The sequence below is a fragment of the Pseudoclavibacter endophyticus genome (assembly GCF_008831085.1).
GTDB classification, from domain to species: domain Bacteria; phylum Actinomycetota; class Actinomycetes; order Actinomycetales; family Microbacteriaceae; genus Pseudoclavibacter; species Pseudoclavibacter endophyticus.
Genome location: NZ_WBJY01000002.1, coordinates 343,765 through 552,204, shown reverse-complemented (window position 1 = coordinate 552,204; position 208,440 = coordinate 343,765). Strand labels below are relative to the sequence as shown.

Annotated in this window: 193 protein-coding genes, 2 tRNA genes and 1 pseudogene (1 of these 196 only partly in view); 68 read left to right on the top strand and 128 right to left on the bottom strand. The window is 68.3% G+C overall.

The features are described 5' to 3' along the window. Positions 1-123: 123 nt before the first annotated feature. From F8O04_RS12180 to F8O04_RS12150, 7 genes are all read right to left on the bottom strand, one after another. Positions 124-942 carry a hypothetical protein gene (locus tag F8O04_RS12180; RefSeq protein WP_158029630.1) on the bottom strand — a complete coding sequence of 273 codons (819 nt, stop codon included), beginning with the start codon at positions 940-942 and terminating at the stop codon, positions 124-126. Between the two features lie 25 nt (positions 943-967). Further along, positions 968-2,902 (bottom strand): hypothetical protein, encoded by a 1,935-nt coding sequence (locus tag F8O04_RS12175; RefSeq protein WP_158029629.1) that lies wholly within the window; start codon positions 2,900-2,902, stop codon positions 968-970. A 1-nt stretch (position 2,903) separates the two neighbouring features. After that, on the bottom strand, positions 2,904-3,347 hold the full coding sequence (locus F8O04_RS12170; protein ID WP_158029628.1) for a hypothetical protein: 444 nt from the start codon (positions 3,345-3,347) through the stop codon (positions 2,904-2,906). A 16-nt stretch (positions 3,348-3,363) separates the two neighbouring features. Further along, complete coding sequence (locus F8O04_RS12165; protein WP_158029627.1) at positions 3,364-3,954, bottom strand: hypothetical protein; 591 nt, start codon at positions 3,952-3,954, stop codon at positions 3,364-3,366. Beyond that, the gene (locus tag F8O04_RS12160) at positions 3,951-4,955 is read right to left on the bottom strand and encodes a hypothetical protein (protein ID WP_158029626.1); all 1,005 of its coding nucleotides are present in this window, start codon (positions 4,953-4,955) and stop codon (positions 3,951-3,953) included. The genes F8O04_RS12165 and F8O04_RS12160 overlap by 4 nt, the downstream gene beginning before the upstream one ends. A gap of 68 nt (positions 4,956-5,023) precedes the next feature. Next, positions 5,024-5,824, bottom strand: a complete 801-nt coding sequence (locus F8O04_RS12155) for a hypothetical protein (protein ID WP_158029625.1) — start codon at positions 5,822-5,824, stop codon at positions 5,024-5,026. Positions 5,825-5,835: 11 nt separating this feature from the next. Next, positions 5,836-8,673 carry a phage tail tape measure protein gene (locus F8O04_RS12150; protein WP_158029624.1) on the bottom strand — a complete coding sequence of 946 codons (2,838 nt, stop codon included), beginning with the start codon at positions 8,671-8,673 and terminating at the stop codon, positions 5,836-5,838. A gap of 23 nt (positions 8,674-8,696) precedes the next feature. On the opposite strand from F8O04_RS12150, the gene F8O04_RS12145 reads away from it, so the two are divergent. Continuing rightward, the gene (locus F8O04_RS12145) at positions 8,697-9,128 is read left to right on the top strand and encodes a hypothetical protein (RefSeq protein WP_158029623.1); all 432 of its coding nucleotides are present in this window, start codon (positions 8,697-8,699) and stop codon (positions 9,126-9,128) included. Here the strand turns inward: F8O04_RS12145 and F8O04_RS12140 are convergent. The 27 genes and pseudogenes from F8O04_RS12140 to F8O04_RS12020 form a co-directional block, all read right to left on the bottom strand. After that, positions 9,111-9,479 carry a hypothetical protein gene (locus F8O04_RS12140; protein ID WP_158029622.1) on the bottom strand — a complete coding sequence of 123 codons (369 nt, stop codon included), beginning with the start codon at positions 9,477-9,479 and terminating at the stop codon, positions 9,111-9,113. The two genes, F8O04_RS12145 and F8O04_RS12140, sit on opposite strands and share 18 nt — an antisense overlap. A gap of 65 nt (positions 9,480-9,544) precedes the next feature. Then, positions 9,545-10,099, bottom strand: a complete 555-nt coding sequence (locus tag F8O04_RS12135) for a hypothetical protein (RefSeq protein WP_158029621.1) — start codon at positions 10,097-10,099, stop codon at positions 9,545-9,547. An 87-nt stretch (positions 10,100-10,186) separates the two neighbouring features. Next, positions 10,187-10,699, bottom strand: a complete 513-nt coding sequence (locus F8O04_RS12130) for a phage tail tube protein (RefSeq protein ID WP_158029620.1) — start codon at positions 10,697-10,699, stop codon at positions 10,187-10,189. 2 nt (positions 10,700-10,701) lie between these two features. After that, entirely contained in the window at positions 10,702-10,869 is a 168-nt protein-coding gene (locus F8O04_RS14880; protein WP_188726431.1) for a hypothetical protein, read from the bottom strand. 55 nt (positions 10,870-10,924) lie between these two features. After that, positions 10,925-11,317: a hypothetical protein gene (locus F8O04_RS12125; RefSeq protein ID WP_158029619.1), complete on the bottom strand. Its 393-nt coding sequence runs from the start codon at positions 11,315-11,317 to the stop codon at positions 10,925-10,927. Then, entirely contained in the window at positions 11,314-11,706 is a 393-nt protein-coding gene (locus F8O04_RS12120; protein ID WP_158029618.1) for a hypothetical protein, read from the bottom strand. Before F8O04_RS12120 ends, F8O04_RS12125 begins: the two co-directional genes overlap by 4 nt. Continuing rightward, positions 11,703-12,083, bottom strand: a complete 381-nt coding sequence (locus tag F8O04_RS12115; RefSeq protein WP_158029617.1) for a DUF6093 family protein — start codon at positions 12,081-12,083, stop codon at positions 11,703-11,705. The genes F8O04_RS12120 and F8O04_RS12115 overlap by 4 nt, the downstream gene beginning before the upstream one ends. 7 nt (positions 12,084-12,090) lie before the next feature. Continuing rightward, positions 12,091-12,534, bottom strand: coding sequence for a hypothetical protein (locus F8O04_RS12110; protein WP_158029616.1), 444 nt, complete (start codon positions 12,532-12,534; stop codon positions 12,091-12,093). A gap of 61 nt (positions 12,535-12,595) precedes the next feature. Then, entirely contained in the window at positions 12,596-13,855 is a 1,260-nt protein-coding gene (locus F8O04_RS12105; RefSeq protein WP_158029615.1) for a phage capsid protein, read from the bottom strand. A gap of 51 nt (positions 13,856-13,906) precedes the next feature. Further along, positions 13,907-14,389, bottom strand: a complete 483-nt coding sequence (locus F8O04_RS12100; protein WP_158029614.1) for a hypothetical protein — start codon at positions 14,387-14,389, stop codon at positions 13,907-13,909. Between the two features lie 52 nt (positions 14,390-14,441). Next, complete coding sequence (locus tag F8O04_RS12095) at positions 14,442-15,224, bottom strand: VG15 protein (protein ID WP_158029613.1); 783 nt, start codon at positions 15,222-15,224, stop codon at positions 14,442-14,444. Continuing rightward, positions 15,199-16,536 carry a phage portal protein gene (locus F8O04_RS12090; RefSeq protein ID WP_188726430.1) on the bottom strand — a complete coding sequence of 446 codons (1,338 nt, stop codon included), beginning with the start codon at positions 16,534-16,536 and terminating at the stop codon, positions 15,199-15,201. The genes F8O04_RS12095 and F8O04_RS12090 overlap by 26 nt, the downstream gene beginning before the upstream one ends. Continuing rightward, positions 16,536-18,221 carry a terminase gene (locus F8O04_RS12085; RefSeq protein WP_158029611.1) on the bottom strand — a complete coding sequence of 562 codons (1,686 nt, stop codon included), beginning with the start codon at positions 18,219-18,221 and terminating at the stop codon, positions 16,536-16,538. The genes F8O04_RS12090 and F8O04_RS12085 overlap by 1 nt, the downstream gene beginning before the upstream one ends. Positions 18,222-18,294: 73 nt before the next feature. Next, positions 18,295-18,654, bottom strand: coding sequence for a hypothetical protein (locus F8O04_RS12080; RefSeq protein ID WP_158029610.1), 360 nt, complete (start codon positions 18,652-18,654; stop codon positions 18,295-18,297). 686 nt (positions 18,655-19,340) lie between these two features. Continuing rightward, positions 19,341-19,571, bottom strand: coding sequence for a hypothetical protein (locus F8O04_RS12075; protein WP_158029609.1), 231 nt, complete (start codon positions 19,569-19,571; stop codon positions 19,341-19,343). A 250-nt stretch (positions 19,572-19,821) separates the two neighbouring features. After that, complete coding sequence (locus F8O04_RS12070) at positions 19,822-20,514, bottom strand: DUF4145 domain-containing protein (RefSeq protein WP_158029608.1); 693 nt, start codon at positions 20,512-20,514, stop codon at positions 19,822-19,824. Positions 20,515-20,695: 181 nt separating this feature from the next. After that, positions 20,696-21,358, bottom strand: a complete 663-nt coding sequence (locus F8O04_RS12065) for a hypothetical protein (RefSeq protein ID WP_158029607.1) — start codon at positions 21,356-21,358, stop codon at positions 20,696-20,698. A 214-nt stretch (positions 21,359-21,572) separates the two neighbouring features. Continuing rightward, the gene (locus F8O04_RS12060) at positions 21,573-21,995 is read right to left on the bottom strand and encodes a hypothetical protein (RefSeq protein ID WP_188726482.1); all 423 of its coding nucleotides are present in this window, start codon (positions 21,993-21,995) and stop codon (positions 21,573-21,575) included. Next, the gene (locus F8O04_RS15120; RefSeq protein ID WP_225735045.1) at positions 21,946-22,308 is read right to left on the bottom strand and encodes a hypothetical protein; all 363 of its coding nucleotides are present in this window, start codon (positions 22,306-22,308) and stop codon (positions 21,946-21,948) included. Before F8O04_RS15120 ends, F8O04_RS12060 begins: the two co-directional genes overlap by 50 nt. Before the next feature lie 261 nt (positions 22,309-22,569). Next, positions 22,570-22,776, bottom strand: a pseudogene (locus F8O04_RS15305) (helix-turn-helix domain-containing protein); the annotation flags it as partial. 198 nt (positions 22,777-22,974) lie between these two features. After that, on the bottom strand, positions 22,975-23,586 hold the full coding sequence (locus F8O04_RS12050) for a hypothetical protein (protein WP_158029604.1): 612 nt from the start codon (positions 23,584-23,586) through the stop codon (positions 22,975-22,977). After that, a complete protein-coding gene (locus F8O04_RS12045; RefSeq protein ID WP_158029603.1) occupies positions 23,586-24,785 on the bottom strand; it encodes a hypothetical protein in 1,200 nt (399 codons plus the stop codon). The genes F8O04_RS12050 and F8O04_RS12045 overlap by 1 nt, the downstream gene beginning before the upstream one ends. A 51-nt stretch (positions 24,786-24,836) precedes the next feature. Then, positions 24,837-25,139: a hypothetical protein gene (locus tag F8O04_RS12040; RefSeq protein WP_158029602.1), complete on the bottom strand. Its 303-nt coding sequence runs from the start codon at positions 25,137-25,139 to the stop codon at positions 24,837-24,839. A gap of 59 nt (positions 25,140-25,198) precedes the next feature. Beyond that, positions 25,199-25,525: a hypothetical protein gene (locus F8O04_RS12035; RefSeq protein ID WP_158029601.1), complete on the bottom strand. Its 327-nt coding sequence runs from the start codon at positions 25,523-25,525 to the stop codon at positions 25,199-25,201. Between the two features lie 5 nt (positions 25,526-25,530). Next, positions 25,531-26,343, bottom strand: a complete 813-nt coding sequence (locus F8O04_RS12030; protein WP_225735036.1) for an antA/AntB antirepressor family protein — start codon at positions 26,341-26,343, stop codon at positions 25,531-25,533. A 177-nt stretch (positions 26,344-26,520) separates the two neighbouring features. Continuing rightward, positions 26,521-26,724, bottom strand: a complete 204-nt coding sequence (locus F8O04_RS12025; protein ID WP_158029600.1) for a hypothetical protein — start codon at positions 26,722-26,724, stop codon at positions 26,521-26,523. 128 nt (positions 26,725-26,852) lie between these two features. Next, positions 26,853-27,098: a helix-turn-helix transcriptional regulator gene (locus F8O04_RS12020; protein ID WP_158029599.1), complete on the bottom strand. Its 246-nt coding sequence runs from the start codon at positions 27,096-27,098 to the stop codon at positions 26,853-26,855. Positions 27,099-27,186: 88 nt separating this feature from the next. On the opposite strand from F8O04_RS12020, the gene F8O04_RS12015 reads away from it, so the two are divergent. Together F8O04_RS12015 and F8O04_RS12010 are read left to right on the top strand one after the other, a co-directional pair. Next, positions 27,187-27,927 (top strand): helix-turn-helix domain-containing protein, encoded by a 741-nt coding sequence (locus tag F8O04_RS12015; RefSeq protein ID WP_188726429.1) that lies wholly within the window; start codon positions 27,187-27,189, stop codon positions 27,925-27,927. Beyond that, entirely contained in the window at positions 27,914-29,053 is a 1,140-nt protein-coding gene (locus F8O04_RS12010) for a site-specific integrase (protein WP_158029597.1), read from the top strand. The genes F8O04_RS12015 and F8O04_RS12010 overlap by 14 nt, the downstream gene beginning before the upstream one ends. 208 nt (positions 29,054-29,261) lie before the next feature. Here F8O04_RS12010 and F8O04_RS12005 read toward each other — a convergent pair whose 3' ends face one another. From F8O04_RS12005 to F8O04_RS11995, 3 genes are all read right to left on the bottom strand, one after another. Next, positions 29,262-30,491: an NAD(P)/FAD-dependent oxidoreductase gene (locus F8O04_RS12005; RefSeq protein ID WP_158029596.1), complete on the bottom strand. Its 1,230-nt coding sequence runs from the start codon at positions 30,489-30,491 to the stop codon at positions 29,262-29,264. 12 nt (positions 30,492-30,503) lie between these two features. Further along, complete coding sequence (locus F8O04_RS12000; protein WP_158029595.1) at positions 30,504-30,821, bottom strand: 2Fe-2S iron-sulfur cluster-binding protein; 318 nt, start codon at positions 30,819-30,821, stop codon at positions 30,504-30,506. A 216-nt stretch (positions 30,822-31,037) separates the two neighbouring features. After that, positions 31,038-32,552 (bottom strand): GMC family oxidoreductase, encoded by a 1,515-nt coding sequence (locus F8O04_RS11995; protein ID WP_158029594.1) that lies wholly within the window; start codon positions 32,550-32,552, stop codon positions 31,038-31,040. Between the two features lie 223 nt (positions 32,553-32,775). On the opposite strand from F8O04_RS11995, the gene F8O04_RS11990 reads away from it, so the two are divergent. Continuing rightward, entirely contained in the window at positions 32,776-34,806 is a 2,031-nt protein-coding gene (locus tag F8O04_RS11990; RefSeq protein ID WP_225735035.1) for a primary-amine oxidase, read from the top strand. Between the two features lie 155 nt (positions 34,807-34,961). Beyond that, entirely contained in the window at positions 34,962-35,942 is a 981-nt protein-coding gene (locus F8O04_RS11985) for an AraC-like ligand-binding domain-containing protein (RefSeq protein ID WP_158029593.1), read from the top strand. A 140-nt stretch (positions 35,943-36,082) separates the two neighbouring features. On the opposite strand, the gene F8O04_RS11980 is transcribed toward F8O04_RS11985, so the two are convergent. From F8O04_RS11980 to F8O04_RS11960, 5 genes are all read right to left on the bottom strand, one after another. Next, the gene (locus tag F8O04_RS11980; RefSeq protein WP_225735034.1) at positions 36,083-37,093 is read right to left on the bottom strand and encodes an ABC transporter permease; all 1,011 of its coding nucleotides are present in this window, start codon (positions 37,091-37,093) and stop codon (positions 36,083-36,085) included. Next, positions 37,093-38,619: a sugar ABC transporter ATP-binding protein gene (locus tag F8O04_RS11975; protein WP_158029591.1), complete on the bottom strand. Its 1,527-nt coding sequence runs from the start codon at positions 38,617-38,619 to the stop codon at positions 37,093-37,095. The genes F8O04_RS11980 and F8O04_RS11975 overlap by 1 nt, the downstream gene beginning before the upstream one ends. A 134-nt stretch (positions 38,620-38,753) precedes the next feature. Then, positions 38,754-39,755 carry a sugar ABC transporter substrate-binding protein gene (locus F8O04_RS11970; RefSeq protein ID WP_158029590.1) on the bottom strand — a complete coding sequence of 334 codons (1,002 nt, stop codon included), beginning with the start codon at positions 39,753-39,755 and terminating at the stop codon, positions 38,754-38,756. A 44-nt stretch (positions 39,756-39,799) separates the two neighbouring features. Then, positions 39,800-41,452: an amidohydrolase gene (locus F8O04_RS11965; RefSeq protein ID WP_158029589.1), complete on the bottom strand. Its 1,653-nt coding sequence runs from the start codon at positions 41,450-41,452 to the stop codon at positions 39,800-39,802. A 178-nt stretch (positions 41,453-41,630) separates the two neighbouring features. Beyond that, positions 41,631-42,419, bottom strand: coding sequence for an SDR family NAD(P)-dependent oxidoreductase (locus F8O04_RS11960; protein WP_158029588.1), 789 nt, complete (start codon positions 42,417-42,419; stop codon positions 41,631-41,633). 273 nt (positions 42,420-42,692) lie between these two features. Between F8O04_RS11960 and F8O04_RS11955 the strand changes: the two genes are divergently transcribed. Together F8O04_RS11955 and F8O04_RS11950 are read left to right on the top strand one after the other, a co-directional pair. Beyond that, positions 42,693-45,017, top strand: coding sequence for an aminotransferase class III-fold pyridoxal phosphate-dependent enzyme (locus tag F8O04_RS11955; RefSeq protein ID WP_225735033.1), 2,325 nt, complete (start codon positions 42,693-42,695; stop codon positions 45,015-45,017). Between the two features lie 22 nt (positions 45,018-45,039). Then, positions 45,040-45,726 (top strand): TetR/AcrR family transcriptional regulator, encoded by a 687-nt coding sequence (locus F8O04_RS11950; protein ID WP_158029587.1) that lies wholly within the window; start codon positions 45,040-45,042, stop codon positions 45,724-45,726. Here F8O04_RS11950 and F8O04_RS11945 read toward each other — a convergent pair. Both F8O04_RS11945 and F8O04_RS11940 read right to left on the bottom strand, forming a co-directional pair. Then, complete coding sequence (locus F8O04_RS11945; protein WP_158029586.1) at positions 45,693-46,262, bottom strand: hypothetical protein; 570 nt, start codon at positions 46,260-46,262, stop codon at positions 45,693-45,695. The genes F8O04_RS11950 and F8O04_RS11945 overlap by 34 nt on opposite strands. Continuing rightward, complete coding sequence (locus F8O04_RS11940; protein ID WP_158029585.1) at positions 46,259-47,302, bottom strand: AraC-like ligand-binding domain-containing protein; 1,044 nt, start codon at positions 47,300-47,302, stop codon at positions 46,259-46,261. The genes F8O04_RS11945 and F8O04_RS11940 overlap by 4 nt, the downstream gene beginning before the upstream one ends. Positions 47,303-47,488: 186 nt before the next feature. Between F8O04_RS11940 and F8O04_RS11935 the strand changes: the two genes are divergently transcribed. Beyond that, a complete protein-coding gene (locus F8O04_RS11935) occupies positions 47,489-48,073 on the top strand; it encodes a TetR/AcrR family transcriptional regulator (RefSeq protein WP_188726428.1) in 585 nt (194 codons plus the stop codon). 15 nt (positions 48,074-48,088) lie between these two features. On the opposite strand, the gene F8O04_RS11930 is transcribed toward F8O04_RS11935, so the two are convergent. The 5 genes from F8O04_RS11930 to F8O04_RS11910 form a co-directional block, all read right to left on the bottom strand. After that, complete coding sequence (locus F8O04_RS11930; RefSeq protein ID WP_158029583.1) at positions 48,089-49,558, bottom strand: benzaldehyde dehydrogenase; 1,470 nt, start codon at positions 49,556-49,558, stop codon at positions 48,089-48,091. A 113-nt stretch (positions 49,559-49,671) separates the two neighbouring features. Beyond that, positions 49,672-51,219: an acyl-CoA synthetase gene (locus F8O04_RS11925; protein WP_158029582.1), complete on the bottom strand. Its 1,548-nt coding sequence runs from the start codon at positions 51,217-51,219 to the stop codon at positions 49,672-49,674. A 53-nt stretch (positions 51,220-51,272) separates the two neighbouring features. Beyond that, on the bottom strand, positions 51,273-51,728 hold the full coding sequence (locus F8O04_RS11920) for a MaoC family dehydratase (protein WP_158029581.1): 456 nt from the start codon (positions 51,726-51,728) through the stop codon (positions 51,273-51,275). Between the two features lie 124 nt (positions 51,729-51,852). Beyond that, positions 51,853-52,731: an amidohydrolase family protein gene (locus F8O04_RS11915; protein WP_158029580.1), complete on the bottom strand. Its 879-nt coding sequence runs from the start codon at positions 52,729-52,731 to the stop codon at positions 51,853-51,855. A 6-nt stretch (positions 52,732-52,737) separates the two neighbouring features. After that, positions 52,738-53,715, bottom strand: coding sequence for an SDR family NAD(P)-dependent oxidoreductase (locus tag F8O04_RS11910; protein WP_158029579.1), 978 nt, complete (start codon positions 53,713-53,715; stop codon positions 52,738-52,740). A gap of 150 nt (positions 53,716-53,865) precedes the next feature. Between F8O04_RS11910 and F8O04_RS11905 the strand changes: the two genes are divergently transcribed. The 5 genes from F8O04_RS11905 (at position 53,866) to hpaD (ending at position 59,495) form a co-directional block, all read left to right on the top strand. Beyond that, the gene (locus tag F8O04_RS11905; protein ID WP_158029578.1) at positions 53,866-54,300 is read left to right on the top strand and encodes a MarR family winged helix-turn-helix transcriptional regulator; all 435 of its coding nucleotides are present in this window, start codon (positions 53,866-53,868) and stop codon (positions 54,298-54,300) included. A 165-nt stretch (positions 54,301-54,465) separates the two neighbouring features. Beyond that, complete coding sequence (locus F8O04_RS11900; RefSeq protein ID WP_158029577.1) at positions 54,466-55,956, top strand: fumarylacetoacetate hydrolase family protein; 1,491 nt, start codon at positions 54,466-54,468, stop codon at positions 55,954-55,956. Next, positions 55,938-56,729: a GntR family transcriptional regulator gene (locus tag F8O04_RS11895; RefSeq protein WP_158029576.1), complete on the top strand. Its 792-nt coding sequence runs from the start codon at positions 55,938-55,940 to the stop codon at positions 56,727-56,729. The genes F8O04_RS11900 and F8O04_RS11895 overlap by 19 nt, the downstream gene beginning before the upstream one ends. Further along, positions 56,726-58,222 carry a 5-carboxymethyl-2-hydroxymuconate semialdehyde dehydrogenase gene (gene hpaE / locus F8O04_RS11890; RefSeq protein ID WP_158029575.1) on the top strand — a complete coding sequence of 499 codons (1,497 nt, stop codon included), beginning with the start codon at positions 56,726-56,728 and terminating at the stop codon, positions 58,220-58,222. Before F8O04_RS11895 ends, hpaE begins: the two co-directional genes overlap by 4 nt. A gap of 130 nt (positions 58,223-58,352) precedes the next feature. Further along, on the top strand, positions 58,353-59,495 hold the full coding sequence (hpaD, locus tag F8O04_RS11885) for a 3,4-dihydroxyphenylacetate 2,3-dioxygenase (RefSeq protein WP_158029574.1): 1,143 nt from the start codon (positions 58,353-58,355) through the stop codon (positions 59,493-59,495). Positions 59,496-59,644: 149 nt separating this feature from the next. Here hpaD and F8O04_RS11880 read toward each other — a convergent pair whose 3' ends face one another. After that, positions 59,645-60,469, bottom strand: a complete 825-nt coding sequence (locus tag F8O04_RS11880) for a serine hydrolase domain-containing protein (RefSeq protein WP_158029573.1) — start codon at positions 60,467-60,469, stop codon at positions 59,645-59,647. 171 nt (positions 60,470-60,640) lie between these two features. Then, positions 60,641-61,501 carry a hypothetical protein gene (locus tag F8O04_RS11875; RefSeq protein ID WP_158029572.1) on the bottom strand — a complete coding sequence of 287 codons (861 nt, stop codon included), beginning with the start codon at positions 61,499-61,501 and terminating at the stop codon, positions 60,641-60,643. A 351-nt stretch (positions 61,502-61,852) separates the two neighbouring features. On the opposite strand from F8O04_RS11875, the gene F8O04_RS11870 reads away from it, so the two are divergent. After that, entirely contained in the window at positions 61,853-62,497 is a 645-nt protein-coding gene (locus tag F8O04_RS11870) for a hypothetical protein (RefSeq protein ID WP_158029571.1), read from the top strand. A 125-nt stretch (positions 62,498-62,622) separates the two neighbouring features. Here F8O04_RS11870 and F8O04_RS11865 read toward each other — a convergent pair whose 3' ends face one another. Continuing rightward, complete coding sequence (locus tag F8O04_RS11865) at positions 62,623-63,288, bottom strand: PadR family transcriptional regulator (RefSeq protein ID WP_158029570.1); 666 nt, start codon at positions 63,286-63,288, stop codon at positions 62,623-62,625. A gap of 373 nt (positions 63,289-63,661) precedes the next feature. Here F8O04_RS11865 and F8O04_RS11860 point away from each other — a divergent pair, with 373 nt between their 5' ends. From F8O04_RS11860 to F8O04_RS11850, 3 genes are all read left to right on the top strand, one after another. Then, a complete protein-coding gene (locus F8O04_RS11860; protein ID WP_225735032.1) occupies positions 63,662-65,074 on the top strand; it encodes an MFS transporter in 1,413 nt (470 codons plus the stop codon). A gap of 115 nt (positions 65,075-65,189) precedes the next feature. Continuing rightward, positions 65,190-65,975, top strand: a complete 786-nt coding sequence (hpaH, locus tag F8O04_RS11855; RefSeq protein WP_158029569.1) for a 2-oxo-hept-4-ene-1,7-dioate hydratase — start codon at positions 65,190-65,192, stop codon at positions 65,973-65,975. Next, entirely contained in the window at positions 65,960-66,802 is an 843-nt protein-coding gene (locus F8O04_RS11850; protein ID WP_225735031.1) for an HpcH/HpaI aldolase family protein, read from the top strand. Before hpaH ends, F8O04_RS11850 begins: the two co-directional genes overlap by 16 nt. On the opposite strand, the gene F8O04_RS11845 is transcribed toward F8O04_RS11850, so the two are convergent. Continuing rightward, positions 66,799-67,635, bottom strand: a complete 837-nt coding sequence (locus tag F8O04_RS11845) for an IclR family transcriptional regulator (RefSeq protein WP_158029568.1) — start codon at positions 67,633-67,635, stop codon at positions 66,799-66,801. The genes F8O04_RS11850 and F8O04_RS11845 overlap by 4 nt on opposite strands. Positions 67,636-68,083: 448 nt before the next feature. Here F8O04_RS11845 and F8O04_RS11840 point away from each other — a divergent pair, with 448 nt between their 5' ends. The 3 genes from F8O04_RS11840 to F8O04_RS11830 are packed head-to-tail and all read left to right on the top strand — an operon-like array spanning position 68,084 to position 71,542. Further along, positions 68,084-69,490 carry a quaternary amine ABC transporter ATP-binding protein gene (locus F8O04_RS11840; RefSeq protein ID WP_373285870.1) on the top strand — a complete coding sequence of 469 codons (1,407 nt, stop codon included), beginning with the start codon at positions 68,084-68,086 and terminating at the stop codon, positions 69,488-69,490. Between the two features lie 20 nt (positions 69,491-69,510). After that, positions 69,511-70,578 carry an ABC transporter permease gene (locus F8O04_RS11835; RefSeq protein ID WP_158029666.1) on the top strand — a complete coding sequence of 356 codons (1,068 nt, stop codon included), beginning with the start codon at positions 69,511-69,513 and terminating at the stop codon, positions 70,576-70,578. 46 nt (positions 70,579-70,624) lie between these two features. Further along, positions 70,625-71,542, top strand: coding sequence for a glycine betaine ABC transporter substrate-binding protein (locus F8O04_RS11830; protein ID WP_158029566.1), 918 nt, complete (start codon positions 70,625-70,627; stop codon positions 71,540-71,542). Between the two features lie 93 nt (positions 71,543-71,635). On the opposite strand, the gene F8O04_RS11825 is transcribed toward F8O04_RS11830, so the two are convergent. Next, positions 71,636-72,463, bottom strand: coding sequence for a CPBP family intramembrane glutamic endopeptidase (locus tag F8O04_RS11825; protein ID WP_158029665.1), 828 nt, complete (start codon positions 72,461-72,463; stop codon positions 71,636-71,638). Positions 72,464-72,643: 180 nt separating this feature from the next. On the opposite strand from F8O04_RS11825, the gene F8O04_RS11820 reads away from it, so the two are divergent. Together F8O04_RS11820 and F8O04_RS11815 are read left to right on the top strand one after the other, a co-directional pair. Further along, positions 72,644-73,228: a PaaI family thioesterase gene (locus tag F8O04_RS11820; protein WP_188726427.1), complete on the top strand. Its 585-nt coding sequence runs from the start codon at positions 72,644-72,646 to the stop codon at positions 73,226-73,228. Between the two features lie 54 nt (positions 73,229-73,282). Beyond that, entirely contained in the window at positions 73,283-74,914 is a 1,632-nt protein-coding gene (locus F8O04_RS11815) for an LssY C-terminal domain-containing protein (protein ID WP_225735030.1), read from the top strand. 23 nt (positions 74,915-74,937) lie between these two features. Here the strand turns inward: F8O04_RS11815 and F8O04_RS11810 are convergent, their stop codons facing one another. From F8O04_RS11810 to F8O04_RS11800, 3 genes are all read right to left on the bottom strand, one after another. Beyond that, the gene (locus tag F8O04_RS11810) at positions 74,938-76,173 is read right to left on the bottom strand and encodes a cytochrome P450 (RefSeq protein ID WP_225735029.1); all 1,236 of its coding nucleotides are present in this window, start codon (positions 76,171-76,173) and stop codon (positions 74,938-74,940) included. 148 nt (positions 76,174-76,321) lie between these two features. After that, on the bottom strand, positions 76,322-77,263 hold the full coding sequence (locus F8O04_RS11805) for a LysR substrate-binding domain-containing protein (protein WP_188726426.1): 942 nt from the start codon (positions 77,261-77,263) through the stop codon (positions 76,322-76,324). Positions 77,264-77,432: 169 nt separating this feature from the next. Continuing rightward, positions 77,433-78,854 carry an MFS transporter gene (locus F8O04_RS11800; protein WP_158029563.1) on the bottom strand — a complete coding sequence of 474 codons (1,422 nt, stop codon included), beginning with the start codon at positions 78,852-78,854 and terminating at the stop codon, positions 77,433-77,435. 347 nt (positions 78,855-79,201) lie between these two features. On the opposite strand from F8O04_RS11800, the gene F8O04_RS11795 reads away from it, so the two are divergent. After that, the gene (locus F8O04_RS11795) at positions 79,202-80,431 is read left to right on the top strand and encodes a multidrug effflux MFS transporter (protein WP_158029562.1); all 1,230 of its coding nucleotides are present in this window, start codon (positions 79,202-79,204) and stop codon (positions 80,429-80,431) included. A gap of 1 nt (position 80,432) precedes the next feature. Here F8O04_RS11795 and F8O04_RS11790 read toward each other — a convergent pair whose 3' ends face one another. Further along, positions 80,433-81,563, bottom strand: a complete 1,131-nt coding sequence (locus F8O04_RS11790) for an NAD(P)/FAD-dependent oxidoreductase (protein ID WP_158029561.1) — start codon at positions 81,561-81,563, stop codon at positions 80,433-80,435. A 110-nt stretch (positions 81,564-81,673) separates the two neighbouring features. Between F8O04_RS11790 and F8O04_RS11785 the strand changes: the two genes are divergently transcribed. Next, complete coding sequence (locus tag F8O04_RS11785; RefSeq protein ID WP_158029560.1) at positions 81,674-82,261, top strand: helix-turn-helix domain-containing protein; 588 nt, start codon at positions 81,674-81,676, stop codon at positions 82,259-82,261. 20 nt (positions 82,262-82,281) lie between these two features. On the opposite strand, the gene F8O04_RS11780 is transcribed toward F8O04_RS11785, so the two are convergent. Continuing rightward, the gene (locus F8O04_RS11780) at positions 82,282-83,790 is read right to left on the bottom strand and encodes an APC family permease (protein WP_158029559.1); all 1,509 of its coding nucleotides are present in this window, start codon (positions 83,788-83,790) and stop codon (positions 82,282-82,284) included. Between the two features lie 219 nt (positions 83,791-84,009). Between F8O04_RS11780 and F8O04_RS11775 the strand changes: the two genes are divergently transcribed. From F8O04_RS11775 to F8O04_RS11770, 3 genes are all read left to right on the top strand, one after another. Further along, positions 84,010-84,633 (top strand): DedA family protein, encoded by a 624-nt coding sequence (locus F8O04_RS11775; RefSeq protein ID WP_158029558.1) that lies wholly within the window; start codon positions 84,010-84,012, stop codon positions 84,631-84,633. Between the two features lie 634 nt (positions 84,634-85,267). Further along, the gene (locus F8O04_RS14875; protein ID WP_188726425.1) at positions 85,268-85,492 is read left to right on the top strand and encodes a hypothetical protein; all 225 of its coding nucleotides are present in this window, start codon (positions 85,268-85,270) and stop codon (positions 85,490-85,492) included. Between the two features lie 272 nt (positions 85,493-85,764). Next, the gene (locus tag F8O04_RS11770) at positions 85,765-86,343 is read left to right on the top strand and encodes a recombinase family protein (protein WP_158029557.1); all 579 of its coding nucleotides are present in this window, start codon (positions 85,765-85,767) and stop codon (positions 86,341-86,343) included. A gap of 52 nt (positions 86,344-86,395) precedes the next feature. On the opposite strand, the gene F8O04_RS11765 is transcribed toward F8O04_RS11770, so the two are convergent. Next, positions 86,396-86,653, bottom strand: a complete 258-nt coding sequence (locus F8O04_RS11765) for a hypothetical protein (RefSeq protein WP_158029556.1) — start codon at positions 86,651-86,653, stop codon at positions 86,396-86,398. Between the two features lie 62 nt (positions 86,654-86,715). Here F8O04_RS11765 and F8O04_RS14870 point away from each other — a divergent pair, with 62 nt between their 5' ends. After that, positions 86,716-86,862 (top strand): hypothetical protein, encoded by a 147-nt coding sequence (locus F8O04_RS14870; protein ID WP_188726424.1) that lies wholly within the window; start codon positions 86,716-86,718, stop codon positions 86,860-86,862. Between the two features lie 247 nt (positions 86,863-87,109). Here the strand turns inward: F8O04_RS14870 and F8O04_RS11760 are convergent. The 12 genes from F8O04_RS11760 to F8O04_RS11710 all read right to left on the bottom strand — a co-directional run bounded on the left by F8O04_RS11760 (position 87,110) and on the right by F8O04_RS11710 (position 100,386). Further along, positions 87,110-87,182, bottom strand: a tRNA-Ala gene (locus F8O04_RS11760). A gap of 184 nt (positions 87,183-87,366) precedes the next feature. After that, the gene (locus F8O04_RS11755; RefSeq protein WP_158029555.1) at positions 87,367-89,547 is read right to left on the bottom strand and encodes an ATP-binding protein; all 2,181 of its coding nucleotides are present in this window, start codon (positions 89,545-89,547) and stop codon (positions 87,367-87,369) included. A 305-nt stretch (positions 89,548-89,852) separates the two neighbouring features. Beyond that, positions 89,853-90,326: a very short patch repair endonuclease gene (locus F8O04_RS11750; RefSeq protein ID WP_263971341.1), complete on the bottom strand. Its 474-nt coding sequence runs from the start codon at positions 90,324-90,326 to the stop codon at positions 89,853-89,855. Between the two features lie 22 nt (positions 90,327-90,348). Next, positions 90,349-91,044 (bottom strand): heterodisulfide reductase-related iron-sulfur binding cluster, encoded by a 696-nt coding sequence (locus F8O04_RS11745; protein ID WP_225735028.1) that lies wholly within the window; start codon positions 91,042-91,044, stop codon positions 90,349-90,351. A gap of 47 nt (positions 91,045-91,091) precedes the next feature. Beyond that, positions 91,092-91,943, bottom strand: coding sequence for a DUF3883 domain-containing protein (locus F8O04_RS11740; RefSeq protein WP_158029553.1), 852 nt, complete (start codon positions 91,941-91,943; stop codon positions 91,092-91,094). Next, positions 91,927-93,756, bottom strand: coding sequence for a DEAD/DEAH box helicase (locus F8O04_RS11735; protein ID WP_158029552.1), 1,830 nt, complete (start codon positions 93,754-93,756; stop codon positions 91,927-91,929). The genes F8O04_RS11740 and F8O04_RS11735 overlap by 17 nt, the downstream gene beginning before the upstream one ends. Then, a complete protein-coding gene (locus tag F8O04_RS11730; RefSeq protein WP_158029551.1) occupies positions 93,753-95,165 on the bottom strand; it encodes a ParB N-terminal domain-containing protein in 1,413 nt (470 codons plus the stop codon). The genes F8O04_RS11735 and F8O04_RS11730 overlap by 4 nt, the downstream gene beginning before the upstream one ends. Positions 95,166-95,309: 144 nt before the next feature. Next, positions 95,310-96,626, bottom strand: coding sequence for a DNA cytosine methyltransferase (locus F8O04_RS11725; protein ID WP_158029550.1), 1,317 nt, complete (start codon positions 96,624-96,626; stop codon positions 95,310-95,312). Positions 96,627-96,699: 73 nt separating this feature from the next. Further along, positions 96,700-97,881, bottom strand: a complete 1,182-nt coding sequence (locus F8O04_RS11720; RefSeq protein ID WP_158029549.1) for a NaeI family type II restriction endonuclease — start codon at positions 97,879-97,881, stop codon at positions 96,700-96,702. 833 nt (positions 97,882-98,714) lie between these two features. Continuing rightward, a complete protein-coding gene (locus F8O04_RS15180; protein ID WP_263971340.1) occupies positions 98,715-98,849 on the bottom strand; it encodes a hypothetical protein in 135 nt (44 codons plus the stop codon). Between the two features lie 382 nt (positions 98,850-99,231). Then, positions 99,232-99,951, bottom strand: a complete 720-nt coding sequence (locus F8O04_RS11715; RefSeq protein WP_225735027.1) for a hypothetical protein — start codon at positions 99,949-99,951, stop codon at positions 99,232-99,234. 348 nt (positions 99,952-100,299) lie between these two features. Next, positions 100,300-100,386 (bottom strand) — tRNA-Ser (locus tag F8O04_RS11710). Between the two features lie 81 nt (positions 100,387-100,467). Between F8O04_RS11710 and radA the strand changes: the two genes are divergently transcribed. Continuing rightward, entirely contained in the window at positions 100,468-101,814 is a 1,347-nt protein-coding gene (radA, locus tag F8O04_RS11705; RefSeq protein WP_158029548.1) for a DNA repair protein RadA, read from the top strand. 229 nt (positions 101,815-102,043) lie between these two features. Here the strand turns inward: radA and F8O04_RS11700 are convergent, their stop codons facing one another. From F8O04_RS11700 to F8O04_RS11685, 4 genes are all read right to left on the bottom strand, one after another. Further along, positions 102,044-104,245, bottom strand: coding sequence for a bifunctional metallophosphatase/5'-nucleotidase (locus tag F8O04_RS11700; RefSeq protein WP_158029547.1), 2,202 nt, complete (start codon positions 104,243-104,245; stop codon positions 102,044-102,046). 147 nt (positions 104,246-104,392) lie between these two features. Then, on the bottom strand, positions 104,393-105,031 hold the full coding sequence (locus tag F8O04_RS11695; RefSeq protein ID WP_158029546.1) for a hypothetical protein: 639 nt from the start codon (positions 105,029-105,031) through the stop codon (positions 104,393-104,395). Positions 105,032-105,149: 118 nt separating this feature from the next. Further along, positions 105,150-108,269, bottom strand: coding sequence for an ExeM/NucH family extracellular endonuclease (locus F8O04_RS11690; protein WP_158029545.1), 3,120 nt, complete (start codon positions 108,267-108,269; stop codon positions 105,150-105,152). 169 nt (positions 108,270-108,438) lie between these two features. Then, the gene (locus F8O04_RS11685; RefSeq protein ID WP_158029544.1) at positions 108,439-108,948 is read right to left on the bottom strand and encodes an amino-acid N-acetyltransferase; all 510 of its coding nucleotides are present in this window, start codon (positions 108,946-108,948) and stop codon (positions 108,439-108,441) included. Positions 108,949-108,984: 36 nt separating this feature from the next. Between F8O04_RS11685 and F8O04_RS11680 the strand changes: the two genes are divergently transcribed. After that, positions 108,985-109,914: a Ppx/GppA phosphatase family protein gene (locus tag F8O04_RS11680; RefSeq protein WP_158029543.1), complete on the top strand. Its 930-nt coding sequence runs from the start codon at positions 108,985-108,987 to the stop codon at positions 109,912-109,914. A gap of 32 nt (positions 109,915-109,946) precedes the next feature. Here F8O04_RS11680 and F8O04_RS11675 read toward each other — a convergent pair whose 3' ends face one another. Next, positions 109,947-111,251, bottom strand: a complete 1,305-nt coding sequence (locus F8O04_RS11675) for an MFS transporter (protein ID WP_158029542.1) — start codon at positions 111,249-111,251, stop codon at positions 109,947-109,949. 74 nt (positions 111,252-111,325) lie between these two features. Here F8O04_RS11675 and F8O04_RS11670 point away from each other — a divergent pair, with 74 nt between their 5' ends. Beyond that, positions 111,326-111,889 carry a TetR/AcrR family transcriptional regulator gene (locus F8O04_RS11670; RefSeq protein WP_158029541.1) on the top strand — a complete coding sequence of 188 codons (564 nt, stop codon included), beginning with the start codon at positions 111,326-111,328 and terminating at the stop codon, positions 111,887-111,889. A 272-nt stretch (positions 111,890-112,161) separates the two neighbouring features. Then, positions 112,162-112,776 carry a hypothetical protein gene (locus F8O04_RS11665; protein WP_158029540.1) on the top strand — a complete coding sequence of 205 codons (615 nt, stop codon included), beginning with the start codon at positions 112,162-112,164 and terminating at the stop codon, positions 112,774-112,776. Here the strand turns inward: F8O04_RS11665 and F8O04_RS11660 are convergent. The 7 genes from F8O04_RS11660 to F8O04_RS11625 all read right to left on the bottom strand — a co-directional run bounded on the left by F8O04_RS11660 (position 112,696) and on the right by F8O04_RS11625 (position 124,465). Beyond that, the gene (locus tag F8O04_RS11660) at positions 112,696-114,288 is read right to left on the bottom strand and encodes a dynamin family protein (RefSeq protein WP_158029539.1); all 1,593 of its coding nucleotides are present in this window, start codon (positions 114,286-114,288) and stop codon (positions 112,696-112,698) included. The two genes, F8O04_RS11665 and F8O04_RS11660, sit on opposite strands and share 81 nt — an antisense overlap. Beyond that, positions 114,285-116,141 (bottom strand): dynamin family protein, encoded by a 1,857-nt coding sequence (locus tag F8O04_RS11655; RefSeq protein ID WP_225735026.1) that lies wholly within the window; start codon positions 116,139-116,141, stop codon positions 114,285-114,287. The genes F8O04_RS11660 and F8O04_RS11655 overlap by 4 nt, the downstream gene beginning before the upstream one ends. Positions 116,142-116,349: 208 nt before the next feature. Further along, a complete protein-coding gene (locus F8O04_RS11650) occupies positions 116,350-117,489 on the bottom strand; it encodes an IniB N-terminal domain-containing protein (RefSeq protein ID WP_188726423.1) in 1,140 nt (379 codons plus the stop codon). A gap of 187 nt (positions 117,490-117,676) precedes the next feature. Further along, positions 117,677-119,683: a helix-turn-helix transcriptional regulator gene (locus F8O04_RS11640; protein ID WP_225735025.1), complete on the bottom strand. Its 2,007-nt coding sequence runs from the start codon at positions 119,681-119,683 to the stop codon at positions 117,677-117,679. Beyond that, positions 119,680-121,536, bottom strand: a complete 1,857-nt coding sequence (locus F8O04_RS11635) for an Hsp70 family protein (protein ID WP_158029537.1) — start codon at positions 121,534-121,536, stop codon at positions 119,680-119,682. The genes F8O04_RS11640 and F8O04_RS11635 overlap by 4 nt, the downstream gene beginning before the upstream one ends. A gap of 199 nt (positions 121,537-121,735) precedes the next feature. Continuing rightward, complete coding sequence (locus F8O04_RS11630; RefSeq protein WP_158029536.1) at positions 121,736-123,328, bottom strand: MFS transporter; 1,593 nt, start codon at positions 123,326-123,328, stop codon at positions 121,736-121,738. A 147-nt stretch (positions 123,329-123,475) separates the two neighbouring features. Beyond that, positions 123,476-124,465 (bottom strand): DMT family transporter, encoded by a 990-nt coding sequence (locus tag F8O04_RS11625; RefSeq protein WP_188726422.1) that lies wholly within the window; start codon positions 124,463-124,465, stop codon positions 123,476-123,478. 212 nt (positions 124,466-124,677) lie between these two features. Here F8O04_RS11625 and F8O04_RS11620 point away from each other — a divergent pair, with 212 nt between their 5' ends. The 3 genes from F8O04_RS11620 (at position 124,678) to F8O04_RS11610 (ending at position 126,271) form a co-directional block, all read left to right on the top strand. Further along, a complete protein-coding gene (locus tag F8O04_RS11620) occupies positions 124,678-125,415 on the top strand; it encodes a GAF and ANTAR domain-containing protein (protein ID WP_158029534.1) in 738 nt (245 codons plus the stop codon). 107 nt (positions 125,416-125,522) lie between these two features. After that, a complete protein-coding gene (locus tag F8O04_RS11615) occupies positions 125,523-125,984 on the top strand; it encodes a DUF4383 domain-containing protein (protein WP_158029533.1) in 462 nt (153 codons plus the stop codon). After that, positions 125,981-126,271: a hypothetical protein gene (locus tag F8O04_RS11610; RefSeq protein WP_158029532.1), complete on the top strand. Its 291-nt coding sequence runs from the start codon at positions 125,981-125,983 to the stop codon at positions 126,269-126,271. Before F8O04_RS11615 ends, F8O04_RS11610 begins: the two co-directional genes overlap by 4 nt. A gap of 147 nt (positions 126,272-126,418) precedes the next feature. On the opposite strand, the gene F8O04_RS11605 is transcribed toward F8O04_RS11610, so the two are convergent. From F8O04_RS11605 to lysS, 5 genes are all read right to left on the bottom strand, one after another. Next, entirely contained in the window at positions 126,419-128,965 is a 2,547-nt protein-coding gene (locus F8O04_RS11605; RefSeq protein WP_158029531.1) for an ATP-dependent Clp protease ATP-binding subunit, read from the bottom strand. Positions 128,966-129,136: 171 nt separating this feature from the next. Further along, entirely contained in the window at positions 129,137-130,624 is a 1,488-nt protein-coding gene (locus F8O04_RS11600; RefSeq protein WP_158029530.1) for an FAD-dependent oxidoreductase, read from the bottom strand. 74 nt (positions 130,625-130,698) lie between these two features. Continuing rightward, on the bottom strand, positions 130,699-131,802 hold the full coding sequence (locus tag F8O04_RS11595; protein ID WP_158029529.1) for a hypothetical protein: 1,104 nt from the start codon (positions 131,800-131,802) through the stop codon (positions 130,699-130,701). A gap of 106 nt (positions 131,803-131,908) precedes the next feature. Beyond that, positions 131,909-132,106 carry a hypothetical protein gene (locus tag F8O04_RS11590; protein WP_158029528.1) on the bottom strand — a complete coding sequence of 66 codons (198 nt, stop codon included), beginning with the start codon at positions 132,104-132,106 and terminating at the stop codon, positions 131,909-131,911. Positions 132,107-132,164: 58 nt separating this feature from the next. Next, positions 132,165-133,709 carry a lysine--tRNA ligase gene (gene lysS, locus F8O04_RS11585; protein WP_158029527.1) on the bottom strand — a complete coding sequence of 515 codons (1,545 nt, stop codon included), beginning with the start codon at positions 133,707-133,709 and terminating at the stop codon, positions 132,165-132,167. Here lysS and F8O04_RS14865 point away from each other — a divergent pair. Continuing rightward, positions 133,708-133,938, top strand: coding sequence for a hypothetical protein (locus tag F8O04_RS14865; RefSeq protein ID WP_188726481.1), 231 nt, complete (start codon positions 133,708-133,710; stop codon positions 133,936-133,938). The two genes, lysS and F8O04_RS14865, sit on opposite strands and share 2 nt — an antisense overlap. Here F8O04_RS14865 and F8O04_RS15300 read toward each other — a convergent pair. Beyond that, positions 133,884-134,444, bottom strand: coding sequence for a nuclear transport factor 2 family protein (locus F8O04_RS15300; protein ID WP_158029526.1), 561 nt, complete (start codon positions 134,442-134,444; stop codon positions 133,884-133,886). The genes F8O04_RS14865 and F8O04_RS15300 overlap by 55 nt on opposite strands. Before the next feature lie 362 nt (positions 134,445-134,806). Between F8O04_RS15300 and F8O04_RS11575 the strand changes: the two genes are divergently transcribed. Next, positions 134,807-136,312 (top strand): ABC transporter substrate-binding protein, encoded by a 1,506-nt coding sequence (locus F8O04_RS11575; RefSeq protein ID WP_188726421.1) that lies wholly within the window; start codon positions 134,807-134,809, stop codon positions 136,310-136,312. Positions 136,313-136,401: 89 nt separating this feature from the next. On the opposite strand, the gene F8O04_RS11570 is transcribed toward F8O04_RS11575, so the two are convergent. The 6 genes from F8O04_RS11570 to F8O04_RS11545 all read right to left on the bottom strand — a co-directional run bounded on the left by F8O04_RS11570 (position 136,402) and on the right by F8O04_RS11545 (position 142,596). Further along, positions 136,402-136,974 carry a carboxymuconolactone decarboxylase family protein gene (locus F8O04_RS11570; protein ID WP_158029524.1) on the bottom strand — a complete coding sequence of 191 codons (573 nt, stop codon included), beginning with the start codon at positions 136,972-136,974 and terminating at the stop codon, positions 136,402-136,404. Beyond that, the gene (locus F8O04_RS11565; RefSeq protein WP_158029523.1) at positions 136,971-137,789 is read right to left on the bottom strand and encodes an ABC transporter ATP-binding protein; all 819 of its coding nucleotides are present in this window, start codon (positions 137,787-137,789) and stop codon (positions 136,971-136,973) included. The genes F8O04_RS11570 and F8O04_RS11565 overlap by 4 nt, the downstream gene beginning before the upstream one ends. Then, positions 137,779-138,732, bottom strand: coding sequence for an ABC transporter ATP-binding protein (locus F8O04_RS11560; RefSeq protein ID WP_158029522.1), 954 nt, complete (start codon positions 138,730-138,732; stop codon positions 137,779-137,781). Before F8O04_RS11560 ends, F8O04_RS11565 begins: the two co-directional genes overlap by 11 nt. Next, a complete protein-coding gene (locus tag F8O04_RS11555) occupies positions 138,729-139,583 on the bottom strand; it encodes an ABC transporter permease (RefSeq protein ID WP_188726420.1) in 855 nt (284 codons plus the stop codon). The genes F8O04_RS11560 and F8O04_RS11555 overlap by 4 nt, the downstream gene beginning before the upstream one ends. A 107-nt stretch (positions 139,584-139,690) precedes the next feature. After that, a complete protein-coding gene (locus F8O04_RS11550; RefSeq protein ID WP_188726419.1) occupies positions 139,691-140,701 on the bottom strand; it encodes an ABC transporter permease in 1,011 nt (336 codons plus the stop codon). Then, positions 140,698-142,596 (bottom strand): nuclear transport factor 2 family protein, encoded by a 1,899-nt coding sequence (locus F8O04_RS11545; RefSeq protein ID WP_188726418.1) that lies wholly within the window; start codon positions 142,594-142,596, stop codon positions 140,698-140,700. The genes F8O04_RS11550 and F8O04_RS11545 overlap by 4 nt, the downstream gene beginning before the upstream one ends. Positions 142,597-143,006: 410 nt before the next feature. On the opposite strand from F8O04_RS11545, the gene F8O04_RS11540 reads away from it, so the two are divergent. After that, complete coding sequence (locus F8O04_RS11540) at positions 143,007-143,627, top strand: nuclear transport factor 2 family protein (protein WP_158029518.1); 621 nt, start codon at positions 143,007-143,009, stop codon at positions 143,625-143,627. A 37-nt stretch (positions 143,628-143,664) separates the two neighbouring features. Here the strand turns inward: F8O04_RS11540 and F8O04_RS11535 are convergent, their stop codons facing one another. The 10 genes from F8O04_RS11535 to F8O04_RS11490 form a co-directional block, all read right to left on the bottom strand. Then, positions 143,665-144,843 (bottom strand): serine hydrolase domain-containing protein, encoded by a 1,179-nt coding sequence (locus tag F8O04_RS11535; protein ID WP_158029517.1) that lies wholly within the window; start codon positions 144,841-144,843, stop codon positions 143,665-143,667. A 27-nt stretch (positions 144,844-144,870) separates the two neighbouring features. Next, the gene (locus tag F8O04_RS11530; protein WP_158029516.1) at positions 144,871-145,650 is read right to left on the bottom strand and encodes an SDR family NAD(P)-dependent oxidoreductase; all 780 of its coding nucleotides are present in this window, start codon (positions 145,648-145,650) and stop codon (positions 144,871-144,873) included. Between the two features lie 14 nt (positions 145,651-145,664). After that, complete coding sequence (locus F8O04_RS11525; protein WP_158029515.1) at positions 145,665-146,486, bottom strand: HpcH/HpaI aldolase family protein; 822 nt, start codon at positions 146,484-146,486, stop codon at positions 145,665-145,667. 5 nt (positions 146,487-146,491) lie between these two features. After that, positions 146,492-147,403 carry a cupin domain-containing protein gene (locus tag F8O04_RS11520; protein WP_225735024.1) on the bottom strand — a complete coding sequence of 304 codons (912 nt, stop codon included), beginning with the start codon at positions 147,401-147,403 and terminating at the stop codon, positions 146,492-146,494. Between the two features lie 13 nt (positions 147,404-147,416). Further along, on the bottom strand, positions 147,417-148,349 hold the full coding sequence (locus F8O04_RS11515; protein WP_158029514.1) for a BKACE family enzyme: 933 nt from the start codon (positions 148,347-148,349) through the stop codon (positions 147,417-147,419). Positions 148,350-148,379: 30 nt separating this feature from the next. Next, entirely contained in the window at positions 148,380-149,282 is a 903-nt protein-coding gene (locus tag F8O04_RS11510) for a DUF6282 family protein (RefSeq protein ID WP_158029513.1), read from the bottom strand. An 82-nt stretch (positions 149,283-149,364) separates the two neighbouring features. Next, entirely contained in the window at positions 149,365-149,922 is a 558-nt protein-coding gene (locus F8O04_RS11505; RefSeq protein ID WP_158029512.1) for a carboxymuconolactone decarboxylase family protein, read from the bottom strand. 5 nt (positions 149,923-149,927) lie between these two features. After that, positions 149,928-151,517 (bottom strand): ABC transporter substrate-binding protein, encoded by a 1,590-nt coding sequence (locus F8O04_RS11500; protein ID WP_188726416.1) that lies wholly within the window; start codon positions 151,515-151,517, stop codon positions 149,928-149,930. A gap of 35 nt (positions 151,518-151,552) precedes the next feature. Next, positions 151,553-152,902 carry an NtaA/DmoA family FMN-dependent monooxygenase gene (locus tag F8O04_RS11495; RefSeq protein ID WP_158029510.1) on the bottom strand — a complete coding sequence of 450 codons (1,350 nt, stop codon included), beginning with the start codon at positions 152,900-152,902 and terminating at the stop codon, positions 151,553-151,555. A 352-nt stretch (positions 152,903-153,254) separates the two neighbouring features. Further along, the gene (locus F8O04_RS11490) at positions 153,255-154,034 is read right to left on the bottom strand and encodes an IclR family transcriptional regulator (protein WP_188726415.1); all 780 of its coding nucleotides are present in this window, start codon (positions 154,032-154,034) and stop codon (positions 153,255-153,257) included. Positions 154,035-154,430: 396 nt separating this feature from the next. On the opposite strand from F8O04_RS11490, the gene F8O04_RS11485 reads away from it, so the two are divergent. Beyond that, positions 154,431-154,910, top strand: a complete 480-nt coding sequence (locus tag F8O04_RS11485) for a MauE/DoxX family redox-associated membrane protein (RefSeq protein ID WP_158029508.1) — start codon at positions 154,431-154,433, stop codon at positions 154,908-154,910. 30 nt (positions 154,911-154,940) lie between these two features. On the opposite strand, the gene panC is transcribed toward F8O04_RS11485, so the two are convergent. Further along, positions 154,941-155,813, bottom strand: a complete 873-nt coding sequence (gene panC, locus F8O04_RS11480; protein WP_158029507.1) for a pantoate--beta-alanine ligase — start codon at positions 155,811-155,813, stop codon at positions 154,941-154,943. A 160-nt stretch (positions 155,814-155,973) separates the two neighbouring features. Here panC and F8O04_RS11475 point away from each other — a divergent pair, with 160 nt between their 5' ends. The 8 genes from F8O04_RS11475 to F8O04_RS11445 are packed head-to-tail and all read left to right on the top strand — an operon-like array spanning position 155,974 to position 162,911. Continuing rightward, on the top strand, positions 155,974-157,074 hold the full coding sequence (locus tag F8O04_RS11475) for a response regulator (protein WP_158029506.1): 1,101 nt from the start codon (positions 155,974-155,976) through the stop codon (positions 157,072-157,074). Beyond that, a complete protein-coding gene (locus F8O04_RS11470; protein WP_158029505.1) occupies positions 157,071-158,048 on the top strand; it encodes an ATP-grasp domain-containing protein in 978 nt (325 codons plus the stop codon). The genes F8O04_RS11475 and F8O04_RS11470 overlap by 4 nt, the downstream gene beginning before the upstream one ends. Continuing rightward, entirely contained in the window at positions 158,045-158,791 is a 747-nt protein-coding gene (locus F8O04_RS11465; protein ID WP_158029504.1) for a PHP domain-containing protein, read from the top strand. Before F8O04_RS11470 ends, F8O04_RS11465 begins: the two co-directional genes overlap by 4 nt. Then, the gene (locus F8O04_RS11460; protein WP_225735023.1) at positions 158,788-160,287 is read left to right on the top strand and encodes a glycosyltransferase; all 1,500 of its coding nucleotides are present in this window, start codon (positions 158,788-158,790) and stop codon (positions 160,285-160,287) included. Before F8O04_RS11465 ends, F8O04_RS11460 begins: the two co-directional genes overlap by 4 nt. After that, on the top strand, positions 160,284-160,439 hold the full coding sequence (locus F8O04_RS14860) for a hypothetical protein (RefSeq protein ID WP_188726414.1): 156 nt from the start codon (positions 160,284-160,286) through the stop codon (positions 160,437-160,439). The genes F8O04_RS11460 and F8O04_RS14860 overlap by 4 nt, the downstream gene beginning before the upstream one ends. Next, positions 160,436-160,792 carry a response regulator gene (locus F8O04_RS11455; RefSeq protein WP_188726413.1) on the top strand — a complete coding sequence of 119 codons (357 nt, stop codon included), beginning with the start codon at positions 160,436-160,438 and terminating at the stop codon, positions 160,790-160,792. The genes F8O04_RS14860 and F8O04_RS11455 overlap by 4 nt, the downstream gene beginning before the upstream one ends. Continuing rightward, the gene (locus tag F8O04_RS11450) at positions 160,789-161,160 is read left to right on the top strand and encodes a response regulator transcription factor (RefSeq protein ID WP_188726412.1); all 372 of its coding nucleotides are present in this window, start codon (positions 160,789-160,791) and stop codon (positions 161,158-161,160) included. The genes F8O04_RS11455 and F8O04_RS11450 overlap by 4 nt, the downstream gene beginning before the upstream one ends. Further along, positions 161,157-162,911: a sensor histidine kinase gene (locus F8O04_RS11445; RefSeq protein WP_158029501.1), complete on the top strand. Its 1,755-nt coding sequence runs from the start codon at positions 161,157-161,159 to the stop codon at positions 162,909-162,911. Before F8O04_RS11450 ends, F8O04_RS11445 begins: the two co-directional genes overlap by 4 nt. A 25-nt stretch (positions 162,912-162,936) precedes the next feature. Here F8O04_RS11445 and F8O04_RS11440 read toward each other — a convergent pair whose 3' ends face one another. The 7 genes from F8O04_RS11440 to F8O04_RS11410 all read right to left on the bottom strand — a co-directional run bounded on the left by F8O04_RS11440 (position 162,937) and on the right by F8O04_RS11410 (position 170,172). Next, a complete protein-coding gene (locus F8O04_RS11440; protein ID WP_158029500.1) occupies positions 162,937-163,536 on the bottom strand; it encodes a YdcF family protein in 600 nt (199 codons plus the stop codon). 5 nt (positions 163,537-163,541) lie between these two features. Further along, positions 163,542-164,543, bottom strand: a complete 1,002-nt coding sequence (locus tag F8O04_RS11435; RefSeq protein ID WP_158029499.1) for a Gfo/Idh/MocA family protein — start codon at positions 164,541-164,543, stop codon at positions 163,542-163,544. Beyond that, positions 164,543-165,640 (bottom strand): DegT/DnrJ/EryC1/StrS family aminotransferase, encoded by a 1,098-nt coding sequence (locus F8O04_RS11430; protein WP_158029498.1) that lies wholly within the window; start codon positions 165,638-165,640, stop codon positions 164,543-164,545. Before F8O04_RS11430 ends, F8O04_RS11435 begins: the two co-directional genes overlap by 1 nt. Then, positions 165,637-166,239 (bottom strand): acyltransferase, encoded by a 603-nt coding sequence (locus F8O04_RS11425; RefSeq protein ID WP_158029497.1) that lies wholly within the window; start codon positions 166,237-166,239, stop codon positions 165,637-165,639. Before F8O04_RS11425 ends, F8O04_RS11430 begins: the two co-directional genes overlap by 4 nt. Then, positions 166,232-167,566 (bottom strand): nucleotide sugar dehydrogenase, encoded by a 1,335-nt coding sequence (locus F8O04_RS11420; RefSeq protein ID WP_158029496.1) that lies wholly within the window; start codon positions 167,564-167,566, stop codon positions 166,232-166,234. Before F8O04_RS11420 ends, F8O04_RS11425 begins: the two co-directional genes overlap by 8 nt. A gap of 85 nt (positions 167,567-167,651) precedes the next feature. Further along, positions 167,652-168,722, bottom strand: coding sequence for an O-antigen ligase family protein (locus F8O04_RS11415; RefSeq protein ID WP_188726411.1), 1,071 nt, complete (start codon positions 168,720-168,722; stop codon positions 167,652-167,654). Positions 168,723-168,972: 250 nt separating this feature from the next. Further along, a complete protein-coding gene (locus F8O04_RS11410; RefSeq protein ID WP_158029494.1) occupies positions 168,973-170,172 on the bottom strand; it encodes a lipopolysaccharide biosynthesis protein in 1,200 nt (399 codons plus the stop codon). A 122-nt stretch (positions 170,173-170,294) separates the two neighbouring features. Here F8O04_RS11410 and F8O04_RS11405 point away from each other — a divergent pair, with 122 nt between their 5' ends. After that, complete coding sequence (locus tag F8O04_RS11405; RefSeq protein ID WP_158029493.1) at positions 170,295-170,492, top strand: hypothetical protein; 198 nt, start codon at positions 170,295-170,297, stop codon at positions 170,490-170,492. 232 nt (positions 170,493-170,724) lie between these two features. On the opposite strand, the gene F8O04_RS11400 is transcribed toward F8O04_RS11405, so the two are convergent. The 5 genes from F8O04_RS11400 to F8O04_RS11380 all read right to left on the bottom strand — a co-directional run bounded on the left by F8O04_RS11400 (position 170,725) and on the right by F8O04_RS11380 (position 177,137). Beyond that, a complete protein-coding gene (locus F8O04_RS11400) occupies positions 170,725-171,900 on the bottom strand; it encodes a glycosyltransferase family 4 protein (RefSeq protein WP_225735043.1) in 1,176 nt (391 codons plus the stop codon). Between the two features lie 183 nt (positions 171,901-172,083). Then, the gene (locus F8O04_RS11395) at positions 172,084-173,124 is read right to left on the bottom strand and encodes an ATP-grasp domain-containing protein (protein WP_188726410.1); all 1,041 of its coding nucleotides are present in this window, start codon (positions 173,122-173,124) and stop codon (positions 172,084-172,086) included. Continuing rightward, a complete protein-coding gene (locus tag F8O04_RS15240) occupies positions 173,117-174,220 on the bottom strand; it encodes a GNAT family N-acetyltransferase (RefSeq protein ID WP_188726409.1) in 1,104 nt (367 codons plus the stop codon). Before F8O04_RS15240 ends, F8O04_RS11395 begins: the two co-directional genes overlap by 8 nt. Then, positions 174,217-175,332 (bottom strand): DegT/DnrJ/EryC1/StrS family aminotransferase, encoded by a 1,116-nt coding sequence (locus F8O04_RS11385; protein ID WP_158029656.1) that lies wholly within the window; start codon positions 175,330-175,332, stop codon positions 174,217-174,219. The genes F8O04_RS15240 and F8O04_RS11385 overlap by 4 nt, the downstream gene beginning before the upstream one ends. 17 nt (positions 175,333-175,349) lie before the next feature. Next, the gene (locus tag F8O04_RS11380; protein ID WP_158029490.1) at positions 175,350-177,137 is read right to left on the bottom strand and encodes a polysaccharide biosynthesis protein; all 1,788 of its coding nucleotides are present in this window, start codon (positions 177,135-177,137) and stop codon (positions 175,350-175,352) included. A 285-nt stretch (positions 177,138-177,422) separates the two neighbouring features. Between F8O04_RS11380 and F8O04_RS11375 the strand changes: the two genes are divergently transcribed. From F8O04_RS11375 to F8O04_RS11330, 10 genes are all read left to right on the top strand, one after another. After that, positions 177,423-178,229, top strand: a complete 807-nt coding sequence (locus F8O04_RS11375) for an arsenate reductase/protein-tyrosine-phosphatase family protein (RefSeq protein ID WP_308420203.1) — start codon at positions 177,423-177,425, stop codon at positions 178,227-178,229. Positions 178,230-178,295: 66 nt separating this feature from the next. Next, positions 178,296-179,762 (top strand): polysaccharide biosynthesis tyrosine autokinase, encoded by a 1,467-nt coding sequence (locus tag F8O04_RS11370; protein WP_158029488.1) that lies wholly within the window; start codon positions 178,296-178,298, stop codon positions 179,760-179,762. 12 nt (positions 179,763-179,774) lie between these two features. Beyond that, on the top strand, positions 179,775-180,821 hold the full coding sequence (locus tag F8O04_RS11365; protein WP_158029487.1) for an LCP family protein: 1,047 nt from the start codon (positions 179,775-179,777) through the stop codon (positions 180,819-180,821). 192 nt (positions 180,822-181,013) lie between these two features. Further along, positions 181,014-181,718, top strand: coding sequence for an HAD family hydrolase (locus F8O04_RS11360; protein WP_158029486.1), 705 nt, complete (start codon positions 181,014-181,016; stop codon positions 181,716-181,718). Positions 181,719-181,725: 7 nt separating this feature from the next. Next, complete coding sequence (locus F8O04_RS11355; protein ID WP_158029485.1) at positions 181,726-182,634, top strand: phosphate/phosphite/phosphonate ABC transporter substrate-binding protein; 909 nt, start codon at positions 181,726-181,728, stop codon at positions 182,632-182,634. Between the two features lie 62 nt (positions 182,635-182,696). Next, positions 182,697-183,596, top strand: coding sequence for a phosphonate ABC transporter ATP-binding protein (gene phnC / locus F8O04_RS11350; RefSeq protein WP_188726407.1), 900 nt, complete (start codon positions 182,697-182,699; stop codon positions 183,594-183,596). A gap of 5 nt (positions 183,597-183,601) precedes the next feature. Beyond that, on the top strand, positions 183,602-184,381 hold the full coding sequence (gene phnE / locus F8O04_RS11345) for a phosphonate ABC transporter, permease protein PhnE (protein ID WP_158029655.1): 780 nt from the start codon (positions 183,602-183,604) through the stop codon (positions 184,379-184,381). Beyond that, on the top strand, positions 184,378-185,232 hold the full coding sequence (gene phnE / locus F8O04_RS11340) for a phosphonate ABC transporter, permease protein PhnE (RefSeq protein ID WP_158029484.1): 855 nt from the start codon (positions 184,378-184,380) through the stop codon (positions 185,230-185,232). Before phnE (F8O04_RS11345) ends, phnE (F8O04_RS11340) begins: the two co-directional genes overlap by 4 nt. Then, entirely contained in the window at positions 185,229-186,602 is a 1,374-nt protein-coding gene (locus F8O04_RS11335; RefSeq protein WP_158029483.1) for a bifunctional metallophosphatase/5'-nucleotidase, read from the top strand. Before phnE (F8O04_RS11340) ends, F8O04_RS11335 begins: the two co-directional genes overlap by 4 nt. Beyond that, the gene (locus F8O04_RS11330; RefSeq protein ID WP_158029482.1) at positions 186,595-187,458 is read left to right on the top strand and encodes a MurR/RpiR family transcriptional regulator; all 864 of its coding nucleotides are present in this window, start codon (positions 186,595-186,597) and stop codon (positions 187,456-187,458) included. The genes F8O04_RS11335 and F8O04_RS11330 overlap by 8 nt, the downstream gene beginning before the upstream one ends. A 122-nt stretch (positions 187,459-187,580) precedes the next feature. On the opposite strand, the gene F8O04_RS11325 is transcribed toward F8O04_RS11330, so the two are convergent. Then, positions 187,581-190,154, bottom strand: a complete 2,574-nt coding sequence (locus F8O04_RS11325) for an ATP-dependent Clp protease ATP-binding subunit (RefSeq protein ID WP_158029481.1) — start codon at positions 190,152-190,154, stop codon at positions 187,581-187,583. A 190-nt stretch (positions 190,155-190,344) separates the two neighbouring features. Between F8O04_RS11325 and F8O04_RS11320 the strand changes: the two genes are divergently transcribed. Then, positions 190,345-190,920, top strand: a complete 576-nt coding sequence (locus F8O04_RS11320) for a Dps family protein (RefSeq protein ID WP_158029480.1) — start codon at positions 190,345-190,347, stop codon at positions 190,918-190,920. 78 nt (positions 190,921-190,998) lie between these two features. On the opposite strand, the gene F8O04_RS11315 is transcribed toward F8O04_RS11320, so the two are convergent. Then, positions 190,999-191,559 (bottom strand): NADPH-dependent FMN reductase, encoded by a 561-nt coding sequence (locus tag F8O04_RS11315; protein ID WP_158029479.1) that lies wholly within the window; start codon positions 191,557-191,559, stop codon positions 190,999-191,001. Positions 191,560-191,722: 163 nt separating this feature from the next. On the opposite strand from F8O04_RS11315, the gene F8O04_RS11310 reads away from it, so the two are divergent. From F8O04_RS11310 to F8O04_RS11270, 9 genes are all read left to right on the top strand, one after another. After that, on the top strand, positions 191,723-192,853 hold the full coding sequence (locus F8O04_RS11310) for a YihY/virulence factor BrkB family protein (RefSeq protein ID WP_308420202.1): 1,131 nt from the start codon (positions 191,723-191,725) through the stop codon (positions 192,851-192,853). 537 nt (positions 192,854-193,390) lie between these two features. Beyond that, entirely contained in the window at positions 193,391-193,972 is a 582-nt protein-coding gene (locus F8O04_RS11305) for a hypothetical protein (protein ID WP_158029478.1), read from the top strand. A gap of 128 nt (positions 193,973-194,100) precedes the next feature. Beyond that, entirely contained in the window at positions 194,101-194,457 is a 357-nt protein-coding gene (locus F8O04_RS11300) for a phage holin family protein (protein WP_158029653.1), read from the top strand. Continuing rightward, positions 194,454-195,167, top strand: a complete 714-nt coding sequence (locus F8O04_RS11295) for a DUF3618 domain-containing protein (RefSeq protein WP_158029477.1) — start codon at positions 194,454-194,456, stop codon at positions 195,165-195,167. The genes F8O04_RS11300 and F8O04_RS11295 overlap by 4 nt, the downstream gene beginning before the upstream one ends. A gap of 200 nt (positions 195,168-195,367) precedes the next feature. Further along, positions 195,368-196,807 (top strand): cytochrome P450, encoded by a 1,440-nt coding sequence (locus F8O04_RS11290; RefSeq protein ID WP_158029476.1) that lies wholly within the window; start codon positions 195,368-195,370, stop codon positions 196,805-196,807. A 16-nt stretch (positions 196,808-196,823) separates the two neighbouring features. Next, the gene (locus F8O04_RS11285; RefSeq protein ID WP_158029475.1) at positions 196,824-198,569 is read left to right on the top strand and encodes an NAD-dependent epimerase/dehydratase family protein; all 1,746 of its coding nucleotides are present in this window, start codon (positions 196,824-196,826) and stop codon (positions 198,567-198,569) included. Between the two features lie 14 nt (positions 198,570-198,583). Continuing rightward, positions 198,584-199,843: a zinc-dependent alcohol dehydrogenase gene (locus tag F8O04_RS11280; protein ID WP_158029474.1), complete on the top strand. Its 1,260-nt coding sequence runs from the start codon at positions 198,584-198,586 to the stop codon at positions 199,841-199,843. 127 nt (positions 199,844-199,970) lie between these two features. Further along, positions 199,971-200,873 carry an SDR family oxidoreductase gene (locus F8O04_RS11275; protein ID WP_158029473.1) on the top strand — a complete coding sequence of 301 codons (903 nt, stop codon included), beginning with the start codon at positions 199,971-199,973 and terminating at the stop codon, positions 200,871-200,873. A gap of 67 nt (positions 200,874-200,940) precedes the next feature. Beyond that, positions 200,941-202,737 carry a thiamine pyrophosphate-requiring protein gene (locus F8O04_RS11270; protein ID WP_158029472.1) on the top strand — a complete coding sequence of 599 codons (1,797 nt, stop codon included), beginning with the start codon at positions 200,941-200,943 and terminating at the stop codon, positions 202,735-202,737. A 190-nt stretch (positions 202,738-202,927) separates the two neighbouring features. On the opposite strand, the gene F8O04_RS11265 is transcribed toward F8O04_RS11270, so the two are convergent. The 7 genes from F8O04_RS11265 to folP form a co-directional block, all read right to left on the bottom strand. Beyond that, positions 202,928-203,641, bottom strand: coding sequence for a DUF2520 domain-containing protein (locus F8O04_RS11265; protein ID WP_158029471.1), 714 nt, complete (start codon positions 203,639-203,641; stop codon positions 202,928-202,930). Beyond that, positions 203,638-205,797 (bottom strand): PH domain-containing protein, encoded by a 2,160-nt coding sequence (locus F8O04_RS11260; protein WP_158029470.1) that lies wholly within the window; start codon positions 205,795-205,797, stop codon positions 203,638-203,640. The genes F8O04_RS11265 and F8O04_RS11260 overlap by 4 nt, the downstream gene beginning before the upstream one ends. Before the next feature lie 8 nt (positions 205,798-205,805). After that, positions 205,806-206,291, bottom strand: coding sequence for a PH domain-containing protein (locus tag F8O04_RS11255; RefSeq protein ID WP_158029469.1), 486 nt, complete (start codon positions 206,289-206,291; stop codon positions 205,806-205,808). Positions 206,292-206,361: 70 nt separating this feature from the next. Continuing rightward, entirely contained in the window at positions 206,362-206,961 is a 600-nt protein-coding gene (locus F8O04_RS14850; RefSeq protein WP_188726406.1) for a DUF3180 domain-containing protein, read from the bottom strand. A gap of 13 nt (positions 206,962-206,974) precedes the next feature. Continuing rightward, positions 206,975-207,808, bottom strand: coding sequence for a 2-amino-4-hydroxy-6-hydroxymethyldihydropteridine diphosphokinase (gene folK / locus F8O04_RS11245; protein WP_158029467.1), 834 nt, complete (start codon positions 207,806-207,808; stop codon positions 206,975-206,977). Beyond that, the gene (gene folB, locus F8O04_RS11240) at positions 207,805-208,227 is read right to left on the bottom strand and encodes a dihydroneopterin aldolase (protein ID WP_225735021.1); all 423 of its coding nucleotides are present in this window, start codon (positions 208,225-208,227) and stop codon (positions 207,805-207,807) included. Before folB ends, folK begins: the two co-directional genes overlap by 4 nt. Then, a protein-coding gene (gene folP / locus F8O04_RS11235) for a dihydropteroate synthase (protein ID WP_158029466.1) crosses the window boundary here: on the bottom strand, positions 208,224-208,440 show its 3' end. The gene runs 689 nt beyond the window's last position; the window shows 217 of its 906 coding nt (coding positions 690-906); its start codon lies off the right edge, out of view — the gene reads right to left on this strand; its stop codon occupies positions 208,224-208,226. The genes folB and folP overlap by 4 nt, the downstream gene beginning before the upstream one ends.

Below are 208,440 nucleotides of genomic sequence, written 5' to 3'. Positions count from 1 at the left end.
GTGGCGGGGGGCGGCGCGCGAGCCGGGGGCGCGCCCACACAGAACACCGCAGAGAGAGAGAGAGAGAGAGAGAGAGAGAGAGAGAGAGAGAGAGAGAGAGAGAGAGAGAGAGAGCCGGGTGCGTCACGATGCCGCCTTCCAGGTCAGAGAACCGGTCAAGACCGTGCCCGCGGGTGGCGGGCCGAGCACGATGAGCTGCGTCGAGGTGACGTGCGCCGGCCACCACGCGCCCGCGCCGTCGGCAAGCCACCCGTGCCCCTGCGTGTGCGCGGGCTGGAATGCGGCCGGGAGGGTGGCGACGTGCTCGACCGTGCCCGCTTTCGTCAGGCCCGTGACCGCGGCGATGACGCGCGTGCCGACCTTCTCGAGCGACACCGTGCCCGCCGACGCCCCGATCGTGCGTGTCGCCGTCCCGGTAAGGCTCGCCGTCCACGCGACGACCGCCGCGTCCACCGCCTCGGTGGCCTTGGTAGGGATCGTCTTGATGAGCGCGGCGGTCTCATTGCGGAGCTTCACCCACTCCGGCAGCGACGTGCCGCCCGGCGCATCCACCACGGCATCCGTGATGTCGACCGTCTCCCCGGCCGGCGCATGCAGGTAACCGGACCACTTCGGTACGCCGTTCTCTTTCGCGTTGACCGTGACTCGGTATGGGATGCCGCCCAGTTCCTCCGAGGACACCACCTGCACGCCCGGAAGCCCCGTGTGCGCGTTGGTGAGGGTGCCGTCCATGCCCGAGGTGAGCGTGTAGGACCTAAGCAACAGCAGCGTGTTCGACTCCGTGTCCGGCGCCCACACAGACCTCACCGGGTCGAGCGTCACCGTCACGCCATGCAGCACCTCCGCGTCCGGGAGCGTGCCCACGTCATCCCCGTCAGGGGCCACGGCGAGCACGTTCCCGACGACCGTCGAGTACTTCAGGTTGGCCGGCAGTTCAGCCATGGAGCCCTCCTCAGGGATGAAGTCGTCAACCAATCGGGGCGGCCGTGATGAGCAAGTCCCTCGCCGACCCCGGGTCACCCATCACCCAGGTCGTGATGCCGGCCTGGTCTGACACCTCGACCCGCAGAATCACCGGCACGAGCGGCGGAAGCCCGTCGACGATGAACGTCGGCGTGTGTGTGGACCCGTTCGTGTCCGCCGCCGCTGACAGGTGGACGGCAGGGCCCGCATTCCAGTTCACGGTGTCCGCTGTCCACGCCACCCGCATACGGCCCATGCCAGAGGCTGAGCCGCGCTTGATGAAGCAGCGCGTCGTGACCAGGAGACGCCCACTGTCGCCAGCGGACGTTTGGAGCGTCGCGTTCGGCAAGCCCACATAGTTCGCGGTGCCGGAAATCTCCGCCCCAGTCCCGGGGACACGACGCCACACCGGCTTCGAGAGCGCCTCCGAGCGACGCTGACCGAACCGACGCGCCCCGGGCACATCCCGCCCGCCATCAGCCCAGATGCGTCGCATCCGGAACCGGGCACGGCCGGACTCCGGGTACGGCTCCCAGCAGGCGAACGACTCACCCGGGCCGGCACGCAGGTTCGCGTTCTTCAGGATCAGGTCGCGGCCGTCGACCGAGATGATGACCTCGTCACCCGACCGCCACCACTCGACCCGGTGAACACTCGACGCATCGGTGGACATGGCCGGGATCGACCAGGTCGCCATCGTCGTCATCGCGGCGCCGGTCGTGGGCCGGTACTGCGCGAGCACCGTGCCGGACGAGTAGAAGATGAGATGCAGGCCAGTCGTCTGCCCGTTACCGCCGGCCACGATCCCAGGCTGGTTCCACGGGATCAGCGCGGCCATGCCCGGGTCGGTGAGCGTGCCGTTTCGCGTGTCCCACACGAACTCGACCCCCTGCCGTTGCACGGGCGCGCCGAGGTCCGCCTCGACGTATCCCCACTGCGCCCCACCGCCAAGCGGCGGCGTAGCGAGGTCGAGCATCCCGTCCGCGACGGTGAACGCTCCCGCGCCGGACAGGTTGCCGCCGACGGGGAGATACCCGAGCGACTGGCCCGACTGCACCGCGTTCGGGGGCGTCGTGTTGCCCGCGAAGTCATGCCAGAGCATCGGCGCGTCACCAGCGTCGACGCGAATCGGCGCCAGAGCCCCGGCCAGCGTCGCCGGCACCACATGCCGGGCCGCGTCCGCGCCCGCTAGCACCTGCGCCGGGGTTGCGCGCTGGGAGACACCCGCGACCGTCTCTGACGCCACCGGCGGGGCGGGCACGAGCGCATCGATCGCCTGCTTCACCGTGAGCGGCGTCATGCCCTTCGTGTTGACCGTGCCCGCCCTCGCCTCGCCCTCCGTCGCGATGGGCAGGCCACCACGAGCGGATGCCGTGGCGGCCGGGATTCGGGCCGGGTCGAGCACGCCCGAGTCGAGGTCAGCGGCGGTGTGCTTGTGCTGCAGCGCCGCCTTCTGCGCCAGCAACGTCGAGATCTGCTGCCCCAGCGTCGTGTTCGCCGTCTGCACCGTGGCGCCGATCTTTGACGACGACCAGGTCGTCTCCGTGCCCGTCTGGTCGTCGTTGATCGCGACCGACGCCGAGCCCGTGTCGCCCTTGTCGCCCTTGTCGCCCTTCAGACCTTGCGGGCCGCGCACGTTCCCGGCGGTGAGCTCGCCCGTCTTCGTGTCGCCATCCATGACGTCGATGACGAGCAGGTCACCCTCGACGCGCGCGTTCGCGAGGCCGAGACCCTTGAACCCCCGGTCGCCCTTCACGCCCTGGATGCCCTGGATGCCCTGAATTCCGCGGTCGCCCTGACGGCCACGGACATCGCCGACGACGGCGCCCGCCTGCTGCAGCGTGTTCCCGTCCATCAGGTCGACCACGAGTGCGTCATTGACGATGCGCGGATTCGCGAAACCGAGCCCTTTCAGGTCGGCGATCGTTACCCAAGCCATGTCACACCCATCTCTTCAGTCGGCCATTCGTGGTATCGAGCCAGAGTCGGTTCCGATTCGCGTGCGGCGTCGGCCACACCCACACGTCCCATGCCGCCGGAGACGCGTCGATCGCGTCGCCGATGTCTCCGCCCCACGCGGCTGGGATGAATCGCCACGGCATCACATCGACGCCGACCATGCGGCGTTTGCCGTCCGCGGTCGTTACCTCGTCGAACCACGCGACCTCGACCGTCAGCCACACGGCCGGCCGCGCCGACGTGAAGTCCGCGAGCTCGACTTCGAATGAGCCGTCGGTTGCGGGCTCGACCTCGACGACCGCAGTCGTGAGCAGCCCGGACGAGATCGATGCCGGCCCCGACGGGCGGAACCGCACCAGCGGGCGCCGGTTCGAGGGGAGCGCCGCCCCCGTGAGTTGCTGCACCGTGCCATGCCAGAGAGCCATGCGTCTGCCTTTCGGATCACGGCACGGTGGTGCCTGGGTAGCCGCCACCGCGCGCCCACACGATCAGCCGGTTGAGTTCCGCACGAAGCTCGTTCACCCGGTTGGTCAGGTTGTTGACGCCGCTCTGCGCGGTGCTCGCCGCCGACGCGGCACTGTTCGCGGTTGACTGCGCCGTGGCAGCGTTCGATATCGCCGTGCCGGCGCGGTTCCACGCGTTCGTCGCGTTTTGGTTCGCGGACGCGGCCGCGGACGCCGCCCCGTTCGCGGTCGACTGCGCCGCCGCCGCCGCGTTGATGCCCTGCGTCGCGCGCGTCTGCGCGTACGCGGCGCCGTCATACGCCGACCACGCCACCTCCGCGGTGTTCTCGATCCGTGTCGACAGGGAGTCCGCGACGGACTCCACCGATCTCTTGCCCCCCTGATACGGCATCACGATGCCCGACGAGTCGACCACATAGGCCCCCGCGTGCATCGTCCCGCCGTCACGCATTGTGATGTCGCCCGTGACGGTCATGTGGTTCTGCGGCGTGCCGTGCTCGAGCGCCTGCAGGCGAGCCGCGATCTCGAGGATCGCGGCTCGGAAATCGTCAAGATTGTCGAGCCTCATCGCGCCTCCTGCAGTTCCAGATGGACGTTCTTCGTGCCGTCACCTGAGACGCCGATGACCACGCACTGGTACCAGCGCTGCTCGAGCAGCTTCTCGCCGATGGGGTACACCCGGATCACGCTCCCCAGTCGCACGGTCGGAGTGATCTGCCCGATGCGCACCGTGAGCGAGAACTGCGTCGTCGGCTTGTCGTGCGCGTCCCGATAGGCGCGGGCGTGCTGGTTCAGCTGCGCCTGATTCGACACGAGCTTCATCGGGATAGTCGTGTGCCGGTACGGGCCCCGATAGGACGGTGAGACGTGCGCGAGACGGCCGGTGAGCATGTCCTGTCCCGACCCCTCGCCGGCCACCACGACACCCGTGATCTGCTTCACCGCGTCGATCTGCCACGACCACGACACGACCTCACGGCCCGCCGGCACTATGTACTCGGCCACCACCGAAGCGATCGGCTGTGGTCCGAATGTGGGGCGCAGGCCGATCGAGCCGTCGGCCTCGAGAATCGGCTGCAGCTCGACCGAGGGCGCGCCCTCGCTGTCCTGCAGCTCGCGGATGATCGATCCGATGGTCTGCAGCTCGTGCTGCGGGATCGATCTCGACACCGACCCAGATGTTTCGGTGCCGCCACCGCTCAGCGGCAGGTTCCGGCGCGGGTCCGCGTACCCAGAGACCGCGTGCCGGATAACCCGAAGTAGCGCACCCGTGGGTGAGCGGTTCGTGATCGTGAACGGCGCCTGCCCGTAGTCCTGCACGAAGTGCGTGAACCGGTCATCGGCCAGCGTCAGGATGTCCTCGCAGTCGAGTTGCACGAGATCCGCGCCGGCTTTCGATGTCTTCACGACCGGCGCGTAGCACACCGGCTGTCCATCCCAATGCGGCACCAGCGACACGTAGAACGGCTCGAGCAGGTCACGAGCATCTTCCGCCGTCCACCGCTCCGTCGAGATCGTCGCCGACGAGCGCGGCTTGCCGTTGTACTGACGGCCCCATGACGGTGCCATCACCTCCACCGGCACGCGACGCTTCCCGGAATGTGTCTCCACCAGCCACCACGACCACATACGGCCTCCTAGAGGTAGGTGTCGACGATCTGCATGGACTCGACGACGCCGGTCCCCGTGACTGGTTCGACCCGCACCGTGAACTCACCGTTCGGCGGCACGGACCAGGGCTCACCCGAATGCAACGCACCGATGAGGAGAGCGCCCGACGTGGTGCGGACCTCCATCAGGTCCGGGCGGATCACATGCCGCACCCCCGCGCCGGCCGAATTGACCCGCAAGAAGCCGCGCGTCTCCGACCCATCAAGGAGCCGCAGACCGTAACCAGACGTCATCGCAGTCGCAGCGCGCACCGTGACCGTCGGGGCCGCATCCCACGAGCCACGATGCGACACCGCCAGCGACTGTCCCGTGCCCGTGTAGCGGCGCGCCGTACCGAAGATGAATGGGTCGGGGGCGTACATCGCGAGCCGGTAGTTCGCCCGATTCAGGTAGTACAGCGGCGAGAACTCGGGCTGCTCGAGGCGCTCGACATCACACCACTCGGTGCGCCCGGAATGCTGAACCTCGATGCGCTCCGTTCCTGTACGGAAGAGCTCTCGGAACTGATCTCGCATCGCGAGCAGCTCCGGCTGTGAGGAAGCAATCGCCGGCCCGGCGAGCGGTATCACCCGGCCCTCCGGCTGCACGTTCCCCACCAGCGTGCCGGGCCGAGCGAGAAGGCCCGTACGGTCCGACCGGAACGAAACTCCGTCGTGCCATCCAGTGAGCCCCTGGTCGCGGATGAAGAATCCCGTGCGCGTCCTGTGCGTTCCTTGCCCGGAAAACTCGAGACCGCCGATTCTCACGAGCACGTCACTATCTGGCACCACGGCCTCCTCTACGACGAGCGAAAGACATCCGCGACCTTGTGCGCAGCGCGCGTCGCGATCGCGTCTACGGACGGCATGCCGCGGGCGTCGATGGGCACCGTCACAGTCACGTCACCGCGCCCGTACTGGTTCGTGATGACCGGGTACTGCGGGCCGACGGCGCCGCCCTGCGCGAACGCGGGAACACCGGCGCGCATCGCGGCGCGCCACGCGTACACGGCACCCTGGCCGCCCATCAGGTCGACCTCTTGCGCCGTCAGCACGTGCTCGCCGGGTGCGAGGACAGCGGGCACCGAGTCGACGCCCTTCGGGCCCGCACCCCAGATGGCGCCACCAGCCGCGCGACGAGGCACTTCACCATCCGGTGTGCTCGGCGTCACCCACTCCGTGTATGCATATACACGGATCCAACGGCCGTTGTTGTTCTCGATCCAACTGTCAACCGCATCCTGGGCAGGCTGGGTGTTCGCGATGATCTCTGTTGCGATCTCTTCCGGGATGCCGTTGAGGTCGTCGGCGTATTGGACGGCATCGTCGTGGGATTCACCCATCGCGATCGCAGTGTCGTAGACCTGCTGCCAACCGTTCTGCAATGCAGCGGTCATGTCTTCGACGCTGCCCGTGGTCTCGTAGACCTGGGCCGCGTAGTCACGCGACGACTGCCCGAGATCCAAGAGCGCCGCCATGTTGGCGCGTCCGGCCTCGGTCGTCAGGTCGAGCGACTGCCCGTTCGCCTCAATCGCGGCCGTCGCGGCGTCTACCGCCGCGTAGTAGTCCATCTCGGCATTGATCGAGTCGTACAGCACCGAGTTGTAGTCACGAAGCGCATCTGCGAGCGACTCAATCGCCCCCGACGTGTCATCCGCCGCCGCGGACTGTTCCGACAGTGCGTCCGCGAAGTTCTCTCCGGCAGTGTTCGCTTCCTCGAGTGCCATCTGCGCAAGCGCGAGAGACTCCTCGTAGGTGTCCGCCTCGCCCTCAACGATCCCCAGGCCATCGGCCTGCTCTGCGAGCTGCGCCCGGTACACAGGCATGGAATCGAGCAGGTTGACGAGCGCCTCATCCCCACCATGAAGACTCTCCGCCATGAGCTGGAACGCTTGCGCGGCGGCAGGACTGTCGTACTCGGCCAGCTCGGCAAGGTTCTTCCCGAGCTGGTTGAGCATCGATATCTGCTCGTTGAGGTCCGCGTTCCACGTGTCCCACGAGCCGCGGTTCTGCACGTCGTAGTAGGCAGCTGCTGCGGCAGCCGCATCGTCAAGCCCACCGACCAGCCGCGCGATTGACTCGGCATCCTGATCCGCGCCGGCGAACAGGCCGAAGAAGTTGTCGCCCTGAGTGTCGGCCCACTTCTGATGCGACGCCGCAAGCACATCGCTCGCGCCAGCCGCAGCCGTAAATGCCTCCTGCGCACGCGCCGCAGCGTTCGAAGCCGCGACGAGACGATCAACGACGACGCCGATGAGCGGCGCTGCTGCAAATGCAGCCTGACCGGCCAGAACAAATGCGCCGCCGGCTCGAGCCGAAAGGCGACCAAGCGCCCCCCGGGCGGAGTCGGCAGTGAAACCGAGCGTCGCAAGCGCGGTGCGAAACGCCGCGATCTGCGGAATGGCAATCAGCATGGTCCCGCCGACCAGCAGCACCCCCGCCGTGATCGCGCCCAGCCCGAGTACGGTCCCCTGTATCGCAGGGTCCATTGATGAAAACGCATTGACCGCTTCGGTGGCGTTCTGGACGAGACCCCGCAACGGCCCATCCGCTGATGCGCCCATCTTGATCAGAAGCGTGTCCCACGAGCCCCCGAGGATCTGCAGGTCACCATTCAGGTTGTCGAGGCGCGCCGCCGCGGTCTCCGCTGCAGCACCCGAGTCGTCAACGGTCTCGGTCCACTGCTCGATACCCGCGCGGCCCTCGTTGTAGAGGATGTTGGCGCCACGGATCGCGTCCTGTCCGAAGATCGTCGCCAGAGCCGCGTTGCGCTGCTCTGCCGTGAGGGTGCCGAGTGCCTCCTCCAGCGAGCCTGCGAGGTTGGCCATGCCGACGAACTCGCCAGACGCGTCATATGCCGAGATGCCGAGCTCTTCCATGAGAGTGGCGGCTTCGCCGGTGGGGTTCGCGAGGCGCAGCAGCATCGACCGGAACGACGTACCCGCATCGGAGCCGATGAGTCCAGCCGACGCGAAGGCCGCGAGCGTTCCGACGGTCTCTTCGAGCGAGGCGCCCATCTGCGCCGCGACGAGACCCGACTGGTTCAGCGCGCCCGAGAGGTCTGAGACGCCACCCTGGGCGTTGTTCGCGGCCGACGAAAGCAGGTCGGCAATGTGAGCCACGTCGCTGCCGGCAAGACCGAACTGCGTCATGGTCGACGCCGCGGTCTCCGCAGCCGATGCGACGGATATGCTGCCCGCCGCGGCAAGGTCGAGCGCGCCCGTGAGGCCGCCCGCCAGGATGTCGGCCGTCGAGACGCCCGCCTTCGCCAGGTTCTCGATACCGTCGGCCGCTTCGACCGCCGAATAGGCCGTGTCCATGCCTGCCTGGATCGCGGCCTCGGACAGGAGCTCCATGTTGCCGGCGGTCTCACCCGTCGCCGCCTGCACCTGCGACATCGCCTGGTCATAGTCGGCGTACGCCTTCACCGCGGCGCCCACTCCGACGGCGATGAGACCGCCGAGGACGAGCGCCCCCCGGCCGACCTGCTGCATCGCCTGCGTCTGCGACGCCATCGCGCGCGACGTGTCCTGTGCTGCCCGCTCGGCCTCGCGCGTCTTGCGCGACGCCTCGTCCATGCCGCGCAGATAGTTCTGCACGTCCGCGATCAGCGAGACCTTGACGCTCTTGTCAGCCACCGAGACCTCCTAGGATGCAGGGCATGCGACGAATCGCCCCCCTAGCTGTCGCGCTGCTCGCGCTGGCGGGATGTGCCACGACGGACACGGATCACTCGGCCGGCTCTTTCAGCGACCCGGAGAAGGACCTCGAGGTGTGCGACGCCTACATCGGCGGCGAGATGCTTGTCACTTCAGCGGCGATCTGGAAATCTCTTGCCGCCGACCCATCAGGCAACGGAATCGATCAATCCGAGTTGCGCGTTCTCATCGGCGACATGCAGCGCAACGAAGAGAAGGCGTCCGACGAACTCGTGTCGCTCCTCGAGTTGTACAACGCGCCGATGTACACGCTGGGCTCGATATTCTTCGAAGGCGCAGCCAACGAGACCATCGACACATCGAATGTGGAATCCGACGGCTTGGCGATCATGGAGTTCTGCGGCGACCTCGGCTACTCATTCGACGGCAGTTAGGTCCCGTTTCACGACGGGGATGAACACGCCGTCGAGCTGATCCGGTGACTCTTTGTACGCTTCCCGCCACTGCCGGTGCGCTCGCTCGCGGGCACGGTTCGCGAAGTTGATTTGCGGTTCGAGCGCAATGAACTCGTGCGTCGCCTCCGGGTTGTCTGGGTCTGCCAGTGGCGTCGATTCTTCCCATCGCTTGAAGCCGTTCTCAGTGGTTTCCGCCTCGATCGCCCGATAGGCCACGATCATCGCTCGATCCATGTCGTCGAACTCGGGCTCACGATCGATGCGCCAGCCGGCCTCGTCGCGCTCGAGGCGCCACGACGGTTCCCGTCCCCAGAATCGCGACGGCGACACGCCGAGCGCGATCGCCGCTCCGACGTCGGCGTGCAGGCCTGGGAGGGGCGCGCCTGCTGACGCCTCTAGGCTTTTTTTGCTCTCCCGTACATGGCGCGCGATCCGTCGCCCTCATTGAGTGACACGACGGCCGTCCCGAGCCGAATCAGGTCGCCACGGTTGATGTTCTCCCAGAACTCGCGCCATTCGGCCGCGGACGGTTCGTCGACGGTGTCCCCGTCGACCACGCGCCCCGTGGCCTCGACGGCGTCGATCGCCGCACCGAGCACTGAGAAGCCGTTCGCGTTGTCCTCGGGCAGCCGCTCACCCTTCGCAGGGAGCGGGTTCTTCGCGAGGATCTGCTGCCACTGCGCGGACGGCATCTCGAACACGCGGATCGTGAGCACCGAGTCGTGCAGTTCTTCCTCGAACTCGCGCACCGCCTTCATGGCCTCTTCGACAGCGGCCTCGGGGTTCTCGCCCATCCGCATCTCTTCGGCTTCTTCGGGGACGGAACGGCGCGCGTCCGTCACCGCTTTCATCAGCGCCTCGCGTTCAGCGAGACGCGCACGGTCGAGCAGCACCGTTACGTCCTTGAATGCACGGCTGACTGTTTTGAGCTTGTTTCCAAGAATGGACATTGAGAAGTCTCCCCACCACTGTTCCCCACCACTGAAGGAGACTCCGGGCGGGGCGTGGTGGGGTGACCCCGCCCGGAGAGTGAATGACTACGCGACGAGGGCCTTGCCCTCGATCGGCTGATCGAAGTGATGCCAGGTGATCGTCTTCGTCTGCATCGCGTTGCCGACAGGGATGTTGCGGACCTTCATGCCCACGCGGACCGGGATCGCGTCGTACTCCTGTCCCGCAGCGAGGGGCTCGTCGTGGGGCACGTACGGGCGGTGCACGTGGTAGAACTCCTCGTCCTCGATGAACGCGTTGTCGGCGACCGATTCCTCGCCGGATGCGACGATCGTGGTCTGCAGCGTGTCCGTGCGGCGTCCGCGTTCCGTCAGTGACTGGCCGAGCGTGAGCCGGTCGTCGTTGACGGTTTCCTCCGAGGGCGAGCGGTTGTAGCCGTCGCTCGTGAAGGAGTACGTGACATCGATCGCGGTCTCGGCCTCGAGCTCGGTCACCGTGATGGCTGAGGGGTCCTCGATCGCTGTAGCCGGGACAGCGAGAATGAGATAGCGGTCCGACCCGCGGATGCCGCGCTCCGGGCGGCCAGTGTTGATGCCCATGACTAGGCCTCCTTCTTGCCGCTGGTGGCGGTGCTCGAGGCCGGTGTCGGCCGCTTCGACCCGACCGGCACGTAGCGGTCGGGGAACTTCTTGACGAGATCCGGGTGCACATGGAACGGCCCGTTTGGCCCCTCCACCTTTACCCGTTCAACGGTGTCGTGATGGCTCACGGTTCCTCCTGAAATGAGAAAAGCCCCCGGGGTGGGGGCTCGTGTTGTGGTGGGGTTAGGCGGGTCGCGATCGGAATGAGTACTCCTGGATCGCGTCCCAGTACGGGGCTCCGGTGTCGTCGCGCTCGGGGCCAAGCGCGGCGTCGCGTTGGATCGGGTCGCACTCGCGCCCCTCGACGAGCGGGATGACGCCGACCCCTGCGGGGCGTACTGCGCCGTCGACTTGGTCGGCGACCCACTGTGCTTCGCGCGGACGAGGCGCGATGGCATGCGCCACTACCGTCACGTCTCGCGGTCCACGGGATCCCGTGAGTCGCTCCTGCACGTCGAACGTCGCGCCGCCGAGCAACAGTACGTACTCGGTCGCCTCGCCCGGCGCCTCGAAAAGGTACACGTCGACGTCAGTGATGAGGTCCGCGAACGCCTGCATCTCGGCGAACGAGCTCACAGGGCATCCTCGATCGCGTCGGCGATAGCGATACCGAGGCCGCGCACGAAGTCTTCCTCGTTCTCATGCAGCGCATGCGCGAGGGGGCCACGGGCCGGGAAATACTTCGACCCGTACTCGATGAAGTTGCCGAGCGCGCCCTGTGCGACGTCGCGACGGAACCCGATGTCGGCGCCGATCGAGTCTCGCTCGGCGCGCATGTCGTAGTCGATGGCGGGCGGAATGCCGCGAAGCTGCTTCATGCCCTTCGTGTTGTCGCGCGCATCGTCCTTGACCTTGCGCGCCGTGACCTCGACCGCCTTCCGCACGTTCGGTGCGGCCCTGCCGGGCACCCGGTCGAGGTTGGCGGCGAGGTGCCCCACCTCAGAGAAGTCGAACTCGATGCTCATCCCGGGGTCACCTCCTCAACAGGCAGCCGGCGCAGCGTGGAATGCGTGAGCGCGCGATGCGCCTTCACACGAAACGTCCGCCCCTGCATGTCCGGGTCGTACTCCGACAGCGTGATGAGCGCGACATCGTTGCCGCGCACGGCAGTGGATGACTCGACGGGGAGCTTCAGCAGGAAGCTGCCCTCGTCTTGCGCCTGACCCGCGACGAACACCTCGCGCACGTCCTGGCCGCGCTCCCGCAGGGAGCATGGGCCTTCGTAGACGGTGACGGTGACGTGCTCGTAGCGGCCCGTGGTCTCGTTGAACTCTTCGGTGTCGGTCGTGCGCGTGATGACGCAGTGGTCGGTGAGCATGCTCTCCGCCTCGATGCGCCCCATCAGAAGGTCAATACCCGCGGCCGTCATAGAGATGCACCGGCCCTCCGTTTGATGTGGGCGCCCAGATGCTCCGTGTCTCCCACGACGGCCCGTACTGGATCGTCGAGATGCCGCCCGAGCTCCCCGGCCGGCACGCCCGCAGTGTCGCAATCTGTGACGCTGAGAAAAGCTCTCCGCGCTCCCACCGACGAGTGACTTCCTCCGTCGTGACCGACGTCTTCCCGTCCGGGTTGACGTACGCCGACGCTGCCACCATCAGCACGATGGCCGACACCTGTTCTGGCACGGTTTCGAGCGTCCAGTCCGGTCGCCGGGCTTCGCCGCGTGCGAGATCAGAGATGACCGACACGACGGTGGCCGCCCTCTCGGACTCGGGTGAGCCCGGCGCCGGCGCGGACAGGCCAAGCCATGCGGAGATCTGTTCGTGGTCCGCGAGTGGCGCACCGGCCATGAGAACCCTCCCGGGGTGTGAGCAGGGGCACCCGAGCGTGGCCGGGTGCCCCTGCTGGTTACTACGCGGCGGTGACCGTCACGTTCGGGTCGGTGCCGCCCTCGAAGGAGACCGTGCCGACCTCGACGGTGACGCCCTCGCTGAAGGTGAGCGTCTTCGGGCTCGTGCCCGAGACCTGCGCGCCCGAGACGCCCTCGACGCCGTTGAGCGCCGAAGCGATCACAGCGTTCGTGGCGTTGTGGGGCAGCTCTTCCGTCTCGGTGCCGTCGACCTCGAGCGTGTACGTGCCGCCCGTGGGCGAGCCCGTCACGGCGAGCGTGTACGTCGACGCTGCGCCGGCATCGGCGGCCGCGGCGGCCTCGGCTGCCCCGTACTGCACCTTGATGGCGCGACGGAACTCGAGCTGCGGCTCGTCGTTGTTGCCGAGCACGAGCGAGCCGTCCTCGTTGACCTCCGGGTCGGTGACGAGCGAGGCGCCGACGAAGGCGTGCACGACCGAACGGTCCGTGAGGTGGTCACCGTCGTAGTCCCAGATCTGGGTGACCGCGAGACCGTTGCCCGCGGCGACCGCTCCGCTCTTCACGTTCGAGATGGGCGGCGTGGGGGCGACGACCGCGATCGCGAGCGCCGACGAGTGCACGAAGTACGACTCGTCCTCGCCGAGCGCGTCCACCTCGATGATCGTGAAGCCGGCGAGGCGTCCAACGACGCCATCGCGCAGCGCCTCCGGGATTCCGGCCTTGTCGACCTCGAGCAGCTGGTCCGTCGACGAGATCGACTCGGCCACCGACGAGCCGACCAGCCAGTAGCGGCCGCTCGTGGGCACGTGCGCGTCCTGGAACAGCTTCCGGGCACGCAGCGCGACCTTGCGGGCGTCCGCGACCCGGCCGGTACCCTCCGGGTCGTAGGCGACCTCCATCGTGAAGTCTGCGCCACGCAGGGGCTTCACGATGGCGCGCTCGAAGTAGTCGACCATCGCGTCGACCTGCGGCTTCTGCACGTCCCGCACGTAATCGACCTCGTCGAGCGTGCGCTCTTCGGCGCCGATCGCGACAGCCGAGTACGGGTGCTGGTCGAGCACGACGGGGATCTTCGTCTGCACGAGACGGTCGACCACGATCGCGTCCTGGTTGCGCCACCCCTTGTCACGGGCGACGAGCACCGGGGGTCGCTTCACCATGACCGTGTCACCGGCCGCGCCGGTGAAATCGGCCTTCGTGAACTTCCACGTGAACAGGCCGGGGAGCTTCACTTCGCGGCGCAGCAGATCGAGGGCGGTGCCCGCGAACTTCTGTGCCTTCTGCCAAACGTTTGCCGCCATGGCGGTCCTCTCTTTCGTGAGAATTCAGGCCGCCAGGCGGCGAACCTGTGGTTACTGCCCGAGCGCTTCGGAGACGATGTCTTTCGCGGAGCGGTCGGGGTCCTGGTTGGGGCGTGCCCCGCCCCGAAGTCGGGGCTTCGGTTGCTGCGTCTCGGGCTTGCCGATGCCGAGCTCGTCGAGGAGCGTTGATGCGTCCTCGACCATCGCGTCGAAGTCGTCGCCGTTGAGGCGCGATGCGAGCGATGCGGGTACGCCGAGCTTCATCGCGACCTTGAGCTGCAGGTTCTCTCGCTGCATCTCCTTCGCGCTCTTCTCGGCGTCGGTAGCGCGCTGCGCGGCCTGCTTGCGGTCGGCGCGCGCCTTGTCGATTGCGCGTCGGGCTCGCTTCGCGTCGAACGGGCCATCGAAGCCCGCGTCGTCGTCCTGCTCACCCTCGTCGCCAGCCTCGTCGTCGTCGGCATCCTCGGTGGGCTGCTCGTCGATGTCTGGCTGCTCTTCCTGCTGACCGTCACTCGACTGGTCTTCGTTCTCCATTGGGTTCCCTTCCTTGAGGGGTTGCCGGCGCCCACCCTCTGGGCGCCGAGGTCTATACGTCGAACGGCCTGCCCGTCTTGGCCAGGTAGTTCAACCGGTGCATCTCCCGCGTCACGTTCTTGGCCGTGTGGGGGCGGTCCTGCTCGGTGAGATTGCCGAGCGCCACCTGATACATCTCGCGGGACTCGGCCAGGAACGTTTCGTAGTCCTCGCCGAGCGCGCCGTCGTCGGGTACGAGCGCGTAGCTGCATTTGCAGTGGTCGTGAAACTGCGGTGCGGCCGGGATCGGCACGCCCTCCGAGATGCGCCTGCTCGTGTTCCGCATTGCGTGGAATCGGCAGATTGGGCATGCGCCGGGCTGTGCCACTCGACGGAGCAATTGCGACTCGCCAGACGCGCGAGCTGTCCGCTCGAACGTGCGGCGCGCCCCCGACAGTGCGTGACGTGTCGCCGCGCCTGACGACGCCGAGAACACCGCTCGCGCGACATCCTCGAATCGCTCGCCCTGCGACAGCAGGTGCTTCGCACGCATTGGCCCGAGCACCTCGAGCGACGTCGCCACCGCCGGCACCTGCAAGCGGTCCGGCACGATCGTGATGAGCCCTGACCCGGCGCCCTCGTTGCGGAACCGGGCGTAGTACTCGGCAGCAACGTCAACGGACTCCCGGTGGCCGCGCTGAACGATCGGCACCGCAGCCTGCAGCCAAGCCGGCGCCGACGCGTCGATCGCCGACAGATTCAGTGCCGGGAACACGCCGGCAAGGCGCGCCGTTGTCCGTGCCGCGACACGCGCTTGCTCGCGCCTGAAGCTATCCGTCAGCGAAAGGATCGTCATCGCCAAGCCCTTCCAGCATCTGCCGGTACGGGTCGTTGGCGAGCACTTCCTTCCACCGACGCACCTGATCCGGCGAAATATCGGGGATGAGGTCCCACAGCTCCTGCTTCGGCACGCCGAGCTGCGACGCGATCTTGCCGAGCGCATCGGCCATCTGCGACATGGACCGGATCGTCGAGTCGCGCCAGTCACACACGCCCGCGTAGTCGTCCCACGCGTTGGCGATCCCCTGCTCGAGGCCGGCGAGACGGAACCACTGGCCCCACGAGGCCGCGAACGACTCCTCGTAATCCTTGATCTTCCGCTGCGTCGACCACTCCTCGGCAGCCTGCGCCTCGGCGCCGTCCGACGTGTTCGACTGCGAGCCGACGATCGCCTTCTGCGCGATCTGAGCCACCGACGCTAGGTCCTGCTTCGACGCCGTCCCGGCCTTGATGTACCCCTCGAGATCCGTGCCATCGAGCGTGAACGCTTTCGACTGCTCGCCCTCGAGGATGAGCAGTCGGTCCCGCTCGAGCACCAGCTTCTGCTGCTGCGCCTCTTCCTGAGTTCCCGGCTTTTGCATGCCCGTGAGCACGCGGATCTTCCACGACGCGAAGGTCTGCGTCATGAGGAGGTCGAACTTCGCCTGATCGATGGATCCCTGGATGGGGATGAGGCGCTCAACCTCACCCTCCGCCGACCCCTCGTCGTCCATCTCGCCCGTGAACCGCACGATAGGAGGCAGCCCGACGTCGTGGGCCTGCTCCTCGATGTACTTGAGGTCTTCCCCGTCGTGGCCGCCCTCAATGCGGTACACCGCGTCGCCATCGATCACGAGGAAGTGCGACTTCTTGTTTGACGCGGTCTCGCGGATGATGCCGAACTCGGGCCAGTGATCGGCTTCCGGGTCCTGATAGACCGCGAGAGCGTTTTTCGCCGAGTAGATTTTCGACACCGGCACCGGGTCGCCCGGCAGTAGCGTGGAATACGCGACGCCGCCCCGGAACACGGCCCGGTAGAGACGCTTCTGCCGCATGCCCATCGCGTTCCGACGCCATACATCCATCAGGTCGTCTTTCGTCGACTCGATGCCGGGGATGTAGTCCCGCATCTCGATCGACTGCGCCAGGATGCGGATCACGAGCCCGATGAGGGGCGTGATTGCCTTCTCGCGGAGCCCTTCATACTCGGTGGACGCTTCGCGAGGCTTGTACGCCTTCACGTGGTCGCCCTTCGCCCACGCGTCGAACACGATCTGCGCATCGCGCTCCCGGTTCAGCTGCGGGATGAGCACGTCGTGCGCGAGCTCGATGACCGAAGCCTGCTTCATCACCACACGCCGCCCCTTCCTTGACCCCGCTTCGTAGCGAGGTTCATGACTTGGCGGCGCACCATGCGCGCACCGACTGCTGCGACCGCGAGGTCGATCTTCCGGGGCGACTCGCGCCCGTCCTTCATGAGCGAGACGCCGTGCTGTGTGGGGAATCGGCGCGCGTTCTTCACGTGCCGGGACAGCTCGGCGTGCGCCGGATGCGGCACGTTGCCCTGGTCCGCTTCCTCGACGAACAGCTCGGCGGCCTCGACGAATCGGGCGCCCTCCACGTGCCGGTTCGACATATCGAACTCGATGGAGTGCCCGTCACGGCCCGGCCGAGCCCAGATGAGGAGCTTCGAGTGGAAGTCCTGGTGCCACTTGTCGACCGTCGCCTTCCAGTACAAGTCGGCGGTGCCGTCCTCGCGGGTGTGCGACGGGTCCGCGAAGAACCCGACGACCCGGTAGTCCTTGAACGCCTGCCGCACGCGCTGCGACACGACCCCGCGGGGCGCGGTCCACTCGCCTCGGCGAGCCTTCGGCGGCGCGACCCACAGTCCCAGCGGGAACAGTGCCCCGTCGGCGACGCGACAGGCCACGAGGACCGTCGCGTCGTCGGACTTCGACCCGTCGAAGAACAGGACGACCTCGTCGCGAGGCTCGAGGCGCAGCGACGCGTCGCCGTTCGAGTCCCACGTGAACGGGTCCATCCATGCGTCTTCGGCCGCGACGATCTGGTTGAACCACTTCCGGCGAGACTCCGACACCGGGTTCTTCGGGTCCATCACCGACGCGCGGATGCGGGCCGGCTTTAGCCACACCGCATCACCACGCACCGACTCGACAACGCGCTCGATCGTGTCTGCCGCCGCATCGCCGGTAAGCCGCACCTTCGGGTGCGCCTCAAGCGAGTCGTACATGATCCCGTCGAAGCTGACCTCGTCCGGCCGCGCGAGTGACGCGTCCATGGCGAGCCGGGTGCGTTCGAGGATCGAGTCGCGGCCAGGCTGAAACGCGTTTGCGATGCCGAGGAAGCGGGCCCCGTTCGGGTTCTTCATCAGGTTGCCCTCGACCGCGTCGAACATGGCGTGCCCGCCGTTCTGGGCACGCCAGTACTGCATCTCGTTGCCGAGCACGGCCGTCGTCCGGGCGCCCTCGATGGGCTCCGGATTCGATGTCAGCGCCTCGAGGAACCGCGTGTCACCGAGCGCGTAGATCTGCTCCTTGTTGACCTGCAGCCCGTACTCGCGCTTCGCTTCCTCCGTGAACAGGCGAGGGAACACACGCATGGTGTTCTTCGTCTGACGCTGCGTGACCGCGAGGACCTGCACCCACGCGTCCGGCTCTTCGACCGCGTACGGCGCGCCCCGGCGGAAACCACCGAAGCGAGAAACGCCGACGAGCTCGTTCGCGAGCACGACCGCCGCGAGCGGGTCCTTGCCCCACCCCTTGAGTCGCTGAAGCCACGCCTGCCGTCCGTAGACGAACTCGCCGCGCTCGTCGACCGCGTACCACCACAGCCACCAACGTGCCTGCTCGGCCGTGAACCGCCACGGCTCGCCGGCCTTGAGCTGCAGCCGTTGCCCGGCCCAGACGAGACCGTCCCATCCGATGGAGTGCTCGGGGAGGATGAACCGGCCGGCGTGGTCGGTCTGCCACGTCGGGCCGATCGCCGTCGCCGGGAACTCCGTGGCCGGCGACACCCACGGCTCCGAAAGAAGCTCCTGGTAGTAGCGGCGGATCTCCCGGCTATCGTCATGCGCAGCAGCACGGCGCCTACGCGCCACGATTCCACCGGGCCTGGGCAGCCTTGCGCGCTGCCTCAGTCCTCGGCGATTCCTCCGCCTGCTCGCCCTCGGGCAGCCTCAGCGCCTTCATGAAAGCGATGTACGCGGCGCGGTGCTGGCGAACCTCCGCGAGCAGCGGATTCGCGACCTCCTGGCCCATCGACCCGCGCACGATCAGCTTGGAATCCTTGAGCACATCCTCGATTCGGGCGACGAGGGTCAATTCGCGGCACGCGGCCTCGAGCGTCGGATACTCGTGCTCGTCGAGGTCGTAGACCTGCAGCGTCTCGCGCCACACCTTCTGCGCCGCCGCCGACAGCCCGGGCGGGGCCTTGCGTTTCTGCGCCATGACGCGCCCCCCTTCCTGCCGTGACGACCTGTCGTCACGATCGGGTACCACGCCCCCGGATCGACCAGGGGCCCAGTCGAAAAACAGAGCGAAAATGCATGCGTTCGGATGTCTGCTAAGCCCGACGGCTTTTCAGACGGCGCGAGGGGGGCTCCCCCTCGCTCGTCGATCACTCGCTCGACCTCGGCTCGGGCTCGCCCTGGTCCGGCCGTCGGCGGGTCGTGTCGCGTCGGTGTGTCGTGTTGAGCGGGTCGTGTCTCGTCATCGCAACCACGGAAGCGCGTCGGCTGGTGCGCCGGGGTGCCGCTCAGGGGTGCGCCTCTTGGCATCTACCCACTTGGCGTGCTGCGCAGCCTTCGCTTGCTTCTGCGTCTCGGCGTCATGGTGGGTACGGCACAGCCACTCGAGATCCCCCAGGTTGTGACTACCCCTTCCCCCTGCGTGGTGGAGGTCCGTCCCCTGCCGGCGACACCGGGTGCCTGCGGTGATGCGCTCGCACTGCCCGCCCGCGCGCTTCTTGGCTTGGGCTCGGAGCTTGTGCCACTCACGAGGGAGGGAGGCGCGGCGGTTGCTGGTCTCCCATCCCATGGGGTCACGGCTCCCCGTGCTTCTGCTCGCAGTGGCGCGCGAGGGACGGCACGACGAATGTGGTGCCGCATAGGCTGCACCGCCACGCGTCGTACGGGTCAGACATCGATCACCGTGAGTGACGCGCCGCCCTGCAGGTTGAGGAAAGTCGTGTCGGGAACCTCGTCGATGGCGATCTCGACGTCGTCTGCGATGAGCTCGACCTGCACGATCTTCGATTCGCCCGCTGACCGAACCGACATGACCGTGCCGAGCTGGGCGCCGATCGGGGCGCCGTTGATCTCGAGGCTCGCGCCGATGCGGATGCGGGTAGTGCCGGTGTCGGTCATGTCGGGGCTCCTAGTCTTCGGTGAGCGTGGGCCTCGCGTCCCCGATCAGTCGCAGCGCGAGAGTCAGGGGTCTGCCGTCTGGGAACGCGAGGCCGGTCCAGGCATGACGAACGCCCCGCGGCTCTTGGCCTGCGGGGCGTTCGCTTGAGATTTGGGCGCACGTATCCGGCGCGATCAACGAGGTAGAGGAACCGGCTTCATGTTCACCGCCTCGAGCATGGCTTCCGATAAGTGCCGCGTGTCGATTGGTTCAAGCGTCGGCAGGGTTGACCGACGCTGGACGGCGCCGAGCGTACATGTCCGCGCGCCGTGCGTCAGCGACGAATACGTCATCTAGAACGAACCTCAGGACAGTCAAGGCATCCTCGGCGTCTTCCTGCGAGGGCACCTCGTCGATGTCACCGTGCGCCATGTCGTTACCCAGCACGCGCAGCAGGTGCGCCATCTCTTTGGTGCCGGAACGGATCATTCCCTGATCCGCCATCGCGTCGATCTTGTCGAACAGCGACCCACTGCGGACGCCCTTCGACTTAGCCGTTGCCTCGATCGTGCTGCGCACAAGCAGTAGCACAGCACGATAGGCGCCGATACTCGACGCGTGATGCGCCTCGGTCAGATATCCCGCAACACCGCCCGGAAGGAATTCGGTCACGGCAGGCTGAAGGAGGGGTGGGGCAAACGACAGATTCGTCATACTGCCTCCGATCGACTTTGCGGCCCTGCCGTCGATGTCCGAACCCGCGCTGTAATGCCCGCGCTGGATTCTCGCGTCCCCTAGCACGCAGTTCATGCGCCCGCAGTTGTCACACGTCGTCGCGAGCTCAACACGAAGCAATTGCTGCCCCATATCATTATCGGGTTGATCTGGAGCTTCGACCACGCGCCCAAAGTGGGCAGTGAAGTGAACGCGGTTGGCGCAGTACGCGCAGGTGCCATCGAGCATGACACCAGTATCGCGCGCCAAGCGCGAGCCCGGCCATCAATCTCGCTCGCAACCGCAGATGATTGGGCTACACCTGGAAACACGAAAGGCCCCGTCAGGTCGACGGGGCCTTTCGCTAGCTTCGGCGTTCCGATTCTGGGCGCACGAATGCCAAGTGCCTACAGCCTATCACTTTGCCAGGTCACGATGCGTTACTCGAGATGCGGAGTGTCGCGGCGATCGCGTTCACGCCCTTGGCGATCGGACCGCACCAGTGGCACACGAGCTCGGCCGACTCGATGGGTCGCGACTGCAGGTACCTGAGCACCACCGCCGGCGCAACCGAGTCTTCGGTCACGACCTTCTCGCCTGCGCAGATTGGGCACGGATCGGTGACCTCTCGCTCCGTCGGTGGCTGCAGCATCATGTTGATGTCTTCGATCCACGACTCGAGGGTCGCAGTCCATTCCGCCACCTCCCCCGCTGTCGGGTGCGAGGCACGGAACGCTTCGGCCCACTGCCGGCAGGTGTCCGACAGTGGGCCAAAGCGGATGCGCGTGGAGAGGCGGATCAAGTCGCGGGTCAGGTCCCCGGATATTCGCTCCGACAAGTCCATCGGGCCTGCTGCGACGAGGATTCTCGAACCGAACGCAGATCCCGTGCCTTGTTGCATGCCGATCGCGATCTCACTCTGCAGCTCGTCCAGGAGGCCTGCGCGGATTCCTTTGACGGTCTCGCGCCGGTTCGTGACCGGGTCGAGCACCTCGGTCTCCTCCCGGTGTGGGCCGGTCAGGATTGCGAGCAGCGGCGACAGGACGTCACCCGTGCCCGAGTTACCGACGTCGCCCGAGCCCAGGATGTCCACCCCCGACCATCTGCGTCACGATTCGGAACGACGGGTCGTAGCCGGTGCCGTAGCTTCTCTCAGTTCGTTCCGGCGGGGCGCACCGCTCCCCCCATTTCGTGGTGTGGATCGACATGCTCCCGTTCCGTTGCACCGCGTGCCGTTCACCGCACTGGGGACACACCCTGATTGTGATGCCCATGGATTTCTCCTCCATCATCCGCATCGATCAGATTCACTTCGTGCTGCTGTTGAGCTCGGCGGCGCGAGCAGCCCGCGCCTTCTCGATCTCCTCCCTCATGAGCCGGGCGAGGGTGGACTCTCCCCCGTGCTGCGCCCGAGCTGCCTTCTCTTCCTCCCAGGCCCGTTCGGCCTCGGCGTTCTCGATCGCGCGGCGTCGTTCCCGCTCCACGCGAGTCGTGGGCTCGTCCAGCCGGCGGAGCGCGTCAAGGATGTCGCCGGGCACGATGGGGCGGCGATCTTCGTTCGTGCGCTCTCGAAGGAGCATCTGGCCGGCTCTGCGGGCGTCGTCGAACGAGATGCCCGCGAGCACTTCGGCCCAGATCAGTGAGGCGCCCTCGAAGTCGTGAGCGCTCATCGATCGAACGTCACCCCAGTTCAGCAATTGCAGGAGCTTCCCCGCGTCGCTGGGTCTCACGATCAACCTCCTCTCGTTCCATGCGCGCGATCACATCGAGGTGCGTCATGCGCTTCTCGTTACCCCCTCGTGCCTGTGGCAGCTCGTCGTCCCAGCGACCCTGGTTGAGCCAGGTCACGAGGTGCGGCACGAACTGGGCATCGGTGGTCTCCCGGTAGGCGTCACCGAATCGGGCGATCGCGGCGCCGATCATCTCGATGTCTTCCGTCTTCGCGAGCCGCTTGAACTTCTCGAGCGCCGGCTTCCGCTTGTCCTTCCGCGGCCACCGCGGCCACACCTCGTCGAACACCTGCTCCGGCGTCGGGCCAGGCACGTCGAGCGCACCGCGCGAGAGATCCTTCAGTGGGTCTACTTCACTGGGTAGTACTTCTGTGTGTAGTACTTCGGGTCCCCCTGAGGCACTACCTCCCCCCTGTGAGGCACTACCCCCGTCCCTCTGAGGCACTACCCCGTCCCTGTCAGGCACTACCCCGTCCCCCTGAGGCACTACCCCCCGAGTCGAGTGGACCCGGTAGAGATTCGACTGCGGAGAACCATCCACACCGACCCTCCGAACCACCTCAAGCAACCCGCGATCCGTGAGGGTCTTGATCGCCCGAATCACCGAATTCCGCGACGCCCGCGCCTCCCGCTGCAACAACGACAAACTCGGCCACGCCTCACCCCGACTATTCGCTCGATTCAAGAGCGCCATGTACACGAGCAGCTCATAGGTGGTGAGCTCGCTGTCCCGGATAACCCAGTTGGGAACGATCGAGAACCCGCTCTCAACAGTTGCCATGACGGGATTCCTTCCTGTCGAGGCTGTACTTGATGGCCTGATCGACCCCGAAGGGCGGAGGACCCAAACGCTCAGACGTACGGATTGGAACGGCGAGGGTGGCGAGCGTCACGTTCCACGCGTCTGAGCGGTCCCGCCGTGCCCACCGATTGCAACGGGCACAGCGGGACGGCAACGTCTGGCGCTTGATGCTGCGGTTCACGCGACCTGCCACTTGTTGAGTCGTTCAGCAACCTCTGCGGCAGCCTCAAGCGCTCGGGCGAACTCGCGCGCGTCGCCGCCGGAATAGTCCGAGTACTCGAACCCGTTGAGCCGCCACTCTCCGAGGTGCTCCTCGAAGCTGATGTACAGGCCGAACTGCACCATTGCGGCCGTACGAGACACTTCGCAGAGGTGGTCGCCCTCGGGGAACCACTCGCCCGTGTGGACGCAGCCCGGACGGTTGCACCTGACAGCCGATCGAGACCTCATCAGACGAATGTGGAGAGCTTCGTCGCCATCGAGGCTGGTTCGGTCCCAGTCAGCAAGCCCCCGCGGCGCGGTGAAGTTCCCGGCTTGAACGCGCCCGATCGCGCGCGCGACGTTCATGTCGCCACCCCAACCTCGGGTTCGGCCGACAATCGTCTTCCGCGCCGGCACTATCCACAAAGCCACGGTCGGGAAGATCCAGAGACGGCGTTCCTCATCGAGATAAGGACCTTCTTGTCCACGATCGAGATCCAGACCACGCATTTCTGGTCGGTAATTGGAGATGTCTTTCGCAATATCACTCACCGCGGGAAACGTCTCCGATATCACTCTCGTCGTCATCACGCAACCTCCCCTGGCGTGAAGTGCGCATCGAGTGCGTCGGCGAGTGCATCGGGCCCGTGCTCGTTCAGGAATTCGCTCAGCGCGGCGACTAGCCGGTTGGCGATAGCGGTGAGGAGCGGATCACCGACATAGTCAGGGTCCTCGGCGTAGTTCGTGACAACGACACGACTCCCGTCGACCGCGACGATCGGCGCGCCCGAGAAGTCGCCAACGTCGAAGGTCCGCACTTTTGTGTCGTCAGCCATGTCGATCCAGGCGAACCTCAATGGCACGGCCGCCGGTACCGAGTCTCGGATGCTCCGGGCGAGCCCTTTGGACGGGTCGGCCCCATTGAGTCGTGCCGCAAGTTCCATCGCCTGACCGATCGCGGCATGGCCCGCGCGGGCCTGGTCGACGGACAGGGAGTTCCACGCAGCGACGCTCACGTCCCATGTGCCTGTCGACTCGTTGTAGTCGACGTCCACGCTGGAATCGATCATGTGGGGCGTGGGTTCTGCCTGGCAGACGTGCTCCTGCAGCATGAACGATTCCTGGGGCGCCCACTCGCCCAGGCGCACGCAGGCTGCACGTTCGCACACGAACGCGGGTCCCCATTCGCTCACTGTCGTCGACCAGGCCTCGTCCTCGAAGCACCAGCCATCGAAGTTTGCTGTCCCCGCGATGAGTTCGGCGACGTGTTTCATCGCGTCCTTGCGGTTGGCCTCGAGCGACACGCCCCAGTCGTTCGCGAGAACGTAGGCCGTCACGACGATGCGGCGTTCCACGGGCGACACCGCGATGCGGTAGCGGCGGAGCTCGAACGTCTTGGTGCTCGCGAAGAACTCCGGCTTCACCTGCTCGGGTGTCGCGAAGTCGATCCGGAACGTCGCCAGGCCTACCGCGTTCGGCGGGTAGTTCGAATGCTCCGTGACCGGGTTCTCCACATCGATACCCTGCTCGTGCGACGCCCGTATCGCGGCGTCGAGGACGGTCAAGCCGCTGACTGCGTTAGCGACGATGGTCGGATCCAGGCCACACTCACGTACGAGGACGTCCTCGGCGACACCATGTACGAAGTGGGCCACTCGGACCGCTTGCGCAAGTTCGAGAAGTTCGGTGTCGCCAACATTGTCGGCGCCGGTCCCGGCGGTGGCGCGCACCCGTTCAAGTGCCTCCAACACCTCGGTGCTGTTAATGTGGTTGTTGATAGCATTCACTTGTTCAGTCCTTCCAAAGATGTGCTGAATAATGTGCCCCGCGCCGAGCTGCTACTCGACGCGGGGCATCGCCGTTACTGGGCACGGCGACATGCCCGTCTTGATGGGGCCGTAGGCGAATCTGGCCCCGGTTTCTATCGAGTCGATCGCGTCGAGAACGAGCTGCTCGCGGGCACGAAGCGCGGTGAAATGCGCCCCGACCCCGCCGACCCACGTCGGGAAGATGTAGCCCGGCTTCCGGTACTTCGCAAAGATAAACTTCGTTTCGGCGATCGCGAGATCCCACAGGGCAACGCGCTGCGACCGCGACAGTTCTCCAAGCGATCCTATTTCGAGATGGACATCGACATACACACCGGACCCTTCGAGCGTGATCGACGAGCCCGCCCGCGAACGGGCTCTCCGCCGACGCCTCATGAGGTTTCAACCGGATAGAGGCGCGGTCGGCGGTGCGCCTCCCACTCCGCTTTCCACGCGGCGAAGTCACCGTGTATCCGCGGGTAGAAGTCCGACACGAACTCGCTAGGAATCTCCACGGTCACCTTCACCGGAGAGCCATCCTCGAAGTGAGTCAGGTCATCGTCATGCAGAGCAACGGCCTCGTCGATCTCCCAGAACGCCGCGTCGAGCAGATCGTGCGCGTCCTCGAGATCATCACCGGAAACCAGCATGTTGTGAGCGACGTCGAGCTTCTCCTTCAGCAGAAGCCGCGCCTGCTTCGGACCATCCAGTGCAGACATCGTGCTCATCGGCTGATCGCCTGCGGCAGCGCGAGCGTCCCGTTCTGCTCGATGTACCGGACGACGCGCTCGAACGCGTACGTCTTTCCGACCGGCGTGAGCTTGCCTGTGGCGAAGTTGTGCCCCGAGCCGGCCGTGCCCTTCTCCGTCACAGCGAGGCCTCGCCTAATCGCGTCCACGGTGGCGGTGCCCGCGTCCGATCGCTCGCCCCTCACGAACAAGCCAAGCTTCTTCGACAAGAACAAGAACACCTCGCGCTGCAGCACCCGGTAACCGGCGGACTGCGCCCAGGCGATCACCTCGCGGGCGAAGTCCTGACGGGTGGTCTTGTTGTGCCCGGCCTGGTACGTGAGCGCCTGCTGCACGAGCGGATGTTGCTGTTCGAGCTGCTCGTGCGCAGCGACCAGTTCCTCCGCCGTCGCCGTGAGCTGCTTCGCCATCGCGAGCACTCCCTGCGGCGTCGAGAGGTCCGGCTGCTGCGCCCTGTGACGCTTCTCCACCTCGATGAAGTACTCGCGGGCCTGCTTCCCCAACGGCGTCCGCTGGATCATGCACAACTCCTTCGCCATGTCCAGCGTCACGACGTGATCCGTGCTCGGGCGACCCCCGAGGGGGTTTTCGTCACTTTTGACGATTACCTCGTAGTCGCGGCCCTCGGTGAAGCCGTAGTCGAGCATGCGCTGCATCCAGCGGGCGTACTCGGTGCCGATGTCGAGGAACGAGTGGAGCGCGCGGCCAGAGACGGCTTGCTCACCCCGCCCGTCGCTGACAATCGGCACGAGCGGGGCGGTGGTCATCATCGCGTTCGTCTGGGACACTAGAAATCTCCGTCCTCTTCGTATGGGTTGGGTTCGGATCGCGACCCTCGCCCTTGCTGTTGGCGCAGCAGGGATCAGCGGGGGTCGATTCGTTTTCGAGATGGCTTTCGAGCAGGTAGGCGACTAGCGCTGCACCGAGCAACAGCATCGCCAGCAGGGCGAAACTCGATGCCGGGGTCACGCCGCAGCGCCCCGACGGCTCTCACGAGCGACGTTGGCCAGAGCGGTCGTTGCGGTCGGATCCGCGTGACCGAACAGGTGCTGCAGGTCTGCACGTCCGGCGACATGGCGGTGCTCTTCGAGGCTCAGCACGATGCGGGTTGCGACGAACAGGCGAACAGGAGTGCCCGGGATGGCGGTGCGGGCGTACTTCCTCGACATGCGGTGCACCCATGACTTCGAGCGCGTGATTCCTGCGGATTCGAGGAACGCTCGAATCTCCTCTCGGAGGCTAGGTGCCCCGACCTCAAGGTCAGGGGTGGCTGTGGTCTCGGCGATCGCCGTCATGGCTACCCCGCGTCGCCGGTGATCGTCCGTTCGCTTGCCTCGATCCACGCAACCACATCCGATTCTCTGTAGAGGATCGTCCGAGGCGTCGGCGAGAGCCACTTCGGCGCAAGGCCCTTGTATCGGCGCTGGGCCAAGTTCCCCTTAGTTAGCCCGGGAAAACGGTCGCAAACCTGTTCAGGTGTGAGGTACACGGGCAACGCGCCGTGGTCCACACCGTCGAGCGACGCGAGACTTGTGCTTGTCATGGCGATCCTCCTGTGGGTCCGGGTCCCACAGAACCGGCTGTTCTGTGGTGGTGACCACCATACACAAAATGCACCGTATTGTGGGAGTGTGAGTGAAACTCCGACCCTCAGACTCGGCGCGAACATCGCGCGCTACCGGAAGCTGGCTGGAATCAGCGCTCAGGCGTTGGCTGATGCGGCGAAGAACGGGCTCAGCAGATCGCAGATCGCTGACTTGGAGAACGGTCGCAAGAAGGACCTGTCCGTTCTGCAGCTGCTGGCTGTGGCACGAGTGTTAGGCGTCCCGCCGGTTGCGCTCCTGGCTGACTTGTTTGATCCGGGCGCAGACGCGGGCCCACACCCCATGACGCGTACGGTCTCCAACTACAACTTCTCGACCGCATCGTTGGAGAGTCGCGTCGAGGAGGAGTTCGATCAAAATCGGCTACGCCTATGGGTCTCAGGCTCGTTGGAGCCTTCGCCCCAACCGATCAAGGACCCAGCGCCCAAAGCCGCATACGGCGCTCTACGCGACATCGACCTCTACATGAGGATCTACATGGAGTGGAAGATGGCGGGTGATCACCTCCACCGTCATCGACGAGACGGGCGGCAAGTCGACGCAGCCGTTTTCGAGAAGGAGATGGGTCAGAGCCCCGAAGACTACGAGTCACATCTGGTGGAACGGCTGCGTCAGGCGACCCAAGGCCTGAAGTTCGCCATCTCTCGGCTTTCGGAAGACGGCGTCCACCTGCCAACTGCGCTGTCGCGGATACGAGAGAGGCTCCAGGCGCTCGGGGTGGCGGACGAAATTCCAATTAACGAAGTTGAGATCAATGGCGACGATTGAGGCCTACGAGACGAAGAGCGGCACTCGGTACAGGGTCAGGTACAGGACCCCGGACCATCGACAGACGGATAAGCGGGGCTTTAAGACGAAGCGTGATGCCGGCGCGTTCGCGGCGTCGGTCGAGGTAGCAAAACTCAAGGGCGAGTATGTCGCGCCATCAGCCGGGCGGGTGACGGTCTCGGAGCTGGCTCCACGGTGGCTCGCAAGCAAAGGGACACTGAAGCCGTCCAGCCGAGCGTCGACCGAGACGGCATGGCGCGTGCATGTACAACCGCGCTGGGGGTCGACGCACGTCTCCAAGGTGACGCACACGGCCGTGCAGCTCTGGGTTTCCGAGCTGGCGAAGACGAAGTCGCCGTCGCTCGTGCGCCGAGTGCACGTCGTGCTCGCGAGCATCCTCGACATCGCCGTGCACGATCGCCTCGTGCCGGCGAACCGCGCACGGGGCGTGACGCTCCCCCGGCGCCGCCAATCGCATCGGCCATACCTGAGCATCCGCGAGGTCGAGACGGTCGCCGAGCACTCGGGTGAGCACGCCGACCTCGTGCGCGTGCTCGCCTACGTCGGGCTGCGCTGGTCGGAGGCGATCGCGCTACGCGGTCGACACGTCGACGTGCAACGGCAGCGGATCGCCGTCGTCGAGAACGCCGTACAGACCGGACAACGCATCGACGTAGGCACACCCAAGGGACACGAGCAACGTTCGGTACCGATCCCCCGGTTCCTCATCGACGAGCTCGAAGCGCGGATCGACGGCCCAGAGGATCTCCTGTTCGGCGAGGGCAAGACGGGCTACCCCATGAGGCCCGACAGCAAGCGGGGGTGGTTCGTCGCCGCTGTGAAACGTGCACAAGCGACGCACCGGACGATGCCGACAGTCACGCTGCACGATCTGCGGCACTCCGCGGCATCGATCGCAGTGTCGGCCGGCGCGAACGTGAAGGCCGTGCAACGGATGCTCGGGCACTCGTCGGCCGCGATGACGCTTGATGTGTACGCCGACTTGTTCGACGCCGACCTCGACACGGTGGCGGCGAACATCGACGCTGCGCGCGCCGTGGAGTGTGGGCAAAATGTGGGCACGGGCACGCCAGGCACGAAGGCCGATGCCCCGACTTCCCCGTAAATCCCGGCGAGAGGGGGCGAAGAAGAGCACCGCCCCGGGGGAACACGGCATCCCCGGGGCGGCGCAGCAGATGTGTCGACGCTGACGAAGTCGGTCGCGTCACGCGGTCAGGGGCGGGTGAATCCCGCGTCCCGCGCGTGTCGCAAGAGCTCAAGTATCACACCGAAATGCCCGTTTGGAAAAGCTGAGAGCGAACACCGGGCGGCGGCTACTGCGTCAGAGCGCGCGCGTATGCCTTGAGGTCGAACTCCGGGTCGCGGGCCTGCTCCATCGTGATGGTTGCCCCGTGCTCGAGGAGCTTGCGGCTGGCGACGTGGTCGGCGGGCCGGTTGACCGATTCGACGGCGACGAGGCGTTCGTCGCGGAACAGGAACTGGCTGAACTTGCCGGTCTCCCGGTCGCCGCGTTCGATGACGATGTCGGCGGGATCGGCGAGGCCCGCGATCTGGAGTTTGGCGGGGCCCTGGTTCGACCAGAACCACGGCGCGACGTCGTACTCGGTCGGGTCGCCCGCGACGGTCTTCGCAACCGTCTTCGCCATGTCCGTCGCGTTCTGCACCGACTCGAGCCGCAGGGGGGCTCCGGCGCGCTTCGAGGGAAACACCGCGACGTCGCCGATCGCGTAGACATGCGGGACCGTGCTGCGCAGATACTCGTCGACGAGGATGCCCCGGTCGTATCCGAGTCCGGCGCCCTCGGCGAGTGCCTCATCCGTGACCACACCGAGGCCCACGACGGCGAAGTCGCACGGGTAGTGCGCACCCGACGTGCCGACGACGCCGGCCACGCGGCCGTTCGCGCCGACGAAGCGGTCGAGGCCCTCGTTGAAGCGCAGCGTGACCCCGAGCCCCTCGTGCACCCGGACGAAGTGCTCCGACATCGACGGCGTCAGTACCCGCTGCATCGGTCGCTGCGCGAAGTCGATCACCGTGACCTCGAGGCCCCGCTTGGCGGCGACGGCGGCGAACTCGAGCCCGATGAACCCGGCGCCCACCACGACGACGCGGCCATGACCGGCGTCGAGCTGGGCGCGAAGCGTTGCGGCGTCATCAACCGTGCGCAGGTACTCGACGCCTGCGAGGCCGACGCCCTCGCACGAGGCGCGGCGCGCATCCGCACCCACCGCGACGATCACGTCGTCGTACGCGAGCTGCTCGCCGTCCGCGAGCCGCACAAGACGGGTGTCCGCATCGATGCCGGTGACGTCGGCGCCCGTGCGAAGCTCGATGCCGTGCTGCGCGTAGAACGCCTCGCCGCGCATGGGCAGCGGCGCGGGTTCGCCCGCGGCCTTCATGTAGTCCTTCGACAGCGGCGGCCGCTGATACGGCAGATGCGGCGTCTTCTCGAGCAGCGTGATCGCACCCTCGTAGCCTTCGGTCCGCAGCGACTCCGCCGCCTGCACGCCCGCGTGCCCGGCACCGATGATGACGACACCCATCGCCCGGCCGGCCTAGACCTGGTGTTCTGCGACGTCGACCTCGATTGCGTCGAAGTCGCGACCCGCGATCAGCTGGCAGCCGAGCCGCGAGTTCTCCTGCCGCTCGTCGACCGTGCAGTCGAGCATCTCGTCCTCGTCCTCCGAGACCTCCGGCAGGTCGGCGTCATTGCGCACCTTGACGTGACACGTCGCGCACATCGCCTGCCCGCCGCACTCGCCGACGATGCCGGAAACGCTGTTCGCCAGGGCCGCGCGCATCACCGACGTGCCCTCGGCGACCTCGACGGTGTCGATCGCACCGTCCGGGTGGAAATACGTGATCTTCGGCATCGCTGCTCCTTCTGCTGAACACGTGCGGTTCAGCGCCAACTCAATGGTGTCCCGCGGCACACTAACGTCGACACCGCTGTCACGCCCACGAGTGTGCCGTGAACCATTCCCCGGCGAAAGCGGATTCTTGCGAGCAAAATGCCCGAGTTTGACGGGGAAGGCGTGCCGTCTGCGCGTCCGAGCTCGAGACGCCCCGTTCGGACGGGTTGCGTGTCCCTATGCGGTCAGCACATCGGAGGCGCGCTCGCCGATCATGATCGACGGGGCGTTGGTGTTGCCGCTCGGCACGCTCGGCATGATCGAGGCGTCGGCGATGCGAAGGCCCTCGATGCCGGCGTTGAGCTCGAATGTCGACGGGTTGACGACCGAGTGCTCGTCGGTGCCCATGCGGCAGGTACCGACCTGGTGGTGGTAGGTCGTGACCTCCTGCCGCATGTGACGGTCGAGTGCCGCATCGTCGAGGTCGACCGGGTTCGGCAGCACGAGCCGCGCTCCCCACTCATCGACGAGCGCCGGCTGCGATCCCACCTCGAGCATCTGCCGCATCGAGGCGCGAAGGCTCTTGACGTCCTCCGACCGCTCGAGGGTGTGCGGGTCCATGAGCACGAGGTCGGAAGGGTCGTTCGAGGCGAGGCGGTACGTCCCGCGCGACTCGGGCCGCACGAGGCCCGCGTGCAGCGTGAAGCAGGTGCCCGTGACGCCCTCCGGCGGCGGCACCATGGGGACCGAGAAGATGATCGGCTGCGTGTCGGGCACGTCGAGCCCCGCCCGGAACGTCGTGAAGGAGTGCAGCTGCGCGACGGGCTCGTTCTCCGTGCGCGCGGGGATCTGCCTGGCGGTCGTCTCGTAGACGAACGGGACGAGCACGTGATCGTGGAGGTTCTCGCCGACGCCCGGCACGTCGGCGACGACGTCGACGCCGACCTCCGCGAGGTGCGCGGCTGGGCCGACGCCGGACAGCATCAAGATGCGCGGGGTGTCGAGCGCGCCGGCGCTCAGCACGACCTGGTCGGCCCGCAGCTCTTCGAGCCGACCGTCGACCTCGATGACGACCCCGACGGCCCTGCCGTTCTCGATGATCACGCGGTGCGTCCACGCGGCCGTGCGCACCGTGAGGCGTTCATGGTCGATCACCGGATGCAGGTACGCGCGATACGACGAGAGGCGTCGGCCACCTCGGGTCGTCAGCTGCATCCACGCGACGCCCTCGATCGACTCGCCGTTGTAGTCCGGGTTCGCCGGCACGCCGGCCTGCACGTAGGCCTCGTGGATCGACTCGAAGATCGGGTTGCGCTCGTAGTCGAGCGTGACGTCGAGCGGGCCGCCGGCGCCCCGCAGCTCGCTCTCGCCGCCGGAGAAGTTCTCGATGCGCTTGAAGACGGGCAGCACGTCGTCCCATGCCCAGCCGGTCGCGCCCTCGCGCGCCCACCGGTCGTAGTCGCCGTGCGCGCCGCGCACGTAGATCGAGGCGTTGAGCGAGTGCGAACCGCCGAGCACCTTGCCGCGGGGCCAGTGGATCCGCCGGCCGCCGAGGTGCTCCTGCGGCGTCGTGTAGTAGCCCCAGTCATCCGGCGTCAACCAGAGCTCACCGGCTCGACCGATGTCGCTGATCGTGGACTTGTCGTCGCTCCCGCCGGCTTCGACGAGCGTGACGCTCGCGCCCGCGTCGAGCAGCCGCCGCGTGATGACCGATCCGGCCGACCCGGCCCCGACCACGATGAAGTCCGACATGCACTCTCTCCTTTGATGAAGTGATCCAGTCCCTCGAGTCTGCCCGTCGGCCGCTGCGAGGCTCCACCGATTCCTTGCCGTTCCCGGCACGGGTTTCGGACGGGCGTGCACATCATCTGCACGACGTTCTGGTCGCGCGGTGAAACTTGACCAGCGCGAGAAACACCCGCGCGACATCGCCGCGTGCGCCCGCCAGGCGCACACCCCGAGAAAGGACGGCACAGTGGCCGATACGACGCACACGCACGGCAAGCGCGTCACGCGCATCACCGAGGCAACGCATCCGCTCGACATGCTCACCGCCGATGAGATCGCGCGCGGCCGCGCGGTCCTCGAGCGCGAGGGCAAGCTCTCCGAGCGCTCGCTGTTCCCCACCGTGATGCTGGTCGAGCCCGACAAGGATGCCGTGCGCGCGTTCACGCCGGGCGATGCGCTCGAACGCCGAGTGCTCTTCGTCGTGCTCGAGGCCGACACGGGGGTCTCGACCGAGTACGTCGTCGCACTGCAGGACGACGCCATCGTCGACGAGCGCGTCGTGCCGAGCGACACCTTCCCCTACGGTCAGCCGCCGTACACGCTCGAAGAGTTCATGGTCGTCGAAGACATCGTCAAGGCGAGCCCCGAGTGGCAGACCGCGATGCGGCGCCGCGGGCTCGAGGACCGCATGGACCTCGCCTACTGCACGCCGCTCGCGCCCGGCTACTTCGGGTACGAGGACGAGATCGGTCGCCGAATGGTCCGCTCGCTCACGTTCCTTCGCGACTTCGACCACGACAACGCCTGGGCACACCCGGTGGAGGGACTCCTCGCGACCGTCAACCTCACGACGGGCGAGGTCGTTTCGCTGCAGGACGAGGGCGACGTGCCGACGGCCGCCCCGTCGGCGAACTACGACGCCGAGTCGATCGGCGAGGTGCGGAAGAGCCTGAAGCCCATCGAGATCACTCAGCCCGAGGGCCCGAGCTTCTCGGTCGACGGCGGCGAGGTCGAGTGGCAGAACTGGAAGTTCCGCGTCGGCTTCAACAGCCGCGAGGGCCTCGTGCTCAATCAGCTGACCTTCACGGACGGCGACGACGAGCGCCCCGTGCTGTACCGCGGCTCGGTGCCCGAGATGGTCGTGCCCTACGGCGACACCTCGCGCAACCGCTACTGGATCAGCTACTTCGACGCCGGCGAGTACCACCTCGGCAAGAACGCCAACTCGCTCGCCCTCGGTTGCGACTGCCTCGGCGTGATCCACTACTTCGACGGCGTCGTCGCCGACGACCACGGCCGCCCGGCGGTGATCCCCCAGGTCGTCTGCATGCACGAGGAGGACGCCGGCGTGCTGTGGAAGCACACGGAGATGGGGTACAAGCCCGACGTGCGCCGCCAGCGACGCCTCGTGATCTCGTACTTCGCGACGGTCGGCAACTATGACTACGGCTTCTACTGGTACCTCTACCTCGACGGCTCGATCGAGGTCGAGGCGAAAGCGACCGGCCTCGTGTTCACGGGCTCCGGCGAGCCGGGGGCCGAGGATCCGCACCGCCTCGAGATCTCACCGGGGCTGTTCGCGCCCGTGCACCAGCACCTCTTCTGCGCGCGCCTCGACGTCGAGATCGACGGGCCGGACAACTTCGTCGACGAGGTCGACGTCGTCGGCATCCCCAAGGGCGATCGCAACCCGTACGGCAACGCGTTCACGTGGGAGCGGCGCCGCATCGAGACCGAGGGCGGGCGCCTCGCGGACGGCCTCAAGGGCCGCACCTGGCACATCGGGTCGGCGACGCGCACCAACTACGTCGGCAAGCCCACCGAGTATCAGCTCATCCCCGAGGGGCTGCCGGTGCTCATGGCCGACCCCGACTCGACCGTGCACGCCCGCGCGAACTTCGCTGCCAAGCACACGTGGGTGTCGAAGTACGAGCCGGGCGAGCTGTGGCCGGCGGGCGACTACCCGAACCAGCACGCGGGCGGCGCGGGCCTGCCCGCCTACACCGAGGCCGGTGAGTCGGTCGACGGCGGCGACATCGTGCTCTGGCATGTGTTCGGCCCGACCCACCTGCCGCGCACCGAGGACTGGCCGATCATGCCGGTCGACGTCTACCGCTTCAAGCTCAAGCCCAACGGCTTCTTCGACCGCAATCCCGCGCTCGACATCCCCGACTGGTCTGCCGCGCCTGCCGGCGACTCGTGCTGCCACGCCCAGGGCGACGACGAGGGCGACGACGAGGGCGGCCGCCTCCCGGTGTTCGGCGTTCGTACGAGCTAGCCCGGCGCAACAATGGGGCGGATCGGATGCTCGTGGGCCCCACGGGCATCCGATCCGCCCCTTCGCCGGTGGGGCTCCCGGGCGGCTCGGCCGCGCGGTGAGTAGAGTGGGGAGACCGCCGATCGCGCGGCCCTCCCCCGCGACGCGCGCCCGATATGACGACGACACCTCACGCGGCCGCCCCCGCCACCGAACCGATCCAGCTGGATGCGCTCCCACTGGACCTGGCGGAGTATCGCGCGGCCGTCTCGGCGTCGTTCGTGCCATTGCGCGTGACGACCGAAATGGGGCCGGAGTTCCGCGGCAGCGTCACGCAGGCCTCGGTCGGCGAGGTGACGTTCACCGACGTGCGCGCGGGCGCGCACCTCGTCGAGCGCACGCCCGAGCTGATCGCAGCGGCGAGCCGGCACTTCTTCAAGATCAGCCTCCAGCTCGAGGGTGACTCGTGGCTCGAGCAGGGCGGGCGCCGCGATGAACTCCACCCCGGCGACCTCGCGATCTATGACACGGCAACGCCCTACCGGCTCGGGTTCGAGTCGCCGACCCGCGTCATGGTCGTGCAGCTGCCGCACGAGAAGTTCGATATTCCTCGCGACCTGGTGCGGCAGATGACGGCCGTGCGGCTCGACGGCAATGAGGGGCTCGGTCGGGTCGTGTCGCCGTTTCTCGCGACACTCGGCGCCAACATCGAGCAGCTACAGGGCCCCGCGGGCATACGACTGGCGCAGAACGCGATCGACCTGCTGCAGACGCTCTTCGCGCACCAGCTCGACGTGGCGCGTTTGGCCGCAGACCCGCATCGGGCACGCATTCAGCGCATCCGCGACTACATCGACGAACACCTCGACGACCCGACGTTGTCGCCGTCGACGATCGCGGCCGCGAACTTCATCTCGACGCGTCACCTGCACGCGCTCTTCCAGGAGCAGGGCTCGACCGTTTCGACCTATGTCCGCTCGCGACGGCTCGAGCGCTGCTATCTGAGCCTGACGAGCCCCGGCGACCGCGACGCCTCGATCGCCGCCGTCGGTCAGCGCTGGGGCTTCGCCGACGCCGCGCACTTCAGCCGCGTCTTCAAGGCCGCATACGGCGAGAGCCCGAAGGTGGTGCGGGCGCGGGCGTTCTCGGGGCGGTAGCGCGGGGCGGACCTCCGACCACCTTCCGACGCCGCGACTGCACCTCGGGACTGGTGTCCGGGGGCGGTCAGCGACGTGCGAGAGCGTATTTGAGGGCGACGAGCAGCGTCAAGGGTCCGTCATCACGACCACTGCGCCGGTCATGCCGGCGCCATGGCGGCCAGGCGCCTCGCGTTCGCCGCCGCGAGCCGCACACGCAGCACGTGCGTCACCCGGCTCAGGCCGATCGCGGCGATGAGCGCGACACCGCTCGCGACGGCTTGCCAGAACGTGGTCACGCCGAGCAAGACAAGTCCGTTGTTGAGCACGCCGTAGAAGAGCACGCCGACGAGCACACCGAACATCGACCCCTCGCCGCCCGTCAGCGCCACGCCGCCGAGCAGCACCGCCGTCAGCACCACGAGTTCGAAGCCACCGCCGATCTGCCCGGCCGGGGCGCTGTTGAGGCGCGCGACGACGATCGTGCCGGCGAAGGCCGCAGCCGCTCCGGAGACGATGAAGAGCACGAACGGGATGCGCTTCACGGCGACGCCCGAGAGGTACGCGGCCTCGCGGTTCACGCCGATCGCGTAGACGTGGCGACCGGTCGGGGTGAGCGTCAGGAAGACGCCCGCGACGATGATGATGAGCGCGGCGATCCACACCGACAGCGGCACGCCCGCGATGGTGCCGATGCCGAGGAACCCGAAGCCATCGCCGAAGTTGTTCTTGGGCGTCGGGCTGATGAGCTGGGTCGCCCCTCGCACGGCCGTGAGCGTGCCGAGCGTGGTGATCAGCGAGTTGAGCCCGAAGATCGTCACGACCACGGCGTTGACCGCCCCGACGACGGCTCCCGCGACAACGGCGAGGAGCACGGCGATCGCGGGGTCGCCCTGGCCATTGGCGACGATGAGCGAGGCCACGACGCCGCCGAGGGCGAGCGACGAGCCGACGGAGAGGTCGATGTAACCAGAGATGAGGAGCATCGCGACGGGCACCGCGATGATCGCGATCACGGCGCTGTCCTGCAGGATGCCGCGGACGTTCTGCCACTCGAAGAACGAGCCGGTCACGAGTTGCACGCCGATCACCATCACGATGAGCACGACCAGCAGCGGGGTACGGATCAGGCCCTCGGCCAGTGTCGACAGGAGGCGGTTGTCGGCGTTCATCATCGTCCTTCGGGCAGGTTGAGGATTCGGGTGTCTTTTGCGGTGTCGTGCGCCGCCGAGAGCAGCGCATCCGCCGACGTGTCGGCGATCACGAGCTCGTCGACCACACGGCCGCGCGCGAAGATGAGGCAGCGGTGGCCGAGGTCGATGGCCTCGTCCGGGTCGTTCGTCGCGACGACGACGGCCGCGCCGCGTTCGGCGGCGAGCTGCTTGATCGCGTCGTAGATGTCCTTACGGGCGCCGACGTCGACGCCCTGCGTCGGGTCATCGAGCAGCAGGACCCGTGTCTGCGAGGCGTCGTTCACCCACCGGCCGAGCAGGATCTTCTGCTGATTGCCGCCGCTGAAGCGGCCGGCAGGCAGCTCGGCCGACATGGGCGTGAGGCCGAGCCACGCACCCACCCTGTCGAAGACGGCGCGCTCGGCCTTCAGGGACCGGAACCCTGCGCCGCCGAGCCTGCGCATCGCCACCACGACCGTGTTGTCCTGCGCGGGAAGCGCCCCGAAGAGTCCCTCCCGCGCGCGGTCGCCGGGGACCAGGGCGATGCCGGCGCGAATCGCCGACGAGGGCGACGAGGCCGCCTTCGGCACCCCGTCGACCCGCACCACGCCCGCCGTGCGCGGCATCCTTCCGAAGAGGGTGTTGAAGAAGCGCGTGCGGCCCGATCCGATCAGGCCGTAGCAGACGACGATCTCGCCGGGCTGCACCCGCAGGTCGATCGGGCCGAGTCCTGGGCCCTCGAGGCCCTCGACCTCGAACGCGGGCGCGGCGTCGCTCCTCGGCGGCGCGGGCGGGTCGCTCACGGCACCGTGCCCGTCGCTGATCGCGGCGACCAGCGATTCGCGGGTGATGTCGCTGCCCCTTGCCGTCCACACCGAGCGCCCGTTGCGCATGACGGTCGCGGCGTCGGCGAGCGTGAGCACCTCGCCGAGCAGGTGGGTGACGTACAGGATCGCGATGCCCCGGCCCGCGAGGTCGCGAACGAGCTCGCCCAGGTTCGCGGCCTCGTCGCGCGAGAGCGCCGCCGTCGGTTCATCGAGGATCAGGAGCCGCGCATCCCGCTGCAGTGCCTTCGCGATCTCGACCAGCTGCCGCTGACCTACGGGCAGGGCACCGACCTTCATGTCGGGGTCAATGCCGTGCGCGCCCACCGTGGCGAGGGCCTCGCGGGCACGCTCCCGATGCAGCCCACGGCGGATGAACCCCGCGCGCGTGTGCTCCTGACCGATGAAGAGGTTCTCGGCGACCGTGAGGTTGTCGACCACGCTCAGGTGCTGGTAGATGACGGCGACGCCCGCCGCGATCGACTCGCGGGGCGACAGGCGGTCGTAGCTCTGCCCATCGAGCTCGATCGAGCCCGACGTCGGCGAGACGCCGCCGCCGAGGCACTTGATGAGGGTCGACTTGCCGGCTCCGTTGTGGCCGAGCAGCGCGTGCACCTCGCCGTCGGGGATATCGAGGGTGACGTCGTCGAGCGCGAGGGTCATGCCGTAGCGCTTGGTGAGGTTGGAGACGGATGCTGACATGAGGCTCCGTGGGTCGGTTGCAGCGGGGAGGGATGCGTGGCCCGGCGGCTCACTCGGGGACGGGATACCCGCTCCCCGAGGGAGCCGCCGAAGGAGACGTCGCGAGTGGCGGGCCCGCGACGGGCCGAGCGGCCCTAGCCGCCCTGCTCGGCGATGTAGTCGGGCAGGTTCGGGTCGTCGGCCGTGACGAGCGTGACCGGCAGGTCGACGCTCGGGTCCGACTCACCGGCCGCGAGCGCCAGCGGCACGTCGACGACGTTCGCGACGAGCTCCTCGAGCGAGAAGTACGTCGCGGCACGGAAGAAGTTGCCGGCCTCCATCTGCTGCAGCAGGAACAGGTTGGGGTCCAGGCCGCCGACGTACGTCTGCGGGTCGTCCTCGGCCCGGCCCGCCGCGACGAGCGCCTGGTAGGCCCCCTGCGCGGCGTCGCCGACCGCCGCGAGCACGACGCTCGCATTCGGGTACTGCGCCAGCAGCGATGTCGTCGTCGACAGCCCCTCATCGGGCGTGACGGTCTGCTGCTGCGCGACGATGTTGAGGTCGGGGCCCGCCTCGGCGAGGCCGTCGAGCATGCCCTGCGTGCGCTCCTGGCCGATTTGGCGCTCGGTCTCGGTGAGCAGGATCACCTCGGCGTCGGGCCCGACGTTTTCGATTGCCCATTCCGCGGCGTCCACGCCAAGGTCGTAGCCCGACTGGTAGAAGCTGAACTGCAGCGTCGCGTCCTGGTTCTCCATGTCGCCGCCGTACGTCACCCAGTACTTGCCCGCATCGCGGTACTGCTGGGCGATGCCCTCGAGGCTCGCGGGGTCGACGGGGAACGAGACCACGGCATCCACGTCGCTCGTCAGGTACGAGTTGAGCTGGCTCACCTGCGTCTGCAGGTCGCCCTCGTCGTTGGTGAACACGACCTCGACGCCCTTCTCGGCGGCGCGCTGCTCGATGATGTTGACGATCGCGCCGTACACGGGAAGCGAGGTGAAGGGGTAGTCGAACAGGATCTTGTCGACGGTGCCATCGCCTTCGGCCGTGGTCGAGCCGCCGCCGGCGGCGTCATCGGCGGCCGTGGTGCTGCAGCCGGCTAGCGCCAGGCCGACGACGACCGCCGAGGCGATCGTCGTGAGACGTTTGCTTCGCATGGGGGTTCCTTCGAATCGTGGGGTGGGGTGGGGTGGGTGCGCGTTCAGTCGCGCGAGTAGACCCGCGTGCCGGCGAAGTAGGTCTCGACCGCGTGCGTGTCGATGACGCGCTCGATGTCGACGGCGAACGGATCCTGATTGAGGACGACGAAGTCCGCCGACTTGCCCGGGGTGATCGAACCCGTGAGCTCGCCGATGCCCATGGCGACGGCGCCATTGATGGTGAAGAACTCGACCGCCTCCGCGAGCGTGACGGCCTGCTCCGGCCAGAGCGTGCCGGGCGCGCGGCCGAGCGGGTCGGCGCGCGTGACAAGGCCCTGGATGCCCTCCCAGGGGTTCGGCGAGACGCTGACGGGCCAGTCGGATCCGCCCGCGATGAGCACGCCGAGGTCGGCGAGCTCGCGGTTCGGCTGCATCTGCATCGCCTCGGGGGCGGGTCTGACGGCGGCGATCGCGTCGGGGATGACGCCGGGGAACCAGAGGAAGGGCGAGATGTCGGCGACGACGTCGAGCGCAGCGAGTCGCGGCCGGTCGTCGGGGTGCAGGAACTGGCCGTGGGCGATTTGGTAGATCACGTCGGTGTGCCCCGCCTCGCGCACCTTCTGGATGGCGTCGAGCGCGACGCGCGCCGCGGCGTCTCCCGTGCAGTGAATCTTGGCGCCGAGCCCCTGGGCGGCGGTGCGCAGCAGCCAGTCGGTGAGCTGCTCAGGCGGCATGGTGGTCGTGCCGCAATGGCACGCCCCGTGCTGCTCGTCTTCGAGGTAGGGCTCGATGAACGCGCCAGTGTAGGTGGGGGGCACGCCGTCGAGCGCGACCTTCACGAAGTCGGGCCGGTGGTGGTGCGTGCGGAAGTTCTCGCGCTGCGCGATGAGCTCGTCGCCGACGGGCGTGTTCGCGAACAGGAACACCGACGAGAGCATCGACGACACGACCCACGCGTGCAGTTCGCCGCGATCGTCGAGGTCGCGAAGCGCGCCCATGATCTCGACCGTGGCTGCGGCATCCTGAAACGCCGTGATGCCGTGGGAGTGGAGGATCTCGATGGCGCGGGCGCTCGATTGCCGGTAGCGCTCGGGGGTGCGGTTGATGCTCGCGTCGACGGCTGCCGTGACCGCGAGTGTGGCCGATTCGTAGAGCAGGCCGGTCGGCGCGCCCGTCTCCGGGTCGCGGACGATGCGCCCGCCCTCGGGCTCCGGCGTCGCGGCCGTGATGCCGGCAAGCTCGAGCGCGGCGGTGTTGGCGAAGCGGTTGTGGTGGCTGTCGTCGGTGAGCACGACGGGTCGTCCGCCGGCCGCCTCGTCGATGCGCCGGCGCGCCTCGAGCGTCGAGAAGTCGTCGATGAGCGTGCTGCCGAAGGCTTCGCCGATGACCCATTCGCCGGGCCCGAGTCCCTCGGCGCGCTCGCGCACGGCCTCGACGACCTCGTCGAAGCTCGCGGTCGGCGGGAACCGCAGTTCGAAGAGGTCGCCCTCGCCCGCCATGAGGTGGTGGTTGTGCACGTCGATGAGCCCCGGCACGATCGCCGCGCCCCCGAGGTCTCGCACCTCGGTGGCGTCGCCGGCGAGGGCGCGGATCTCCTCGTCGCTGCCGACGGCCGTGATGAGCCCGTCCGTGATCGCGAACGCCGTCGCGTGCGGCACGTCGCCATCGACGGTGTGCACAACGGCGTTGACGATGATCTGGTCTGCGGTTGGCATGGGTACCTCCGGATACTTGGCGGTTTGATGCCCGGGGCGGCGGGCGGGGCGGGGCCTGTGGGTCGCCGGGCACGCCTCGTGGCGTGCGCCAGCGTATTTTGAGCGTTAGGTCGGAAACGTTTCGGCGCGTGTCCGTCAGGTTTCGAACGGCTGAGTGCGGGGGGGCCGGGCCGCCCGGTCAGGCGGGGAAGGAGGAGCGGCCGGTGTAGCCGAAGTCGCTGAGCAAGTTCACGCCGTTGATGGCGCGCGCCCGGCGCGACGCCACCGACAACACCGCCCATGCCACGTCATCGACCGTCTGTACGGGGTAGGGAACGTCGTCGAACGAGTCGACGCCGAGCCCGGCGCGAGCGAGGGGCGTGTCCGTGATGGAGGGGCAGACGCTGTTCACGCGGATGCCGAAGTCGTCGAACAGTTCGACCGCGAGCGCTCGGGTGAGCTGCGCGAGCGCGCCCTTGGACGCGTTGTACGCGAGCATGCCGGGGGCCGCGACGAACCCGGAGTCCGATCCGATGAACGTGACGCTCGCGCCGGGCGACCGCCGCAGGTGCGGCAGCGCTCGCTGCACTGCGAGGAATGCTCCGACGACGTTGATGTCGAGCACCCCCCGAAAGCTCTCGGCCGTCACCTCGGCGGCGGGTGCGCCCATCTCCCCGTCGACGCCGGCAGCCGCGACGAGGGCGTCGATGCCGCCGAGCTGCTCGGCGAGGGAGTCGACGGCCGAGCCGATCTCGTGCTCGTCGCGCACGTCCGCGGCCGCCGTGACGACCGCGGCCCCGGCGTCGAGCGTGGCCGCCGCCCGTTCGAGGCGCGCCCGGTCGCGGCCGATGAGGCCGACGGTCGATCCGACCTCGACGAACGCGCGAGCGACGCCGAGGCCGATTCCCGACGACCCGCCGGTCACGACGACGCGCTCCGGCCACGGCCCGGACGAGCTCGGGGAGGGGGGCTGTACAACAGTGGACATGGCTTCTCCAGCGGATGCTTGGGGACACCGGCGCGGCATCGCTGTCGACCGGTGAAGCGAACGTAACGCCGGTATCGGAAACCCTCCACGTCTTTCTTGTATCCAGAACGCGGTTCTGGTTTTCGTTTCGGCGGTATGCTTTTTTGTCCACCCTTCCTGAAGCCAGCGTCATGCTGATTAGCCTGGCGAGACACGGCGCCAGCGCTGCCAGCCGGCGTCCTCTGGCACGCGGAGCGCAGCGGCGCCCGCCCTCCAAGCACGCGAAGGAGCACCATGAACGACCAGCCCAGCCCCGGCGCCGTCCGCGATCTCGACGCCGCCACGGAGCTCGCCCGCCGCGCACTGCCGCTCTTCGGCATCGCACCGGATGCCCGGCTGACGTTCATCAAGCAGCGCGAGAACGTGGTCTTCCGCGTCGACGACGGCGATCGCCCCTACGCACTTCGCGTGCATCGCCACGGCCACCGCTCCCTCGCCCAGATGAGCTGCGAGGTCCGGCACGCCGTGGCCCTGCGCGCCGCCGGCGTGCCGGTGTCGCAGTTCGTCGAGCCCGTCGCGGGCGGTGACGGGACCGTCGCCGACGCCGACGGCACACGGCACCTCATCGATGTGCAGCACTGGGTCGCCGGCGCCGAGCCGTTCGGCGACACACTCGCCGCGTGGCACGGCGAGCCCGGCCCCTCCCCGGAGCGATTCCACGCGCTCGGTGAGATCGTGGGCGGCATGCACGCCGCGTCGCGGCAGATAGGCCGCATCCCCGGGTTCGAGCGCGACGCGTGGCACGAAGACGGCCTCGCCGGCGCGACCCCCGTCTGGGGCGACGCGACGCGGCTGGCGACCCGGGCCGACGATCGCCAGGTGCTGGCTGAGGCGATCTCGGGGATTCGCCGCGAACTCGCCGCGCTGGGCCGCGACGACGACGTGTACGGCGTCATTCACGCCGACACGACACCGGAGAACGTGCTCGTCGACGGCGACGAGATCACGCTCATCGACTTCGACGACTTCGGCGAAGGGTACTGGCTGTTCGACCTCGCCACCATGCTGTTCTGGTACGTCCGCCACCCCGAGTACCCCGCCTTCCGGAAGGCGTTGCTCGAGGGCTACACCGCGCAGGTCGAGACGCCGACGCGCGCGCTCGACGCGCTCGACACGCTCATCCTCGCGAGGGCGACGACCTACCTTGGCTGGGCAGCCGACCGCCCGGGCGACGAGACCAGCGAGTTCCTCGAGGCCGAGGTGCTTCCCGTGGTCGTCGAGCTCGCCCGCAGCTATCTTGATCGGAGCGGTGCGGACGCCGCGGCGCCGGATGCGGACGCTGCGCTGCTCGAGCGGCGCGGCGCGACCATCGGCCCCTACTCGCCGCTCTTCTACAACCGCCCACTGCACTTCGTCTCGGGCGACGGCGTCTGGCTCACCGACGTGCACGGCGAACGCTACCTCGACGCCTACAACAACGTACCGAGCGTCGGCCACGCCAACCCGCGGGTCGCCGACGCCATCTCGGCCCAACTGCACAAGCTCAACGTGCACACGCGGTACCTGAGCGAGCCCATCGTCGACTACGCCGAGGCCCTGCTCGGCACGTTCGGCGAGACCCTCGACCGCGTCTACTTCACCAACAGCGGCTCGGAGTCGAACGAGCTCGCTCTGCGCATCGCCCGCCACCGGACCGGTGCCACGGGCATCCTCGTCACCGATTTCAGCTACCACGGCAACACGATCTCGCTCGCGCAGCTCACGACAGGGCTCGAGGTGTCGGAGCCGTTCGGCGAGCACGTCCGCACGCTCCACGTGCCCGACCTCGACACGCCCACGGCGGGCGACGACGAGACGCTGCTCGCTGAGGCGCTTGCCGGGGCCGACACCGCGATCGCCGAGCTGCAGGCCGCCGGCCACGGCGTCTGCGCGCTGCTGATCGACTCGTCGTTCTCCACGGAGGGGCTCCCCCGCCTCCCCGAGGGATACCTCGAGGGGCTCGTCGCTCGCGTGCGCGCCGCCGGCGGCCTCATCATCGCCGATGAGGTGCAGGCGGGGCTCGGCCGGCTCGGCGACGACTGGTGGGGCCACGACGCAGTCGGCATCACCCCGGACTTCGCGACCCTCGGCAAGCCGCTCGGCAACGGCTTCCCCATCGGCGGCGTCGTCACGACCGCCGAGCTGCTCGAGTCGTTCAGCCCGTCGAACATGTACTTCAACACGTTCGCGGGCACGCCCGCCGCTGCGGCGGCCGGGCACAGCACGCTGCTCGAGGTGGAGGAGCGCGGTCTCGTCGGGAAGGCGGGCGACCTCGGCCGCTACGTGGGCGACCGCCTCGGCGACCTCGCATCGCGCCACGACCGCGTGCTCGCGTCGAAGGGCCGCGGCCTGTTCTTCGGGCTGTCGCTGGTCGACGCCGAGGGGCGACCAGACGGCGCCCTCGCCAAGGAGGTCGTCGAGTCGCTCGTGCGCGAACGCATCCTCATCAGCAAGATCGGGCCGTTCGATAGCGTGCTCAAGATCAGGCCGCCGCTCGTCATCGAACGCCCGGAGCTCGACACGGTCATCGACGCGCTCGATCGCGCACTCACGACGTCGGCAGCAGCCGGCGGCCGCTGAGAACTCTCGACTCGGCATCCCCATGGACCCGAACGAGCATTCCGCTGCCGATCCGCCAGACGGCGCGTCGGCAGACGGGGCCGAGGGTGGCGAGACGCCCCAGTACTCCCCGGACAGCGAGCTGACGCTTCGCGAGCGACAGCGTCGACGCGCTCGCGCCGACCTCGTGCGCGCGACGACCGAGGTCATCGAGCACCACGGTCTCGATGGCGCCACAATCGAGCGCATCACGCGACGCGCGGGCACATCGCGTGCGACGCTCTACGCCCACTTCCCTGGCGGGCGCACCGAGCTGATCGAGGCGACCTACCGGGCGATCGGGCGCGAGATCATCGCCAACGCCGAGCGCGACGCGGCCATGCACGACGACTGGATCGATCGGGTGTGCGCCTACCAGCGCTCGATGCTGCGCCTCGCGAAGCGACGCTCGCTCAGCGTCTTCTACAACATCGACGGGCCGCACCTGTTCTCGCTCGGGCGTCGCCGCGGCAGCGGCTCGCAGCGCTCGCTCGAAGCCTTCGTCGAGATCCTCACGCGGGCGGAGAACGAGGGCCGGATCGTGACCGGCCTCGATATCCCGGGCCTCGCCGCCCTCCTGGTCGGCGCAATCCGCGAGACGGGCATCGACGCCACCCGATCGCCGGGCAGCACCGACGGTCACACGAGGGCCTTCCGTCAGCTGCTCGAGGCCATCTCCACGCCGGTCTGATGACCGGACCGGCGCCGCAGCAGTGCGGCAGCGGCCAGACCGACCCCGTAGTCGAGCGCCGCGAGCGCGAACATGACCAGGAGGCCGGCGGTGTCGGCGCCGCCGGCGTCCGCCGCCGTGCCGTCAACGAGGCCCGCGCCTGCCGGGGCGGCACCGTGGAGATGGCTTCCGTGGCCATCGGCGATGCAGAGCAGCAGGTGGGCGCTCGCGACGATGGCGCTCGTCACCACGAGCATGCGGAGCACCGAATCGGATGGCCGGCCGAGCACCGAGATCACGCAGGGCACGCAGATCGCCGCGAGCGCGAGCATGCTCAGCCCCATGGCGCCACCGAGACCGGCGTCGAAGGCCGCCCACAGGTGCAGGCCCAGCACGGCCGCAGCGGCGAGACCGATGCCGCGCGCGGCGCGCCGGCGGCTCGGTGACAGCGGGGCACCGGACGCGGCCGGGAGAGACGGCGCGACACCGTGCGGCGGCCCGGACGATCTCAACGGCGCGTGGCCGCCCTGGGCGGTTGCACGCTCCCTGAGCGTCATGACGCGCGCCGCCGAATCGCCGACGGCGGCACGCCGAAGCGGGCGCGGAACACTCGACTGAAGTGCGATGCGCACGAGAACCCGTTCGCCTCGGCGATCTCGACCATGCTTCCGCCGAGCGCGGCGGGCAGGAGCAGTTGCTCATAACTGCGCTCAAGACGGCGGTTGCGGATGCAGCTCGAAACGGTCATGCCGTGGGCGCTGAACAGCGCGTGCAGGTGCCGCACCGAGATGAAGTGCGCGGCGGCGATTCTGCCGGGTGAGAGCTCGTGGTCGGCGAGGTTGCGATCGATGTAGTCGACGATACGTTGCAGCAACGCGGAGTGCGCTCCCTCGTGCTCGTCGGCGCACGTCTCTTCGATCAGCGTCGACACGAGACCGGCGGCCGTTCGGGCGAACCGCTGCGCAACGACCTCGCGCAGCCCGGCGGCCTGCCCGGCGAGATTCGCGAGGTAGGGCCCGACCACCGCGCCGGGCCCCGTCTCCCCGCGCCACCGGCGGATGAACGCGCGACGGAGCACGTTCGGCGGCACCGCGAGCGCCGCGCGCGGCACGATGATGACCGCCAGGCGCACGCCCTCGTCGCACGCGATCGAGTACGGGCGGTCGCTGTCGTAGAGCGTCATGTCGCCGTCTTCGAGCGCGACGCTCCGGCCGTCCTGGACGAGCAGCACGCGGCCGCGCTCGACCGCCACGAACTCGACGCAGTCGGTCGGGTCGCAGTCGATGAGGGTGGTCGTTCGATGCACGGCGTGTGCACCACCGTCGACCCTGAGGAGGTGCATGTCGCCGAGCGGCCACGAGCCGACAGCGCCCCGGAACAGGTCCGGCCTCGGCGCCTCGACATCGATCGTGACGCCCGCGTCGGCGAGCGCCCGGCAGAAGTCGCGAAACTCGGCCGACGGCACACCGCGCGGACCGGGCGGCCTCGCCGCGACCGGCGTGCGCGTCTCCGCGAGCCGCGCCGCAGGTGCCGCGAATCGTCGCTGTCGCGACGCGCGCACCTCGTCGGGTACGGCAACCGTTGCACGTTGCAGCATGGCGCTCCTCCTCGAGTCGTCGGCGCCGCCACGCGTGTCGGGGGTGATGGCGGCTGAGCCTCGTCGCTCCGTATTGCCGACCAACTATATTGAGCAACTGATCGAACAACAAGGGCGATCTGGATGCCGCGCCGAACCGATGCCCGGATGTCACGACATCGAGACACGCCTGCAACAATCGGGGCCATGCCGAAGATCGTCGACCACGAACAGCGCCGCGCCGACATCATCAGCGGCCTGCTTCGCGTCGTCGCCCGTGATGGCATCGACGCGGCGACCACCCGCGCACTCGCGAAGGAGCTCGGCGTCGCGACCGGCTCGCTCTGGCACTACTTCTCGAACTTCGACACGCTCGTCGCAGAGGCGACGGCGCGGGTCATCGACCTCGTCTCGACGCGGATCGCGGAACGGACGACGAACGTGCGCGGGATGGCCAAGTTCGACGCGATCATGACCGAGCTGCTGCCGCTCGACGACGTGACGCGCAACGAGGCCGTCATCATCGTCAACCTCTGGGGACGCCTCAGCACGCGCACCGTGTACTTCGAGTGGGTCGGCACCATCGAGACCTGGTGGGAAGACCTGCGTGCGGCCATGTGCGAGGCCGTCGAAGACGGCGAGCTCGTGCCGGAGACCCCCGTTGAGGAACTCGTGCAGGTGTTCGCCGCCATCACGCACGGCCAGCAGGTGGCCCACGCCGCGATCCCCGAGACGCCGCCAGAGGCGCACGAGGCCATCGTGCGCACGGTGCTCGCCCCCTGGCGGGCCTGAGGCGCCGCGCGGGTCCTAGAACGGGTAGGGCGCGATCTCGGGCCGCACCGTCACCCACTGGGTCTCGGTGAACGATTCGATGTTGGCGGCCGCACCGCCGATGCGGGTGCCGTTGCCCGAGTTCTTGGTGCCGCCGAACGGCGCGTTGGCCTCGTCGGACACGGTCTGCTCGTTGATGTGCACCTTGCCCGAGTCGATGCGGTCGGCGAGCTTCATGGCCTCGCCCACATCGCCCAGGATCGACACCGAGAGGCCGTACTCGCTCGCGTTGACGATCTCGACGGCCTCGTCAAGGGTCGAGAACGATCGCACGGGCGCGACCGGTCCGAAGATCTCGTCGCGCCATGCGGGCGTGTCATCGGCGAGCCCCGTGAGCACGGTCGGCTTCATGAACAGTCCCTCGGCCGTCCCGCCGGCTTCGACGCGGGCGCCGGCCTGCGTCGAGCGCTCCACGAGGTCGAGGATGCGGTCGCGCTGCTTCTCGTCGATGATGGGCCCGAGGGCGACCTGGTCGGCCGCCGGGTTGCCGACGGGCAGGTTGCGCGCCTTCTCGGCGAGCTTGGCGACGTAGTCGTCGTGGATCGACTCGTGCACGAGATGACGCCCCGTCGTCATGCAGATCTGCCCCTGGTGCATGAACGACCCGAACGCGGCGGCCGACGCGGCGGCATCGAGGTCTGCACCCGCGAGGACGATCATGGCGTTGTTGCCGCCGAGTTCGAGGTGCACCGGCTTGAGGTGACGGGCGGCGATCTCGCCGATCGCGCGGCCGGCAGCGGTCGATCCCGTGAACGCGACCGTGCGCACCTCCGGCGCCTCGACGATGGCGGTGCCGACGTCGGCGCCGCCGGGCAGCAGGGCGAACAGGCCGCGCGGCAGGCCGGCCTCCTCGAGCACGCGGGCGATCGTCACGCCGCCGGCGACGGTCGTGCGCGGGTCGGGCTTCAGAAGCACGGCGTTGCCGAGCGCGAGCGCGGGCGCGACAGCGCGGATCGAGAGGATGAGGGGGAAGTTGAACGGTGCGATGACGCCGACGACGCCGAGCGGGCGACGTCGGGCGAACGACCAGCGGTCTTCGTTGGTCGCGAGGATCTCGCCCTGCGGATGCGTCGGCAGCGCGGACGCCTCGAAGCACTCATTCGCCGCGATGTGCGTCTCGAGCCCGGCCTTCGGCGGGATCGCGCCGGTCTCGCGGATGATCCACGAGCCGACCTCGTCGGCGTGCTGCTCCCACAGCAGGCCGGCGCGGCGCAGCACGGCGGCGCGCTCCTCCGGCTTCCGGGCTGCCCACTCGCGCTGGGCCGTGGCCGCGACGGTGGCGGCCTCGCGCACATCATCGGAGGTTGCGAGGCCGATGCTGCCGAGCGATTCGCCGGTCGCAGGCTCGACCGTGTCGGCCGCGCCACCGCGACCCGCTCGCCAGCCGTCCAGGTAGATCTTGCCCGCCCACGCCTCAGAGCCGAGCAGGTCAGTGGTGTCGGTCATGGATCAGGTCCTTTCCGCCACGGCAGCGTGGCGATCCGAGGGAAGCTGCGCTCCAAGCTTGGCAGAAGCGGATGCGAGGGGGCCGCGCGATTCCGCGCCGCGAGGAGGGGGCGTCACGAGGGGCGGGAATCCCCGCCGGGCTGCTCGATGAGGTCCCGCACCAGGTCGACCTTGCGAATCTTGCCCGCCGCGTTGCGCGGCATCTCGTCGATGTACACCGTCTCGCGCGGCACCTTGTACTTCGCGACACGGTTGATGAGGTGAGCTTGCACCCTGCCATCCGGCAACGGCTCGCCGGACTTCGTGACGAGCACCGCGAGCGGCACCTCGCCCCACTTGTCGTCGGGCTTGCCGATGAGCGCCACGGCATCGACGTCGGGAATCTCCATGATGATCTGCTCGACCTCGGCCGGGTAGATGTTCTCGCCCCCGGAGATGATCATGTCTTTCGCGCGCCCCGAGACGTAGAGGTAGCCGTCCTCGTCGAGGAAGCCGAGGTCGCCCGAGCGGTGCCACTCGCCGAACCTCGACTCGGCGGTGGCCTCGGGGCGGCGCCAGTACTCCTTGATAACGTTCGGGCCCTTGATCACGATCTCACCGACCGTGCCGGCGGGCACGGGTTTGCCCGCGTCGTCGACGACTCGGACATCGGTGAAGAACATCGCCAGGCCCGATGATCCGTGATGCGTGCGGGCGCTTCGGGGATTGAGCGACGTGGCACCGGGCGAGGTCTCGGTCATGCCGTAGCCCGAGGTGAAGCTGAGCCCGCGGTCCTCGAACGCATCGAGCACGCGAAGGGGCACGCTCGAACCGCCGCACGTGAGCATCCGCAGCGACGACAGATCGGCGGTGCCCCAGTCGGGGTGCTCCGCCAGCATCTGGAACGTCGTCGGCACGCCGCTCAGCGCGGTCACGCCGAGCTCCTCGATGTCGCGGAGCACGGCACCCGGCTCGAACTTGTCGCGCAGGATGACGCGGGCGCCCTTGAGCATCGCGGGCACCGCTCCCATGCCGAGCGACGCCACGTGGAACAGCGGCGCGATGAGCAGCGTCACCGAGTCGCTCGTGATGTCGTAGTCGACGAGCGCGTTGAACGAGTTCCAAGTGAAGTTGCCGTGGGTCAGCACGGCCCCCTTCGGGCGCCCCGTGGTCCCGGAGGTGTAGAGAATCATCGCCGGGTCGTCGAGCGACACGAACTCGTCACGGTGCTCCTCCGACGCCGCCGCGATCGCCTCGTCATACGACTCGACCCCCTCGTAGGCGTCGCCGCCGACGAGCAGGCGCACCCGGATGCGCGACTGCCACGCGCCCGCGCGTGCGAGGTCGCGCATCCGCACGTCGGTCACGAACGTGTCGACGACCGCATCTTCGATCGCGTACTCGATCTCGGGCGGTGCGAGCCGCGTGTTCAGGGGCACGAACACGGCGCCGAGCACGCCGCAGGCGAAGAACGTCTCGAGGAACGCAGGATGGTTGTTGCCCAGGTAGGCAACGCGCGATCCCTTGACGACGCCGCGATCGGCGAGCGCATTGGCGAGCCGGTCGATACGAACCGAAAGCTGGTCGTACGTGATCTCGCGCCCCTCGAACACGACCGCCACGTCGCCACGCGACTTGACTCGACGACGGTGCACCCAGGCACCGAGACCCTGATTCCGCATGCTGTCCGCTCCTTCGGGGACGGTTTCGATCGATGGTTGTGGGGGCCGGTGCCCTACTTGTAAAAGCGCCCGAGGAACTCGGCGACGACTCCGGGGCGCTCTTCGCCCTCGATCTCGATCGTTGCGCTCACGGTGACCTGGTAGCCGCCCTTGACCTCCTCGACCTTGCCGATCGTACCGAGCATGCGCACCTTCGACCCGACCTTCACGGGGCTGGTGAAGCGCACCTTGTTGAGGCCGTAGTTGATCTTCTGCGACGCCCCCTCGACGTCGAACAGGTCGGTGTAGAGCGGGATGATGAGCGAAAGCGTCAGAAAGCCGTGCGCGATCGGCGCGCCGAACGGCCCCGCGGCGGCCTTCTCGACGTCGGTGTGAATCCACTGGTGGTCGTCGGTCGCGTCGGCGAACGTGTTGATGCGCTCCTGCGTGATCTCGATCCATTCGCTGGCGCCGAGGTCCCGGCCCTCAAGGCCCGCCAGTTCGTCGAAGGTGACAACGGTCTTTGCCATGGTGTTCGTCCTTTCGGTTGTGCCGGATGCGGAGGTCGCGCCCGGCGTCGTGCCCGGCGGGGCGCCGGGTCGCGGTGTGAGGTTGTGTCCGTGGCCGCTCGGTGTCGTGCAGCCGCGGGACCGATTAGGTCAGCCCGAGCAGGCGGATCGCGTTGTCGCGCAGGATCTTCGGACGCACGTGGTCTTTCAGCGTGAGCGCTTCGAAGTCGGCGAGCCAGCGCTCGGGCTGGATGAGCGGGAAATCGGTGCCGAAGAGCACCTTGTCCTGCAGGATCGAGTTCGCCTGGCGCACGAGGTCGGCGCCGAAGTACTTGGGGCGCCACCCCGAGAGGTCGATCCAGGCGTTGGGCTTGTGCGTGGCGACGGCGAGCTGCTCGGCCTGCCACGGCACCGACGGGTGCGCCATGATCAGCTGGAGGCCGGGGAAACGTGCCGCGACCTCGTCGAGGAGGATCGGGTTCGAGAGGCCGAGCTTGAAGCCGTAGCCGCCCGGCATGCCAGCGCCGATCCCCGTCTGCCCCGTGTGGAAGAGGGCGGGCACGCCCGCCTCCTCGATCGCCGCCCAGAGGGGGAAGAACTGCTCATCGCTCGGGTCGAACGCCTGCACGGTCGGGTGGAACTTGAAACCGCGCACGCCGTAATCGGCGACGAGCGTCTTCGCGCGCTCGATCGCGCGCTCGCCCTGCAGGGGGTCGACCGACCCGAAGGGGATGAGCACATCGGCGTTGCGCGCCGCGCCCTCGGCGATCTCAAAGGATGAGTTCGGCGCGTGCCCGAGGTTCGTCTCGGCGTCGACCGTGAACACGACGGCGGCCATGCGTCGCTCGCGGTAGAGGTCGGCGATCGCGTCGAGGCCGGGGCGCTCGGTGTCGGCCTTGAAGTACGCACTCGCTGCCTCGGTGACCGCGTGGGGCACCGCGGCGTGACCGCGATCGTCGACCTCGACGTGCACGTGGATGTCGATCGCCTCGATCGCGTCGAGGTCGATCGCGCACTCGTACATGCGGACCTACTGCTTCGGTGTCGGCTGCAGCGCTTCCGGAAGCTCGGCGAACTTCTCGCCGACCGTCTGCAGCGCGTCGCCGAATGCGGCTTCGAAGCCGTCACGCAGGTCTTCGTACGCCCAGCCGCCGTCGTGATAGGCCGTCTCGACCGCCTGCGGGTGGCTCCACAGCTGCAGGCGGTCGCCGCCGACGCCGATCGCCTGCCCCGTGATGTTCGCGGCCGCCTCGCTCGCGAGGAACGCGATGAGGCCGGCGACGTCGTCGGCCGTGCCGAAGCCGAGCTCCTTGCGGAAGAAGTCGGGCATGGGCTCGCCGGCGTCGACCGCGGCGATCGCCTTCTCGAAGTAGGGGATCGTGCGCGTCATGGCCGTCGCGGCGACGGGGATCACCGCGTTCGCCGTGACGCCCGCACGCTTCATCTCGATTGCCCACGTGCGCGTCATGCCGACGATGGCGGCCTTGGCCGCCGCGTAGTTGGTCTGGCCGAAGTTGCCGCGCTGCCCCGTCGGCGAGCCGATCGTGATGATGCGGCCCGCGACGCCGTTCTCCTTGAAGTACGCGAACGCCTCGCGCACGACCGTGAACGTGCCCCGGACGTGCACGTTGATGACGAGGTCGAAGTCCTCGTCGCTCATCTTCAGCAGCGACTTGTCGCGCAGGACGCCCGCATTGGTGACGACGATGTCGAGGCCGCCGAACGTGTCGACCGCCGTGCTCACCAGTTGCTTGGCGGTCTCGGTCGAGCCAACCGGAGCGACGACGGCCGTTGCGCGTCCGCCCTCGCCCTCGATGGCGGCAACGGCCTGCTGGGCGACCTCGCCGTTGACGTCGTTGACGACAACGGCCGCACCGCGGCGCGCGAGCTCGGCGGCGTACGCGAGCCCGAGGCCCTGTCCGCTGCCGGTGACGATGGCGACCTTGCCGTCGAGCGGCCGTTCGGACTGTGCCGGTGCGGTGCCCGTGGGCTGGGGTACGTCGGTCATGTGGCTCCCTTACCTGTGGCGATCGTCGTTCGCGAGGCGTTGCACCTCGTCCTGCTTCGATGAGACCATATACCGTTGAGGGTGTCAATGATTGAGCATATTGTCGTAGCTGGCGTGCGGGTGAACGCCTGCGGACCAAGGGAGTGACGAATGGGCGTTTCGCCACTGCACGACGACCTCGGGTTCCAGCTCGTGCGAGCGACCGCGACGACGAGCAAGCGGATGCGCGCCGTACTCGCCCCATTCGGGCTTCGCACGCGCACGTATTCGGTGCTGGCCCTCGCCGTCGACCCCGGAACGCTCGGGCAGCGGGAGCTCGCCGCGACCCTCATGCTCGACCCGAGCCAGCTTGTCCCCCTCATCGACGAGCTCGAGGGGCTCGGGCTCGTCGAGCGCGTCGTCGATCCTGCCGATCGCCGCGCAAGGCTCATCACCGCCACCGGACCCGGCCGGGAACGCTTCGCCGCGGCCCGGCGGGAGGTTGCCGACGCCGACCCCGCCCGCACCGCTGGCCTCTCCCCCGCCGCCAGGGCGAGACTCGTCGATGCGCTGCGCGTCTTTGGCGACGCCGACACCGAGGCCTGACGCCGGATTTGCCGGGGTCACGCGCGAGCGGTCACCCGGGGCCAAGCGGCGCGTGCGACGATGCCCGCGTGCCCGTCCCGAAGCACCGCCGCGCCCGCAACATCCGCTGACACACCCCTTGCGCGGGCCGCGGGATCATATACGATATGAAATACCCAATCAGCGATGACGCGAGAGGACACCATGGCCGAGACCGTGCCCGCAGATTTCACCGGCGCCGACAAGCCGGGCAAGATCATCGCCCTGCACCTCAACTACCCGTCGCGTATCGCGCAGCGGGGCCGAAGCCCGAAGCATCCGGGCTACTTCCTCAAACCGGCCACCTCGATCGGCGTCTCCGGCGGCGAGATCGAGCGCCCCGCCGGCACCGAGCTGCTCGCCTTCGAGGGCGAAGTGGCCATCATCATCGGCGAGACGTGCCGCCGAGTCAGTCCCGACGAGGGCTGGTCGAAGATCTCGGGTGTCACGGCCGCGAACGACTGGGGTGTGTACGACCTCCGCTACGCCGACAAGGGCTCGAACCTCAAGAACAAGTCGGGCGACGGCTTCACACCCCTTGGCCCCGCCATCATCCCGGCAAGCGCGATCGACCCGGCCGAGCTGCGCGTCCGCACCTGGGTCAACGGCGAGATCGTGCAGGACGACGACACGTCCGGGCTCGTGTTCCCGTTCGGCCAGCTCGTCGCCGACCTCTCGCAGCTCATGACGCTCGAAGCCGGTGACATCATCCTTACGGGCACCCCGGCCGGCTCGTCGGTCGCCGTGCCCGGTGACGTCGTCGAGGTCGAGGTCGACGCACCGAACGCCCCGGGAGCGCCCACGACCGGCCGCCTCGTCACGACCGTCGTCGAGGGAACGGTCCCCCTGCAGCCCTACGGCGCCATGCCGAAGGTCGACGACCTGCAGCGGGCCGAGGCCTGGGGGTCGGAGGAGGCGGCCGGCCTCGCCCCCGAGTCCGGCGTCATCACCGACGAGCTGCGCGCCAAGATCGAGAAGACCGCCGTCGCGACGCTCTCGGCGCAACTGCGCAAGCGGGGTATCCACAACTGCTTCATCGAGGGCGTCACGACCAACAAGCCGGGCAAGCGACTGCTCGGATACGCGCACACGCTGCGCTACATTCCGCTGCGCGAAGACCTCTTCAAAGCCCACGGCGGCGGCTACAACGCGCAGAAGCGCGCAATGGACACCGTGAAGCCCGGCGACGTGGTCGTCATGGAGGCCCGCGGCGAGACGGGAACCGGCACGGTCGGCGACGTGCTCGCCCTGCGCGCACAGGTGCTGGGCGCCGCCGGAATCATCACCGACGGCGGCGTCCGCGACGCGGACGCCGTCGCCGAGCTCGACATCCCCGTCTACTCGGCCGGCAGCCACCCCTCCGTGCTCGGCCGCCGCCACGTGCCGTGGGAGGTCGGCGGCACCGTCGCGTGCGGCGGCACCTCGGTGCAGCCAGGCGACGTGCTCATCGGCGACAACGACGGCATCATCGTCGTTCCGCCGAGCCTGCTCGAAGAGGTCGCGAACGAGGCCTACGAGCAGGAGCAGCAGGACGCCTGGATCTTCGAACAGGTGCGACGCGGCGAGAAGGTCGACGGCCTCTTCCCGCCGAACGCGGAGTGGAAGGCGAAGTACGAGGCATGGAAAGCGTCGCAGTAGGCACCGCGCCCGCCGACGGCGCCCCCGCCGAAGGGGTCTCGAAGGCGCAGCTCGCGTACGCGTTCGTGCGCGAGCGCATCGAGAATGGCACGTACTCGCCCGGCTTCCGGCTCGTCCTCGGCCAGCTCGCGCGCGAGCTGGGCGTCAGCCCCGTTCCGGTGCGCGAGGCGATCCGGATGCTCGAGGCCGAAGGGCTCGTGACCTACGAACGTAATGTCGGTGCGCAGGTCGCCCTGCCCGACCCGGGCCTGTACGCCCACACCATGGACACCCTCGGTGTCGTCGAGGGGTACGCAACCGCGAGCGCCGTGCACACGCTCACGCCGCAGCGCCTCGCCGAGTCCCGCGCCATCAGCGCGCAGCTGCGCAGCACGCTCGACGCATTCGACCCCGTCACGTTCACGCGCCTCAACCAGGCCTTCCACGAGTCGCTCTACCGCGACTGCCCGAATCCGCACATGCTCGATCTCGTCGAGCGGGGCTGGCGGCGACTGCAGGCCATGCGGTCGTCGACCTTCGACTTCGTGCCGGGCAGGGCGGCCGAGTCGGTCGCCGAGCACGAGGCCCTGCTCGACCTCATCGAGCGCGGCGCCGACCTCCCCGAGATCGAGACCGCGGCACGCAACCACCGTCACAACACGATGCGCGCCTACCTCGCGCTGCACCGCGCATCCGCACCGCAGCCGACCGAGACCACCGCCGCGGCCGACGTCGGAACGCCGACCGCGGGAACACCACCATCAACCGAACCACGCGAAGGGAATCACGCATGAGCAACACGCCTCCTCCCGGTGTCCCCACGGACATCAAGCACTACATCAACGGCGAGTTCGTCGATTCGGTCTCGGGTGAGACCTTCGAGGTGCTCAACCCGTCGACCAACGAGGTGTACGCGAAGGCCGCGTCGGGCGACAAGGCCGACATCGACCTCGCCGTCGCCGCCGCGACCGAGGCCTTCGAGCACGGCCCCTGGCCGCGCATGGTCCCCCGGGCCCGCGCGCGCATCCTCAACAAGATCGCCGACGCCGTCGAAGCGCAGGACCAGCACCTCGCCCAGATCGAGGCATGGGACACGGGCCTGCCGATCACGCAGGCCAAGGGTCAGGCGCAGCGCGCCGCCGAGAACTTCCGGTTCTTCGCCGACCTGATCGTCGCCCAGCACGACAACGCCTTCAAGGTGCCCGGGCGCCAGGCGAACTACGTCAACCGCAAGCCGATCGGCGTTGCCGGCCTCATCACGCCGTGGAACACCCCGTTCATGCTCGAATCGTGGAAGCTCGCGCCGTCGATCGCGTCGGGCTGCACGGTCGTGCTCAAGCCGGCCGAATTCACGCCGGCGTCGGCGCAGCTGTGGGCCACGATCTTCGAGGAGGCCGGGCTGCCCAAGGGCGTCTTCAACCTCGTCAACGGCCTCGGCGAGACGGCGGGCGACTCGCTCGTGAAGCACCCCGACGTGCCGCTCATCTCGTTCACGGGCGAGAGCCGCACGGGCCAGATCATCTTCGGCAACTGCGCCGAGCACCTCAAGGGCATGTCGATGGAGCTCGGCGGCAAGTCGCCGGCCGTCGTCTTCGCCGACGCCGACATGGATGCCGCGATCGACTCGACACTCTTCGGCGTGTTCTCGCTGAACGGCGAGCGCTGCACCGCCGGCTCGCGTCTCCTCGTGGAGCGGTCGATCTACGACGAGTTCATCGAGAAGTACGCCGAGCGCGCCCGCAACATCAAGGTCGGCGACGTCTTCGACCCCAAGACCGAGGTCGGCGCGCTCGTGCACCCGGAGCACTACGAGAAGGTCACGAGCTACCTCGAGATCGGCAAGGAGGAGGGCCGGCTCCTCGCCGGAGGCGGCCGCCCCGAGGGAGCCCCCGAGGCCGGAAACTGGGTCGCCCCCACGGTGTTCGCCGACGTCAAGCCCGATGCGCGCATCTTCCAGGAGGAGATCTTCGGCCCCGTCGTGGCGATCACGCCCTTCGACTCGGCCGAGGAGGCGCTCGAGCTCGCCAACAACACGCGCTACGGCCTCGCCGCCTACGTGTGGACCTCGAACCTCCAGCGCGGCCTCAACTTCGCGCAGGACGTCGAGGCCGGCATGGTGTGGCTCAACTCGCACAACGTGCGCGACCTCCGCTCGCCCTTCGGCGGCGTCAAGGCCTCCGGCCTCGGCCACGAGGGCGGCTACCGCTCGATCGACTTCTACACCGACCAGCAGGCCGTGCACATCACCCTCGGCGACGTGCACACCGCCCGCTTCGGCACCAACTAGCCGAACTACGCCGCGGCAACCCGCCGCGGAAGCGGCTCGCGGGGCCGGGGGGCACGTACCCCCGGCCCCGCTCCGCGGGCGACGCCGCCCACTCACTCACCCCATCAGCACCATCAGCAAGGACGCTTTAATGTCTGAACTCAATGAACGCACGCTCACCTCGTCGGGCTTCTACGTGACCCCCGAGGCGCCGATCAAGGCCGCCAACCCGGTCCCAACGCCCGAGGCTCCGGCCCCCGACATCCTGCGCTGCGCCTACATGGACCTCGTCGTCACCGACCTCGCCGCCTCGCGCGAGTTCTACGTCGACATTCTCGGCCTCATCGTGACCGAGGAGAACGAGAACGAGATCTACCTCCGCACGATGGAGGAGTTCATCCACCACAACCTCGTACTCCGCAAGGGCCCCGTCGCGGGCGTCGCCGCGTTCTCGTACCGGGTGCGCAGCCCCGAGGAGCTCGACAAGGCCGTTGCCTTCTACGAGGAGCTCGGGTGCCGTGTCGAACGCCGGGCCGAGGGCTTCACGAAGGGCATCGGCGACTCGGTGCGCGTCGAAGACCCGCTGGGCTTCCCCTACGAGTTCTTCTACGAGGTCGAGCACGTCGAGCGTCTCGCATGGCGGTACGACCTGTACACGCCCGGCGCGCTCGTGCGCCTCGACCACTTCAACCAGGTCACGCCCGACGTGCCGCGCGCCGTGCGCCACTACCAGGACCTGGGCTTCCGCGTGACCGAGGACATCCAGGACGACGAGGGCACCGTCTACGCCGCGTGGATGCGCCGCAAGGCGACCGTGCACGACACGGCCGCGACCGGTGGCGACGGCCCCCGCATGCACCACATCGCGTTCTCAACGCACGAGAAGCACAACATCCTCGCGATCTGCGACAAGCTCGGCGCCATCCGCCGCTCCGACGCGATCGAGCGCGGCCCCGGCCGCCATGGCGTGTCGAATGCGTTCTACCTGTACCTGATCGATCCCGACGGCCACCGCGTCGAGATCTACACGCAGGACTACTACACCGGCGACCCCGACAACCCGGTCGTCACGTGGGACGTGCACGACAACCAGCGCCGCGACTTCTGGGGCAACCCGGTCGTGCCCTCGTGGTACACCGAGGCGTCGCTCGTGCTCGACCTCGACGGCAACCCGCAGCCCGTGCTCGCGCGCACCGAGACCTCGGAGCTCGAGACCACGATCGGCGCCGACGGCTTCTCGTACACCCGCAAGGGCGACGGGCAGCAGGGCTTCAAGGTCGGCAACCAGCTGTAGGGGCACACCGACGCGAGCGCTTCACAACGCACGCAGAACGGGGCCGGATGCTGTGCATCCGGCCCCGTTTGGGGTTGCTGGGGCGTTCGCGCGCGGGCGTTGGCGCTCAGGCGTTCGCGCTCAGGCGTTCGCGCTCGGAAACGCCCCGGTCAGCGCGCCGCGGCGAGCACGCCGTCGCTGTAGGCGGGCCAGGCCTCGGCCGCCCATGGCCCGAAGTTCCGGTCGGTGAGGGCGACGAGCGCGGTGCCCGCCTCGGGGTCGACCCACAGGAACGTGCCGGACTGGCCGAAATGACCGTAGGTGGCCGGTGAGTTGTTCGCGCCCGTCCAGTGCGGAGACTTGTTCGCGCGGATCTCGAAGCCGAGGCCCCACTGGTTGTCCTCCTGCGAGCCGAAACCCGGCAGCACCCCGCGCAGGCCCGGAAACTGCACCGTCGTCGCGGCTTCGACCGTCGCCGGCGCCAGTAGCGTCGGGGACTGCAGCTCCGCGGCGAAGCGGGCGAGGTCTGCCGCGGTTGACACCGCGTCGGCGGCCGGTGATCCCTCGAGCGCCGAGTCGCGCATCCCGAGCGGTTCGAGGACCGCGGCGCGCAGATAGTCGCCGAACGGCATGCCGGCCTCGGACTCGATCAGTTCGCCCAGTTCGTCGAAGTCGGTGTTCGAGTAGATGCGGCGGGCTCCCGGCTGCGCGACCGTCGTGCGCGAATTGAAGTCGTAGCCGGCGGTGTGCGCGAGCAGGTGCCGCACCGTCGACCCCTCAGGGCCCGCCGGAGCATCGAGCTCGAGCGCGCCCTCTTCGACCGCGCTGAGGATCGCATAGGCGGCGAGCGGCTTCGTCACCGAGGCGAGCGGGTAGCGCCGGTCCTGGTCGCCGTACGTGGCGAGCGTGCGCCCGTCGGCGGCGACGACCGCCGTGGCGGCGTGTTCGGCGGGCCAGGTCGCGGCAACGGCAAGCGCATCAGCGAGATCAGTCACGTGACCACGCTACCGGGCCGGACAACAACGACCCGACGCCCGGGAGCAAACGGCACACCCGGTAGCCCGCGCCACAGCTCCCCAACGCGGACCCCTCTGCCGCAGCTACCGAGCCGGACAACAACTACCGGACGCCCGGTAGCAAACGTCCAGGTTGGTAGCCATTGGCGATCAATGTTCGCTGTACCCGCGCAACGAGCAAACCGGCGTGCGCATGACTCGCCAACCCCACTGAATCGGGTCGTACCCGAGATCCCGCAGCCCTTCGATGCGCTCTTTCTCGTCGCGGATCGCTCGCGCGGGATCGCCGGCACCGGGGAGGGTGCCCCCGTACTTCACGTCGCCGTCGAACTCGCCGACCACGTTCCAGTCCGACCACCCGAAATCGCACCTGGCGAAGAGTTCACCCGCTCTGTTGAAGACTCGGAACTGTAGCGTCGCCGGTGGCAGACCCGACTGGATGAACAGTGCGCGGCTCATCGATTCGCCGACGCTCTCGGAGAGCCCGCTCGCGAAGTGAGCGACGCGTCGCACGCGCAGCGACGCGCCCTCGTGTTCGGCCAGTGCACGAATGTCGAGTCCCATGCGAACGGCGACGTCCGCGGCCGCGAGCGCCTCATCGAACGGAAGCATCCTCGCAAGGTCGGCGACGGTTCGCCCAAGCGAGGTCAGCGGCAACCCCGCGCGTTCCACGCGCTCCTCCGGCCGCAGTAGCGCGCGTCGCGCGTGCACGTACGTCGAGCGCTTGCCGTTCGAGCTCGGACGCGTCGTCATCACCGGCCCGAGGCGAGCCCGCAGCACCGGAAGGCCATGCACGATGGCGGCGGATGTGTGGCTGACGGTCGCGTCGGATGCGAGTCGCGGAACCGTGGCCTCGATGAGCCGGCGATGTCGCTCCTCGGCCGTGCTGTCGGCGACCTCCGCGTACACGCCTGGGCGGACCCGCTCCAGGCTCCCCCTCGTAGCATTCCTGCGAATCTGTCGCCGCTCGAAGTCGTCGTATCGGCCGGCGCGGAAATCGATGAGCTGCACGGGCAGAGTTTGCGTTCCGGAGTGTCGACGCCGCGGATCTCGCGCGCGGGCTGTGGACAGCGGACACGTCACAGGCGAGCGACGAGCGGCGAGGTACGGCGCACCGGCATGTCCCACAGTTTCGGGGCACCGGGCGGGTGCAGGCGCACTGCTCCATCCCTACGGAGCCACGTGGCATCCTCCCCAACGTCGCATGCGTCCATCCAGCTACCGAACCGGACACGAGCTACCCGGCATTCGGTAGCAATTGTCAGGCCCGGTAGCCCCGGACGGGAGCGTGCGACGACGAGCGCGTTCCACGGCGCACGGAGCCTGCGCGCGAGCCAGCACCCGCAGGCCTACCATGGCGAGGTGCTGCCCGCCTCGCGCCACGGTGACGCCCAGGAGCCGGACGATGCCGATCTCATCGCCCGGTTCCCGTTCGTCGGGCCAGGGGAGCGCGCGATGTTGGCGATCACGGTCGTGGTGTGCGCCGCGTTCGCGATTCCGTGCCTCCTGGAACTCCTCGCAGCGATGTCCATCGTCCCCTGGGCGCGCGGAGAAACCGACCTCTGGATACTGGTGGTCGGCACGGCATTCTTCGGGCTGCCCGCCCTCCTCTCGGCGATCGTGGCCATCAGGCCTCCGAAGCGCGACATCGTCGTCGACACCGCGGGCATCCGTATCGAGGGCGCCCGGAACACGTACGCCGTCGACTGGAGCGAGGTGCGCGCGATCGCGGTCAGCGTCACGTGGCCGAATCCCTTCGGGGCTGCGACGCCGCCGAGGCGACGCATGCGCCGAGGTATCCACATCCTTTTCGGCCCCGTCGATCCGGCAGCGGATCTGCCGCCGAGTCTGCTTCCCTGGCGGCACACCGCCGGGTTCACCCACGCACTGAAGCTGGTGACCTCTCCCCTCACGGGCGACAACCCGCCGATCGTGCGCGGGCTCGCGGACGCGATGCGCGTCGCGGTGCCCGACAAGTTCGCGGGCGTGTTGTACGGGCATCGATAGGGCGTGGCGCGGGGCCTGCGCGTCCGACACCGACTGAACCCGAGCATCCGCCCAGGCCCGTGCCGTGCTCAGCGAGCCACGGCCGCCACCGCCGCAGGCGCCTCCCGCGGCGCCGGGGACGACGCTCAGCGAGCCGCGGCCGGTACGCGTGGCTGCGCCGGCACCGGCTCAACGTCCGGCGTCGCTGCGGGTCGGTATGCCGCGGGCGACTCGGGGTCGTCCTCGAGCAGCGCAATCCCGCGGCGAGCCCAGGCGATCTCCGCCTCCGCGCGGGCGATCGTGCCCTCGTGAGCGAACACCTTCCAGCGAGTTACGCGCTCTCGGTCGGCGGGCGCGTAATGCCCGAGGCGCTGCCGCACCGAGTCATTCTCACCGTCGCGGATCGAGTGGATGCGCGCTCGCGCCCCCGCGATCTCTCGCTCGTGGTGGGCGATATGCGCGAGCAGCTGCGCGCGGGCGTCTGCGGCGGCGGCCCATTCAAAGTAGGCCGATCGCAGGCGGGCCGGGTCGCGCTCAGGCGCGTAGCGCAGGGGGCGCGCCTGCCAGTCCCCGAGGAACTCGAGGCCCGCGCGCGTGATCGAGTACTCGCGCTTCGTCGCGCCCTTGGCCCCCCACGGCACGTCGGCGCCCTCGATGAGGCCCTCGTCCTCCATGCGGTGGAGTTCCGGATAGATCTGGGAATCAGCGGCGTGCCACAGGTGACCAACGGTGGTGCCGAACCGCTTTGCGGCGTCGTAACCGGTCAGGGGCTCGCTCGCGAGCACGAACAGGAGCGCGGCGCGCAGACTCATAGGGGCGCCTCCATCGGCGGGCACATCGGGAGCGCGGCGACGACGAGGGGGCCAGCGCTGGCCCGTCGACGGCGACGCGCGTGCATCCATCATGCCACTCACTCGAGAGTGGATGAGTGCGTCCGCGCAACCGGCCTGCCGCGCCCGGCCGGCGCCGCGATCGTGCGGCTAGGGGGCTTGGCCCGGACTGTTTGCATTCCACTATCCCCATAGTTAGTGTGCTTTCGTCTCGGCATCGCGGCCGCTTCGCACGGCTGCGGGGCGGAACACGATGGCGCACCGGGGCGCGGGCACGCGATGATTGCAAGCCCACACGATTCAGCACGCCGAGACCGGCCAGGCCGGGCACGATCCCCACGAAAGGCGCCGCACCGTGAGCACCACGCCGCGCGAGCACGCAACGCTGCGCGAACACATCGACGCGAGGCCCATGGGCCTCTACCAGATCGTGATCATCGCGATCATGACCTACCTCAACGCCCTCGACGGCTACGACGTGCTCGCCATGTCGTTCACCGCGAACCCCGTGAAGACCGACTTCGGTCTCAGCGACACCGAGCTCGGGTTCCTCCTCAGTGCCGGGCTCATCGGCATGGCGGTCGGCGCGATCACGCTCGGGCCATTCGCCGACCGCATGGGCCGCAAGCGAACGCTCGTGCTCTCGCTCATCGTGAACGCGGTCGGCCTGGTGATCTCCGCCGTCTCCGGCAGCTTCGCCCTGCTGCTCGTCGCCCGCATCATCACGGGTCTCGGCGTCGGCGGCATCCTCGCCTGCACGACGGTCATCGTGAGCGAGTTCTCGAACACGAAGCGGCGCGGCCTCACCATCAGCCTCTACGCGAGCGGCTACCCGGTCGGTGCGACGATCGGCGGAACCCTCGCCGCCTGGCTCATCGAGCACATCAGCTGGCACGCCGTGTTCGTCGCGGGCGCCGCCTTGACCGTCGTCGCGATCCTGCTCGTGGTCTTCGTGGTGCCCGAGTCGCCCGAACAGCTGAACACGCGCACCGACGACCGCAGTCGCGCCTCGCTGCGCCGAATCGCCGAGCGCATCGGCTACACCGGCGAGGACTTGGGTGCGCCCAAGACGACGACCGTCGAGCAGATCGGATACCGCGCCCTGGTGAGCAAGCGCTACCGGGGCACGACGATCGCGCTCTGGATCAGTTTCTTCGCCATCATGTTCGGCTTCTACTTCGCGAGCACCTGGACGCCGCAGATGCTCACCGACATGGGCATGTCGCAGCAGCAGGGCATCCTCGGCGGAATCATGCTCACGATCGGAGGCACGATCGGCACGCTCGCGTTCGGGTTCCTCACGACGTTCTGGCGCCCGCGTCATCTCCTCATTGTGTTCTCGGTGCTCGGCGCGGTCATGCTCACGGTGTTCATCCTGACGACGGGCATAGCGACGGTCGCGTTCATCTGCGGCGTGGGGGTCGGGATGCTCATCAACGGCGCCATTGGCGGCCTCTACACGATCGCCCCCGCCGCGTACGGCCCGAAGGCCCGTTCGACCGGCGTGGGGGTGGCGCTCGGGGTCGGCCGCGCCGGCGCCATCCTGGCGCCGATCCTGGCCGGCGCGTTCCTCGACGCGGGCGCGACGCCGACCCAGATCTACATCGGCGTCTCGGCGGTCGTCGCGGTCGCGGCCCTCGTCGTGTGGCGCGTGCGCGAGTACGACCCGGCCGACGACGCCCCCGCCGATTCCGCGCGCGACGGCGATGGCGGGGATGCGGCGACCGGGGCGGCGACCGAATCGCCGCCCGCCGGGTCACGCCCGTAGCGCCTCGCGACATCCGGGCGCGGCCCGCTCGCCGGCATCGGCGGGCGGGCCGCGCCGCGCTGTGAGGCCCCGCACTACGCTTGAGCCGACCCAGAACCGAAGGGAACGCAGCAGCATGCTCGAGCAGTCCACCATCGAGGCGATCGCGAGGGAACTCGCCGATGCCGACCGCGAGAAATCGGTCATCCCCCGGATCACGGCCCGGTATCCCGACGCGACGATCGAAGACTCGTATGCCATCCAGGGCGTGTGGCGCGATCAGAACATCGCAGCCGGCCGCACCCTCGTCGGTCGCAAGATCGGCCTGACCTCGAAGGCGATGCAGGCGGCCACGGGCATCACCGAGCCCGACTACGGGGTCATGTTCGACGATACGGTCTATGAGAGCGGCTCGGTGATCCCGTTCGACGACTTCTCGAACGTCCGTATCGAGGTGGAGCTCGCCTTCGTCCTCAAGACGCCGCTCGAGGGGCCGAACTGCTCGCTGTTCGACGTGCTGCGCGCGACCGAGTACGTCACGCCCGCGCTCGAGGTGCTGAACTCGCACATCGAGCTCGAGGGGCGCACGATCGTCGACACGATCTCGGACAACGCCGCCTACGGCGGCATGGTGCTCGGCGGCAACCCCATGCGCCCTGATGACATCGATCTGCGCTGGGTGGGCGCGATGCTCTACCGCAACGAGACCATCGAAGAGACGGGCCTCGCGGGCGGCGTGCTCGGCCATCCCGGCATGGGCGTGGCGTGGCTCGCCAACACGTTCCACCAGCACGGCGCTCGGCTCGAGGCGGGCGAGATCATTCTCGCGGGCTCCTTCACCCGCCCCATGTGGGTGTCGAAGGGCGACGCCGTCGTGTGCGACTACGGCCGGATGGGGACGATCACGTGCCGTTTTCAGTAGAGCTGCCGCCCACCTTCGGCGACCGCCTCACCGGCAGCGACCGCGCGCTCGCGGGCATGTGGGTGAGCTCCGGCTCGCCCATCATGGCTGAGATCTGCGCGGGCAGCGGCCTCGACTGGCTCCTCATCGACGGCGAGCACTCGCCGCTCGGCCTCGAGTCGATCCAGCTGCAGTTGCAGGCCGCCGCGGCCTACCCGGTCACGCCCGTCGTCCGGGTACCGGTCAATGACACCGTGCTCATCAAGCAGTACCTCGACCTCGGCGCGCAGAACCTCCTGGTGCCGATGGTCAATTCGGCCGACGAGGCCGCGGCGGCGGTCGCGGCTTCCCTGTACCCGCCGCGCGGCGTGCGAGGCGTCGGCTCGGCCCTCGCGCGCGGGGCGCGATGGAACCGGGTCGAGAACTATCTGCAGCGCGCCCACGAGCTCGTGTCGATCACGGTGCAGATCGAGACGGCCGAGTCCGTTGCGAACGCCGAGGCGATCGCGGCGACCGATGGGGTCGCGGCGATGTTCATCGGGCCGAGCGACCTTTCCGCGTCGATGGGGCTGCTCGGTCAGCAGGAGCATCCGGATGTCGTGGCCTCGGTCGAGCGGACCATCGCCGTCGCGAAGGCGGCAGGTCTTCCGGTCGGCGTCAACGCCTTCAATCCGGTGGTGGCCGAGCGGTACCTCGACCTCGGTGTCGACTTCATCCTGGTCGGTGCGGACGTGGCATCGGTCGCACGCGCTGGCGAGGGATTCGCCAAGCGCTTCATCGACGACCGTGGCGGCGACCAGATCGCCGGAGCAGCCGAAGCGACCGGCGGGGAACGCGCGAGCTACTAGCCGCGTGTCGCCGGGCGCGACACGGCCCCGCCCGCCTGCCCCTGGTCAATGCGGTCGGCGATGCGCCCCGCGACGTGTCGGAGTCGTTCGGCGGCCGCCAGCTCCGCGGCGTGCGTCGTGTCGACGGGCATGATGACGCCGATCGAGGCGACGGCGAGCCCCCGCTCCCCCAGCACGGGCGCGGCGACGCCCATCGTGTTCGTGTCCTGCTGCCCGCGCTGCGCGGCATAGCCGCGCCGCCGAACCCCGTCGAGTTCCCGCTTCGCCGATTCCTCTGCCACCGCGAAGGCATCGCGCTCGCCGACTGACGGCTCGGGCAGCTCCGCGAGCTCAAGGGCGATCGCCAGCCGCAGCTGGGCGTACGGCGCGTGCGCGAGCATGGCGAGGCCGAGCGACGAGCGCAGGGCCGACATCCGCGCCGCCGTGATCGAGCGATTGCGCAGGTCGGTGTCGGCGACGATGCGATCGACGACGAGCACCGTCCCCTCGCGCAGCACGGCGAAGTTGGTGTGGAACCCCGTGGCGGTGTGCACACTGATGAGCTCTGACCGCGCCGCCTCGCGCAGCCCCTCGAGCGGCGAACCGCGGTTCGCGAGCTCCCAGAGTCGGGATCCGAGGCGGATGCGGCCGTCGACGTCGCGGCCGAGCAGCCCGTGCGAGACGAGATCACCGACGATGCGATAGGCGGTCGGCAGCGGCAGCTCCGCCGCGCCCGCGATCGCGCTCACTTTGAGCGCCGTCAACTCCGAATCGAAGACTTCGAGCACGCGGATGACGCGCGCCAGGTAGCCGTCGTCACGCGCGCCGCCCGCTTCCGTTCCAGCCGCCGCCATACTCCGCAGCGTATCGGCACGCCTCGCCTCCGAGCGCCTTCGGACCCCTCGAACCGCGCGAATCGGGCCCGCTGGCCGCTCAGCGCGTAACGCTTCGGCAACGATGCCCGCACCCCCACCCGATCCGCGTCAACGCGCGGATGCTGGGAGGGTGGACCAAGCCATTCGGAGGCGTTCACGCCCCCTTTCAGTGGACGCTCAGGCTGCAAGTGAAAAGGGGGCTTGTTAGCCTCACAAGGCGTGGTTGCCCGCGGGAACAGGAACACCTGGTCCCGAAGCGCGCTGATTCGAGATGACACGGCGTCGCCGCCGGGACACGGCGTCGCCGCCGGAACACCGCATCTCCGAACCGGCGCGACACGGCAATCCCACGCCACCGGCCCGCGACATCATCGCGGCGCCGAACCACGGTGGACGCCACACCAGCCCACCGGACCCAGGAGGACGAGTGACCCAGCCAGCTGTGACGCAACCAGAATCGGCATCGGGGCAACCACACCCCGACCCTGCACGCCCGGAGGGCACCGCCCCCGCCGTCACGGTAAAAGGCCTGTACAAGGTCTTCGGTCGCCGTGGCCGGGAGGGCGTTCAGCGACTCGAGGCCGGCGCGTCGCGAGACGAGCTGCCGGGCGGCACCACCGCCGCCGTCATCGACGCGAGCTTCGACGTCGCTCGCGGCGAGATCTTCGTCGTCATGGGCCTGTCGGGCTCCGGCAAGTCGACGCTCATCCGGATGCTCAACGGCCTGCTCGACGCGACCGCCGGCTCCGTCGTCATCGGCGACGTCGACCTTGCGAAGGCGTCGCCGGCCACCATCCGCCGCGTGCGCCAGAAGCAGGTGTCGATGGTGTTCCAGCACTTCGCGCTGTTTCCTCACCGCACCGTCGTCGAGAACGTCGCGTTCGGTCTCGAGGTGCAGGGCGTTCCCCACCAGAAGCGGCTCCAGCGCGCTCGGCAGATCATCCAGCGCGTCGGCCTAACGGGGTGGGAGGACAACCTCCCCTCGGAGCTGTCCGGCGGCATGAAGCAGCGCGTCGGCATTGCCCGCGCGCTGGCCTCCGACACCGAGATCCTGCTCATGGACGAGGCGTTCAGCGCCCTCGACCCGCTGATCCGCCGAGAGATGCAGGAGGAACTCGTCGAGCTGCAGGCCGAGCTCGGCAAGACGATCATCTTCATCACGCACGACCTCAACGAGGCGATGTTCCTCGGCGACCGCATCGCCGTCATGCGTGATGGCCGCGTCGTGCAGATCGGCACCCCCGAGCAGATCTTGACCGATCCCGCGAACGACTACGTCGCGCAGTTCGTGCAGGACGTCGACCGCGCCCGCGTACTCACGGCCGCGAGCGTCATGGAGCCGCCGATCGGCGTCGTTCCCGAATCGGCCGGTCCCCGCGCCGCGCTTCGCGTCATGCGCAACAATCAGGCCGGCAGCGCGTTCGTCGTGCACCAGGGGCGCCTCCGCGGCGTCGTCACCGACCGGGCCGCGATCCGCGCCGTGAAAGACGGCGAGACCGAGCTCGCGCCGATCGTGCGGAACAACGCGCCCACGGCGTCCCCGGACACGTCGCTGAGCGATCTCATCGAGCTCACGCTCGACACGGCGCTGCCCATCGCCGTCGTCGACGACCAGCAGCGCCTGCTCGGCGTCGTGCCACGCGTCACGATCCTCGCGTCGCTCGCGAATGTCCCCGCGACGACCACGCCGATCCCCGTGCAGGATCCGGTGACGACGGCCACGCCCGACGAGGTCCGCGACGCGCTCGAATCCGGGCCCGCCGACGAGCCGACGAGCGCCTCCGGCAGCGACGACCGCTTCAGTACGCCCGACTCGACGGAGGCCGACAAGTGAACGACTCGATCGACGCCTTCATGCAGGACCTCCACGACCTGTTGCCGTTCGGCGACTGGGTCGCCGGGTTCGTGGCATTCCTCACCAGCACCCTCGGCCCCGTCTTCACGGTGCTCCGGAATATGTTCAACGGCTTCTACGACGCGATCCACTTCGCGCTGGCGACGCCGCCGTTCTTCGTCATCATCATCGTGCTCGCCCTCCTCGCTTGGTTGGCGAAGGGGTGGGCCAAGGGGTGGCTGCTCGCCCTCGGCACGACCATCGGTCTGTTCATGATCGTCGTCGTCGGCCAGTGGGACAACGCCATGGCGACCCTCGCGCTCGTGCTCGTCGCGAGCACCGTCGCGGTCATCATCAGCATCCCCCTCGGAATCCTCGCGGCCAAGTCGGGCACCGCCAGCAACATCATCCGGCCGATCCTCGACTTCCTGCAGACCATGCCGGCCTTCGTCTACCTCATCCCCGCGCTCATCCTGTTCCGCGTGGGCGTCGTGCCCGGCATCGTCGCAACGATCATCTTCGCGATGGCGCCCGGCGTCCGCATGACCGAGCTCGGCATCCGCGGCGTCGACAAGGAGGTCGTCGAGGCCGGGAAGGCGTTCGGCGCGACGCCGGGGCGCATTCTGCGCCAGGTGCAGCTGCCCCTCGCCATGCCGTCGATCATGGCCGGCGTCAACCAGGTCATCATGCTTTCGCTGTCGATGGTCGTCATCGCGGGCATGGTCGGCGCGGGGGGTCTCGGCGGTGACGTCGTCCAGTCGCTGAATCGCATCGACATCGCCCTCGGCTTCGAAGCGGGCATCTCGGTCGTGATCCTCGCGATCATCCTCGACCGCACCACGAGCGCGTTCGCCAAGCGCAATGCGCCCGGCACGACGAAGCGCAAGCGCCGTGCCGCCGGGAGCACGACCGACCCCGAGATCGACGAGGCCGCGACGGCCGACGTCGCGGCGCAGCCGACGGGCGTCGCCGCGAGCGCCAGCGCGCCCGTGCCGTCACGCGCGGGCGTCCCGACGGGCGCCTCGGCGCCCGGATCGGCAGCAGCATCCACCAACTCGGCACCCGACTCGGACCGCGCCACCAGCTGACGCGCCGAGCCGCCCCCAGAGACCTCAAAAAGAGAAGGGAATCACTATGAAGAATCGATTCAAGACGGGCCTCGCGGTCGCGGCCGTTGCGGCGCTCGCGCTCACGGGCTGCGCCGCCGACGGCGGCGGCGACGGCGGTGGCGATGCGGGAGAGGGCGACGCGCTCGAGAACGGCGATCAGCGCGATCTCACGATCGCCGTCTTCAACGGCTGGGACGAGGGCATCGCGGCGACCGAGCTGTGGAACGCGATCCTCAGCGACCTCGGCTACAACGTCACGCTCGAGTACGCCGACCCGGCCCCCGTTTACTCGGGCCTCTCGACCGGCGACTACGACATCACGCTCGACACGTGGCTGCCCATCACGCACGCCTCGTACATGGAGGAGTACGGCGACCAGCTCCACGATTTCGGTGCCTGGAACGACGAGGCCGCGCTGACGTTCGCCGTCAACGAGGATGCCCCCATCACGTCGATCGACGAGCTCGCGGCCAACGCCGACGCGTTCAACAACACGATCGTCGGCATCGAGCCGGGCGCCGGTCTCACCGAGATCACGCAGAACGAGGTCATCCCCGGGTACGGCCTCGAGGGCATGACCTACACGACCTCGTCGACGGCGGCCATGCTCACCGAGCTCTCCACCGCGACGGAGAACAACGAGAACATCGTCGTGACCCTGTGGCGCCCCCACTGGGCCTATGACGCCTTCCCGATCCGCGACCTCGAAGACCCGCAGGGCCTGCTCGGCGACGCGGAGGGCATCCACTCGATCGGCCGTGCCGACATCGTGGAGACGCACCCGACCCTGAGCGGCTGGCTCGAGAACTTCGAGATGAGCTCCGACCTGCTCTACTCGCTCGAGAACGCCATGTTCAACGAGAACGAGACGGACGACTACGGCCCCATCGTGGAGCAGTGGATCAGCGAGAACCAGGAGTACGTGGACGGCCTCACGGCCTAAGCCACACACTCGCCCGGGCGGGGGCGGGGCCGGATGCCGAGCATCCGGCCCCGCCCCCGCCCTGTTTCTGCCCCCGGACCCGCGCCGTCGCCCCTAGTACCAGAAGATGGTGAGCCAGTCGCGGTGATGCGCGTGCACGATCGTGAGGAAGACGACGAGGTCGAAGAGCAGGTGCACCGTGATGACGTACACGAGTGAGCGGGTCTTCGAGAAGATCCAAGCCTGCACGAGGGCGAACGGGATCGTCAGGAGCGGGCCCCAGGCGCGGTAGCCGAGCTCCCAGAGGAACGACACGAACACGATCGCCTGCAGCACGTTCGCCGTCCAGAACGAGAAGTGGCGGCGGTACAGCGTGAACACGACGCACATGAAGAACAATTCGTCCCAGATGCCGACCGCGTTCACGCCGACGAACAGGCGCGCGATCTCGTGCCACTCGGTCACGGCCGGCCAGTTCTGATACGCGCCCGAGGTGATGAAGTAGGTGGGCAGGATCAGCCAGCCCAACACGAGCACAGCACCGAGCCAGCCCCACTCGAGACGGCTCCAGCGCGTGTTCTTGCGCGTGGGGAAGCGCACGGCATGGTCCTTGAGCACCCAGCGGCTGAGCGCGTACGGAACGAACACGGCGGCCGCGAGCACGGTGCCCATCACGACCATGTTGCCCCACGACAGGTCGGCCTTCATGGAGTGCAGACTGATGATGCCCATGCCGACGGCGATGATCGACACGTCACGGGCGAAGGCCCGGTCGAGGAGCCAGGCGATGGCGACGCCCGTCAGCAGGGGCGCATACCCCCAAGCGTTCTCGAGGGCGAACAGCAGCACCGCGGATCCGGAGACGAGCAGCGCTGGAAGCAGGTTCCAGCTCACAATCGGGAGTGCGGGCTGGGTCGGCGGCGGCGGGGGCGTCGTCGGCATTGAGGTCACAGACCCCATTGTGGCTGACGCGGCGGCCGATCGGCGCGGCGAGGCGTCACGGTCGGGGGTTACCGCGCCTGGAGCGCAGTCCATTCATCCCAATCGGACGGGCGGCGACGGCTGCCGATACGATCAAGGAAGCGACGCGACGCGATGACGGCGAGAACCCCCGGAGGCACCGTGACCGAGACACCCGCACCTCCCGCGCTCGGGCTCACGACGGAGACCGCCGAGGCCTTGCGGCGCGACGCCCGGCGCGACGAGGCCCACCGGCGGCGCCGCCTGGAGCAGATCCTGCTCGAAGACCACCGCACCGTCACGCTCGGCATGCGGGTGACGGCCCTCGACGACGAGCGCATCGTGCTCGAACAGACCATCGGCCCGACCGACGTCAACGGCCTCAACCTGTGCCATGGCGGCGTCATCTTCACCCTCGCCGACTCGGCGACCGGGGTCGGCGCCAACACCCTCGACGACGAGTCAGCGTGGGTGACCGTCACGAGCGAGATCCACTTCCGTCAGCCGGCTCGCATCGGCGACCGGCTCACCGCGACGTGCCGGCTCGCCGAGGCGCTCAGTGCCCGCCGGCGACGATTCGAGACGGTCGTGCACAACATCGGCCCAGAGGGCCCAGTCGCCGCCGCGGGCGAGAACGGCGCCGAGGAGGTCGCCGTCACCGGTATCGGTGCCGGGGGCGCGCCCCCGGTCGTCGCCGTGGTCGACTCGCTCATGGTGCGCTTGCGCCCGCCCGCCGAGACGAACTGAGCGCCCCGCCAGGCGCCCCGACCTCCGTACAGCCGCGCAGGAACCGCACCGACGATGTCCACCCCGCCCTCCCAGCATCCGCCACTCGTCCCCGACGACCAGGGCACGCCCGACGACCGGGACTCCCCCGACGACCGAGACTCTCGTGAGAACTGGGGCAGACCCGACGACCGGGACCGCCGAGAGGACTCCGGCGAGTCGCCCGCCCGCCAATTCATCCGCCGCACCGCCGACGCGATGCTCCCCCACCGAGACGGCCACGACCACCGCGCGCGGCGCACGTCGTTCGCGGTGCAGCGGCCCTACGTGCACGAGGGCACGATTGCCGACCACCTGTTCTTCATCGCGGGCGGCATCGTCAGCGTCATGCTCGGCGTCACGATCCTCGTGCAGGGCTGGCAGTTCGGGTGGGGGTGGTACGGCGCGGTGTTGCTCGTCGGCTGGCTCATCACGGCCTATCTCACGCTGCCGCGGCTGCACCGCATCCTCACCGCCATCTACGTGCCGAACTACTTCATCGGCCGAGCCCGTACGAGCGACGGGCTGCTGGGAGACCCGGTCAACGTCGCCGTGGTCGGCAACGAGTCGCAACTGCACCGGGCCATGCTCGACGCGGGATGGACAAAGGCCGATGACATCACGGCGCAGTCGACCTGGCGCATCGTCGCGACGACCCTCACGCGGCGCAGCTACGACGAGGCGCCGGTCTCTCCCCTGTTCCTGTTCGGCCGGAGGCAGGACTTCGCCTACCAGCAGGAGGTCGATGGCAATCCGGGTAAGCGGCACCACGTGCGCTTCTGGCGCTGTCCCGATGGATGGCTGCTGCCCGGCGGACGACGCGTCGACTGGCTCGCGGCCGGCACCTACGACCGAGCCGTCGGCTTCTCCCTCTTCACGCTGCAGATCACGCACAAGATCGACGAGAACACCGACATCGAGCGCGACCACATCGTGCGGACGGTGACGGATGCTCGCGACGACGTGCGCGTGACCGTCATTGAAGACTTCTCAACGGGGTACCACTCGCGCAACGGAGGCGGCGACTCGATCATCACCGACGGCGACCTTCCGGTCCTCGACGTGCGGTCGCTGCCCCTCGACCCTGAGCTCGAGTCGGCAGACCGCGACGAGTCCGGGGCGCCGATCCTCGACTCGACCGGCCACGACGAGCGGCCGGGCGAGGTCGCGCGCGAGATCTGGAAGCGCCGCCCGCTTGCGCTCGTGGTCGGCTGCGCCCTCGCCGTGCTCTCGGCGCTCATCGGCGTCGCGCGGTTCCTGTGGCAACTGCGCAACTTCGATGTCATCGCCGAGCTGCGGCTCGAGCGGATCGCCGCGAGCGACCTCGGCCTCGAAACCGACGACGACGTCGTGCGCGCGGTGTGGATCGTGGTGATCGCGGTCAGCGCCGTCATCGTGCTCGTGCAGCTCGTGCTCGCCCTGTTGGCGGCACGGGGCGTCGCCGGGGCCCGGGTCATGCTGATGGCGGTGCTCCTCGCCGCCTCGATCGGCACGCTCGCTCTGTCGAGCGCGCAGGTGCTCGGGCAGGTCGGCCTGCTCATCGATCTCAGCACGATGCTGCTCCTGGTGGCGGCGCTGCTCGCGCTGTCGAGCACGGCCTCGCGCGAGTTCGTGGCAGCCCGCCGGTACCGGCGCCGCGCCGCGCGAATCCTCCGGCGCGGCCGGTAGCGCGGCGCCTCGACCGCGGTCGGCTACCAGGTCACCGGCAGCGCGGTGATGCCGCGGAACACGAAACCGTTCCAGGCCATCTCGCGTCGGGCATCCACCCGGATGCCCGGGAAACGGCGATAGAGCGCCGGCACGGCGATCTCGCCGATCATGGTCTTCGCGGCCCAGCGACCCGCGCACTGGTGCACGCCCTTGCCGAACCCGAGGTGGCCGCGCGCGTTGCGGTGGATGTCGAACGCGTCGGGGTTCTCGAACGCGGCGGTGTCGCGGTTGGCCGACGCGAGCAGCAGGCCCATGTTCTGGCCGGCGGGCACGCGAACGCCCTGCAGGACGGCGTCGACCTTCGCCTCGCGCGGGAGCATGCCGATCGGCGACTGCCAGCGCACGCACTCCTCGAAGGCGTTGCCGTAGAGCTCGGGGTGCGCGATGGCGTCGTCGCGCTGGTCGGGGTGCAGGTCGAAGGCCCACACGAGGTTCGTGATCATGTGCTGCGGCTCGTTCATGCCGCCCGAGATCGTGAGCTTGACGTTCGCGCGCACGACGCGCTCGTCGAGCCCTGCCTCGAGCAGGTGCGAGGTGATCGACCGATCCGGCTTCGCCCGCAGGTGGGGAATGAGCTCGTCGAGCACCGCATCGACGTCGGCCCGTGACTGGTCACAGCGGCGCCAGATGTCGGCGTCATCGAGCACGTTCCCACTGCCCGCGATGAAGTCGGCCGACCAGCGGGCCATGTCGCGCACGTCGACACCGCGGAACCCGACGAGGTCGATGAGGTTCTGGCTCGCGATCGGCGCCGAGTAGTCGCGATTGAGGTCGGCCTCGTCGGGACCGACCTCGTCGAGGTGGTCGAGCCACCGCTCGACGGTCTGCTCGGTCATGGGCGCCCAGTGCTGGGCGATCGGCTTGGGCCGGAGCGTCGGATTGATCGAACTCCGCTCCGTCGCGTGCTCGGGGTCCGGCTTGCGGAGCATGGGCTGATCACCGAGGGCGCGCGACATGAGCGCTCCCGTGACGTCGACCGAGAACGTCTCCTGGTCCTGCTCGGCCTCGACCACGGCCGCGTGCGTGGTCGCGAGGTACCTGCCGATCGCGGGCGCGTGCACGACGGGCCCGGCCGCCCGCAGGCGCTCGTAGGTGGGGTACGGGTCGCGGTGCAGCTCGGCCGGGTCGACCTCGACGATCGGGGCGTCGACCGGGTCGAGAGCGACGGTCACGGCCTCGTGCGCGACGGCAGGAGTGGATGCTTCGGTGCGGGACACGGTGACCTCACGACAGTGTGTGGGTGAATTGGCGTGCGTCGAGTCTCACACGCCGATTCCCCGGTGTCACCCGGCTATCGTCGGCCATATTCCCCACGTCACCCGAGGAAAGCGGCGCCGCGAGTACTCCTCGAGTCCTGCGCCGCGGTCAATCGTCGAATCGGATGAGCGGCGCCACGACATCCCTCGAGAAATCGATGAGTGCCTTCACGCGCTCGGGCTGCGGGCCGGGCCGCCAGGCGACGAGGATGCCGATCGTTCGCGGCATCTCGCGGATGCGCAGATTGACGACATTGCTCCCGTCCCACGTGACGGGTGTGAACCGGCGGGCCATGAGCAGCGAGTAGCCGAGCCCGCGCCCGACGAGCCCGCGGCAGAGGTCGTAGTTGGCGGTGCGGTACTTGATGCGCGGCGTGACTCCGAGGGCCGACATGAGTTCGAGCGTGTGCTGCCGCGACGGCGCGATGTCGAGCAGCACCATCGGTTCGTCGGCGACCTCGGCGAGGTCGACGACGTCGCGGTCTGCGAGCCTGTGGTCGGCCGAGACGATGAGGTCGGCGCGAGTGCGGTGCAGCACGACCCGAGAGAACTCGGGTGAGAAGTCGATGTCATACGCGAAGGCGAGGTCGAGGTCGCCGTCGTTGAGACGCTCGGCGAGTTCGTCCTGGTCGGCGAGCGAGAACCTGATCTCGACGTCCGGGTGCAGGTCGGTGAATTCGCGGATCAACAGGGGCAGCACGCTCGGCGCGAGCGTGCTGAGGGCGCCGACGCGCACCGGACCGCGCAGACTCGCATCGTGACCGCCGGTGACCGTGAGCGAGAGCTCGGATGCGCGCCCCAGCAGCTCTTTCGCGAGCGGTAATGCTGCTTGGCCGGCGCTCGTGAGCGTGACGCCGCGCGAGCGTCGCCGGAGGAGCAGCTGGGCGCCGACCGACCGCTCGAGGGCCGTGACGGCATCGGCGACGGCGGATTCGGAGGCGTGGAGACCGGCCGCGGCGCCGGCGATCGATCCGGCCTCGGCAACGGCCGCGAAGCACTCGAGCTGCCGGAAGGTGAAGTCGCCGCGCGGCGGAAGATGCAACTCGGTCACGGGGCAAGCGTACGGGGCGTGCGACGGCGTCTCCCGGCCACGCGCGCCGACGCGGTGCACCGGAGCGCCGTCGCAGCCCCGCAGCCGGCGGCCGCATCGCCACCGCCCCGCGTTTGCGGGACGGCGGCGATGCGGCCGTGGAATTCGTGCGGCGCCGAGCGCCGTGCAGCTACTTCCCGATTCCGGCCATGTCGGGCTTGCGCTTGGCGCCCTCGTCGGCCACGAATCCCTCCCAGTCGCCGTCGGTCTCGAACGAGTGGTCGAGCGGAACGTTGTCGCGGGCACGGAGCAGGAACGTCGCGGCAAGGCTCAGCAGCGTCACGGCCGTCAGGTAGATCGAGATCGCGACCCACGAGCCGTACGCCTGCAGCAGCGCCTGCGCGATGAACGGGGCGAATGCGCCACCGATGATCGCGCCGATCGCGTACGAGATCGAGACGCCCGAGTAGCGCACCGAGGCCGGGAATGTCTCGGCGTACCACGACGAGACCGGCCCGTAGCAGAGGCCGAGCGGAATCGCGAAGAGGGAGACGGCGAGCAGGAACATGAGCGGGTTGTCCTGCCCCTGGTTGACGAGCGGGAAGAGAATCCACACGGCGACCAGCTGTCCGAGCCAGCCGATGATGAACGTCTTCCGGCGCCCGATCGCATCCGAGATGTAGCCGGAAGCGAGCGTGGAGAAGAACCAGACCGCCGACGCGATCGTGACGAAGCCGAGCACGAGCGTGCGGTCCATGGTGAGCAGGCTGCCCTCGATCGAGCCGGTCGCGTAGCCCTGGAGGAACCCGCCGGTCGTCATGTAGCCCGCGGCGTTGTTGCCCGCGAAGATGAACGCGCAGAGCACGACGAGCCAGCCGTACTTCTTGAACACGACCACGATGGGTGCCGACTGCTGCTCGGCGTCCTGCGCGATCTCCTTGAAGACGGGCGACTCCTCGACCGAGCGGCGCACCCAGTAGCCCACGGCGATGAGCACGATCGAGAAGATGAACGGAATGCGCCAGCCCCACTCGTCGAAGAACGTGTCGGAGATGAGCGGCGAAATACCCGAGACGAGCGCGATCATGCCCGAGGCGAGGATCATGCCGAGCGGCACGCCGAGCTGCGGGTACATGCCGTACACGCCGCGACGACCGTACGGTGCGTGCTCGACGGCCATGAGCACGGCGCCGCCCCACTCGCCACCGGCGGAGATGCCCTGCAGAATGCGCAGGAGGATCAGCAGGATGGGCGCCGCGATGCCGATGGCGGCGTAGGTCGGCAGGAAGCCGATCAGCGTCGTGGCGCCGCCCATGAGGAGCAGGGTGAGCACGAGCATCGGCTTGCGGCCGATCTTGTCGCCGAAGTGGCCCGCGAGGAATGCACCGAGCGGCCGGAAGAGGAACGAGAGCCCGATCGAGAACAGCGACCAGAGCGTCGCGTACTGAGCGCCGGCCGGCTCGAAGAAGAGGTGGTTGAAGACGAGCGCCGCCATGTTGGCGTAGATGAAGAAGTCGTACCACTCGACGGTGGTGCCGACGATCGTCGCACCGATCACGCGCCGCCGTTCGGCGGCCGTCGGCTGCAGCTGCGCAGCGGAGGACTGGGCCATTGACATGACTCCTTTGTCAGGGATTTTCAAGCCGGATGGTGCAAGGGACCTCGCACCCACGGGCACTGAGCGTAACCCGGCATCGCGCGCGCCGAGACGGCAATCTCCGGGGGTACTTCCCCGGTTGGGGCGAGGAAGCCGCCGTGGGCGTCGAGCCGAACTGCCGCATCCCCAGTACTGACGCGGAAGTCGGTGACCAACCGTTCGGTCAGCAAACCCGCGCACGCCGCGCTCGGTTGCGCGGGAGCAGCAGATCGCCGCGTTCTGTTCGCATGACATGAGAAGGCGGGGGCGCACAGCGCCCGCGCACGCGTAGCGTTTCGACCCCCGACCGAAAGAGCACCGCGATGACGCACCTGCCAACCGAACCGGGCCCCGGGACCGGGCAGCGCACGCGCCTCGGGCCCGTCCTGCTCATCATCCTCGGGGTGCTGGCGGGCATGGGGCCGCTTTCCACGGACCTGGTACTGCCGTCGTTCACCGCGATCGCTGCAGATCTCGAAGCCGATCCCGCCCTGGTACAACTCACGCACACCGGTTTCCTCGTCGGCATCGCGATCGGCCCGCTCCTGGTCGGTCCGATCGCCGACCGCATCGGCCGACGCCCCGTCCTGCTCTGCCTGCTCGCGCTGTACACCGTTGCCGCCATCGCCATGGCAATCGCTGGCAGCGTCGTCCTCCTGCTGGCGCTTCGCGTCGCGCAGGGCCTCGGCGCGGCCGCCGGCGTGGTGCTTTCGCGGGCCATCGCGGCCGACCTCACGACGGGGGTGCGCGCGGTGCGCGCCGTGAGCATGATCTCCATCGCCGTCGGCATCTCGGCGCTCGTCGCGCCGACGATCGGCGGGGCGCTGCAGACGCAGTTCGGTTGGCGTGCCGTGTTCGTGGCGCTCGCCGTGCTCGGCGCGCTCCTGTTCCTGGTGGTGCTCGCCGTCGTGCCGGAGACACATCCCGCCGCCGAGCGCTCGCGCGGAGTCGGCCCGCTCTCGGCGCTGCACGGCATGAGCTCGTTGCTGCGGCGCGGGGACGTGCGCGGGTACGTCGTGGCCATCGGCGCCGGCTATGCGGCGATGGCCGCATTCCTGGTTGCCTCGCCATTCGTCGGGCAGCGGCTGCTCCACCTGAATCCCTTGACCTACGGCATCTTGCTCACGAGCGCGGCGACGGGCGTTGCCCTGGCGTCGGTGGTCAACACCCTGCTCGCGGGCCGGTTCACCGCAGGCACCTTGCTCATCGCGGGCCAGGTGCTCACGGTGGTGGCGGCGAGCACGCTGCTCGTGTTCGCAGCATCCGGCGCCCTCGGTGTCGCCGTGTTCTTCGCGTGCGCATTCCTGCTCTTCGCCGGAACAGGCCTCACGATGGCGAACACCACCGCGCTCACCCTCGCCGTCGCCGGCCGTTCCCGCGGCAGTGCGTCGGCCCTCTGCAGTGCGGGGCAATACGCATTCGGCGCCCTCGCGCCAGTTATCGTCGGCGCCGCGGGCACGAGCTCCGCGCTGCCGATGGCGCTCGCCGTCGCGAGCTTCGCGGCGCTCGGTGTCGTGGCGGTGGCGCTCGCCCGCCTCGGCGCCCGAGCCTGACCTACGCGATCGCGGACGCGCGAGCCGTCGCTCGCTTCGCCTCCTCCATGACCAGGTCCGCGTTGACATGCGCGCCCGCGAGGGCGCCGCTCGCCGCAGCGGCGCCGACCTGCGCGGCGAGATCCGTCACGTTGCCGGCGACCCACACGCCCTCGACGGACGTGCGACCGGTCTCATCGGCTTCGACGTACTCCCCCATCGGGTGGTGTGCGACCGTCAGCCCGAGCTCGCCGAACGGCCCGAGCCGCGCGATCAGCCGGCTCGCGACGACCACGGCGTCTGCGTCGATCACCGCGCCGCCTGCGATGCGCACGCCGACCACGCGGTCGTCGGCGACCTCGATCGCCTCGACGGCGTCGTCGACGACCGTGATGCCGGTCGCGGCGAGGGTCGCCGCGTCGTCAGCGCCGACCTCATGGTCGAAGGTCAAGAGCGTGACGCGGTCGCTGAGCTGCCGGAACAGCATGGCCTGATGCGTGAGGACCGGCCCGTTCGCGAAGACGACGATCGCTCGGTCACGCACCTCCCAGCCGTGACAGTAGGGGCAGTGCAGCACGTCCCGCCCCCAGCGTTCCCGCACGCCGGGGACGTCGGGCAACTCGTCGACGAGGCCCGTCGCGATCACGAGGCGACGCGCTCGCAGCCGGGAACCGTCCGCGAGCGTGACGGCGAAGCGAGCGGGGCCGGCCGCCAGGCCGGTGGCGCCCACTGTCACATCAGCGGGGCCTGTGCCCGGCGCCGCGGTGCCGGATGCCGTGTCCGCCACGTCCGCGTCCGGGTCGCTCGACACATCGAGCGCCTCGACGGCCGTGACCTCACCGTCGCGCACCTCACCCCCGTAGCTCACGACCTCTCGGCGCCCACGCGCCAGCAGTTCGCCCGGTGGGATGCCCTCGAGGCCCAGCAACCCGTGCACGCCGTCCGCCGCCCCGTTGCGCTGCTGCCCAGCATCGATCACCGTGACGCTGCGGCGCGACCGGGCCAGCATTAGCGCGGCGTTGAGCCCCGCCGCGCCGCCGCCCACGACGACGACGTCGCGCACCACCGGGTCGGCGAGCGCCTCGCCGAACGCGGCACGTGCGGGGCTCGCGCCCGCAGCAGCATCCTGCCCATCCCTCTGAGTTCCACTCATCCCTGGCCTCCTCGTTCGCCGCGCCCCGATCCGCATGATCGTGTCAGAACGATTCTGTGCGCCGGACACTAAGGCTGGCAACGAGCATTTCCAACTGGCAACATTGAGGGATGGACGTCTCCGACTCGCTCGACCGCACTCTCGATGCCGTCGGCCCGAGGCTGCTGCGCCTCCGGCAGCGGCGCGACATCACGCTCAAGCAGCTCGCCGACGACACCGGCATCTCGGCGAGCACGCTTTCTCGACTCGAGCAGGGCCTGCGCCGGCCGACCCTCGAGCAGCTCCTGCCGCTTGCCCGGGTCTACGGCGTCACGCTCGACGAGCTCGTCGACGCCCCGCCGACGGGCGATCCACGCGTCAACATGCGGCCGTTTCAGGGCTGGGGCGGCTCGACCTTCGTTCCCCTCACGCGGCGACCCGGCGGCATTCAGGCCTACAAGATCGTGCTGCCCGCCGGCCGCGACGACGCGGTTCCGGAGCCGCGAACGCACGAGGGCTTCGACTGGGCCTACGTGCTCAACGGCACGCTGCGCCTCGTGCTCGGCGAGCACGACCTGCTGCTCACGCCCGGCGAGGCGGCGGAGTTCGACTGCCGCACGCCCCACTGGTTCGGGGCGACGAGCGCGGGGCCCGTCGAGTATTTGAGCCTCATCGGCAAGCAGGGGGAACGGGCGCACCTGCGCGCGGCGGCGCGCTGAGCGCGCGCCGCCGCGGCCGGCTATCGCTTTGTAGCGGGCGCCTCGTCGGCCTCGAGCGGCTCCTCCTCGAACTTCTCGAGATCGTGTTCGAGGCCCTCGTAGACCGCGGGCTTGCGCGACCTGAGCGCGAGCCCGTACGCGATTCCGGCGACGATCGCGACGACGATCACCCAGGGCATCACCTGCACGTACACCGCGTCGGAGCCCGCGACGAGCGTGAAGTTGAACAGCGCGCCGATGCTGAACGCGGTGAGCGTCACGAAGCCGATGCCGGGTGCGATGAACGTGCTCCACCAGCGCGGGTCGCCCTTCTTGCGGAAGTACACGACCACCGCGAGCGCCGCGATCGCCTGCACGATGAGTACCGCGAGCGTGCCGAAGCCGATGCCGACCGGCACGAGCGTGACGACCGCCGGGAGCGGATTGCCCTCGGGGTCGGTCTCGCCCGCCACGGCGAAGATGGCCGCGACGAGGAGCCCGAACAGCAGGTTCACGAGCAGCGCGCGCTCGGGCACGCCACGCTTGTTGGTCTTCGCGAGCCACACGGGCAGCACCCGGGCGCGACCGAGCGCGAACAGATAGCGGCCGGCCGAGTTGTGGAAGGCGAGCTGCGCGGCAAACATGCTCACGACGAGCAGCACGAGGGCGATGACACCGACGAACGGACCGAGGTACTGGTCGATCAGCACGAGCAGCATGTCGCCGCCCTCGAGGTGATCGAGCGCGACCTGCTGCGCGTCACCCACTCCCACCGCGCTCACCATCGCCCAGGCGAAGAAGGCGTGCATGATCGCGACGACGATGATCGCCGTGTAGGTCGCCCGCGGAATCGTCTTGCGGGGCTCCTTGGCCTCTTCGCCGAAGAGCGCCGTGGCCTCGAACCCGATGAACGCGGTCGCCACGAGCAGGAACGCGATCCAGATCGAGCCACCGACGAGGATCTCGGGGCTGAACGCCTGCGTGAACGCGTCGAAGCTGTAGCCGGTCTGCACGAGCACCGAGATGGCGAAGGCGAGGAGGATGAGGACCTCGAGCACGAGGGCGACGCCGAGCACGATGGCGCTCACCTGGATGCCGCTGCGCGCAAGCAGGAAGACGATGACGAAGAGCACGAGCCCGATCAGGAACCAGTTGATCTCGAACCCGAACAGGGCCGGGAACGCGACCTGGCCCGTGAAGAAGCCGGTCGTGCCGACCGTGCCCGCGACGAAGAAGTTGTAGCCGAGGGTCGCGACGAGGCCGGTCACGAGACCCGCGGTGCGCCCGAGGCCCTTCACGGCGATCGCGTAGAAGCCGCCGGCGTTGACGAGCTCCTTCGACATCTGCGCGTAGCCGATCGCGAACAGCAGCAGGGCGGCGCCCACGATGAGCACCGAGACCGAGATCCCACCCCCGTTGCCAAAGCCGATCGCCAGCGGCATGACCACAACCGCGGCGGTGAGGGGGGCGACCGCCGCGAGTACGAGGAAAACAATTGACGGCACGCCGAGCTGATTCCGCTTGAGCTTGCCGGGTTGAGGCTGAGACACGAGAACTCCTTCGTTGCGTCGCCACACGAACTTTCATCATGCTCCTGTAGCGGCCGCGCGCGCATAACAACCCGTGCGCGATTTTTGCCGACGGGCGCGCGGAGCGGCGGCCACGGCATCCGGAGCTCGGGCGGCGTCCCGCGCGAGGCCCGACCGTTCCCAGCACGCGCCGCCGTTCACAGGACGGTCGCTCCACCGAACCATACGATGCAGGCCGACATGGCAGATGTATGGATCCAAGCCCTCGCGGCGAGCCCCTGGGCGCTCGGCGCGCTCTTCGGCCTCGTCTTCGCCGACTCGTTCCTCGTCGTCATCCCGGGTGAGCTCGCGGTCACGGCATTCGGCTCGGTCTCGTCCGAGATCGGCCCTCCCCTGTACGCCGTCATCGCCGTGGCCGCAGCCGCGGCCGCGCTCGGCGACACCTCGTGCTACTGGATCGGGCGTCTCCTCCACCCGGAGCGCTGGCGCATCGCCGCCCGCAGCAAGCGCTTCCGCCACGCGCACGCATGGGCGCGCCGCCGCCTCCGCAAGCACGTCGCGACGGCGATCTTCACGGCGCGCTTCATCCCGTTCGCTCGGCTCGCCGTCAACCTCACGGCGGGCGCGACGAAGGTGCCCCCGGCCAGGTACCTCGCGGTCGCGGCCGCATCGGCAACGCTGTGGGCGACCTACCAGGCCGTCATCGGGGCGGCCATCGCCGCGATCGTGCCGGGCGGAACGCTGACCGCCGTGCTGATCTCGATCGTCGTCGCCCTCGCGCTCGGCTGGCTCGTCGACGCCGTGATGGCGCGGTTCACGCGGCAGGCGACGCCCGCGCGGCGGGGCACGACGCCGCTGCCCTGAGCGGCGGAAGGGCGCCGCTCGCGCCCGGAAGAATGCTGCGAGCACAATCGCGTCGTCTCGCTCCGAGGCTCCGAGTGAGCATTCTGAGTGCATCAGGTGCGCGACACGCCGTGCGCGACGCCGGGCCATGGCACGAGCCGCACTCGGTTCGCCATCCACCCTGGCGCTCGCATCAGGTGACGTATCGGCCCGCAGAGGGCCGCCGCAGTTCCTCGGTGAACGCGTCGAGCACGTCGAGCACCTCCATCGCCAGCCACACGCGGCCCCGACTGCGTCCGCTCATCTCCTGCAGCATTCCTCGATCGACGAGTCGACGGGTGGAGAAGTCCCCTGCCGAAGCGTGGATCTCCGGATGCGACGAAAGCCCCGACCTCAGCAGGAAGTCAGGGCCTTCGGATGGCTGTGACGGTGGGATTTGAACCCAGGATCACCCACAGATGACGCAAGGTCACACGTCGTACTTTCGCGGGAATACGCGCATCCGCCCCCATCTGCGCACAACGGAGCACGCCGCCTCACACCTCAATCCTTGTCGGATTCTTGTCGGAGGAGCCGGGCCTCCCGGAGCGCCCCGAGGGCCGTCGCGACGCCGTCGAGGTCATCGGGGAAGAGGTCCGTGTAGCGGTCGAGGGTCATGGCCGCGTCGCGCGACGACCTGATCGGTACGCAGCACATTAATCACCGCCACGCCGAGGAGTTGAGGCGGATCCAAGACTCTCTCGCAGCGCGGATGGCCGGCGCGGCGCTCGAGCACGCCGCCGACGCCTGGGACGGAGACGAGGCGGTCGCCGAGTGGCTTCGGGAACGCGCCGATCACGTCGTACAGGTCGACTACTACGACGGAGAGGCGTGGCCGTGATGGGCTCGATCTGTCACTCCGACGGAACCTGCATGGCCAGCGGCGCGACGACATCGCACTGCGCCTCATCACGGAACGTGACTTCGATGGCCTCGAGCGCATCGTGTCCGCCGTGAACCGCTGCAATGTTCAGAAAACGGTCGTTTGCGTGGACGCCTGAGAGACTCCTCCAAGTCGTCCCATTCAGCCATTCTCCGGTTCAATATGTCGTTCAACAACAGGCAGGGTAGGAAGCGCTACTTGAACACATTTTTTGAACGAGGTGAGGAGCCATGGCACTGATCGGGCTGGTGCGAGTGAGCACCGCGAAGCAGGAGACCCAGCGCCAGCACGACGCGCTCGACCCGATCTGCATCCGCGTCTTCGAGGAGAAGGTGAGCGGCAAGCTCAAGGTCGACGATCGCCCCGGGCTGCAGGCGGCGCTCGACTACATGCGGGACGGCGACATGCTCGCGGTGCAGGAGGTCGACCGCCTGGGGCGTAACCTGCTGGAGGGCCTCATCGTCCTCACTGAGCTGTTCGAGCGCGGGTGCACCGTCAAGGTGCTTGAGGGCATCGCCGCCGGCGAGCACTCCGAGCGCAGCCTCATCCTCGACCTCGACCTCGCCCTCGCCCTAGCCGAGGACCGCCGTCGCGACATCGTCCGCAAGACGCGGAACGGGCTTGAGGCGGCACGGAGGCGCGGTCGGGTCGGCGGACGGCCGCGGGTGGTCAACGACGACAAGCGCGCCGTGATCCTTGCGCGGCGCGAGAGGGACGAATCAATCAGAGAAATCGCTCGCGCGGTCGGCGTCTCGGTCGGCACGGTGCACGCGGTACTGGCAGCGTCCCGAGCGGCGGGGGCGGCATGACCAGAGCCCCGTGGACATCGGGGCCACGGGGCTCTGGTGTGCGGTGATCGATCTAACTGAGGACGGCGGTGATTCTTGCTGCGAGCGTACTGGGACCGTCCCCCTTCTCGATGTCAATCCGAGAGGTGCGCCCGCCGATCCGTTCAACCTCGACGTAGACCCGGCCGTCACGCCAGCCGGCGTCCTGAACGATCAGAACACGACACGGGGAATCAGCGGGCAGAGAGAGCTGCTCGATCGCCAGACGCGCAAGGTTCTTCGGATGACGGAGCCCCTCCGGGAGCTCGTCCCAATCCGGCAGCTCGGTCATCGTCCATCTCCTCGAGTTGGCACGCTCTAGCCTACGGCGCGTCGTCCTGGCAGGCTGGTGGCGTGGATAACGAACACGTCATCGAGGATGATGCCCCACGCGGTGCGGATGATGCGCTCGAGGCCGCCGTCAAGCGGGCGGTCGCGAACGCGTCGGCGCTTTCGATCGAGCAGCGAGAGCTCATCGGTCGCATCCTCACCCGCCCCTGAAGTCGCGCGCCGGAGCGCACTCGGGGCGCACGGGGCAGAATCGGTGATCCGGGACCTGCAGGATTCCGCGGGTCGTGGGGGCGCACGGGGCGCACCGAACCCAACACGGATTACTACCGCTATTCGCCTTCCTACTACCACCTGGGCGCGTGCTGCGTCCGCTCAGAACGGCCGCTCCAAACCGACACGTGACACGGAAAGAGGCGGCTTTCCCGAGCGGGAAAACGGCCTCTGACCTGGGGTGATATGGAGCCGAGGGGACTCGAACCCCTTGCCTCCGCCTTGCAAAAGCGGCGCTCTAGCAGGTGAGCTACGGCCCCGTTTTTGCTGTGGATCATGGGAGAATCGGACTCCCGACATCCTGCTTGCAAAGCAGGGCACCAGAGTGCCTTTAGCCTGGTCAGAGCAGGTTTGTGAATCGTCGAAGTCGCATCTGGGGCACGTAACGGCTCAGCAGGCCCGCTCGGGTTCGCCCGGCGAGGACCGCCATTGGCTTCTCTCGGTTTACGAGTACAGGCTCTTAACCCGTGAGTAGAGCTGTCGCAGCGCCACGTCGGACATGTCGATGATCGGCTCGTACATGAACGAGTTGACGTGGATGTTCTCCGGCGTCATGAGGACCACGCCGTCGAGCGTCTCGATCGCCTCCGCCGTGCCGAGCCCTCGGCTCCTGAACGCGCGGAGCAGCGCGTACGCCTGATTGGCCGTGATGCCATCGGTGAACGGAGGGTCGGCGAGTTCGGTCACCATGTACTGCTCCGCGAGGATCCGGGTCGCGATGGACAGCACGATCTTGTGCTCGAAGTTGACTCCCTCAGGCGCGGCCAGCGCGAGGTCGGCCTGCGCGAGCACCAGGTCGATCACCGACTCGCCGGGCGACCCCCAGGACGCGTCCCCCTGGCCGTGGAAGGTTCCGTTGAAAATCCGGTCGAGGTCAGCGTTCGTGATCGACGAGGAGTCCTGCTTCCAGTGCAGGAGCGAGGTCAGCCTGAGGTAGTCGGGGTCGTCATCGCCCTTGGTGTACTCGAGGATGTTGCGGGCGAAAGGGATCGACGCGACGCGCTGCATGCCGTCGCTGAAGAAGTTCTTCTTGAAGCCGTGGATGAACGGGTTCTTGACGTGGGCCGCCTGGTCGAGGACGACCCTCGACTCGCCCTTCTGCGCCATGAAGCACCTCTTGTACGAGACGACCCCGCGGCTGAGCAGCGTTCGGAAGAAGTCGAAGTTGTGCGTCAGGAGGATGAGCTTGAAGTCGGCGTGCTCCGCCATCTCCTTGAGGTACTGGATGATCGCGTACTTGTTCTTGTAGTCGAACGAGTCGGCGAGGTCGTCGATGATGAAGAGCGTCTCCCTGCCCGCGGCCTTGCGCGCCTCCATCTCGAACAGGACGTTGAGGATGTAGAGGGCTTTCTTCTCGCCAGTGCTCAGCACCGCCAGCAGGTCGTCGCGCTCGACGCTCGTCGAGTCGCCGCCCTCCTCGAACTCGAAGATGAGCTTGAGCATGGTCTCCTGGCCGAGCATGACCCGGTACTTGTTCTCGGCGCTGAGCCGGAACGGCACGAAGAAGCGCTCGTTGAAGATCTTGATGACCTTCTCCCACTGGGTGCTCTCGGCGGCCGCCTGCTGCTCGATCTCCTTGCGGCGTGCCTCGGTCTCCTTGAAGCACGTCACCACCCGGTCGAACAGCTCCTGGTGGGTCTTGAAGTACGACTTCCAGACGTCCTGCTGGAACGTTGAGACGTTTGCGAGCTCCGAGAGGAGGTCCACCCGGCCCGCGACGAAGTCGAAGAATTTGCGAGTGTCGACGTTCTTCTGTAGGGCCTTCTCGACGGCGTCCAGCTTCTTGCGGAGCGCGTCGTCAGCGGTGATGCGCTTCTTCTCCTCCGCGATCAACGCCGTCAGGTCAGCCGCGCTGTTCACGGCCCGCGGACTCTCCTCGCCGTGCAGCAGCAGGGAGTGGTTCGCCGCGAAGAACCCGTTGTCGCCGAGGCTCTTCGTCACCTTGGCCGCGTTGTAGAAGCTGAACGACGCCCGGTTGAAGAACGCGGACTCGTCGAGGAGCTCGTTCAGCCGGGTGACGTACTGCTCCAGCTCCGACTGCAGCGCCGGCGACCTTAGGATCGCGTCGACGTTGTCGTTGAAGAGGATGTCATACGGCAGGTCGGCGAACCGGGCGTCCTCCATCTGCTCGACCTCGTAGCTCACCCGGACGAGGGCGTCGAAGAACTTGTCGGCATCATGCATGAACACCTGCGACACCGCGCTGACGACATCCTGCTTCGTGCCGGCCTGCGCCGTGAGAGCAACGACCAGTTCGTCTCGGGCGTTGAGGAGGTCGACTTGAAGCCCTTCGTACTCCTTGCGGAGCGCGGCATTCACGAGGAGGGTCGAGGTCTCCTCGGTCGGCCCCACCTCTTCGTCGTAGGAGAGAACCACGACGACGTCCGACGAGTCGATCTCGCCGCCGGTCTCGTCGGTCACGCTGCGGGACGTCTCCCGCTCCGGGAACATGTGGTCCTTCGTCTCCGTTCCGTCCGACAGATCTCGGAAGGTCCGGGCGAAGGACGTCTTCATCGTGCCGTTGGGCGCGTAGACAGCAGCCGCGCTGCAGTCTCCGAAGTCGAACGTAGCCTGCAGCTCGCGGATGCCGTGGCAGTTCTTCAGCGCGACGTTCAGGGTCTCCATGCCACCAACCTAGAGGTGGCCGGCGACAAGTCGCGCATCACTAGAGCGGCAGGTCAGCTGGCCTGCGCGACGACCTCTCGGAGAGCGGGTCCGCGTCATCCGACTCGCACGCGGGCTCACCAGGAGCAGACGGCCGAACAGCTGGGCGTCACAGTGTGCTACTACGCGAGCGTGGACCGCGGCGAGAGGAATATGTTGCTGGATCGGTCGAAGCCTTGGCCGAGCAGCTGGGCGCGGCAGTGAGATTGAAGCTCGAAGCGAAGTGACCCGGGCAGCCCGAGCTGCGTTTGCAGAGCGCCCGTTGACTATGACGAGCGCCGCTGCCGGACGATCGAGGCGATGCGCTCGGCGGCCGACTGCGCTGGCTCGTGCTCCCAGATGCGCACCGGGGTCCACCCAGCGTCCACGAGCCGGGAGTCAGTGTCGGCATCCCGGGCCCGGTTGCTGGCGATCTTGCCCGACCAGTACGCGGGGTTCGCCTGCGTCTCCCGCCGGCAGTGCTCGGGGCAGCCGTGCCAGAAGCAGCCGTCGATGAACACGGCGACCTTCGCAGGTCCAAAGACGATGTCGGCCCGCCGCCGCAACTTCGGCAACGGGGCGCGGTCGACGCGGTATCGGAGCCCCATCGCGTGCAGGAGCCTCCGGACGGCGAGCTCCGGCGCGGTGTCGCGCGTGCGCTGCAGCTGCATCCGGCTGCGGACGCCCGGCGTTGAGGCATAGGACGCGGACTCGGAGTCCGAGCGTCTGGTGCGCTCATTCGATCTCGGCCGGCCGTCCACCCTTCAATCATCCTCCGGCCAGCTACTGCTGGTCCCGCAGCCGCTCGGCGATCTCCGGCCGCAGATCGACGGGGGTCCTGAGGTACGCCTCCCAGGCGCGGTCGAGCTCCGTCATGCCTCGCCGGCCGCGCTCCATCCAGCGGAGAAGCCGACGGCGGTCGCCCGGGCTGAGGGCGTTGGCGGCCGCGACGGCGTCGCCTATGTCGATCGGTGCTTTGTCCTGCCCGGACCTGCACCTGTTGCACTCGGTGACGAGCATCTCGGTCTCAGTGCCCTCTAGCGTGCGGACCTTCCGGCGCGAGACCGACAGGACTGCGGTCATCACAGGGTCGTCCCGGTACGGCTCCGCGCCCGCGATCCCGCAGAGGGTGCACATGTAGCCGTCGCGCGCGAGGACTGCTCGCCGCTCCTTGCTCGGGATGGCCTTCCGCGGCGCAGCCTTCCGGCGCTCCTGCGGGTCCCACACGGCGACTCCGGCCTTCACGAATCGCTGGTCCTCGGCGAGCAGAGACGCCTCTTCGGTGCTGGAGTGCACGACCCACCCGTAGTCACGGAGGTCACGGATGCGCCTGTCCACTTGCGACACGCCGGGGAAGGCATCCCGCAGCTGGTTCTTCGTGAAGGTGCCTCCCTCGCCGACGACCTGCAGGAGCCAGAGCGCCCCGCGGACCATCGTCCCCGCCGATGACTCGGGGTCGTCCCACGCCGGTTGTTCCACTGCTTCTTTCCCTTCCCGTGCACCCATTGCTGCGTTGCCCCCGCCGCTCACGCGACTGCGCCCGCGCGCCACGGCGGAAGCGCGCCCGCTGCGTCCACCCCGAGCTGCGGCACGCGGTCCTCGATGACCGCCGCGGGCACCTCGACCTTGCACGACGCCCAGCTGACCGACGGCGTCGAGTCACACGGCACGTTCGCGGCGATCCACTCTTTGGGAACCGAGCCGACGCCGACGACCTCGAGACCGGGAGTCAGGCGCACCGCGACCAGGACCCAATGGCTGTCGCGCAGCATTACTTCGCACTCGTGGCGCGACAGGTACGCGGTGAACCGGCCGGCCCGCGTCGTGCTCTTCACCTCGAGGTGGGCGGCGACGGGACCCTGGCTGAAAGCGATGTCGTAGCCGAACCCGTCGGACCACGTCGACACGTGGTCGACACGGCCGTCGGTTCCGTCTCGGAGCATCTGGACGAACGCCGCTTCTCCTGCCGCACCGACCTGCTCGCGCACAGCTGTGTCGACCTTGCCCCAGCTGCTGACGAGCTCCTCGTACACCTCGCCCGCACCGACGCCCAGGGCCTCCCCGGCAGAGACGATGTCCGACGGGAGATCGTCGGGCGACCGGACGAGCTCGTCCGCGTCCTGGAACCACGTCGGCGCTGCGTTCTCGAAGATCGCGCCGAGGATGCGGCTGGCCGGGGGAGCACCGGACCCCGGGAAGCCCAGGAGCCCCATGTCGCTGAGCCACGCGAGCGCAGTGGAGTACTGGGTCGGCGAGAGGTCGCTGTACTGCCTGTGCGTGTTGAGCAGGGCCTGGGCGCGCGGAATGCCCCCGCTCGCTGGGAGTATCTCCAGCCAGCGCCTGGCCGCGAGAAGCACGGGCTCAGGTGGAAGACGCACGCAAATGGCCCATCAGCGCTTGGAGGTCCCCCCGGTCGAGGCCGCCGCCGATGGGCGGCTCCTCGTCGAGGTCGGCGAGCTGCTGGACAGCAGGGTCGTCGAGGATGCCGCCCATGAACGCCAGCTTGTCGGCGAGCCGCGCCGCCACGACCTCGTCGATGGTGCGCTCCGATGCGAGCACCGTGACACGGGTCTCGGTGCCGGGCGGTAGCCCGAGCCGGTGGATCCTGTCCAGGCTCTGGAGGAACCGTCCTGCGGCGAAGTCGCGGTCCAGGTAGACGGCGTCATGGCACTCGTGGTGCAGGCTGATCCCTTCCCCGAGCGTGGCGGGGTTGGACAGCAGGACCATGCAGTCGTCGTCGCGCTTGAACCGCCGGATCTGCTCGTCCCGGTCCGGCGTGCCCCCGTGCACGACCGCGGGGCTGAACCGCCCGAGGACCCGCTCGAGGGTGTTGATGCTGCGGATGAAGGTCGACCAGACGAGCGTCTTGCGCCCGCGCGCCGCGTTCTCGCTGACGATCGCGAGCACTTCCTGGTACTTGGGCGACATCTCGTACGCGGGCAGGTCCTGCATCAGCTGGTAGAGCGACGAGCGCTCGGGGACCGGCAGCGGCGGCACGCGGTACGCCAACGGCTCGTAGCGGCTCGCTCCGACTGCGAGCAGCGCGGGGCTGGTCGCTGCCATGAGCATGTAGACCAGGATCTGCCCGAGTGCATGGAAGTCGCCCTCGTGCCCCGCCGCACGGGCGGAGAACTGGCCGACGAGTGCTTCGTATATCTCGGCGTGCAGCGGCGGCAGCGGGATGGTCCGGATCGCCGTCTCCACCGGGGGCAGGTCGAGCTCGCCCTTGGTCGTGCGCGTGAAGAGCGGCCGGAGCACGCGGCTCGCATCGGCCAGGCTCCCGCCGTTGACGGCCCGTATGACGCTCTGGCGGCCCGTCCCCGGCCAGACGAACCCGAAGAGGTTCTCCAGGTCCTTCGCGCCGTTGGGTGCCGGGGTGCCGGTCAGGATCAGCCGCCGCCTGCTCCGCGGCCCCAGTGCGAGGCAGGCCGCGCCGTACGCGCCGTCCGCGCCGAGCTTCATGCGGTGGGCCTCGTCGAGGATGATCATCGACGGGCGCTCCGTGAGCCAGCGGCTGAGCGCATTGACCATGTTAGGGAGGCGCTCGTAGTTGACGATCAGCGCTTCCGTGGTGCTGGCCGGGGCACCGTCGGCGATCTCCATCAGCAGCGGTGTCCGCAGGCACTCCGTATTCTCCTCCAACCACGCGGAGTAGCTGGACTTCGGTCCTACGATCAGCAGCCGATCGAGGCCCTCGGCCCGGCGCAGCGCCTGGAAGACGGCCAGCCCGACTCTCGTCTTGCCCGCGCCGGGGACGGAGAAGTTCGCGCCGTGCCGGAGCGACAGCAGCTTCGCGATGTCACGGCGCTGGAATGCCGTCAAGTCGCCCGCCCACCCCGGCCCGAGGGCGTCGGGGACCGACTCGGCGTCCACCGCGCCCGGCGCACCCGGGCTGGCCAGCTGGCCCGACACTGTCTGGGCATCCTGGAGCGAGTCCACGACCAGCGCCTGGAGCTGCGCGTCCCAGGCCACGTCGCCGTCCGCCTGGTGCGGCCAGCCGCCGAGGGCCCTGAGGTTCGTCAGGAGGTCGTCGAGTTCGATCTCGATGCTGCTGGGCGACCGCTGCGTGCTCGTCTGGAAGCCGACGGCCAGCCTGCGGAGATGGTCCTCCAGGCCAACTCGAGCGATGAGGCGTACGCGCGTGACCTCTGCCGCAAGGCTGATCGTGAGGCTCGGGCCGTCGGCAGTCATGACCGCGGGCGGACCGCATCAAGGAGCCACGCGACGCCCTCCCCGGGGGCGGAGAAGGTGCGGCCCGCCTGCCGGGCGAGGCTCTCGAGGCTGTCGCGGAGCACAATGAGTGCGTCGTCGAACGCGTCGTCGTCGAGCGCGCGCTTCGCCTTCGCCTCCGCGAACTCGTTGGCGCACTGCGTGACGTAGTCCGCTGCGTCGGTCAGCCGCTCGGGCACGGCGATCTGCCGCTTGACGAGCTCGGCGTTCTGCCCGGCGAGCTTCACGGCGACGTCGAAGGTCTCGCGCGCCTGCTTCATCACGTCAGCCGCCTGCGCGACGTCCTCGGGCGACGCGCTCTTGCCGTCGCGGGCCACGGCCTTGGCGCGGAGGAGCCGGTTCGTGAGAGCCTCGGCCGCGGCGGAATCGGTGCTCTGGCTCGGCACGGTCGCCCCTGGGATGCCGGGGACCGGGATGCCGCCCGCCGCTCCCGCGGGCTCCGGCTTGAGGTCGCCGGGCAGTCGGCTCTCGAGGTACCTGGTGTGGAAGTCGGCCTCGGCGAGCCGTAGCGAGGTCTTCGGGTAGTCGAGGAGCACCATCGCCAGGCGCGACTGCTTCAGCCGGTTGGCGGAGTCGGGGTCGGTCTTGGCCAGCTTCGTGTAGTCCCGGTGGAGCTCCCTCAGCTTCTCCTGGTGCTCCTCGAAGTCGATCAGGCGCAGCGTCGCCCCGTCGTCCGTCTTGCTGCGGTCGATAGCGTCGAGTATGAGCGCGTAGACCCAGCGGTCGCGCTGCAGCGTCGCGAGCTTGATGTTGAAGTCCTTGGCGACGTCGGCTTCGGAGCGGCCGCGCCCGAGCTCTTCGTCGATCGCGATCAGGCGGTTGATGTACGAGTAGTCGCGGCGGCGGTCCTTCCGCAGCTGGAGTGACAGCTCCACGGTGTTGATGTCCTGTCGGGACGTGTCGTCCGGCAGCACGCCGACCCTGATGTTCTGCTCGCCGAGGTCGATCAGGGCTGCGGCGCGCGTATTCCCGTCGACCAGGATCCCGTGCGGGCTCACGATGCCGGGCTCCCGCTGGCCGACGTCGTCCAGCTCGTCCATCAGCGCTGTGTACTCCGGGTCCGTCTGGTCCGGGTTCGCAGGCCGCTGCCTGAGGAGGTCGTGCAGATATGCCTGGGCCTCTTGGCCCCACGGCTCCTTCTCGATCGCGGCGTTGCGCTTGGCGTCGAGGGTCCGCTGCGCGCGGATCCTGTGGGTGTCCGGGTTGAAGTAGAGCATCTCGACCGGCATCGAGACCACGTAGAGATGGCGGGGCTCCCCGCGCCAGTCGATCGTGATCTTCGCGCCGTCCTCGTTCATCGCCTGGCGCAGGCGCTGGTCGATGACGGCCTTGATTTCTTCCCCCTTGGGAGGGATGCCGAAGTCTGGCATTGATGGATCTCCTCGGACTGGTGGATGGGTCCCGCGTGCCCGGGCACCCGGCACTGTCAGGTTATCGACCACCTCCGACGTCGGTCGGGAGACACAGCAGACGAAGGTCCGCCGGCGGTTCGAGGACTCCGGGTGCCCTCTCGCTCAGCTGATCTTCGAGCGGAGCCTTTCGGTGGCGAAGGCCAGGTGCCGGGAGTGGTCTCCCTGGCCGCGGAATGCCCGCCACTCTCCCAGGCGGTAGGCCGGGTAGCTGCCGCGGCGGCGCACCTCGATGTCGAAGTCCCGGCGGAGGAACTCGATCCGTCGCTCGATCTCGTGGTCGCCGAGGGCACCACCGACCGCCTTCCGCAGCGCGGGGAGCGAGACGAACCCTTCGCGGTCCCGGAGCACTCGGTACACCTCGTCGCGGTACTGGCTGCGCGCGCCGTGGTCATCGCCCGACGACCGAGTCTCCTTACGGAGAGCGGACGCGATCGCCAGCCCGACGGCACGAGCGACAGGCGGCGGGAACGCGTTGCCGATCTGCCGGTACGTCGCCGTCTTCCGGCCGCGGCCGTCGCCGAAGTCCCACTCGTAGCCTGGGCCGGCCCATCCCTGGATGCGCGCGACCATCTCGTTCGTCAGCTTCGGCACGAGGTCGAGCGGGGCGTGGGGCCCCGGCGCTGCGTCGGCGATCCCGAGGCCGTCCACGCCGATCGCCCGCCACTCGCGCTTCGCCCGGGTCGGGCCGAGGTCCGGGCCGCCGTGCTTCTTCGAGCCGCCCACGATCGTGGGTGCCACGCGGTCGGCGCGCTTCGCCCACTCCTCCGCGCCCGCCCAGCCGTTCGCTGCCATGAGGTCGTAGAGGGCGGAGCCCACGGTCTGCGCCGCTGGCGTCGGCTCCGGCCACGAGAAATAGGGAGCAAATTCCTCGCGCAGGGCCACGAGGATGAAGCGAGGTCGGAGCTGCGGCACGCCGAAGTCCTTGGCTTCCAGCAGTCTCCAGTCCGCGCGGTAGCCGAGCTCGGCGAACCGGTCGAGCACTGCCTGCCGATAGCCGGCGAAGCGCGGCATCGACAGGCCCCTGACGTTCTCCAGGAGCACTGCGTCGGGCTGCATCCGCCCCGCCGCCTCGACTGCCCACGCGAACAGGTCGCGCTCATCAGATGTGCCCAGCTGCTTGCCGGCGATCGAGAACGGCGGGCAGGGAACGCCGCCCGCGAGGAGCGAGACGCCCCGGTAGTCCTCCGGCTCCCAGACCGATCGGTCGGCGACGTCACCGACCGCGACCACGGGCCGAGGGGTGCCCTCCTCGGAGGCGAGCCGAGTCAGGTTCCGGTCGAGAGTCTCGGCGGCGGCCCGGTCGAGCTCGACGGCTAGCACATGCCGGAACCCTGCGAGATGGAGACCCAGGCTCTGACCGCCCGCGCCGGCGCAGATCTCGACGGCCGTCAACTCGGTGCTGCGTGATTTCCCATCCATGGTGGGCCCATTCTGGCAGGGGCCCCCGACATCGCAGGGACGCGCGCCGACGACGGGCACAGGCCGCCGCGAGTCAGCGGTTCTCGCGGCGTTCGCCGTACCAGAGCGGGTCGAACGGCGCGCGATCGTCGGGGGCCGCAGGCCTCAGCGAGAGACCTGACGGGCCAAGCGCCACAGGGCCGTCCCATCCCTCCTGTACGGGCGCGACGTGCCCGGCGACGTACTCCGTTCTCCGCGGTACCGGCAGGCCGAGGTCGCGCGCGGCGTCCCGCTGCCAGTCGTAGGCCCCGCCGAGGACGACGATACCCTCAGAGGCCAGCGGGTCCCGCGAGCCGCTCTGCCCTCCCCGGACTCGCCTGGTCACGTCGAGCTGGGCCGCGACCGTCGCCACCGCTGCGCGGCCGACCACCCGACCGGCGGTCCGCCGGAAGAGCTCCGACACCCGCGCGGTCCCGGCCCCAGCGTCGAGGACCGCCTCCACGTCCGACTCCGGCATGTGCAGCAGGGTGTTCGGGGGAAGCGGCGCGTCCTTCTGCAGCCACGCGATGGTCGCTCTCCCTGCCGCCGACAGCGTCCGCTTGGCGTCCCGGTTCTGACCGGCGTTGAGGAGCCCCTCGGATGCCCGCACGACGCCGACCGAGAACGTGGACTCCCGGTCGCTGGCGGTGATGACCATGCACAGCTCGCCGACGGCCTCCGGCGGGAGCATCCAGCCGCCGGAGCCCTGGCTGTACTTCGCGTCGACCTCGTGGCCGGCGATGCGGTAGTCGAGCTTGTCGCCGTCGCCGTATTCGAACTGGCGCTGGAGGTTGATCTCCACCAAGGTGCCGAAGTGCGTCTTCTCCGTCTTGAACAGCTGGTCCCACCGGTACCGCCGGGTCCGCACTCCGTCGTACAACTGGTCGAAGGTGTCACGGAGCACCTGGCCGGTGATGGTGCCGTCCGGGTCGAGCCCCTCCATCTCGCGCACCACGCTGTCGCGGGCGTCGTCTTCAGGCAGCGGGAGAGGCAGCAGGGTCACATCAAGGACGTTACCGGCACGGGGCGGCCCGGCCTCCGGGGTGCTCCGCAGATGACTACTCGACGACGACGCGCCGAGGTCTCTGAGAGCGTGCAGCGTCTCCGGGGCCAGATCTGCACTGGCGAGCTCGCCGTCGGGTCGGGTGCGCTCCCCGAGGACCACTGCGCGGCCGTTGACCGTGTCGTCCGGGTAGAGGCCCCCGTGGAGCTGGTGCGCGATCTTGGTGGCCAGCAAGCAGGTTGGTCGGCAGCTCCTTCTCCTTGCCCGCCTCGTCGAGCCACAGGACGGAGCCACCGTCGATCTCGACGGGCTGGACCAGGGCGTCGCCGAGGATCGCGTTGATCGCTCCCGGAGCGCCGGCCGCGACCGGCCGAAGGACCGCGACGTCACCGCCGGGCTCGATCAGCAGTCCGAGGACGGTCGTCGGCATCGGGGCTTCCTCCATGGATCGATGATCCCAGAACCGATGCGGATCAGCCCTGCCGCAGGCGCTCGATCTCCGCCTCCAGCTCGCGGACCCGGGCCTCCAGGTCCGCCTTCGTCGGCCTGCCCGCTCGCTTGGAGGGCGCAGACGGAGCGGCCGCCGCACGAGCCACCTCCGGCTCGGCCACCAGCCCGGTGGCCGAGCCGTCGACGATCGTCGCTGGGTCCAGGCCGCACTCCGGGCACGACCTCGCTCATGAACGCGTTGTGAAGGGTCTTGTGCGTGTAGTGAGCGGTCCGCTCGACGATGTGCCCGCAGTAGAGGCGGAGCCGCCACCTCATCAGCTCATGGGGCGGCGGCGTGGGACGACTGCTGAACAGCCGAGCGATCGTCTCTTTCTGCGTCGGCGACATCGGCGGTGGCGGGCAGCACTTGCTGCAGTGCGTGGTCAGCAACCCGGAGACCGAGTGCCGGGCCGCGTGGCACTCGCCGTGGTGCTCCTTGTAGACCGCTTCCTCGGCGTCGTAGCGGGCGCGCTCCTCGTCGGTGAAGTACATCGTGCCCTTCGACTCCCAGTGCTCATCGTCCCGGTACGGTCGCCCGCAACCCGGGCAAGGCTCGCCGGCGGCGTACTGCTCCCAGGTCAGAGAGGGGGGACCTCGCACCGGACCGCATCGCGAATCTGCTCGCTCTGCTTCTGAGCCCGCTCGGCCGCATTGGTCAGCTCGAAGGGGGCGTCGAGATCCCCGCGCCGCTCGTAGTCTGTCATTTGCACCATGCACCGACGCTAACCCGCATGAAGGACATGCGAGCCGAGCCGCCTCGCCGGGGGCGCACTCGGCCTCGGCGGGGGAGCGGCTCCCGCGTGGTTCCGCGGGAGCGATGGGCGCACAGGGCGCACTCGACCCAACACGGATCACTACCAGAGTCGACCAGATCACTACCGTCATGGGGGCTTCCAACCATCGGTCCCCGGCCTGTCCTGGACAGCGAAAGAGGCCGCCTCCCTCAACGGGAAACGGCCTCTGACCCGGTTTTTGTGGAGCCTAGGAGATTCGAACTCCTGACATCTTGCTTGCAGAGCAGGCCCAGTGAGCGAATTATGCCTAGTCAGGGCTGTTTTTCTTCGTAGGCCGAGCGCACTTTGGGCGCACCAGCACTCACGGACGACTTCCGAGCATCACGGGCACCTGCGATCGGGCGAGCAAAAACGCGTGGAGATCCCGGTCGAGCATGGCCGCGAGCCGTAGCGTGTCCTCGTGCGCTTCCTGCGCGCTCAGGCGCGCCCCCTGGCCCGGCAGGGGCATTCCGTTGACGAGCGGCTCGTGGTGGGCGACCCGGTTGCGCAGTTCGTTGACGCGGCTGACTATGGCCAGTGCGTACTCGCGATTCCACCGCTCTTGATCGGCTTGGGCCTGCGCTCGCCCACCGGGGAACGCTTTGTCGAGCACGCCTCTCCACAGAACCTCGTAGTCGCAGCGAACGCGGCGCGGGGGCTTACCGGCGTGGTCGCCCTTGTCGAGGATTCCTCGCCAGAAACCGAACATGCACTGTGCGACGAGCTTGCCCGGCGTCTTGGGCTCTTTGACCTGACCCCATGCCGTGCTCAGCGTTTTCATGGAGCGGTCATCGAGCGGCATGGCTGGGTTCTCGTACCAGTTGGTGCCCCACTTGACTTCGAGTTGCGCGCTCATCGCGTTGCGCAGCGCGACCTCGAGGATCGCGAGGTCGCGGAGGAAGGCGACAGCCAGGTCGCGGTCCCAGAGGTAGAGTTCGCGCGCTCGATCGGGATCCCCTGCAGCGGCGGAGATATACGTGCCCATCCGCGTCGGAGTGATCGACCGGTCCAGCGCCGCGACGTGGTGGGCAGGCATCGGCACTGGACGAAGTCTCCTCTTCGATGTAGTGTGGAGGGGAAGTCCCCGGCATAAGCCTCTGTCGAACACGAGTCGGCACGCAGCCGGGGTTTTTCTTTGCCTCCGAGTCTATGGGACCCGTGAGAATTGAGCGCTCACACCACCTCGCCTGCCGGGGCGACGAGGGCATCGATCTTCGCCATCAGCGGCGCGAGGGCGTGTGGATTAGCTAGCAGGGCGGCTCGGTACCGGTGATCAAGCGGGGACGGCCGCTGACGATCCTTGTCAGATTCTTGTCGGATCACCCTCGCCCGGCATGCCGAAGGCCCCGACTTCCGCGTCATTCCGGGGAAGTCGAGGCCTTCGCGAGCGCGGTGACGGTGGGATTTGAACCCACGGTAGAGTCGCCCCTACACAACATTTCGAGTGTTGCACCTTCGGCCGCTCGGACACGTCACCGCCGAAGAGAATACGCGGGCGCCACTCCCGCCGCAAATCCGCGGCGCAGCGCTGTCGCAGGGCGGCTCTAGGCTGATTCGCATGGCTGCTCCCCGACCACGACCACCCGGCTACGTGTGCACCGAGTGCGGGGCGACATCGGCGAAGTGGCTCGGTCGGTGCACCGAGTGCGGGTCGTGGGGCACGGTCGTCGAGCGCAGCGCGGCCGGCCCCGCCAACCGTGTCGACGCCGCCGCCGTGCCCGACGACCGCCGCGCCGTGCCCATCACGAAGCTCGCGAGTGATCACGCCGTCTACTGGCCCACCGGCATCGGTGAGTTCGACCGCGTGCTGGGCGGCGGCATCGTGCCCGGCGCGGCGATGCTGCTGTCGGGCGAGCCCGGTGTCGGCAAATCCACGCTGCTCCTCGAGCTCGCAGCGCGCATCGCGTCGACCGGTGCGCGCGTGCTCTACGTCAGCGCCGAAGAGTCGACCTCGCAGGTCCGGCTGCGCGCCGAGCGAACCGGCGCGCTGCAGCCCACGCTGTACCTCGCGAGCGAGTCCGACCTCGCAACGATCCTCGGCCACATCGAGCAGGTCGATCCCATGCTCTTCATCGCCGACTCCATCCAGACGATCGCCTCCGCCGACGTGTCGTCGCTCGCCGGTCAACCGAGCCAGGTCCGAGAGGTCGCCTCAGCGCTCATCCGTATCGCGAAAGACCGCAACCTGCCGACCGTCATCATCGGCCACGTCACGAAAGACGGCCAGGTCGCGGGCCCACGACTCCTTGAGCACCTCGTCGACGTGGTGGCGCACGTCGAGGGCGACCGGCAGACCTCCCTCCGCTTCGTCCGCACGCTCAAGAACCGCTACGGCGCCACCGACGAGGTCGGCTGCTTCGAGATGACCGGCGACGGCATGACCGAAGTGGCCGACCCATCCAGCCTCTTTCTCGCCCAGCGCGGGGCGCCGGTCTCGGGCACCTGCGTCACCGTCGCCCTCGAGGGCCGCCGCGCGATGGCCGTCGAAATTCAGGCGCTCGTCGTGAAAACCAGCGCCCCCAACCCGCGCACGGTCACCAACGGCGTCGACTCCAGTCGCGTCGCCATGCTCGTGGCGGTCTTGCAGCAGCGCCTGTCGCTCAATTTCGCGGGCCACGACGTCTACGTCTCGACCATGGGCGGGATGCGCCTGGTCGAGCCCGGCGCCGATCTTGCCATCGCGACCGCGCTCGCGAGCGCCCTCATGAACCGGCCTGCCAAGCCTCGCTCGGTCGTCATCGGCGAGGTCAGCCTCGTCGGCGAGATCAGGCCGGTGACGCAGCAGCGCATGCGCGAAGCCGAAGCAACGCGGGTCGGCCTCACCGACGTTGTCGACGCCTCGCTCGAAACGGTACACGCGGCGATCGGGCGAGCCCTGCTGCCCGCCGCACCCCGCGGGGAGTAGCGCACCGGCAACACCCGTCGTGCTGCCTGATTCATCGTCGCCTCGGGGAGCGCGCCGCGCGCGAATGTCGACGATCGGTGGCTGGCAGATGCCGCGATTTCGAGCCGAAAACGAACACCTGCCAGCACTCGATCGTCGGCGAGTCGAACGCGCGAACGGGGCGCCACCCGTAGTGAGGTGACGCCCCGTTCAGGCGTTGCGCCGCTCAGGCGGCGCGGTCGGCGTTCGCCTACTCGACCATCGCGCGGCGACGAACCAGCAGGAGCGTGCCACCGAGCACAAGCGCGGCGAGCGCGGCCGCGATGCCGAAGAACATCACATTGGAGTCTTCGCCCGTGGCGGCGAGGTCGTCATCGCCACCGGCAGCCGGAGGAGGCGTCGTCGTGTCGGGCACGTCGACCGTCTCGGTCGGCGAGGGGACCACCCCGCCGTCGTCGTCGCACGTGACCTCGATCGGGAGGATCACGTACGAGCCGGACGGCTGCGCCTCCAGCACGATCTCGAACGTGTCGGTGAGGAAGTCGGCAGGGATCGTGACGACCAGCTCCGCTGCACCGTCGGTGACCGTGGCCGTGCCGACCTCGACGGTCGTGGCCTCGCCGGCCTGATCCTCGACGTAGGCGGTTGCCGTCAGCTCGGTGTTCTGGATCGCGCCGAGCGAGCCCATATCGGTCTTGCTGACCTGGAACGTGGCCGAGTCACCGCAGGCGATCGGCTCCGACGGGAAGCCAGCGACCTCGAAGGAGTTGCGCTGCTGGTTCGGGGCGACGCCGTCCTCCTGGCTCTGGATCCACGAGACGAAGGCGTCGAGGTCGATGAGGCCCGTGTCGGCGACCTCGCTCGCGTTCGTGAAGGCGCGGAAGTTGTCGCCACCGGCCGCGAGGAACGTCGGAGCGACGACGTTGTAGGTGCCCTCCGCCGTCACCGCCTCGCCGAAGAGGTACATGCCCGTGATGCGGTCACCCTCGGGGCGTGACGCGTCGTACGTGTACGTGAAGCCGTCCGAGATGCCGAGCTGCAGGTAGGGGCGGCTCGGAACGTTGCCCTCGGCATCGGTCTGCCACTGCTGCTCGAGGATCTGCTTGAGCGTGTCGCCCGCCACGGTCGCAACAGACAGGTTGTTCGCGAACGGAAGCACCGTCGCCGCATCCTTGTAGGTCAGCACACCGTCGTCGTTGATCAGGTCAGCGCGAAGACCGCCCGGGTTCATGACGGCGAGGTCGACGGCGCGGCCGGTACCGCCGACCGACTCGAGCATCGACGTAGCGACCACGTCGCCGAGCGATGAGGCGTTCGCGCGGTCGTCCTCAACCGTGATCGCGCCCGTCTCGTCGTAGACCTTGGCGCGCGTGACGTCGTCCGTGAGCGTACCGATCTGCACGCTGCCCGCCTCGTCGGCGTCGGCGACCGCCTGGTCGATGATCGCGCGGATGTTCGCGAGGCGCGGGTCGACGGCGACCTCGGCCGGCGCGTCAGCCGCGTCCATCGTCGGCACGATCGAGCTGTCGGCTGCCGTCACGGTGTTCTCGGCGTCGACGGTGAGCACGACCTGGGCGATGTTGCCCGCGTACTCGCCGCCCTGAACGACCGGGCGGGTCTGCTCGCTGCCGGGGATCGGTGCGTCGTAGGCGTACGTGCGGTGCGAGTGCGCCGTGTAGATCGCCGAGACCGCGGGGCTCGTGCCGTTGACGATGTCGTTAAAGACGTTGCTCGCCGCGACGTTCTCCTCGAGGGACACGTTCGAGAACGGCGCACCCTCGTGGTAGGACGCGACGATGACGTCGGCCTCGCCCGACGCCGTCAGGCGGTCGGCGACCTCGTTGACCGCCTCGACGGGGTCGGTGAACGTGTAGCCGGCGATGCCGTCGGGCGAGACCAGGGCGGGGGTCTCCTGCGTCACGGCACCGATGATCGCGACGTTCACGCCGTTGACCTCGAAGATCGCGTACTCATCGAACGGCTTCGTGCCGTCGGGGCCGACGAAGTTCGCGGCCAGGTCGGGGCCGTCCGTCAGCGGGGCGATGCGGTCGATCGCGTCGGCCGCGCCCTTGTCGAACTCGTGATTGCCCTGAGTGAAGGCGTCGACGCCCATCTCGTTGAGGATGTTGATGGCCGGCTCGTCATTGAGGATCGACGACTCGAAGATCGACGCTCCGACGTGGTCGCCGACGGTGAAGACGAGGCTGTTCGCCTCGGTGAATCCCTGCTGGGCCGTCAGCACGGTGGCTGCATAGTCTTCGCCGTCGAGGATGCGACCGTGGAAGTCGTTGATGCCGATCAGGTTGAGCTGGGTCTCACCGGGTGTCGGCTCGATGATGTTGGGGGTGAGCACGGCGGCCGCGGTGGGGGAAACGAACGCGGTGGCTGCGAGCGCACACCCGGCGATCGTCGCGGTCGCGCCGCCGATCACGGTGCGTCGGGTTTTCGTCACGGGATGACTCCTGCCTGAGTGAGTGGGGACGCGTCACCATGACACGCACATCTAACGTTCAGGTAAATCGCGGGCGGGAGTCGCGTTGAACTTCGGCGGAACCGCGGGCCACGCGATCTCCCGCACGGGTCAGCCCCGGCGTGTCGCCTATTCGAGCACGAACGTCGCGGGAGCCGATGGGATGCCCCCGATCGAGACGACGAGGTTGTACGTGGCGCCACCCCCGACCGCCGCGGGCCGCTCGCCATCGCACGTGTCGGGCGTCGAGCGTTCACGGACCCACGTGATCGCCGGCGCGTCGAGCGATTGGCCCGACTCGAGCTGCACGACATCGTTGGCCGGGTTCTCCTGGCAATCGGTCGACACCCAGATCGTGTCCGCCCCGCTCGTCACCGTGTAGACCTGCGTCGCCGTGCCGATGTCCATGACGCACGGGGCCGCGCCAGCGTTGGTGACGCGCAGCGAGAACTGCGGCTGCACGCCTTCCGCATACGACGGGGCATCCGTGAACGCCTCGACGATGACGGTGTCGGCCGTGCAGTCGGCCACCGGCGCCGGCAACGGCTCGTCCGATGGTTCCGGCGACTCGCTCGGGGTTCCGGATGCCGGCGACGTCGATGGGGCGGTCGGCGAGGAGGCCGTCGGCGTCGGGCCCGCCTCGCTGGTCGCCGCTCCCCCGACGAGGGCCGAAACGCCCCACCACACGAGCGCGATCACTACGACCGCCACCACCGCCACGGCGATACGACGGCGCCGATAGACGGATGCTGGGTGTCGCTTGGCCATGATCGCCAGCGTACGAAGCGCGAGCGGGCCCACCGCGCTGAAACGCCGCGGCTCACCAGGGGAAGCCCGATGAGCCGCGGCGTCTCAGCGTCGCCCGGAGGGTGCGCCGACGGCGGTATTACCCCGCAGCCTGGCGGCGACGGAGACCGAACACCGTGAGCGCGCCGGCCGCGAGCAGCACGGCGCCGAGCCCGAAGGCCCATGCCGTGTCATCGCCTCCGGTCCGCGCGAGGTCTTCGCCGCCATCGAAGGCCGGCGGAGCGGTCGCGCCGGGGGTGGTCGCCCCGGGGGTGGTCGGCGTGACCACCGACGCGATGACCGTGAACTCGGCGCTCGCGGTCAGGTCGCCCTGCGTGAGCACGATGCGGTAGTCGCCGGCCGCCGCAATGCCCTGTGACCACACCGTGAACGCCAGGGTGCCGTCGACGGCGGGCATCGTCGTGGCGGGGTCCTCGAACTCCACCGTGATGCTCGTGCCGTCCGGGTAGAGGATCTCGACCGTCACGGGCACCTCGGGCTCGAACCCGGCGGCCTCGACCGGCAGGCCCGACTCGCTGAGCTCGGCGTCGGTGATCACGCCGGGCACGGAGACTGTCGGCTCGCCGGGAACCGGCTCGGTCGTCGGCGGCGTCGTCACCGGCGGCTCGGTCGTCGGCGGCGTCGTCACCGGCGGCTCGGTCGTCGGCGGCGTCGTCACCGGCGGCTCGGTCGTCGGCGGCGTCTCGCTCAGCTGCAGACCGACGACGGCGGGGTTGTGGTCGGACGAACGGAACATCGTCTCGTCGTACAGCGGCACAATGTTGTAGTTGTAGCGCGAATACTCCTGGGCGATCTGCTCGTTCGCGTTGATTGGCCACACATCGGCGCCCGTGACGTACTCGAGCGCGGCGTTCGACGCGAAGACGTGGTCGAGCGAACCGACCGTGCCGTCGAAGAGGTACGAGTAGTTGTCGCTCATCGTCGACGTCAGATTGGCGTATCCGGCCGCCTCGATCGTCGTGGCCGGTGTCTCCTTCGAGTAGGCGTTGAAGTCGCCGACCAGGAACACGAGGTCGGTGCCGGCGGCCGCCTGCTGCTCGTCGGCGAATGCGACGAGTGCCTCGGCCTGGCGGGTGCGGTCGCCGTTCCAGCCACCGACGGCGCCAGCGGGGCCGACGGCGTCGTCACGGTCCTCATTGTCGCCCGAGCCGCTGCCGCCCTTCGACTTGAAGTGGTTCACGATGACGACGAGCTTCTCGCCGCTGGCCGAGTCGACGAACGTCTGCGAGAGCGGAGCGCGGCCGTTCGAGAACGCGGCGTCGTCGAGAATCTCCGACTCGCCGTCGAGCTCGACCGTTGCCGGCTGGTAGATGAAGGCGGTGCGGATCACGTCGTCACCCGTCGCGGGGATGACGGACGGCGAGGGCACGTACGCCCACTTCTCGCTTCCGGCGGCCTCGTTGAGTGCATCGACGAGGGCGGAGAGCGCGGTGTCGCGATCAAGGCCGAAGTCGCTCGAGTCTTCGATCTCTTCGAGCGAGACGATGTCGGTGTCGAGCGCGTTGATGGCCTCGACGATCTTCACCTGCTGGCGCTCGAAGTTCTCGGTGTCCCAGGCGCCGCGCGGCAGGCAGTTGTTCGCCGCAATGGGGTTGCCATCGCGGTCGCGGTAGTTCTGGTTGGCCGTGCAGTAGTCCTCACCGAGTGACGTGAAGTAGTTGAGCACGTTGAACGTGCCGAGCGTGAGCGAGCCACCCACGTCGGCGGGCGACGTCGTGCGGTCGTTCTCGAACGTAGCGGGCGCATCCTCGGGGTTGTCGCCGGTGAGCGGCACCGTCGGCTGGAAGCGGTACGAGCTGTAGTCGAAGTGCACGACGACGGGGTCGGTGAACGAGACCTCCGCACCGACGCGAACGGGGTTGTCGATGGTGAGGTACGGAAGCGGCAGGTGCGCGTTGACCATCGAACCGCCCGAACGCTCGAGGAAGTCGGTCGTTGCGCCGTCGTCGAGGATCACACTGTGCGCCTCGTTGTACTCGAGCTGTGCCTGCGCTTCGTCGCTGAGGGGCGCGCCGGCCTCGGTCGGGGTCACGAGCGGCTGGTCGCCGACCGCGAGACCGATCTCGCCGTACTGGTTGAGGCTGTAGTTGTCGGCGACGATGTAGGTGCCCGCAGGCTCGATGAGCATGTGCTCCCAGACCTCGCGCTCGTCGTCGGTCTCGGGCCACTCGACCGCGGCGGGAACGACCGGGGCGAGCGGCTCGACGAGCTGCGTCACCGCGCTCGCCGAGATCTGCGTCGAGCCGAAGCGCTCGCCGACGACGCCGGTGACGCTCACCGAATCGCCGATCTCGACCGAGGTCGCGAACGACGGCCCGTACACGAAGATGCCCGTCGAGGCGTCGTGCGAGGCGGGGTCGGCCTCGCCGGGCTCCTGGATGTTGAAGCCGCCGAGACCGCCGGTCGCGTAGACCGCGGTCACGACGCCCGTGGTCTCGACCGTGTCGCCCTCGAACGGCGACGCCATGCCGGGGCCCTGGATCTCGGAGATCTCGCGGGGCGTTGCGGGCCCGGGCGGCGGCGTGGTCGGTGGGGTCGTGGTCGGCGGGGTCGTGCCCTCACCGCCGGAGTTCTGCGGCGTCGGGGTGCCGGTCGCGAAGTCGTTGGCGTTGTTGTCGGTGTCGACGCCGGCGGAAACACGAGCCGTCGAGGTGGCGTTCTGCGTGGCCGCGGCCGCGCTTCCCTCGTAACCTGCCGCGTTGGGGCCCCATCCGATGCCGTCGACGTAGCCCGCCATGCCCGCCGACACGAAGTCGCCCGCCGGCGGCGACGATGGCCTGTCGGCGCTCGACGTGAGGATGACGCGACCGGTGGTGCCGCTCATGCTGAGCGAGCCGACGGCATCGGGCTCCGGGAGGGCCTCGGTGCCGCCCGATCCCGCTGACTGCTGCACGAGGAAGTAACCGCCCGGGGCGATCGTGCCCGCCAGCGTGGTCGTGCCGCCCCAGCCGCCGCTGGCCGATGCGTAGTGCAGCGCCCATCCGTCGATCGAGATGGGTGCGTTCGCGGGGTTGTAGAGCTCGATGAAGTCGTGGGTGTAGGTGGAGCCGGAGTTGCCACCGCCGCCGTAGACCTCGTTGATGACGACGTTGTCGCCGGCGGGCGCTGCACTTGCGGGCGCGGCCGGTTGCACTGCTGCGCCGAGCGCGCCGACGGTGACCGCCGCCGCCGCGATGGCGAGGATGCGGGAAAGTTTCATGGGAGCCTCACGGTAGTGACCTGGGAATCACCCGCACCGTACTGTCACCCCGCGACACCCACGGTTGCGCGAGGTGAGCAGCGGGTAAACGCGCGGCGACGAGCAGACTGCACAACCGCCCAATCGCGCGCCAGTCCGGGGCTCACCGGAATGAACCCAGAGCGCGGATTCAGTCGTCAAGGCGCTTGACCATGCGCGTGTTGCCGAGCGTATTGGGCTTGACCCACGGCAGATCGAGGAACTCGTGCACGCCCTCGTCGGGCGAGCGCCGCATCTCGGCGTACACCTGGTCGTCGACGATCTGCTCGGCGACGGCCTCGAACCCGTGCCGCCGGAAGAAGTCGGTCTCGAAGGTGAGGCAGAACAGGCGCTTGAGGCCGAGCTCGCGGGCGTCGTCGACGAGGTGCTCGAGCATCTGGTGCCCGACACCCTTGCCGCGCACCGCATCGCTCGTCACGATCGTGCGGATCTCGCCGAGGTCGAGCCAGAGCACGTGCAGCGCGCCGCAGGCGACGAGCTCGCCGTCCGCCGTCTCGGCCACGCGAAACTCCTGCACCGACTCGTAGAGCACCACGAGATCTTTTCGCAGGAGGATGTTCTGCCTGACCAGGGGTTGAATGAGGCCATGAATGGCGACGACGTCGGCGGTTTTCGCGCGACGGATGGTGACCCCGTGCATCCTGTCAGCTTACGCCGCGCCAGTACAGTGGGGCGAATGCGCCTCGGAGTCCTTGACGTCGGTTCGAACACCGTCCACCTCGTGATCGTGGACGCGCACCCGGGCGCGCGCCCGATTCCGCATTCGTCGCAGAAGAGCGTGCTTCGCCTCATGCGGTACCTGCAGGATGACGGGTCGATCTCGAAGGCCGGGGTCGAGGCGATCATGGCCGCCATGCACGACGCGGCCCGCATGATCAGGAAGAGCCAGCTCGACGACCTCATCCCCCTCGCCACGAGCGCCATTCGTGAGGCCACGAACGGCAAGCAGGTGCTTCGCCGGGTGAAGGCCGAGACGGGCATCGACCTGCGCGTCATGTCGGGCGAGCGCGAGGCCGAGACGACGTTCCTCGCCGTGCGCCGCTGGTTCGGCTGGGCCGCCGGTCGCATCATGCTCATCGACATCGGCGGAGGTTCGCTGGAGCTGGCCATCGGCGACGATGAGCTGCCGCAGCTCGCGATGTCGCTTCCGCTCGGCGCCGGGCGTTCCACGATCACGTACCTGCACAACGACCCGCCGCGCGAACAGCAGCTCGACGAGCTCCGGCAGCACGCCCGCCGAGTGATCACGGATGCTCGAGCGGCGTTCGACGGCGCCGATCGCGCCGATCAGTTCGTCGGGTCGTCGAAGACGATCCGATCGCTCGCCCGGCTCGCCGGCTCGGTCGTCGAGGGCGTCGGCGCGAACGACCGCACGACGCTGCGCACCTGGCAGCTCGACGAGTGGGTGCCGCGCCTCGCGAAGATGCCGGCCGAGTCACGGAAGGCGCTGCCGGGTATCACCTCGGATCGCGCGTTCCAGATCGTGGCCGGCGGCGTCGTGCTCTCGGAGGTCATGCGCGCGTTCGACATCAACGAGCTCGATGTGTCGCCGTGGGCCATGCGCGAGGGCGTGCTGCTCGACTACCTCGACCGCATGGAGGCATAACGGCGGGGTGGTTTCGCTCGCGCGGAAGCTCGCTACGGCCGAGCGATGTACCGCGGGATCCAACGGCCCATCATGAAGGCGCCGAGGAGGCCGAGCATGCCGAGCGTGCCGACGGTCGCGGGCAGCGCGAACAACGCCGTCACGCCGGCCACGATGAAGGGCACCGACGCGCTCGACGCATCCGTGATGAGGTGCCATGCGCCCAGGAACGGCGCAGGCCTGCGCCTCGGGGCGACATCGGCGCCGAGCGTCATCACGATGCCTGAGCCGATGCCGTTGCAGACGCCGAGCCAGATCGCGATCGCGACGAACCAGGGCACGGCCCCCGGCACGTCGTGCAGGAATGCGAGGACGAGGAGGCCGGTGCCGAGCCCGACCATGCAGGGAACGGCCGACCAGACGCGACCGAAGCGATCCATGATCCAGCCCGAGGTGAAGAAGAGGCAGAAGTCGATCGCGCCCGAGATGCCGATGATGAGCGCGGTCGACGAGTCGTCGAGGCCGATCGAGAGCGCCCACAGTGGCAGCACCACGTTGCGTGCGCCGCGAAGGAGGTTCGTGATGCCGGCACCGACGCCGAGCCGCAGCAGGACGGCGCGGTGCTCGACGAGGGCCGACCATACGTTCGTCGGGGCGGGCTTGTGCGCCGCGCGCGCCTCGTCATTCGCCGGAACGGCGCCGTCGTCGCCGATGGCCCCGTCCGCCACCGCGATCGAGCCCGTCGGAGTGCCGCGCCCGCGTGCGAGGTCGCTGGTGTCGGGCGTCACGAGCAGGACGACGACGACGAGCACGGTGCACGCCACGAAGATCCAGAACGACATCTGCGCCAGCCCCGTCGCGGCGATGATGCCCGCGCTCAGGAGCGGCCCGACGAACAGTCCGGCGCGGAGCGTGCCGCCGAGGGTCGACAGCACGCGGGCGCGGTATCGCAGCGGCGCGTAGGTCGTGAGGAAGGCGTGGCGGGCGAGACCGAAGATCGCACTCGAAAAGCCGATGATGAGGATGCCCGCAAGCAGCATCCAGGTCGTCACGGCGAAGGTCGAGACGAGGGTTCCTGCGACCGCGAGGACGGCCCCGCCCACCATCGCCCACTTCTCGCCGAGTCGTGAGACGACCGGGCCAGCGGGAATATTGCCGAAGGCCTGACCGATCATGATCGACCCCGCGATGAACCCGGCGAACTCGAGCCCGGCCCCCATGGATGCGGCGACCGTCGGGATGATCGGGATGATGGCGCCCTGGCCGATCGAGAAGAGCAGGGTCGGCAGCAGCGCCACGACGACGACGCGAACGAGCGATGCCTCGCCGCGCGAGTCGGACGAGGCGGATTCGGTCACTGAGCGAGTGTACGCCCGCGCGCGCTAGCGGTTCGAGCGGTCGGCAGCCGCGCTCGCCTCGGTAGAATCGGTGAATGGCCGAGGGAACGAGAGACCGCATCCTCGACGCGCTCGAGGCGCTGCTGCTCGAGGACGGCGCCCCCGGCATCACGCTCGAGGCGGTCGCGGCCCGTGCGGAGGTGTCCAAGGGCGGCTTGCTCTACCACTTCCCGGGCAAGGAGCAGTTGCTCGTCGGCGCCGTCGAGCGACTCGGCGAGCGGGTCGCGGCGCAGCTCGACACGGCGATCGCCAATGGCGAGTCGATCGCGCGCTGGTACCTCGAGCCCGCCGACACGGAGTCCGACACCGACGTGGCGATGACCCGCTCGATCCTCGCGGTCATGCGCAGCGCCGATGGCGCGTACGACGAGGTGCAGCGCCATCTCGTGCGCATCATGCGCCGTTACGACGCGCACCTCGTCGCCGAGCTCGGCGACCCGGTCAAGGCTGAGATCGTGCGCCTGATGGGCGACGGCGTCTACCTCGGCCAGATCATCGGCATGCCGGCGCCCGACCCGGAGCTGCACCGGCAGGCCATCGAGCGGCTGCTCGGCGGGGACGCGTCGTCGGGGGAAACGCCCGGCTCCTCGTCGCCCTGACCACCTAGGTTTGCAGCATGACACGCAACTCGACCCCCGGCGAGTCTGCCGCAACAGGCGGAAGCGAACCGATGCTCCCCGAGATGGCCCCGCGCCAGCACGATGCCGTTGACGATGCGACCGAGCCGACGTCTTCGTCCCCCGAGGACGAGGAAGCGCCCCCTCCCCCAACGTCTCCGTCCCCCGAGGACGAGGAAGCGCCCCCTCCCCCGACGTCTCCGTCCCCCGAGGACGAGGACGCGCCCCCGCCCCCGCCCCCGACGGCGATGTCAATGTCCGCCGCTTCGAGCGTCGTTCACCAGGGCCCCGGCGCTGCCCGCACCCGCCCGACGCCGCCCGCACGACCGGCCATGTCGCTCGAGACGCCGGCACCCGTCGTCCGCGACGTGCCCCGCACGAGGGTGATCTCATTCGCGCGCCTGGCGTGGTTCGCGAGCTTCGGGCTCGGCACCGCGGCGATCCTGTTCGCCGCGTTCTCGAGCGGCGAGCGGATCGCGGCGCTCGAGTCCGCCGTCACCGGCCTGGCACCCGACGAGAGCACGGGCACCGTCTCCGCGCTCGCCGCGATCACGTTCTGGCCCGCGCTCGGGCTGCTCGCCCTCGTGACCATCGTGGAATCGATCGTCGTCGCGGTCATCCTTCGCGGTCGCGGCGGCCCCCGGTGGGCGCTCCTGCCGATCGTCGTCGTCGCCCACGTGGGCGCCATCCTGCTGGCCGACGCGTTCGTCGTCGTCAACGAGGCGGGCATGCCGCTGCTCGGGCTGTTCATCCTGCAGTGGGTCGTGATGGCGGCCGGGACGGCCGTCTCACTCCTGCCCGACGCCGGCGACTGGTTCCGAGAGAAGCGCGAGGCGCGCTCTGCTCCGAGTGCCGTCGGCAGCGAGTAGCGCCACCTGCGCTTCGGCGCTCCGTGTGACGACCGCGCAGGCCCGCGCGGCTTCAGACGCCAGGCGCGGGTCGCGTGCGCGGGACCGCCACGCACCCGCGAGCCGTCGCGCCCGGGCGATCGCCTCCGTGACCGGCGCGTCCGCCGGCAGGCCGAGGCGCTCGCGCGGCGTGTCGCCGAAGGCGCCGACGAGTCGCTCGGCCTCGCGCTCGAGCAGCCGGCCGAGGCCGGTGCCCACCCCGCGCAGCCGAGCGACGAGTCGCAGTTCATCGAGCCCGTGAGCGTTCGCCAGCATGCACTCGAGTGCCGCCGACAGCCGCTCGACCCCTTCGCGGCGCACCGAGCCCCCTCGGCGCGCGTCATCGCGCAACACGCGCTCGACGACCGTGAGCGCTCCCCTGGCCTTGAGCAGGTCCGTGCGGGCACGCATGAGTCTCTCGACCGCGTCGAGGAGCGAGTCGAGGCCGCTCTGCCCGCGCAGCGCCGCTGCGAGGGCGGTCGACGAGGTGCCGGCCGCCCCGCGCAGGAGCGACGCCGCAACGCGCACGCCGAAGACGCCGAAGCGGTCGAGCAGCGCTGCGCGCCGCGCGGGCGACACCGTGATGCCCGGGGTGGGTCGTACGAATCGGTCGGCCGATAGGAGCATCCGGTCCCGGTCGGCCCGCTCGAGGCCGGCGAGCTCGACCAGCGCCTCGAACTCGGATTCCCGCAGGGTGCGCGCGCTCTGGGCGAGGAGGCCCGCGATGGGAATGAGATCGAGTGCGAGATCCTGCAGGGCCCCCTGACTGCGGTAGCGCGCCGCGATGTCCTGCGCCGACAGCATGGCATCGATGCGTCCCGCCCCGATCTCGTCGGCGCGCGACAGCACGGCGATGGCGCAGACGGTGCCGGATGCCCCTTCCGTCGATGCCCGGAACGCCTCGAGGAACTCGACGTCGGTCTCGCGCGGGTGCCGCAGCAGGTAGATCATGGCGTCGGCGACGGAGGCGCCGTTGTCCGGTATGAGCGCGTCGGTCGAGCGGGCGGAGACGTCGGCCGAAAGGGATGCGATGCCTGGAGTGTCGATCAGCGTGAGGTGTCTGAGGCCGGACGTCGGCCATTCGACCTCGAGTCGATCGACCTCGGCGGCGGCGACGTCGGCGAGCCTGACCTCGAGGCGGCCGTCGATGCGCGTGACCGGCAGTTCCCGCGAGGTGCCGGCCGTCGTGTGCAGTGTGATGCGGGGCGTGCGGCCGTAGCGGTACCAGGTGACGACGCGCGTGCACTCGCCCGCGTCGGTCGGGGCGATCTCGTCGCCGATGATGGCGTTGAGCAGGGTCGATTTGCCGGCCTTGACCATGCCGGCGATGGCGACGCGCAACGGCTCGTCGAGCCGCGCGGCGGCGGCGCGGAGGCTCGCGCAGGCCTCGGGTGAGTCGGCGAAGACACGAAGGGCGTCCTCGATGAGCCGGTGCGCCGCGGTGACGAGCTCGCCCCGATCGCCGCCGGCGCCGTGATCGTTCCCGTCATTCATGCCGGGTTCCTGGCCGCCGCCGTTGTGACCGCAGGCCCGGCAGCGGCGGGCTCGACCTTGTCGGCCGCCCGGCTCAACCACTGGACCCGTTCGAGCTCGGCCCGGATGTCGCGGGCGCGCCGCTCGCTCGCTCGCACGTCGCGCTCGGCGGCCCTCTGCGCGGCGGTGACCGAATCGGCGATGGAGCGGTGGTACTCGTCCGCGACGTCGATGAAGTGGTCACGAGTGGCTCGGTGCACGAGTCGTAGCCGGTCCTTCAGCTGCTTACCCACCTGGAACAGCACGTCGTCGATGTGCCGACGCACGATCGCTTTGGCCTCGGCCTGGCGCCGCTGCAGCCGCACCTGCTTGTCGTCGCGGTACGCCTTTCCCGCCAGCAGCACGCCCGCGGCAAGCGAGATGGGGTTGATGAGCGACAGACCCGCGAGGCTCGTGACGAGACCGATCATGAGCACGCCACCGTAGGTGCCCCGCAGCGTCACGAACGACTTCTCGAGCACCGACAGCTTGCCGGGGTCGAGGTCGTCCACGCGCTCGACGGGGTCGAGCACGCCCTCGGTGTCGTCGACCCTGAGCGCGGGAAGTGCGACGGCCTCCGCCTCGAAGTGGGCCGCCACCTGTTCGGAGAGCCAGGTCGAGCGTTCGTCGGTCCAGATGAACGTGTCGGAGACCGCCGCGGCGATCCGCTCTTCGAACCACGAGACCAGCTGCTCCCAGGCAGCACCCGGGTCGCCCTCGTCGATCGCGCGCTCCGCGTCGCGCCGCACGCGCCGCAGGCGGTCACGCAGGTCGTACTCGAGATCGGACAGCAGATCGGCAACGCCATCGTTGAGCGTCGTCTGCCATCGCGACGCCTCCTTCCGGAGGTCTTCCGATCGCTCGCGGGCGCGCTCGAGCCGCGCGACGAGCTCCGGCGCGTTCTCCGGGCGCTCGATCGCGCTCAGCTCGGCGCTGAGGCTCAGGGCGATGTGCTCGGAGGTCGATCGAAGGTCATGGGCGGTCGCCCGGCGCACGACGTCGGTCGCTCGGTCGACGACGTCGTGGCGCAGGTATCGCACGAGTGCCGGGAATCCCGAGTCCTCGTTGAGTGCCGAGTCACCGTGTTGCGCCGCCATTTCGCGCATCCTCGACGACACCGGGAAGAGGGCGGCCGCCTCGATGCCGGCCCGGTCGAGGTGGCCCCTGTTGAGCTCGGCGACCTCGCGCCAGTGCGGGTACAGGTCGATCTTGGTCATCACCACGGCCACGTTGGGGCACACGCGCAGCGCCTGGCGGATGAATCGCATCTCGGGTTCGGTGAACTCCTGTGATGCGTCGGTCACGAACAGCAGGGCGTGCGCCGTCGGCAGCGCGGCGAGGGTGGCGAGCGCGTGCACGGCGTCGAGCCCGCCGACGCCCGGCGAGTCGACGAGTGCGAGCCCGCCGGCGAGGATCGTGCGCGGCAGCACGACGTCGACCGATGTGATGCCCCTCGCGTTGCCGGGGTTGCCGCGCTCGCTCACGAGCGAGGCGACCTCTTCGAGCGGCACGGGCGTCCGCACGAGGTCGTTGGCGGATGCCGCATCGGCGGATCCGCGCTGCGCCGGGACCAGCATGGTCGCCGAGGGTTCCTTGCCGTAGCGGATGGTCGTCGGCACCGTGGTGGCGACGTCGTCGTCGACGGGACACACGGGGGCGCCGACAATGGCGTTGACGAGCTGGCTCTTGCCCTGCTTGAACTCGCCGACGACCATGACGCGCACGTTCGGGTCGCGCAGGCGCGCGAGCGTCTGTCCCAGCCGGCTCCGAAGGTCGGGACGCTCGTTTCGTGCGGCGACCTCCATGCCCCGCTCAATGATCGCGCTGAGTTCCACGGCATCCCCTTGGCTCTGCTGGCCCGCGCACCGTGCGCGGATGCGGGCGCGCCGAAGCCCGGCCGCTGCGAACAGCGCCCGGGCCTCGACGGATCTCGTCGTCTGATGTCACGTTCGCCTCGGCGAGCACGGTCCGCGGAGAGGTCGTTGCCGGCCCTCGCGGCGGGCGGCGACCGCTTCGGCCGTCGCCCAGCCCGCCAGGGTTCGCCTAGACGAGTTCGATGTCCTCGGCGATTTCAACCGAGTTGAACGAGTCATCGACATCGACGTCGGTCGAGTTGTCCTGGAACGACTCCGAGAATTCGACGTCGACCGAGTTGAACGAGTCGTCGACATCGACGTTCGTCGAGTTGTCGGACGCGTCGACGTCGACCGAGTTGAACGAGTCGTCGACGTCGACGTTGGTCGAGTTGTCGGACGCGTCGATGTTCGTCGAGTCATCGACGTTGAACGAGTCGTCGATGTCAACGTCGATGTCGGTGTTCACCGAGTTGTCGGACGCGTCGACGTTCACCGTGTCGTCGTCGTTGAACGAGTCGTCGATGTCGACGTCGATGTCGGTGTTCACCGAGTTGTCGGATGCGTCGACGTTCACCGAGTTGTCCGAGGCGTCGATCGCCGTGTTGGTCGAGTTGTCGGACGCGTCGATGTTCACCGAGTCGTCGATGTTGACCGAGTCGTCGATGGCGATGTCGGTCGAGTTGTCCGAGGCGTCGACGTTCACGGTGTCGTTGAACGAGTCGCTGACGACCGTGGTGGTGTTGCCGGAGCCGATGTTGGCGGTATTGCCGGAGCCGATGTTCGAGGTGTTGCCCACGTTGACCTCTTCGCCCGCGACTGCTCCGTCGCCCGACGCGATGATCGAGTCGTTGTCGAAGATCTGCGTGACGGGGCCGTCAGCCCAGATGTTCTGGTTGACCGACTGGTCGTTGATGGTGTCGCGGTCGTCGATGAACGTGTAGTTCGTGATGATCGAGAGCACCTGCTGGCTGACGATGCTCAGCGCGTCGCCGCCGCTGTTGTCGATGAACGTGTCGCCGTCGCTGCCGCCGCCGTGGTGGCCGCCGCCGTGGTGGCCGCCGCCGCCGTTGCTGCCGCCGCCGTTGCTACCGCCGCCGCCGTTGCCGCCGCCGTTGCCACCGGCAGTGCCATTACCGCCGGCGCTGAAGCAGACGCCGGGGGTGTCGAGCAGCGCGGGAGTTGCGGCGTCGATGTTCGCGGGTGAAAGGCCCGAGAGGCCAGCCGAGTCGAGCGCCTTGTCGGGGTCGCTCGCGAAGCCCTGTGCGGCGGCCGGGTCGCGCAGCAGGTTGAGCAGGAATTCGAGAAGTGAGGTCGTAACAGTGGACATGAGTCCTCCATGGTGGGGGGTGGGGGTGAGGAATATGGCGGACGGCCCAGTTCTGGGGGTGCAGTGCCGGGTTACCTGCCACGTCTCAGAAAAGTGCAGATCGTCGCCGTCGTCATCGGGGATTCCCCCCAAACCGCTCGAAGGCGATTAGGGGCACGACCGAGCGGGGTTAGGGGGTTCGCGTACATCACTGACGACCGCCGAACGCCGAATGCAGCACGTCGAGCATCTCGGACCGCGAGGATGCACCGATCCGTCGCCGGACGCGCGCGATGTGGTGTTCGGCGGTGCGTGGCGAGATGAACAGCGCCGAACCGATCTCGGCGTAGGTCTTGCCCGCGAGCACGAGCCGGACGACTTCGCGCTCGCGCTCGCTGAGGCGGCGCGCGAGTTGTTCCGCCGCCGCCGGACTCGTCGCGACGGCCGCCGGTTCGCGAAGGCGGGCATCCAGTGCGGGACGACGATCGGGGACGTGCTGCACGGGCGCGAGGCTGGCGCGGGCGCCCCCTCCGCGGGCGCGCCGTTTGCGCACGGACCCGTTCGTGAACGTTCTGCTCGAAATCGCGGTGCCGTCGCGCCCCGCGTTTGACGGCGACGCGTCGCGCACGACCACCGGCGCACCGGCGACGTCGCCCGATCGCTGCGCGCCCTGGGCGGTGCCGGCCGTGAGCGCGGCGCGGTCACCGTAGAGCTCCCGCGCGACCTGCAGCAGGCGCAGCATGTCCTTGCGCTCGGCCGCACGCCCCGCAGCGTGCGCGGCGAGGCGCGCGCCGTCCCACGGCAGTCCCGCTCGGGCGAGGCGCGTCGCCGCCGCTTCGGCAGCGGTTGCCTCGACTTGCCCACCGAGCATGCGAACCCAGGCGCGTCCGGCCTCGGCGAGCGCGGCGGCGAGGGGAAAATCTTGTGAGGCGCGAACGAGTGCGGCGGCGTGCGGCGGCAGCTCGTCCGGCCGGTTCGCGAGGATGCCGGCCTGAACGCACGCCCAGCGCAGCGTGCTCGACCAGAGGGGCGGGTCGCCGAGCCTCGAAAGGAGAGCCCACGCCTCGGCGAGCGCCGGCTCGACGGCCCTGGTGTCGCGCATCCGGGCGGCGGCGACCACGAGTTCGCCGAGCGGCAGCAGCGTGAACAGCCCCATGCCCACGGTCATGATGAACTCGCGAACGCCCTCCCATGCGCGCATGAGCGCCTGCAGGTCGTCGGCGCGACGGGCGAGCCCAACCTCAAGCGACCTCGCGAACAGTTCATCGCGAGGCGCCAGCGCGAACGGATGCTGGCGGGCGAGGGCGCACTCCTCACGAGCGCGAGACGCCTCGCCCGCCAGCATCGCCGCCCACGCACGCAGCAGCCGGAGCCGAGGCGCGCCCGCCGGTCCGCCCTGTCGTCCTTCGATCGCCGCGTCCAGCACCGTCGCCGCTGCCGCGAGATCCCCGCTGTGCATGGCGACGATGGATGCCACGGCGGCGGGAAGCTCGGGCAACGGCGCCAGGGTTCCGGTCACGGTGAGCGTCGAGGATGCGCGCACGAGCTGCGGCAGCGCGAGGGCGGGGTCGCCCGCCATGGACGCCCGCAGCCCCTCGCCGCACATCCGCGCGCTGATGCCGGTGCCCGAGGGGAAGCCCGCCGCGGAAACCTCGAGCATCCGGGCGGCCCCATCGGGCTCGCCCGCGCCGTACAGGGCGATCGCCGCAAGAGGCGCCGAGGCGCCGGCCCGGTCGACGCCGTACCACCGGTAGATCTCAGCGCTCCGGCTCGGCAGACATCGCGCAGCCCAGTGCGCGGCGGCGACGTCGACGGACCGGGCGAGATCGCGCGGCTCCGCGTCGGCGACGTGCTGTTCGATGAGGCGCCCCGCGGTCTCCGTGTCACCGACCGCGAGTGCGGCCTGCGCCTGGCGAGCACGCACGTCGCGGCATTCGGCTCCGGCGGCGAGGGCGGCCGAGTAATGCTCGCTCGCTCGCGCGGGGTCGGCGAGCACGTGCGCGTCGCCCTCGCGCACGAGCGCCTCCGCGAGGCACGGATCGCGCAGCGCCGTCGTCGTCGAGGGGTCGGCGAACACGGGATCGAACGGCCGGTGGTGCGTCGACGACTCGCCGAGGAGTTCGAGCCGCATTGCGCCGACACGATGCGCGGGCGCCGTGCGGGCCTCCGCGGGCTGGGCGACGCCGAAGAGTCCGGGAACCGCGTCGACGGTCACTGTCCGGGGTCGCCTTCGTGCTGCGGCGCGGTGGTCGGCGTGCCGGCATCGGGATCCGGTGCCGGTGCCGGTGGCGCCCCGGCTGGAGACGGCTCGGCCGGCGAGGGCGCTGGCGGTTGCTGGGTGGGCGCGGGCGCAGGCGCGGACGCGTTGTCGCCGGCGCTGTCGCCGTTCGGCGATCCCGCAGGCGCCTGAGCATTGGGCGTCTCGCCCTGCGCACCCGAGTGCTGGCCGCCCGTTGGGGGCTGCGGGGCACTCCCCTCCGGCGCACCGCTCGACGAGCCACCGCCGTGAGGCGACGTGCCGCCCGACGATGTGCCGCCCGACGATGTGTCGCCCGGCGTCGTCCCGCCACCGCCCGCGTGATCGCCGCCCGCGCCGCCGTCCGGCTTGACGGGTCCGCTCCCTTCGGCAGTGATCGACGTCGTGGGTCGACTCTCCCCCAACTCCCGCGACCCGGCGTCGGCGAGCGGGCCGGCGACGCTGAGCGCGAACGCGATCGCCGGGGTCACGAGCACGGCGGCGAGCAGGGTTGCCGCCGTCCCGCCGATGAGTGCGCCACGAGCGCCGATTCGCCGGCGCCCACCCGCTGCGGGCCGGCCGCGTGCCGCCCGGAACGTGGCGCGCCGGGCACGCCGCCGGGAGACCGCGGACAGCTGCGACTCGACGACGTCGTCGTCGACCCGCAGCTCGGTGGCCTCCGCATCGGCACCGGACTCGGCGGCCACGAACTCAGCGATCGAGAACTCAGCGATCGCGAACTCGGCGGCGAGCGCAGCGGCACCGTACGCTCCGGCGAGCTGGGGCTCGTCATCGATCACGATAGGTCGTCCGAACGTTGCGGAGAGCTGCTGCGCGACGACCGGCGTCTGCGCGGCGCCACCGACCAGCACGATGGCGGCCAGGTCGTCGACGGCGATGCCGCTGGCCTCGATCGCCCGCTGCAGCGCCTCGACGGTCTCGCCGACGCGAGCCTCAATCATGGCCTCGTATTCGCCGCGGACGAGCCGCACGCTCGTGGGCCCCGTGGCCGTTGCGACGGGGATGCTCGTCTCGGTCTCGTCGGAGAGCGCAGCGACCGCTGCGGCGCAGTCGCGACGCAGCGCCGTAGCCTCGCGGCGGGTCGCGGCATCCGTCTCGGCGTCCGGACCTGCCGCCGTCTCCGTGATCGGGCCCGAGTGCGCGAGGACGTGCGACCTCACCTCGTGCTCGAAATCGGTGCCGCCGACCACGGGGATGCTGACGGGAGCACCGACGACCGCGAAGCGCCCGTCCTCATCGGCGCGCAGGACGGTCGCGTCGAACGAGCCGCCGCCGAGGTCGTAGATCGCGATCGCGGTGCCGGGGCCGGGGTTCCGCGTCAGTGCGTAGTGCTGCGCGGCGGCGATCGGCTCGCTGACGAGATGGATTCCCTCGAGGCCGCGCTCGGCGAGCGCATCCCGAACGAGCTCGACGCGGAATGCGCCCCACGAGGGGGGATGCGTCAGGGCGACCCGGTCTGGGCGCTCGCCCGCCGTCTCGACCACGCGTTCGAGCATCCACTCGACCATGGCGGCGTAGAGATCTTCGGCGGCGACGTCGAGCTCGCCGATCGCGAGCGGCACCGCATCCCCGACGCGGCGAACGATGTCAAAGACCGCGAGCTCCGGCCGGTCGTCTGCCAAGCGCAGTGCCGCGTCGCCCACGACGACTGTGCCGCCCTCGCCGACGTACGCGATCGCCGGCGCCGTCGCGCGCCGTTCACCGCCGTGATCATCGGGGGCTTCGCCGAGCGGAACGGGCTCAACGTGGGTCGCCGATCGAGTCGGACGTCGAGCAAGCCCGGCCGAGAGCGAGCAGTGGCCAATGCTCATGCCAAGTGAATACGACAACATCGCCGCTTCCTGTGGTGGGGGGAGGGGGGTGGGGGTCCACGGGAGAGCGCCAGAGTAACACCAAGGGCTGAGCGCATACGGCGTCGCGCAACGCCCCGATACCCCGCCCCGCGGGCCGAGCCCAAGCGGCGCGTTGGGCGCCCGAATGCACGGTGGCGCCGAAGGCGAGGCGGTGCCGCTACGCCGTGTTACGGGGCCGCTCACGGAGGAGTCGCAACACGACCGCGGCCGTGACCATCATGACGATCGCCGTCGCGACCGCCGCGACGTGCATCCCGCTGACAAAGGCCTCGGCGGCGCTCACCGCAATCAGTGCGCCCTCGACTCCGCCAAGCTCGTGGGCCGCCGCCATGGCCCCGCCGATGGTGTCGGAGGCGACGCGCGCCCCGGCGGGATCAAGCGCATCGAGCTCGAGCCCCGACCGGTAGATCGCGAGCACGACGCTGCCGAGCACGGCGACACCCAGTGAGATGCCGAGCTCGTATCCCGTCTCCGAGATCGACGAGGCATTGCTCGCCCGGGCCGCGGGCGCCGCCCCGACCACGAGGTCGCTCGCGAGCGCCGTCACCACGCCGGCGCCGACACCGAGCAGCGCATAGCCCGACATGAAGACGAGAGGCGAGGTATCGGTGCCGCAGAACGCGAGAAGGGCTGCGCCGGCAGCACTCATGACGAGGGAGCCGGCGATGGTGCGACCCGGCCCGACGCGGTCGGCGACGGGCGCCGCGATGAGTGAGCCGAGCACGCTGATGCCCACGCCGGGCAGCATCATGAGCCCCGCCGCGAGCGGGCCGAAGCCGAGCACCGTCTGCAGGTACTGCGAACCGACGAAGAGCACGCCCGCGAAGGCGAAAGCGGACAACCCGTTCGAGGCCACGCCGGCCGAGAACCTCGGGATGGCGAAGAGGGACAGATCGAGCATCGGATCCGGACGGCGCTGGCGGCGCACGAACCACCAGCCGAGGGCGAGGCCCGCGGTGCCGGCGACGAGCGCGTCGAGACGGAAGCCGTGCGCTGCGAACTCCTTGATGGCGTAGACGACGCCGACGACGGCGGCGATCGACACGATCGCGCTGACGAGGTCGAAGCGGCCGGGGCTCGTGTCGCGCGCCTCGTGCACCAGCAGCGGCACCGCGACGATGAGCACGACCATGACGGGAATGTTGACGATGAACACCGAGCCCCACCAGAAGCGCTCGAGCAGCCAGCCTCCGAGCAAGGGCCCGACGGCGGTGCCGGCTCCGGCAGCCGCGGCCCACACGCCGATCGCGAAGCTGCGCTGGCGCGCGTCGTCGAACAGCGTGCGGATGAGGCCGAGCGTCGACGGCATGAGCGTTGCCCCGGCGATGCCGAGCAGCGCGCGAGCGGCAATGAGCATTTCAGCGCTCGTCGCGAACGCCCCGATCCCGGAGGCGACCGCGAACCCGGCCGAGCCGATCAGGAGGAGGCGCCGGCGGCCGATGCGATCACCGAGCGTGCCCATCGTGAGCAGCAGCCCGGCGACGATGAACGAGTAGACGTCGATGATCCAGAGCAGTTGTGTTCCGGTGGGGCGGAGGGCCTCACTGATGGCGGGGATCGCGAGGTCGAGGACCGTCGCGTCGGTGCAGATCGTGAACACCGCGAGCGCGAGGGCGATGAGACCGGCCCACTGACGCGCGCTCGCCGGCTGCCCGGGCCGGTCGTGTGGCGCCGGTCGTGCCGGTGCGGACGCGAGGTCGGAGTCGGGTCGGCTCGCGCCGATGAGGGGGATGGGATTGGTGAGTGCCATGGGTTCGTTCCTCTGAGCGACGGCAGTAAACCGTCCAGCCGGTACAGTACCGTACGCGACGACGGCGCCGACGGCAACGTTTGCCGGCTCGGGAGTCGCCCGGGGAGCGTGGCGCAGAGCCCTCGGCGGCGAGCGTGACGCGGGGCGCTACGCGGGAGGACCGACGGTCGGCGTGCCGCGTCGGAAGCGAAGCTGGCCGATGATGACGCCCGCAAGAATGCACAGTGATCCCGCGGCGAGGAAGAGCGTGACGGGCTCATCGAAGAAGAGGAACCCGAAGACGATGCCGAACACGAGCACGAGCGAGTTGAGCATCGAAACCGTCGTCACGGTGGCGTGGTGCACCGCGACGGTGATCGACACGAGGGCCGCGCCGTTGACCAAACCGGCGAGCAGCAGGACCGCGAGCTGGAACCCCGTTACCGTGCCGAACGTGACGGTCAGATCGAAGCCGTCGCGGATGAGCAGGAACACGAACACGGAAACGACCGCGCCGAGCGTGATGAGCCCGAGTGTGGCGATGAACCGCCCGGGCGTGCGCTGCGACGAGCGGCTGACGGCGTTCGAGATGGAGTAGCACACGCCGGTCACGACGGCGAGGAGGAAGCCGACGACGGCGACCCACGCCTGATCTCCCATGGGCGGGGCGGCCTGCGAGGTGAGCCAGAGGCCGAGCGCGATCGCGCCCATGCCGACGAATTCGAGGGGTTTCGGGCGCTCGTTCAGGAAGACCCACGAGATGAGCCCGCTGCCGAGCAGCAGGCCGCCGAGGTATCCGGCGGTCGAGATGCCGAGCCCGACCCAGTCGAGGGCGTAGAACAGGATCGCGTTCCCGATGAACAGCGCGACGATGCCGGTCACGAAGAGGGCCGCAGCAGCGCGCGGCCCGATGAACTCGGCCCGCGCGGGGTTCAGCGCAACCGGGCGCAGCACGAGGGCACCGACCACGAGTGCCGCGAGCAGCGGCAGCTGCCGCACCATCGCCCCCACGAACGGGTCGACCTCGCCGGCGATCGACCGCAGCAACGCATTGACGGTCGCGTAGCAGATGGAGCTCAGCACACCCAGCGCGATGCCCGCCCAGGCGAGCCTCGAGGCGCGCCTCGAGCGCTCCGCCGCCGCGTCGTCAGTCGTCACTCGCGCAACCGTACTCCTCTGGTGCACCATGACGGCTCCCGGCGCAGAGCATCCGTTCCGCGGCGACGGCGAAGCCCGGCTCGTACTTGCGATCACCGCGCCCACCAGGGAAATATCACTCGTCCCCGGCGTGTACCGTGGGCGTTGCTGGCACCACGTGGAGTTAGCTCGATCGGAACCACGGCGATCGACCTCCAACCTTCGGATACACCATGCCAACATCACTCTCCGCCGCTACCGCCGAGATTCGCATCGAAGACCTCCTGCTGAACAGCGTCGACATCACCGAGTTCCTCGATTCCTTCACGGGCATCTTGGCCGACCGGCTCTCCGACGGGGGTGACCGGGTCTGGTGCGCCGTGAGCCTGTTGCGCGACAAGCGGGCCGCCACCGTCGCGTCGTCCGGGCCTCAAGCCGAGGCACTCGACGAGACGCAGGTCAGCTTCGACGATGGGCCGTGCTTGACGGCGATCCGTCAGCACGAGGTCACCGTGGTGAGCGAGGCGCGCGACGATGGCCGCTGGGCGCCGTACCTCGCCGTTGCGGCCGAGCAAGGCGTGCGATCCGTGCTCGGCGTGCCGTTTGAGCTTCGCGGCGAGGCAGCAGCGGCACTCAACGTCTATTCCAACACGCCGCACTGCTTCGACGATGTCGAGAGGGTCGCTCGCATCTGCTCCGAGGTGCTGCAGGCCTCGAACGCCCTGCTGCTCGGCGTGCGGCTGTGGCGGCAGAGCGAACTCGCCGCCGACCTCCACGCTGCCATGGCCTCGCGCACCACGATCGACCTCGCCGTCGGCATCATCATGGCGCAGAACCGCTGCGGTCAGGCGCGGGCGCTCGAGATCCTCAAAAACGCCTCGAGCCACCGCAACCTCAAGCTGCACGACCTGGCCGGGGAACTGGTCGAGAGCATCGGACGGGAAACGGTGGAGACCCACTTCGACCACTGAGTTGGTCGATCGCCCAATATCCACTTGTCTTCATGCGGATGCGCACATAGACTCTCCGCACGGTTGAGCAATGGCCGCAACACGTCGTTGTGTGTAAAGGCCCGGTCATGAAGCACAAGCTCTCTCCAGCTCTCCAAGTTCGCACGCGCGGATCGGTGTGCTACGTCGCGCTCGTGACGGGCATCGTTTTCGGCATCCTGGGCGTCGCCGGGTTCATCCCCGTGCTGACCGCCGATCTCCGCGGCTCAGGCGGGCAATCCGAGGCGGTGCTCTCAGAGACGCTGCGCATCTCGGTGATCAACTCGGTCGTCTACCTCGTGTACGGCCTCGCCGGGGTCATGGCGGCGATTTCCAGCTTTGTGGCGACCCTGTTCCTGTTGGGCGGCGGGGTGGTGCTCTGGCTCTACGCCCTTGCGGTGCCGCACCAGTCGATCGCGAGCGTCGTGCCGCTCGATCGCGGCGACGAGCTGCTGCAGCTCGTGCTCGGCACGACGATGGTCTGCGTGGCCTTCGTGCTGCAGCTCGTGGGCCGCGGTGAAGGTGGCAGGCGTCGAGGAGTCTCGTCGTGAGCCGAGCGGCCGCCGCCAGCATTCCCGAACCGGTCGGGCCGGTTGCCGCCCCGCCGGCACGACCCGTGAGCGTCGTGCCGAGCACGACGGTCGGCCTGCCGGACGGCGCGCTCCGCATCCTCCACGCCGCCCTGGTGCTTGAAGAGGCGCGGCTGCACGTGCGCTACGGCAGCAGGCACCGCCTCACCTCCGGTGGCATGCTCGCGCAGGAGTGGGATCGCCTCCGCCAGGAGGTCGTCGACATCGAACGCGAACTGGCTCGCCGCGGGCTGCACCCCACACCGTAGGGCACCGAACGCCGCCGAATGCGGCGTTCAGGTGCGTGACGCGAAAAGGGCCTCCGGATGCTCCGTGAAGACAGTGCGTCTTCAGGGAGCCCGGAGGCCCTTTCTGAACGGGACCCGACGGTAGCGCCGCGTCCGCTGGTGTGACGGCTAGTTGGTGTCGGCCGTCGAGGCGAGACCGTCGGCGATGCCATCCGAGCTGGTGCGGACCCCGTTCGTCGCCAGCTGGTTGGGCGAGGGGAGCCGATCGTCGGTCGAGGTCACGTCGAACGTGAACTCGGTGCCGTCGTACGACACCTTGACGTGGTCGCCCCCGTGCAGCTCGGCCCGCAGGATCTTCTCCGAGAGCTGGTCTTCGACCTCGTGCTGCATGGCCCGGCGCAGCGGGCGAGCGCCGAGCGCGGGGTCGTAGCCCACCTTGATGAGCTGTCGCTTGGCGGCGTCGTCGAGCTCGACCGTCATGTCGCGGTCGAGCATGCGCTCGGCCAGGCGCTTGACGAACAGGTCGACCACCTGCAGCAGCTCGTTCGGCGAGAGCTGCGGGAACACGATGGTGTCGTCGACGCGGTTGAGGAACTCGGGCTTGAAGTGCTTCTTGAGCTCTTCGTTGACCTTGCCCTTCATGCGGTCGTACGAGGTGGTCGTGTCGCCTTCGGCCTGGAAGCCGACCGGGCCTCCCGTGATGTCCTTCGTGCCAAGGTTGGTCGTCATGATGATGACCGTGTTCTTGAAGTCGATGACGCGGCCCTGGCCGTCGGTGAGACGGCCCTCTTCAAGCACCTGCAGGAGCGAGTTGAAGATGTCGGGGTGAGCCTTCTCGATCTCGTCGAACAGCACAACCGAGAACGGCTTGCGGCGCACCTTCTCGGTCAGCTGACCGCCCTCTTCGAAGCCGACGAACCCGGGAGGCGCGCCGAACAGCCGCGAGACAGTGTGCTTCTCGCCGAACTCCGACATGTCGAGCGAGATGAGCGCCGACTCGTCGTCGAAGAGGAACTCGGCGAGGGCCTTGGCGAGCTCGGTCTTTCCGACACCGGTGGGGCCGGCGAAGATGAACGAGCCGGAGGGGCGGTTCGGGTCTTTCAGGCCCGCGCGCGTGCGGCGGATGGTACGCGACAGCGCGGCGATCGCGTCGTCCTGGCCGATGACGCGCTGGTGCAGCGCGTCTTCCATGAAGACGAGACGTGCCGTCTCTTCCTCGGTCAGCTTGAAGACGGGGATGCCGGTCGCCTGAGAGAGCACCTCGGCGATGAGCCCCGAGTCGACGGTGCCGGTCGCCTTGACGTCGCCCGACTTCCACTGCTTCTCGAGCCGAAGGCGCTCACCGAGCAGGCGCTTCTCGTCGTCGCGCAGTGACGCGGCCTTCTCGAAGTCCTGCACCTCGATCGCCGCCTCCTTCTCGGAGCGCACGGTCGAGATCTTCTCGTCGAGCTCGCGCAGCTCCGGCGGCGACGACAGCACCGAGAGGCGCAGGCGAGCGCCGGCCTCGTCGAGCAGGTCGATGGCCTTGTCCGGCAGGAAACGGTCGCTCACGTAGCGGTCGGCGAGGTTCGCCGCGGCGACGATCGCGTCGTCGGTGATGGAGACCTTGTGGAAGGCCTCGTACTTGTCGCGCAGCCCCTTCAGGATGTTGATGGTGTGCGCGATCGACGGCTCCTCGACCTGGATGGGCTGGAAGCGGCGCTCGAGGGCCGCGTCCTTCTCGAAGTGCTTCTTGTACTCGTCGAGGGTCGTGGCGCCGATCGTCTGCAGTTCGCCGCGGGCCAGCAGCGGCTTGAGGATCGAGGCGGCGTCGATCGCGCCCTCGGCGGCGCCGGCACCGACGAGCGTGTGGATCTCATCGATGAACACGATGATGTCGCCGCGCGTGCGGATTTCCTTCGTGACCTTCTTGAGGCGTTCTTCGAAGTCACCGCGGTAGCGCGAGCCGGCGATGAGGGAGCCGAGGTCGAGCGAGTAGACCTGCTTCTCCTTGAGCGTCTCGGGAACCATGCCGGCGACGATCGCCTGCGCGAGGCCTTCGACGACCGCGGTCTTGCCGACACCGGGCTCGCCGATCAGCACTGGGTTGTTCTTCGAGCGGCGCGACAGGATCTGCATGACGCGCTCGATCTGCTTCTCGCGGCCGATCACGGGGTCGAGCTTGCCCTCGCGGGCGGCCTGCGTGAGGTTGCGACCGAACTGGTCGAGCACGGCCGACCCCTGGTTCGGGGAGGAGCTCGCCTGCTCGCCCGCGCCAGCGGCGACCTGCTCCTTGCCCTGGAACCCGCTGAGCAGCTGCAGCACCTGCTGGCGCACGCGGTTGAGGTCTGCGCCGAGCTTGACGAGCACCTGCGCTGCGACGCCCTCGCCCTCGCGGATCAGGCCGAGCAGGATGTGCTCGGTACCGATGTAGTTGTGGCCGAGCTGCAGCGCTTCGCGCAGCGACAGCTCGAGCACCTTCTTGGCGCGCGGCGTGAAGGGGATGTGCCCCGTCGGCCGCTGCTGCCCCTGCCCGATGATGTCTTGCACGTGCTCGCGCACGGCGTCGAGCGAGATGTCGAGCGACTCGAGTGCCTTCGCCGCGACGCCCTCGCCCTCGTGGATGAGGCCGAGGAGGATGTGCTCGGTGCCGATGTAGTTGTGATTGAGCATCTTCGCCTCTTCTTGGGCGAGGACGATCACTCGACGCGCACGGTCTGTGAAGCGTTCAAACATCACCTTCTCCTTTCGCTCGGCGATGGCGTCACGAGAGAGTCCGGCGACGCGATGGTTCGAGAGTAATCGGGGCACCGACGTCGTGGTCACCTGTTCGCCGTGGGCGTGACCTCCCCTGACGCCCGCGGAGCGAGCGACGGCCGCGCGTGAGCCGGGCGGGCGCCGCCGCTGTCAGCCGGCCGCGGCCGTCTCCGTCTCGTGCAGGAACGCACCCTGGTCTCGTAGGGCGGCACGCACATCCGCGACGTCGACGTCGCGCGGTCGAGCGCCGGTCGAGACCGCGATGGCGGCGGCGGCACCGGCGGCGTGGCCCGTCATCCAGCACTGGGGGATCTCGCGCATGAACGCCTGAGTCGGCGCGTCACTCGCGACGTGGCGCCCGCCGACGAGCAGCCCGTCGAGGCGCTCCGGCACGAGCGCGCCGTATGGCACCGAGATCGTCGCGTACTTCTGCGACGGCGATGGCGACACCCCCACCTCGTCGGCATGGCGCGCGCCCGCACGCCATTCGGCGGTGTCGAGCGGATGCTCCCCCGCGAGCCTGCGGGTCATCCGCACTCCGATCTCGGGGGCCGCGAGCATGATCCAGGCGTTCTCGAATCCCGGTGCATGGCTGCGGAAGAAGTCGAGGTGATCGACCATCCGGCGGCGGGATTCGAGCTCGACGACGCTGAGATCTTCGACGTCGATGCCGCTGTAGCCCGCGAGCCTCGGGCCCATGAACACGACGACGTCATCGCGCCAGCCGACGTGCGGGGTATCGACGAAGCCGAGCTGCTCGCGCCCCTTCGCCATAAGCTCGCGGTGCCCGGCGACGTCGTTCGTCTTGAAATCTATCCACCGCCGCATGTCGACGCCCGCCCACGTGAAGGCGTTGTTGACGCAGTGCTGCACGTTGCCGCCCGTCCCGTCCTTCTTGGCGTCGGTGACGAAGGCGCCGCCCGCCTGCGCGACGACGTCGAGGTCGCCGGTCGTGTCGACGACGACCTTCGCCAGGATCGCGCGCCTGCCCTGCTTGCTCTCGAACACGGCGCCGCGAACGTCGTCGCCGTCGGTGATGGCGCTCACGACCCAGGAGTGCAGCAGCACGCGTGCCCCGGCCTCGATGAGGGACTCGTGCGAGACGATCTTCAGCCATTCCGGGTCGATCATGGGCGAGCGGGTGACGGTATCGCGGAACACGGAGAGGCGGTGCCGCCAGCGCTCGACGTGCACGGGGTCGGTCGATCCCCACAGCTCGGGGCCGGGTCCGGCCAGCGCGCCCTCGGGGAGCCGGTCGAGCAGCTCGGCGCCGATTCCGGCGATGACGGGTGTGCCGTTCCAGTCCGTCATGCGGTCGATCCAGATCACGAGGCCGCCCGTCGAGAGCCCGCCGAGTGCGCCGTAGCGCTCGACGAGCGTGACCCGCTGTCCGAGCCTGCGCGCCGCGAGGGCGGCCGCGGTTCCGGCCGGTCCGCCGCCGACGACGAGCACGTCGGTCTCTTCGTGCACGGGGATCTCGCGGGCCGGCTCGGTGATCGTGAGCGGCGAGCCCGCCTCGCCGCTCGGCACCCGGCGCGCGGTCGGCGACGGCCGGTCGGCGATGCCCCCGGCGGTGAACAGGCTCGCGTTCGTCGCGAAATATGAGTCTGGGTCGCCGTCACGGTCGAGCTCGTCCATGGCCCATGACTATCGGCGCGGCAGTGCGGGGGGCAACGCCCCTTTCGGTGCGTGAAATGGCGGCGCGAACCGGTCTATGCCGCGACGCACGCTCCCGGCTGGCGCATCGCAGCCTGCGCGACAACGTCGGACTCGAGCTCCTGGCTCAGCAGCGGCCAGTCGTCGTCGCCCGAGAAGTCGCATCCGTTGCCCGTGACCAGAAGCTGGAAGTTGCCGGCGTCGACGAGGGCGTTGGACAGCAGCGACACCTCGTAGTCGGCGTTCATGTTCGCCAGCGTCGCCACGAGCTCCTGCATCGACGGCCAGATCTCGGTCTCGCGCAGGTCGTCTTCGATCGTCTCGGTCGTCGATTCCTCGAGGTCGCCGTCGAAGGCGGTGAGCTTCACCGAGAGCCGCGGCCACTCATCCGGCTGCTCGATGCGCAGCGCCAGGGTTGCGGTGTCGTTGAGGTTGTCCGTCGCCGACAGGAGCGAGGCGGCCAGCGCCATGTCTTCTGCTTCGGGGAGCCCCGGTGAGGCGTACTCCGCCTTCAGGGCCCCATCCGGCGACACGAAGTGCCACTCGCCGACCGAGGCGCCCGGGTCTTGGATGCCCCTGATCGACGCGATCGTGGCGGCCGTTTCCTCGGCGTCGTCGTTCGGGAGCGTGATACCGACATAGCGTCCGGTCGGCGTGTTCATCAGCGCCGGCCCGCCGCCCGTGTGGTCGGGGTCGGGCGCGGCCGTCGACGGCAGCGGCTGCGTGTAGGTGCGGACGTTGACCGCGACCGCCCCCGCGTCGACCAGCTCGGCCCAGTAGTCCGCCTGAGCGCGAAGGCCGTCCACGCTCGGCAGCGCGAAGTACGAGTAGACGGATGCTCCGAGGCGCAGGTCGATCTGGCCCGGGTAGACGCCGTCCGGCAGCTCGATGGTGCGCAGGTCGTTCGCCCGCGCGGCGGCCTCCTGCACTTGTTCGGGGGTCACGTCCTCCTCAAGGTGTACCGACAGCGACACCTGCGTGCCGTTCTGGCCGGCCGTGAGGATCGCGTCGCTGACGCCTGCCAGCTCTTCGATCGATGTCTCGAGCCCGCCCACCACAGCTTCAGCGGTCTCCGGCAGCGACGACCCCTCATCGGACGAGCATCCAGACGCACCGACAAGGAGCAGCGCCGTGCAAAGCACGGGGGCGACTCGTCGCATGGGCGATGCATCCTCTCGCGTCGGTAGTGACCGGGCCTAGGCCCCGCCACAGTACGGCGCGCTGCGTGGAGAAACCCTGGACACGTGCGCCGCGATGGCTGCAGGGTTAGCTCGGCGACGAATCGACCGTGGGGCTGCCCTCGCCGGCAAGCCCGAGCCGCTCGCGCTCCTCGCGCTCGATCTTCGCGTGCGTGCGCCGCTCCGTGCGGTCGGCGTTGATGGTGTACCGGAGGATCACCCAGAAGAGTCCGCCAATGAGGATGGTGGGGGTCACCGACCAGATCGCGTTGGCGAGAAAATCCATGGGGACGATTCTATCCCCGTTCCCCGAGAAGGGCCGCCAGGACGGTCACGAGGGGCCCCTACTTCACGAGCGGGAACAGCACCGTCTCGCGGATGCCGAGGCCGGTCAACGCCATGAGGAGGCGGTCGATTCCCATGCCCATGCCGCCCGACGGCGGCATCGCGTGCTCCATGGCGGCGAGGAATGCCTCATCGAGGCGCATTGCCTCGTCGTCGCCGCGGGCGGCGAGCGCCGCCTGCTCGACGAACCGGGCGCGCTGGTCGACGGGGTCGATGAGCTCGGAGTAGCCCGTCGCCAGCTCGAATCCGCGCACGTAGAGGTCCCACTTCTCGACGACGCCGGGGAGCGTGCGGTGGGCGGCCGTGAGCGGCGAGGTGTCGACGGGGAAGTCGACGACGAACGTGGGGCGCTCGAGCCCGCCCTTGACGAAGTGCTCCCAGAGTTCCTCGACGAGCTTGCCGTGCGTCGCGGTCTTCGGCGGCACCTCGACGCCGACCCTTTCGGCCAGGGCCTGCAGGTCGGAGACCGGCGTCTCAGGCGTGATCTCGACGCCGGCGGCCTCGGAGAGCGAGGGGTACATCGGTACGCGCGGCCATTCGCCGCCGAGGTCGAACTCGGTGCCATCGGCCCAGGTGACGACGTGCGAGCCGGCGACGGCGAGTGCGGCGTTCTGCACGAGCTCCTGCGTCAGGTCGGCGATCGAGGTGTAGTCGCCGTAGGCCTGGTACGCCTCGAGCATCGCGAACTCGGGCGAGTGCGTCGAGTCGGCGCCCTCGTTGCGGAAGTTGCGGTTGATCTCGAAGACCCGCTCGAGCCCGCCGACGACGGCGCGCTTGAGGTAGAGCTCGGGAGCGATGCGCAAGAACAGCTCGGTGTCGAACGCGTTCGAGTGGGTCACGAAGGGTCGGGCCGCCGCGCCGCCGTGCATGGTCTGCAGCATTGGCGTCTCGACCTCGAGGAAGTCGTGCGACGCGAACGTCTCGCGCAGCGACGCGTTGGTCTTCGCGCGCGTGACGACGACCTCGCGGGCGAGAGGGCGCTGGATCAGGTCGAGGTAGCGCGCCCGCACCCGCGTCTCCTCGTTGAGCTCGGCGTGCATGTTCGGCAGCGGTCGCAGCGCCTTTGAAGCCATGCGCCACTCGGTCGCCATGATCGACAGCTCGCCCCGCCGCGATGAGATGACCTCGCCGCGGGCGAAGACGTGGTCGCCGAGGTCGACGAGCTCTTTCCACGCGTCGAGCTGTTCCTGACCGACGTTGGCGAGCGACACCATCACTTGAATGCGGTCGCCGGAGCCCGACTGGAGGGCGGCGAAGCAGAGCTTGCCCGTGTTGCGGAGGTGGACGATGCGGCCGGCGACGCCCGCGACCACGCCGGTCTGGGCGTCGGCCTCGAGGTCGGGGTACGAGGTGCGGATCTCACGGATGCTGTGGGTGATCGGCAGCGTGAGCGGGTAGGGAGCGTGGCCGCGGGCGAGCAGCTTCTCGCGCTTCTCGAGACGCACCTGCTGCTGCTCGGAGAGCTCGGCGCCGCCGATCAGCTCACCGTCGGCCTGGCCGACCTGCGTGGTGGGCGCGGTCTCGTTCTGCGGCTCGTTGGCCATGCTGCTCCTCGCGACGTTCGTGTTCGGTGCTCGCTCCGGCCCCTCGCGTGCCGAGGGGCCGCCGGATCCGACGGCGCCCATTCTCCCCTACGCGCGCGGCGGGGGTTCTCGCACGCTCGTCGCGGGCCGCTCGCCCGCCGCGCGGGACCACGAATTCCGCGCCGGCGACCGCATTTACGAAGCTGCCGGCTCGTCATCGCGACTCGGCGACACGAGCGGCCTGTCATAGGAAGGGTCCCGCCTGCTCCTGCGCGCCCAGAGGAGGTGATGCGCTCGTTCGCGTTCATCGAGTTGCGACGCGTATTCGACGATGACGACGCGTCGAGCGATGCGCCACTCGTCGTCTCGGCGTTCGAAGCGATCGACATACCGACCTCCACTGAGGCCGAGTGGCGGCAGTTCGGTGGGCGCATCTGGCGTGATGCCGACCACGAGCTGATAGTACGTCTCAACGTGGGCAGTGTCCCCCTCGATGTCGAACGACATGTTGTGCAAGAGGTGTTGGCTGAATGATCGGTGGGCGTCTCGCCGTTCCCAGTCGTTGATGAGTGCCTCGGCTGCCGGGTGGTACTCGACCGAGCCACCATGATGATCCGTTGCATCGGGGTGAAAAGCGGATCGAAGAAGATCGAGATCCTTGCGGTCGAGCCCGCGCGCGTATCGGTGGAGGCAGTCTCGGATCTCCTGCCGATCGACGAGTTGTTGCAACGTGGCGGCTATGTGTTGTTGACCCATGTCATTTCGCTTCCGAACGGGAACCGCGCTTCGGAACTTGGCAAGCGGCGCTCCGCCGGTCGCGCGCTTCCGACGCGGTTCATTGCTTGAACATTGGAAGCACAATACGTCACCTCAGGGAACCAAACTCCTGAAATACCCCTAGACGGGCCACTAGACGCATCGTAACCTGAACATAGCAGCCGTCATGTGAACGATTGATGCACTCACCCTCCCGCCGTGAGCTCCGTGCCATCTCCGACCAAGCGCACGTGTCGGCCGCTACAGAGAGAGGAGAGACCATCGTGAGACGACCACATTGGGGTGGTGTCGCCGGGGCGGTCTTCATAGTCACGCTAGGGATGTCAGGGTGCGCCACCAACGTGGGTGACGCGGAAGCCCCGATCGACTTCATCTACGCGATCGATGACGACCCCCGTGGCATGAACGCACAGTTCGTCGGCGCCCCCATGACGGCCATGTTCAGTGCACAGATGCTCGAGCCGCTGATCTTCCAGTCGACCGACTTTGCGTTTTCGCCCGCACTCGCCGAGAGCTGGGAGCTGAGCGACGACGCGCTGACCCTGTCATTCCAGCTGCGCGAAGGAGTGACGTGGCACGACGGAACACCGTTCACCGCGGATGACGTGAAGTTCAATTTCGACGAGATCGTGCCGCTCTCGTCGTTCGGGGCAGAGATCGGTGAACGCCTCGAGTCCGTCGAGGTCACCAGCGAAACGACCGTGGTCATCCACATGAGCGAACCGTATGGGCCGATCCTGCAAACCGTTGCGGCGCAGTTCATGGTGCCGAAGCACGTCTACGAGGGCACGGACTACGTCACGAACCCGGCGAACATGGCACCGATCGGAACCGGTCCGCTGATGTTCGACTCGTACGACTCCGGCGAGCAGATCGTGCTCCTGAGAAACCCTGACTATTGGGGAGGTGACGTCTCGGTCGATCGGGTGATCTTCCCGATCATGGGCGACGCGACCAGTCGCACTGAGGCGCTCTTCGCTGGTGAGGTCGACCAGGCGGTCATCGGAATTGCACACCAGCCTCGGGTCCAAGAGGACCCCGATTTCGCGCTGCTCGAGACCTTCGGGTACCCGCAGGACATCGCCATGATGTTCAACGGCAAGAGTCCGGAGCTCGAAGACCCGGCCGTGCGCCAGGCCGTCTTCTCTGCCATAGACCGCCAGGAGATCGCTGAAACCGTGCTGCACGGCCTCGGCCAACCCGCCAACGGGTTCTTCCCCGAAGCCCTCGACTGGGCGGTCAGCCCGAACGTCGACTTCTCGGAGGACTTCCCCCGCGATGTCGACGCGATCAATGCCGCGCTCGACGCGGCCGGAGCAACGACGGGCCCAGATGGTTCGCGATTCGCGCTCGACCTTCGCTACACGTCCGAGCGCACTGACACCGCTGCGATGGCCGAACTCGCCCGGTCGATGCTGGCTGACGTCGGCATCACGGTCAATCTGGTGGGCTCCTCAGCTACCGTCTTCACGGAGAGCGTGTATACGACAAGTGATTTCGACATCGCGTTCCTGCCGGCGACCGTCGGTTCGGACCCGAGTGTTGGCATTACTCGCTGGTACACGTGCAACAGCGAGAAGCAGGCATCCGCCAACCCATCACAGATCTGCGACGAGCAGATCGACGCGGCCGCCGAGACCGCCCTGACGATGACTGGTCAGGACGAGCGCGGCGCAGCATTCATCGATCTTCAGGACCGCGCGGAGGAACTGATGATTTACGCGCCCCTGGTTTGGTTCAACGGGCAGTTCCCCGTAGCCAACACGAGCAGGTGGCAGGGCCTCGAAGACGGATCCGTCATGTCGAACAGACTCCCATGGGAGACGATGACGCGCGCCCGCGGGTGACGCAAGCGAACGAACGGCCGGTGCTCCCCCGCGGGGCGCACCGGCCGTTTCCGCACTCGCACCTCGATGCGGAGCGCCGTTTTCGAGACTTAGCTGTCGGGGGCCTGCACGTCGAAGACGGAAAGCTGGGTCGCGATCATGTCGTAGTACCCGACGAGCGACACCAGTTCGAACAGTGCCCGCTCACCCAGCACGCCGACGGCATCGGCGTATTCGGTGTCGTCGAGCGTCTTGCGGTCGAGGATGGCCACCGTGACGTCGAACGTCGCACGCTCCTCCTCCGACTCGAACTGCGGCGGAACGCGGTCGCTGAGCGCTTCGATTTCCTCATTTGACAGGCCGGCGGCCAGGCCGGCCTTCCGGTGCGCATAGAGCTCGAAGGCGCTGTCTCGGAAGAACGCGTGCAGCAGCAGGGCGATCTCGCGGCACCGGTCGGAAAGGGTGAGCTCGAATCGCATGGCGCCGCCCGCCTGCTCGAAGATCCGGGCCAGGGGAGGGCTGAGTAGCCACGCGTTCGGCGGGCCGATGAGCCCGCCGTCCGGGTGCACGAGTGAAAAGGCGCTGGCCGGGGTGACACGCTTGCCGCCCGTGAACTTCTCGGAGATGTCGCGCTGCTCGTCGGTCATCTCGTCGGGCATCAGCCTCGGCAGGCGTTTGCTCATGAGTGCTTCTTCCTTTCCTCGCTCCGTCTGGCGGTCGCGCGTTCGAGTGACGGGGCCGCTGCCAGAAGCGTCTGCGTGTATGGATGCGTCGGTTGAGTGAAGATTTCGGTCTTCGTGTTGTGCTCGACGATCTCGCCGTCCTTCATCACGTAGACGTAGTCGGCGACCTTCTTCACGACGGGCAGGTCGTGGGTGATGAACACGTAGCCGACACCCAGGCGTTCTTTCAGATCCGCCATGATCGCGAGCACGCCCGCCTTGACCGACGCATCGAGGGCGGAGACTGCCTCGTCGGCCACGATCACCCGGGGGTTCAAAGAGAGGGCACGAGCGATGAGTACTCGCTGCCGCTGGCCTCCCGAGAGCTCATGGGGATAGCGATCCATGAACGCCTCGGGCGGAGTCATCCCTACGAGGTCGAGCACTTCGACGGCCTTCTGACGAATCTCTTGCCGCCCGCGCGCCATCCGGTGCAGTCGAATGACTTCGCCGATCGCTTCGCCGACGCGCTTTCGCGGATTGAGCGACCCGGCGGGGTCCTGCAGAACGGCCTGGACCTTTCGCCGGTACCCGGTGTGCTCTGCGCCGGACATCCCCCGGATCGTCTTCCCGTCAAGCGTGACGTCTCCCTCGGAAGGCGAGATGAGGTCAAGCAGGATGCGCGCGAGCGTCGACTTTCCGGATCCGGACTCTCCCACGATCGCGACGAACGTTCCCGGGGTGGCGGTCACGCTGATGTCCTTCACCGCGTAGACCGGCGCAGCTCCGCGACGCCCTTTGAACACCTTCGTGATGTTGCTGGCTTCAAGAAGCATGCCCGTCCTCCAGGTCGGCGCCGGCGGATGGGATGCGATCCGCGAGCGCGAACTCCCGCCGAAGTGCCGGTGGGATCGAATAGAGCGTCGTGTCTTCGTCGGTCAGTGACCGCACACTGCGCAGAAGTGCTCTCGTGTAGGGATGCTTGGGATCGTGCAGGACGTGCTCCGTTGGTCCGTCCTCGACGATCCTCCCGCCGTACATGACGTAGACGCGGTCCGCCATCTCCGCGACGACTGCGAGATCGTGCGAGATGAGCAATAGCGACGTTCCGAGATCGGTGACGGTCTCATCGATCGTCCGCAGCACGCGTTGCTGCACGGTCGCATCGAGTGCCGTTGTGGGTTCATCGGCCAGAATGAGGGCAGGCGCTTTCGCGATGGCGATCGCGATGAGGACGCGCTGACGCATGCCGCCCGAAAGCTCGTGCGGGAACGCGGCCGCCACCTGCTCGGGGTTGTCCAGGCCTGCCAGGCGCAAGTAGCGAACGACCTCATCGCTTCGGTCGTGCTTGCGTGAGTGCCCGGGGCTGCTGGAGATGACGGACTCGGCCACCTGGCGCCCAACCCGCATCGTGGGGTTGAGGTAGGTCAGGGGGTCTTGGAAGATCATGCCCACGGTTTTGCGCCGCACTTGGTCCCACGCCTTGGGCGGTGCGCCGACCATCTCCGAGCCCGAGATCCGTATCGATCCCTCGACGCGCACGCGCGGTGACGTCGGGAGGAGGCCGGCGATGGCGCGGCCTGTCACCGACTTGCCCGATCCCGACTCGCCGACGAGCCCGACGCGCTCGCCGTTGCGAATCACCAGGTCGACGTCTCGGACCGCCTGCACGGATTCGCTGTCACCGGTCGGGAGTTCGACGCTAAGGCCCTTGACTTCGACGAGCGGCGCGTTCTCGGCGCCGACGAGCGCAGACTGGTCAGAGCGACTGCTGCTCATTTCACCCTTCCGATCGTCGGGTTGTAGGCGTCGTTCAAGGCGTCGCCGAGCATGTTGACCGCCAGGACGACCAGGAATATGCACGCGCCGGGGGCGACCGCGAGCCACCAGCCGTCGCGCATGTACGACTGCGCCGAGTTCAGGAGTGCACCCCACGAGGGGTTGTTGGCATCCCCGATGCCGAGGTAGGCGAGCCCCGACTCGATGAGGATTGCGCGCCCAACCGTCATGCTCGTCGCGACGAGCACGGGCGGCATGGCATTGGGGATGACGTCGGACCAGATGATCCGCGGGCCTTTGAAGCCGGCCGCGCGTGCCGATTCCACGTAGCCGAGTTGTGCGATGCGCATCGACTCGGCCCGCACGATTCGGGCGACGCCCGGCCACATCGTCAGGGCGAGAATGAGTACGAGCACGACCGGGTTGGCACCGAGCAGCGCGGCGGCGACCAGGGCGAGCACGATGCCGGGCAGGACCTGGAAAAACTCGGCGAGCTTGACCATGATGACGTCCATAGCCCCGCCCAGGTAGCCTGCGAGGCTTCCGATCAGGATCCCGATCGTCATGCAGAGCAGCGCGACGGCGAACCCGACGATCAGCGACACCCTGGCACCGTGGACGACGCGCGCAAGATAATCCCTGCCCAGGGAATCAGTTCCGAGCAAGTACTCACCGCCGGGCGGCTGGAGCCGTGGATGCTCGGTCGACACCGGGCTGCCGACGAGGAACGGGCCCACGACGGCAACCAGCACCATGAACGCGAGGAGGGTGCCGAAGACCCACACCGCCGGCTTCCGGAGGAAGATCGACCACGCGTTGCGCTGGGCGCGACGGACCTCGGTCGTCGCCACGGGTTCGGTCGTCGGAGCGCCTGCGCTCACATTCGATGCGTCCAGCGGAACGCCTGCGGTCGCCGCCTGAGGCGGGGCTGGACTGTCGGCTTTGTCTCGTTGCGCGGTCATAGCTGTACCTCCGCCGCCTCGGGCTTCAGCGTGCTCTGCTGCTTCGGCGAGAACCGTGCCCGCAGTCGCGGATCGACGAGTCCGTAGATGATGTCGGTAAAGATATTGATGAGGATGATCGCGATCGTCAGCACGATCACGACGCCGAGCACCACCATGTTGTTTTTGGCGTTGATCGCATCGATGAACAGCAGCCCCATGCCCGGCCATCCGAAGACCTGCTCGACCAGCACGGAGCCGGCCAGGACGAAGCCGAGACTGTACCCCGAGATCGTCACCATCGGCAGCAGAGCATTCGGCATCGCATGCTGCCAGAGCACCCGGCTCGACGAAAGTCCCTTCGATCTCGCAGTGTCGATGAAGTCCTGTCCGAGCGACTCGATCATCGATGACCTCATGATCCTCGTCTTATAGGCGAGCTCGGTGGTGGCCATGGTGATGATCGGCAGCACGGTGTACTCCCACGAGATCCCAGGCTGCCCGAATGGGCTCTTCCCCTGCGAGGGAAACCACCCGAGACCGATTGAGAACGTCAAGATCAGCAGAATGCCGAACCAGAAGTTCGGCAGCGAGAACAGGCCTACCGCGGTGCCCGAGATGCCTCCGTCCAACCACCGCTTGCGCGTGCGTGCGGCAATCGATCCGAGGACGATGCCCCCGATGGTGGACAAGACGAATGAGGGGATCGCAATCGCCAGGGTGTTCCCGGCCCGGCTCAGGATGAGGTCGAGGACGGGCTCGTTATTGGTGCCGAACGAGTAGCCGAGGTTGCCCGTGAGCACGTTGCCGAGATAGGAGACGTAGCGCTCCCAGACCGGGCGGTCGAGGCCGTACGCCGCGATAATCTGCTCGCGGAACTCTTGCGACAGCGGCACGTCGCCGACGAGGCTCTGCACCGCGTCTCCCGGCGCGATCTCGAGCAGGAAGAACAGCACCGTGATGACAGCGATGAAGAGGATGAATGACGAGATGAGCAGCTTGCCGTAGTGGAAGAATCTGGCTTTCACGGCAACTCCTTTCCGTCGACGGACGGACCGGTTGGGGGCAACTGGTAACCGTGGTGCAGCATGCTCGCGCTCGAATCGACCACGCTGGGCACACAGTCGGGCCAGTAGTTGACGGGGGTTCTTCCGCTTACGGGGTTGCGGTAGTTGAACCACATCGGGGCGATCTCTGGCCACGCGAGCACCGGCCCAGGTCCGCCGCGGAACCCGCGCATCCGTTCGCCGAGCTCATCCATCGCGATGTCGGGCGGATACAGCGAGAGGAGTTTGCTGGGGGGCTGGGGCTTCGCCTCGTCGACCTGCGCCGAGGCCCAGCCTCCCGACCACGACGGCGAGACGAAGTAGTACTCGTCGATGGTCACGCTCCAGAGGCGCCAGACTCCCCCGTCGAGAACGGCCTGGTCGTTCGCATAATTGCCGCTATGGATGCCGGTCCATTCCGGCAGCACGTCGGCCGCGGTGCGCATCTGGAACAGCCGTGCGCGAAGATTCGCTGATCTCCCGTCGTGCGACACCATGACGACGCTCTGCGGGCGCCAGTGCAGCACCGCCCGGGCACGCGGCACAGCAGGGTCTCGAGGAGCACCGTGCGAGGCCGTCGCAGCGCCGAGGATTCGTTCGGGCCCGAAATAGTAGCCGGCGAACGGGCTCTGCTTATGGCCGTTCGTCGCGAAAAGGGCGGCCATCTCGGGCCACTGGAAGTCGTCCAGGTAATACCCGTAGGCGGCCGAGAGGTTCTCGACCGCGTCGTAGGCACGCGACCGGGAGAGCTTGCGGTCGAGGTCGGCCAATTGCACGTCCTCGTGCTCCCGTTGCGCTCGTTCCTGGGCATTGGCGCTCCGGGGGGCCGGGTTCAGCACGGGGGGCGGCGCCGAGTTGCCCTCGAGGTCGATGCCGCCGGTCGCCCACCCGTCGGCGTACGTCGCCCGGAGAACTCGCGAGACCGTGACGTCGTGGATGCGCCACAGACCATCGTGTTTCACCATGCGGTTACGGAAGACCGAGAACTCCCAGTGCCCTTCACCCGATTCCGGGTCGGCGAGCAACGCCACCTCGAACCCGCGAACGTCTGCTTCCTCGCCGCCCGGCCGAACGTCCACGATCGCGCCGAAAATCATTCGGTCATTGAGTTCACCAGTTACTAGGCCAGCTGCGCCCATCTCATGCAGTGCTCTGTGGACACCCTCCTGGCCGGAGTATTCGGTCTGGCCGACTCGGATGCACGCCTCCTCCGCGAAGAGGTCGTGCACGTCAGCCCACATCTTGCGGTCGACGTAGTAGCCGAAGGCGTGCAGCAGATTGCGGACATCGTCCTCGTCGTTGAGTCGCGCGATGCGCGTGGCGAGGTGCCCCGCCTCGGCCTCGCCGAAGGAGTCGGCCGGTCTGGCGGGGCCAGCCGGGGCACCGACCTGCTCCGCGGTGAAGTGCGGCGGAACGATCGGCACGCCCGTCGGCGCGGTGTTCGTCCATCCGTCCACATAGTCGCCGTCGTAGAGCGGCACATAGCGAATCGACGAGATGCGCCACCCGGCTTCGGACCGGTGATACTCGTTCTCGTAGATGCCGGCGCAGATTTGCGCGACAGCGACGCCATCACCCAGGAAGCGCAGGCTGTGCCACCGACCCGAAGCGTGTTCGCCGCTGTCCGAGAGCGTGATGAGCGGCTGATCGATGACCTCGAAGTGCAGCGCGCCGCTCGCGCCACTCGCCCACGGCGCGACCTCGGCCTGGAGGAACGCGTCGATCTCGGCACGGCCGCTCCACCGCCGCGCCGCCCCCTCGACGGTGGCGTCGTCGCCGAAGAGCCCGGCCATGTCGCGGGTGTTTCCGAGCTGCCCCAGGTGGGCATACCGTCGCTGCAGGTCTTTCACCTCTCGGATCGACTCAACCCGCTGCACCGCGTGCGTCAGAGACTTGTCGACTGATGGCGTTGCGTTGATGGTGGCACCTCTCCTTCGAGTACGCCGACGGCTGATGCCCGGCCGAAGACCCGGCCGAGCACTAGCCACGTGCGCGTTTCACAGTGCGAAACGCGTGTTCACTTCACGTACACTACGGGGCCAGTGGATCGCGCGCAAGGGGCCAGTGCGCAGATCCCCGTGAATCCGCATGAGACTTCGACCTGCCGGAGGACTGCCGGCGCATGAAAGGGCTTGCGCGCGAGCGCTTTGGAGCTCGGAGGTTGACAGGAAGCGGACACTGTGACGATCCTTGACCGTACTATGAACCGACACGCTGCATTGTGAACGTGGCGCGCGCTGCTGCGCGCCATGCCAATGAGCGGGTCCCATCAACGGAGAGAAGTTCCATGCGACGCACCGGTGACCCGCACGAACAAGCCCGTTTCGACCGCGACGACCTCCTCGATCTGGTACGGCGCGAACGCTTCGCTCGAGATCAGCGCCACTTCGAGGTCATGCGCGCGTGCTTCCACGACCAGGCACACGTTCGAACGAGTTGGTTCGACGGGACTGGGCCGGACTACGTCGAGGAGACGCGCCTGCGCATCGATGCATCCGGCAATAGCAAGCACTGGGTGTTTCCGGCATTCGAGCAGGTGAATGGCGACCGCGCCACGGTCGAGAGCCCGGCGATGATCTTCAATCGCGTCGTTCTCGAGGGTGTTGAGGTCGATTTCCACGTCTACTGTCGATTCTTCTCACGGGCAGTTCGGGTCGATGAATCCTGGAAGCTCCTCTCCTTCGAGGTCCTTTTCGAACGCGATGTGCTGAAGCCGGTCGACCCGGACGAGCGCACGCCGATCGACCGCGAGGTCCTCGCGACCCTTCGCCCGTCATACAAGTTCCTCGCCTACATCCACTACTCGCGCGGCAGGACGGTGAATCCCGACCTCTTGGGCGACGACCGACGCGATGAGCTAAACGCGTTCCACGAGAACGAGGCACGCTGGCTCGCAGACACGGAGTAGTACCCGCGCGCGGCACCCGTGAGGAACGGGGCGCTCGTCACACGAGCGCCCCGTATGCCACCGTCTGGAACTCCGCCAAGAGGCGCCCATCAGACGGCATCTGCTGCGCACAGAACACGGCCACGAACTCTTCCCGGGGATCGACGAGGAAGCGGGTCGTCGCCGCCCCGAACCATCCGAACGTCCCCGGGCTGCCGAGGTTGCTCTCGCTCGCCGGATCGACCGTCACCGAGACCCCGAGCCCGTACCCCGCTCCGGGGGCGGGGCTTCCCGGCGGGAGCCGATCGATGCCTGGCGGAAGATGATTCGAGCACATCAGCTCGACGGTTTTCCGTGCGAGCACGCGTTCCCCGTCGAGCTCGCCACCTCGGCGCAACGCCTCGCCGAAGCGAGCGAAGTCGATCGTGGTGCCCCACAGGCCGATCGTCCCGAAGGGTCGGTCGGCGAACCGCTCGTAGGTCGGGATTCCCGATGCTGCGCCGGCGCCGTGGAGATCGACGACTCGAGATCGTTGGTCGTCGGGCACGCCGTAGGCGGTGTCGATCATCCCGAGCGGACGAAAGACGCGATCCGTCAGGTAAGCATCGAGAGGTCGCCCGGACAGTCGTTCGATGAGGTGCGCCTGCACATCGTGACCGAGGCCGTACACCCAGCGCTCACCGGGCTGATACAGCAGAGGCATCTCGCCCAACGTCAATATCGCCTGGCTGAGAGACGGCGACTGCGCCAGCGTCAGCCCGCGCTCGCGGTACAGCGCGTCGACGTGTGTGGGGCCGATGCCGGAGACGAACCCGGGTGTGTGACGCATTGCGTCGAGCACGGTCGGCGAGCGCTGCAATTCGTCGTACTTCGGAGCCCCCGACTCGTCATAGCCGGCGTGCACCCGCAGGCCGGCGAGCTCGGGGAGGTGCAGTTCGAGCGGGTCGGTGAGCTGGAACCGTCCCTCTTCGTAGAGTTGCAGGAGGCCGACGGAGACGACGGGTTTCGTCATCGAGTACTGGCGAAAAATTGCGTCGTGCCGCATGGGTTCGTCGCCAGAGCGACTCATGTCGCCGAATGCGGCGTGCATCCCGATGCGTCCCCGGCGCATGAGGACGATGACCGCCCCGGCGACCCGCTCCTCGCTGATGGCGCGCGCGGCGAAGTCGGTCACGCGCCCCAATCCCGCTTCATCGAGCCCGGCGCGCTGGGGAGTCTCGGTCTGGAGCGTTTCCATGGTTCTCCTCGTGTTGATCCACCGCGGCTACGCGGTATAGCCGCCGTCGACGGTGAGGACAGCGCCGCTCACATGACTCGCGCGGTCGCTGAGCAGCCACGCCGCGCTCTGAGCGACCTCTTCCGGCGCACCCGCCTTGCGCAGCGGAGTCGCAGCGATTCGAGCCTTCACGCCGTCGGGCAATTCGCCGTCCGGTTTCATCACCATTGAGGTGAGGACCGGACCTGGCGCAACGACATTCACCCGTATTCCGTCGGGGCCGTTGTCATGCGCCGCAGTACGTGTCAGGCCGATCACCGCGTGCTTCGTCGCCTGGTATGCGCCGAATCCGGGGCTGCCGCGGAGTCCGCCGATGCTGCTGACGTTGACGATCGCTCCCGAGCCGGCGGGGCGCATGACGCGCACCTGCTCGCGCAGGCAGAGCCAGACGCCTTTGACGTTAACGTTCATGACCCGGTCGAACTCGTCCTCCGACACGTCATCGAGCCGGCCGCCCTGACCGATGCCGGCGTTGTTGAATGCACCATCGAGTCGGCCGAACCGCGAGATCGTCTCGTCGACGAAGCGCGCGACATCGTCCGCGACCGCGACGTCGCCCGAGACGGCGGCGGCGTCATGTCCGCCACGTGTCAGCTCGTCGACGATCTCGCGCAAGCGCTCCGACGACCGTGCGGCGAGCATGACCGATGCACCTTCGGCGGTGAACACGCGCGCGGCCTCGGCCCCGATTCCGCTGCTCGCCCCGACGACCAAGACGACTTTCCCTGCGAGGAGGCCATTGTCCGGCGCGGTGCCGCTCTGTTGCATTGCATTCCCATGACTCATTGGTCAATGTCCTTTCGACGACGCACGCCGTCATCGTGGCGATACTGTGCCGTGCGCCCCGCTGTAGCGGCGGCACTCAGCGCTGCCGCCAGGAGGGTCGCGTCATTGCTCATGACGCTGAACGAATAGCCGTTGTCTGCGGCCGCCTGCACCGACTCGGGGGCGACGCCGCCGGCGTTGCCGATCGGCGTGCCCGCAGAGCGCGCGGCCGCGACCGCCTCCGCCATCAGTGCCTGCACGACAGGATCGGACCCAGCGCGCCCCTCGGAGGCCGCCAAGTCCGTGGAGCCGATCAGCAGTGCATCCACACCGGGAACCCTCGCTATGCCCGCTGCGTTCTCGACCGCGAGGGCGCTCTCGATCTGCGCGATGAGGACCGCTTCTTCTTGCCCGTAGCGCACGTACTCGTCGTATGACCCGAGCCCCCATGCACCGGCTCGACTGGTCGGCCCCATCCCGCGGTCGCCCCGCGGCGCGAACCGCATCGCCGCAACGGCGGCTTCAGCGTCGGCGGCCGTGTCGACGTGCGGCAGCATGATGCCCTCGGCCCCAGCGTCCAGCAACCTCGACACCATCCCGCCGTCGAGCGCGGGCACACGCGCGATCGGTGACAGGCCGGCCAGCAGTGCGACACCGATCTGGCGAAACGCCGTCTCGGTGCTCATGGCCGAGTGCTCGAGGTCGATGACGACGAAGTCGAAGCCCGCGGCAGCGGACATCTCGATGCTCTCCATTACCGGGAGCTTGACCCAGGTCCCGATCGCCGGCCGGTCAGTATCCGCAACGGCCGCGCGGAAGCGGCTTCGCCGTGTTGGCATGGCGGTCACTCGGCGGGGTAGTCGTCGGCGTTGAGCACCCAGCCGGCCTCCGCGAAGTCCTCGCGCGGCGGCGCGAAGATGTCGAGGAGCTGCTGGTGCGTGCCGCTGCCCTGTGACGTGTGCACGGTGGGCGGCGGGATGATGCACACCGACGGCGTGCCGACGTCGCGGTGCTCGTCGTCGCGCCACAGCGTCGAGTCGGGGCCCCACGGGTACCGGACATGGTGGGTGAAGCGCCCCTTGACGCCGAACGAGAGCTGTTCGAAGTCATCGTGGAAGTGGGGCGAGAGTTTCGTCGCGTCACGCGGGCCGGTCTCTTCCGGCACGAAGTTCACCATGAGGTTCGTCGTGCGGAAGATGCGCCCGAACCGGTCTGGCGAGATCGGTGCATCCGCGAGCGGGTAGACGCGCAGACGGAAGCCGCCTTGCGGATCGGGCCCAGGGCGCAGCGGCGCGACGCGGAGATCGGGGTCGGCGTACGCGTCGGCGTTCAGCGCCGCCGTGCGGAGGTCGTCCGCGTTGGCGGAGAAGAGCCGAACGAGCACCCCGTCTTCGAGCACCTCGACCGTGCTCGCGCCCGGGGGCACGACGGCGAAGGCCGGCTCGGCCACGACGTGCTCGTCGCCCTTCGCGACGATGCGCATCGGGGCGCTCTCGGAATAGCTCAGCACGGTGTACTCGTCCGGCTGATCGGCGCGCCGGAAGACGTCGCCCGCCTTCGCCTCGGTGAACGAGAGCACGGCGTTGGTCGATCGTACGTGCCAGGTGCGACTCCCGCGTTCCGTGACCTCGTTCGGCTCGAGCTCGAGGAATTCGAGGTATTGCGCGGGCTTGACCGGCAGTGATGGGTCGGCGGGATTCGATTGCGCAGGTGGCGCGAGTTTCGATCGAATGTCGTCGGCGGCATACATCGTCATAGGAGATTCCCTTCTAGAGAGTGAGCCGGTCGCGCCCTTTGAGACCGAGCATTCGTCGTGCGTCGTCGGGGGTGGCAATGGTCTTGCCCATGCCTTCGATGACTGTCGTGATGCGTTCGACCTGTTGCGCATTGCTGACGGCGAGTTCGCCCGGGCCGATCCACAGGCTGTCCTCCAGGCCGACTCGCACGTTGCCGCCGAGCGCCGCGCTTCGCTCGGCGAAGGGCATCTGCTGGCGCCCCGCTGCGAAGGCGGAGAACTGGTAGTCGTCACCGAACAGCTTGTCGGCCGTCTCCACCATGTGGTCGAGGTGCTCGGGGTCGGCCCCGATTCCGCCAAGGATGCCGAAGACCCCTTGGATGAAAAACGGTGGCGAAGCCAGCCCCCGATCGGCGAAATAGGCGAGTGAGGTGAGATGGCCGATGTCGTAGCACTCGAACTCGAACCGGGTGCCGCCGTGCCGGCCGAGCGTGGTGAGGATCGTCTCGATCTGCTCGAAGGTGTTGATGAACGGATTCCCGTAGCTTCTCTCGACGTACGGCTTTTCCCAGTCGTGTTTCCAGTGCTGCACGCGTTCGGCGATGCCCGAATACACCAAGTTCATGGAGCCCATGTTGAGTGACGCGAGCTCGGGGCTGAAGCGCTTCGCCCCCGCGAGCCGTTGCTCCATCGACATGGCCGGCGAGCCGCCGGTGCTGATGTTGACGACCGCGTCGGTTTGGCTGACGATCGGCGGCACGATTTGCTCGAAGACGGAGCTGTCGAACGCGGGCCGGCCATCGGGGTGCCTCGCGTGCAGATGGATGATCGCGGACCCGGCCGCCACCGCTTCGAGCGATGCCGTGACGATCTGCTCCGCGCTGAGAGGCAGGTAGTCGCTCTGCGAGGGAACATTGATGCTCCCCGTCACGGCAGTGCTGATGATGACGTTCTGCGTTTGACGCATGACTGCTCCTCCCTCTGCGCGCGTGGCGCGTCAGGCCGCCTCGTCGAAACCGATGAGATACGTGGGCGTATCGACGAACATTCGTCGGAGGTCTTTCTCCGGCACCCCGCGGTCCAACAACGCCGTGGCAACGTAGATGAACGCGTCGACGGGATGTGTCCGGCCTATCTGGCCGAGATCCGAGGCGAAATAGCTTCGCTCGATGCCGACCACCTCGAGCCACTCCATGAGCGTGTCGATCTCGAAGAACGGCTGCTCATTCGGCAGGTACATGCCCACTTCATGCTCGAGATACACCCCGAGATCTGCGAGCTCCTTCCCCTGCTGCGGCGTGAGATCGGTGATGAAGTTCGGGTGACTGGCGACCATTCGTTGCACCCCTCGGTCGGCCCCCACTGAGAACACCTCGAACATGTCATCGGCATGCAGATGCCCCCCGTTGAACACCGCCCCCGACTCTTCGACGATGTCGGCGATCTGCGCCACTTCGGGACGGAGGGCGCCCGAGTCGTCGTGCACGAGCACCGGAACCGTTGTCAGCTGCACCGCGCTCTGCGGGAACCCCTGTGATACCGCCTGTTCGTGGTACTCGATGTGCCGGCGTGACGAGAAAGTGGGGAACCATACGACTTTTCCCCCCATCCGCACGCACATCTCGACGGCGTACGGATTGAGGCCGCCGACCTGGTTGTTCAGGGCAACGCCGCCAAAAGCCTTGGTGCCGATTCCCTCGAAGGATCGGTAGGCGGCCTTCATATCCATGACCGTGCTGTGGTGGTGCGACTTCGAAACGAATGCCCGCATGTTGATGCGGTCACCTTCGCGTGCGGCCTCCACGTGATCGAATTCGCGCGGGAACGGCGCTGGGCCCGAGTGGCAGTGCATGTCGACGAGACCGTCAAGTAGTTTCGTGACAGCGGGACTGGCTTCCATAAAAATCTCCTCAATATCGAACGCGATGGTGATGCTTCGCGGCGCCCGACGCGGGCGCCGCGAAACGCCGTCGCGGGTGTGGCTACTCCCCCGGTGCCTTCACGCCGAACACGGCCAGCTGGGTGGCGATCATGTCGTAGAAGCCGACGAGCGACACGAGTTCGAACAGCCGGCGTTCGCCGAGCACGTCGACCGCCGCGGCGTACTCCGCGTCATCCAACGCCTGCCTGTCGAGGAGGGAGATCGTGGTCTCGAACACGGAGCGTTCTTCGTCGGTTGCAAACGCCGGAGGCACGCGTGTCGCCAGGCCCTCGACCTCCTCCTCCGAGAGCCCCGCGGTCATGCCGGCCCGCCGGTGCGCGAACACCTCGAAGGAACTGGCGCGGTGGTGCGCGTGCAGCAGCACGGCGATCTCTTTCGACCGGCTCGAGAGACCCAGCTCCGAGCGCAGTGCGCCACTGAACGAACGGAAGATCTGTGCCAGGCGGGGGTTGAGCAACCACAGGCCGGGTGGGCCGGAAAGCCCTCCTTCCGTCGGATGCGGAACCGCGAGGGCCGGGCCACCCCGGAACGTCGCATAGACCTCCTCCTGCTGGGGAGTCATCTGCTCGGGGAGGATGCGCGCGAACCGCTCGTTCATCGGGGTCACGCCTTCGGGGTGAGGCTGGTCCATGGCACGCGCGAGGTATCCACGGGCTTCTCGGTCTGTCCGTCCCATCGCGTGGTATTCGCGGACGGGAATGTGCCGTTGAACCAGACGAGCGGCGCGTAGATCATGACCTCCGCTGCCCGCTCCGACATCGCGGCGAAGGCTTCACTGCGCTCGTCGACGTTCGAGGTAGCGGCTGCGGCATCGACGGCGGCGTCGATCTGGTCATCGCAGAGCTGCGACGGGTTCGCGGACGGGAGCTTCTCCTCGTTGCAGGCGTACCAGTTGGCCAGCGCGAGACTCGGGTCTGCGCCTGAGGTGTTCGGGATGAGCACGAGGTCGAAGTCACTGTCCGTGAAGACGGCCTCGGCGAAGACCGCACCCGCCGAACCCATGAGGTTGAGGCCGATGCCGACCTCGGCCAGCTTTGACTGCGCGACCTCTGCAATGGCGGCGGTGTCCGGGCGTGCGGTCGAATAGCGGATATCGAGCGTGAACCGCTCGCCGTTGTCGCCTCGGGGGAAGCCGGCATCGTCGAGGGCCTGGTTGATCGCGTCGACATCGTGAGGAAACTGTTCCAGTAGGTCGACGTTCGGGCTGTTGGCCCAGCCGAGTGCCTCCGGGAAGAAGGTCCTCGCAGGTTCACCCAGCCCCTGCAGCACGTCGTCCGAAATGTTCTCACGATCAAAAGCGGCGTATACGGCCTGACGCACGGCAGCATCCTGCAGCGATTCACCGAGCGCGTTGAACCCGAGGGAGACGACCTGCGGGTGCGCGGTCTCCTCCAAGAACACGGTGTTCGGGTCTTCTTCGACGCGCGGGCGCTGCGAGAAGGGCACGATGCCCTGGTCGATCTCGCCCGAGAACAGGGCTTCGGCGCGGCTGTTCGCGTCGCCCATGATCGGGAACACAGCGCGGTCGACCGCGATCTCACCGCCCCAGTAGTCGGGGTTCTTCAGGAGGGTGACCTCTTCGCCCGACGAGTACGACTCGAACATCATCGGCCCGGTGCCGATCGGGGCCATGTTCGCGTCGTTCGTGATGTATTCGGTGCCCTCATAGATGTGCTGAGGAAGCATGTAGTGCTGGCTGATGGCTTCGAGCAACGGCCCGAAGGGCTCGCTGAGGGACAGGGTGACCTCGGTGTCGCCTTCGATCTCGATCGACTCGAGCACGCTCTCGATCGACCAGCTGTACGACGACACCGGGTCAATCTCCTCGAAGTTGAACTTGACGTCTTCGGCGGTGAACGGCTCTCCGTCGTGCCACGTGACCCCCTCGCGCAGGGTGAAGACGAGCTCCAGCCCGTCGTCACTCAGCTCCCAGCTCTCCGCCAGTCCGGGAGTCAACTCGTAGTCGCTCGACATGAAGATGAGGGGCTCGAGCATCTGCGCGCTGAACATCGATGCCTCGGGAACCCGCACGAACTGCGCATTCATCCCTCGAGGGTCATCGTCGATCGCGAACACGTACGTGAGGGTCTCGCCCTCCCCGCTGTCGGCGGTGGCACATGCCGTCAGCGCTAACGCGCCGACCGCTGCAATGGCGATCGCCGCGCCGCCCCTCTTTTTCAGGGTCCTTCTCATGTTCATTGCCTACTGCCTCTCTGCAGAGCCGATGTTCACGGTTTCGTCTTCACATATTTCGCGCGGACGCGCGCGACGTCGTCGTCTGAGACCATCAGTCCCGAACGCTCTCGGAACGTGTCCCCGACGTAGTCGGTCGGGAAGTATCCGCGCTCCTGAAGCTCGGGAACGAGGAGTTCGAACATGTTGTTCATTCCCTCGGGGACACTCGGTGGGTTGAAGTTGTAGCCGTCGCAGGCCCGCGCCTCGAACCAATCGATCATGCTGTCCGCGATGCTCGCGGGCGTGCCGATCAGGAAGCGATGTCCGAGTGAGCGCGAGACGTGCACCATGAGCTCACGCAGGGTCAGCTCTTTCGCGAGGTCGCGGAAGAGGTACCAGCGCTTCACCCGGTTCGCTCCGGCGATGAAACGCTCTTGCGGGATGCGGTCGCCCGGCTCGAGGTCACTGACGTCAAGGTCGAGCGTCTTTTCGAGCGTGTCGCGTGCGCGCGACTCGACGATGCAATCGGCCAGCTCGGCCGCGAGGTCGTCCGCCTCCGATTGGGTCGCCCCGACGACCGGCATGATGCCCGGCAGGATTTTCACCCGCTCCGGGTCGCGACCCTTGTCGCGGACCCTCTGCTTGTACATATTGTAGAACTCGATCGCCGCGGCCTTCTCGGGCTGCACGGCGTAGATGATGTCGGCGTAGGAGGACCCGAGCTCAATGCCGTCGGCCGATTGGCCCGCCTGCACCATGACCGGCCACTCCTGCGGCGATCTGGGGATCGTGAGCGGCCCCTGCACGCCGAAGAACTCGCCGCGGTGGTTGATCTCCCGAATTCGGTCGGGATCGACCCACAGCGCGTTCGCTCGATCATCGACGACCGCGTCCGCATCCCAGGTGTCCCAGAGCTTCGTGACGACGTCGACGAACTCCATCGCCCGCCGGTAGCGCAGTTCTGGAAGCGGCATCTCGTCACGCCCGACGTTCTCGTTGCCGCGCGTCGAGGTCACGATGTTCCACCCCACCCGGCCACCGGTGAGGGCATCGAGGCTCGCGAACTGTCGCGCGACCGTGTACGGCTCGCTCCAGGAAGTCGACTGCGTGCCGATCATCCCGATCTTGTCGGTGTGCCCGCTCAGTGCGCCCATAACCGCGATGGGTTCGTACAGGGATGCGCCGCGGTAGTTCCCGTCGCGCAGTCCCTTCGCCCCGTAGCTGTCCGCGAAGAACACCGCGTCGAGGCGTGCGCGCTCGGCCGCCTGCGCCATGTCGCGAATGAGTGACAGTTGTCCGATCTCGTCGGCGCGGCTGCTCGGCGAACGCCACGCGTCGTTGTGGAAGCCGAAGCCGACCATGAACATCGTCAGCACCAGCTGCCTGTCCCGTGCCTGGGCCATTCCCTCACTCCTTACGGTCGGGGCGCGATCGCGCCGCGAGACCTGTCGCCCTCATGTGTGGAGCGACAAACTCGCCTCCACCTCGGCGCTCCGCGTCGTCGCGGATGCTGTTCGCATGCCAGTGTTGAAGTTCAGCATATGACACGCATTGGTCGGTGTCTAGGGCGACCGGCGATCTGTTATCACCGGAAAGGCCGTCGACGATCGGCCCGCCGCGCGCGAACAGGAGCCGGCACGCGGCGTCACGCGCAGTAGGTGCCCGAAGGGGATGGTCCCTTATCGGTTCAGTCTGAGAACACTGCGATTGCGATGCGTGCACCGAGTGGCGGGCCGACACCCCTCGCGCTCGAGGTCACTCCTCGACGATCGCGCTCGCCCCCATCGCCCCGCCGAGGGCGCGGGCCGACGCACGAAGACTGTCGGCGGCCCTCGACGTCACGTCCAGGGGAAGCATGTCGTTCGTAGCGACCAAAGCGAGACTGGCGCAGATGCTGTACTCGTCGAAAACTGGTGCAGCCATGGCATGGATGCCGTAGCCGTCCGACCCCACTGCCAAGTCGCCCGATTCGGCCAGGTCACGCACTTCTTCCCGCAGCGCTACGCGCTGTCGATCCGGAAGGGTCGCGATCAAGCGCTCGACACGGATTTGGTCTCCGAGATGAGCCAGAAAGACCTTCGACTGCGCCGTGACCAGCGACAGTTGAGTGCCGACGCGCACCGTCACGACGATCGAGCGCGTCATCTCCTCTTCCACACGGGAAACGATCGGGCCGGTCGAGCCCCACAAGCTCAACACCGTGGTCAGCCCGGTCGTCGAGCAGAGATCGCGCATGAAGGGCGGCGCGAGATCGACGACCTTCCGGCGGCCGATCGCGAATGCGCCGAGCTGGACGAGCAGCGCTCCCGGCACGAACGTGCCCGGTTCGGCGCCGCGCTCAAGGAGGCCGGCCGCCACCAGCGACGTGCAGTATCGATAGGCCGTCGTGCGGTTGAGATCGAGAAGCTCGGCCGCCTCAGCCGCGGTGATCTTGGGTCGTTCAGGACCAAAGACACTGAGAATCTGCGCGGCACGGTCGACCGCTTGGATCTCGGCGCCACCAGCGCGAGCCTCGTCTTTGTCCTGGTCAGCCACTACAACTCCGTTCGAAGACGCGATCGTCGGTCCGGAACGCCTTGCCCACAGCGTCGAACGCGGGATTCACGATATGAACCGAAGCTAGCATTGATGAGGCGTGGCACTTGGCTCGTTCTCCCAGCCTCCACGGGTGAGCCAGCCTTACAACACGTGCTTTCCCCAGGCAAGCGCATACCACTTTTGCGACCGTCTGTCATCATGGTGAACTTGAAAGTCTCCATATGGACAATTGTGCCCACCAGAGCGCGTCTGACTCCGCTGAGCGTCGACGCAGCATTGGGAGTGACGATCTGGCACCATGTTCGGTGGTCACGCCGCCTCACGCCCGGACCTCCGCCGAGCCGCCCATCGCGCGTGCCCCACCGCGCCCACCCCTGATCTCCCCGGAGCCCTATGCTCACGCCTGTCTGGCTCATCTGCACGGCCGCGCTCGCCGTCGTGCTGGGCTACGCGGGCATCGCCAAAATCCGGTCGCCCCGCTCCGTCGATCGCGCATTCCGTGACCTCGCGGTGCACCCGCTGCTGGCACGCCCGTGGATGCGCCGGGCGCTCCCGTACGCCGAGATCGCTCTTGCCGTGGCTCTGCTCGCGGCGTGGGGGTGGGCCTCGATCGTCACAGCGGTGTGCGCCGCGCTGCTCATGGCCGCCTACCTCGTGTTGATCGCGAGGGCCGTCATGCAGCGCGAAGACGTGGTGTGCAACTGCTTCGGCGGCAACGGCGACCGCCCGGTCAACGGCTGGACACTCATGCGCAACCTCGCGCTCATGGTTGCTGCGGCCCTCGCGCTCGAGGCGGTGCTGCTCGACTCGGCCACGCGGGGGGCACCCTGGCCAGTGTTGGCCTTCGAGTGGCTGACCCTCCGCTTCGGTTGAGGCGGGGCAGGCCGCCAGCCAGGCGCACCTCTACTCGCGCCCGCCCTCGACCATCACGGTGGCGTTGTCGATCAGTCGCGTCGAGCCGACCCGCGCCGCGATCAGCACGAGGACCTTGCCCGCGTAACCGGGGGCGGGCGGTGTGAAGGTCGCGGGGTCGACGGCCTCGACGTAGTCGGCGGCGATGCGCTCCTCCGCGGTGATGACCGCGCGGGCCGCGGCCACGACGCCCGCGACGTCGGCGCCTCGCGCGGCAGCCGCATCCGCCGCCCTTAGCGCCCGCGGGAGGGCGAGCGCCGCGTCGCGCTCGTCGGCGCTGAGGTAGACGTTGCGGCTCGAGCGCGCGAGCCCGTCGGGGTCGCGCGAGATGGGCGCTCCTACGATCTCGACGGGCAGGTTGAGGTCGCGCACCATCTGCTCGATCACGAAGAGCTGCTGGGCGTCCTTGCGCCCGAACACGGCCGCGTCTGGGAGCGCGATGTTCAGGAGTTTCGCGACCACCGTGAGCACGCCGTCGAAGTGCCCGGGCCGGTGCGCGCCGTCGAGCACCGCGGCGGCGGCTCCCCCGCTGATGCGCGTCTCGGTCGCGCCCCCCGGGTACATGTCGTCGACGGCGGGCGCGAACACGTAGTCGACCCCGGCCCCGTCGAGCGCGGCGAGGTCGGCGTCGAAGGTGCGCGGGTAACGCTCGAAGTCCTCGCCGGGCCCGAATTGGAGGGGGTTCACGAACACCGAGGCGACGACGGCGTCGGCGTGCCGGTGCGCGAGCTCGACCAGGCTCAGATGGCCGCCGTGCAGGGCACCCATGGTCGGCACGAGCGCGAGGCGGGCATCCGGATGCGCCTTCCGCCACGCTCCGAGCGTGGCGCGGGCTTCGGCGATGGTGCGAAGAACGGTGGGCATCGGGCTCCTCGGGTCGGCGGGCCGCGGGTCAGCCTAGTGAATGGCGTCGGCGCGCCCGGCCGCAGGTCTGGCGCCCTCGCGGAGCCCGAATGGGGTTTCGACCGACGGGGTACCGCCGCGCTGCCTTGTGTCGCGGATCGAAGGACCATACTCTCAGGCCATGCCATCGCCCTTTCGCGTCCTCCTCGTCGAGGACGATGAGGACGTGGCCCTGTTCGTCAGCACCGTGTTGACCCGGCGGCTCGCCTGCGAGGTCCAGACCCTGCACAACACGACCGGCGTGCTCGACGCCACGCGCGAGTTCGCTCCCGATGTCCTGCTCACGGACGTCGAACTTCCCGGTGGCAACGGACTCGACCTGATCGCCGAGGTCCGGCGGATCGATCCAACGATCTCGTGCGTGGTCATGACCGCGCACGCCTCGATCGATTACGCCGTGCGCGCGCTGCGGGATCACGCCGACGAGTTCCTGCAGAAGCCCATCAGCTCCGAGCAGATCACCTCCACCATCGAGCGACTCGCCGCCCAGACGCGCACGGCGCGCGCGGCCAGGCGCTCGCGCACCGTGCTCGCGATCGGCGCGCATCCGGATGATGTCGAGATCGGCATTGGCGGCACATTGGCAGCCCACGCGGCAGCGGGAGATCCGATCGTGATCCTCACGCTGTCGCGCGGAGCGCGTGGAGGAAACGGGAGCGATCGTCAGCACGAGTCGCTCGCCGCAGCGGAGATGCTGGGAGCGAGGCTGTTTCTTGAAGACCTCACCGACACGGCGATTCCGAACAACGACCCGACGGTCGGCATCATCGAGCGCGTTGTGGCCGAGGTGGCACCGAACATCGTCTACACCCACTCCCGGCACGACCGGCACCAGGACCATCGCGCGGTCCACGAGGCGGCACTTGTGGCCACGCGACGCGTCGAGGGCGTGTTCTGCTATCAGAGCCCCTCGGCGACGATCGACTTCCGGCCGTCGCGGTTCATGACCATCGACGCGCACCTCGACGCGAAGCTCCGCCTGCTGGGGGCCTACTCGTCGCAGGCCAGCATCCGCGACTACCTCGAAGAGGATTTCGTGGCGGCGACGGCCCGGTACTGGTCGCGCTTCAGCCCGGCCAGGCACAGCGAGCCGCTCGAAGTGATCCGAGACACGAACCAGATCGGTGGACCGGCGCCCGAACCGTCGTCGACGGCGGCGGCGACGACGACGACGACGTCGACGACGACGACGACGTCTGCTGCCTTAGAAGGAGAGCTATGAGTCGCATCCGCGTCCTCGTCACCGGCGCGGGCGGCCCCGCAGGGGTCGCGGTGATCCGATCGCTGCTGCGACGTGGCGAATTCGACGTCGTCGCAGCCGACATGGACGGATGGGCGAGCGGCCTCTATTTCGTGGGGCCCGACAATCGCCGCATCATCCCTCCCGGGCTCGCCGAGGGTTTCTTCGACGCCGTCGCCGCGATCGTGGATGCGGACGGCGTCGATGTCGTCGTCTCGACCGTCGACGCCGAACTGTCGTCGCTCGCGGCTCGACGCGACGAGCTCGGGGCGGTGCTCGCCGCGCCCTCCGCCGACGCGCTCGCCACCTGCCTCGACAAATGGGTACTCGTGCGCGCCTGCGCCGCGCATGCGCGCGTGCCCGAGTCGACGCTGCTCGACGCCGACGGCATCGCCCGCGAGCGAGCGTTCCCCGTCATCGTCAAACCGCGTCGAGGCTCCGGATCGCGCGGCGTGCGCCTCGTCGAGTCGCGTGCGGCGCTGGAGCGCGAGGCGCCGGATGACGATCAGCTCGTGCAGGAGTACCTGCCCGGTGACGAGTACTCGGTCGATGTCTTCATGGATGCCGCGGGGAATGCGATCGCGGCGGTCCCTCGCCTGCGTGCGCGCGTCGACTCCGGGGTCGCGGTCGCCGGCAGGACGGTACGGGACGATGAGCTCGAGCGCACGGCCGCTGCCTGCGCACGCGCCGCGGGCATCGTCGGCGTTGCCAACGTGCAGCTCCGGTATGACGTTGCGGGAGTGCCGGCGCTGCTCGAGATCAACCCGCGGTTCTCGGGCGCCATGCCCCTCACGGTCGCCTCCGGCGTCGACATGCCGTCGTTGGCGGTCGATCTCGCGCTCGGCCGCTCGCTCCCGGTCTCGGTGCCGTTCCGCGAGATCGCGAACGTGCGCTACTTGGAGGATGTCTTCGTCGAGGTGGAGGAGATCATGGGCCACGGAGTGGGAGGCGCATGAGCGCCGAGGTCTCGCTGCTCGAGGACTGGCACATCCACTCGACGTTCTCGGACGACGCCGTCAGTTCGATCGACGAGAACATCGTCGCGGCAGAGGCGCGGGGCCTGCGGCGTTTGCGGCTGACCGACCACGTGCGCGCATCGACCGCGTGGGTGCCCGAGTTCGCCGCGGCGGTACGCCGCGCCCGCGGAACGACGGAGGTCGACGTGCGGTCAGGAGTCGAGGCGAAGATCCTTGATGCCAGGGGCACACTCGACGCTCCGCCGGACCTGCTGCTGGGCGAGGGCGGCGTCGACGACGTGGTCATCGCCGACCACCAGTTCCCCGGTGTCGACGGCCCATGGTCGCCGCGCCGAACCCGCGAGCTGCTCGCGAGTACGCTGCGGGCCTCCGACGCGATCGACCTGCTGGTTCAGGCCACGATCGGCGCGATGCGCCTGGCCGACGGTCGCGGCCAACTGGCGCATCCGTTCTCGATCCTTCCGAAGGTGGGACTCGATGAGTCGCAGGTGACGGACGAGCACCTGCGGGCGTGGGCGCAGGCCGCGCGGAAGACCGGCACGAGGATCGAGGTCAACGAGAAGTGGGCGTGTCCCTCGCCTCGCGCGATCGCGGCCGCAATGGCGGCGGGAGCCACGGTCGTCGCGTCATCCGACAGTCACGATGCCGCCTCGGTGGGACACTACGTGCGGGTGCGCGACCTCCTCGCCGCGGCGCGCGACCTCACTGGTGATGCCGGATGACGGCTGAAGGTCTCGCCGCGGCCGGTATGACCGCGCTCACGACGGTGCTCGTGCTCTTCGCGCTGATCGGCGCGGTGCCGTCCCTCACGATGGCCCTGCAATTCGTGCTCGTGCCGTTCCATGCCGTTGCGAATCACTACCGTCGCGCGGCGCCGTACTACCCCAACGTGGCCGTCGTCGTTCCGGCGTGGAATGAAGCGGCGGTGATCGGTGCCTCGATCGACCGCCTCATGGCGCTCGACTATCCATCCGATCGCGTGCGCGTGTACGTGGTCGATGATGCCTCGACCGATGAGACCCCCGACGTGGTTCGGGCGAAAGCCGTGCAGTACCCGGGCGCGGTCTTCCACCTCCGGCGGGAGCGCGGGGGCGAGGGGAAGGCGCATACCCTCAACCACGGCCTGCGTCACGTGCTCGCGGAGGACTGGATGGAGGCGCTCCTCATCATGGACGCCGATGTCGTCTACCTCCCCACCTCGTTGCGCCGCATGACCCGGCACCTCGCCGACCCCGAGGTCGGGGCCGTCACCGCGTACATCCGGGAGGGAAGCCAGCGCAAGACCACGCTGACGCGGTTCATCGCCTTCGAGTACGTGCTCTCCGAGCTCGGCGCGCGCCGCGCCCAGAACGTGCTCGGAGCAATGGCCTGCCTCGCCGGGGGCGCGCAGCTGCATTCGAGAGCCAACCTCGTCGACCTGGGCGGTGCGATCGACACGAGCTCGCTGGCAGAGGACACAGTGACGACGTTCGAGACGCAGCTGGCGGGGCGCCGCGTTGTCCTTGAACCGCATGCGGTCGTGCTCGCGGAAGAGCCCGACCGGGTGGCAGGGCTGTGGAAACAGCGACTGCGCTGGGCTCGCGGGAACGTGCAGGTGACGAAGCGCTACCGCCACATCTGGTTCCGCCCCTGGAAACGCGACCGGCTGAGCTCGGTGTCGTTCGGGCTCGTGTGGTTCAGCGTGCTGCTCCTGCCCGTGTTCATGCTGCTCGCCTCGGTGGGGCTCGTGGGCCTGTATCTCATCGATTCTCCGCTCACCTCGATCATCTTCCGATCGCTGTGGATCAGCGTCGGATGCGCGTACCTGTTCTCGATGGCCCTCGGCGCCCAGCTCGACCCGCGCACCTCCCGCATCGCATGGCGCGAGATCCTGCTGTTCCCTGGCCTCATCTCGATGGTCGTGATGCTTTCGGCGTTCTTCCCGGGCCTGTTCGACGAGCGCGTCCCCCAACTGTTTGGGCTGCGGTTGACCGATACGGGCTATGACGTCTGGAACCTGGCGGTGTTCTCGTGGATCTCGCTGTGCATGGTGGCCGCCTGGTTGATCAAACTGATCGACGGCACCCGGGCGGGGTCATGGCTCTCGCCGCTGCTCATCTACCTCATCGGCTATGGTCCGATTCTGTGCGCGATCACGCTGGATTCGTACATCAAAGAGGCACGGGGAGCAGCGATGACGTGGGACAAGACCGAGAAGCGCGGCAAGGTGCTCGCGTGACCGCCGCGCGCGATGACCAGGCGTGGCGTGCGCTGACCGAGGATGAGATCGAGAACGATCGTCGGGCCGAACGCCGCCTGCCGTGGCAGGCGCTCATCGCACTCGTCGTCGTTGCCGCGATCGTGCTCGTTCGCGAGGTGGTGTTCCTGTGACCGGCACGACTCCCCTCGTGCTCGTGCTCGACGACACGACCGACCAGCGTGAGCTGCTGCGTGTGCACCTCGAGCGAGCCGGGTGCAGGGTCGACGTGGCGGCGACGTTGAGCGAGGCCGAGGAGCGGGTGCGCCATGAGGCACCCGACATCGCGGTCATCGACCTGCTGCTTGGCGATGAGAACGGGTGGGATGCGCAAAAGCGACTGCGTGAACTCTCGCCGCGCACGGCGATCGTCATCTCGTCGGTGCTCGATGCGGCCGACTATCCGTGCGCGGATGCGGTGCTGCCGAAACCGTTCACGCGCACGCAGGTGGCCGAAATCGTTCACGAGCTCAGGCGAAGCGCGTGAGGCGCGTGGTCATCGCCGAGGACGACGCCGACATCCGGTCGCTGATTGAGATCGCGGCGCGCCGCGCGGGGCTGGAGATCGTCAGCACACACGGCGACGGGATGAGCGCACTCGCCGCGGCACGCGCATCCGATCCCGATCTGCTCGTGCTCGACGTGTCGATGCCCGAGATGACGGGCTTGGAAGTGCTGCAGCAGTTGCGGGCCGAGCGCGATGACACCCGGCCGCGAGCACTCGTCGTCTCGGCGAGCGCGGACGAGCCCTCGCGCAGCGCGGGAGAACTCGCCGGCGCCGATGCATACGTCACGAAACCATTCACCGTTCGCGATCTCACGTCGCGGCTCAGCGACCTGGCTGCCCGTCAATGAAGCGGGTGTCGCTGTTCTTCGGCCTCGCGCTCGATGCGGCCGAGCCCTGGGCCAGGCAGACCGCCTCGGTCGTCGGCCTCGCGCTCGCGTTGCTCACCGCCTGGGTCATGCCCTCGACGGAGTTCGTGATTCCCGAGGCAGCCTGGGCGGCGGTCGCAGCCGTCTGTCTGATCACGCTCGCTGCCTTCGTTGTCCCGTGGGCGAAGCTCCCCCATGGCTGGCGTTTGCTCGTGCCGCTCGCCACGATGCTGGCGTTCGGCGTCTTCCGCATGGGCACCGGCGGTCCGCAGTCGTTGTTCACTTCGCTGATTTTGCTGCCGCTCATCTGGATCGCGACCGAGCCGGGGCGCAGGAACGCCTGGCTCGGCGCGATCACGTCAAGCGTCTCGATCCTCATGCCCTATCTGCTCGGGGTTCTGCCGTGGGCCGATGAGCAGGTCGTCCGCGCGGCCTTCACGCCGCTGATCTTCTTGGTGGTCGCGACGGTCGTGAACGAGCTGGCGCGACGTGCCCGTGCGCAGGTGGAGGTGGCGAAGGCGCTCGCCGACGAGCGTGCGAAACGGCTCGAGGAGAGCCGGGCGAACGAGGCGGCCCTCGCGGCGTCGCGCGAGCAGCACGCCGCAGCGGAGGCGTTCTTCCGCAGCCTGTGGGAGGCGAAGCTGCACGCCGTCATGGCCGTCACCGACAACGACGGCACGCTCATCGAGTGGGGACCAGGCGGCGACGCGCTGCTCGGGCGGCCACGGGATGAGGTCGTCGGCACGCACCGATTCACCGATCTTGTCGCTCCCGACTCGCTCGAGGCGATCGGCGCCAACGGCCCCTCTGGCTTCGGCCGGTTCGTCGAAGCCGCCTCCAGCACTGGCTCCGCCGGGCTCAGCGCCGAGATGCTGCGCGCTGACGGCACGCTGTTGACGGTGCGGCTGACGTGCTCGCCTCGACACGACGCGTCGGGCGAGGTGGTGGGTTGCATCTTCATCGCACACGACATCACCGAGCTGAAGGAGGCGTCACGACTGAAGGACGAGTTCGTGGGAGGCGTCTCGCACGAGCTGCGAACCCCGCTTAGCTCGATCCTCGGCTACCTCGAACTGGCGCAAGATCCCGAGAGCGGCCCGCTCACCGACGAACAGCGGAAGTATCTCGGCGTGGCCGAGCGGAACGCGCACCGCTTGCTCACGCTCGTCGGCGATCTGCTCTTCGTCGCGCAGGTCGACGCCGGCAAGATGCCGTTGAAGCGCGCTCGACTCGACCTGGGCGACCTGCTTGATACGTCGATAGAGCGTCTGCTCCCGACGGCGCAACGCGCCTCGGTCAGCCTCGTGCTCGAGCGCAGCGAGACGCCGCTCACGATCGACGCCGACCCGGTGCGGCTCGGGCAAGCGATCGACAATCTCATCTCGAACGGCGTGAAGTTCACGCCCGCGGGTGGCACGGTGCGGGTGTCGGCCAGGCGAACGGATGGTCACGTCGTGATCGCCGTGGCCGACACGGGCATGGGCATCCCCGCCGACGAGATGAAGCGACTGTTCACCAGGTTTTTCCGCGCCACCACCGCCACGCGCCAGGCGGTGCCCGGGGTGGGCCTGGGGCTGAACATCACGCGGGCGATCGTGACCGCGCATGGCGGCGAGATGTCCGCGGACAGCGTGGAGGACGAGGGGACGACGTTCGAGATCGCGCTGCCGGTAATCGGTTCGTCGCCGGGCGACGGACCAGGGTGGGGCGAGCGCGGTACCGCCTCAGAGTAGGGAGCGGCCGGATGAGCCCAACGGGTCAGCAACTGAAGGTGGCTGCAGCCTTTCCCCATGCACCGGTCTCATAGACCAGCTCTCGGGCCCATCGCTGCGGCGTCATGGGTCGGTTCTGCTCCAGCACGATCGCGATGTCGAGGTCGACGCAGCGGGCCACGTACATGCGCGCGCGGTTCGCGTGCGTGTGCATGCTCACGAGGATGACCGATGACCAGCCATGCTGCGCCGCGAGCGCCGCAATGTACCGGGCCTCGCCCTGTGTCGTATTCGGATCGGGAGGAAGGCACAGCACCTCGAAGGGCTGCTGCGTCGAGCACACATCGACCCTATCGGGCGTGTAGCCGCCCGACCGGGCCACCGACACCACCAGCATCTGCGCGTAACCCGCCTCCACGAGCGCGACCGCGGTGTCGACCCGCTGCGGGCGCGCCGGGCCGAGCACCACGACGGCGTCGGCCTGCTGCGGTTCGTCGACGCGCGGCAGCGCCACGAGGCTCACGAGCAGGAACACCCAGCAGGCGAGGCAGGCCAGTGCTACGGCGAGGTAGCGGGCGATGAGCCGTCGAGGAGGTCGCGAGCCGTCACGCGGCGGCGTCTTTCCTGTCGGACTCGTGACGTTCACTCGACTTACTCGGGGACGCGCACAGGCGTGCGATCCCGCGCAGAGGCGAGCCCCGCTTCAATGACTTCCAATGTGCGCTGCCCCTGTTCCAACGTGACGACGTCATTCGGGATGCCGAGCACTGCATCCCGGAACGTCTCGTGCTCGACCCGTAGGGGCTCACGCTTGGCGAATGCGAATCGAGTCACGTCGCCTTCCGAGACCCCGCGGAATGCGGTCACCGACTCCCATTCGAGCGGAATCGTACCGTTGGCGTAGAAAGTCAGGTCGCCCGTCGCGGTGTCTGCGACGAAGGCCCCGCGCTCGCCGCTGACAACGGTGACGCGCTCCTTGATCGGGGAGAGCCAGTTGACCAGGTGGTTGGTGATCACACCGTTTGCCAAGCGCCCGGTGATGGCGATGAGGTCTTCATGCTCGCGCCCGGATTTGAAGGCGGTTTGCGCGAAGACGTACTCGAAGTCGCTCTGCGCGACCCACGCCGTAAGGTCGACGTCGTGCGAGGCGAGGTCTTTCCCAACCCCCACGTCGGCGATTCGCGAAGGGAACGGGCCCTGTCGCCGCGTGGCGATCTGATAGACCTCCCCCAGCTCTCCGGCTTCAAGACGCCGGCGCAGCTGCTGCAGCGCCGGATTGAACCGTTCGACGTGACCTACCGCGCCAACCAGCCCGGCGGCAGCGAATGCGTCAACGATGCGGCGACCAGCTGCGACAGTGTGGGCGATCGGCTTCTCGATGAGTGTGTGCACGCCCGCGGCCGCGAGCTTCAGCGCGACCTCCTCATGAAAGCGCGTCGGCACGGCCACGACGGCCGTATCGATGTTGGCGTCGATGAGGGCGTCAATGTCCGGCAGCACCGGGAGGTCACCGGCGACGCCGTGTGGGTCGCCGCCGGGGTCGGCGATCGCGACGAGGTCAACGCCGTCGACCTCGCGGAGGACGCGTGCGTGGTGACGCCCCATCATCCCGATGCCCAGCAGGCCGGCACGGAGCACAATGGAATCCGTCATCACGCACCTGCCTGGGCTACCGCGTTGACGGCCGTCACGATGCGCTCGATGTCGGCCTCAGAAAGCGATGGATGCACCGGCAGCGACACCACTTCGCGAGCCGCTCGCTCAGTCTCTACGAGGTTGGTTTGCGGCGCATACGGCGCGAGCGACTCGAGCCGGTGATTGGGAGTCGGGTAGTACACACCGCTGCCAACCCCGTGCTCGTCTCGGAGCGCCGCGACGAACCCATCCCGGTCTTCGGGAACACGCACCGTGTACTGGTGGTACACGTGGACGGCCGCCGCTTCAACCGGCGGAACGACGACGCCGCGCAGGTTTGCATCGAAGAACGCCGCATTGCGCTGGCGGGTCCGGGTCCAGTCGTCGATCTTCTTCAGCTGAACCCGACCGATGGCGGCGTGGATGTCGGTCATGCGGGCATTGAAACCCACGATCTCATTCGCGTAGGCCCGTTCCATGCCTTGATTCCGCAAAAGGCGCATGGCACGAGCAAGCCCATCGTTGCTCACCGCGACCATGCCGCCCTCGCCACTCGTCATGTTCTTGGTCGGATACAAGCTGAACATTGCGAACTCACCGAATGTGCCGACCGGCCGGTTCTCGAGCGACGCGCCGTGCGCCTGTGCCGCGTCTTCGTACAGCGCTAACTCGTGCTTCTGCGCGATCGCCTCGAGCTCCGTGATTCGTGCCGGGTGCCCGTAGAGGTGGACCGGAAGGATGCCCCGTGTCCGAGGAGTGATTGCGGCCTCGACAGCGCTGGGGTCGAGGCCGAACGTGCGAGGTTCGATATCGACGAACACGGGCGTCGCACCGGCGAGCACGACGGAGTTTCCCGTCGCCGCGAACGTGAAGGACGGCACGATCACCTCGTCACCCGGTCCCACGCCGGCGGCGAGGAGGCCGAGGTGCAATCCGGCGGTGCCTGAGTTGACGGCGACGACCGGTCGATCGAGATGGAAGTGCTGCCCGAACTCGGTCTCGAACGCGGCTACCTCGGACCCCTGCGCCACCATTCCGCTGCGAAGTACTCGGTCGACTGCGGCGCGTTCTTCCTCACCGATGATCGGCTTTGCCGGCGGGATGAAGTCGTTCATTCGGCGGCCTCCTGGAGTTCGTCGCCGGTTTCGAGGTAGACGTCGCCGGTTACGGAGTCTCTCCACCGGCCTTCGCCCTCGTCGACGAGTGAAACCCCGCTCTTGCCGACCCAGCCGATGCGTTTGGCGGGCACACCAACGACGAGGGCGAAGTCCGGCACATCCTTCACGACGACGGCACCGGCTCCCACCATGGACCAACGCCCTACGGTGAGGGGTGCCACGAGCGTGGCACGCGCCCCGATCGACGCACCTCGTTCGACCCGGACACCCACTGCCTGCCAATCCTCGGCGTTCTTGGGCGTCCCATCGGGATTGATCGCCCGTGGGAACTCATCGTTCGTGAGCACGACAGAGGGTCCGATGAACACGCCCTCCGCGAGGTGCGCCGGTTCGTAGACGAGTGCGTAGTTCTGAATCTTTGAGTTGTCGCCGACGTGGACGCCGGTACCGATGTACGCGCCTCGACCGACAATCGTGTTCCGCCCGAGAACCGCGCCTTCACGCACCTGGGCCAAATGCCAGATCGAACTGCCGTCACCAATTCGGGCGTCGGGAGCAACATCGGCCGTTTCGACGATCCGCACCCGGTCAGCCATGAGCACCCCCAGCTGCGAAGCTCGGCCCGTCCACCCCGCCGGCCCCGACAACGAGGCGAGGGGTACCGAGCCATCGACCGGGCTCCGTCACGTTACGCCCATCGACGAGCAGGCGAACGTTCGGGAAATCGATTGCGCCGAGGTCGCGGTACTCGCGGTGGTCGGCCTGCACGACGACGACGTCGGCCGGCTCGCCGAGGTGATGTGGGGCAAAGCCGAATCGTTCGAGTTCCTCGTCGCTGTAGAGCGGGTCGTGAACGGTGACGTTCGCGCCCGCCGCGCGAAGTGCGTCGACCGTGGGGAACACGCCCGAGAAGGCGGTCTCTTTCACGCCTCCGCGGTACGCCGCTCCGAGGACGACGGCGGAAAGCCCTTCGAGGCTGCCGAGCGTCCGTACTGCATCATCCACGAGGTTCTGCGGCATCGACGCGTTCATGACACGTGCTGTCCGCACGATCGACGCTTCGCTATCGGTCGCGAGGTAGAGCCTCGGGTATACGGGGATGCAGTGTCCGCCAACAGCGATGCCCGGTCGGTGGATGTGGCTATATGGCTGCGAATTAGATGCCTCGATCACCTTGTAGATATCGATGCCCGTTCGATCCGCGAAGCGAGCGAACTGGTTCGCGAGGCCGATGTTGACGTCCCGGTAGGTCGTTTCGGCAAGCTTCGCGAGCTCCGCCGCTTCGGCGCTGCCGAGATCCCACACGCCGTTCGGCCGTTGCAAGTCCGGCCGCTCGTCGAATTCAAGCACGCTCTCGTAGAACGCCTTCGCCCGTGCTGCGCCCTCCTTGGACAGCCCCCCGATGAGCTTGGGATACTTTCGGAGGTCAGCGAACACTCGCCCCGTCAAGACGCGTTCCGGCGAGAAAACTACGTGGAAGTCACGTCCTTCCACGAGACCGGACGTCTGCTCGAGCATCGGTTTCCACCGACCTCGCGTTGTCCCGACGGGCAGGGTGGTCTCGTACGACACCAACGTGTCGGCTCTGAGGTGCTCGCCTAGCGACCTGGTGGCCCTGTCCATCCAAGCGAAGTCTGGCTCCCAGGTGTTGTCGTCCACGAACAACGGGACCACCAGGACGACCGCGTCGGCGGCGGGGACCGCCTCCGCGTAGTCGGTGGTGGCGCGAAGGCGACCTGCAGGTACGAGCGCCTCGAGTTTCTCTTGCAAGTGAGCCTCGCCGGGGAATGGCTCGCGCGCCTCGTTGACCGCGGCGACTACCTCCGGGTTGATGTCGACCCCTACGACATCGTGCCCCGCGTCAGCGAACTGCACTGCCAGGGGCAAACCGATTTTTCCAAGGGCGATGACTGCGATTTGCACAGTCATACACTAGCCGTTCCAAGGAAGGTGGCCTGGCAGGCCACTCCAACAGCTGCACACCCCGCCTAACGCCTGGAAATAGAGTTCAAGCACAGGAACCGCCGGAATTTTCACGCCTCGGGTACTGAGCGGGCAGGATAGCCGGTGAGGTATTTGAACCCAAAGGGACACATGCTTCGCGACGAACAAGCGTTACCGACAGGACGAGCAGCACCCATGCGAATCTTGTATCGTAATAGTCACCCGAAAACATGGAAGCAACAAGAATCACGAAGGCCCCCATGAGCAAGAACAGGACATCCGTCGAATGCCGTTGCAGCCTAAATAACGAAACCACGAAGGAACACAGCGTTACCGCCAACAAGCCGCCGCCCACTATACCCGTCTCTGCCAAGGTGGACAAGACCAGATTGTGGGCATGATAGCCCTCTCCGAGATAGGAGAGATCGGAGGCAAAAGACCCCACACCAGCACCGGTCCAGAGGTTCTCGGTAAACATAGTCCACGCCTGTTCCGCAAGAAAGTCCCGGAGCGACGTATCACCTTCGACGAGAGGCTGAACAACATATCGATCATAAAGGGACGCCAACAGCGATGACGAAAGTAAACGGAGGAATAGGGCAAAAGCACCAATCGACAGCGAGCCCACGACCATGCATCGGACGACGCCAAATCGTCGCACCAATGGAATGAGCATGATTACGAACGCAACGACAACTGCCAATACGCCTCCGCGACTTCCGGAAAGCAGTGCGCCGACCCCAAATATGGGGGCGAAGATCATTAGCACCCGCAGGCGCCTGCGCCGGAGCGATAGAGCAAACGAGGACACGACACCCAACGCCATGATTCTCACAAAGACATTCGGGCCGCTACCAAAAGCGGAGAAGCGCCCCGATGGCCCATCACCCGGACCGGAAGCAATGGCAGCCACGAAATACACCAAGGCCGCCGCCCACAAAAACCACCAGATAACGGCAATAGACTCTGAGTCTGAATGTCGAAAAATCCAGTCTACGACGAGAACAACGCCGACCAGAAGAACAACATCCTCTATCTGCGCGAACACATTGACCGCCGGACTGGACCACGCAGAAGAAACGATGAGCCAGCCCGACCAAAGCAAGAACCAAACCAAACTCGCCGGCGGCAGCATGGGCGTCGCGGATGGTCGCCGAACCGCGAACCAGAAGCCACAGACGAGGACCAAGGTGATGAACAAAGGCCAGCGCGCGTCCAAATCTAGGCCCGAGAAGACACGCGACAGTGGAAACCTACCGGATAGAAGCAGGATGAACCCAATTATGAGCGCGAACCGGCCGCCACTCGTGGGAGCACTCTTTTCGCCAACGAAAGCATGCTGCGTCAATAGCCTACCGCTCCGACTACGCCGACGCGATGGTGGCTTAGCGTCCATGACTACGCCGCCATCTGAGAACTTCGATCACTCCCATAAGTACAGCAACACCGTAGCCGACGATCGACCCCACCGCAGCACCCAAAACTCCGAGCGAGGGAATCAGTGCCAGATACGCAACGACTGAACACACTAGGCCAGTGATTTCGATGATCGAAACTCGACCAGGACGACTGGCAGCCAATAGGAGACCCTGCTGAACTCTTGCAATAGCGAACAGCACCGAACCAACTGCCAGCGGCAAAATCAATTCTGTTGCAGGCCGATACGCGGCTGGCAGAACGTGCGTCACTACGATGTGAGCCGCGACGCCCAATACGACCGACGTAGACGATGTGATCCCCAATGCAATCCCGTACAGCTGAGCTATTCTACGCGCCGATATCGCGTTGGAGTCACTTGCAACTCTCCACCGTCGGAGCGACGAGTCGACCCATTGCATCACCGGCCATGTTGCCATTTCCATAACCGTCGCAACGGTAACATACACTCCCAGGGATGCCGTTCCAATCAACGCTGGCAGCAATAACCTCTCCGACCGAAGCATCGCAGTATTGCCGAAGGAGGCAGGCAACAACTTGAGGCCCTGCTTGCGCACTGTCATCACAAGACGCGTGGCTTCCTCGCTCGCCGGGACCTTCACCCTATACAGAATCAGGATTATGACGCCCGCTAGGCCGCTGAAGGCGTACGCCAAGTACCAATAGACAGCATCGTTTACACGCATCGCCGCGAAGGCGGTCGCACAGAGCACAGTCAATACCTGCGTGATAAAGACGTAGGCTAGAAAATACGAAATGGTTCCACTCGCGATGGCCGCGACCCGTATACCTTTGCCTTGCACGTTGAACATTACGTACAGTGCCATGGCTGTCACGGCGAAACCCCAGTAGGTTTCGCCAACTACGAAGAGCACCACCGCAAAGGTAAAGGGGATTACCATACCCCACAATGCCGGCCTGACGATACGTGAGAATAGCGACAAGGACTGCCCGAAACTCGCCTCGACTGTGGCCATGAAGGGTCTCTCCACTCCAAGGACGACCACAACGGCCACCAGGTAGCTGATCTGCAACATCAACGCCAGCACCCCTCGCTCCGATGGTTGAAGCACCCCGGAGGCCAGTAAATTGACGACAAAAGCACTTGCGGCGTTCACAAGCTGACCGAGAGTCAGAAAGCCGGGCATTCGAAATCTGTTCACGTCACAGCACCAATTCGATGAAACGACTTGATGCGCCACGTCCGTTCAAAGATCCGAGGGCATCGATGCAGCACCGATTCATGGATGGGACACGCTCGACTACCCCTTTGATCATGCTCATGCGGCCCTGGACATTCACCAACCGCGGAGCCGATGGCTGGGACGACGAAAAGTTCAACTCTCGCCGCCGTAGTCTTCACAACCTGATTGGCTGCGGCGGCTTCAAAACCAGGGGGATCGTCGACCGCGACAACCCCAACGAAGTCGCGGTGGGCTTCAGTTCGGCTCGCGACCCGTTGGGATGATCTGCCCTTCAAGCCCCGTCGTACTTGGTCGCGCGACCGCGCCCATCCTCGCATTGGGCGGGCCAATGGGGCATTCGCAAACAACGCGACGTACTTTTCCATCAGCCGCGCGCCCGGCCCCGAGTGCTGCTTCATTCCAGCCACCTGCACACGCATAAGCGATCTCCGGGCGTGAACTGAACGCCGCCAATCTGTGGCGACCAAGGCATACTGGAAAACGTAGCGGACCAAATCAATGAATCCCTGCAACCAGATTCAACACCCTACTAAACTTGACCGCGAGTGAAGAATATGTGTTATTTTTAAGCACGAAGTCATATCCCTTGACTCCTAGATCCTTGCGACCCTGTGGACTCATGCAAGCGATTTCCACCATTGCTTTTGCGATGCCATGCACGTCGTTTGCCGACACGCTTACGCCGCACCCAGCCTCTTGAACGGGGTCGTTGAGTGCACTACTTGCAAATATGATCGGACGCCCGGCGAGCATGTAGTCGTATAGCTTATTGAGGCTAATTCCGTATCGATATACGGAATTGTCGTACATGTTGGCGACGAGACAGTCAGCTCTGCGTGCCGTATCCTGCACCTCACTCCGAGGTATTCTATGCCTAAACTCAATGGCCTCTGCGCAGCCCGATGAACTCGCTACGCCGCGAAGCTGTGCCTGCATGGGTCCATCGCCGACTAAAACAAGACGAGAGTTGCTCAGGCGAGAGTGGCCCCGCGCTTCCGCGAACGCACTAATAACACCTTCCAACGCATTGGCCCTTCCCTGCGCCCCTAGGTACATGAACGTGAACGAGCCTGAAGCTTCGTCTTCATCCACTGTTGCACCTACAAAAGAATCATCAACACCGTTGGGAATCCAGTAGAATGGTTTCTCGGAGAAGCCGTTCTCGTCCAAGTACTGGCGCACTCCCGGCAGAGGGGAGATAACAGAGGCAGCTTGTCGACATAATTGCATCGACAGAGCCGAGAGCAGCTTGGAAATTCGAGAGTCTTTATTGAGAGTACCAAGATCTACAAGTGTCTCCGGCCAGATGTCTCTGATCTCGTAGACGAAAGGGACACGTTTTCTCCGTGCCAACATCATGGCTGCCCAGGCCGCGAAAGGGTGCACCGTACTTCCAACAACAACATCGGGCCGACGTACACCTCGGCCCAGCGGTAGCCAAATGAGCATACTGGCGAAGAGAACCATGCTCAGTAGGCGCCGAACTAGGCTCTGCCCATATGCGGGCACCTTGATCCAGACCGTCGCCACACCACGCTCGATCCCTCGACGGAAAAGACGCGGCCCCTTCAGTCGCTGGCTTCCAGAAGGGTGCGTCGTGCTCGCCACAAACAGAGTAGCCTTCCAGCCACATGACTCGAGGTACTGCGCGATCCCCAAGTGCCGGCCCATCCTGCCGTCCTTCGACGGCAATGTCGTGTGGTGATTAATAATCCACACGCTTCGCGTCTCTACATGTGGACCGTCACTAACGTTCACCATAGACGTTCGCCATCCTCACTACCGCTCGATCTTGTCCGTGCGAAACCGTGAAATGTGGCTGTGCCGCGGGCAGACCACGTGTTCGTGAGATGTTCACGACGACACCCCCTGGTCGTCGCGCACGACGGCCTCGAATTTTGAGGATATAACACCCGACGCGTAGTTTAGGAACAGCCCGAGGGCGTCACCGCGGTGTCCGACAAGCTGTGCCACATACAGTCCCGGGATGTCTGCCCCGGCGAGATGGTTGAACGGATACCCACCGCCGAACCGAGGGTTGATGTCGATGACATGCTGCACCCCATGGTCATCGACGATGACGTCCACGTCGACGAGTCCCCGATGTCCAAGCCATCGAGCCAAGTGAGTCGCGACCTCAAAGAATGGTTCGCTTTCAACCGATTCCGCCTGGTCAGTCTCTCCCGCACGCATCCGCAGTTTCTCGCGCGCGAGCACGCCGGTGGCATGGGCATCTGGGAGTACAGGCGAGACGATATCAAGACCGAACTCAACCCCGGACAAGAGCGGCTGAACCACGCGTTCAGACGAGGACCACTGAGGCCACCCACCGTCTCGCATTTGCATGCGGGAAATGAACTCCGTGGAGGTCAACTTCTCGAGGCCCGACGATCCGCTTCCGCAGCGTTCCTTGACGATGACATCTTGCGCTCGAGTTGCAAGGTCCAATGCCTCATCGAAATGCGAAAGCGGCACAGTCTCCGGCGTCGGGACCCCGTATCGCCGTAGTTCCACGGACATCGCGTACTTGTCATGGATGGCTGCATGCCGGTCCGTCGCAAGGGAGAGCACCACCGTTCCGTGCTCTTCAAGTCGAGCGGCCAGTCCCGTCGTGGCAAGCGCCTCAATCTCGTAGTCATTGACACTAAAAAACAAGTGGGGACGCACCGCTTCAAACGTTTGCGCCATTGCATCCGAGTAACCCGCGTCCTCGTACCGGGGAACGACATGCCGGAATGATGAGCTCAGCATGCCAGCGCTTCGTGCATCGGCATCCGAGACATGCAGTTGCCCGTCGATGCCAAGTCGCTCAAACGCCTCGACGAACCAGCGGATCAGATAGACGCGACGCCCGATCGATCCTATGAAGACACGAACCTGCGGCCCGCTACTCATGCCCATGTCCTCTGGAGACGTCGAGCTTCATCGAGAGTCTTGGGGGGCTGAGCGTCGACTCCTCCGACCGGACGAAACCCAGGCTCTCGTAGAGCCGGACCGCGGCGATGTTGTCGGTGCTGGTCTCGAGCGTGAGCCGACGCACTCCTTTGGACCGCGCCCTCGCGATGAGCAACGTCATCGTGTCTCGACCGAACCCCATACCATGCCGACGAGGATCCACATATATATACAGATTGGCCTCTGAACCTGCGACGCGAAAGCCGCACATGGAGATCGGACGACCCGCGTTCGGGTCAACTCCGACCCAGTCGTAGCGCGTGTGATCGTTGCTCGCTCCCGCGAACCACGACCGCATGCCGTCTGCATCCGGCATGAATGAAATCGTCACGCCCGCACGCACCCGGGGATCGCTGAGCCATTCGACACGCGTTGCGAGGTGCTCCTCGCTGAGGGGAACAAGCTCTAGCCTCGGTGTTCGTTCAGGGCCGAAAAACTCGCTCATAGTCGCCTCACCATCGGCTACGACCCCGACACGCGTGACAACCGTCGAAAGTGTCTTGTAGAGGATCCAAACGTCGAGCCAGAAGCTGCGCTTTTCGACGTACTGAACATCGAGCGCGAGTCGGTCGTCCCAGCTCAGCGCATTACGACCGAGCACCTGAGCATAGCCGGTCACGCCCGGCCGAACCTCGTGGCGCCTCGCTTGCTCGGGCGAGTATCTCCCCAAGTACGACGATCGCAATGGCCGTGGCCCGACGAGGCTCATATCCCCGAGGACGACATTCCAGAGGCTCGGCAACTCGTCCAGACTGCTGGCCCGGAGACGCTTACCGAACGAAGTCATGCGGTCCTCATTGAGCACACGACCATTCTTTTCGTCCGGCGACAGCATGGTTCGGAACTTGTACAATCGGAACAGTTTACTGTCCCGCCCCGGCCTCTGTTGTGTGAACAACACCGGCGCTCCCAGGTTCTTCAAGACCAGTGCCGCGAGCACGAGTTGCACCGGCAGCGTAATTACCAGCATCGCGCTCGCCGCGACGAAGTCGAACGTTCGCTTCAGCCTGTCGTAGGAACGTCGCTTCGCGTTCATTGCTCGTTCAGAAAGGTCTTGATGGCCGCGCCAACGCGGTCGATCTGCTCGACGCTCAATGCCGACCCGCTCGGCAGCGTCAGCCCGGTACGGAACAACCCTTCGGCAGCCCCATTGATCTCGCCACGCGGGCCCTCGAACACCGGCTGCAGGTGCATGGGCTTCCACAGGGGACGGCTCTCGATGTTGTCAGCCGTCAGCGCAGCGCTGAGCTCCGCCGGCTCCCACCCAGTCACTTCGGAATCGACCAATATTGACGTCAACCACACGTTGTCGTGCTCGTCGCCCTCGGCGCCAAACACGCTGACTCCGGCGACGCCGGAGAACAGCTCCTTATATCGGTCGCGCAGCGCGCGGCGCCGGGCGATCATCTCGTCGAGGCGAGCCAGCTGCGCGCGCCCCAGCGCCGCAAGCAGGTTGCTCAGGCGATAGTTGTAGCCGATGTCGGTGTGCTCGTAATGCACCACCGGCTGTCGCGCCTGAGTCGCGAGGTACCGCACGTGCTTTGCAACCTCGGCGTCGTCGGTGAGCAGCATGCCGCCGCCAGACGTGGTCATGACCTTGTTGCCATTGAACGACACGATCGACACACGCCCAAAACTGCCCGCAGCGCGCCCCCGATGCGTCGCGCCCAGCGACTCGGCGGCGTCAGCCACGACCGGCACGTCGTAGCGCTCGGCAATCGCCTCAAGCGCGGTGTAGTCGACCGCCTTGCCGAGCAGATCGACCGGCACGAGCGCGGCAACCCGCTCGCCGGCATCGGCCAAGCGCCGCAACGCGCGCTCGAGCAGTTCGGGACACATGTTGCCGGTCTCGGGATCGGCATCGATGAAGTACGGCTCGGCGCCTGTGTAGACGATGGCGTTGGCGGTGGCCGCGAAGGTCATCGTCGACGTCACGACAACATCGCCTCGCCCCACTCCGAGCGTGAGGAGCGCGAGGTGCAGGGCAGCCGTGCCCGAGCTCAGCGCAACTCCGTGCTCGACGCCGACGCGCGTTGCCAGCTCCCGCTCAAACGCCTCGACATCAGGCCCAACCGGCGCGACCCATCCCGAGCGCAGTGCGGCAAGCAGATACTGCTCTTCGAGGTCCCCAACGTCGGGCGACGACATGTAGATCCGTTCGCCGCTCAACGAACCTCCTCCGTCAGTCTCGGCACAACCGCCGTCTCATTGTTGCGCGGCTGTGCGAACATCCGGTCCATCCAGCCTTGTCTGTCGAGTCGCTCGGGTGGGATCGCATCAACGCGGGCGTGCGAGATCTTGGAGTGGTACGGCCGATGCGGCCGCTCACGCTCGCCGACCAGCTCCTCGTGCAGCTTCTCACCATTACGCAGCCCCGTGAAGACGATCTCGAGATCTTTGCCCGACATCGCGATCATCCGCTGCGCGATATCAAGAATGCGCACGGGCTCGCCCATGTCGAGAATGAGCACCTCACCCGCCGAACCGATACCCCCGGCCTGCACGACGAGCTGACACGCCTCAGGGATCGTCATGAAGAAACGCGTCGCATCGGGGTGTGTCACCGTGAGCGGCTTCCCCTGCCTGATGAGGTGTTGAAAGGTCGGCACGAGCGAGCCTCTGCTGCCGATCACATTGCCAAACCGCACCGATAGGTAGGGACGACCAGTGCACTCCCCCATCCACGCGGCGAGCTTCTCTGCCACGCGCTTCGAATGGCCGAGCACACTCGTGGGGTTGGCGGCCTTGTCGGTCGAGACATTGACGAACGTCTCGACTCCAATCGACTCGGCCGCGCGCAGCACGTTGAGCGTGCCGAGCACGTTCGTCTTCCACGCCTCGTCGGGGTACTGCTCGAGCAACGGCAGATGCTTGAGCGCGGCGGCGTGAAACACGACCTCCGGTTGGCGCTCGGTAAAGACGCGTGCGATCGCCTGCTCGTCACGAATATCGGCGAGCACCACATCGCGACTGTCGAGCAGCCCGTGCCCCGCGATGCCGAGCTGCGCCCCCTGCAACCCGGTCTCGTCGCGGTCGAGCATCATGAGCTCTGCCGGCTCGAACGCCGCGATCTGCCGGCACAGCTCGGCTCCGATCGATCCACCGGCACCGGTGACGAGCACGCGCTTGCCAGAAAGGTAGCCGGTGACGAGGTCAGCGTGCATATCGACGGGTCGCCGGCCGATGAGGTCTTCGATCTGGATATCGCGGATATCGACGGCGCTCGACGCGTTGCTGAGAATCTCGGCGAACGGCGGCAGCACTTTCACCTGGAGACCCGTCTCGTCGGCCGCAGCCTGCACGCGCCGCAACAGCTCGGCATTGGCTCGCGCAATGGCCACGATCAACACCTCGGCCCGGGTCGACGCGACGATAGCGCTGAGCTCGTCGAGGCCGCCTTGCACGCGGACGCCCTTGATCTGCATGTTCCGCTTCCGCCGGTCGTCATCGACCAGCCCCACGGCGCGATACGCCGACTTCGAATCGGTCTCGAGCCGACGCACGAGGTCAGCACCCAGGTAGCCGGCGCCGAACACCAGAGTCGGAGTCGCGCCTTCGCGAGGTCGCTGACGGTGCTCGACGAGAAGCCGCCTGAGGTACCGCACGCCAAAGGTCATGACCAGCGCCAGCGGGAGCGCGATCAGGGGAACGCTGCGGGGAATCTCGAGCAGCCGATTGAACAGGAGGATCGGGAGCGCGATGACGACCGCCGTGACGACGACGGTCGCGGCCAGCGCGCGCACCTCTTCGAACGTGCCGTACGTGAACCTGCCCCGGTACAGGTGCGCTCCCCACCCGATGAGGAGCTGGAGCCCCGCCGTGACCGCGACAAGGATCCCGACGCGATCCCACTGGATGTACTGGAGGGCGAACTCGTAGCGAAGGACGTGGGCAGCCACGATCGCCACGGCCCACGCCAGCGCGTCCACGGCGAAGTGCGTCCCGAAACGCATTACACGATGCGTCCTGCTCAGACGCGGGGCTTCACCCCCGTTTTCACCCATAGACTCACCTTACCCGCGTCGAAGACGACATCAGAAGCCTTGCTTCGCACCATGACAAAGAGACCGAGAAACTGGCGCAGTTGAAACGGGGTTGCCACATGCAAACGTTCTGCCACACCGCAAAAGCCACTTCTGGGCACCGAAATCCTGGCCAAACCCTAGTCGAGTTTTCTTCGACGACATCCGACCTGCGATGACATCGACGTCTCGCGACTCGAACCCCTTCGGCAACGTATGGGTACGGTAATCACCATGGCCACGGAGAGGGGCGCCGGTCGTGGGGGCGGCGGCGAACCTGCTCACGACGACCACTCGTCGTCAGTAACGCGCGCACGGCCCGTTGCGCAACACCGCCCGACGGTGCGGCCACTGCGCCTCCTGACGGTGTGCACCGGGAACGTCTGTCGCTCTCCGTTCGCCGCGGCGATCCTTGCCACTCGCCTCGCCAATCTGAACATTGAGGTCGGCAGCGTGGGTACGCATGCCCTCGTCGGTCAGGCCCTGACGCCCGAGACCATGCAGCTGGGGATTGCCCACGAGATCGATCATCACGATCTCGCAAGCCATCGTGCCCATCAGCTGACGGAGTCGATCCTCGAGGACGCCGACCTCGTGCTCGCGATGAGCCGCGAGCACCGGCGTCGCGTCGTCGAACTGCTCCCCCGCCGCCTGCACTCGACCTTCACGATTCGCGAGTTCTCGAGGCTGGCCGACGATCTCGGCACCGACCAACTGCGTGACGCGATGGCGGGGGAAACGGAACCCCGAGCGCGGCTTCGCATCGCGCTCGATCGCCTCATCGCCCAGCGTGCCGTCTCCCGCCCACCGACAGATGGCAGCACGGACGATGTTGTCGATCCGTACGGTCGGTCACGCCGCGCGTACGAGGCGATGAACGCCCAGCTCCTCCCCGCGCTCGCCAACGTCGAACGGGTGCTTCGGGCGGTGTCCGCTGCGTCATCAGTGGGTCGCGATTCGGCGGCGCCTTTCCCGCCTGACCGGCGGTTCCCGACTGGACGGATCGCGAACTGGGAGCAATGATGAACTTTCAGGTTACGCACCATCGGCCACGTGTGGTGGCGCTCGAGTCGAGACGGAAAGGCGCACGTGGAACTCAGTGATTACCTGCGCATCGCGCGAAAGAACTGGATCATTATCACGGCTGCGATTCTGATCGCCGTGGCGGCTGCGGCCGCGTACTCGTTCACCAGGACGCCGCAGTACGAGTCGACGAGCGAGGTCATCGTCTCGGCCCAGGCGGGATCGACGATCAGCGAGCAACAGCAGGGAAACGTCTACACGCAGGATCGCGTGAGCTCGTACCTGCTGCTCGGCACCTCGCCCCGGGTGCTCGATCCCGTCATCGCCGAGCTGAGCCTCGATACCACGGCCGCCGAGCTCGCTGAGACGGTCGTGGTCACCTCGCCAACCAACACCACCGTGATGCGCATTACGGCGACCGACGCCTCGCCCGAGCGGGCAGCAGAGATCGCCAACTCCGTCGCGGCGAACCTCACCGTGGCCATCGCCGAGGTCGAAACGCTTCCGGGCTCCGAAACGAGCTCCGTCACCGTGGCGCCGATGAGCGCCGCCACGCCCTCGGATGCACCGGTGAGCCCGAACACGCCGCTCAATCTCGCCCTCGGTGCTCTGATCGGCATCGCCGCCGGGGCCGCCATCGCCGTCTCGCGCACGGTGCTCGACACACGCATTCGCCTTGCCCGCGATATCGAGGCGATCACCGAGCGCCCGATCGTCGGGGCGATCCCTCGCGACCCCAAAGCCAAAGACCGGCCGCTGATCATGACGGCCGATCCGCGAAATGCCCGCAGCGAAGCGTTTCGCGCGCTCCGCACCAACCTGCAGTTCTTGAAGCTCGACGGCGCAGCAAGCTTCGTCGTCACCTCGAGCCTGCCGGGCGAGGGCAAATCGACGACGGCGCTCAATCTCGCGTTCGCGCTCGCCGAGGCCGGACAGGGCGTCGTGCTGATCGACGCCGACCTCCGCAAGCCACGAATCGCCACGTACCTCGGCATCGAGGGCAGCGTCGGGCTCACCGACGTGCTCATCGGTCGCGCAGCCCTGGCGGACGTCATGCAACCGTGGGGCGATCAAGAGCTCTTCATCCTGCCGTCGGGCAAGATCCCGCCCAACCCGAGCGAGCTGCTCGGATCGGCCCGAATGGGCAAGATCATCGACGGGTTCACCCGGGAGGGGTTCACCGTCGTGATCGACGCTCCCCCGGTGCTGCCCGTCACCGACGCCGTCGTGATCGCCCGTCGCACGAGCGGCGCCATCGTCGTGGCAGAGGCCGGCGCGACGCGGCGCACCGAGCTCACCGGCGCACTGACGGCCCTCGAGACCGCCGGCGCCCGCGTGGCGGGCATCGTGTTCAGCAAGGTACCCACGCGCGGCCCCGACGCCTACGTCTACGGCAACTACGAGCAGTACGGCGACGACGTGCTGCCCCAGGTCGAGCCCCAGGCAGCGCCAGCACCTCAACGCCGTGCAACGGCAGCGTCGCAACAGGAACCCGACCTCGTGGGCGAAGGCACGCGCCGTCGCGCGAAATGACCGAGGTGACAGATGACAAGCGATTCCCCCAGGTCGGCTGATCCACTCGGCAGTCTGCTCGACGACGACGCATCCTCTCCGACATCAGAGGGCCGCCGCCGCCGCAACCGGCGCAGATGGCGCACCGTGCTCATCGCGCTCGGCATCGTCCTCGCCCTGATCATCGCGGGCGGTGTCTATCTCTGGAACGCGACGTCGGGCCAGATCGAGACGATCGAGCTCGACCTGCCAGACGAGGGACGGCCAGACGCGCCCGAGACCGACGACAACGGCAAAGCCCCCATCAATGTGCTGCTGATGGGCACCGACTCGCGCGTTTCCGAGAGCGACTCGTTGCTGACGGAGCTCGGCAGCCGCGCCGACACGATCATGGTCGCCCACATCCCGGCCGACCGCTCCTCGGTGCAGGTCATGTCGATCATGCGCGACTCATGGGTTGAGGTGCCCGGCTATGGCGAGAACAAGGTCAACGCCGCCCTCGCCTATGGCGGCGTCTCGCTCGCCGTCCAGACCGTCGAGCAGCTCATCGGCCAGCGCATCGACCACGTCGCCATCATCGGCTTCGACGGCTTCAAGGGCCTCACCGAGGCGGTCGGCGGCGTCACGGTGCAGAACGAGATCGCCTTCGAAGCGAACGGCCACTCGTTCGCGGCCGGCGAGATCACCCTCTCGGGCGAGGAGGCGCTCGCCTACGTGCGCGCACGCTACAACTTCCCCGATGGCGACTACCAGCGCGTGCGCAACCAGCAGGCCTTCATGAAGGGGGTGCTGCAGGAAGTGCTCGCACGAGACACGCTCAGCAACCCCGCGACCGTCACGCAGCTGCTCACGACCATGACACCGCACATGGCGACCGACGCCGGGCTCGACACGGGCCGCATCATCGAGCTCGCGGGCGACCTGCAACACGTGCGCTCCGGCAACGTCGACTTCTTCACGATCCCGACCGTTGGCACCGGCATGATCGGCGACCAGTCGGTCGTGTTCGTCGACTGGACGCGCATGGAAGAGGTGCGGCAGCACTTCGCGAACGACACGCTCGACGAGTTCGAACCGTAGGGGCGGAGGCACCCTCGGCGCGCCTCCTTCGTCGGCTTCTCGGGGGCGCGGATGCGGGAGTTCACCAATCGTTCATTTCGCTCTGGACTTTTGGTCCTAATTCTTCATATAGTTTGGTCATCGCGTCCAAAGCTGTCACGGCCATTCCCCCCAGATTCCCCCCAGGGCCAGGAGCGAACGATCGACACCGTCATGTTCGACTTCGACGGCACGGTTGCGGTCGGCGACGGGCCGGTGCTCGCCTATGCGAGCGCCGTCGCCCGTCGCCTTGCACCCGCAGCGGCCCGCGACTTCCTCCGCGACATCGAAACCGCGCTGACGCACCATCGCGAAGCCGGCTTCGGGCCTGAGTTCCTCGACGGCTACGATCTCGTCGCGCGCCGCGCCTGCTCGGCGGGTCTTTCGCCCTCGGAGGTGAGCGAGGCCTATCTCTGCAGCCGCTCGCTCCTCGGCACTGCGCAAGCCGCCGTCACCACCCCCGACGGCCTCGCCGAGCTGCTCCGAGACCTCGGCCGCTGCGTGCATATCGCGCTCGTGACAAACGCACCGATCGTTCGCCTACTGGGCACGCTCGAGTCACTCGGAGTCGCCGAGAGGTTCGACGAGGTCATCTACGCTGCAGGGAAGCCCTCTGGACTCGTACCGTTCGCCGGCCAACGACTGGCGGTCGGCCGTGTCCTCAGCGTCGGCGACATCTGGGAGAACGATCTGGCCCCCGTCGCCGCGCTCGGCGGCGACACGGCACTCATCGGCCGTCCGGCGCCGGGCATCCACCCGACCTTTCACGCTCCCACCCTCGCCGAGCTCGCCGCGAGCATCCGCGCCTGGGCGTCCTGCGCATCCCGACCGGCCCACGCGCCGCCCCCGCACCGCCGCGGCACTCCCCACGCCAGTTAGGACCGCAATGCCACGCCTCGCCAAGCTCCTCGCGCCCCTCATGGTCGCCGTGCTCGCGTTGACCGGGTGCGGCGCCGCGACCGCCGAACCGCCGTCGGACACGCTCGTCGTGCAGTTCGTCCCGACGCGCGCCGACAGCGACATGGAGGCCCTCGCACAGCCGCTCGCGGGCCTGCTCAGCGAACAGCTCGATCGCGAGGTCGTCGTGACCATCGCGACCGACTACTCGACCATCGTCGAAGCGCTCGCCGCCCAGCAGATCGACGTCGGCATCATGCCCCCGGCCACCTACGTGCTCGCGGCCGACCAGGGAACGGCCGATGCGGTGCTGACGGCCCAGATCCCGGGCACCGACCCCGTGACGGCCGAGAACACCGACGAATTGGTCGCCGGATTCCGGGGCGAGATCGTCGTGGCCGCCGACAGCGGCATCACGAGCCTCGACGACCTCCGGGGCGCGACCATCGCCGTGCAGAACGCCGCCTCGGCGAGCGGCTACATCTTCCCCGTGGTCGAGATGGCCGAGGCGGGCCTCGACCTCCAGAACGACGTGACGCTGACCACCGTCTCCGGCATCGACAGCGCCCTCCTCGCGGTGCTCAACGGTGACGCGGATGCCGCATTCGGTTTCGAGGGAAGCCGACGGCTGCTGAAGGGCGAGTTCCCCGACATCACCGAGCTGCTGAGCGTCGCCTACCTCACCGAGGCCGTCATTCCCAACGACGCCATCGCCGTGTCGACCACCCTCGACGACGCAGACCGGCAGGCCGTGAAGGCCGCCTTCCTCGCAATCGCCGACGACCCCGAAGGCCTGGAGATCATCTCGACCCTCTACTCCCACCAGGGCTACGTCGACCCGCGCCCGGCCGACTACGACATCGTGCGCGACTACACCCAGCGCGCCGGCGAGCTCTGATCTCGCCCGCCACCCGCCCGCGATTCCACCCGCAGTCGCCGCGTGGGCGCTAACGTCACGACATGATCGCCTTCACGCGCGTCAGCAAGATCTATCCCGACGGCACGCGAGGCCTCGACGACGTCACGCTCACCATCGACGACGGCGAGTTCGTCGCCGTGATCGGGCGTTCCGGCGCCGGAAAATCGACATTGCTGCGCACCGTGAACGCCCTCACGGAAGCCACGAGCGGCGACATCACGATCGACGACGAATCGGTGCGAGGCGCGCGAGGCCGCAGGCTGCGAGCCCTGCGCGGGCGCATCGGCATGATCTTCCAGAGCTTCAACCTGGTCGGCGTGAGCACCGTGCAGCGCAACGTCATCGCCGGCCGACTCGCGCACGTGCCCGCCTGGCGCGGCACCCTCGGCCTGTTCCGGCGCGAGGACTACCGGCTCGTCACCGAGTCACTCCAGCGCGTCGGCCTCGCCGAGAAGCTCCACGCGCGCGCCGACGAGCTCTCGGGCGGCCAACAGCAGCGCGTGGCGATCGCCCGTGCGCTGGTACAAAACCCCAGCATCCTGCTCGCCGACGAACCCGTCGCCTCACTCGACCCCGTCACGACCGACCGCATCATGGCCGACCTGCGCGACATCGGGCGCGAGCTCGGCATCACGGTCGTCATGAGCCTGCACTCGGTGCCCCTCGCCCGCGCCTACGCCACACGCATCATCGGGCTGCGCGACGGCGCCGTCGTCTTCGACGGGCCCACCGCCGAGGCGACCGACGCCCGCCTGCGCGGCATCTACGGCGACGAGTACGCCGCCCTCATCTCGCCGGAGGCCGCGCAAGCGCGGGACGAGGCGGGCACCGGAGGCGCGAGCGGGAGCGTGGCCGAGCGCGGGGCCGACAGCGTGGTCGAGCGCCTGGCCGACAGCGGGGGCGGGGGCGACGGCGTCGAGGGCCCCCGCGAGCGCGAGTGACCGCCATGCGCCTCACCGACACGATCCACCGGCGGCTGCCCCTGCACCTCGCCACGCTCGCGCTCATCGCGATACTGCTCGTGTCCGCCGTGCACGCGACGGGCGCCGACCCCGTCCACCTCCTGCGCAACGGCGACCAGATGCTCATCGTGCTCACCCGCCTGTTGTCGCCCGACTGGGGCTACCTGCCGAGCGTGTTGCCCGCCCTCGCGCAGACCGTGCAGATGGCCATCGCCGGCACCGCGCTCGGTGTGGCCGCGGCCGTGCCGGTCGCCTTCGCGGCGACCTCCGTCGTCAGCGGCACACTGCTCGTCACGGCGCCCCTGCGGATGGTGCTCAATGTCGTCCGCACGATCCCCGACATGCTGCTCGCCGGCATCTTCGTCGCGGTCGTCGGCACCGGCGCCTTCACCGGCACGATCGCGCTGGCGGTCTTCACCTTCGGCATGGTGACGAAGCTGCTCTACGAGGCGATCGACACCATCGATCGCCGGCCGCTCGACGCCCTCGTCGCTACGGGCGCCGGCCGCAGCGCCCTCGCCGTCCACGGTGTGCTTCCGCAGGTGCGGCCGAGCCTCGTGAGCTACGCCCTCTACGCCCTCGAGGTCAATGTGCGCGCGTCGGCCGTGCTCGGCTACATGGGCGCCGGCGGCATCGGCGTCACCCTGCAGTCGACCATGGGACTCATGCGGTACGACCGGGTCGCGGTCATCATCCTCGCCATCTTCGTCGTCGTGCTCGTCATCGACCTCATCAGCGGCGCGGTCAGGAGGCGGCTGCTGTGAGCGCCGTCCCCGCCTCCCGCGACACGAACGAGGCCCCGCGCCGGCCCGGACCGCCCGATCCGAGGCGCTGGACACCCTGGCGCGCCGTGGGCTGCGCCGCACTCGCCGCCGTGCTCGTGTGGGCGTTCGTCGGCGTCGGCTGGAGCTGGCCGAACGACACGTGGCCGATCGTGCTCGGTGCGATGTGGGAGGGAGCGGTCGCGCCCGATCTCGCCTTCGTATGGAACGGCTCGGGCGAAGACCTCGTCGGCCTCATCGGGCAGACCCTCGCGATCGCGTTCCTCGGCACCGCCATCGCGGTCGTCGGAGCCGTGCCGCTCGCGTTCCTCGCGGTGTCGCGCCGCCGGGCCTCCGGCCGCGGTCGCCGCCCCGGCCCGGTCTCGGCGGGAACGGGCGTCGTGCTCACGATCGTGCGCACGTTCCCCGAAATCGTGCTCGCCGTGATCTTCGTGAAGATGGTGGGGCCGGGGCCGTTCGCCGGGGCGCTCGCGATCGGGGTGCACTCCATCGGCATGCTCGCGAGACTGTACGCCGAAGAGATCGAACGGCTGTCCGCCGGGCCAGAGGAGGCGATCGCCGCGCTCGGGGGAACCCGCGCGCACGTGTTCGCGTGGGGTCAGCTGCCCCGCCTCCTGCCCCCGCTCTGCTCACTCGCCCTCAACCGGTTCGAGATCGCGGTGCGCTCGGCCACAATCCTCGGCATCGTCGGAGCCGGCGGCATCGGCACACCGATCATCTTCGCCATCTCCTCGCGCAGCTGGGACCGCGTCGCCATCATCGTCATCGGTATCGTCGTCACCGTCACCATCATCGACGCCGTCTCGTCGGCGCTGCGGAAGAAGCTCCAATGACCCGCATCACGATCGCCGCCACCAGCGATCTGCACTCGCACTGGCGGCCGGGCACGGTCGGCGGCATCGCCGGGGCCGCCGCGGTGCTGGCCGGTATCGACCGCGACCGCGCCGTCGTCATCGACGCCGGCGACCTGCTCACCGGCTCACCGCTCGGGGCGCACCAGACGCTTCTGCGCACGGACGCGGGCGCGGAGCATCCGCTGCTCACGGCGCTCGACGGCCTCGGCGTCGATGCCGCCGTGCCCGGTAACCACGACTTCGACGACGGGCTCGACTCGCTGCTCGGCGCGGCGGCCGCCCTGCGGCGCACGCGGTACTTGTGCGCCAACGCGATCGGCGACCAGGGCGAGCCGGTGTTCGCCCCGTCGGCCGTGTTCGTGCGCGAGGGCGTGCGCATCGGCGTCATCGGCGCCGTCACGAGCCACGTGCAGCGCCTCAGCCGGCACGGGGGGCTCGAACACGTGCGCTTCACCGACCCCGTCACCGCGATCGCCGACCAAGCGCTGCGCCTGCGGCCGGAGGTCGATCTGCTCGTCGCGGCCTACCACGGCGGATTCGAGCGCGATCCCGAGACGGGTGCGCCGCTCGACTACGACCGCGGCGAGAATCAGGCGGCGAGACTGCTGGAGATGCCCGGCCTCGACGGCCTCATCGCGGGGCACACGCACTCGGCGCGGGCGGGCACGCGAGCGAGGGACGACGGGGCCAGGATCGCCTACGCGCAGCCCGGATACGCCGGTTCGCATGTCGGCGTGTTGACCTTCGAGGTCGAGGCGGGCGCCGTACAGGTCGTCGGAGCCCGGGCGGTTCCCGTGGAGGTCAACGCCCCCAGCGCCCATGTACCGCGCGCCGCGGCCGAACGGCTGGAGCCGCTGCACGCGGCCGCCGAAGCCTGGCTCGACTCGCCATGCCCGCTGGACGACGACGCGCTGCACGCTGCGGTCGCCGCGCGGGCCGGCAGCCGGCGCACGGCGCTCGGGCTCCCACCGCATCCCCGGACCTGGCGATCGCTGCTCGCGCACTTCCCTGCCCCGCACGGCGCGTCCGACTACCGCGTGCCGCGACGCGAGTTCGAGGATGCGGTGCGCGAGGCGGGCGCGCGAGGCGGGGACAGCGGCGACGGCCGCGTGCCCCGCACCGCGACGGCGCCACGGTTCCGCGTCGTCGACCATGGCGGCGCGGACGGCGGCGCGGATGCCGCCGATTCGCCGGAGCAGTGGGTCGCCGTCACCGCCAACCCCGCATTCGGCGCGCACCTGCATCCGAGCCGGGTCGAGCGCGCCCACCTCGTCGACTGGCTCGACGAGTTCGCGCGCGTCGCTCGGCACGTGCACTTCAGCGGGGCCACGGGAGGCGACCATGCCTGACGCCTCCCCCGCGACCCGCATCGCCGCCATCGTCAACACGCTGCGCCCGGCCGAACGGCGCGTGGTCGAGGTCATCCGCGAGCATCCGGAGCTCGTCATCGAGCTCACGGCGCAACAGCTCGCCGACCACGTCGGTGTCGCCCGCACCTCGATCGTGCGCACCTGCCAGTCCCTCGGGTACAACGGCTATGCGCAGCTGCGCGTTGCCCTCGCTCGGCACACGCAGGCGGGCGAGCGCCGGCGCCAGCCCGCCGCTGAGGATGGCAGTGATCTCGACGTCATGCGCGCCGGCATCGCCGAGCTGGCGTCGCGCCTGCCACAGGCGCTCGAACTCCTCGACGCCAACGCCCTCTGCCGCGCGATCGACCTCGTGATCGGCGCGCGCCGCCTGCTCTGCCTAGCCAACGGGCTTTCCGCGTCGCTCGCCGAAGACGTCGCGGCGCGCCTTACCTCGGTCGGACGGGCAACCGAGCACATGACCGACCCGATCTCGCAGCAGGTGACCGCGCGGCACCTGACGCCCGATGACGTCGTGCTCATCATCAGCGGCTCCGGCGCCAACCACCAGACCGTCCTCGCGGCCAGAGCAGCGAACCGGGCGGGGGCGACGATCATCGCGATCACGTCGTTCGAATCCTCGCCGCTCGTCGACCTCGCCGACGTGACCCTCGTCATCGCCTCGGTGAGCGACACGTTCCGCGACGAGCTCGAACACACGTCGAGGGTTGTGCACGCGGTCTTCCTCGACGGCTTCGTCGAGCGCATCCGCGCCCGCCTCGGCGAGCGCGGGCGCGCCGCCCGCGACCTCACGATCGAGGTGCTGGCGGCGAATCTCGACGACGGAGCCGACCGCTAGGCAGGCCCTCGGGGCCGGGGCTCGGCCGACGACGGCCGTTCAGCGTGACAATGGCCCCGCTGGCCGCTCCTGCGGCTCAGCGGGGCCATTGACGCGCAAATCGGTCGGGAGGGCGAGAAGCCCTACGCCGCGACGGGCTCCTGCACGACGGCCGGGCTGACCGTCAGCGCGCCCTGCGCGTCGACGTCGACCTCGACCACGCCGCCCTCGGTGACCGCCTCCGCCACCAGCAGGTCGGCGATCGCGTCGTCAACCTCGCGCTGGATGACGCGGCGCAGCGGGCGGGCGCCGAACTCGGGCTCGTAGCCCTCGTCGGCGATGCGGTCGACCGCCGCATCCGACACGCGCAGCGCGATGCCCTGCGCCGCGAGCCGCTGTTCGCTGTCGCGCAGCAGCATGCGCGTGATCTCGTGCAGCTGCTCGCGCTCGAGCTTGTCGAACAGCACCGTGTCGTCGATGCGGTTGAGGAACTCGGGCCGCATGACCTCGCGCAGCTTGCCCATGACCTTCGCGCGCAGCTCGCGCTCGGTGTCACCCGCGTTCTGCGACGTGAAGCCGAGCGGGCCACGGCTGGCCATGAACTCGGAGCCGAGGTTGCTCGTCATGATCACGACCGTGTTGCGGAAGTCGACCGTGCGCCCCTGGCCGTCCGTCAGGCGACCGTCGTCGAGCACCTGCAGCAGCAGATTGAACGCGTCGGGGTGCGCCTTCTCGATCTCGTCGAGCAGCACGACCGAGTACGGGCGGCGACGCACCCGCTCGGTGAGCTGCCCCGCCTCGTCATAGCCGACGTACCCGGGAGGGGCGCCGACCAGACGCGACACGGTGTGCCGCTCCCCGAACTCGCTCATGTCGAACCGGACCATGGCCGTCTCGTCGTCGAACAGCGCCGCCGCGAGGGCCTTGGCGAGCTCCGTCTTCCCGACACCGGTCGGGCCGAGGAACAGGAAGCTGCCGACCGGCCGGCGCGAGTCGCCCATGCCGGTGCGGCTGCGGCGGATGGCCTTCGCGACCGCCGCCACCGCGGCATCCTGACCGATCACACGCTCGTGCAGTTCGGCCTCCAGCCGTGCGAGGCGCGACTTCTCGGCCTCGGTCATGCGCGAGGCCGGCACACCGGTCGCACGCGAGACCACCTCGGCGATCTGCGCCTCGTCGACGACGCGGGCCGTACCGTCGCCCTCGCCCGCGCTGTTCGCGCTGCGCGCCTCGGCGAGCTGGTCGGTGACCCGCTTGATCTCGTCGCGCAGCTCACCCGCCCGCTCGTACTGCTCGGTCTCGAGCGCGCGGCCCTTGTCGGCCTCGAGCTCGGCGATGCGTGCGCGCAGCGCATCGACATCGACGGCCGGGCCGCGTCGCAGCGACAGCCGCGCGCCGGCCTGGTCGATGAGGTCGATGGCCTTGTCGGGCAGGAAACGGTCGGTGATGTACCGGTTCGAGAGCTCGACGGATGCTCGGATCGCCTCCGGCGTGTAGGTCACGCCGTGGTGCTCGGCGTAGCGATCCTTGAGCCCCTCGATGATGCGCACCGCGTCGTCGACGCTCGGCTCGCCCACCGTCACGGGCTGGAAGCGGCGCGCGAGCGCGGCATCCTTCTCGATCGTGCGGAACTCGCTGAGCGTTGTCGCGCCGACGAGGTGCAGCTCGCCGCGCGCCAGGCGGGGCTTGAGGATGTTGCTGGCGTCCATTCCGCCGGACTCTCCCGAGCCCCCGGCGCCGACGACCATGTGCAACTCGTCGACGAACACGATGGTGTCGCCGCCGCCCGCGGCGATCTCGTTCAGGGCGCCGGTGAGGCGCTCCTCGAAGTCGCCGCGGTAGCGGGTTCCCGCGACCATGCCGGCGAGGTCGAGCGAGATGACGCGCTTGTCGCGCAGCTGTGCCGGCACCTCGCCGGCGGCGATCGCCTGCGCGAGGCCCTCGACGATGGCGGTCTTGCCGACGCCGGCCTCACCGATCAGCACCGGGTTGTTCTTGGTGCGGCGGGCGAGGATCTCGACGGTCTGCTCGATCTCGTCGGCACGGCCGATAACGGGATCGAGCTTGCCCTCGCGGGCCTCGGCCGTGAGGTCGCGGCCGAACTGCTCGAGAATCGACCCCTCCTGCCCCTGGTCCGGCTGCCCCGGCATGGCTCCCTGGCCCTGCGTGGTCTGCTGCTGCGTGCGGGCGTTCGCCTGCGCACCCGCCTGCAGTGACGCCTGCGTGACGCCGGCCTGCGCGAGCAGTTGGCCCGCGGGCGTGTCAGTGTTCAGCACGAGGGCGAGAAAGACGTGCTCTGGGTCGACGTACGTCGAGCCGAAGGCGCGCGCCACCTGATAGCTGTCGAGCAGCAGGCGCTGCGACGAGCCCGTGAGCGACGGGTCGACGTCCTGCAGCGCCTCGCCAGCGCCCGGCAGCCGCTGTTCTGCCGCGTCGGCGATGGCCTGCGGGTCGGCCCCCGCCTGGCGCACGGCCGAGGCGGCGGGGTCGCCGGCCACCATGACGCGCAGGATGTGCAGCGCGTCCACCTCGGGCTGGCCACGGCCGACTGCGAAGGCGCCGGCCTGTTCGAGCAGGTCGTGCGTGCGCTTGCTCAGCATGCGGACGATGTCGACCGGGCGCGCCTGACGGGCGGCCCGTTGGTTCTGGAGATACCGGGCCAGGAACGCGTCGAAGGAGCCGTCGCTTCCCGGAGCCTGTCCGAAGTATGCGGGCATGAGTCCCCCTCCCTGAGGAAAGTTGAGTACGTATGACTCAAGTAACGCCCGATGGTACGGCGTCATTCCCGGATGCGCGTGGTCCGTTCGCCGTGGGCGAGCAGGAACGGCACGGGCGGGTGGCACCCAAGTCGGAGTGGTAGACCTTGGCGCACTGCGCCTCCTCGGGGCCAGCGACGAAGGGAAACTCATGACCACGACGACCGCACAGCGCACCTCGAACACGAAGTCCAACGATCAGAAGCGAGCAGACGACTCCACGGCCACCACCGCGAAGCGCACCCGCCGGCAGAACGCCGAGAAGGGGTTCACGGCGTCGAAGGCGCTCACCGACAACCTGCAACGCGTGCTGGTCGACCTCATCGAACTGCACCTCCAGGGCAAGCAGGCCCACTGGAACGTCGTCGGCAAGAACTTCCGAGACCTGCACCTGCAGCTCGATGAGATCATCGACGCCGCGCGCCAGTTCAGCGACGACGTGGCCGAGCGCATGCGCGCGCTGCACGCCGCGCCCGACGGCCGCTCCGACACCGTAGCCGAGACGACGACGCTGCCCGAGTATCCACAGGGCGAAGTCGACACGACGGAGACGGTCGACCTCATCACGGCCCGGCTGGAGGCCGTCGTCGGCACTATGCGCGAGGTGCACGACGACGTCGATGAGGAAGACCCGACGAGCGCCGACCTCCTGCACGCCGTCATCGAGCGCCTCGAGCAGTTCGCCTGGATGGTCAGCGCCGAAAACCGCACGCCCGCGAAGAAGTAGGCACCCCGCGGACGCCCGCGCCCGCGCCGAAACGCGCAGGGCGCGGGCGCGACCGGCTTTGCGTCGACGCCGGGGGTGTCAGCTGCGCAGCGTCTTCAGGGCACCGGCCCAGCGCTCGAGTTGGTCGAACATCGACGCGGCGAGCGGGCCGTGGTGGTCGCCGGGAGTGAACTCGCTGAAGTCCTTGAAGTCGGTCATCAGCGAGAAGCTGAGCTGTTGGCGCACGTCGGCAAGCTGCAGCTCTCCGGACATCCCGCGCAAGTGCTCGACCGCGCGTGCGCCGCCGAGCGATCCGTAGCCGACGAAGGCAGCGGCCTTGTCGTTCCACTCGCCGTAGAGGAAGTCGATCGCGTTCTTCAGCGCGCCCGACGTCGAGCGGTTGTACTCGGGCGTGACGAACACGAACCCGTCGTACTGCGCGACGGTTGCCGCCCATTTCTTCGTGTGCTCGTGCTGGTATTCCCCCATCGACGGCGGGATCGCCTCGTCGAGCAGGGGGAGGTCGACGTCGGCGAGGTCGACAAGGTCATACGTCGCCTCGCGGCCCGCGGCCTGTTCGATGACCCAGTCTGCGACGGCCTTGCCGTTGCGGCCGGGGCGGGTGCTGCCGAGGATCACGGCAATGCGGAGGTGGCTCATCATTCTCCCTCTGGTGGTGATCGGATCTGGTTCTGGGGATCGGCGCGACCGTACCGTCTGGGCCTTGGAGCATCCCGCTCCTGCTCCCTGAGCGATCTCAGGGTGCCGGACGGGCACGGCGCATAGCGTTATTCCCCTCATCTCAAGATCTGGGGGAATGACGATGAACGATCAACGAGGCTCGAATCGCGCGGATGCGCGGGACCTGCGTTCGGACGGCACGTCCGGGCGTACTGCCGGCGCCCGGGGAACGGCACAGAACGGCGCGCCGCACCCCGAAGACGCGCGGAAGCCTGATTCTCCAACGGAGATCCGCAAGCCCGCGTGGGGGTATGTGCTGCGAAAGACAGTGCGTGAGTTCATGCGCGACGAGTGCACCGATCTCGCAGCAGCGCTCACCTACTACGCCGTGCTGTCGATCTTCCCGGCCATGATCGCGCTCGTCTCGCTCCTGAGCCTGGTCGGTCAGGCCGAGGCCACAACGGCGGCGATCATGGGCCTGGTGTCGAGCATCGTGCCCGCCGATGCGGTCGAGACGCTCCAGCCGGCGATCGAACAGCTCACGTCGGCGCCCGCCCCCGGCATCGGCCTCATCATCGGTCTCCTGACCGCGCTCTGGACGGCCTCGAACTACGTCAACGCGTTCGGCCGCGCCATGAACCGCGTCTACGAGGTCACCGAGGGCCGGCCCGTCTGGAAACTGCGCCCGATGATGTACGCGCTCACCGCGGTGATGCTCGTCCTCGTTGCGATCGCCGCGCTCATCCTCGCCGTGAGCGGTCCCGTCGCGCAGTGGTTGGGCGACCTCGTCGGCGCCGGCGACGTCGCGGTCACCGTCTGGAACATCGCCAAATGGCCCGTGCTCGTCATCATCGTCATCGTCATCGTGGCACTGCTCTACTACGCGAGCCCCAACGTTCGGCAGCCGAAGTTCCGGTGGATCAGCACCGGTGCCTTGATCGCCATCGTGATCGCGGCCATCGCGACGGTCGGCTTCGGCATCTATGTCTCCAACTTCGGGAACTACAACGCCACCTACGGCGCGCTCGCCGGCGTGATCGTGTTCCTGTTCTGGCTCTGGATCATGAACATCGCGCTGCTGTTCGGTGCGGAGTTCGACGCCGAGCTCGAACGCGGCCGTCAGCTGCAGGCGGGCATCGTGGCGGAAGACCAGCTGCAGCTGCCGCCGCGCGACACCAAGGGCATCGAGAAGAAGGCCGAACAGGATGCGAAGGACGTGGCGCGCGGCCGTGCGCTTCGCGAATCGCGGGGCCGCACGAGCGACGACGGCTGAGTCGCTTCGCGCCGTTCGAGATGGCGCGGGGCCGTTATACGCGCCCCGCGCCATGGGACCCGGAATTCGATCCGTACTCCCTGAGAATCGCGGGCCGTCGAAAACCACTCCCGCCACCAAATTGCCGCGCTGCCGCATGAAACCGGCGATGTTCGCCCGTTCCGGGCCTGTGAGCGCACTGAGAGATCTGGACGTTTCCGGAGGCGAGTTCCAGAAAGCTCCCAGCGGCACCAACCACCGTCGAGAGCCCGAACGAGGTCACGCCCTGTGGCCGAATCGGTACGACGACGGAGGTTCGCCATGACAGATCCGACGATGGGAACGAGCGGTCACGGGCGACACGGTTCCGAGCCACCGCGCCCCGGTGACGTGCCGCGCGTTCCGGACGGGCCGAGGCCCGGACAGCCGGGACAGCCCGGACAGCCGGGACAGCCCGGCGGCGCTCTGCCGCCGCAGGCAGCCGCGCCCGCAGGCACCCCGCCACCGCCACCTGCACCCGGCACCGCCCCGCCGTACGGCGCGACGAATGGCCCGGGCATGCAGCCCCCCGCCGTTCACCCGGGCACGGCATATCCCCAGCAGAGCCCCTACAGCACCGCACAGCCGGGCGGAGGGGCCCAAGGAGGCGACGGCGCGCAGGGCACCGCCCAGACCGCCAAGGACGAGGGCAGACGCGTCGCCGGAGAAGCGCAGGAGTCGGCGAAACGCGTCGCCGGTGAGGTGAAGGACGAGGGCCGCAAGGTCGCCGGCGAGGCGAAGCGGCAGGCCCGCCAGGTGTACGAGCAGGCGCGCACCGAGGTTTCGCAGCAGGCGGCGACCCAACAGGGACGCCTGGCGGACGGTCTTGTCGAGATGGGTTCGGACTTCGATGAGATGTCGAACGCCACCGACAGCAGCGGCCTCGCCGCCACGCTCGTCTCCGAGGCCGCAGCACGGACCGGCGACTTCGGGCGCTGGCTGCAGAACCGCGAGCCCGATGACGTTCTGCAGGAGGTCAAGCGATTCGCCCGGCGCCGCCCGGTCACCTTCGTCGCCGTCGCGGCCGTCGCGGGAATCGTCGCCGGTCGCCTGACGCGCGGCCTCGTCGACGACGCCAAGGACGAAGGGACCACGCCGTGAGCGGCGGCCCCCACGGTTACGGGCCACCGGATGGGCCGCAGGGCCATCGAGCCGGTGGTGATCCCGACCCGACAGCCGGCTACGCGCCGTCGGAGCGAAAGGCCGCATCGACATCGCTCGGTGACCTGATGGGAGAGGTGTCGCGCGATCTATCGACGCTCATCCGGCAAGAGGTGGAACTCGCGAGGGCTGAGATCAAGCAGTCCGCCCGGCGCGCCGGGAAGGGTGCCGGGATGCTCGGCGGTGCCGGCTATGCGGGCTCCATGGCCGTGCTCTTCCTGTCGATCGCCCTCTGGTGGGGCCTCGGCCACCTCATCGGCAACGCGTGGTCGGCCGTCATCGTGGCCGTCATCTGGGGCATCGTCGCGCTCGTGCTGTTCCTTCTGGGCCGCAAGCAGCTGCAGGAGGTCGAAGGCGTGCCGCAGACCGCCGAAACCGTGAAAGAGATTCCCGACGCACTCAAGAGGAACGAGGCACAGTCATGACCGATTTCACACCCCGCGACCGGGGCGTCTACCAACCGGGACCCAACGTCCCCGAGCCCATCTACGACGACCTGAACAGGCCGGTCGGACCGGGGGCCGGAGTCCGCCGCGACGACACGGGCGCGAACGTCGACCCGGACGACCCGGACGCGATCCGTGCCCGCATCGAGGCGACCCGGAGCGAGCTGAGCGCCGATGTCGACGCACTCGGCGACAAGGTCGATCCCGCCAAAGTGGCCCAGCGCCAGGGCGACCGGGTGAAAAGCCGACTGACTGGCATGAAGGATCGCATCATGGGCGCCGCCGATGATGCGCGCGGTTCCGCCGGTGACGCGGGTGACGCGGCCTCAGACGCCGCGCATCGGGTGAAGGAGAAGGCGGAGGGCAACCCGTTCGCGGTCGGAATGATCGCGTTCGGTGCTGGCCTGCTCCTCTCCTCGCTGTTCCCCGCGAGCCGCAAGGAGACCGAGCTGGCGGCCGATGCCCGTGAGAAGGCGCAGCCGCTGATCGAGGGGGCAAAAGACGTCGCGCAGGAGAGCGCCGAGCACCTCAAGGAGCCCGCGCAGGACGCGGCGAACGCCGTTCGAGAGCAGGCCACCTCGTCGGCCGAGTCGCTCAGGACCGACGCCACCTCGGAGGCGCAGAACGTTCGCGGCGAAGCCGAGCAGGCGCGCCAGAACGTGCAGGACGAACACCAGCGGGGGAACTAGCTTCTCCCCGAAGCACCGCGGGCCCCGCAACGGGACCGCGGTGCTTCGTCGTGTCCGGGCGACGCCGGGCCGTGGTCACCTCAGCGGCCTGAGCGTCGGACACGGAAACTTGCGACGTACTGCAAAAAGCCTGGAGCGTGGCCGTGGATTCGTCCCGCTCGCACAGAGCTCTTCCGTGACCGCGTGACATGCTGCATCGCATGACCCGCTCCGCTGAAAACTCGGATGCACCCGTCCCCACGCTCTCACCGCTCGACCGCGCACGCGCGGCCGCAGGAGTCCTCCTCCCCTCCGTCATCAAAGGGGCCATCATCCGGCGCCCCGCTGGCGTGAGCCTCGTCGCCCGCCTCGGCGCCGACACGCTGAGCGTCAAAGAGCTCCAGCGGCTGAGTCGCCGCCACGGCACCGGCCCCGTGCAGTTCTCCATGTTCGGTCGGCGCCTCGCCTTCGTGCTCGAGCCTGCCGACGCGAAACGGGTGCTCGACGAAACGCCGTCCCCCTTCTCACCCGCGACGCTCGAGAAGCGCGCCGCGCTCGGCCACTTCCAGCCCGCGAATTCGCTCATCTCGACGCCCGAGGAGCGCGCCGCGCGCCGTCCATTCAATGACCGCGTGCTCGAGTCGACGAGCCAGACGCACAGTCACGCGTCCGCGATGGCCACGGCCGTTGAGGAGGAGATCGACGCCCTGCTCGGCCACGTCGACTTCGTGGGCGAACTCGACTGGGATGCGTTCAGCACGGCGTGGTGGCGCATGGTGCGTCGGATCGTGCTCGGCGACGCGGCTCGTGATGACGAGCAGATCACCGACGACCTACGGCGGCTGCGGGAGCGCGGCAACTGGGCGTACCTGGCGCCCGTGCGCGCCCGCCTGCGCGGTCGGTTCCTGCGGCGCGTCCAGCACTACATCGATCGCGCAGAACCGGGCAGCCTCGCCGAGGTCGTCGCGCGCACGCCCGCGAGTCCCGGTACGGAGCCCGCGCAGCAGGTCCCGCAGTGGCTCTTCGCGTTCGACGCGGCGGCATGGGCGACCTTCCGCGCCCTGCTGCTGCTGACCGAGCACCGCGGTGCCGTCGACCGGGCGCGCGACGAGGCGACGGATGCCCCTTCGCTGCCGTTCGTTCGCGCGACCGTGCTCGAGTCGCTGCGCCTGTGGCCGACGACGCCGCTGGTGCTGCGCGAGGCGACGGAGCCCACCGTGTGGTCGAACGGCGCCCTCGACGCCAAGACCTCCGTCGTCATCTTCGCACCGTACTTTCACCGGGATGACCGGCGGGCCGATTGGGCGCACGTCTTCTCGCCCGAGCTCTGGCTCGATGCCCGCGATCGTGACTCGGGAGGCGATGAGACCGGGCAGCCCGACGGCACGGAGCACCTGGGCGAGTCGCTCGCGCTCGTGCCCTTCAGCGGCGGGACCGGCGTGTGCCCCGGGCGCAATGTCGTGCTCCTGACCGCGAGCCTGGTGCTCTCGCGGCTCGTTGCCGGCCATGACTTCTCGTCCGTGCATCCGCTACGTACCACGCATCTCCCGGGCTCCCTGAGTCCGTTCACGACCCGCTTCACCGCGCGGCGGTCCGAGCGCACCCGAGCAGTGCCCGAGACATCGACCACAGGCCCGGGCGGCAGCCCGGGTACCCGCTGACCGAAGGAGGATCTCGATGCGCATCGTCATCGTTGGGGCAACTGGAAACGCCGGCACGTCCGTGCTGCGCGCGCTGCATGACAGCACCGACGTCACGCACGTGCTCGGCATCGCTCGCCGTATGCCGGACAGGAGTGCCGAACCGTACCGCCACGCCGAGTGGCGATCGATCGACATCGCCGCAGCGAGCGAGGCCGATAACGCCGAGGCGGACCTCGCCGACGCGTTCCGCGACGCGGACGCCGTCATCCATCTCGCGTGGCTCATCCAGCCCAACACCGAGCGCGACCTGTTGCGTCGCGTCAACGTCGAGGGCACGCGTCGGGTGGCGCGCGCGGTCGCGGCCGCGGGTGTCGGACACCTCGTCGTCGCGTCGTCCGTCGGTGCCTACGCCCCCGACCGGGCCCGCACGCTGCGCGACGAGACCTGGGCGAGGGGCGGCATCGGCACCTCGCACTACAGCGTCGACAAGGTTGCGCAAGAGCGCGTGCTCGATGAGATCGAGGAGCAGTTCCCCGAGCTGATCGTCACACGGTTGCGCCCCGCCCTCATCTTTCAGGCGGACGCGGCGTCCGAGATCCAGCGGTACTTCACCAACTCGTTCCTTCCGATGCAGCTGCTGAAGGTCGGGCGCCCCCCGGTCCTCCCCCTCCCCGCAGGCCTTCGCGGCGTGCAGGCCGTGCACGGCGAGGACATCGGGCGTGCCTACGCCGCCGCCGTCGTCGCGCGCAAGCACGGTGCCTTCAACATCTGCGCCGACGACGTGCTCACCCCGCGTCAACTCGCCTCGATCATCGATCACGGACGCGTGCTGCGCATCCCCGACCCCATCGTCCGTGCCAGCATTGCTGCGGCTCACCGGGCGCGGGCGATAGCCGCTGATCCCGGCTGGCTCGACATGGCGCTGCAGGTGCCGATGATGACGAACGCCAAGGCCAAACGAGAGCTCGGTTGGGAGCCGCGGCACAGCGCGGCCCACGCACTCGAGAGCCTGCTCGACGGCCTGATCGCCGGCCACGGCACCGACTCGGTGCCCATGCGGCCCCGCGACCTCAAGCGGGCGCACGTCCCGGCGACGACACGAGCCGCCGTGTCCTCGCCGAACTTGGACAACACCGATGACGGCCACAAGGAGCAGCCCTGGAAAGAGGCCGACGATCGCCCCGCAGACGGGCTGCCCGAGGGCATCGACCGCGAGCTGTTCGGCCTCTACCTCTCCGATCACCTCACGGGCGCGACGGCGGGCGCCGCCCGCCTGGAACGCATGGCCGCCGCCTACATCGACACCCCCGTCTATGCCCAGCTCTCGGAGGTCGCCAACCAGGTCCGGCTCGAGCGCGAGTTCCTGCGGCGCGTCATCGACAGCCTCGGTGTGCGTCCGCGGCGCCATCGCCAGGCGACGGCATGGGTGGGTGAGCGCGTCGCGCGGCTCAAGGCCAACGGCAGAATCACGCGGCGCTCCCCGATGAGCCTCGTGCTCGAGGCCGAGATCATGCGAAGCGCCGTCGTCGGCAAGCTCGGCGGCTGGCAGGTCCTCCGCGATCACGCCGAGCTGCTCGAGCTCGATCCGGGTGTGTTCGACGACCTCGCCAACAGCGTCTCGCGCCAGGTCGAAACGCTCGATCACGTGCACGCCTATGCCCGGCAACGAGCATTCCGTACCGACCGCGAGACCTTTCGCCCCGCCGAGGCCCCCGGGCAGGACGCCCCGAGCGCGGAACAGACGCCGACCCCCTCGAGCGGCGACGACGACAATCACTGACGAAAGGAGTCGACATGAAAGCGCTGACCTGGCAGGGCAAGCGAGACGTTCGGGTCGAGACGGTGCCGGACCCCGTGCTCGAACGCCCCAACGACGCGATCATCGAGGTGAGCTCGACCGCCATCTGCGGCTCCGACCTGCACCTGTACGAGGTGCTCGCCCCGTTCATGGACGCGGGTGATGTCATCGGCCACGAGCCCATGGGGACCATCGTCGAGGCAGGGCCCGAAACAGGGCTCACGGCCGGTGACCGCGTCGTCGTGCCGTTCACGATCTCGTGCGGGCGTTGCTGGATGTGCGACCGCGGACTGTTCACGCAGTGCGAGACGACGCAGGTGACCAAGTACGGCTCCGGTGCGGCCCTCTTCGGCTACTCGCGTCTGTACGGCTCGGTGCCCGGTGGGCAGGCCGAGTATCTCCGCGTACCGCATGCCGATTTCGGGCCGATCAAGGTCGGCGACGAGCTGCCGGATCACCGGTACCTGTTCCTCAGCGACGTCCTGCCGACCGCATGGCAGGCCGTGCAGTACGCCGAGGTCAGTGCGGGCGACTCGCTCGCCGTCTTCGGTCTCGGCCCCATCGGTCAATTCGCTGCACGCATCGGGGTGCACCTCGGGGCGACGGTCTACGCCATCGATCCCGTACCGGAGCGCCGCGAGATGGCGGCCCGTCACGGGGTCACGGTGTTCGACGTGAGCGACGAGAGCCAGGCCGCGATCCGTGACGCCACCGGAGGGCGGGGGCCGGATGCCGTGGTCGACGCGGTCGGCATGGAGGCCCATGGCTCGCCCGTCGCGAAGATGGCGCACCAGATGGCGAGCATGCTGCCCGACGCGGTCGGCCGCAAGCTCTTCGAAACCGGCGGCGTCGACCGGCTCGCGGCGCTGCACTCGGCGATCGACTTGGTTCGCCGCGGGGGGGCGCTCTCGCTGAGCGGCGTGTACGGGGGGCAGGCGAGCCCCATGCCGATGCTGACGCTCTTCGACAAGCAACCGCGCATCCGCCTCGGCCAGTGCAATGTGAAGCAGTGGATCGATGATCTGCTCCCCCTCGTGGAAGACGCGAGCGACCCGCTTGGGATCGACGACTTCGTCACGCATCGGCTGCCGCTCGACGCCGCGCCCGAGGCCTACAAGATGTTCCAGGAGAAGACGGACGGCTGCATCAAAGTCGTGCTCGACCCGCGCGCGACGTCGGCGACCGCCGACGAGGCGTCGCAGGCCGACGCCGAGCTCGCGGTCGACGCCAACGCGCGGCCACCTCAGACAGAGTGACCCCTCGGCCGGCGCGAGCGCTCGACCGACCCGATCGGCGCCACGCGACTGATCGGTGCATCCACCGCCAACCACCGAATCCGATTCGACGCGCACTCGACCAACGCGAACACGACAGGAGAAGACGATGACCGAGCACAACGACCAGCTGACGTTCCAGAATCCGGTGACCCGCTTTCCTTCGATCTCGCCACCCGAGCAGCACCAGCCCGAACCGGGGCTCGACCGCGATCTCGAGCCCAAAACCGATCGCGGTGAACACTCGTACCGGGGCACCGGTCGGCTCGAAGGCCGCAAGGCCCTCATCACGGGCGCCGATTCCGGGATCGGCGCGGCGGTCGCGATCGCGTTCGCGCGCGAGGGGGCCGATGTGGCGCTCTCGTATCTGCCCGTCGAAGAGGACGACGCGCAAGAGGTCAAGCGTGTGATCGAGGCATCCGGGCGACGGGCGGTCCTGCTTCCAGGAGATCTCTCCGAGCCCGACTTCTGCACCGTCGTCGTCGAACGCGCCGTCGAGGCCCTCGGCGGGCTCGATGCACTCGTCAACAATGCGGGCCGGCAGATCGCGGTCACTGACTTTGCCGATCTCACCGACGAGCAGTGGACGTCGACGTTCGAGACCAACATCCACGCGATCTCCCGCGTCACGAGGGCCGCACTCAAGCACCTGCCCGCGGGGGCCACGATCGTCAACTCGGCCTCGGTCGTGGCGTACATGCCGCCGCCGACGCTGCTCGACTACGCGGCCACCAAGGCAGCGATCAACAACTTCACGAAGGGCCTCGGGCAGCAGCTCGCGCCGAAGGGAATCCGTGTCAACGCCGTCGCGCCGGGACCGATCTGGACGCCCCTGCAGGTGTCAGATGGCCAGCCGAAGGAGGAGCTGCCCGAGTTCGGCAAGAGCACGCCTCTCGGCCGTGCCGGCCAACCCACCGAGCTCGCGCCGGCCTACGTGTTCCTCACCTCGCCGGAGTCGAGCTACGTGATCGGCGAGACGCTCAATGTGAACGGTGGCATGCCGACGCCGTAGCCACGCCCCTGCCGGTTGAGAAAAAGCACCGACCGAAAGGGATCGACAGGAAAGAAGAGGAGACGCCATGGCCACCGCGGACACGAAAACGGTCGCCGACCTCATGGTCGAGCGCCTCCACGACTGGGGTGTCGACCGCGTGTACGGGTACCCGGGCGACGGCAACAACCCGTTTCTCCTGGCCCTTCGGCGCAGCCAGGCCGCGCCGGCGTTCATCCAGGCGAAGCACGAGGAGGCGGCGGCCTTCATGGCTGTCGCCGAGGCGAAATACGGCCGCCAGGTCGGAGTCGTCACGTCGACCCAGGGGCCCGGCGCCGTGCATCTGCTCAACGGGCTCTACGACGCCAAGCTCGACAGCGCAGCGGTCGTCGCACTCGTCGCCCAGCAGCACACGAGCGTGCTCGGCTCGGACTACCAGCAAGAGATCGACCTGCAAACCCTCTTCCACGACGTCGCGTCGCCGTACATCCAGACCGTCGCGTCGCCCGACGCAGTGCCGATGGTGCTTGACCGCGCGTTCCGCTCGGCCCTCACGTACCTGCAGCCGGCCGTCGTGATCGTGCCGCATGATCTGCAGCAGGCGCAGGCACCCGAGATCGGCCAGGAGCACGGGCAGATCGTGACGGCACCGGGCTGGTCGAGAGGTCGCACGCTTCCGCGCGAGCGCGACATCGAGGCCGCCAGCGAGATCATCGAGGCGGGCGACCGCGTCGCGATTCTCGCGGGCCGTGGAATGCGCGATGCGCAGCGCGAACTCATCGAGCTCGCCGAGCACCTCGGAGCCGGTGTCACGATGAGCCTGCTGGGCAAGCCGTACGTCGACGAATCGCATTCGCTCGTCGCCGGCACCATGGGGCATCTCGGCACGACCGCTGCGGCGCGCGTGCTGCAAGACTGCGACACGCTCATCATCGTCGGCTCGAACGACCCGTGGACCGAGTTCTACCCCGCCCCGGGACAAGCGCGCGCCGTCCAGATCGATATCGACCCGTCGATGCTCGGCAATCGCTACCCCATCGAGGTGGGCATCGTCAGCGACGCAGCGGCTGCGCTCGAGGCGCTTCGCGGGCGACTGCATGCACGGCCCGGTTCGCAGTGGCGTCGGGACGTCGAGACGCACGTGGCCAATTGGCACGAGATCTCGCGCTTGCGCGCGGCCGTTGAGGCCTCGCCGCTGAATCCGGAGCTCGTCGTGCGCGAGCTCGCCGACCGCATTCCCCCGGATGCGCAGCTGGCGATCGATGTCGGAAGCTGCGTGTATCACTACGCGCGGCAGGTGCGCATGGCGACGACCGTCGAGGCGCACCTGTCCAGCACCCTCGCGAGCATGGGGTGCGGCGTTCCGTACGGGATCGGCGCGAAAGAGGTCGCGCCGGACCGGCCCGTCGTCGTGCTCGCCGGCGACGGGGCGATGCAGATGCTCGGGAACAACGAGCTGGTCACTGTGGCCTCGAGGTGGCCGTCGTGGCCCGACCCGCGTTTCGTGGTGGTCGTGCTGCACAACCGTGACCTCGCCGAGGTGAGTTGGGAGCAACGCGAGTTCGAGGCGCAGCCCCGCTTTGAGGTGTCGCAACAACTCCCGGCGTTCGACTTCGCGGGGTACGCCGAGCTGCTCGGCTTGCGCGGGATTCGCATCGACGACCCCTCGCGCATTCCGTCGGCGCTCGACGAGGCGTTCGCGTCCGACCGGCCGGTCGTCGTCGAGGCCATCACCGACCGTGACGTCCCGCTCCTGCCGCCGTTCCCGCACGTGGACGAGAAGCTCGATGCGATCCGGGGCGCGCTCGGTGAAGAGGGCGCCGCGGGCGCGCGCGCCCGCGACCTGCTCGACACGTACGTGCGCATCGAGATGGAGCACCGGTAAGGGCCGGCCCGGGCGGCTCCGGTCTTGCGGACCTGTCGCTCGATCCCTGGGGCGTGTCTCCCTCAGCCATATATGGGTTTCGGTCGTTATCCGGCCCCCGAAACGACCGAAACCCATACAACGTTGGCCAGAGCGGGCGCGCCGTTCGCACCTTCGAGACGACGGAATCGAAAGCGTCGTTCGGAGGGCATCAGGCCTCGGGCACCTCGAGAGTCGGCGGGGTGCTGTCGGCGAGCGCGTTGTCGGCGGCGGAGCGCACGAGGCTCGAGAGCACGAACCCCGGCTGGTCGACGCCGATCTCGGTCAAGAGCGAAACCGCCTGCTGGACGATCGAGTTCGTGAACTCGGTGGCCGTCGCGATGGCCTCGGCGTAGGTCGCCCGGTGCTCTTCAGCGATGACGACCGGCTCGGCTCCGAGCTCGACCACGAGTGCCTGTGCGATGGGCAGGACTGGGCGGGGCGCGGTGACGGCGCACCACGCCTCGCGCAGGCGCGCGAGATCGAGCGACGTACCCGTCACGGCGATGGCCGGGTGCACCGCAAGCGGAATGACGCCCGCGTCGAGGGCGGGCCCGAGCGGCGCCGTGCCGAACTGCGGCGCCGTGTGCAGCACGAGCTGACCCTGCACCCAAGACCGCTCTGCCGTCACGCGTTCGAGGAGGGGCCCGAGCTCAGTCGCCGGGTTGTCAACGTCGACGATCACGAGCTCGCTGCGCTCGATCACCGTCGCGCGGTCGAGCACGGGCGCGCCGCGGATGAGCGCGGTCACGCGGTCGCGGTCACGGTCGGTCTCGGCTTCGAGCCCCACGATGGCGTGGCCCGCTCCCGCGAGACCTGCCGCGAGAACCGGGCCCAGCCTGCCGCCGCCGATCACGCCGACGCCGAGGCGGCCGTCACGGGTCATTCGCGCGGCCCTTCGTGTGGATTTCGCGGGTGCGGCGGGTATTGCCAGTCACCGTTCTCGCGTTGCGGAGGGAGGGGCTGCTGCGGCTGGGGCTGCTGCGGGTAGCCCTGCGGCTGCTGGGGCTGCTGCGGGTAACCCTGCTGGGGCTGGGGCGGCAGATAGCCCTGCGGCTGCTGGGCCTGCTGCGGGTAACCCTGCGGCGGCTGTGCCTGCGGCACCGGCCCGCCGTCGCTCGCCTCGAAGTCCGCGAGGGCCTGCAACACCGCCACGTCGTGGCGCGCCGGCTCATCACCGCGCGCGCGAGCTTGCTCCGCCCGGATGCGGGCCGTTGCGACGGCCGCGTGAGCCGACGCCTCCCGCCATCGGTGCGACGAGTCCTTCCGCGCCGCGGACACCGCTGTGACCCGGAGACGATCGAACAGCGCGACGGCGTCTCGCGCATCCATCGTCGGCAGCATCGTGTTCACGACGCCCGCCACGGTTTGGGCCTGCACATTGGCGAGCCCGAACAGGCGCAGCACCGGCCCCTGAATCGCTGCGATCGACTGCATGCGCTCGCCGGGCGTGATCGTGAGTTTGCGGCCGATCCGCCCGCGGCGGATGTAGAAGGTCTCGTGGTCGAGCACGTAGCCGATGCGCCGGAACGAGATCGGATGCAGCCAGCGGCTCCGCGGTGGCCCGGGGACGAACTCATCGCCGGGCATGCCGGTCAGGCCCTGCTCGATGACCTGCGCCCGCCGGGGGCCGGACTGCAGCGGCGAGATGAGGTCGAGCACACGGCGCACATCGTCGATCGTGCCGACGGGAAGCAGCACGGCTTTCTTCTGCGCGTTCGTGCTGCCGCTGCTCGCGTCGACGGCCTGACCGGCGCGGGTGATGCGGATCTCCCACCACCCGAAGGGCCGCCACGTCATCGGCTGCCGCACTTCGATGGCGTGGATGCGCCCGGGCGGCACCGTCTCGCTCGTGGTGGACGGGAACCCCTTCGCAACCCGCACACCGTCGGTCGTGCCGACGATCGAATAGTTGAAGTTCGACATCAGCCGGCCCGCCATGACGGCGAATGCCACGGCCACGAACGGGACGACGATGGTCACGAGCGTGATGCCCACCGCCACTCCCACCTCGAGCGTTCCCTCCGGATTGACGATCGCGATGATCAGCATGATGGCCAGCATCACCGCCCCGACGATCCCGAAGCCGATCGCGACGATCGCGAGGTCGATCGCGGCAGCCCCGAAGAGTCGCCCCACCGGGATCTTGACGATCGACTGCGGCGCCGCATCGCGGGTCTCGCGTTGGAAGTCAGTGATCTCATCGACCCGCGCACGGATGAGGGCGGCGAGCCGCCCCTCGCCGGAGTCGCCTCCGACCGCTCCCGTGCCTGGGCGCTGGCCAGGGGCCGCCCCCTCGCCTGCGTCAGACGCGCCGCCCCAGTCTTGCCCGGGAACAGTGGCACCGGGCCACGGCGAGCCCGCCGCGCCGGTGCCCGCGGGGTCGCCGGGTGATGAGGGGGCCCCGGCGGACGACGGTTGCGGAACCGACCGGCGCTTCGCGCCGGACGCGCGCCGCAGGATCGCCTCGCGCAGCGGCTCGGCATGGGCCGAGCGCACGAACTTCAGGCTGATGTTGCCATCGGAGCTCGCGGTGTCGATGACGACCGCCGCGGCGCCGAAGATGCGGGCGTAGAAGGGTCGGTTGATGTCGATGCTCTGCACGCGATCGAGGCGGGCCTGACGGTGCTTCTTGGTGATGATGCCCTCGCGCGCCTCGAACAGCTCGTCGGTAATCCGATAGCGGTGCGCGCGCCACGACAGGTACGAGAGGCCGATGATGACGAGCCCGATGACGATCGTGCCGACCAGCACGAGCATGAGCCGACCAGGCTCGTTCAGGAAGGTCGAGGTCGGGTCTTCGTACGTGTACTCGTCGGGCAGCACCAGACTGACGATGCGGTTCCACTGCTGCGAGATGAGCCAGCCGAAGACGGCGATGACGAACCAGCCGCCACGCAGGATCGGGGTGAGCGGATGCAGGCGATGCCAGCGCCGGGCCTCCTCATCGGAGGTGTCGGGGGTGATCGGCGCCTTGGAGAACTCGGTGGTATCGGCGGCCCCGCCGGGCGCGTCGCCGCGCGGCGCCCCGTCGTCGTGCATCGGCCCCGTCACAGACCCGCCCGCCGCGTCTCGGCGACGGCGATGAGGTGGTCTCGCAGGCGCTCGGCCTCATCGGCCGGCAGGCCGGGAATCTGCACGCCCGTGACCGCCGCGGCCGTGACCATCTTGAGGCTGGCGAGCCCGAGGGCGCGCGCGATGGGACCGCGCTGCACATCGACGAGCTGCATGCGGCCGTAGGGCACGGCGACGAGCCGTGAGAAGAGCAGGCCCTTGCGGAACAGCAGGTCGTCGTCGCGGAGCTGATAGCCGATCGCCTTCGCTCGGCGCGCGGCGAAGATCCCCGAGACGACGAACCCGACCGAGAGGGCCGCCGGCCAGACCCAGGCGATGACAGGCGCTTCGATGAACACGGCGAGGAACACCGCAACCGCCGCGAAGATGACCGTGAAGATGAGGTCGCCCAACAGCTCGAGGATCACGTACTTCGGTGACACGCGCCGCCACTCGGCGCCCGGATGATCGAACGCTGGCATGAGATCCCCTCGATTAACGTGCACGTCGCGACTACGGTACCCGCTGCCGTCGACACGGGAGGGGATGCAGCTAGCCGCCGAGCGCCGGTCGCGGCGGGGCGGTCGCTCGCGCGTTCGCGCCGTCCTCCGGCGGCAGCGCGCACCACGACTCGGCGAGCAGGCCCGCCACGAGCAGCACGGCGGCCCCGACGAGCCCCGCGATCGCGAGGGGCAGCAGCGATTCCGCGATCACGGGGCGCGTGACGACGTACACCGTGGCGGCCACCATGGCCCCGCCGATGACGGAGGCGGCCATGCTCGACGCCTTCGCGAACGCGAGCACGCGCACTGCCAGCACCGGGTCGACCCGCTTCGGCGGCGTCGCATCGCGCCGGCGGTCGGCAGTGCTCTCGGAATCGTCGCCCGCCGCATCCGGGTCGGCGTCCGGCCGTCGGCTCCGAGCATCCCGAATCGCGTCGCGCTGCCGCCGCAACGCGCGCGTATACGTGCGGATCGGCCATGCGAGCGCGAGCAGCGCGAGTGCCACGATCACGAGCGTGACCGGCAGCGTGACGGGCGGCACGAGCATGGGGAAGCCCGTCGACACGAGCCAAACCTCCACGATCCACGCGAGCACCCCGGCGACGATGGCTAACAGGATGAGCGTGAGCGGCCGCGTACGCTGCGTCACCGCGCCCGCCCCGTCACGATGCGCCGCCGGACGGCGCGTCGCCGGCCGACGCTCCCTCGTCCGGCGTGTCAACTTGCCCGCGATCGTGGTCGGCACCGAACGAAGTCGCGGCGCCGGGATTCCCCGAGCGCCAGCCGGTCGAGCCCTCCGAGCCGGGTTCGTCGCTCGTGATGCGAGACCCGATGCCGGAGCCGAAGCCGAGACCGTCGCCGCCGCGGATCGGCCGTGGCGCCTCGGCCATCGACGAGGGGCCGACGATCGGCAGCCGTCGATCGGTCGACACTCCTCGCGGCGATCGACCCTCGAGCCCCGCCTCCGCGAACAGCTCGACCCGATCGGTCGCCATGCTGAGCAGGCTCTCGATGGGGCCATGGCCCGTCAGGTGCGCCGCCGGGTCAATTTCGTACCAGGGTGCGAGCACGAACGCGCGCTGCCAGGCGCGCGGGTGCGGCAGTTCGAGCTGGTCGGACGACATCTGCACGCCGTCGACGTCGATGATGTCGAGATCGAGCGTGCGACTGCCCCAGCGCTCGTTCCGCTGTCGACCGAAGCGCTCCTCGATGCCCTGCAGCTCGGCCAGGAGGCGGACCGGGCTCATCGCGGTGACCACGATGACGACCGCGTTGAGAAAGCGCGGCGCCGACTCGTCGACACCCTCGAGCGTCATCGCCGGCGTCTCGTAGAGGCTCGAGGCGGCGACGAGCTGCAGGCCCTTGAGCGCGTCGATCGCGCCGATCGCGCGGCGCAGCGTCTCGACCCGGTCACCCATGTTGCCGCCGAGCGCGATCACCGTTCGCCGGAGCTGCTCCGACCCGATGTCGCGGGTTTCCGGAGCATCGGGGTTCATGCGCTCATCTCCTCATCATCGGTGCGGAACCGCAGCACCGATACCGTCACATCGTCGAACCGCAGGTCGACCGGCGCCTGCGGCTTGTGCACCGTGATGCGCGCCGCCTGCGGCCCGGGGAACCCGAGGACAACGGCTGCCAGCCGTTCAGCGAGCGTCTCGAGCAGGTCGACCGGCTCGCCCGCGACCACGTCGTACAGGGCATGCATCAGCTCCCCGTAGTGCACCGTGTCGCCGATAGCGTCACTCGAGGCCGCCGTGCGCGTATCGACCCAGACCTCGGCATCCACGAAGAAGTCCTGCCCGTCGCGCCGCTCGTGGTCGAGCACGCCGTGGTGGCCGCGCGCGTGCATGCGTTCGATGCGGATCACATCGAGCTCGGGCAGCGGCAGGCCCGTGCCGGGGGCTGCGTTGCTCACTCGTCGACTCCGTTCGTCCAGGCGTCGACCACGCCGAGGGCGATGTCGTTCGCCGCGACGTTGTGCACGCGCAGGCCCCACACCCCGGCTCGTGCGCAGAGGGCCGAGATGATCGCGGTCGGCAGATCCCGGTCGGCGACCGGCGCGTCGTCGGCGAGCAGCGAGCCGGTGAAGCGCTTGCGCGAGGCGCCGATCAGCAGCGGATGCCCGAGG

Bases quoted from the DNA above. Each gene is read 5' to 3' on its own strand.
- F8O04_RS12180 (WP_158029630.1), bottom strand. From the start codon at position 942: ATGGCTGAACTGCCGGCCAACCTGAAGTACTCGACGGTCGTCGGGAAC.
- F8O04_RS12175 (WP_158029629.1), bottom strand. From the start codon at position 2,902: ATGGCTTGGGTAACGATCGCCGACCTGAAAGGGCTCGGTTTCGCGAAT.
- F8O04_RS12170 (WP_158029628.1), bottom strand. From the start codon at position 3,347: ATGGCTCTCTGGCATGGCACGGTGCAGCAACTCACGGGGGCGGCGCTC.
- F8O04_RS12165 (WP_158029627.1), bottom strand. From the start codon at position 3,954: ATGAGGCTCGACAATCTTGACGATTTCCGAGCCGCGATCCTCGAGATC.
- F8O04_RS12160 (WP_158029626.1), bottom strand. From the start codon at position 4,955: ATGGCACCGTCATGGGGCCGTCAGTACAACGGCAAGCCGCGCTCGTCG.
- F8O04_RS12145 (WP_158029623.1), top strand. From the start codon at position 8,697: ATGCGACGAATCGCCCCCCTAGCTGTCGCGCTGCTCGCGCTGGCGGGA.
- F8O04_RS12135 (WP_158029621.1), bottom strand. From the start codon at position 10,099: ATGTCCATTCTTGGAAACAAGCTCAAAACAGTCAGCCGTGCATTCAAG.
- F8O04_RS12130 (WP_158029620.1), bottom strand. From the start codon at position 10,699: ATGGGCATCAACACTGGCCGCCCGGAGCGCGGCATCCGCGGGTCGGAC.
- F8O04_RS12120 (WP_158029618.1), bottom strand. From the start codon at position 11,706: ATGAGCATCGAGTTCGACTTCTCTGAGGTGGGGCACCTCGCCGCCAAC.
- F8O04_RS12115 (WP_158029617.1), bottom strand. From the start codon at position 12,083: ATGGGGCGCATCGAGGCGGAGAGCATGCTCACCGACCACTGCGTCATC.
- F8O04_RS12110 (WP_158029616.1), bottom strand. From the start codon at position 12,534: ATGGCCGGTGCGCCACTCGCGGACCACGAACAGATCTCCGCATGGCTT.
- F8O04_RS12105 (WP_158029615.1), bottom strand. From the start codon at position 13,855: ATGGCGGCAAACGTTTGGCAGAAGGCACAGAAGTTCGCGGGCACCGCC.
- F8O04_RS12100 (WP_158029614.1), bottom strand. From the start codon at position 14,389: ATGGAGAACGAAGACCAGTCGAGTGACGGTCAGCAGGAAGAGCAGCCA.
- F8O04_RS12095 (WP_158029613.1), bottom strand. From the start codon at position 15,224: ATGACGATCCTTTCGCTGACGGATAGCTTCAGGCGCGAGCAAGCGCGT.
- F8O04_RS12090 (WP_188726430.1), bottom strand. From the start codon at position 16,536: ATGAAGCAGGCTTCGGTCATCGAGCTCGCGCACGACGTGCTCATCCCG.
- F8O04_RS12080 (WP_158029610.1), bottom strand. From the start codon at position 18,654: ATGGCGCAGAAACGCAAGGCCCCGCCCGGGCTGTCGGCGGCGGCGCAG.
- F8O04_RS12075 (WP_158029609.1), bottom strand. From the start codon at position 19,571: ATGACCGACACCGGCACTACCCGCATCCGCATCGGCGCGAGCCTCGAG.
- F8O04_RS12070 (WP_158029608.1), bottom strand. From the start codon at position 20,514: ATGCTCGATGGCACCTGCGCGTACTGCGCCAACCGCGTTCACTTCACT.
- F8O04_RS12050 (WP_158029604.1), bottom strand. From the start codon at position 23,586: ATGACGACGAGAGTGATATCGGAGACGTTTCCCGCGGTGAGTGATATT.
- F8O04_RS12035 (WP_158029601.1), bottom strand. From the start codon at position 25,525: ATGTCTGCACTGGATGGTCCGAAGCAGGCGCGGCTTCTGCTGAAGGAG.
- F8O04_RS12025 (WP_158029600.1), bottom strand. From the start codon at position 26,724: ATGTCGAGGAAGTACGCCCGCACCGCCATCCCGGGCACTCCTGTTCGC.
- F8O04_RS12020 (WP_158029599.1), bottom strand. From the start codon at position 27,098: ATGACAAGCACAAGTCTCGCGTCGCTCGACGGTGTGGACCACGGCGCG.
- F8O04_RS12010 (WP_158029597.1), top strand. From the start codon at position 27,914: ATGGCGACGATTGAGGCCTACGAGACGAAGAGCGGCACTCGGTACAGG.
- F8O04_RS12005 (WP_158029596.1), bottom strand. From the start codon at position 30,491: ATGGGTGTCGTCATCATCGGTGCCGGGCACGCGGGCGTGCAGGCGGCG.
- F8O04_RS12000 (WP_158029595.1), bottom strand. From the start codon at position 30,821: ATGCCGAAGATCACGTATTTCCACCCGGACGGTGCGATCGACACCGTC.
- F8O04_RS11995 (WP_158029594.1), bottom strand. From the start codon at position 32,552: ATGTCGGACTTCATCGTGGTCGGGGCCGGGTCGGCCGGATCGGTCATC.
- F8O04_RS11985 (WP_158029593.1), top strand. From the start codon at position 34,962: ATGACGACGACACCTCACGCGGCCGCCCCCGCCACCGAACCGATCCAG.
- F8O04_RS11980 (WP_225735034.1), bottom strand. From the start codon at position 37,093: ATGAACGCCGACAACCGCCTCCTGTCGACACTGGCCGAGGGCCTGATC.
- F8O04_RS11975 (WP_158029591.1), bottom strand. From the start codon at position 38,619: ATGTCAGCATCCGTCTCCAACCTCACCAAGCGCTACGGCATGACCCTC.
- F8O04_RS11970 (WP_158029590.1), bottom strand. From the start codon at position 39,755: ATGCGAAGCAAACGTCTCACGACGATCGCCTCGGCGGTCGTCGTCGGC.
- F8O04_RS11965 (WP_158029589.1), bottom strand. From the start codon at position 41,452: ATGCCAACCGCAGACCAGATCATCGTCAACGCCGTTGTGCACACCGTC.
- F8O04_RS11960 (WP_158029588.1), bottom strand. From the start codon at position 42,419: ATGTCCACTGTTGTACAGCCCCCCTCCCCGAGCTCGTCCGGGCCGTGG.
- F8O04_RS11955 (WP_225735033.1), top strand. From the start codon at position 42,693: ATGAACGACCAGCCCAGCCCCGGCGCCGTCCGCGATCTCGACGCCGCC.
- F8O04_RS11950 (WP_158029587.1), top strand. From the start codon at position 45,040: ATGGACCCGAACGAGCATTCCGCTGCCGATCCGCCAGACGGCGCGTCG.
- F8O04_RS11945 (WP_158029586.1), bottom strand. From the start codon at position 46,262: ATGACGCTCAGGGAGCGTGCAACCGCCCAGGGCGGCCACGCGCCGTTG.
- F8O04_RS11940 (WP_158029585.1), bottom strand. From the start codon at position 47,302: ATGCTGCAACGTGCAACGGTTGCCGTACCCGACGAGGTGCGCGCGTCG.
- F8O04_RS11935 (WP_188726428.1), top strand. From the start codon at position 47,489: ATGCCGAAGATCGTCGACCACGAACAGCGCCGCGCCGACATCATCAGC.
- F8O04_RS11930 (WP_158029583.1), bottom strand. From the start codon at position 49,558: ATGACCGACACCACTGACCTGCTCGGCTCTGAGGCGTGGGCGGGCAAG.
- F8O04_RS11925 (WP_158029582.1), bottom strand. From the start codon at position 51,219: ATGCGGAATCAGGGTCTCGGTGCCTGGGTGCACCGTCGTCGAGTCAAG.
- F8O04_RS11920 (WP_158029581.1), bottom strand. From the start codon at position 51,728: ATGGCAAAGACCGTTGTCACCTTCGACGAACTGGCGGGCCTTGAGGGC.
- F8O04_RS11915 (WP_158029580.1), bottom strand. From the start codon at position 52,731: ATGTACGAGTGCGCGATCGACCTCGACGCGATCGAGGCGATCGACATC.
- F8O04_RS11910 (WP_158029579.1), bottom strand. From the start codon at position 53,715: ATGACCGACGTACCCCAGCCCACGGGCACCGCACCGGCACAGTCCGAA.
- F8O04_RS11905 (WP_158029578.1), top strand. From the start codon at position 53,866: ATGGGCGTTTCGCCACTGCACGACGACCTCGGGTTCCAGCTCGTGCGA.
- F8O04_RS11900 (WP_158029577.1), top strand. From the start codon at position 54,466: ATGACGCGAGAGGACACCATGGCCGAGACCGTGCCCGCAGATTTCACC.
- F8O04_RS11895 (WP_158029576.1), top strand. From the start codon at position 55,938: ATGGAAAGCGTCGCAGTAGGCACCGCGCCCGCCGACGGCGCCCCCGCC.
- hpaE (WP_158029575.1), top strand. From the start codon at position 56,726: ATGAGCAACACGCCTCCTCCCGGTGTCCCCACGGACATCAAGCACTAC.
- hpaD (WP_158029574.1), top strand. From the start codon at position 58,353: ATGTCTGAACTCAATGAACGCACGCTCACCTCGTCGGGCTTCTACGTG.
- F8O04_RS11865 (WP_158029570.1), bottom strand. From the start codon at position 63,288: ATGAGTCTGCGCGCCGCGCTCCTGTTCGTGCTCGCGAGCGAGCCCCTG.
- hpaH (WP_158029569.1), top strand. From the start codon at position 65,190: ATGCTCGAGCAGTCCACCATCGAGGCGATCGCGAGGGAACTCGCCGAT.
- F8O04_RS11845 (WP_158029568.1), bottom strand. From the start codon at position 67,635: ATGGCGGCGGCTGGAACGGAAGCGGGCGGCGCGCGTGACGACGGCTAC.
- F8O04_RS11835 (WP_158029666.1), top strand. From the start codon at position 69,511: ATGCAGGACCTCCACGACCTGTTGCCGTTCGGCGACTGGGTCGCCGGG.
- F8O04_RS11830 (WP_158029566.1), top strand. From the start codon at position 70,625: ATGAAGAATCGATTCAAGACGGGCCTCGCGGTCGCGGCCGTTGCGGCG.
- F8O04_RS11825 (WP_158029665.1), bottom strand. From the start codon at position 72,463: ATGCCGACGACGCCCCCGCCGCCGCCGACCCAGCCCGCACTCCCGATT.
- F8O04_RS11815 (WP_225735030.1), top strand. From the start codon at position 73,283: ATGTCCACCCCGCCCTCCCAGCATCCGCCACTCGTCCCCGACGACCAG.
- F8O04_RS11800 (WP_158029563.1), bottom strand. From the start codon at position 78,854: ATGGCCCAGTCCTCCGCTGCGCAGCTGCAGCCGACGGCCGCCGAACGG.
- F8O04_RS11795 (WP_158029562.1), top strand. From the start codon at position 79,202: ATGACGCACCTGCCAACCGAACCGGGCCCCGGGACCGGGCAGCGCACG.
- F8O04_RS11790 (WP_158029561.1), bottom strand. From the start codon at position 81,563: ATGAGTGGAACTCAGAGGGATGGGCAGGATGCTGCTGCGGGCGCGAGC.
- F8O04_RS11785 (WP_158029560.1), top strand. From the start codon at position 81,674: ATGGACGTCTCCGACTCGCTCGACCGCACTCTCGATGCCGTCGGCCCG.
- F8O04_RS11775 (WP_158029558.1), top strand. From the start codon at position 84,010: ATGGCAGATGTATGGATCCAAGCCCTCGCGGCGAGCCCCTGGGCGCTC.
- F8O04_RS14875 (WP_188726425.1), top strand. From the start codon at position 85,268: ATGGCCGCGTCGCGCGACGACCTGATCGGTACGCAGCACATTAATCAC.
- F8O04_RS11770 (WP_158029557.1), top strand. From the start codon at position 85,765: ATGGCACTGATCGGGCTGGTGCGAGTGAGCACCGCGAAGCAGGAGACC.
- F8O04_RS11765 (WP_158029556.1), bottom strand. From the start codon at position 86,653: ATGACCGAGCTGCCGGATTGGGACGAGCTCCCGGAGGGGCTCCGTCAT.
- F8O04_RS11755 (WP_158029555.1), bottom strand. From the start codon at position 89,547: ATGGAGACCCTGAACGTCGCGCTGAAGAACTGCCACGGCATCCGCGAG.
- F8O04_RS11735 (WP_158029552.1), bottom strand. From the start codon at position 93,756: ATGACTGCCGACGGCCCGAGCCTCACGATCAGCCTTGCGGCAGAGGTC.
- F8O04_RS11730 (WP_158029551.1), bottom strand. From the start codon at position 95,165: ATGCCAGACTTCGGCATCCCTCCCAAGGGGGAAGAAATCAAGGCCGTC.
- F8O04_RS11725 (WP_158029550.1), bottom strand. From the start codon at position 96,626: ATGGATGGGAAATCACGCAGCACCGAGTTGACGGCCGTCGAGATCTGC.
- F8O04_RS15180 (WP_263971340.1), bottom strand. From the start codon at position 98,849: ATGGTGCAAATGACAGACTACGAGCGGCGCGGGGATCTCGACGCCCCC.
- radA (WP_158029548.1), top strand. From the start codon at position 100,468: ATGGCTGCTCCCCGACCACGACCACCCGGCTACGTGTGCACCGAGTGC.
- F8O04_RS11695 (WP_158029546.1), bottom strand. From the start codon at position 105,031: ATGGCCAAGCGACACCCAGCATCCGTCTATCGGCGCCGTCGTATCGCC.
- F8O04_RS11690 (WP_158029545.1), bottom strand. From the start codon at position 108,269: ATGAAACTTTCCCGCATCCTCGCCATCGCGGCGGCGGCGGTCACCGTC.
- F8O04_RS11685 (WP_158029544.1), bottom strand. From the start codon at position 108,948: ATGCACGGGGTCACCATCCGTCGCGCGAAAACCGCCGACGTCGTCGCC.
- F8O04_RS11680 (WP_158029543.1), top strand. From the start codon at position 108,985: ATGCGCCTCGGAGTCCTTGACGTCGGTTCGAACACCGTCCACCTCGTG.
- F8O04_RS11670 (WP_158029541.1), top strand. From the start codon at position 111,326: ATGGCCGAGGGAACGAGAGACCGCATCCTCGACGCGCTCGAGGCGCTG.
- F8O04_RS11665 (WP_158029540.1), top strand. From the start codon at position 112,162: ATGTCCGCCGCTTCGAGCGTCGTTCACCAGGGCCCCGGCGCTGCCCGC.
- F8O04_RS11660 (WP_158029539.1), bottom strand. From the start codon at position 114,288: ATGAATGACGGGAACGATCACGGCGCCGGCGGCGATCGGGGCGAGCTC.
- F8O04_RS11650 (WP_188726423.1), bottom strand. From the start codon at position 117,489: ATGTCCACTGTTACGACCTCACTTCTCGAATTCCTGCTCAACCTGCTG.
- F8O04_RS11635 (WP_158029537.1), bottom strand. From the start codon at position 121,536: ATGAGCATTGGCCACTGCTCGCTCTCGGCCGGGCTTGCTCGACGTCCG.
- F8O04_RS11630 (WP_158029536.1), bottom strand. From the start codon at position 123,328: ATGGCACTCACCAATCCCATCCCCCTCATCGGCGCGAGCCGACCCGAC.
- F8O04_RS11620 (WP_158029534.1), top strand. From the start codon at position 124,678: ATGCCAACATCACTCTCCGCCGCTACCGCCGAGATTCGCATCGAAGAC.
- F8O04_RS11615 (WP_158029533.1), top strand. From the start codon at position 125,523: ATGAAGCACAAGCTCTCTCCAGCTCTCCAAGTTCGCACGCGCGGATCG.
- F8O04_RS11605 (WP_158029531.1), bottom strand. From the start codon at position 128,965: ATGTTTGAACGCTTCACAGACCGTGCGCGTCGAGTGATCGTCCTCGCC.
- F8O04_RS11600 (WP_158029530.1), bottom strand. From the start codon at position 130,624: ATGGACGAGCTCGACCGTGACGGCGACCCAGACTCATATTTCGCGACG.
- F8O04_RS11595 (WP_158029529.1), bottom strand. From the start codon at position 131,802: ATGCGACGAGTCGCCCCCGTGCTTTGCACGGCGCTGCTCCTTGTCGGT.
- F8O04_RS11590 (WP_158029528.1), bottom strand. From the start codon at position 132,106: ATGGATTTTCTCGCCAACGCGATCTGGTCGGTGACCCCCACCATCCTC.
- F8O04_RS14865 (WP_188726481.1), top strand. From the start codon at position 133,708: ATGCTGCTCCTCGCGACGTTCGTGTTCGGTGCTCGCTCCGGCCCCTCG.
- lysS (WP_158029527.1), bottom strand. From the start codon at position 133,709: ATGGCCAACGAGCCGCAGAACGAGACCGCGCCCACCACGCAGGTCGGC.
- F8O04_RS15300 (WP_158029526.1), bottom strand. From the start codon at position 134,444: ATGGGTCAACAACACATAGCCGCCACGTTGCAACAACTCGTCGATCGG.
- F8O04_RS11570 (WP_158029524.1), bottom strand. From the start codon at position 136,974: ATGAGCAAACGCCTGCCGAGGCTGATGCCCGACGAGATGACCGACGAG.
- F8O04_RS11565 (WP_158029523.1), bottom strand. From the start codon at position 137,789: ATGCTTCTTGAAGCCAGCAACATCACGAAGGTGTTCAAAGGGCGTCGC.
- F8O04_RS11560 (WP_158029522.1), bottom strand. From the start codon at position 138,732: ATGAGCAGCAGTCGCTCTGACCAGTCTGCGCTCGTCGGCGCCGAGAAC.
- F8O04_RS11540 (WP_158029518.1), top strand. From the start codon at position 143,007: ATGCGACGCACCGGTGACCCGCACGAACAAGCCCGTTTCGACCGCGAC.
- F8O04_RS11535 (WP_158029517.1), bottom strand. From the start codon at position 144,843: ATGGAAACGCTCCAGACCGAGACTCCCCAGCGCGCCGGGCTCGATGAA.
- F8O04_RS11530 (WP_158029516.1), bottom strand. From the start codon at position 145,650: ATGCAACAGAGCGGCACCGCGCCGGACAATGGCCTCCTCGCAGGGAAA.
- F8O04_RS11525 (WP_158029515.1), bottom strand. From the start codon at position 146,486: ATGCCAACACGGCGAAGCCGCTTCCGCGCGGCCGTTGCGGATACTGAC.
- F8O04_RS11520 (WP_225735024.1), bottom strand. From the start codon at position 147,403: ATGACGATGTATGCCGCCGACGACATTCGATCGAAACTCGCGCCACCT.
- F8O04_RS11515 (WP_158029514.1), bottom strand. From the start codon at position 148,349: ATGCGTCAAACGCAGAACGTCATCATCAGCACTGCCGTGACGGGGAGC.
- F8O04_RS11510 (WP_158029513.1), bottom strand. From the start codon at position 149,282: ATGGAAGCCAGTCCCGCTGTCACGAAACTACTTGACGGTCTCGTCGAC.
- F8O04_RS11505 (WP_158029512.1), bottom strand. From the start codon at position 149,922: ATGAACGAGCGGTTCGCGCGCATCCTCCCCGAGCAGATGACTCCCCAG.
- F8O04_RS11500 (WP_188726416.1), bottom strand. From the start codon at position 151,517: ATGAGAAGGACCCTGAAAAAGAGGGGCGGCGCGGCGATCGCCATTGCA.
- F8O04_RS11495 (WP_158029510.1), bottom strand. From the start codon at position 152,902: ATGGCCCAGGCACGGGACAGGCAGCTGGTGCTGACGATGTTCATGGTC.
- F8O04_RS11485 (WP_158029508.1), top strand. From the start codon at position 154,431: ATGCTCACGCCTGTCTGGCTCATCTGCACGGCCGCGCTCGCCGTCGTG.
- panC (WP_158029507.1), bottom strand. From the start codon at position 155,813: ATGCCCACCGTTCTTCGCACCATCGCCGAAGCCCGCGCCACGCTCGGA.
- F8O04_RS11475 (WP_158029506.1), top strand. From the start codon at position 155,974: ATGCCATCGCCCTTTCGCGTCCTCCTCGTCGAGGACGATGAGGACGTG.
- F8O04_RS11470 (WP_158029505.1), top strand. From the start codon at position 157,071: ATGAGTCGCATCCGCGTCCTCGTCACCGGCGCGGGCGGCCCCGCAGGG.
- F8O04_RS11465 (WP_158029504.1), top strand. From the start codon at position 158,045: ATGAGCGCCGAGGTCTCGCTGCTCGAGGACTGGCACATCCACTCGACG.
- F8O04_RS11460 (WP_225735023.1), top strand. From the start codon at position 158,788: ATGACGGCTGAAGGTCTCGCCGCGGCCGGTATGACCGCGCTCACGACG.
- F8O04_RS11445 (WP_158029501.1), top strand. From the start codon at position 161,157: ATGAAGCGGGTGTCGCTGTTCTTCGGCCTCGCGCTCGATGCGGCCGAG.
- F8O04_RS11435 (WP_158029499.1), bottom strand. From the start codon at position 164,543: ATGACGGATTCCATTGTGCTCCGTGCCGGCCTGCTGGGCATCGGGATG.
- F8O04_RS11430 (WP_158029498.1), bottom strand. From the start codon at position 165,640: ATGAACGACTTCATCCCGCCGGCAAAGCCGATCATCGGTGAGGAAGAA.
- F8O04_RS11425 (WP_158029497.1), bottom strand. From the start codon at position 166,239: ATGGCTGACCGGGTGCGGATCGTCGAAACGGCCGATGTTGCTCCCGAC.
- F8O04_RS11415 (WP_188726411.1), bottom strand. From the start codon at position 168,722: ATGCTGCCGCCGGCGAGTTTGGTTTGGTTCTTGCTTTGGTCGGGCTGG.
- F8O04_RS11410 (WP_158029494.1), bottom strand. From the start codon at position 170,172: ATGCCCGGCTTTCTGACTCTCGGTCAGCTTGTGAACGCCGCAAGTGCT.
- F8O04_RS11400 (WP_225735043.1), bottom strand. From the start codon at position 171,900: ATGGGCCGGCACTTGGGGATCGCGCAGTACCTCGAGTCATGTGGCTGG.
- F8O04_RS11395 (WP_188726410.1), bottom strand. From the start codon at position 173,124: ATGAGTAGCGGGCCGCAGGTTCGTGTCTTCATAGGATCGATCGGGCGT.
- F8O04_RS15240 (WP_188726409.1), bottom strand. From the start codon at position 174,220: ATGAACGCGAAGCGACGTTCCTACGACAGGCTGAAGCGAACGTTCGAC.
- F8O04_RS11385 (WP_158029656.1), bottom strand. From the start codon at position 175,332: ATGTCGTCGCCCGACGTTGGGGACCTCGAAGAGCAGTATCTGCTTGCC.
- F8O04_RS11380 (WP_158029490.1), bottom strand. From the start codon at position 177,137: ATGCGTTTCGGGACGCACTTCGCCGTGGACGCGCTGGCGTGGGCCGTG.
- F8O04_RS11375 (WP_308420203.1), top strand. From the start codon at position 177,423: ATGGGTACGGTAATCACCATGGCCACGGAGAGGGGCGCCGGTCGTGGG.
- F8O04_RS11365 (WP_158029487.1), top strand. From the start codon at position 179,775: ATGACAAGCGATTCCCCCAGGTCGGCTGATCCACTCGGCAGTCTGCTC.
- F8O04_RS11360 (WP_158029486.1), top strand. From the start codon at position 181,014: ATGTTCGACTTCGACGGCACGGTTGCGGTCGGCGACGGGCCGGTGCTC.
- F8O04_RS11355 (WP_158029485.1), top strand. From the start codon at position 181,726: ATGCCACGCCTCGCCAAGCTCCTCGCGCCCCTCATGGTCGCCGTGCTC.
- phnC (WP_188726407.1), top strand. From the start codon at position 182,697: ATGATCGCCTTCACGCGCGTCAGCAAGATCTATCCCGACGGCACGCGA.
- phnE (WP_158029655.1), top strand. From the start codon at position 183,602: ATGCGCCTCACCGACACGATCCACCGGCGGCTGCCCCTGCACCTCGCC.
- F8O04_RS11335 (WP_158029483.1), top strand. From the start codon at position 185,229: ATGACCCGCATCACGATCGCCGCCACCAGCGATCTGCACTCGCACTGG.
- F8O04_RS11330 (WP_158029482.1), top strand. From the start codon at position 186,595: ATGCCTGACGCCTCCCCCGCGACCCGCATCGCCGCCATCGTCAACACG.
- F8O04_RS11325 (WP_158029481.1), bottom strand. From the start codon at position 190,154: ATGCCCGCATACTTCGGACAGGCTCCGGGAAGCGACGGCTCCTTCGAC.
- F8O04_RS11320 (WP_158029480.1), top strand. From the start codon at position 190,345: ATGACCACGACGACCGCACAGCGCACCTCGAACACGAAGTCCAACGAT.
- F8O04_RS11315 (WP_158029479.1), bottom strand. From the start codon at position 191,559: ATGAGCCACCTCCGCATTGCCGTGATCCTCGGCAGCACCCGCCCCGGC.
- F8O04_RS11310 (WP_308420202.1), top strand. From the start codon at position 191,723: ATGAACGATCAACGAGGCTCGAATCGCGCGGATGCGCGGGACCTGCGT.
- F8O04_RS11305 (WP_158029478.1), top strand. From the start codon at position 193,391: ATGCAGCCCCCCGCCGTTCACCCGGGCACGGCATATCCCCAGCAGAGC.
- F8O04_RS11300 (WP_158029653.1), top strand. From the start codon at position 194,101: ATGGGAGAGGTGTCGCGCGATCTATCGACGCTCATCCGGCAAGAGGTG.
- F8O04_RS11295 (WP_158029477.1), top strand. From the start codon at position 194,454: ATGACCGATTTCACACCCCGCGACCGGGGCGTCTACCAACCGGGACCC.
- F8O04_RS11290 (WP_158029476.1), top strand. From the start codon at position 195,368: ATGACCCGCTCCGCTGAAAACTCGGATGCACCCGTCCCCACGCTCTCA.
- F8O04_RS11285 (WP_158029475.1), top strand. From the start codon at position 196,824: ATGCGCATCGTCATCGTTGGGGCAACTGGAAACGCCGGCACGTCCGTG.
- F8O04_RS11280 (WP_158029474.1), top strand. From the start codon at position 198,584: ATGAAAGCGCTGACCTGGCAGGGCAAGCGAGACGTTCGGGTCGAGACG.
- F8O04_RS11275 (WP_158029473.1), top strand. From the start codon at position 199,971: ATGACCGAGCACAACGACCAGCTGACGTTCCAGAATCCGGTGACCCGC.
- F8O04_RS11270 (WP_158029472.1), top strand. From the start codon at position 200,941: ATGGCCACCGCGGACACGAAAACGGTCGCCGACCTCATGGTCGAGCGC.
- F8O04_RS11265 (WP_158029471.1), bottom strand. From the start codon at position 203,641: ATGACCCGTGACGGCCGCCTCGGCGTCGGCGTGATCGGCGGCGGCAGG.
- F8O04_RS11260 (WP_158029470.1), bottom strand. From the start codon at position 205,797: ATGCACGACGACGGGGCGCCGCGCGGCGACGCGCCCGGCGGGGCCGCC.
- F8O04_RS11255 (WP_158029469.1), bottom strand. From the start codon at position 206,291: ATGCCAGCGTTCGATCATCCGGGCGCCGAGTGGCGGCGCGTGTCACCG.
- folK (WP_158029467.1), bottom strand. From the start codon at position 207,808: ATGAACCCCGATGCTCCGGAAACCCGCGACATCGGGTCGGAGCAGCTC.